This window comes from Nonomuraea roseola (assembly GCF_039535395.1).
In the GTDB taxonomy this organism is placed as follows: domain Bacteria; phylum Actinomycetota; class Actinomycetes; order Streptosporangiales; family Streptosporangiaceae; genus Nonomuraea; species Nonomuraea roseola.
In genome coordinates this window covers 2,465,383-2,685,920 of sequence record NZ_BAAAXC010000015.1, presented here as the reverse complement: position 1 = coordinate 2,685,920, position 220,538 = coordinate 2,465,383, and the positions used below count along the sequence as shown (strand labels likewise).

The following is a 220,538-nucleotide window of genomic DNA, read 5'->3' as shown; positions in this document are numbered from 1 at the left end:
CAGGAGCACGAGCTGTTCCCGCAGCACGGGTGCGGAGACCTTGTCGAGATCTCCGTGGAGGCTCACGATCGCTGCTCCAGGGGAGCGCTCCACCGCCACAGTGAGTTCCGCCAACGAGGTGCCTCCCGCTCAGGAGCCTTCTCCGAAGGTACACCCCTGCCGCATCGAGCGTTAGCCGCTAAGGTGGTGTGCGCACTGGAGGGTTCGCATAGTGGACGAGTGCAGCCGCCTTGAAAGCGGCCAGGTCAGCGATGGCCTCAAGGGTTCGAATCCCTTACCCTCCGCCATCGACCTCCAGGCCGCGCCTGCGGCCTAGAGGTCACCCAGCTCGCCGAGCGGCTTCGTCCAGTGGTCCTGATCCTGCGGCGCCCGCGTGTCCGAGTTGATGACGACGTGCATGATCTCGTTGAAGGTCTTGAACGCGCGGTCGTCGCCGACCCGCATCTGCCCGCCGTTGATGCGCTCGTACCAGTACTTCTGCTCGTCCTCGATCCGGGGGAGCAGCTGGTTGCGGCTCAGGTTGCGCGCTTCCTCGAGAGTGAGGCGCTCGAAGCGTTGCATGCGGGGATTGTCTCACCAGGGGGAGGCGAGCGGAGGGCTTCTCTCGCCTCACATCCCCGCGAAGCCGTCCCCGACCGCCGCGGCGAGCTGCAGATACGCCTCCCTCGTCGGCTCCTGCAGCCGGTCGAGGTCGATCTCGGCGCCCTCCTCCAGATGCGGGTCGTACGGCACGCGGATGACCGTACGGCAGCGCGCCGCGAAGTGCGCCTCGAGCTTGGCGATGTCCACGGCCGACTTCGACCTCGGCCGCACGCTGCACAGCACCACCGTGGCGTCTCTCACCAGGTCGCCGTAGTGATGGGCCTCCAGCCAGTCGAGCGTCGCCGAGGCGGCCCTCGCGCCGTCCACCGAGGGCGAGCTGACCAGCACGATCTGGTCGGCCAGCCCGAGCACGCCCGACATCGCCGAGTGGAGCAGCCCTGTGCCGCAGTCGGTGATGCAGATGGAGTAGAAGTTCTCCAGCACCTGGGCGACCTGCTGGTAGTCGGCGGCGCTGAACGCCTCGGAGACCGAGGGGTCGCGGTCGGAGGCGAGCACCTCCAGGCGTGAGGAAGCCTGCGAGGTGAAGGCCCTGATGTCGACGTAGCGCTTGACCTGGGCGCGCTCGTTCAGCAGGTCGCGAACCGTCGCCGAGGTCTCCAGCTCCAGCTTGTCGGAGAGCGTGCCGCGGTCGGGGTTGGCGTCGACCGCGATCACCCTGTCGCCGCGGACCTGCGCGAGCGTGGCGCCGAGACCGACCGTGGTGGTGGTCTTGCCGACGCCGCCCTTGAGGCTGAGCACGGCGACGCGGTGGTGTCCCGTCGCGACGGGTGTGCGGGCCCTGGCGACCAGGGCGCGACGGCGACGCACCTCGGCGGGCTCACCTGGCTTGATCCACCCGGCGGAGGCCTTGTAGATCAGCCGGCGCCAGCCCTTGGAGGGGGGCGTTGCGGCGACCGCGCAGCAGAGAGTCAGGGTCGAGGCTCTCGGCGGTGGGCCTGTCGCCGGCGGCGGGACGGGCCGGCACGGCGAAGGCGGGAACCGGCGGCTGCGGGCGGCGGCGTACGGGGAACGGCTCCTCCTGCACGGCCACCTCCACCGACGGCGGCTCGGCGAAGCTCGCCCGCTCGAACGAGGGCGGCTCCTCCCTGTGCCGGGGCTCCTCCCTGCGCGGCTCCTCCCTGACGCGGGGTTCACGCGGCAGGGGGTCGTCGAAGCGGAAGGCGTCGAACCTGGGCTCCGGCTCCTCGTGCCGCGGCAGGCCGGGCTCGGGAGTGTCGTCGTCGGGGACCAGCTCGCCCTGAACGGTCTCGACGTCGGCGATGCCCTCGAAGCTCTCGGCCGCCGGCTGTGGCCACGGCGGGCGCGGCCACGAAGGGTCGGTGCGCTCCTCGGGCGGCAGCGGGTCGAACATGCTGCTCTGGGGCTCGGGACGCTCCTCCGCCTGCGGGTCGAAGGCGCCCATCCGGTAGGAGTCGGTGTCGTCGGGGCGGGGAAGCGGCTTCAACGGCGCGAGGAAGGCGTCGTCGTCGTCCCTGCCGAACGTGGGAGGCCGCTCGGCCTCGACCGAGGACTCGAACCACTCGGCCGCCTCCACCTCCTCGGCGGGCAGCTCCTCCGCCGCGGCCTGGCCGTACACGGAGTCGACCGCGGCCCTGAACAGGGGCGGGGTCGGAGTGTCCTGCTCGGTGGGCACCGACAGCCAGGGGTCCTTCGGGTATGGCGAAACGACGGTCTCGTCCGTGGCCACGGCGCCGGTCTTGGCGCTGACCTTGACGGGTTCCTCGTCGGTCTCCTTGATGGCGTCGAGCCACGCGAGCTGTTCCTCGAGAGACTCTTCACGATCGTGTCGTGCCACCGTGTTCCCCCTCGGGATGGGCGTAAAGGGGCAGCAAACACATTGCACATTAACGCCCCGTGTTCCGTTGAACGCAGGCAACCCGCAACTTCCCTGCCCCGCTACCTTGGGTCACATGCGAGCGATTGTCATCACCAAGCCCGGCGGACCCGAGGTTCTGGAGTGGCAGGAGGTGTCGGATCCGCGCCCTGAGCGGGGAGAAGTCGTGATCGATGTCACTGCCTCCGCGGTCAACAGGGCGGATGTCATCCAACGGCTAGGTTTCTATGACCCACCGCCCGGCGCCTCCCCGTATCCGGGGCTCGAGTGCTCGGGGGTGGTCTCGGAGGTCGGTCCCGACGTGGTCGGGTTCGCGGTGGGTGACAGGGTCTGCGCCCTGCTGTCCGGGGGCGGGTACGCCGAGCGCGTCGCCGTCCCGTGGGAGCAGGTGCTGCCCGCGCCCGAGGGACTGTCGCTGACCGAGGCGGCGGGGCTGCCCGAGACGGTCTGCACCGTCTGGTCCAACGTCTTCATGACGGCCAGGCTGCGGCGCGGGGAGACGCTGCTGGTGCACGGCGGCGCGAGCGGCATCGGCACGACGGCGATCCAGATCGCCAAGGCGTTCGGCTCGCGCGTGGTGGTGACCGTCGGCTCTCAGGAGAAGGCCGAACGCTGCCTGGAGCTGGGGGCCGACGAGGCGATCAACTACAGGACCGAGGACTTCGCCGAGCGGGTCGAGGCGGACGTGATCCTCGACATCATGGGCGCCAAATATCTCCCAGGGAACGTCAAAGCTCTCAAGACGGGCGGACGGCTGGTCGTGATCGGTCTCCAGGGCGGCGCCAAGGGCGAGCTCGATCTCCACATGCTGACCAGGAAGCGAGCCGCGGTGCACGGCACCACGCTCCGATCCAGGCCGACAGCCGAGAAGGGCGTGGTCGTGCGCGGCGTCGTCGGCGATGTCTGGCCGCTGGTGTCGGCGGGCGCCGTCAGGCCGGTCGTGCACGCGCAGGTGCCCATGGCCGAGGCCGCCAAGGCGCACGAGATGCTCGATTCAGGAGAGCACGTCGGAAAGATCCTGCTAGTAGGTTGAGAGCTATGAACGCTGAGGAGAACGCCCCCCACATCGTGGTGGTGGGACCCGAGGGCTTCAGCGCCCAGGGCGATAGCGCTGAGAACGGTGAGCAAGAGGAGCGGTCGATCGCCAACCTGGTCGAGCAACCCGCCAAGGTGATGCGCATCGGCAGCATGATCCGCACTCTGCTGGAGGAGGTCAGAGCCGCGCCTCTTGACGAAGCCAGCCGCAAGCGGCTGAAGGAGATCCACGAGAGCTCCATCAAGGAGCTCGAGGACGGTCTGGCGCCCGAACTGGTCGATGAGCTCGAACGGTTGTCGCTGCCCTTCACCGACGACAACGGCACGCCGCCGAGCGACGCCGAGCTGCGCATCGCGCACGCTCAGCTGGTCGGCTGGCTCGAAGGTCTGTTCCACGGGATCCAGACCACGCTGTTCGCGCAGCAGATGGCCGCCAGGGCCCAACTGGAGCAGATGCGCAAGGCGCTGCCCGGCGGGATGGCCCAGGAGAGCCACCGGCCCAGCGGCACGGGTCCTTACCTGTAGAGGTTCTCCAGCACGAGGGCCACGCCGTCTTCGTCGTTCGCCGCGGTCACATGGTCGACCGCGGCGAGCACGTCGGGATGGGCGTTGGCGACCGCGTACGAGGTGCCTGCCCAGGCGAGCATGGGCAGGTCGTTCGGCATGTCCCCGAACGCGATCACCTCGTCCGGCTTGATCCCGTTCCTCGTCGACAGCGCGGCCAGGGCGGAGGCCTTCGTCACGCCCTGCGCGCTCATCTCGATCAGCGCCCTGCCGCTCGAGTGCGTCGCGGTCACCAGGTGCCCCACGAGATCCTGGACGGCATCGTGCAGGCTGTCGGGGTCCATCTCGGGATGAAGTGCCAGGAGTTTGGCGCACGGACGCGAGGTGAGCGTCGAGGCGCCCACTCTGAGGCCCGCCACCGCCTTGCTGTCCATGCCGCCCAGCCGGAAATCCGACTCGTGCGCAAATCCACCTTCGTACTCGACCGAAAATGCCAGTTCGGGCACGTTCGCTCGAAGCTGAGCGACCACCTCTCCAAGCACGTCGGGCTCGATGAGGTGCGACTCGACTATCCGTTCGGTGTGCAGGTCGTAGACAAGGGCGCCATTGGCGCAGATGGCAAGTCCGCGATGGCGTACGGCGTCGGCGACCACACTCATCCACCTGGGCGGACGGCCGGTGACGAACACCAGCATCGCCCCAGTTCGCTCCACGTCGGCGAAGGCGGCGGCGGTGCGGGAGGAGACGGTTCCGTCGGTGCGCAGAGCGGTTCCGTCGAGGTCGGTGGCCACCAGTCGCGGGGCGGCGGAGAGGCTCGGCATAACAGCTTCCAGTTTGCCCTGTGATGCCGCAGTCCAGAAATCTTCGTGGCAGAGGGAACACCAAGGCGGCGGAATGGTGTTAGATGTGATGGCGTTGTATTAGCTGATCCCGTAGTGAAAACCGGCATGTGATTGTCTGAGCCACCCCGGGTGCCTGCTGTATACGACACACCGGGATTCGCGAGGTGCGGGTCCCATAGATACACATCCTGAGGGAGAGCTTTTATGGCTCAGGGAACCGTCAAGTGGTTCAACGCTGAGAAGGGCTTCGGCTTCATCGCCCCGGACGGCGGTGCGCCGGACGTGTTCGTGCACTTCTCCGAGATCGTCGGCAACGGCTACCGCAGCCTTGAAGACGGGGCGCGGGTCGAGTTCGAGATCACGCAGGGACAGAAGGGGCCGCAGGCCTCCCAGGTCCGTGCCATCTGACCTGATAGCTACGAGATAAGAGCCGAGGATCTTCGGATCCCCGGCTCTTTTCGTCTCCAGGGGCCGTCACCGATACACCAGCCCCGACAGCCGCCACGCGAGCTTCCTGCGGAAGGGCGGCAGCACCGCCAGGCCCCTCAGCACGAGGTTGCGCAGCGGACGCAGCCTGCGGTCCACCGTCGCCAGCGCCGTGAGCCTTCCGGCGAACGCCACCACCTGCTCGGCCACCGGCCGCCTCACCGCCGCGTAGGCGTCGAGCGGGGCCGCCGAGCCGCTGCGGAGCGCCTGTCCCAGCGCCTCGCCCAGGGCCGCCGCGTCCTGGAGCCCCGCGTTCATCCCCTGCCCGCCCGCCGGGCTGTGCACGTGGGCCGCGTCGCCCGCCAGCACCACCCGGCCCGAGCGGTAGGCGTCGGCGACCCTGTGGTGCACCCTGAAGCGCGAGCCCCAGACGACCTCCTCGACCACCACGCGCTCCTTCACGGGGCCGCGCGCGTCGAGCAGGCGCTGCACGAAGGCCACGTCGGGACGCTCCGGCGCCTCCTCGACGGTGGCCACGATCCTGAACGTGCCCCCTGGCAGCGGCGCGACCACCACGAGCCCGTCGGGCGAGAAGAACAGCTCGACCTCGTCGGCGGGCACGCCGCCGCTGAGCCGTACGTCGGCCAGGGAGAACGACTCGGCGTAGGTGCCGCCGGTGAAGCCGATCCCCACCTGCTCGCGCACGGTGCTGTGCATGCCGTCCGCGCCGACCAGGTAGCCGGCCCGCACCTGGCTGCCGTCGGCGAAGGTCGCCGTCGCCCCCTCGGCGTCCTGCTCCACGGCCACCACCCTGTACGGCCTGGCGACCCGCCCGCCGAGCTCCTCGAACCTGTCCAGGAGGATCCGCTCGGTGTCGGCTTGGGAGATCATCAGCGTGTAGGGATAGGGGGTCGGCAGCCGCGAGAAGTCCACAGGGACGAGCACCCTGTCCCTGTCCCTGATCGTGAAGCGCGGCGAGTGGATGCCGAGCCCCGTCATCTTCTTCGTGACGCCGAGCGGCTCCAGCACCTCCAGCGTGCGGGCGTGCACGACGGCCGCCCTCGAGGTGTTGTCCCCCTCGGCCTGGTCGTCGGCGATCGTGACGTCGAACCCCTGCTGGACGAGGGAGACGGCGACGGCGAGCCCCGTGGGCCCCGCTCCGATGACGAGCACGTCGGTGGTGACGTTCATGATGCCCTCCACTTGGTCAACGCTTGTTGGCATCACTATCGCCCCGCCCGCCTAGTCATGTCAACACTTGTTGGCCTACAGTTGTTGACATGAGGAGATCGTCCGAGGACACCAAGGCCGCGATCCTGGCCGCCGCCCGCGAGCGCTTCGGCGCCGACGGGTACGAGAAGGCCACGATCAGGGCCATCGCCGGCGACGTGGGCGTCGACCCGGCCATGGTGATGCGCTACTTCGGCAACAAGGAGAAGCTCTTCGCCGCCGCCGCCCACTTCGACCTGCGCTTCCCCGACCTGGCCTCGACGCCGCGCGAACAGGTCGGCACGGCGATGGTCGGCCACTTCCTCGACCTGTGGGAGACCAGCGAGGCCCTTCAGGTGCTGCTGCGCACCGGCGTCACCAACGAGGCCGCCGCCGAGCGGATGCGCGAGATCTTCGCCGCCCAGCTCGGCCCGCTCGCCGCCCGCCTCTGCCCCGACCCGGCCACGGCGCCCACCCGCGCGGGCCTGGCCGCCTCGCAGATCCTCGGCCTGGCGCTCACCCGCTACGTCCTGCGCCTGCCGCCCGTCATGGCCATGACGCGCGAGGAGGTCGTCGCCTGGCTCGGTCCGACCCTCCAGCGCTATCTCACCGAATGACAGAAGGATCACGGGTACGGCACGAATGTCCCCTCTCGCGAACCCCTGCCAGGCCCCCGCCCTCCAACCGGGCATGAGGTACGCCTGGCTGTGCCACCCCGTGACCCTCGTCTCGGTGATCGTCTTACTGGTCAACGATCATCTGCTCAAGCAGGCCTGGCCCGGGTTCGTCACCGGCAAGCTGAGCGACGTCGCCGGCCTCCTCGTCGCCCCGCCCCTCCTGGCCCTCCTCCTGCGCCGCGGGGCCGACGCCGCGGCCGTCCTGCTGACGGGAGCCCTCTTCGCGGCCGTCAAGACCACGGAAACGGGCGCGGAGGCGGCCTCCCAGGCCTGGACCCTGGTGGCGGGCCATTCGCGTGTCCTGGCCGATCCCACGGACCTGCTGGCCCTGCCCGCCCTCGCCCTCGCCTGGTGGGTCCGCTGCCACGCCCACGAGGTCCCCACCAGAACGAGAACCCTCATCGCCCTCCCCCTGGCCGTCCTCGCCGTCACCGCCACCTCGGCGGTGCCGCCGGTCCCCGCCTCCAGGGACGTCTGGATCGAGGGCACGGCGATCGTCACCAAGGTGGAGGGACGCGAGATCGACCTGCTCTCCCTGGACGGCGGGGCCACCTGGACCCCTCGCCCGACTCGGCCCGATGGCAGGGACACGGCCCAGTCCGCCGCCTGCGTGCACGGACAGGGACAGCGCTGCTACCGGATCGTCAAGGGCCTGATGAAGGTCGAGGAGTCCGACGACGGTGGAAGGACCTGGCGACCCTCATGGGAGGTGCCGTCCGGCCGGGTGCACCTCCTGGAACGGGCGCTGGCGCCCGAGCCCTACGACATCTTCGGGCGCGCCGGCCACGACCCGGTCAGACCGATCGCCTCGGTCACGCTGGCCGTGCAGCGAAGGCCGGGCGGGCACGTGGTGGTGGTCGCCAACGGGCTCGACGGGGTCGCGGTGAGGAACGAGGCGGGCGCGTGGCGGCGACTCGGATTCGGCAGGAGCGACAACGTGTCCGAGGCCGACGCGACCCCGCTGCGCCGGTTCGCCTGGCAGGTGGATGACGAGAACGCTGTCGCCGTCCTCGCCGGGCTGGGCGTGTTCGCGCTGGCGCTGGGGGTCAGCAGACCACGTAGATCTGTCGCGATCACGGTCGCGATCACCGTCGTCTCCTGCGCCTGCGCGACGATGCTGCCACTTGGCGCAGGCGAAGGCAGGGGAGCCCTGGTGACAGGCGTGCTCGGGATCTTGGCTCTGATCCTCGCATTGATCACCCTGCTGGGACTGGCAGGGGTCGCGGGGTTGAAGGCGAGGGAGCTGACGGCGGCGTTCGGGGCGGGGGTCTTCACCGCGCTCGCGGTCGCGCTGCCGTTCCACGGGTGGAGCGCGGGCTGGCCCGAGGACCACGGTACGGCGCTCGGCCTCTCCGTCGTCCTCGGGCTGGCCACGGCGGCGACCGGGCTGGTCGCCGCCAGGCGGACCGCTACTTGATCGGCTCCAGGACGTCGAGCCCGACGTAGGGGCGCAGGGCCTTGGGGACCACGACGGAGCCGTCGGCCTGCTGGTGGTTCTCGAGGATGGCGACGATCCAGCGCGTCGTGGCCAGCGTGCCGTTGAGCGTGGCCAGGTGCTGGGGCTTGCCGTCCTTGTCGCGGAAGCGGGCGCCGAGCCTGCGGGCCTGGAACTCGGTGCAGTTGGACGTCGAGGTCAGCTCGCGGTAGCGCCCCTGGGTGGGGATCCACGCCTCGCAGTCGAACTTGCGGGCCGCGGACATGCCCAGGTCGCCGGCGGCCGTGTCGATGATGCGGTAGGGCACCTCGATCTTCGCCAGCATGTCCTTCTCCCACGCCAGCAGCCGCTGGTGCTCCTCCGCCGCCTCCTCGGGGCGCACGTAGGAGAACATCTCCACCTTGTCGAACTGGTGGACGCGGATGATGCCGCGGGTGTCCTTGCCGTAGGAGCCCGCCTCACGGCGGAAGCAGGACGACCAGCCCGCGTAGCGCAGCGGCAGCTGCGAGCCGTCGAGGATCTCGTCGGCGTGGTAGCCGGCCAGCGAGACCTCGGAGGTGCCGACGAGGTAGAGGTCGTCCTCGGGCAGGCGGTAGATCTCCTTGTCGTGCGCGACGTGGAAACCGGTGCCCGCCATGGTCTCCGGCTTGACCAGCACGGGCGTGATCATCGGGACGAAGCCCGACTCGATCGCCTGCTGCATGGCCATGTTGAGCAGGCCGAGCTGGAGCCTCGCCCCTGCGCCGCGCAGGAAGAAGAAGCGCGAGCCCGAGACCTTGGCGCCGCGCTCCATGTCGATGGCGCCGAGCAGCTCGCCCAGCTCCAGGTGGTCGCGCGGCTCGAAGTCGAACGCGCGGGGCTCGCCCACGGTCTCGAGCACGACGTAGTCGTCCTCGCCGCCGTGGGGCGCCTCGGGCTGGACGATGTTGGGGATCGTGCCGATGAGCTCCTCGAGCTCGACGGCCAGCTTCTCGGCCTCGGCCTCCGCCGACTTGACCTGCCCCGCGAGCTCCTTGGCCCGCTGGAGCAGCGCCTGCTTCTCCTCGCCTGAGGCCTTGGAGACCGACTTGCCCATGGACTTCTGCTCGGCGCGCAGGGACTCGAAGGAGGTCAGCGCGGCGCGGCGGCGCTCGTCGAGGTCGAGCAGCGTGTCGACGACGGTGTCGTCCTCACCGCGGGCACGCTGCGACGCCCGTAGCCGGTCGGGGTCCTCACGAAGGGTACGCAGGTCAATCACCCCCCAAGGCTACCTAGGTGCGCAGTGCTCCCACACCCGATATCCCGTACGGCACGGCGTCGAGGCGCTCGCTCACACCTGACCCGCGCGCACGCGCGCCAGCCAGTCGCTCGCCTCGGCGAACTCGGTGTCGGCCGTGCCGCGCTTGATCTGGGGCGCCACGCCGTCGGCCCGCGGGTAACTGCCGAGGAAGCGGACCTCGCCGCAGACGCGGTGCAGCCCCGAGATCGCCTCGCCGACACGGGCGTCGGCCACATGGCCCTCGAAGTCGAAGTGGAAGAAATAGCGGCCGATGCCCTCGCCCGTGGGGCGCGACTCGATGCGGCTCAGGTTGACCCCGCGCATCGAGAACTCCGTCAGCATCTCCAGCAGCGCGCCAGGATGGTCGTCGGCCAGGAAGACCACGAGCGTGGTGCGGTCGGAGCCGGTCGGCTCGGGCAGCGGCCCTGGGCGCGACACCCTGACGAACCGGGTCTCGGTGTCGGAGCGGTCGCCGATGTCGGCCACCACCTCGACCAGCCCGTAGTGCTCCCCTGCGATGCGCGCGGCGATGGCGGCGTCGTACGGCGAGCCGGGCAGCGACACCTCCTGGGCGGCGGCGGCCGTGGACGGCGCGGCGACGACCACGGCGTCGGGCAACTCGCGCGCGAGGAAGGCCCTGCACTGGGTGATCGCGGCGGGGTGGGTGTAGACGCGCTTGATGTGCCAGAGCGAGGTGTCGGGCCTGGCCAGCAGGGAGAAGCGCACGGGCAGCAGGAGCTCGGCGGAGATGAGCAGCGGCTCACCCCAGGCGAACTCGTCGAGCGTGGTGGTGATGGCGCCCTCGAGTGAGTTCTCCAGCGGGACGACGGCGCCGTCGGCCTCGCCTGAGCGGCACGCGTTGAGCGCGGCGCTGACTGTGGCGCAGGGCAGGCGCTCGGCGTTTGGCTCCATGAGCCGCAGGGCCTCTTCGGTGAAGGTGCCCTCTGGCCCCAGGTAGGCGAGGCGAGACATACCTACAGGGTAGTCAACGTCTTGCCATCTGGGGCTCGAACTCGGGACCGAGGCCGAGCCTGGCCGCGCGCACCGCCTCCTCCTCCTCTGGGGACAGCTGCTGCTGCCCCTTCCCGCCCACGACGGGACGCACGTAGGTGCGTGTCTCGGAGCGGCCGTTGATGGAGGTGAGCACGATGCCGTCGCCTAGGCCGTTGATCATCGCGACGGAGAAGGAGAGCCGCCCTGTCATCTCCGCCAGCGCGTCGTAGCGGTAGACCGCGACGTCGCGGATGGCCTTGAGGTCGCCCCTGCTCTCGCCGGCCTGCCTGGTGATCATCCGCTGGCAGTCGTCGACGGCCGCTCGCGCCTGCCTGAGTGCCACATATCCGATGACGACGCCGCTGACCCCCGCGAGCACGCCCACGATCATCCAGAGAGTAATCAGCACATCACCAAGAGTGTCACAAGATCTGGCGTCGTTTGGGCAACCAGACCCCGAGCAGCCAGACGAGGGCTATCGCGCCCAGCCCGAAGGCGTTCTGCACGATCTTGCCGATGACCGGGCTGACGACCGGGATCTCGGCCGCCTTGATCGCAACCCCCCACCAGGGGATCGGCACCACGTAGAAGAGCCACACGCCCGCGGCCACCCGCAGGCGCACCACGTCGCGTCCGTCGCCGACCAGCGCGCCGAGGACGACGACCACCCAGGCCAGGTGGTGGATCCAGGCGACGGGCGACAGCAGCACGGCCATGAGCCCGGTCAGCGCGACCGCGGTCATGGTGTCGAGCCTCTCGAAGGCGTGGCGGGCGTAGCGGAAGCCGTACCACGCGACGACGGCCACGAGCGCGAGCCAGAGCACCGACGTCAGCCACTCGGGAAGGTAGAGCCTGATCAGCATGCCGCGCATCGACTGGTTGGTGGTGGCCGCGTTCGCGCCCAGGCGCTCGGGGTCGAGCAGGGCCCTGAACCAGAAGTCGACCGCGTCGCGGGGGATGACCGCGAACGGCATCAGCGTGAACGCCGCGGTGGAGAAGGCCGCCATCCAGAACGTCTTCCACTGCCTGGTGACCAGCAGGTAGATGAGGAAGACGCCGGGCGTGAGCTTCACCGCCGTGGCCAGGCCGATCAGGAACCCGCGCGGCCACCACGGCCGCTTCGCCACGCAGTCAGCCAGGCACAGCGCCACGAGCAGGATGTCGACCTGCCCGAAACGCACCTGGTCGCGGATCGGCATCAGGTAGGCGCACGCCACCATGAGGAACGCGAACACCAGCGGGTTCCTGTTCACCTGCCTGAACGCGAAGCCGACGGTGACAGCCAGCGCGGCGAAGACGCCGGCCGTCCACACCCACTGCGCCGTCTCCCACGACATCCAGGCCAGCGGTACGGCCAGCAGCGCCGCGACCGGCGGATACGTGAAGGGCAGCAGCTGCGGCGCGGGGGTGAAGAAGTCGTAGACCGGACGCCCCTCCAGCAGCATCTGCCCGCCGGTGCGGTAGACGTCGAGGTCGACGAGGCGCTGGTCGTCCGCGTTGGTCAGCCACGTCTCGACGAGCGGCCACACGGCCAGCACGACGAGCACCGCGGCCAGCGGCCACAGCCACCACCGCCGCCTGATCGAGGGCGCTCCACCACCTGTCACGATGTGGCACGTTACCGTGGCTCTAGCCGTTCTTGGGCGTTGACTCTGGGGGTCCCCGCATGCCGTACCGCACCCTGGCGCGCCTCTGCCTGGGCCTGCTCGCCCTGCTTCCCGTCCTCGTGGGGGCGGCCTCGGGCACGGCGGGCGCCGCCGCCGAGAGCAGGGTCGCGGTCGTCGGCGTGCCCGGGCTGCAGTGGAGCGACCTCGACCAGGCGCGCACGCCGCACCTGTGGAAGCTCGTCGGCGAGGGCGCCTCCGCCTCGCTCTCGACGCGCGTGGTGCCGCCGCCGAACAGGGGAACCTCCTGCCCGATGGCCGGGTGGCTGACGGTGTCGGCCGGTCAGCGCGCGGGCGCGCCCGGCTGCGTCATGCCGGAGCCGCCCATCGGCGGGGCCGTGCCCGGCTGGGCGGAGCTGACCGCCTTCCAGGACAGCACCGGCTACGACGCGATGCTCGGCACGCTGGGACAGACCGTCGAGGACGCGGGCGGCAGGGTCGCTGCCATCGGGCCGGGCGCGGCCCTCGGCGCCGCCGACAGGTCAGGGAAGGTCGCGGCCTACGCCGACGCCCCCGAGGGCCTGGCCGACCCCGCCTCCTACGACCTGATCGTGATGGAGGCCGACCAGCTCGCCCGCGCGTGGACGGCGCTGCCCCCCGACAGCGACGGCGTGCCGCCCGACCTCACGGCGGCCGCCAGGCGGAGCGCCGCGGCCGAGGCCGACCGCAGGATCGGCGCGTTCCTCGACAGGCTGCCCCCGGGCACGACGGTCCTGGTGGCAGGGGTCTCCGACACCTCGGCGGCCGCGCACCTGCACGTCGCCCTCGCGTACGGAGGGCCGTACCGCCACGGGTTCCTGACCGCCACCTCCACCCGCCAGGACGCGCTCGTCACGATCACGGACCTCACCGCGACCACGATCAAGAACCTGGGGCTCGCCGTGCCCGCGGGCGTGGTCGGGCGCGGATGGGAGAACGGCGGCGAGGCGCCCCCGACCGTCGCGGAGAGCGTCACCCGCCTCGCCGACGAGGACCTCGCCAGCCAGGTGCTCAGAGAGGTCAGAGGGCCCTTCTTCGCCGTCTTCGTGGCGGTGCAGGTGCTCTTCTACGCCGTCGCCGCGCTCGTCCTGCGCAGGCGCCGTTCGTCCCGGAACGCCGAGGCGCCTGTCGAGGACGCCGCGAGGTCGCGGGTGCTGGTCGCCGTCCAGGTGGTGGCCGTGGTCAGCGGCGCCGTCGCGGTCTCCACCTTCCTCGCCCAGCTGGTGCCGTGGTGGAGCCTGCCCGCCGCGATGCCCGCGCTGATCGTCACGATCCTCGCCTTCGCCGGGCTCATCACCGCGCTGGCGTTCGCCGGCCCGTGGCGGGCACACGTGCTCGGCCCGCTCACCGTGGTCGCGGGCGTCACCTCGCTGGCCCTCCTCGTGGACGTCATGACCGGCTCCAGACTCCAGGTCAACGCCGTCACCGGCTACGAGCCCGTCACGGGAGGGCGCTTCTACGGCTTCAGCAACATCGCCTTCGCCGTCTACTCCACCGGCACCGTCCTCGCGCTGGCGGGCCTGGCCCAGTGGCTGCTCGGCCACCTGCGCAGGAGCGTGGTCGTGCTGGTGTGCGCGGTCTACGGGGCGTTCGCGGTCTTCGCCGACGGCTGGCCGGCGTGGGGCGCCGACTTCGGCGGCGTCCCCGCGTTCGTGATCGGCCTGGCGGTCTTCCTCATCCTGCTGTCGGGCCGCAGGGTCTCGCTGCTCAAGCTGCTGCTGGTCGGGGCGGCAGGCGCGGCGCTCATCGGGGCCATCGCCTTCGCCGACTGGCTGCGCGCCGCCGACCAGCGCACCCATCTGGGCAACTTCGTCCAGCAGATCATCGACGGACAGGCCTGGACGGTGGTGTGGAGGAAGTTCAGCTCGATGGTCGGCATCACCGTCGGAAACTGGCAGCTCACCCTGCTGTCCCTGGTGGCGCTGGCCTTCCTGTTCTTCGTCCTGGACCGGCCCTCGCGGTGGGGGGCCTCGGCGCTCGGCCGCGCCTACGGCTTCGCCCCGACCCTGCGCGCGGGCCTGTTCGGCGCTCTGACCTGTGCTTTCGTCGGCTTCCTCGTCAACGACTCGGGCATCGCGATCCCCGCCATGGCGCTCACGGTGGCCGTGCCGCTCACTCTGGCCGCGTGCGTGCGCGCGCTGCAGCTCGCCACGCCCACCACGCAAGACCCGCCGTCAGCGCCAGCAGCGACCACGGCACCACCTGCTGCCTGACGACGGTCCTGAGCCACTCGAGGTCGGCGGGCTGGCCGTCCACCCTGGCAGGCAGGTAGGCCAGCGACAGCAGGGTCAGGTGCGCGGTGAGGAAGAGGTCGACCCTCGACGCCGCCACCATGGCGACCAGCGCGAAGGCCAGCCCGTCGTACCAGGGCAGGATGTACGGCGTCGCGAACACGTACGCGACGACGAGCACCGCCGCCACCCTCGCCGCGTGGGCGGGCGGCGGCTGGAGCCTGAACAGCGCCCACGCCAGCAGGGCCATCACGACCACCGCGCCCACCTGGATCTCGCCCCTGTAGGCGCTGCCCTCTCCGACGACCGCCTGCAGCCATCCCTGGACGAGCTTCCAGAAGGAGGCGTGCGAGATCGCCTTGCCCGCCCTGCTCACCTGGTCGAAGGCGTGCGTCCCCGCCCAGAGGTAGCCGAGCGCGGCCACCGCGAGCGCCACGCCCGCGACCAGCGCGAGCCGCCGTGGCCGCCGCCTGAGCTCCCACGCGGGCCCGAGCGCCACCAGGCCCACGTTGAGCTTCACCGCGACGCCGAGCCCGAGCAGCGCTCCTGACGCCGCCAGCCGTCCTCTGGACACCGCGGCCTCCGGGAGAGAAGGGCCACGGGCGCTCACCACCAGCGCGGCCACCATGAAGGCGATGGCCAGCGTGTCGACGTGCAGCCCCGCGACGAGCTGGTAGAGCAGCAGCGGGTTGGCCGTCCACAGCAGGGCCGCCCTCAGCCGCAGCGCGGGATCGTCGCGGGTGAGACGGTCGAGCAGCAGCCCCGCGGCGATGAACGCGGTCGCGTTGACCAGCGCCATCACGAAGATGGTCAGCCTGACGGAGTCGCCGCCGACCCAGCTGGCCAGCGCCTGCACCGCCGTGGCCACGGGCCCGTAGACGCTGGGCTCCTCCCGCCACGGCGCCTCCACGGCCGCCGCGACGGGATCGCCTGGAAGGTCGGCCGCGCCGCTGACATAGGGGTCGATCCCGAGCGTGACCATGCGCCCGTAGGCGGCGTAGTTGAGGTGGTCGGCCGATCCGGAGGGTGGCAGGAACGCCAGCGCGGCGGCGGCCAGGCAGCCTCCCAGCACCAGCGCCCGCGCCGCGCCCTCGCCGAGGGCCCGGGTGCGCCGCAGGCCGCAGAGGAGGCCCAGGCCGCCCAGGACGACGGCGAGCGCTCCGAGCGCGATCACGAGGTGCGATGAGGGCCGCGCGTCGAGGGAGTACGGCGGCTGCCAGCCAGGCCCTTCGAGCCCCGGCACCATCGCCGAGGGCCCCAGCAGTCCGATGGTGATCGTCAGCAGCACGGATCCGGCGATGAGCACCGGCGCGGCGCGCGCGGCGAGCCCTGGCCCCGCCTCGGTCCTTGCCTGCGATGTCACCTGCAGATTCCAGCACATCACGGGGACAGGCCGCATCCGGGAGGACGACGGCCAGGCCGGATGGACTACGACCTGAGCTTGGCGAGGTTGTCGCGGATCACCGGCTCGCGGATGGCCAGGGCCCGTGCCACGTCACGAAGCTGCCGTGCTCTGTGCAGCTGGGCGTGCCAGTCGGTGCCCGTCGCACGGTGGGCCATCTCCACCTCGACCTCGACCACCCTGAACCCCTTGCGCACCAGGTCGATGGTCAACCCGGTCTCCACGCCGAAGCCGTGCGCGAGGGGCCTGGCGGCCTCGAAGGCCTCCCTCGTCAGGCAGCGCTGGCCGTTCAGGGGCTGGGTGGCGGAGAAGCCTGAGGCCCCGCCTGATCCCGTCGCGCGAGAGACGGACCACGACGCCGTGGCCGCCCAGCTTCACCCTGGTGGCGAAGACCGCGATGGTCATGTCCGCCTCGCCTGCACGTACCGGCTCCACGAGGGCGGCGGCCGCGCGGGCGGTCTCTCCCAGGTCGGCGTCGAGGAAGAGCAGGTGCCTGGGCACGGCGGCGTCGAGGAGCCGCACCGCCTCCGCGCCGCTCTCCATGGCGCTCGCCTTGCCACGGTTGCGGCTGTGGCGTACCACTCTGGCGCCCGCGGCGCGCGCGACCCTGCCCGTCTGGTCGGTCGAGCCGTCGTCGACGACCACGACGAGATCGACGCCTGGCAGCTGGAGCGCCGCCGTCACGGTGGCGCCGATGCGTTCGGCCTCGTCCTTGGCGGGGACGACGACCGCGGTGTCCGTCACGAGCCCTCTGAGATCAGCAGCTCCTCAGGCACTTCCTCGTGCACGGTGAAGACCGAGTCGAGGCCTGTTACCTGCAGGATCTTCCTGACGGCGGGCCGCGGCGCGGCCACCTCGAGCTGCCCTCCACGCTCCCTGACGCGCTTGAGCGCCGAGAGCAGCACGTTCATCCCGGTGGAATCGCAGAAATCCACCTGGGACATGTCTATGACCACACGGCTGGGCCCGTCCTGCAGCAGTCGAGTGAACTCCGACTGCAGGCGGGGCGCCGTATAGAGGTCGATTTCACCGGCGATCGCCACGAGGGCCTGGCCGGCATGTGATCGAGTCGAGACCTTGAGCTCCACATGGGCAGGCTAGCGGCGTCGGAGCTCTGGGTCACGTTCTCACGCCGATAGGGGGCGGTCTGGTTTTTGTCTCCCGTTTCGGCCTCATGAAAACGCAGAGTGCGCGAAGCTTGACAGTGTGAAACCGGCAAGGCCCGGAGAGGGGTGAGGTGGTAACGGCTTCCATGCCTGTCGCGTCAGTCGCTCTGACCGGCAGGGATACCCGGCTTGGAGGTCCTCCGCACCCCGCCCGGTGCCTGAATCTCAGGGAGAGGACACTATGCAACCCACTCGCTCACGACTCGTCTCCGGCCTGCGAGCCCCGGGCCGCCGCGGGAGCAGTCGATGAACGATGACCTGTACGAGGACCCCATCCGCCAGCGACTACGTGAGCACCTGGAGGCCATGCTGGTCCGCGCGGACAAGGCCGCCTCGTGGCGCGAGGAGACCGGCCGCCTTCGCGGACTGGTCAACCATGACGGATTCGTCCCCATCCGCACGCGGCTCTCGACCGAGGACCTCGACTTCCTCGCCGACGCGCGCGACGACCTGCTCACGTTCACCGAGCTCGGGTTGCGACTGCTGGACCTGCACCAGCCGCGCGACGCTGGCGGCATCACCAGTGATCACGCCCATCCGATCCTGCGATGCCGCAGTTGCATGTGGCGCTGGCCGTGCCCGACCTTCCGCGCCTTCTCCGACTCCTTCGGCCCGCCCCCTGCGCTTTCGGAGTCCGCATGATCCGTCGTCCACAGCGGATACCGCGAAGACGTGTGCCAGCAGGACCTTGATGTAGACGGTCCGGACGTAGGTAGCCGGGGACCGCGGTCAGATCGGGCCCCTCCGGGCCCATGATCACATTGTCGGGTTTGAAGTCACGGTGGACGATGCCGACCCGATGGATCGCTGCCAGCGCCGTCAAGGTGGCCACCGCGAGCCGGTCCAGGCCACTGCCGGTCCGTGGCCCGTTGTCGGCGACCAGTAGCCGCAGAGACGGCCCGGGGATGTACTCACTGACCAGGTAGGGCCGCTCACCGCTGATGCCCATGTCCAGGACCGTCGCGGTGCAGAACGCCGCGACCCGGCGGGTGACCTCCGCCTCGCGCAGGAAGCGCTCCCGGGCCTTGGGATCGACCGCCATCCGAGCGTGCAGGACCTTGACCGCCACCTGGCGGCCCGAAGGCTCCTGACCGAGATAGACCACGCCCTGGCCGCCGTCACCCAGCACCCCGATCAGCCGATGGCCGCCGATCCACTCGGGGTCACCTGCGATCAGCGGGCCAGGACCGGGCACGCGCACCTCATCCCACGTCCCCGTCGACAGCCGACCCGGCCATCCCTGAGCCGGAACAGAACCTTTACGCACTGGGGATCGTTCTCATACGGCAGCCGTACTGACACCGCCCCTGGACGTGAGTGGACATCCACAGAAGATGATCGAAGGTGAGGCGTCTCCGAGCAGGTCTCTCCGGAATCCGTGGACGCCAGTGGACGATCGCGATCTGGTGGAGTCGGTACCCCTGGTCATGCTCACCGCTGTGTCTGGGCCGATCGAAGCGCTCAAGCGGAAATTTGCCGAGCACCGGGGTGGTGCATGCAGGGCAAGAACGACCTGCTGCCTGCGGGAAAGATGGCGTCCACGTTCGCCGGCTTCAGTCGTGACGAACTGGAGGACTCGCACGTCAGGGATGCGCTCCTGACCGGCAGGGGCGCCAAGACGGCCTGAGCCGTTCGACGGGCCGGCCCCACGACGTGCACATCAGCCGCGCCGGAGGTCGTGCTGGTGGCCCGTGGTCGATGGCTTTGTGTCGAAGCCTCTTGTGATCAACCATATGGCCAAGACCAAGCTCTGCAGGGCCAGTGGTGCGTTCAGGGCCAGGTAGGGAAGCGCGACGACATCAGCCAGGCGAAACAGCACCAAGAAGCTCGCCAGTATGGCTGATCCTGCCCCGATGAATCCCCACGCGGACAACCAGCGAGGGACGAATCTCGACCGATACAGAATGCAGAAGAACAGGAGATCGCCGAGGCTCAGCGAGAGGATCAATGCGACATGATTGACCAGGTCGCGTGCCGTCCGCAGCAGCTCACCTAAGGTCTCCAGATGGGATGCGCCCAAGGCGTCGGCTTGGGTGAATTCCTGACCCAGCACAAGAAACAAAGGCAGAAATATCACGCCTATGAGATGGAACGCCGCTGCGATCAGTCTGAATCCAAGAAAGCCCAGGCTGAGCACTTCGTTCTCCATCCGCAATAACGGATGCAGGGACAGCGCGAACCCGACATAGGCGGGGATCATGATGAACTGGGAAACTGCGCCGACGATGACCTGGCTCTCATGTGCAGAAATGAGATCGAGATAGTGGGGTTCCTCGATGACGGGAACAACACTCAGCACACCGGCGATCATGCCCACGATGACCAGTGCGCCCGCGATTGCGGTTGCTCGCCTGTTTGTATTCATCACACCTTTCCCGTAGAGCGCGGGCCGGTCGCGCTCTCTCTTACACTTGTAAGGACGTTACCCTTACAAGCGTAAGGCCACAAGGGTTCTGCGACAGAACGGGTCCGCGCCCGGAGCGTCGGCACCCCGCCTCCGCTCAGCCGGCGGCGCGTGATCGAGGCAGTGGTGGCGTCGTCGACGAGCGGGCGTCACGGCGGTCAGCATGCGCGATGTCTCCGACCCGCCGGGAGATCTCGTCTTCAGGAGATGAGGATGCCGATGCCGTCACCGAGCAGCTTCAGTCCGAGCACGAAGACCAGGGCGGCCATCACGGCGACGTTGTGCCGTACCGCCCAGTCTTTCCAGCTGCCGAGCACGGTCTTGGCCCGATCTCCCATGAACAGGAAGACTGCGAGCGGGGCCAGGAGTCCGAGTGAGCCGATGATCACGAATACGGCCAGTGTCGCGATCTGTTGTCCGCTGGGAATCCCGGACGAGCTGATCGAGGCGGCTGCGGCGAGGGTGAGCGGGGCGTTCTTGAGGTTGGCCGCCGACAGGGCCAGCCCGAGCCCGAGAACTTTGACGGGTGTGAAGCGGTCGATCGCGGCCATCCACTTCGGTAGCTCTGCCTGCGAGGTGTCCTTAGGGCGGTGCCGCCACTGCCGGGCGCCGAACAGGATGAGCAGGACGCCCAGGACGAGCTTGAGACCTCCCACCCAGGTGGCCGGCTGACCTTGGGTGGAGGAACCCCCGGCTCCGCCGATCGCCAGCATCACGCCGCCCAGGGCCGAGAGCCCCACCACCCAGCCGAGGGCGAACAGCAGTCCGTTGACACGTCCCTGTGGTGTGGCCAGGACAAGGATGATCGCGACGATCGGGAGTGGGCTGACGGCGACACCTGCCGCCAGTCCGAGTACATCACCGAGAGCTTGACCCATGGCGGCCTCCGTGTGCCGGTCAGGGATGATCTGGCCGGCAGGACGCCGCGGACTTGACCGCTGACCTGTGCAGCGCGCGTCGTGCGAATGACCAGGGCATCCATGGAGCCCCTCCTGGACATCGTCTCATCAGGCGCATCTCGCCACGGCGGCGCCGTACCAGCGGCTCACGCCATGAGCCCAACGGCCCTGACGGCGGCGTGCCCCCGTCGGGGCTCAGCCCGGCAGGCGCCGACGGTTGGCCGACGGTCAGCTTGGCGATCAGGCACGAATGAGCGATTTTTGGGCGATCCACCGACAATTTGCCCGCCAAAGGGCTGTCCGCTCGACTTGGCTGCATGCCTACGCTGGGCTGTGACCTGGGGTGACACGTGGTTTTGCCGACCCCTGTCCGATGACGGCGTAGTCCCGCAGTCGAGCCAGACAAGGGGAGATGGTCGAGCTCATGCCATCGCGATTCATTCCTTACACCCCGGACGTCGAAGCCGCCGTCCCCGATTCCGACGAGATGCTGCGGACCGTGATCGCCAAGACCGAGCGGTTCATCGCCGAATCGGTCACCGCTGAGGGCACCGGCCTGGCGGTCCGTGACGCGCACGCCAAGGGGTACGGGCTCCTCAGGGGAGAGGTCGAGATCCTCGACGAGCTGCCCGCCGAGTACGCGCAGGGCATCTACGCCACGCCGGGACGGCATGACGCGCTCGTCCGCTTCTCCAACGGTTCGCCTCACGCGGGCGCCGACGCGAGCCTCGGCCGGGCGACCGGTCTGGCGCTGAAGATATTCGGCATCCAGGGCCCGACCCTGCTGGAGGACGAGCCCGACACCGGCACCTTCGACTACGCCCTGATCAACGCGCCGGTCTTCTTCTGCAACACCGTGAAGCACTACCTGTTCATCCAGGAGCTGTTCCTCGACGCGCCGAAGTACTTCGCCCAGGGCGCGCCCGGCCGGCATCGCTTCTACCGCGAGTTCGTCACCGGCAAGGGGACCCTGGACCAGGAGGAGTGGGCGTGGGAGGAGTTCCTGGCCTTCCTCACGGTGGCAGCGCGGCCCCTGGTGAACGTGCTGCTGTCGACCTACTGGACGATGGGCGCGGTCCGGCACGGCGACTACATCGCCAAGGTGCGCCTCGCCCCTGACCCCTCCTCCGCTGCCGCGGTGCTCCATCGCGCCATCGACGTGACATCGGCGGAAGAGGTCTTCCGGCCCGCCCTGGTGGCCGAGATGAGAGACCGGCCCTACGCGTTCGACATCCAGGTCCAGCTCTGCGCCGATCTGGACCGCATGCCCGTCGAGGACCTCACCGTCGAGTGGCCCGAGCGGCTGTCCCCGTTCGTCACGGTCGCCAGGCTCCGCCTGCCGCGGCAGGACATCTCCGACGAGGAAACCCTCAAGAAGATGGACGCGCTCTCCTTCACCCCGTGGCGGGTGACGGCCGAACACGCGCCCCTCGGCGACATCATGCGGGCGCGCAAGGAGGTCTACCGCCGCTCCTCCCTCCAGCGTCACCGGCTCAACCAGCAGGAGCGCCGGGAGCCGCGCAGCGCCGACGAGCTGCCGTAGAAGACGGCGGGTGTGGCGCAGGCACCGCTGGACAGCCTTCCGGACTCCAGCAGGGAATGGACGGTAACGACCGGTTCCTGTTTCCCCGGGCCACGATGCTCGCCGCGTAACTTGTGTCGCCCCGTCCCAGCTGTGGGTGCAGCACATCGGAACGGCCAGTCGCCTTTGGCTTTACTTTCGTTCCGATGTTCCTCGACCCCTGGAATCGGTACGAATCGACCCCTCCTGCTTGACCCGCACTTTTCCGGTGGCTAACGGGGCGTAGTCAGAATGGGAAAGGAGGGCGATGGCGCCTCATCCCGAGCGCCTGGCTCCCCTCGGGCGGATCCACGGCAAGAGAGGCTCACTATGACTGCGACGTCAGACGCAACCCCATCAGGTCAGCCCGAGCGTCCGGGCATGAGGGATGGGGTGTGCAGCGAGTTCACCGTCGTTACCAAGATCAAGCCGGGCCATGCGGATGCGCTGCGCGAGGATCTCGCCACGCTCGCCGGCGGCTCGGCTGACGCCGAGGCCCGTGCAGCGCTGCGCCAGATCGGCACCCTGCACGACGCACGCCACGTGATTTTCGACAACGGCACCCGGCACATGTTCGCCAGCGTCTTCGACGGCTCCTGGGACACCTACATCGACGACTTCGGCAAGACGGCCATCGGGGGCCGCTTCGACAAGGTCTTCTCGCACACCGAAGGGTTCCCTGGCATCACCGATCCGAAGGTGAAGGACTGGTTCCTCTCCCAGCAGGCGCCCGCGGGGGTCTTCGTCAGCTCCTATCCCGATCTGACCGTTCAGCAGATCTGGAAGGACCAACGGGTGAGCGAGGCATTCCAGGCGGTGCTGGACACTCCCGAGTTCCGGGCGGCGCTGGACAACCCGGCGAACGCCGCGTTGCTGGCCACGCCGGCCTTCCAGAAACTGATGGACGAAGCCGCAGGCTAGAACCCTGAAGACAACCAAGCCCCAAGGCCGGGTCGACGTCGCAGCAGGGGCGCCGCGGGCAGTCGTCGAAACGCATGGCGGGGTTCCGGCCGCCGCGGGTTGTCCAGCTGAAAACCGATGCGGAGGCACAAGCGATCATGAACGCGGGGGCGAGCTCGAGCGGAGCCGGCGTGGGCATCGAGATCGACGACATCCAAAGCGGGGCACTGCATCCACGGCCTGCGCCGTACGTGGGAAGGTTCTTCTTCCTACGTGTAGATGACCGCCACGCCGGGCGTTCCCTGCTGCGGCGGCTGCTCCCGGCGATCGAGGGTGGTTTCCACAGCGCGGACCCGAGCCAGGACGCCTGGGTGGCGGCGGCGTTCACCCACCAAGGGCTGCGAGCCCTGGGGGTCCCCCAGGAGTCGCTGGACAGCTTTCCGCCTGCGTTCCGCCAGGGCATGGCCGCACGCGCGGACCTGATCGGGGACGTGGGTGAGAGCGCCCCGGCGCACTGGGAGCCGCCGTTCGGAACGGGTGATGTGCATATCGCGTTGAGTGCTCTCTCGCCCGATGTGGCGCGGCTGGACAAGGCTTTGGAACGAGCCCGCCTCGCCTACCGGAACACGCCTGGCGTCCAGGTGATCTGGCAGCAGGAGGTCCACCAGCTCCCGACCGGGCGTACCACCTTCGGCTTCCGCGACGGCATCAGCCATCCCAACATCGAGGGCGTCGGGCTGCCCGGCTCCAACCCCCAGGAGGCCCCCATCAAGGCCGGTGAGTTCATCCTCGGCTACCCCGACGAAACCGGCAATCTACCGCCCATGCCCAGCCCCGAAGTGCTGGGGCGCAACGGCACCTACGTTGCCGTGCGCAAGATTCACACCAAGGTGGCGGCCTGGCGCCAGTACCTGCGCGCGAACACCTCCAGCGCCCAGGAAGAGGCGCTCGTGGCGGCGAAGATGGTCGGGCGCTGGCCCAGCGGGGCGCCGTTGGTGCTGGCCCCGGAGCACGACGACCCGGCGCTGGGCGCCGATCCGCACCGCAACAACAATTTCCTGTACCGGGAGAACGACGATCGCGGCTTCCGGTGCCCTGCTGGCGCGCACATCCGGCGTGCCAATCCCCGCGATGCCACCATCATCGGCGACGCACGGATGCACCGCCTCATCCGCCGCGGCACCACCTACGGCCCGCCGCTGCCAGAGGGCGTGCTGGAAGACGACGGCGCCGACCGGGGCCTGGTCGGAGTCTTCATCGGAGCCCATATCGAACGCCAGTTTGAGTTCATCAAGACCGAGTGGGTCAACGACGGCAACTTCATCGGCTTCCCCGGCGAGAAGGACCCGGTAGCCGGGCATCACGACGGAACAGGCAGCGCCACCATCCCGGACAAGCCGATCCGGCGCCGCCTGCAGAACATGCCCAGCTTCGTGGTCACCCGAGGCGGCGAGTACTGCTTCATGCCGGGCCTGCGCGCCCTGCGCTGGCTGGCCGACCTCGAGGACTGAGGGCCTGTCCAGCCCCCGAGGACACGCCCCCTCCAGTCGCCAGAGCGGGCATCCCAAGAGACCGGTGAACGCCACTGGACGGCCTTGATCTCACTCGTAGTGAAGAGGTCTGGCACAGGCGTGGGGGATCTCCGCCCTACTTCGCACGCACGGTCACCTCCACTCGCCGCGCGTGAAAGACCAGGCGCAGCACGAAGGTGTCCAGGGCGAACAGGTCGGTGCCGTCCCAGTCGAACACCGCAACCTGCCCCGGCGGTCCTACAGCCCTCACGTTCGCCGGGTCGGTCTGTCTGCGAAACGAGGGCACATGAGGGTGTGAGACGCCAGGAAACATTGAGAGCTGCCGAGTGGACGAGCGCCATACCGCCGACATCGGCGCAGGTGTCAGCCGCCGCCCTTGCTGAAGTGCTGGTAGTCCTTGGTGCCCGACCAGGAGCCGCCCCATTCCCAGCCGACGGCGGCGAAGGCCTTCACCACGCGGTCCCCAGGATTGATGACGCCCGGCCTGTCGAGAGGGCGTTCGGTGAACCTGCGGGCGTTGGTGTGGGCGGTGTCGCCCGAGGCGGTGACGTACGGGTTCTCGCGCGGGTTGAGGTCGACGGCCTCGCCGTAGGCGTGCTTGGACCAGCTGCCCGAGCCCGTCGCCTGGCGGCAGTTGAAGGCCGAGGTGTTGTCGGCGTCGATCGAGTCGAAGTCGCTGCCCTTGAAGACGTCCACGAGCTTCATGCTCTTGATCGGGTAACGCCAGCGGTACAGCCGCTGGAAGACGCTGACGATGTCGTCGGTGACGTTCTCGCGGACCACGAGCTCGCCGGTGTGCGCCTTGTCGTCGAATCCCCAGTAGGTCATCGTGATCAGGCGCAGGTCTCTGTGGTGGACGGGGCAGCCTGGCCGCCACGAGTAGGGCAGCTGGTCGCGCTTGAGCGTGCTCACCTTCGACTCGAAGGCGGGCGGGCCCGTCGGTGTCGGCGTCGGCGGCGTCGGGGCGGGCGTCGGCGTCTGGCTCGACGTCGGGGTGGCCGTGCCGCTCGGCTCGAGGTCGGACGACGCGGTCGGAGCAGGACTGGTGCCGCAGGCGACGACCAGCGACAACACGGCTACGATGGCGCGTTTCACCTGGTCAAGCCTACTCCGTCTGCATGGGGCGACGCCCGTAAGGCGACGCTCACGGGACGACCAGAACCGTACGGCGTGCGCGCCGTACGAGCCCTCGTGCCACGGAGGTGTGCCAGGGGGAGCGGGAGCGGCCGACGACGATGGCGTCGGCCATGTGGGCGGCGGCGAGCGACTCCAGCTCCCTGACCGCGTCTCCTCGCACGCTGACGAAGCGCCACGGCACGCCGTGGTGGCGCATCTCCTCGCGCAGGTCGTCGGCCAGGTCCTCGGCGGGGTCGGGGATGATCGGCGAGCCCGCGAAGAACCAGAGCGAGGCGCTGTTGAGGCAATCGACGAAGGCGACCAGCAGGCCGGCCCTGTCACGACGGGCCAGGCCCGCCGCGTACGCCAGGGCGTTACGGCTGGGCTCCGTCCCGTCGTAGCCGACGACCAGGATGCCCGCGCCGTCCTTGCCTATCTCGAACCGGCCCTCGGGGAGCCGTTCCACGGCACGCTCAGTCCACCGCGTGGCGGCCGCGGTGGGCCAGCTCGCGCAGCGCGTCGGCCGCGTAGACGACCAGCGTGACGAAGGCGCCTCCGGCGAGCAGGCCGCCGATCCACAGGTCGTTGATCGTGGCGTCGGTCCACTCGTCGCCGCGCGGCTGGTAGCCGACCGCGAAGGGCGCGGCGACCAGCCAGAGGCCGCCGACGAACAGCAGGATGAGGGCGGCTACGCCCAGCTTGGTCTTCATCGCCTGTGTCCGTTCGTCGTGGTGAGATCCTCGCGCAGCGCCTCGACCAGCGGGGCGAGCATGGTGGCCAGCTCGGCGGAGGAGGCGCCCGTGGGAGCGGGCGCGGGGGCGGGCTCGGGTTCGGGCGCGCGCCGCCGTACGGTGACCAGGCCCCTGGTGACGAGGTCCTCGTAGATGGCGGCGGCGAAGGCCGCCGCGCCTGCCAGACCGATCACGGCCACGCCGAGACCGGTGGAGAACTCCGTGATCGTGGGGTTGGACCAGTCCTCGGACTCGGGCTGGGTGCCCAGGGCGAAGGGCGCGATCATCAGCCACAGCCCGGCGAGCAACGCCAGGACCGCGGCGACGGCGCCCACGAACTTGCGAATCATGGGGTGACTCCTTCGGTGACTCTGTTGACGGCCGGCGTGGCCTGCGCCAGCAGGGCGCGCGAGGTGGGGCGCAGCACGCTGTTGGCCACGGCCCTCGCCCTGTCGCGTTCGGGCAGGTCGTCGGGGGGCGCCATCCGCGCCACGGCCGACACCAGCGCCGAGGGCTGGCCGTTCGCCCGTTCGACGCGCTGGGCGATGAGCTCGAGCAGCAGTCCTGCGAGGACCAGGTCGTCCTTGCTCGGCTGCTTGGGCGGCTCGACGTTCCCGCGCAGCGGCAGCTCCTTCAGGAACAGCACGGCGACGAAACCGAGCAGCGCGATCGGCACGCCGACCATGAAGACGGTCTCCAGCCCCCGCGTGAAGGACTCCAGCACGATGCCCCTGATCGGCTCGGGCAGCTGCTGGATGGCCGTGGGGCTGCCCAGCGTGACCGAGCCTCCGCCGCCCGCAGGGCTGATGTGGGCGGCCCTCATGAGCTCGGCCATCTCGTCCTTGAGCCGGTTGGACAGGATCGCGCCGAACGCCGCCACGCCCACCGCGCCGCCCAGCGACCTGAAGAACGACACGCCTGAGGTGGTGGAGGCCATGTCGCGCAGCTCGGAGCCGTTCTGCGCGGCCAGGATGAGCATCTGCATCGACAGTCCGAGGCCGACGCCGAGGACCGCCACGTCCAGGCCGATCAGCCACTTCTCCGAGTCGACGTGCAGGCGTGACAGCAGGAACAGGCCGACGGCCACCAGCAGCAGGCCGAGCACGGGGAAGATCTTCCACTTGCCGGTGTTGGTGACGATCTTCCCGGAGATCACGCCGGACAGGAACAGCGCGAACACCATCGGCAGCGTCATCAGGCCCGACGCGGTGGGGCTCATGCCCTTCACGATCTGCAGGTACTGCGGCAGGTAGATCATCGCGCCGAACATCGCCACGCCCACGAACAGCGAGGCCAGGCTGGTCAGCACGAACGTCTTGTTGCGGAACAGCCTCGGCGGCAGGATCGGGTTGCGCGCGCTCCGCTCGGCGAAGATCGACAGCAGCAGCGACACCACCGCGACGGCGCCGAGGAAGTAGCTCCAGAAGGAGTTCCACGCGAACTCGTGGCCGCCCAGGGTCAGCAGCAGCATCAGCGCGCTGGCGCTGGCCGTGATGGTCGTCGCGCCCCAGACGTCGATCGAGGTGTTCCGCTTGACCTTCGGCAGCTTGAGCACCCGCTGGATCACCGCGAACGCCACCACGGCGAACGGGATGCACACGTAGAAGCACCAGCGCCAGCCGAGCCAGTCGGTGTCGACGATGAACCCGCCGAGCAGCGGCCCCGCCACGGTGGAGATGCCGAAGACCGCGCCCATGTAGCCCGAGTAACGCCCCCGCTCGCGCGGGGGCACGATGTCGCCGAGGATCACCTGCGACAGCGCCGACAGGCCGCCCACCCCCAGCCCCTGTACGGCACGCGCGGCGATGAGCTGGCCCATGTCCTGGGAGAGCCCGGCCGCGAGCGAGGCGGCGACGAAGAGGCCGAGCGAGACCTGGAAGAGGAGCTTCCTGCCGTACAGGTCGGAGAGCTTGCCCCACAGCGGTGTCGACACGGTCATCGTGAGCATCGTGGCCGAGGCGACCCAGGAGTACTGCTCCTGGCCGCCGAGCTCGCCCACGATCGTCGGCAGGGCCGTACCCACCACGGAGGTCGAGATCATCGAGGTGAGCATCGCCAGCATCAGCCCCGACATGATCTCGAGGATCTCTCTGTGGGAGTACTGCCTGCTTTGTACCATGCGGTGAAGTATACGCGCGTTTACTAGCCGCTCGGCAAGTGAAGCTAGGCTTCAGCCATGGAGGTGCGGCTGCGCGATCGCGAGGCGACCAGGGAGCGCCTGCTCGCGGCGGCGCGGGCGCTGTTCGCCGAGCACGGCTACGAACGGGTGACCGTCCGCATGATCGCCGCGGCGGCCGACGCGAACATCGCGCTGGTCGGGCGCTATTTCGGCTCCAAGGCGGGGCTGTTCGGCGAGGTGCTGGCGGGCGAGCCGACGGTCCGTCAGGTGCTCGAGGGCGACCTCGAAGGCCTTGCCCGCAGGCTCGGGGAGTACACGGCGCAGCGGATGCGCGCCGAGCCCGACAGCCCGATCCTGCGCACGCTGGAACGATCGGCGGGCGATCCCGAGATCCAGGCCCTGCTGAGCGAGCGCCTCAGGACGGCCGTGGTCAACCCGCTGGTGGCGCGGCTGGAAGGTGACGACGCGATGGCGCGCGCCCGCATGGCCACGGCGGTCTTCCTCGGCGTCGGCTCCGTCCGCAGACTGCTCGGGCCCTCCGACCCCACACCGGAGGACGTGGACCGGCTGACCGGCCTCTTCGAGGCGTGCCTTCGCGGGCGCGGCTGACGGTTCCTGTCGTAGCCGGTTGCTAGCCTCCCGTTCATGTCGGAGGCCGTTCCCCGGCCGGCTACCAGATCCACATGCTGTCGGCCCCGTCACCCTGGGGCGCGTGGAAGTGCGCGGCCTCGGGGCCGTGACGACTGCCTTCGTCCAGCGGGACGGTGAGGATGGCCGCGGGGAAGCGGAGGACGAGGTGCTCGTCGAGGTGAAGGCTGACAGCCTGAACCGTGCGCCCGATGAGGGCGCAGAGGGCGTCTCTTGATCCCGGCCCTGGAAACACCCAGGTGCGGGGGCCTATCTGCACATCAGCCCTCGCCGATGAAGCGTTCGCCGGCGGCCTCGATGCGGTGGATCTCGTCACGGAAGAAGCGGGTCAGCTCGGCGCAGGCGGCGGGGTCGACGGGGCCGCCTTCGCGTTTGGGCAGGTCGGGGTAGGGGCTGCCGATGACGAAGATGTTCTCGTCGTTGTAGTTGTTGGCCGGTGCGGTGTAGTTGAAGGAGCCGGCGATGACGACGGCGTCGTCGATGGTCATGAGCTTGTGGTGCAGCTTGCCGAAGGCGGGGCTGCGTTTGGGGAAGTACAGCTCGATGTGGGCGCGGTCCAGGTCGTGGGTGGCGGCCCAGGTCTGTGCGCCCTGGCCGGGGTCCATGGCGCCGGTGACGGTACGCCTGGCCGCGGCCAGAGCGATCATGGCGTCGTCGATGCCGGAGGAACCGGAGAAGGTGAAGATCGCGAAATCCACCCGCTGGGTGGCCTTGAGCATCTGCTTCATGATCTCCAGCTCGGGCGCGTGGTCGGGCGCGAACAGCACCTTGACCGGGATGCCGTTGAGGTTGTAGGCCGCGGGGACCTTGCCGTGGGCGCCGCGGCCGAAGTGTCCGGCGCGCATCTGGTTGAACTCGGTGGTGTACTCGCGGCAGATGCGGGCGTCGTGGAAGACGACGACATGGTTGAGGTTGCGGTGGCAGTCGGTCTGGGTGAAGTTCGCCGACCCCGTCAGGATCGCCGACCTCGGCAGGGTGCGCTCGCGGTAGTCGCGGATGATGAACTTCTGGTGGAAGATCGCCGGGTTGTAGTCGGCCTTCACATCGACGTTGCAGCGCAGCAGCGCGCCCACGATCCTGCGATTCGGCTCCAGGCTCCGCGCGCCGGGCTCCTCGCCCCACTGGACGCGCCGGCGGGCGGCGGCCTCGTCCTCCCCCGCCCGCACGGTGACCGCCGGCAGCTTGGCGGACTGCAGGTAGTCCTGCTCCAGCACCATGCGGACGCTCACGCCCCGGAAGCGCGCGTCCAGGATGGCCTGGGCGATGGGTTCGGAGTCGAGCTCCTGCACCGCGATGTCCAGCGAGTGCTTCGCCCCGCCGATGAAGTCGATGATCACCTGCTCGAGGTCGTCAGCCGCACCGAGCTCGGTCGGTCCGACGAAGGCCTCGATCTTGCCGCCACCGAATGCTGCCATGGCGTCAGCGTGTCATCACGCGCCGTCGCCTACAAGGATCACGGCCGGGGCTACAGCAGAGAGAGAGCCTTGGCCACGCCGGGATCGCGCCCGGTGGCCAGGTCGAGGGCGGTCATGGGGGCGTGGTGGTCGACCGGCACGCCGATCGTGTCGATGATCTCGCGGGCGGGCCCGAGGTGCCGGACCTTGGGCAGCAGCAGAACGCTGCCGTCGTCGAGGAGGTACCCGTCTGACGGACCGGAGACCGCTCCGGCGGTGCGGGTCCCGACGAGGGTGCCCAGGCCGTGGCCCTTGACGGCCGCGCTGAAGTCCTCGCAGGCCGAGGCGCAGCCGCGGTCGGTGAGGACGACCAGGCGCAGGCCGAGCAGCGGGACGCTGTCGTCGGTCCTGTTGGGCGCGCAGTCGCCCTCGAGCGGGCAGAAGTAGCTGGTGACCTTGCCGTGCGCGAACGCGCCGAGCAGCCGCGTCACCTCGCGAGGCGATCCGCCGCCGTTGCCGCGCAGGTCGAGGACCACTCCTTTCGGCCTGTCCCGCAGCTTGGCGATGACCTGGTCGGCGGCGCCTTCGAAGAATCCGGGCAGATGGACGTAGGTGACTCCGTCGCCGAGCCTCTTCGAGGTCGCCACCTGAGGCGGCCGTGTGATGGGGCCCTCCTCGAGCTCGACGGTGCGGGTCCGTCCCGTGGTGGGGCGCTTGAGCGTGAGCCGTACCGTGTCGGAGGCGAGGGCGTCGAGGATGCCCCGATTCACGGTGTTCCCGATGGCCGCCGGCACGCCGTTGACCTTGACGACGATGTCGCCGGCTCTGACGTCGGCCTTGGCAGCGGGGCTGCCGGGCAGGACGCGAGTGATGAACAGCGGCGGCCGGGCCGCCGGATCGAGCTGCGGGCCCTGCAGGGCCGACGCGCCCACGATGCCCGTTCCTGTCGGCCCGCCCTCGGACGGCGGGGCCGGGCTGACCCAGCGGGCGTGGTTGTCGTGCAGCCCGGCGACCATGCCGGTGATCGCGGCTCGTAGCGCGGTGGGGTCGCCGGTGCCGAGGACCTTCGCGAAGGCGGCCCAGTCGGTGTCGCGGTTCCCTGTCAGGGCGGGCAGCCGGAGGTCGGCCCGGTCGGCGCCGCGCCGCATCAGGTCCTGGGTGTAGGCGGCGAGGGCGCTCTTCAGCAGCGCCTTGGGATCCATGGCAGGGCCGCTGTAGTAGTTGTCCAGCACGCAGAAGTACGCCTGCCGGAGCGTGTTCACCGATGTCGGCGGCGCCGACTCCGGCGGTGGCGCCGTGATGGCGGCGCAGTTCCCGCCTGGGAGGGTCGCCGCCTTCGGCGGGGACGTCGGGGCCGGGACGGGCGTGGGCGCGGCCGCGGACAGGGAGCAGGCCGTCAGCAGGACGGCGGCGCAGAGGGCTCTGATCATGTCCGCAGCGTGGCCGGAAGGCGATTGCACGGTCGTGAACGGATCCGTTAACGCCGCTGTTACCGCGATTCGGGTACGAACGTCGGCATGCGGGTTCTGGTGGCGGAGGACGAACGCGATCTGGCCGATCTCGTGGCGCTGGGGCTGCGCCGCCACGCCATGGCCGTCGACGTGGTCTACGACGGGGCCGCCGCGGTGGAGCGGCTGGCGGTGCACGACTACGACGTTCTCGTGCTGGATCGGGACCTGCCCGAGATGCATGGCGACCTCGTGTGCCGTGAGCTGGTGGCGCGCGGGAGCCGTACGCGGATTCTCATGATGACGGCGGCGGCGTCGGTGCCTGAGCGGGTCGCGGGCCTCGGGATGGGGGCCGACGACTACCTGCCCAAACCGTTCGACTACGCCGAGCTGGTCGCACGCGTGCAGGCGCTGGGGCGGCGCAGCCGGTCGCAGGTACCGCCGGTGCTGAGGCGGCACGGGATCGTGCTCGACACGCACCGGTTGCAGACGTCGCGGGACGGGCGGCATCTGCACCTGTCACTCAAGGAGTTCGCCGTCCTCGAGGTGCTGATGAGGGCGGACGGCGCGGTCGTGAGCTCGGAACAGCTGCTCGAAGAGGCATGGGACGAGAACGCCGACCCCTTCACGACGGTGGTACGGGTCGTGGTCAGCCGCTTACGGGCGAAGCTGGGCGACCCGCCGTGCATCCGGACGGTTCCAGGCGCGGGATACCTGCTGTGACCACGGTCCGGGTACGGCTCACGCTGATCTACTCCGGATTGTTCCTGCTGACCTCCGTCATCCTGCTGGTCACGGTCAACCTGCTGCTGCGCCAGGCGCTGGACAAGCGCATCGCGGGGCTCCCCGTGGCGCCGGTGGCGCCGCTGCCAGGGGTGCCGAACGATCGGCCGCCTCGGCTGCCCGAGCTGGTCGACGAGGTGATCAACTACCAGTGGGGGGTGACCGCGCTGACGGTCGGGATCCTGGCGCTGGTGTCGGTGGTCGTCGGCTGGCTGGTCGCCGGCCGGATCCTGCGGCCCATCCACCGGATCACCGCCACCGCGCAGCGACTGTCCCTCTCGACCCTGCACGAACGCATCGCCCTCGTCGGGCCGAAGGACGAGCTGAAGGAGCTGGCCGACACCTTCGACGCGATGCTCGACCGCCTCGAACGCTCCGTCGAGGGGCAGCGGCGGTTCATCGCGAACGCGTCCCACGAGCTGCGGACCCCGCTGGCCGTCCAACGAGCGGCGATCGAGATCGGCCTGCCCGAGGACGTCGGCGAGATCCGCGACAAGCTTCTGCTCCACAACCGCCGTACGGAGAGCCTCATCGACGCCCTGCTGGTCCTGGCCCAGGCGGAACACGGCCTGGAGAACAGGGTTCCTGTCACTCTGGACCGGGTCGTACGGCTCGTCCTGGCCGAGGGGGGCTCGGACGACGTCACCGTGACCACGCGGATCGAACCGTTCGTCGTCGAGGGGGACCCGGTCCTGCTGAACCGGCTCGTCACCAACCTTGTGGACAACGCGGTCCGCTACAACCATCCAGGCGGAACCGTCGAGGTGACGCTCTCCCACGGCGTTCTGACGGTCGTGAACACCGGCCCGGAGGTGCCGAGGGAGCGTTTCGGCGACCTCTTCGAGCCCTTCAGACGCCTCCATACGGCACGTGAGCAGGGCGCCGGGCTGGGGTTGTCGATCGTCGCGTCGATCGCGAAGGCACACAAGGCCGAGGTACGAGCGAGCCCCAACCCGGGGGGCGGACTGGAGGTCGTCGTTGATTTCGCGGGGCATCGATCCTCATACGACGATATTCAGGTGTGACGCGTCACGCTGATCTGTACCGTGGAGATCGCTTCAGGTGCGAAGGCACCGGTTCCTTCATCTCCAAAATGACAACGACCCGGCGCCACCCTCGATCTCTGAAGCTCACAACTTGACATGCACCTTCCCGGTGCGATGGCAGCAGTTACTTCTTTGGCGAACACCCTTCGGGTGGCGGGCTCGATACCCGCAACACTGCCGCTGACCTTGATCTCGGGAGGGATACAACTTCAGGGCGCGCCCGGTGCGCAGATGAGGGTTACTTCCTTTGGGAGGGTGAGGTCGCGGGTTCGAGTCCCGTCACAGGCTTCGGGCTTGTGTAGCTCAGTTGGCAGAGCGCACGAACAGTTACCTTCGTCGACTTCGATCTCGGGCGCGACTTTCGAACGAGGCCCCTCTCGACCGAACCACGAGAGGGGCCTCGTCGCGTCATGGCGAAGTTCAACAGCACGACCAGCAAGCCTGCGGTGTTCAGCCCGGTCACGACCGAGGCGACACCCTCGGGACGCACCCACGAGGGCGCTCCCGGCTACGTGCGCGACGCCAAGAGCGAACTGTTCCTTCTCGCGGTCTCCAACATGGTCGGCGAGAACACCTTCTACGAGAAGGCCGGCGGCCGCGATGACCGCTTCCGCCGTCTCGTCCACCAGGTCGCGGTCGAGGACGTGGAGTGGCTGGCGCGCTTCCTGCCGTGGCTGCGCTCGGAGGCCAACATGCGTTCCGCGCCGCTCGCCGCCGCTCTGGAGGCGGTCAAGGCGCGCCTCGGCGCGGGGGAGCAGGGCCTGAACCGTCAGCTCGTCAGCAGCGTCCTCCAGCGGGCCGACGAGCCGGGCGAGGCGCTCGCCTACTGGACCTCGCGGTACGGCCGCGCCGTACCCAAGCCGGTCAAGCGCGGCATCGCCGAGGCCGTCCAGCGGCTGTACAACGAGCGCAACCTGCTCAAGTACGACACCAGCTCGCGCGGCTGGCGGTTCGGCGACGTCATCGACTTCGTCCACCCGTCCCCCGACGCCGGTAAGCCGTGGCAGGGCGCCCTGTTCGAGCACGCCCTCGACCGCCGTCACGGCCGCGACAAGCCCGTCCCGACGCGGCTGTCGATGCTGATCGAACGCGAGCGGCTCATGGCGCTGCCGGTGGAGGCGCGTCACGCCGTCCTCGCAGCCGAGACCGAGCGTCTCGCGGCTGCCGGCATGACGTGGGAGGCGCTCGCCGGGTGGCTGCAGGGGCCGATGGGCAAGGGCGCGTGGGAGGCGATCATCCCGTCAATGGGCTACATGGCGCTGCTCAGGAACCTCCGCAACGTCGACGAGGCGGGGGTCTCCGACGAGGTCGCGAACCAGATCGCCGCCAAGCTGAGCAACCCTGAGGAGGTGGCGCGGTCGCGGCAGCTGCCGTTCCGGTTCTACTCCGCCTACCTCAACGCGCCCTCGCTGCGGTGGGGTCACGCCCTCGACAAGGCGCTGAGCCTGGCCACGGGCAACGTCCCGGCGTTCGAGGGCCGCACCCTCATCCTGGTGGACACCTCCGCGTCGATGACGGGCAGCCGGGTCTCCGGCCGGTCGTCGGTCTCGCCGGCGCAGGCCGCCGCCCTGTTCGGTGTCGTGCTGGCGTCCAAGGGCGGAGCGGACCTGTACGGGTTCGCCGACGGCGTGTTCAGGCACGACCTCGGCAAGGGCGCCTCGGTGCTGAAGGAGCTCAACCGCTTCGTGGGCCGCATCGGCGAGGTCGGGCACGGCACGCAGATCGCCGAGTCGGTCCGCCGTACCTACGACGGCCACGACCGGGTCATCATCCTGTCCGACATGCAGACCATCAACGGCTACGGCGGCAACGTCACCGACGCGGCACCGAAGCACGTCCCGATGTACGGCTTCAACCTGGTCGGATACCAGCACGCGGCCATGCCTACGGGGTCGGGCAACAGGCACGAACTCGGCGGCTTCTCCGACGCCACGTTCAAGCTGATTCCCCTGCTGGAGGCGGGCCGTAACGCCGACTGGCCATTCTGACCCCGCGCGTCGGTTCGCCGTCGGCGCCAGGGAACCCGTGGCAAGGTGGCCGCTGAGGAGAGGGCGAAGGACTCATCGAATCCGCCAGAGTCCTTCGTCCACGCGGACCTCGGGCAGGCCAGGGATCGGCGCTGTGGCCGCGTAGAGCACGGACCGGTCGTCTTCCTCTTCCATCGCGGCGCGAAGACGGCTGCCGTCCGGCAGGGTGACCGTCCACAGCCCTGGCGGTTCGGTGGTGCCGTGCAGCACGTTGGCGCCGAAGTGCGCGGCGAACCTCGCGGCGAACTCACCGCGATCCACCCGGTCGGCGAGACGTCCCTCGATGCCGACGTCGAAGTGCATCGCGAAATGGCCGTGAGCCTGCTGATAGGTGCAGAAGGCGGCGAAGACCACGTCCTGCGGGACGTCGCGCAGGTCCTCGGCGACCCGGTCGGCGTGGCCGACGAACAACTCGTGGTCGGCGATGCCGAAGCAGTCCAGCAGGAACTCCCGCAGCTCGGCCTCAGGGACGAGGCGGGAGGACAGGCCGTCGTAGCCCGTGGCCCGTGTCTCCGTCACGAGGACAACGTACTGAGGGCAGTGCCCTGCAGGACGCCGGTCGGCTCGTCATGAACCTTTTGCGCGGGGTCCGGTAAGTACGGGTGTTCGCCCACCCGGACCGAAAGGCACCCTATGCCCCAGCCCGCTGCGACCGTCGAGGTCGCCGACGCCGAGTTGATCCGGAGGTCGTGGCAGGAGCCCGAGGCGTTCGCCGCGGTGTTCGACCGCCACGCCCCGCAGCTGCACAGGTACGCGGTGCGGCGGCTCGGACGCGACGCGGCGGAGGACATCGTCTCCGATACCTTCCTCGCCGCGTTCCAGAACCGCCATCGGTACGGCCTGGAGCACACGGACGCAAGGCCATGGCTGTACGGCATCGCCTCCAACGTGATCGGCAAGCGGCGCAGGGACGAGGTCACCCGCTACCGCGCCTACGTGCGCGGCGGCGTGGACCCCGTGGAGATCACCGGTGGCCTCGTCGAGGACAACGTGACGACGCTGACGGTGAACCAGCCGCTGGTCGCCGCGCTGGCAGGGCTGAAGTCCGGCGACCGCGACGTGCTGCTGCTGATCGCGTGGGCGGGGCTGAGCTACGAGGAGGTCGCCCTGGCGCTGGACATCCCCGTGGGCACGGTTCGCTCGCGACTCAACAGGGCCAGGAAGAAGGCCCGTCAAGCACTGGAGAACACCGTATGGAAGGACAGCCTCGATGGATGAGATGGACGCGATGAGCCGCGTGTGGGCGACCACGCCCGAGGGGTCGGCACAGGACCTCGCCGGGTCCCGCGCTCTCATGGAACGCGCCTACGCGGAGGACCGGCACGCGCGGGGGCCGCGCCGGATCCTTCGCAGGGCGGTCAGGAGGCCGGGCCCCATGTTCAAGGGTGTGGCCGTCGTCGCCGCCGCGGCCGCCATGGTCGTGGCAGTCCAACTCGTCCCCGGCGCCGCGCCTCCCGCGAGCGCCCAGGAACTGCTCTCGAGAGCGGCCGGCGCCGCCGCGGACCAGGGCGAGCTGCACCTGACGCCGGGTCAGTACCTCCACGTCAGGTCAATGGCCACGCGACACATGGCGATCGAGCGCAAGGACGGGACCGGCGCCGACCACGTAACTGTCAAGACCGCTGAGGACAGGTGGGAGCCCGCGGAGCCGGGCAAGCCGTGGCTCGTCAGGGAGGAGCGGAAGGGCGCCACCCCCGACCCGGGCAGCGGTCCCGCCCCCTTCGTGCCGGGGGGCTCCGGCGTCGATGAGAGCGTCTACGAGTCCTCCTGCGACAAGACCCCCGGCGACGAGCTCTCCTACCTGCGGCTCGGCGACTGGCCCACCGACGTGACCGCGCTGCGCGCCAGGATCGAGAAGGTCGCCGCGCGACAGGCAGGACCCCGCCGCCTGCGCCTGTGGCTGACGATCAGCGACCTGATCCAGAAGTCGGCCGCCAGGCCCAGCCTTGCCGCGCCCCTGTTCGAGGTGGCGGCGGGGCTCGAGGGCATCAGTCTCATCCCCGAGGTGACCGACGCCGCGGGCAGGCCTGGTGTGGCCGTCGGCATGGCCGAGGACGATGCCATGCGCTCCGAGCTGGTCTTCGACAAGCAGACCTACCGCTACCTCGGCACCCGCTATGTCACCACGAAGGACAAGACACAATCGCCCGGCGGCCACACCTACGTCGTGCCCAAGGGCACCGTCACCGGCACCGCCCTGCTCGGGGTCGAGGCGGCCGACGCGATGCCCGAGCCGTCACCCGACGCTTCTCGCCTCAAGATTCCCTGCTAGCGAGAGGCGCCGAGGGACGGCAGCGACACGGCGGTAGCCGGGCGGCCATCGCATCGACCGCGACCGGTGGCACGGAGGTGACGGGACCCCGTCCGATCACGCGGGTCGGGCGGGGCCCCGTCGTATCCGTGACGAGGACGCGCAGGAACGACCGTTCTCACGAGCGCCCCTCGCGGACGTCACTCCACGGTGATCAGCTCGTACGTGCCCTGGCCGGCGTGCATCCGTCCGGTCCGATAGTCGCGCAGCCACGTGACCAGGGCGTACGAGCCCGGCGCGAGATCGGCCCTGATGACGGCAGCGTGCCCAGGCGACATGGGGACCAGGCCGACAGGGCCGCCGGTGAACGGAGACGGCGCCTGACCGCCCTCGCTGACCGTCGTGATGTACGTGCCCACCTCCTCACGCGTGGTGCCGGGCCGTACAGGGAGCAGGATGGCCTCGTTGTACTGACGTGACCGGTTGACGACGCGGACCGGCCGGCCGGACGGCAGCGTGGCGGGCGCCGTGAAACGGGTGGCGCCCGCGGCGGTGCTGGACAGCACGATCTCGGCGGCGGCCGAGGGCGCGCGATGCGGGAGTCCGGGCAGCACGCGCAGCCTCCGCGCCTTGTCGGCCAGGCCCGGCCTGCCCACCTCCTTGAAGTCGATGACGACGTACGCGCCGGGCGCCAGGACGGTCGTGTATTCGACGACCATGCCGGCTTGTACGGCGGCGCCGCCGTACAACACCATCTCGGCGGACAGCCGCCGGGCGGCGGCGAGCGCGCCCTCGCGGTCGGCGTGGTCGAAGGCCCGCTCCACGTCGGCGAGCACGTCGCGCAAGGCATGACCCGGCCTGATCCGGACCAGGCCCACGTAGGCGCCTTCCGGGTCGGCCGAGCGGATCCGGAAGGTCGTGGCACCGGCGGTCACTGTCGCTGGGCTGTTCAGACCACTGTCCTCGACCAGGACGTCAACGGCAGGGGTCTCGGAGGTGCCGGCCTGGGCGGGGGCCGCGACGAAGGCAAGGGCCAGGGCAAGGGCGGGAACCATCAGTTTGCGCATGGCCGACAGCCTGCTGCGCGAGCGGGCGCCGCCGCGTCAGCCCTCCGGGGGCACTCGATCGCGGTCTGCGACAACCGGCGAGGTAGGACCGGTCGCACCGGTTACGCCCGCGGGCGTAGGCGATCGCGCATCGATCGCCGGGCGTGGTTTCTCGCCGGTGCGGTGCCGATGCCGGTGATCAGAGACTGCCGGCGGAGGACTCAGCCGCCGACCGCATGCCGTCCCTTGCGCCGCTCGACCAGCCGTACGCCCACGAAGACCAGCACAGCCAGCAGCACCGTGGCGATGACCGCGTTGGTGCCCATGCCGACGTAGGTCTCCACCAGCGACCAGTTCTCGCCGAGTGTCCAGCCGGTCAGCACGAAGACGGTGTTCCAGAGCAGGCTCCCGGCCGTGGTCAGGAGCGTGAAGACGCCCAGCGGCATGCGCTCCACCCCGGCGGGGACGGAGATCAGACTGCGGAAGATCGGGATCATCCGGCCGAAGAACACCGTCTTGCGCCCGTGCTTGAGGAACCACGCCTCGGTCTTGGCGATGTCGGAGACCTTCAGCAGCGGGATCCGGGCGGCCAGCGCCAGCGTGCGCTCGCGGCCGAGCAGCGCGCCCACCCAGTACAGCGCCAGCGCCCCGATCACCGAGCCGGCGGTGGTCCACAGCAGCACGGCGACCAGGTCCATCGCTCCCCTGGAGGCGGCGAAACCGGCCAGCGGCAGGATCACCTCGCTGGGGAGAGGCGGGAAGAGGTTTTCCAGCGCGATCGCGAGCCCGGCTCCCGGCGCGCCCAGCATTTCCATCAGGTCAATCAGCCATTCCGTCATGCGTCTGAGACTAGAAATGAGCAGGTAGTGGCCACCATGAGGCCTGTGGCCGTTCAGGGGTGCGGGAAACCACACCCGCCACGCGGCCACCCGCTCCGCTGTCGCCGAACTGCTCAACCCACCCCGAAACACGTGACCGCCCCGGGATGCCCCAGCTCGGCATCTCCCCGGCATTCTTGGTCGCGGCCAACTCGAGTCTTGACAACACACTGGCATGGCCGTTGCGACTGACGGGTGATCCTGGGAGGACGGAGCTCGTGTATCGCGGGCGCAGGCCGGTCAGGACTCTGGGGGATGCATGTCGGAGCGCCCGAACATCCTGGTCATCTGGGGAGATGACATCGGGATCTCGAACCTCAGCTGTTACAGCGACGGGCTGATGGGGTACCGCACTCCCAACATCGACCGGATCGCCGAAGAAGGCGCGCGGTTCACCGACTACTACGGCGAGCAGAGCTGCACGGCGGGCAGAGCCGCGTTCATCACCGGCCAGAACCCCTACCGGACGGGCCTGACCAAGGTGGGCATGCCCGGCGCCGACATCGGCCTCCGCGCCGAGGACCCGACGATCGCCACCGCGCTCAAGGCGCACGGATACGCCACAGGCCAGTTCGGCAAGAACCACCTCGGCGACCGTGACGAGTTCCTGCCGACGGCGCACGGGTTCGACGAGTTCTTCGGCAACCTCTACCACCTCAACGCCGAGGAGGAGCCGGAGCATGCCGACTACCCGACCGAGGAGGAATTCCCCGGCTTCAGGAAACGGTTCGGGCCGCGAGGAGTGATCCGCTCATGGGCCGACAAGGACGGCACCCAGCGCATCGAGGACACCGGGCCGCTCACCAGGAAGCGGATGGAGACCTGCGACGAGGAGTTCCGCGACGCCGCGGTCGACTTCATCCGCCGCCAGCACGAGGCCGACCTGCCCTTCTTCGTGTGGTTCAACACCACCCACATGCACTTCCGCACGCACTGCAAGCCGGAGAGCAGAGGCCGCGCGGGGCAATGGCAGTCGGAATACCACGACACGATGCTCGACCACGACGACCTCGTCGGGGACCTGCTCGCCGTACTCGACGAGCTCGGCATCGCCGAGAACACGATCGTCATGTACTCCACCGACAACGGCCCGCACATGAACACCTGGCCGGACGGTGCCATGACGCCGTTCAGGAACGAGAAGAACTCCAACTGGGAGGGCGCCTACCGGGTGCCGGCCGCCGTGCGATGGCCAGGAAAGATCCCTGCGGGCACCGTGCTCAACGACGTCGTCAGCCACACCGACTGGTTCGTCACCCTGTTGGCCGCGGCAGGCGTACCGGATATCGCCGAGACGCTCAAGTCGGGAACAGAGCTCGGCGGCACCTCCTTCCGCGTGCAGTTGGACGGCTACAACCAGCTCCCCTATCTCACCGGTGAGGCAGGCGAGAGTCCGCGCAAGCACTTCTTCTACGTCTCCGACGACGGAGACCTCACCGCGCTGCGGTTCCGCAACTGGAAGCTGGTGTTCCTGGAGCAGCGTGCCCCCGGAACGCTGCGCGTGTGGGCCGAGCCGTACACCCCACTGCGGGTCCCGAAGATCTTCAATCTGCGCACCGACCCGTACGAGCGCGCCGACATCACCTCCAACACCTACTACGACTGGATGATCGACCATGCCTGGCTGGTGGTCCCGGCGCAGTCGTACGTCGCCGGCATGCTCTCGACGTTCGCCGACTTCCCGCCGCGCCAGGAGCCGGCGAGCTTCGGCATCGACCAGGTGATGGACAAGTTGCGCGCCGGGATGACGAACACGTGAGCGGCAAGGGCGCGCCGCGGACCGAGCCGTGGACGACCCGCACGCTCGGGCTGACGAGGCCGCCCCACGGGGCCGGCGGCGCGGTCCCGCTCGCCGGCGGTGTCTTCACGATGGGCTCCGACGCCCACTATCGCGAGGAGGCGCCGGCCCACACGGTGCACGTCGACGGCTTCGCCATCGACCCGATCGCCGTCACCAACCGCCGTTTCGCCGCGTTCGTGGCGGCGACCGGCTACCTCACCGTGGCCGAGCGGCCGCTGGACCCGGCGGAGTTTCCGGGGGCGCCCCCAGAGAACCTGGTCCCCGGCTCGATGGTGTTCGCGCCGACGGCCGGCCCGGTCGATCTTCGGCATCTCAGTCTGTGGTGGAAGTGGACGCCGGGCGCCTGCTGGCGTTTCCCCGAGGGGAGAGGCTCGAGTATCGACGACCGTCTCGACCATCCGGTGGTTCACGTCGCCCACGAGGACGCCGCCGCCTACGCGACCTGGATCGGCGCCACCCTGCCGACCGAGGCTCAGTGGGAGTACGCCGCCCGCGGGGGTCTCGAGGGCGCCGCCTTCACCTGGGGGGACGAGCCCCGGCCGGAGGGTCGCCTCATGGCCAACACCTGGGACGGAGACGATTTCCCCTGGCGTTCGACGGGCGAGTCCGGCTGGTCCGGGACCGCGCCGGTCGGCTCGTTCCCGCCGAACGACCATGGGTTGTTCGACATGGCGGGCAACGTCTGGGAATGGACCTCCGACTGGTGGACCGAACGCCACCCCTGCGAGGCCGCCTCACCGTGCTGTGTCCCTCGCAACCCTCGCGGCGGCGACGTCGACGCGAGCTACGACCCGGCTCAGCCCCAGTTCCGCATCGCGCGCAAGGTGATCAAGGGTGGGTCGTACCTGTGCGCCGACACCTACTGCCTGCGCTACCGGCCCGCCGCCCGCCGCCCACAGATGATCGACACCGGCATGAGTCACATCGGCTTCCGATGTGCCTGGAACCTCCCGGCCGCCGAGGCGGGGTCGTGACTTCCAGTACGGCGCTGCCGTCATGGCGGCCGGGCGCGACCCGGGACGCGCTGCTCGAGTTCCTCGACGCCGCCCGCTCCGTGCCGGAGACCGATCGGGTGGCCTACTTCGACAACGACGGCACGCTGTGGTGCGAGCGGCCGGCATACATCCAGCTCGAGTTCTTCCTGGACGCCTTGCGCCGGCGGGTGGCGAACGACCCGTCGCTCGGCGAACGGCCCGAGTTCGCCGCGGTCCTCTCCGGCGATCCCGAGCAGGCCGGGGAACTCGGACTGGCGCGCGTCGCGCTCGCCCTCGCCGGCCTGTTCGAGGGCTTCACCCCTGAAGCTTTCGCCGCCGAGGTCCGGGCCTTCATGGCGACGGCGACGCACGCCGCGCTCGGCCGACCGATGCGCGCGACCGTGTACCAGCCCATGCTCGAGCTGATCGCCGAGCTCCGCCGGCTGGACTTCACCGTCGGCATCGTGACCGGAGGCGGCACCGAGTTCGTCCGGGCCGTCAGCGAGGACCTCTACGGCGTGCCGGCCGAGCTCGTCGTCGGCACGCTCATCGCCTACGACCTCGAGCGGGACCGCTCCGGACGCCCTGGTCTCCGCCGTACCGGCAGAGTCCTCGGACAGGCCAACGAGGGGCCGGCCAAGGTCGCCAACATCCAGACGCAGCTCGGACGGCGCCCGATCCTGGCCGCAGGGAACACCAGCGGCGACCGCGAGATGCTCGAATGGGCCACCGCCGCCGACCGGCCGCATCTGGCGCTGCTCGTCGACCACGACGACTCCGAGCGCGAGTACTCCTACGCCGGCAAAGCCCAAACCTTGACGGAAACCGAACCCATCACCGAGGCCGCCTCGCGTCTCGGCTGGTGCGTCGTCAGCATCGCCAACGACTGGGAAACCGTCTTCCCACGCTGAATTCGGTGAAGGCGGTCTCGCGGCTCATTGTGGCGACCTCTGCGGCTCCGCCGCGAGATCCACGGGTTCCGGGCCGGCGGATATCCGGCTCATGGCGGGCCGGCGGCGGGACCAGTGACGGACGCGGCCGAGCGTCTCGCTCGACACGAGTTTCCGCGCCGCGTCGGGGAGGTCACGGACGCTGAGGGAGTCGAGCCGACTGGCCGGTCGGCTGACGGGTGTCCAGGCGATGGCCAGCGTTCCGCCCAGCAGGCCCAGGCTCATGCCGATCAGGAAGCCGCCCAGGTTGGAGTAGACGAACGACGCCATGGACAGCAGTACGGCCACCAGGCCGAGGAAGACCCGCTGGGCCGGCTGCAGCCACACCAGCACGCCTGCGATCATCATCACCAGCGCGATCAGGTAGGTCGCCCCCACCGTGCCGAACAGGATCGCCACCGACAGCGCGTCGAGCGTGAACGGGATGGACAGCAGCTCCGCCCCTGCCAGCACGATGAGCAGCCCGCTCCAGAACGGCCTCGAACGCCGCCACGATTTCATGATCTGTCCGTCCGTCGAACCTGTTAGGACCCGTCAGAAGCAGGGATTGTCACCGACCTGCAGGTTGAGCGCGAGGTCGGGGACGGTGAAGGTGCCGGCCGTGACGGCCCACGCGGTCAGCCTCACGTTCCGGAGAACGACCGTCCTGCTCTGCGCGCCGAACGTCCCCGCCGGACCCCTGGCTCCGGGGGCCGCGTCCAGCGTGCTGGCGTCGCGCCCCAGCTGGATGTCGTTGAAGGCGGCCGCGGCCCGCGCCGCCGCGGCGTCGATCACCAGGTCCGTCGCGACCACCGGCGCGTCACCACGGCCGCCGGTGATCCGCACGGTCACCGCTCCCAGGGGCGTCTTCAGGACGACGCTCTGGCACAGACCGAACACCTCGGCCCGACGGATGCCGGTCAACAGCACGGGGATCGCCCTGCCCTTGATGTCGTGGTCGACGCCGCCGGCCAGCGTGAAGCCCTGCGCGCGCAACTCGCCGGTGAAGAGCTTGAACGTGGAGCTCGAGACCACGAAGGTGGCGCCGATCGCGCCCTCGGTCGTGGCGCCTACCAGCAGCGAGGTCAACGCCACCACCGGCGTGAAGACCAACGCGAATCGCTTCCACCGCACGCGCCCCTGCTCGACCATGGCCACCCTCCATGACACCTCATGATGAAATGGGCCAGCATTCCGTCACGGAGAGTGACATTCCAGCCACGAGGTCGATCATCGGGAGAGCCATGACCCCTGTCAACGGACAAATCAGGCGGTGTGCTGTTTCTGACTCTCAGCTGGACAATCTTGCCGAAGACCGGAATGCCCCGCCGCGATCGCCTCAGCGGTGCGTCGCTGAAGCCGGCGAAGCGGTGACAACTACTGGCGGCGCATTCCCGATCGTGATGGCAGAGTCCGTGGCGCGGTAGGCGGGTGTGCCGGCCTTCGGTGGTCCAGGCCGCGAACGCCACCCATGCTCAGAAGGTGGTTCCGTGTGATGTCGAGACGGCCGGGCCGGCTCCGACCATTTCTTGACGGCGCCCGACGGCACCGCCGACGGAGCGAAGGAGGCTTGTGATGAGCAAGATCGTGCTGGATGTGTCGGTGTCCCTGGACGGGTTCACGACCGGTCCGAACGTCAGGGAAGAGGAGCCCATGGGGGACGGCGGCGAGCGGCTCCACGAATGGCATGCAGGGAACGGACCGGACGGCGAGATCGACCTCGGCGTCGTGCGGGAGTCCGAAGGGACGGTGGGGGCCGTCCTCATCGGACGGCGTACCTTCGACCTCGGCCTGGGCCCGTGGGGCGGCACACCGTTCCCCGGCATCCCGAGCTTCGTGGTCACCCACCGGACCAGGGAGGACCTCCTCGGCGACAACGGCGGGACGTTCGCCTTCGATGGACTGCGGGCCGCAGCCCGACGCGCCAAGGAGGCCGCGGGAGACAAGGACGTCTGGGTGCTGGGCGCGGACGTCGCCCGGCAGTTGCTCAGCGCGGGTCTGCTCGACGAGATGCGCATCCACCTGGTCCCCCTGCTGATGGGCGAGGGCACGCCGCTGTTCGCAGGGGAGCGGGCCGGGCTGATCCTGGAGGGGAAGCCCGTCGCGGGGGCTGTGACCCACCTGCGCTACCGCGTTCGCCGCGATGCGTGAGTTCGAAGAGGCGGACCTTCGGGGCCGGCCGCGAGGTCGTCACGAGATCTGTCATCGTCTCGATGACAGATCTCGTCCCGGCCGCGCAGTCGTCTTGCGCGTGCGCGCGTTGGCGCCTGGCAGAAGTCCCCTGCGTCCGCACCTGGACGCGGGGTGCGGCCTGGCGTCGGTGGCTGGTGAAGGCCCGTCTGGTGACCCGGCAGGGCCTTCGAACCCTGGACGCTACAGGCCGGTCATCACCAGGCTCATGTAGTACCAGTAGTCGGTGCCGAAGATGTGCTTGGAGATGTAGACGATCTGTCCGGTGGCGAGCGTGGCGCAGGTGGAGCCCCTCGCGGTGACCGAGCCGAGCTCGTCGCCTTGGCCGACGGCGGGCGGGGTGACCTCGCGCAGGCTGAACAGCGCTGACCCGGTGGTGCCGATGGTGGTGGTCGGGTTGGCGAAGTTGCCTGAATAGGCGCGATCACCGTTGTTCATGGCGACGTACTGGTTGCCGCTGGGGTACATGTACCCCGCGAGGTTGATCCGGATCTCGTCGCCGTTGTTCTCCTCCGCGTCGTGGGCGTCGAGGTAGTTCAGCTCCACCCGGCACGTGGTGGCCGCGGTCGTCGCGCCGGCGGGCGAGGCCGAGGACACAGCCGCCGAGACGGTCAGGCCCGCCGTCAGCGCGAGCGCGAGGATGAGCTTGTGAGATCGCATGCCGTTTCTCCCTCTGTTGACCTGCGTTTCAGGCCGAAACGCCGGCACCTCAGGGTGCGGCAGGCAGCGTGGGTAGGTCAGTGGCCAAATGCACGCTCAATCCACGCCTTTTGGCGCGCTCGCGCGCGCGGGGCGCGTCCGCGGGTCCTGGCGAAGATCAAGAGCGGACAGTTCCTCGGCTCCGTCGTCGCCGCCTTCCCGGAGGGTTACACACACCGACGACTGGCCCGCACACAAACGCTGGTACGCCGTCCTGCACACCTTCGACATCGCCGGCCACCACCTCGACTCCCGCATCGAGCGCACCGGAACCGACGACAACTACCAGGCCGCCGTCGACGCAGCGCAGGAGCGGCTGAAGCAATGGCTCAATGCCCTCCCCGGCCTCCGCTACGGCGACATCGCCATCCAGCCCTTCCGCCACGAAGTCGACGACGTGCTCTTCGGCCTCGTCATCGAGACCTTCGAAGGCACCGAACACGCCGAGCTCTACCCGGACAACCTCGGCTTCTACGAACCCTGGGACGGCTCCTACGACACCTGACCGCTTGACCCGTACAAAAGGAAAGGCGCTGGCGGAGTGCGCCCCAGACTTAGATTGTCGGCTGGAGTTGAACGAGGATCATCCAGTTGCCCTCGTCCTTCGTGTAGGTGGCTCGGACCCTGTACTGGCCAGGTTCGAGATCAACAATGAGTCGATCGTCAGGCTCCAGCTCAGCACCGGGAACCGCAGAATCGAAGAGCACGACCGCCTCCTGTACTTCCCAGTTCAGGTCTTCGTCATCGTCCCAATCCGGCTGGTCTGCGAGGGCTCGCTTGGCCGCCGCGACCAGATCGGCTTCGGAGTTCGCGGCGGCCCAACGCACGAAGAGGCGTTCGGCGGTCAGGTAGGTCGTCATGGCAGGTCGTCGCCGAGAACAAGGGCCTGCTGTGCACCGACGGTAACGAGGCCGATGTAGCCCTCAAGGAAATCACTCGATCATGTGGCTGAGCAGGCATTACGCTTGCGGGCGTCTCGCGTCACTTCTCGCTGTTTTCGACGCTCCCACGGAACAGAGACGGAACACGGCACCTCATCAGCCGGGCGGCCATGCCTGACCGGCCTGCAGATTCATCGGGCGCAGACGGCCCAGTTCCTCGAAGAACTCCTGTTCACCGAGCTCGTACGGCGCGAACTCGTCGAGGTCCAGCTGAGCGTAGGTCGAACCGCCGTACTGGTCTTCATCATGCCGACCCGCCCGGAGACCCTGCGAACGCGACGTGACCCGGACGAGCTGACGTAGCACGCCCCCGCCGCCGAGGACGGCGGCGGGGGCGGCAAAGAGCGTCAGGCGAGGTCCGCCAGCAGCTCCGCGAAGACCTGCGGCCGGCTGAAGTAGCCGACGTGCGAGGTCGCCAGCGTGTGCACGTCGAAGGGGTTGTGCGGGGTCAGCGCGTCCGCTTGGCGGATCATGTAGTCCTGGACGGCCGGGGTGATGCCGCGGTCCTCGGACAGGCGGATGTAGGTGTGCGGGACGCGTCCCCATCCGTCGGCCGTGACCAACGCCGCCGGCTCCAGCACCGTATGGTTCTCATCCGGGTCCATGGAGTCAAGCAGCAGCCGGAACTGGTGGTCGGTGGAGTCGGCCATGATGGCGGCCTTCAACTCGGCGAACAGTTCCGGGTCGGCGTGGGCGCTGCGCCAGTTCAGGCGGGCCACACCGGGGTCGGGCACGCCGGGCACGGCGATCCGGGCCGCCGCGGCGTCGAGCAGGTTGTCGTCGACCACGTCCCACGCCTCGGTGAGCATGGCCGGGTTGCTCAGGCACAGCGCGGAGAGGTAGACCACGCGGTCGAGCAGTTCCGGTACGGCGTTGGCGACGGCGCTGATGGTCAGGCCGCCGAGGCTGTTGCCGGCCAGGACGACCGGGCCCTGTTCGGCGAGCCGGCGCACGATGTCCACCACGTGCCGCACGTTGTCCTGCAACGTGACGGCGCGCATCGGGGAGGGGGCGTCGGCCAGTGCCGCGGCGTCTTGCGGCAGCCGGTAGTAGGCGGCGGGGGAGTCGGCGCGGTCGCCGTGGCCTGGCAGGTCGACGGCGTACGAAAGGTGACCGAGCAGGGCCAGTTCGTTCTGCAGGGGCCTCCAGGCCTGAGCGTTGCTGGAGCCGCCGTGAACGAACACGAAAGTGGGGCGCGAGGTTGCGCGCATGAAAGGAATCCTCGTCATCCAGAGGTGAACGGTGGACGCGGGACCCCGGTGCAAGCGACGGCCTGCACCGCGGTCAGAACGCCGACCGGGTGCGGATCGCCTGCCAGTTGTGGATGACGGAACACATGGGGCCAACTGTAGCGGATGAGGCGATGGCCCCGCCTTCGCGTTTCACTCGGTGCAGTCCTTCGGGCCGGGCCGGACCCGCATCCCAGCGCCGGCACTGACGTGGCCGCTTCGATGTCATACCAACCACCGTCGAGCGCTGACCTGCGGCGGCGCAATCCCGTGTACCTGGTAACAGCACCTCTTACCGAGGGCTGGTCAGGCGGTGGAGGCGGAAGCCGGGGTTTCGGCTGTGGATAGCCGTGCCCGGCGTGGGGCCGGATTGGTTCCCGCAGCGGTCTGGCTGCGCTGACCTGGTCAGACGCTGTCTGGGGAAAGGTGCCAAAGACGCTCCGACCGCCGCATTCCCGCTCCTTGCCCGCTCAGTGCTCGTGCCCGGGGCGACTCAAGCAGACATCCCCGACAGTTCCGTGATCAACACCATGCCGCGGTTCTCGCGACCGGGTGCGTGCCGGGACGGCCGGTTGGTTCGGCTCCACTATGAGAGAAGGCATCGCAAGAGCGGTGGGAGCCACCCTGTTAGCAAGGGTGTTAGCAAGAACCCTGGACGATTAAGAAAAGAAGAAGGCCCCTGAGCGGATAATCCCTGCTCAGGGGCCTTCTTGCATCTGTGCGGCCGGAGGTACTCGAAACCCCAACCTTCTGATCCGTAGTCAGATGCTCTATCCATTGAGCTACGGCCGCTCGCTGCGTAAGCAATCATAGCGGACCTCAAGCCGTGCCTCGAACCAGATTCTCGATTCCTCGTCCCGAGAGTCGCGAGGCCCCGGATCCCGCTCGCCTGTGTACAACCTTCTGTGTATCCACAGGCAGGTCCCAGGTGTGAACAACTCTGCCGTTCTCGATGGTGAGATGGGGGGATGAGGCGAGACATCCTGGCAGCCGTGGCCGCGTTCGCCGTGGGTGCCGTCATGCTCGTCGGTCGGGCCTACTTCGACCGCAGCGGTGTCCCCCCGTGGTTCCTCGCCGTTCCGTTGGCGCTCACGTGCGCCGGCGTGGCCGTACGGCGGAGCGCGCCGCTGGTCTGCCTCGCGCTGGGCGTGGCGGCGGTGACCATCGACGGCGCCTACAGCGGCCCCTCGCTGCCGACCACGCTGGTGTTCACCGACAACCTCTACGCGGCCGCGCTGTACGGCCCCGCCAGGGCCTCGCGCTGGCTGCTGGGTGTCACCACCACGGCGGCGGTGATCATCGGTGCGGTCATCGGGATGCTGGAGCGGAGCTGGCTGGCGTTGGCGATCTACGGGGTGCAGGTGAGCCTCGTGCTGGTCGTGCCCGTGACGACCGCCATGGTGTTGCGGCAGCAGCGCGACCAGGCCGCCGCCGAGCGGGCGCGGGCCGAGCAGGTGGCGCACCTGGCCGAGCTCGACCGCGGCGCGGCCATCGCCGCCGAGCGCACCAGGATGGCCAGGGAGCTGCATGACATGATCGCCAATCACTTCAGCGCCATCGCGATCCAGTCGACGGCCGTGCTGTCGCGCAAGGATCTCGACGCGGGGGCCGTCCAGCAGATCATGGCTTCCATCAGGGAGAACAGCGTTCAGGGGATGGCCGAGATGCGCACCATGATCGGGTTGCTGCGGCAGGAGGGCGAGGACAACGACGCCACGACCAGGCCGCGGCTGGCCGACGCCGCCGATCTGGTGGAGCGGGCGCGGCAGGCGGGGATGGAGACGGTCATGACGGTCGCGGGCACGCCCTACGACCTGCCGGTGTCGGTCGATCTGGCCGGATACCGGATCGTGCAGGAGGCGCTGACGAACGCGATGAAGCACGGCGACGACAGGGCGGAGGTCATGATCACCTATGCGCCGGAGCTGGTGAGCGTGATGGTCGACAATCCGCTGAACGAGGCGAGGACCCAACTGCCAGGGGCGGGCGCGGGGCTGATCGGGATGCGGGAGCGGGCGGCGCTCGTGGGTGGCGCGTTCGAGGCGGGGCCGTACGAGGAGAAGGGGTGGCGCGTGCGCGCCACGCTGCCCACGGAGCATGCGCTGTGATCATCAGAGTGGGGACCGAGGAGGAACTGTGACGATCAGGGTGCTGGTCGCCGACGACCACGCGGCGGTCAGGGCGGGCATCGTGCTGGTCCTCGGCGGCGCCGCCGACATCGAGGTGGTGGGGGGAGGCGGGCGACGGCGAGGAGGCCGTCGCGATGGCCCGCGAGGTGAGACCCGACGTGGTCCTGATGGACGTCAGGATGCCGAAGAAGGACGGCATCTCGGCCACCAGGGAGCTGTCAGGTGTGACCGACGTGCTGATCCTGACGACGTTCGACGTCGACGAGTACGTCTTCGGCGCGCTGCGGGCGGGCGCGGCGGGGTTCCTGCTCAAGAACACCGACGCCGATTCCCTGGTGGAGGCGGTGCGCCTGGTGGCGAGGGGCGACGGGCTGATCTCTCCGGCGGTGACCCGCCGGTTGATCTCCGCCTTCGCCGAGCAGCCCGTACGGCGTGAGCCGCCCAAAGACCTGCTCACCCCCAGAGAGCGCGAGGTGCTGGCCTGTGTGGCCAGGGGCCTGTCGAATGCGGAGATCGCCAAAGAGCTCGACATGGCCGAGGCCACGACGAAGACTCATGTCAGCAGGGTGCTCAACAAGCTCGGGCTGAGAAGCCGCGTGCAGGCCGCCATCTACTACTCCGAGGGGAGCTGACGTGGTCGTCGGCATGGCGTTCGCAGGGGTCGGCATCTACCTGGTCGTCAACGTGATCGCCGGGCTCGTCGCGCTGAGGACCGGCAGTCCCGTGGGCATCGCGATCGTGGCGGGACTGCTCGCGCTGGGCAGCCTCGGCGGCGGCCTCGCGCTCATCCTGACCAGGAAGCCGCAGAACAAGGGGCTGGGCATGGGGCTGATGATCGGCTGGGCGCTCACCTCGATCATCTCGGCCGGCTACTGCACAGGGCTCAACCCCGAGCTCTACCGCTGACGTGCACGAGCTCTTCGTCGGGCTCGGCGTGCTGGCCGCCGCCGTGGTCTTCGTGCGAGAGGCCCGGCGTCGCGGCGCGCTGAACGAGCAGTCGCTGGTGGCGGTCACCGGCGCCCTGGTCGGCGGCGCGATCGGCATGCGACTCGCCGGCTTCGCCGAGCACCTCGAAGGCTTCTGGCTGTACGGCTCGCGCAGCATCCTCGGCGGCCTGACAGGGGCCTACATCGGCGTGCTCGTCGCCAAGCGGATCATCGGCTACAAGGAGAGCACCGGCGACCTGTTCGCCCCCGCGGTGGCGCTCGGCATGGCGATCGGCCGCATCGGCTGCCATCTGACCGAGGCGCCCGGCAGGCCGACCGACCTGCCGTGGGGCGTCCACGCGCCCGCGACCACGCCCGAGTGCCCCGGCTGCCTGGCGGGGCAGGCCATGCACCCGTCGTTCGTCTACGAGATCGTCTTCCACTTCGTCGCCTTCGTCGTCCTGGTGAGGCTGCGCGACAGGGGAGATCTCTTCCCCCGCTACGTCGCCGCCTACGCGGTCTTCCGCTTCCTCGTGGAGTTCACCAGGGCGAACGAGACAGTCTGGCTTGATCTGACCAGGCCGCAGTGGTTCCTCATCCCCTGTCTGATATTGCTGAGCATCCGGTTCGGAAGGAGGGCAGCCCGTGAGGCTCCGGGGTGATCGCATCCTGCGGTACGTCAACGCCTTCTGCCCGCACTGTCACGGCGATCTGCCCGTCGAGCGGGTGCCGAGGCTGAGCGGCTACCTGGCCGAGCGCGATGGCAGGGTGTGGCTCGAACGCGGCTGCCGCACGCACGGGCTGGTCCGCACGCTCTACGACGAGGACCCCGAGATCCTGTCCTACCTGGAGGAGTGGACAGCGCCCACCAAGGCGCACATCCCCGACCTGGCGGGAAACTTCGCGCCGATCCCCGGGGCCTATCTCGACGGGCTGCCCGAGATGCAGACCCAGCACACCTGCATCCTGCTGGAGGACATCACCGAGACCTGCAACCTGCGCTGCCCGACCTGCTTCGCGGGCTCCTCGCCCGACCTCCAGGGCGTCGTGCCGGTCGAGCGGGTGCTCGCCAACGTCGACCAGCGCCTCGAACGCGAGGAGGGCAGGCTCGACGTCCTGATGCTCAGCGGCGGCGAGCCGACCCTCCACCCCGACCTCGCCAAGCTCCTGGCCGAGCTGGCCGCCAGGCCGATCACCCGCATCCTCGTCAACACCAACGGCCTGCTCCTGGCCCAGGACGACGGCCTGCTCGACCTGCTCACCGAGCATCGCGACAGAGTGGAGGTCTACCTGCAGTACGACGGGATCTCCGAGCACGCCTCCCGCCACCATCGAGGCGGCGACCTGCGGCGGTTCAAGGCGCTGGCCGTACAACGGCTGTCGGAGCGGCAGATCTTCACCACGCTGGTCATGACGGCGGCGCTCGGGGTCAACGACGGTGAGATCGGGGACGTCGTCAGGCTCGCGCTCGCCACGCCGTTCGTCGGAGGGGTGTCGATGCAGCCGGTGTTCGGTTCGGGCAGGAGCGGGGCCATCGACCCGATGGACAGGCTCACCCACACCGGCGTGCTCAAGCGGCTCGAGCCGCAGACCGGCGGGCTGGTGACCTGGCGCGATCTCACCGCGTTGCCGTGCTCGCACCCGCACTGCTGCTCGGTGGGCTATCTGATCCGCGACGACTCGGGCGACTGGCGGTCGCTGGTGGCGCTGATCGGGCACGACCGGCTGAAGGAGAACCTGGGCCTGGTGTCGAACAGGATCGCCGACAGCGAGATCCCACGCGAGTTGCGGCTCGCCGTACAGGAGTCGCTTCTGGGGTTGCTGTCGGAGCAGTCGTCGCTGTCGCACCCGCAGATCGGCGAGCTGTGGAAGAACATCTGCGAGAACTGTGACCTGGGGCTGTCGACGCTGGTCACGGTGCTGGGCAGGCGGAAGAAGCTGCGCCGGATGCTGGGGGAGCGGGTGGTACGGCTGACCGTCAAGCCGTTCATGGACATCTCGACCATGATCGAGGAGCGGCTCACCCAGTGTTGCGTGCACGTGGGCACCCGGCGCGACGAACGCGACCAGTGCGCGCCGTTCTGCGCCGTGCAGGCATGGCCCGAGCTGCGATGACCGATCCGCTGAGACTGTGCGTCTACGCCACGGTCGCCCTGCTCGCCTGGCTGCTCGGGCCGTGGGCGGTGCTCGGGTTCGCCGTGCTCGGGTTCGTGGGCTACTGGAAAGCGCGCAGAGCCGGGCTGACCCGGAGCAAGTGCGTGCTCAGGGACACCCGGCTCGTGCTCGCCTATCTGGGGCTGATCGCGATCGCCGCGCTGGCGGCGATCGTCTACTCGCTGATCGGGACGTAGAGCAGCAGCGCCTCGGCGACGCACACCGGACGGCGCTCGCCCTCCACCTCGACCGAGACCTTGATCGTGGCCAGCTGGCCCGCAGGGCTGTTCTTGACGTCGACCAGCTCGCCGCTGGCCCGCACCCGCGAGCCGACGGGCACCGGCTTGGGGAAGCGGACCTTGTTGAGGCCGAAGTTGACCGCCATCTGGATCTGGCCGACGCTCATCAGCTCGGTCAGGAACGAGGGGAGCAGCGACAGCGTCAGGAAGCCGTGGGCGATCGTCCCGCCGAAGGGGGTCTCCTTCGCCCGCTCGGGATCGACGTGGATCCACTGGTGGTCGTCGGTGGCGTCGGCGAAGAGGTTGACCTGGTCCTGAGTGACCGTGCGCCACTCGGTCGGGCCGACCGTCTCGCCGACCGCCGCCTTCAACTCCTGCACGTTCGCAAAGCTCCGCATGGGTGGAACCCTATTGCGCCGCCGCGAGGTTGACGATTCGGAACTCGTCTGGCGTGCTCCCCTTGGTGGCTCCCCAGTACGTGATCGTGCTGGGCGCCGAGGAGGTGCCGATGCCCAACCAGTCGTTGGGGTTCTCGGGGAAGGTCACCCACGAATCGGTCTCAAGATCGAGCACGCTCGTCCCTGTGCTGACATACCGGTCGAGGGCCGGCGAGCCCGACAGGGGGCGGGAGACGCCCACCTTCCGCATGCCCGTGCCGTCCACCCGCTGGACCAGACCCTCCGCCACGCACCAGGTGGGCCCGCAGCGCAGACCGACGGCCTCGGTCGCGGCCGTGATCTGGCGGGTCTCGCCCGTCTCCAGGTTGACGACCTTCGTCTGGTTCTTCCGGTACTCGCGCTCGTAGACATCGCTCGCCCACGGCCAGTCGATCAGGTGCAGGCCGTCGGCGATCTTCTCGGGCGTGCCGCCCTCGGCGAGGAGCCGCCAGACCGTGCCGTCCTGCTCTGACCAGTAGATGTGCTCACCCTTCACGGCGATCGCCTCGATGCCCTGGTGTTCGCCCTTGTGCGTGGCGACCAGCCGCGCCTCGCCCCCTGCCAGCGGCGCGATCCAGATCTCGCGCACGCCGGTCGCGTTCACCCACCAGACGACGCTCTGCGCGTCGAAGGCCACGTCCTGGGGGTAGGTCCACTTCAGGCCAGGGGTCGTCGGCACGTCGGTGACCTTGCGGAACGTTCCCGACTCGGAGTTGTAGATCTCGATCGCGCCCGCCTTCTCGAAGGCGGACTCCGCGTTCACCATCACCTCGGTGGCGCTGACGCCGGTGATCGGGCGGTACCGCCATCCTTCGGCGTTCTCCGCCGGCATCGTGAAAATCGCCTTCGGCCAGATCTTCTCGATCGGCGTCCCCTCCTGTGATCGGGACTCGGCCGCCTCGGCCGAGGCCTGCATGCTCGCCATCACCTCGCTCGGTCCGTCGACAGGAGCCACCGCCACGCCGTCTCCGCCCCCGCTGGTGAAGACGTCTCTGGCGATCGTCGTGCCCACTCCCGCCACCCCGATCACGGCCGCCACCGCCAGGGCGGCGCTCGCCGTCCTTCGTCTGGTACGGCGGCGCCTCCGCGCGGCCAGTGCCGCGGACAGGTCGGGCTGCGGCGCCAGCTCCGCCGCCTGCCGCAACGCGTGGACCAGATCTTCCTCAGTCCTCATGACGCTCTCCCCTTTTCGAGCACGCCAGGGCTGACGCGGAGTTTCTCCAGCGCGCGTGCGGCCTGGCTGCGTACGGTGCCCCGTGAGATGCCGAGAATGTCGGCGATCTCCTTGTCCGACAGGTCCTCGTAGTAGCGCAGCACGATCACGGCTCGCTGCTTCGGCGGCAGCGCCCGCAGTTCGTTCCACAGCTCGCCGAAGGAGTGGCTGTCGTGGTGGGAGCCCTCGGGCAGATCCTCCGTGAGGTCCTCTCTGCGGCGTCTGCGCCACCAGCTGACGTGCTGGCGGGCCATGGCCATGCGCGCGTACGCCTCGGGACTGTCGACCTTGTCCCACCGGTCGGCGAGCTTGAACAGGATCTCCTGCACCAGGTCGGCGGCGTCGTGTGAGGTGCCGGTAAGCACGTAGCCGTAGCGCAACAGCGCCGAACCCCTCGCTCGGACGAACTCTTCGAACTCCACGAACAGGGGACGCACGGGGGGCGTGGACTGTTGCAAAGATCTTTACTCGAATCTCTCGCGCACGTGTTCGATCGCGCGCTACAGTTCTGGGTAACGACTCGAACAGAGGTTCGGCCAGGTGGGAGGGGGTGCCATGCTCGTCCAGACACGCCGTAGGTGTTTCTTCCCAACTCTAAGACGGCCGCTATACCCCGCTATAAAGTCCGAGAGCGTGGACCCTGTGCGCAACCCCTATGCCCCCGGTGCCGGGCAGCGCCCGCCCGAGCTGGCCGGCCGCGACCGTGAGCTCCAGCAGTTCGAGGTCGTCCTGGAGCGCGTGGCCCGTGGCCGCCCCGAGCGCAGCATGGTCGTGACCGGCCTGCGAGGCGTGGGCAAGACCGTCCTGCTCAACACCTTCAAGTCCATGGCGATGCAGCGGCTGTGGGGCACCGGCAAGATCGAGGCCAGGCCCGACCAGTCGATCCGCCGTCCCGTCGCCGCCGCCCTGCACATGGCGATCCGCGAGCTGGCCCCCCGGCACCGCGGGCCCGAGCGCATCGAGGAGTTCCTCGGCGTGCTCAAGGCCTTCGCGATGCGTGACCCGGCCGCAGCCAAGGGCACCTCCCACTGGTCACCGGGCATCGACGTGCCCGCCAGCCGCGGCCGCGCCGACTCCGGCGATCTCGAGATCGACCTGACCGAGCTGTTCGTCGACGCGGCGAGCGTGGCCACCGACCTCGGGGTGGGCGTCGCGCTCTTCATCGACGAGATGCAGGACGTGCAGGCCGCCGACATCTCAGCGCTCTGCGCCGCCTGCCACGAGCTGTCGCAGACGGGCGGGCCGCTGATCGTGGTCGGCGCCGGCCTGCCGCACCTGCCGAGCGTGCTGTCGGCCAGCAAGAGCTACTCCGAGCGGCTCTTCCGCTACGCGCGCCTCGACAAGCTCGACCGCGAAGCCGCCGACATGGCGCTCCTCGTCCCCGCGAGGGAGGAGGGCGTGGAGTTCACGCCGGAGGCGCTCGACGCGCTCTACGAGGCCGCCGACGGCTACCCCTACTTCGTGCAGGCCTACGGCAAGGTCGCGTGGGACTACGCGCCGCGCACCCCCATCACTCTCGACGACGTCAAGGTGTCCGCGCCCGAGGCGGAGGAGGAGCTCGCCGTGGGCTTCTTCGGCAGCCGCTACGAGCGCGCCACCCCTGCTGAGCGCGACTACATGCACGCCATGGCCGCGATCGGCGACGAGCCTGTGGCCACCTCCGACGTGGCCGACTCCCTCGGGCGCAAGCCGTCGAGCCTGTCACCCGCTCGCGACAGCCTCATCAAGAAGGGGCTCATCTACTCCGCCGAGCGCGGTCTGATCGCGTTCACGGTGCCACACTTCGGGAGGTTCCTTCGCGCTCAGCCCATCTGACTCTCTCTAGCCGTGTCTAGAGGGGAAGCTAGGCACGGCTAGAGAGACCAATATGCCGCCGTATAACGCTATCTAGCGTCAGGCCGATACAGCCGTATATTCCGGCATGGACCCGCTGTCGTCCCTGCCGACCACCGCCATGCGCACCGCCGGATGCCGTCCTGTGAGGTAGACCGCGAAGACGGTGTCGTCCTTGTCCACGTTCTCGAAGACGAAGAAGCGCCAGCACATCTCCCGCCAGCTGTCGTACGGCTCAGCCGAGGTGAGCTGGTCGGCATGCGACCTCCAGGTCGCGCTCGCCCTGAGCCTGGCCAGGCCCACGCTCTCGCTCGCGGGGCGCTGCTCGCACGGAGCGCGATAGCGCAGCCGGTCGACGGCCTCCTCCAGCTCGGGTGAGAGCGCTGCCAGCACCACCACACCGGCCAGCGTCCACCACGACAGACCGGGCGCGGGGGCCCACACCGACATCACGGCCATGCCGGTCAGCACGACCGTGCGGCCGATCGAGCGAAGCCCGACGGGTGCCGAGCTGACCTCGCCGAAGCAGCCGCAGCCGGCGTCAGGCCGCCGCCTGCGCAGTTCCAGCAGCACGTAGGTCGAGAGCGCGAAGAAGACGACCGTTCCCCATCGGAACAGCGGATGTGTGGTGAGCAGCAGTCCGGCGGCGAGCACCAGCTCGCCGACGGAGCAGCAGATCAGCGCGGGTGTGCGGAGCGGGCCTGGCACGAGCACGGCCGGGCCGAGCCTGGCCAGGGCGCCCGGCTCCAGGTTGGAGTGCACGGTGGCGAGCTTGGCGATGGTTCCCAGGACCAGCAGCACGATTAAGATCGGCAGCTGCGATTCGAGCATGCGTGATACCCCTATCCGACCCGGGCATTGAAGCACCCCTTGGTCAGTTCCCCGCCCAGTTCTACGAACGATGAGGGCGACAGCTCCACGATGCGGCCTCTCGGCGAGGTGCCGCATTCGACGCACCTGTCGCAGAAGCGTCCGGCCATACAGCCGCACGCCACGACAGGCAGGTTCGCCGCCCGCTCGGCGCAGACATTACGGACTTTTAATAAAGAACCAATAGCCAGGTACGGCAGGCCGACGCACGACACCTCGGCGTCGGGGCAGGCCGCGTCGGAGCGCTCCACCATGGGATAGGCCGCGCCGCGTTCGTCGCAGTCGAACGCGTCGGACCAGGTGGCGGTTCCTGAGATGCGTTGCTGTGGCCCGCCGTACGCGGGGGGAGGGGTTGGTACGGCGCGCGCCGGATAGGCGGGCTGCGACGTCGCGGGCAACAGAGCGTGGCCCACGCCGTCCTCTCTGACACCGATGGCGTCGAAGAGGTAGCCCGGTTCGAGCTGGGGGTGCCGGACGCGGACGCGTCCGGTGGTCCGGTAAGGGATCACCACGCTGCGGCGCCCGCGATGCGGGCCGCAGTCGAGCTCCAGGTGGAGGTCGCGGCGTCCTTCGATCGAGAGGATGGTGCCGGTCATGCGGGTGAGGTCGGCCCAGACCCGCTCGACGACCTTGCCGTCACGCAGGGCCTTGATGATGACCCTGGAGCCGAGGGGGAGGTCGCCGGGAGCGACGTCGGCGCCGTGCCAGGCGGTCGCCCACGGCGCGATGACGAGCCGTTCTTCGGTGCCCTCCTCGGTCTCGACGATGAGCAGATGGGGGCTGACGTCGACGATCTGCCCGGTCACCGCATGCAGGGGATCGCCGCTCTCGCGGTCGGGCCCCGCATGCCCCGGTGTGCGGCCGAGCGCCGCCGCCGCGAGGATTCGGCGGCGTTCCGTGCTGTTCACACCCCTAGCGTCACATAGCTCCCGGCTCCTCCCGGCGAAGGGGAGCAAAATACGCATCCTCGGTGGAACGCATTGACAACCGATGTGTGGCAGACCTTGACTGCACTTTGCAGTTGGTGGAACGAATCCTGGATTCCGGTTCAGCCGCAATAGGGGCTCGGGCTGCGATTCTGGCCACGATGCAGATTGCCAGGACGGATGAGGAGTTCCGCGAGTACGTCAGGTCTCGCGGACCAGCGCTTCTGCGTGTGGCGCACCAGCTCACCGGACACCCATGTGACGCCGAGGACCTGCTGCAGACAGCCCTCGCCAAGACCTACATGGCCTGGGACCGGATCAAAGATCGCGCTGCCCTCGACGGGTACGTCAGGCGGACGATGGTCAACATCAACATCTCGCAGTGGCGCCAGCGGAAGCTGGAGGAGTTCCCCGCCGACGAGCTGCCGGAGATCCCGGTGAGCTTCGAAGCGCCGAGTGAGTGGGAGGAATCCCTCGAACAGGCGCTGAACGGCCTTCCTGCCCGCATGCGCGCCGCGATCGTGCTGCGCTACTACGAGGACATGTCCGAACCGGAGATCGCCAGGGCGCTCGGCATCAGCGTCGGCACCGTGAAGAGCACGGTCTCGCGCGCGATGGCCAAGCTCAGGGGCGAACTATCTGTCCCGGCTCAACCGCGCCAGCAGTAGCGCAGGGGTGCACGACGTCCCTGATGATCCGGAGGGTCGAGAGGAAGGTCTCGAGCTGCTCGGCCGAGAGCAGTCCTGTGAAGGACTCCTCGATGTCATGGAGGTGCTGGGGCAGCACCTCCTGCACCTTGTCCACACCCTTGTCGGTCAGTGCCGCATAGGAGGCCCTGCGATCGGTGGCGCAGGCTTGCCGCACCACGAGGCCGTCACGTTCCAAGCGGTCGACCACGCGCGTCACGCCGCTCGTGGACAGGCCCGTCTGCGCGGCCAGGTCGCCCATGCGCAGGCTGTGGTGCGGCGATCGAGCCAGCCTGATCAGCGTGCCGAAGTCGACTTCGGACAGCCCGGCGGCAGTGAGGGCCGGAGTCATCTTCGCCACCAGGCCGGCGTAGACCTCCGAGAGCAGGCCGATGGCCGTCAGCCGCGGGTCGTCAAAGGGGATCACATTCACATCGTAGAGGACGATAGTTGACGCGCGGAATATTCCTCATGTAGAAATCTGTTGAAGCAAACGTCCGCAGCGCAAGCATCACTGTCGAGGGAGCAACAGACATGAGCACTCGTACCTGGGAAGGCCTCTCCATCCCCGCCGCCGGCACGTACGCCATCGACGTCAACCACACGGTCATCGGCTTCGTCGCCAAGCACATGATGGTCAGCAAGGTCCGCGGCCACTTCGAGAAGTTCAACGGCTCGATCACGATCGCCGAGAACCCGCTCGAGTCGTCCGCCGAGCTGACGATCGACGCCTCCAGCATCAGCACCAACGCGGGCGACCGCGACAACCACCTGCGCAGCGGCGACTTCCTGGACACCGAGACCTACCCCGAGCTCACCTTCAAGAGCACCCGCGTGGTCGGCCACAAGGGCGACGAGTTCACCGTCGCAGGCGACCTCACCATCCGTGGGGTCACCAAGGAGGTCGAGCTCACCGTCGAGTACGGCGGCGTGGGCACCAACCCGTGGGGCCAGCAGGTGTGGGGCTTCTCCATCACCACCGAGTTCGACCGCGAGCAGTTCGGGCTGACCTGGAACGCCGCGCTGGAGACCGGTGGCGTCCTGGTGGGCAAGAAGATCAAGATTGAGATCGAGGGCGAGGCCAACCCCGCCGCCTGACACACTGTCCACAGCCCGCTTCGACCTGGGCGGGCTGTCATCCACAGGTGTGGACGAGGTTACCCACAGGCAGTGGATAACTCTTGGCGATGACGCTCGAGCGAACCACTTTGCCGCACCGCCAGAAGGCCGGTACTCTGTCCTGAGCCAGACGGCTACCAGGAGGATTCGCCTAGTCAGGTCTATGGCGCCGCACTGCTAATGCGGTTTGGTGGCAACACCATCCGGGGTTCAAATCCCCGATCCTCCGCAGGACAAAGGCCCTTTCTCGTGATCACGAGAAAGGGCCTTTGTGCTTCAAGGAAGTCCTGGTGGACCATTGCCGGACCATCGCGCTAACGATCATGCTCTCCGGGTCGCCCTGGGGATAGCCGGGATGGTCGCCTCTGCCGCCGCGTAAGCCACCTCCGGGACCACACTCGTGTAGACGTCGGCGGTGAAGCTGTGACGCGAGTGGCCGAGCGTAGCGGAGATGACCTTCATGTCGATGCCCGCCGCCAGCATGATCGTCGCCGCGCAGTGCCGGAGATCATGGAAGCGGATCGGGGGAAGATCTGCCGCAGCCACGATCGCCGCAAACCGCTCGCTGACGTACTCCTCGCGCAGCGCGCGTCCGTCCACAGCGGTGAAGATCAACCCCGTGTCCACCCAACGCTCACCCGCGGCCAGCCGCTCCCGCTTCTGCCTCGCTCGCCAGGCCGTCAGCGGCACGGCATTCTCATCGCCCAGCGCCACCGTCCGCCAGGAGCTGTCGGACTTCAGGCCGTCGTCGTCTTCATCATCCGACTCCAGCACGCCGAGGGTCTTGGTCACCTTGAGGTCGGAGTCCTCCCATCGGACTCCGCACGCCTCACCGCGGCGTAGACCGCGCGTCGTGACCAGGTGGTACAGCGGGTAGAGGCGCTCATCCACACAGGCGTCGAGGAATCGGCCGGCGAGCAGGGGTGTCCACACCATGACCGGGCCAGGGATTCGGCCGGTCTCCCGCCACCGTGCGACCCGCTCGTCGGTCCACACCAGCGGCCGGACCCTCCGCACGGCGGGCAGCTCGACGTGTTCGGCGGAGTTGTGCTTGATCCGCTTCTGCTTGAACGACGTGCCGAGGGCGGACGACAGCACGCGGTGTACCCGGTGAATTCGTGACGCCGACAGGGCGTCACCCCGGAGACGCCGGCAGGCGGGGCGTGGACGTGGAGGTGCGGGACCTGCTCGGCGGCCGCGCATGCCGCCACGGCCTGCCCGACCGCCGCTTCTGCGCCGAGTGCGAACAGGCCATGGTGATCGTGTGCGAGAACGACTGCGAGCCGCCTTCCAAGGCCGTGGGCACCTGATGGCACGGCTATCCCTACTGGCGGGTCTAGGAGTGGGACTGACTGGCCGAGCAGGTACGGCGCGCCGGCGTGCCCACGACACCTCAGCGACCGCTGAGAGACGATGAACAGGCCGCCTCCTACGGCGGCCGCGCATGAGAGGGAACGCGATGACCGAGGACGACATCAGGCGCCTGATGGCCCAGGAGCCCACGCGCCCGAGTGAGGACTCCTGGGCGCACGGTCCGGATGCCGTGCGGGATGCCGGCGACCCGTCCGCGCGTGTGGCGGCGCGGGTGCTACTGCTGTTCGGCGACCAGGCCGAGGTGCTCACGCCGCACCACGGCGCCCTCGATCCGCTGCGGGTTCCCGCAGCTTCGGTGGCCGAGCAGCTCGGCGTGGAAGTGGCGCAGCTGCCGGGGCTGCAGTTCCTGGCGGTGGTCGACAGGGACGAGCTGCGCGAAGTCGTGCCGATGCCCTGATCCGGCGGCAAGGTCCCAAAACCGTTCGGCATAACACCGCCAGTCGTCATCGCCGACATCGTTGAGTACACGGGCCTGGCAAGCGGCACCGTCGACTCCGACATCTCCCGCGGCCGATGGCGCGAACCCGACGAGGTCGAGCACGGCGTGAAGCGGTGGCGCCGCGCCACCGTGGACGAGATCATGCATGGCCGCCGCGGCTACCGGCGCGATCAGCGCCGCGACTGAGCGCCTGGCGCCGCTCGCCAGCTGCGGCCACCCCCGCCGAGACGACCAGCCCTAGTGTCCGCCGGCGGGATCGCGCGGCACGTGGCTGTAGTCCTGGCCGTCGATCGGCTGGACGGCCGAAGCGGGCCACGGTGTGGTCCCACCCAACGTACTGATTACGGATGCGGTCTTGGCAAAACGCGAGTCAATCTTCATTTGGACCGCGGTTCCATATCGACTCCAGGGGAATGAACTACTGCGCCGCATAACCCTCCAGCGGGTATCGAGTAAACGCGCGAGAGCGATGGAGACGATCGGTATGGGTGTGGGAAAAAACGCGGATGGTCGTCTCGAAGTATTCGCGCTCGCGTCCGACAACGCCATTTGGCACGCATGGGAGTTCCAACCCGATGGCGCTTGGTCGGCATGGCACTCAATGGGGGGAAGCTTTGCCACTCCCCCAGCAGTATGCCGGTTCTTCAATCGCCTTCATATCTTTGCGCGGGGCACCGACAATAAACTCTGGTACAGGAGTCAGACGTCACCGAGCAATGGTTGGGGGCCGTGGCAGCATAATGGCGGCGATCTGAGGGATTCCCCCGTCGTGGCGTTCAACGCAGACGCACTATGCCAAGTGTTCACACGCGGCTGGGATGGCGCCCTGTGGACATGCGTGAAAAGCGGGCTCGACGGGATAGGCGGATGGGTATCGCTTGGCGGGGGCATGGAAGGGACTCCCGCGGTCGGGCAGAGCGCCAACGGCCACCTTGAGGTCTATGCTCGCGGCCTCGACGGCGCACTCTGGCACAAGTGGCAACTTGCGCCCAATGTCGGAGCCGAGGCCGAGAAGTGGTCTGGCTGGTTCCCGCTCTGCGAGTTGGAAGTCCGACGAATGCCCTGCGCTCCGATACTCAACGCCGACCTCCGCCAGGATGTCCCTTTCATTGGCCCAAATGACGCTCCCCACACGATATGGCAGACCGCACCGGCGAACGGCTGGGCAGGACCTAACTTCCTGAACGGCACAAGCAGGTCCCCAATAGTGTCCTCTCGAAACACCGACGGTAGAGCCGAGATCTTCATCGTCGGCATCGATGGACGTTGCTACAACATGTGGCAGACCGCACCCAGCAACGGCTGGAGCCATTGGGGGAAGCTGCCTCTCAATCACCTCGTCGGACCTATATGCGTGACGCGCGGCACTGAAGGCCGACTTGAGGTGTTCGGGATCAACGACGTTGGCGATCTCGTGCATTCTTGGCAGAACGCGCCGAGCGCCGGGCCGTGGCACATGGCGACACGAGGAGGGCAAACTCTCGGCGGCCTTGGAACGAGGCTCAGACAACTCGGCACCCGGGAAGCGTGGCACTTCCGCGAATAGTTTCTCTTGGTAAAGTCGGTCATGGGTTTGCGGCGACGTCGAGATCAAGCCGGTCTGCGCCAGATGTTCGGTCAGCAGGTGAGTGCTCCAGATGCGCCCACCAGCCTTCGTATCCATGGGACCGCGGAGATCCGTGGTCCCATGCCCTGTGATCAGGGACTTTCGCGCGGTCGCCTCAGAAACGGTTTCACTCGGCTTGAAGGGCGAAGGAGTTATCGGTGCCGGCGAGAAAGACGGCGTAGCTGGGGCTGTACATCGCCAAGGCGTCGCGGCGGTCCTCCACGCGGACGATCCTGTGGGTGCCGTCCGGTTTCTTGAAATCAGTCATGTTGGCGAAAGCGACCCAGTGCTGTTGGGGATCGCTGGTGTCGCATGTCTTCAGTCCGGGCAGAGGCCGATGCCGTGAGCTGTGGGGAGGTATCAGCGCCAGGCAGCGGCCGTCGCTGGCGACCAGCTGCCGGGTGGCGGCCCGGTAACTCCATATCGCGGTGGCATCGGCGCACGGAACGCCGCCGACGCGAGGACGCTCGGGGTCGGGGTCGGGGTTGGCGTCTGCCCAGCCCTTCCACCCGATGCACATGCTCCGCTCGGTGCCTCGGCGGATGCGGAACTTTCCGGCGGGAAAGCCGCCGTTGGCCGGAATAGACGTCACCGGGATCGGGACATCCCGCTCGTACATGCCGAGTAGGTCCGACAGCGAGCTCACGCCCAACAGCGAGTGCTCGCCAAACAGTGGCGGCGATGGGGGCGGTTCGGACGCAGGACTCGCGGCGAAGGCAGGCGCGGCCAGCACAGCGGCCAGAACCACGCCCCCGGTCAGATGGACAGCCATGCGGGCTGGGATGTTCACAGAAGCCTCTCGTTCCGACTCAACATAAGTTGGCTACGTAGAGTAGCGAAAGACTACTCTACGTGCTTGGTCAGTGCCGGGAGAGATCGAGCAGACTTGACGATCAGAGTTATCCAAAGGCGTCCTGGCCTCGGGCGATCACTCATGCCCCAGGCACCGACAGGCCCGCCACGTGCGGGCCTTCGTCATTTCCTGGACTCCCACAGGAGGCGCGCAGGGATGGGATGACCGACCCGGCATAGCCGCAGCGCCGGCGGGCGCCGCGCAACCGTGGACGAGATCCTGCACGATGGCCGCCGCCGCAGTCGCGGGCCTGCTGTTCGGTGACCTGGATTCGCACCGCGCGCCCATGCGACCTCGGCGCGACGATGATCGTGCCAGGCTCACGCCCGATCACGAGCGCCTCAGGCCGGCCGGTGCCCGCAGGGGGGCCATCTCGGCGACGGCGATGCCGGAACCAGTGGCCGCGAGCGCGAGCGCCGCGACGGCGATGATGTGTCGGATACGCATGATCTTCACCTTGGGTGAATGGCTACAGGGCGACGTAGGCGGCGACGGCCGCGCACGCCAGGAGGTAGCCGAGGGCGCGGATCGGGCGGCCGCATGGCGAGCGAGAGGCGGCATAGATCATCAACAGCTGTGCCGTGGACAGACTGACGGGGGCGAGCGACAGGCCGGCCAGGACGGCGACGATGCGGAGCTCGGTGAAGCGGGTCGCGATCGTCAGGCTGGTCACCACCGTGGCCGCCAGTGGGGGCGGCGTTTCCAGCCAGGCGCCGAGCCAGGCGAGCCCGGACAGCGGTGGCTGAGCGCGGATCATGAGGGCCTCCGCGTGGAGGTGTCAGGTGCGGGGGTCTGAAGGCTTCAGGCCCTCGGAACAGGGGTGTTGGCGTGGGACTCCACACCCCCACACGAGGCCGTTTGTCCTGGTGACGCCGGTGTGGGGGGACACGTGGCGCGTGTGTGGGTGTGGGGGTGATCTGTGGGGGTCCACCGCCGCAGCTGTAGGGCACGCTCGAGGAGCTCGGGCAGCTGCTGGCCGCTTGCCCCGACCTCGAGCACCTGCTCGGCGCGCAAGGGCGACGGCAGCGCGGGAACATGCACCCGGTCGGGCGGCTGGGCGGGCAGGGCGGCTGTCCAGGTCGCCCCATCCGGCGGTGATGCCGTCGGCGGGCACCAGGCGCAGCGCGCCGTACCGCTCGACCTTGCCGGCGCGGCGCCGCTCCGGGAGGCGCTCGCCGTCGTCGTCGACTGGCGCGTTACCGGCGGGGTACCACAGGACGCCGTCACCATAGGGCAGCTCGATCGGCTCAGGCTCGGGCCCCAGAGAGCCGAGTCCATACGATCACTCGCGTCCTTCATCTGCATGGTGGCGACGTGCGTGTATCGCTTCTTGTGAGCCTTCAGCTGATCGAGCAGCGCGGGAGGGCACTGGAGGGTGAGCTTGCTCTTGCCCTTGCGTGGCCGGAAGACGAGACCGCCGCCCGAACGCCGTGGGCACTTGTCCGCGTGGCCGGTGCAGTCCTTGAGCACGGCCGCACGTGCGCCCATCGGGTGAGCTCAGCGAGATGACCGTCAGGGCGCGTCCACAGCGAGCTTTTCCCGCCGGGTCGGCATTGGAAGAACGCAAAGCACCAGAAAGCCGCTCAGGGCATAGGCAGGGTTCCCGCCACATGCGTGCTCAGCGACAACTTTGTTAACAGCAGGCAAATGATACAGATCGTCCCGATCTTGGGGGAAAAGGTAACGTAAGATGCCGTTCAGAACTAGGCATGTGGAAGGTACCTCTGTGGCGGATGCGTTCGAGGCGGAGATCGGGAAGCTCGCCGGCCAGATCAATCAGCAGATGGCCCACATTCGCGAAGCATACGGAGAACTTTCCGCTATGGAGCACACGGCGTGTTCAGTGGACGGGATGGTGAGCGTGACCGTGGGCCGCCACGGTCAGATGCGCGGCATCGAGCTGAACCCCAGGGTCTATCGCACCCTGTCTCCCTCGCAGCTGGCCGACGCGATCATGCATGAGGTGAACAAGGCCACCGCCGTGGTCTCCGAGCAGAGCAAGCAGCTCTTGCAGCCCCTGATGCCGGAGAGTGTGCCGTACGAGGAGGTCTTCGGAGAGCGGGCCATGCTCGACGCGTTCCTCCCCGGGCCCGTGGAGCCGAACCCATGACCGGTTACTCCGTGCGGTGGGGGGCGCTGCACCGGCAGGCCCGGGTCTACGACGAGCTCACGTACAACGCGGAGGAGGTGTGTGTCGAACTCCGCGCCGCCTTCGACCGGGACAGGAACACGCTCGGCCAGGACGTGTACGGCGCCGAGCTGGCCAAGAAACTGCCCGGAATGGAAGCAGACATCTTTGACGCGCTGATGGCGCACATCGACGAGCTCGAGCGTGTCGCCTCAGGCCTCAATGTCAGCGCTCGCAACTACGAGGGAGCGGACCAGCCGCCCGTCACGCGCGGCTGATCGTCCATGGGCTTCGACGGGTTCCTCGTCCCAGAGTTCGCCAAGCCGTACATCGGCTGGGTGGTTGGCATGGACTGGCCGGAAGGGGACGAGTCCGGCTGCTTCCGGTTGGCCGACGCCTGTGTGATCGCCGCGCACCGACTCGTCAAGGGTACGGGGGCCGACCAGCGGGCAAGCGCGGCCAAAATCGGCGCCGACTGGGACGGGGAGGCACATCTCGCCTTCGCCGCCCATGTCGACGCGGTGGTCGGCGGTCAGGTCGCCGCTGTGGTCAAGCAGCTCGTGGAGGCCGCTGTCGCGCTCAACGGCGTGGGAGTGCAGATCCAGTACACCAAGTACATGATCGAGGTCACCGTCTGGCTGCTGATCGCACAACTGGTGTATCTGCTGGGCGCAGCCATGGCCACTGGCGGGGCCAGTCTGGCGCTCATCCCCGTACGTCTGCAACTTGCCCGGATGACGGTCAGACAGATCGCCAAGCAGTGCGTGCGCAACATGGCGCTGTTCCTCGGGATCGTGGCCGGCATGGACCTGGGCATCCAGATTCTGCAGGGCCGCAGGGACGAGATCGACTGGAAGCAGGTGGGGACCTCGGCGCTGACCGGTGCTGCCATGGGCGGGCTCATGGGGCTGCTCTCCGGCGGGCTGAGCCGGCTGGCCACATCGGCCCTGCGGGCCGGCCTGACCAGGGCTGAGATGACCATGGCCGAGAAGCTGATCGCCGCGGCCAGTTCGTCGTTGTACGGGCAGGCCGCGCAGTTTGCCCTGACCGGCGGGATCACGACCGCGGGAAGCCTGTGGGTCCACGGTAACTTCAGCTGGGACCTGTTGGCCAAGGGCATCACCTCCAGTGCGCTCGGGGCGGACGGGCAGCACGGGGCCGCGGGCCTGCTCCATCGTGCCCCCGACAGTTCGCCCTCGCCCCACCCGGCCCTTCCGTCCGAACGTTCTCCGTCCGGCCCGGATGCCGGCCCCGACCGCGTGCCCGAGAAGCCCAGCGCTGAATCGATCCTGGCGGCGACGAGACATAACCAGGAGACCATCACATCGCCTGCCTGGAAGAGCGCCGACGTGCTGTTCCCGCAGGCCGAAGTTCCCTCGTCCCGTCTGGCTTCCAACGCCGAGACGCCGCAGCCGGTGGCGCACGCACCTGCGTCGTTCCGGCCTGACGGCTCGCCGGTGTGGAAGCAGGTTGACGGGTCGCGGTCGGAGGCGGTGAATGCCGGGCGCTCGGTGAACGGTGGGGCGTTCCGGCCTGATGGTTCGCCGACCTGGAAGCAGCTTGACACGTCGCCCAAGCCCGAAATCCATCCACCCCGAACCGTCGAGATCGGCGCCTTGGGCGAAACGGCGGTACACGACGTCAAGGTCCCGGAGAACGCGACGGCGGCGGCTCGGGCTCTGACCGACGGCATCACGGATGTCACCCCGCGGGAACGACGCGCGATCCGCGAGTGGCTGGCGGAGGCGCTTTCCGACGGCAACCGCGACACGTGGACCGACCACCTCCAAAGGGGCGTTGCGCTCAGCGTCAAAGACACCGTGATCTACCTCAAGCTGAGGCCGAGCGAGTTCACGCACGTGGAGCACCCGAGTCTGGCGCCCGAGAAGCCGGTCGCGTTCGGCGGGGACGGCGTGGAAGGCAAGTCCTCGCGGGCCTCCTCGCTGGATCGGACCGCGGGTCTGCTGAGTGGGCTTTACCACTCGCCGGACGAGGCCGAGGCGAGCGCCCTGCCGCGTGCGGGCATCACCAGTACGTCACGCACGACGCACACGAACGGCAACGAGGTCATCAGCGGTCACAAGGCCATTTCGCCGACGCACGATTACTTCGCCGCGGACATCTCCCTCGACGTCTACCGCAACGGTGACAAGGTCACAGAAACCGCGGCAGTCCCCGAACTGTCCGTCACTATCCCCTTCCCCCAGCAGTTCACCCGTGAAGGGCCGCTTCTGTCCGCCGACCACCCATCGCCGCTCCCCCGCCACGAGGTCCCGATCGGCGCCGAGCACAAGTTCCGTGATCACGGAATCGCCATCACCGGGATGGACGTCACGCCTCTGGTGCAGGAGGTGCAGCGTCGGGCGGTGTCGGCAGGCGTGCCCGCGGGTGAGGTGGCCAAGATCATTGACCACCTCACGTCCACCGTGCTCAACGAACAGGGGATGAAGAACCGGAGCCAGTCGCTGCTGTCGAGCGGGGCTGCCTCCGACGCTGTCCGGTACAAGAGTTCCGCGCTGCGATCAGCGGAGGACTCTGTCACGGTCACCGGCCGGATCACGCGGATCGAGCCCGTTGACGGAAGCGCGCGGCCACCGATCGAGACGATGTTCCGGGACGACCTGGGGCGGCGCGAGAGCGATGGGACGACACATCGGCAGGGCACGAGCGTCGGTGTTCATGCGGGTGGCAAGATCGGCTTGACCCTTGGAGAGAGTGTGGAGGTCGTCGCGCGGGCCGTTGGCGGGTTCGGCTTCGGAACGGATCATGTGACGTCCACCACCAGGGCGCACGGTAACCACACCGTCTTGACCAGGCGCGATGACGTCGCCATGTACGACGCCCACATGCGGCTGCAGGTCGAGACCGAAAGATTGGGCACGTTCGAGGTCGATGTGAAGGCCGGGCTGATCGTACCGGCTCGCGACGCGCCCCGGATGGAGCAGGACGTCTTCGGGCACGATCTCCGGCCACCAGGGGAATTCAACGACATCCAGCGGAAACTCGCCGATCTCCACCGGGAGATGGACGACGTACGTGCGGAGTACGTGCGGAGCGAACCGTTCGGTGAATATCCTCCCCGGGGCGAGCATCCGAACGGTGGCTACGACCCTCACGTGCTGGAGCCGGAGACGCTCGCGGCCGGGCGGGGGACCGGACTGGGCAGCGGCGTCCGCGTCCACTCGGAGACGCTCCTCAGCGCGGAGATCCGCCAGGCCGTCGACCAGGCACTACCCGACCTCCCGGTGGGGATCAGGCGGCAGATCATGCGGGACATCGAGAGCCGCTTCGGCGGCGCGGCACTGGAAGCCGACCTGACGCATGCCCTGCACGGAATCAGGTACGAGAAGACGATCGGCGGCTACACCTTCGAGATCGCGGCCGAGGGCACTCTTGGCCGGCGGCACGAGGTCGGCTCGACCGAAATGACGGTGAACGAGCGCAGGATCACGTCGCAGACCAGCACCAGCCAGCGGGAGACCTCTGTCACAGGCCGTGGGGAGGTGCGTGGTGTCGCGCGCGTCGAGGTGAACGACGGGTTCAAGGTCGACCCTGTGAACCTGTCTCTCACCAGCAGTGGCACGAAGGCGCAGAGTGGCGGCTTCTCCGCCGGCCACACGAGGTACGACCGCACGGAGACCAGCGGCGGCTTCACCATTACGCGGGATCTCTCCTTTGACGTCAGGATGAGGATCTCGCGAAACGGCACAGAGGTGACGAACACGTGGACGGAGGTGCACGGAAGCAAGGCGGAGGTCCTCGTGCCGAATGTCCACCTGCCGCAGTCGCCAGTGCTCGCGCAGGACGTCGCACATGTGGGACGCATGGAGTCGTCGACCGAGCCGCCCGGTAGCGTATGGCGGCCTCGTGAGGGGGAGCTGTCCGCCATTGTCCGTCTGGGCGCCATGCCTGACCTGCCCATGGCGGTGGCCGAGGCTTACACCAGATGGGCGGGGCTGCCGCTGCCCGCCGAGCGTCTGGACGTACCGCATGTGTTCGAGACCGCGACTGATGTGATCAAGCTGGAAACCATGATCACATCTCACCCTGACGGCCTGCACTACACAGTGTCCGATCAAGGGGGAGCGCGGCACGATGTGCATGTGAAGGCCCACGTGGCCGACATGAGGCACGTCAAGTCGGAGACCGGAGTGGAGCACGAGAGCTACTCGAACAGTAACTCGCGGATGACGGACGGCGAGCGCAGCAGACGGGCCCTGGGTGGGCACGCCCGGACCGGTCTGCGCGTCACCTTCGGCGGTGACGGTGAGCAGCCAGGTCACGCACGAGGAAGCGAGGAAAGCAGCGGAACCGAGCGAAAGATCGTGGCGCGAGCGGGTGTGCATGGCGCCGCGAAGCGGATGACCCAGGAAAGCTCCTATCTGGGCGGCAGCGACGTAGCCCGGGTTACCTACTCAGACGGGGGCACCTCGCACTGGTACCGCGCAGACCTGGTCCTGGAGGTGACACCGACCAGAACCGACGGGAGAACGGTCGAACGGGGCCCGACCACATACCACCGGGTGGAAGACATCATGGACCTCGTCCTTCCTGACGAGGTGGCACGCCGTCACGGACTGGAAGGCCCGGAGGCCGTGGAGCCTGCCAAGCAGGCGGGGGATACGACCCGCGCCTATGCCGCGCCCGAGGCGGCGATGAGCACCGCCTCCGTTCAGCATCTCGACGCGCAGGCCGTACTCCCGAAGATCATCGAGATGCTCCGCGACGACAGGCTCCTCTTCGCTGACCAGGAGCTCACGGCTCACCCGGTGGCCGAGCACCTACGTGGCCACTACAGCCAGGATGCGCTTGGCACGAGACTGGGGGAGCTGCGCGGAAACGGAGTGTCTTCCTGGTTGTTCGTCACCGATGAACACGGTCGAGTCACCGAACGCGTGGGTATCCGGGTCACGGCCGAGATCGGCGACGGAGTACACCTGGGTGAGAGTTCCGACACCGGCCTCATGCTCCGCAGCGAGCGCCTGAGCGGCGACCTGAACGTGCGCGAAGTGGGATCGGACCGCGGGGTGGAGCTGCTCGCGCGCTACCTGGAGTCTTCGGACGATGTCAGGGGAGCCGAAGCGGGGTACGCGAACTACCGCGACTCCCACACCGTGGACGCGCACGGAACGAATGAGAAAGCGATCAACCGTTACCAGACGCGCGAAGCCCCGCAGGAGTTCAGGCATCCGGTCGCGTACGAGATCACGCTCGAGCGCGCCCCTGTCCGCCCTGTCCTGGAGCCCGTGCAGGGCGTTGCCCGCAAGGTGCTGCTCAAGGTGGGCGAGGTAACCGGACACGACGGAGCCGGGAGGTTCTTCGACAGTCATGTCGGGGTCACCTCGACGTCAAGAGCGGTCGCGAACGGCGAACTCGGCGTCCTGGTGCCGGGACACCTCACCACGGAGGTGCCGCAAGGAACCCCCGTCACGGCGCGTACGCCGGTCGTCGCCGCGGACCCGCGATGGGCGGAGACGGCAGGGCCCAACAGCATGTCCACCACGCTTGGGGCGGGCGTCCCCAAGGGAGACGTCAGCCAGGTCGCCTTCCCTGCCGCCACCCTGGTGGAGGAGTGGGCGCCGATGGCCGCGATACCGCCGAAGCTCCGGGCGGAGGTGCCCTCGCTGGCCGACCGGCCCAACGGATTCGAGCTCTCTCGCCCGGCCGGCATGTCCCTTGCCGAGGCCACCAAGGAAAGGACCATGCGCGCCCATCTTGAGCAGTTGCTCGCGCATGAGTACGAGATCCCGGGGGTCGGCAAGGTCGGGATCGACGTCAACGGGGCCCGCGAGGTCGCCAGCGCGCAGGTCAAGCAACGCGTCTACGAGCAGACCACGAGCGCGAGCGGGCACGGCCAGGAGCAAGGCAGGGGCCAGTCGGTCCGAGGCGGCGCGTCCGCCGGATCGGGCGGCGACGGGAATCTGGGCTTCGGCGGCATCGGCGGCAGCACGAAGACGGGGGACGAAGCCGCTTCGCGGAACGCCAACATCCTCGAACGTAACTTCCTGGAGAAGCAGCACGAGAACACGTACCTCGCGTTGGACATCTCCGTCGTGCTCTATGGCAAGGGCAAGCCTCTGGTGGTGGACGTTCCCGGCGGCCTCTACCTGAGGCTCACGCCAGAAGGGCTCGCCGAGTTCGACGCCGCGCATCCCGGTGTGATCATGCGCTGAAACCGAGGGTCTCGAACCGGCCGTTCTTCTGGTTGATCCACTTGTCCTCGCGGTTGAAGTTGTAGCGGTCGTAGGCGTGAACGGTGATCTCCATGGTGGCTCGATCGCCGTCGACTCGGACGTCCGCGCTGCCCCAGATGGAGTGCCGGCCGCCTCCCGGCGACCCGGGTGGACCGTCTACGCTGACCGACTATGGGTGCCGAAGCGAGCATGAATTTCGACGCGGTAGGCCGGCTGGCCGGGAAGGTGGGCGAGGCCCGCAAGGCCGTCGAGCAGGGGCGCACGGCCCTTGCCGGTGGCCCCGGAGCCGTGACCTACGTTCCCGTGCCCAGCGTGCCGGGCTCCAACGCATTCGGTGACACGAGCAGGGCCACCTCCGCCGGATCCGCGCACGCCGATCTGCAGGCGTCGGCCGAGAACCTGGCGGAGATTCTCATCGGCGTGCTCCACTCCGACGAGAGCAGGCTCCGCAAAGTCATCAAGGCGTTCAAGGAACTGGACGACGAGATCGCCGACCGGCTGTTCGCCAGGGCGAGCAAGGGCTTCGACGTCTACAGCGCGCACGTGCACAGTCACGGTCTGCACGAGTACGACGACTTTGTCCGCACCGGTCAGATCGACAGGCTCCACGAGGCCATGAACCGCGGGCCGTCGCTGCTGGGCGCCGACCTCAACGTCGTGACGCATCACGGCGACAACCCGAAGAACACCTCGTCCGGCGACGCCATCCACGACTTCACGAACGAGGGCTATACGGTCTACTCGGGCGCGGTCAACGAGGACGGCAAGGTCGTCGGCACCTCACCGTCGGGCACCCGCATCGACCACGTCGCGGGCTCGCCGGCCTTCACCGTGAACGGACAGCCCGTCCTGGTTGACGGAGCCACCTCCGACCACGACGGTCAGCAGGTCGACGTAGAGATCCCCAACTGGTAGGCCGATCACCTGGGCCTGATCTGAACCTCCGTCTTGGCCGCGGATCGGCCCTCGCCGTCGTCGATTCGGCTGTTGCCCATGCCGGGCTCGTTGGGTGGGAGCGTGATGCTGCCGCCTTCGACGTCCAGCTTCACCTTTTCGCTGTCCCCGGTTCCCTCGATGACGTCACCCTCGCGGACGAGCACGGCATTGCCGAACGGCGCGTTGACGATGTCGCCGATGATGGGCCAGTCGTCGTTCGCGTGATACTTCGTGCTCGCCTCTTCGAACTTGACGTCCCAGTTGTCGCCGGTGCGGCTTTCGAGCTCCTCCTCCAGGTCAAAGATGTCGTGTTTGAAGACTTCCTGGACGGTGGCGATATCTGTGTCCTGGTCGGCCACCACTTGGGCGATCTTGGCGATGTCCTCGGAGTCAGTGCCGTCGGAGTCACCGGGTGAGTTGCCGGCGCCCTGACCGATGTTGAGGTTGAGCAGGCGCACCGTGCGCGGCTTCCACTCCTTGCCGATCAACTCGAACTGATCCTCGTAGAACTTCATGTCGCGCTTCTTCTCCGCCAGCACCTCGTCCACCCGCCTGCGGATCTCCTGCGCCGTGCTGATCGCGCCGGTGACCAAGCTCGACTCCTCGGCGTCGCGCGGGCGGAAGGTCAGGCCGACGAGGTCCGTGGTCACAGGCACCGCGTTGAGCTTCTTGCGCTCCTCGTCGAGGAGCCCTTGCTGCACGCGCATCACGGTTGCGGTGTAGGAGAGCAGGTCGGCGACGTTGGCGGCCCACTTGCCGAACCGCTCCACATCGGCGGTGAACTTCTTGCGGTAGTCGTTGAACGACTCGGCGGTGTCGCCTGTCCAGTTCTCCTTGGAGAACACCATGTGCGCGGCGTCGTTGATCAGGTTCTCCACGGAGCTCACCTTGGTGCCGAGGCCTCGCCACGTGTTAGCCAGGGTGTCCAGTCGCACTGGATCAGCCTTCAGGTCCCACAGATCCGTGGTGGTGATCAAGTCGGGCTGGGCGATGAGTGCCTCCTTGGTACGGGGGACAGGCGCACCAGCCTTACACCCCTGCATGACCTTCTGCAAGATCAGTGGAGAATCCCCGATCCTCCGCATATCCAAGGCCCTCACCCATCATCGGGGTGAGGGCCTCTGATCTTCTGCGCTGTCGTGATTGCAGACCTGGGTGCAACGACCTGGTCCCACAGCGTGGAGGCGAGCCGTTCGCCGGCCTCGTGCATGAGCGGTGTGGACGCAAGGGTGTATCGCTCGGTCGTGGTGACCCGCGTGTGGCCGAGGGACTCCTGAACCATCCAGATGTTCAACACCCGCTCGATCGGGAGCGTCGCGGCTGTGTGGTGAGCGTCATGCACGTGAACGCCGCGAAGGCCCGCCTTCGTGGGGGACAGGGGTGGCTACGACATGTGACGCCAGGGTCTCCGGCGTCGGCCGCGGATTGGTTGCAGCGGTCACCACGCGATGGGGCCGAGGCGGTCGATGAAGATCCCGGTCGGCCCGTCGGCGTCGATCGTCGCGAGTCTGACGATCGAGTCGGTGCCCTCGGTGACCGTCAGCTCGCCGGTGTGATGGTTCATGTCGGTGGCGGCGAATTTGCGATTCGCGACTTCTCCGGGAGTGGCGATGTTGAACTTGATCTCCGGGAGCGCGTTGGCGTATCGAAGGGTGATCATGTTCAGCGCCGCCTTCGACGAGCTGTAGGCGAGCTCGTGCATCTTCGCGGAGGGTTGCTGGGGATCGGTCACGGCCGCGAAGGAACCGACAGCGCTGGACACCATCACCACCCGCGGATGCTCCGCCGCCCGCAGCAGGGGCAGGAACGCGTGCGTGACGCGGATCGGACCGTACACGTTGGTGTCGTAGACGGAATGAATCTCGTCAGCCGTCGCGTCGGCGGGCGGGATACCCCTTCCTGACGCGCCGGCGTTGTTGATCAGCACATCCAGCCGGTCGGTGTGCTCCCGCACGAGCCGGACGGCGTCGGCCACCGACACGTCCGAGGTCACGTCCAGCGGGACCATGACCACGTTCGCGCCACCGGCGGTCAGCTTGTCGGCAGCCGCCCGTCCTCGGCCTTCGTCACGCGAGCCGAGGAAGACCGTCCAACCCTGTTCCCCGAGCCGCCGGGCCGCCTCGAAGCCGAGTCCCTTGTTGGCTCCGGTGATCAACACCGAGGTCTGTTCCGAGTTTGTCATGCCCTCTGAGACGAGGTGCCCCGCTCGGTTGTGACACGGGGCGAGCGGCCCTGAAGGCGCCGGGGCTGAAGTCCTCGACCCATCTCGACTGGTCGCCCGACCTGCCGGCCATCTTCTCCTGGGCACGAACATCCTGGCGCCGCTGCCCCAGCAGGACGACGGCCGGCAGTCCGGCGACGATCCACAGTGCGACGTTCATGCGGCTCCTCCTTTGTGGCGGGGTCCGCATGGGGACGAGTGCCGGTGGCGGTCTGTGACATGGCCCGCGATGTCCGGGGGTCATCGCTCATGGGTGTCCCGGTCGCACTGCGATGTCACAAAGCGGACGGCTATCTCGTCTCGTGTACGGATGCAGGGATCCAGGAGTCAGAAGGGTGACGTGGCGGTGCGGGTGTTCGTGGCCGGTGGGGCCGGAGTCATCGGGCGGGCTGGTGCCGCGGCTCGTGGCCCGGCTGGGGACGTGCCGGTGGTGATGGTGACCGTGGACCGCGGCGAGCAGGGCCACCCCTCGTGGCGTCAGGGCTTCGAGGAAGGACTGGCATGACGCGAGAGGAAGAATTCGAGGTACTGCGACCGCTGTTGTTCTCGATCTCCTACCGGATCTTGGGCAGCGTGACCGAGGCCGAGGACGCCGTCCAGGAGACGTGGCTGCGCTACGCGACGACCTCGACGCAACCGCGATCCACCAAGACCTTCCTCTCGGCGACGGTCACCAGGATCTCGATCGACGTGCTGCGCTCCGCCCGGGTTCGCAGGGAGGAGTACGTAGGGCCGTGGTTCCCCGAACCGCTGCTCACCGACCCCTACCAGGATCCGGAGCGCTCCGCGGAGCTGGCCGACTCGGTGTCGATGGCGGCACTGCTGCTGCTGGAGCGGCTCAGTCCGCTCGAACGCGCCGTCTTCGTGCTCAGGGAGGTGTTCAGGTTCGGGTTCGCGGAGGTGGCCTCGGCAGTGGGTCGCTCGGAGGCGGCGTGCCGCCAGCTCGCATCACGGGCACGCCGCCACATGCAGGATGGACAGCCACGGTTCGAGACCGACCGGAGGAAGCGCGAGGAACTCGCCGAGCGGTTCTTCGACGCGCTCAGGGAGGGCGACGTCGACGGGCTGCGCGAACTCCTCGCCGCCGACGCTCAGCTGGTCAGTGACGGCGGCGGCCAGGTCGGGGGCAAGAGCCCCGTCCACGGCGTCGAGAGGATCGCCCGGGTGCTGGCCGCCGCAGGGCCGCCGTTCCGCCAGATCGGCGCCGTGATGGAGGCACACGAGGTGAACGGCCAGCCTGGCGCGATCCTTCGCGACCGCGACGGCAGGGTCATCAGCACCTGGACGCTCGACATCCTCGACGGACGCGTCCAGACCATCCGCTCGTTGATCAACCCGAACAAGCTCGGGCACCTGGGCCCCGTCGCGGACGCCCGCGCGGTCATCCGCGAGAAGAACCAGGCCCGCCGGCTGCCGACATGAGCCGCGTCAGGGAGAACCGGCCCCGCCGTCAGATGCCCACGGAGTGAGTCCCGAGTCCAGCACACCACAGCGACGACCAGACGAGTGTCGGGTCGACCAGAAGGAGACACCATGTCAACAGCCCAGCCAGCCGGCAACCAGGCGGTGTTGAACCGTCTGCATGACGCCACGAACAGCGGCGATGTGGAGCTCATCTGGAAGACGATCGACGAGGTCGTCGCTCCGGACGTGCTCTTCCACACGCCGGTGCCGACCGGTGCGGGGGGAGCCCAGGCCCTCAAGAACATATGGGCGATGCTCCTGCGGGCGTTCCCCGACATTCACGTCACGGTCGAGGATGTCATCGCCGAGGGGGACAAAGTCGTGTGCAGGAACACGGTGACGGGGACCCATCAGGGCGAATACATGGGCCTCCCTCCGACCGGCAGGTCGATCACGTACAGCGAGATCTTCATCGTTCGCTTCGCGGACGGCCGGTTCGCCGAGATCTGGGGGGTGGTCGACGTCGCCTCGCAGATGCGACAGCTCGGCATGCTTCCCGCATAGCGGAGCAGCCCGTGGTGGCGAACGATCGGCGCGGCTGCACGCCGAAGACGCGGTGGCTCAGCGGGCGCTCCATGCGATGACGACGGCCGCGGCGACGGCGGTCCACAGCAGCACGGAGGCGGCGGTGGTCGCCCAGCGCAGGCGGGGGCGCGGGCCTCGGGCGGTGGGCAGCGTCGGCACGCGGAGCGCGCCGACGGCGACGGCTGCCGCGACAAGTGCCGCGGTGGCCGGCCACAGCGGCGGCCAGAGGATGTGCCAGGCGCCGAAGGTCCAGGCGACCGCCAGCAGCACGACAGCGCGCCACGTCATCGAGACGAGCTTCAGCCGGTCCGGTGCGGGGAGAAGGCGACGCGCCCTCCTGCGGGCGGCCACCTGCAGCGTCCGCGCCGCCGCGACAAGGCACAGGACGGCCAGCGCGAGCACGGGAAGCTCGCCGGTCAGCAGGTCCCGCCCGGTCGGCCCCTCCTTGCCCAGCAGCCGGAGCCCGATGTAGTCGACCGACGCGGAGGTGTTGCCCAGAACGACGACGCCACGGCCGGAGGTCCGGTCGAAGCCCACGTAGCTGGAGGAACCTCCGGTGTGGCCGTCGTGCCAGGTCACGCCGTTCGTGGTCCGCCAGCCGTAGCCGATCGTGTCGTCCTCGGCGATGTCCCAGCGAGGCCGGGTCGCGTCCGCGCCCGGTGCGGTGCCGTCGAGCACGGCCGCGACGAAGCGGGCCAGGTCGGCGCTCGTGGTCCAGCCGCCGGCCCCGGTCGGGGCGTACCCGTCGCTGGACCAGGGCGCGGCCTCGTGGCCCGAGGTGAGATAGCCGTGGGCGCGGCCTGACGGCAGGTCGCGCGGGTCGCTGACGAGGGCGGTGTCGCGCAGGTCCAGGGGGTCGAGGATCCGCCGTCTGAGCAGGTCGTCGTAGGTGGTGCCCGCCTTGGCGGCGAGCGCCTGTCCGAGCAGCGCGAACCCGAGGTTGGAATAGGCGATCTCGCCGCGGCCGGTCGCCACTGAGCGGGCCGCGTCGTCGACGACGTCCCGTGCGCTCCATCCTCGGTAGGGGTTGCCGCCGACCAGGCTGCCGAGGACGGTGGTGCTCGAGAAGGAAGCCGGGATGCTGGGTAGGCCCGAGCGGTGGCCGGCCAGTTCCTCCAGCGAGGCCGCCGCTATGCCGGGATCGCGGAACGTCCGGTCGGGGAAGATCTCGCCGACCGTCGTCCGCGGCGCGAGCTCCCCCTTCTTCGCCATGTCGGCGAGGATCATGCCGGTCATGGGCTTGGTGATCGAGCCGAACTCGAACGGCGTCCGGTGGTCGACGGGACGGCCGCCCGAGACCTGGGTCGTTCCCAGGCCTGCCGTACGGACGGTGCCGTGGTCGATGAGGGCGACGGCGAGCGCGTGGTGGCCCGCCGACGGCCAGGCCGCCTGCCGTACGGCTTGGGCGAGCGCGGCGTCGCCTGTGCTCTCGTCGCCGAGTCGCAGGCCGCGTGGCGCGGCCAGGCCGGCGAGGGCCAGCACCACCGCGACGGCGGCGAGGACGATGAGGGCGCGCCGCCTGCCGCGGCTTCTGCCGATCGTGGTTGTCAAGGAAGTCCACCTCCGGCCGTCGAAGCTAGTCAGGCGGACGTCGGCGTCGAAGGGTGCAGGCCCCCGTCCGTCATGACGGCGGCCGGCCGGACAAAGTGTGCGGTTAACCACAGGAAACCGCAGGGCGGGAGCTGGCATGCTTCGAGGCCGTGGCCGGGCGGTCGACCGGCGGCCCGGCTGGGTCGGGGGCAGGGATACCCTGGCCCGCGAGTCGTGTCCACAGGCTGGAGGGGGTGCTGGCAGTCATCGGCAGCGCAGCTGTTCCGCCGGCATCCCGGCGGCGGCGCCGCGCATGAACGGCAAGCGGCTCCTCGCCGGCGTGATCGCCGTGGCCGCCGCATCGGGCACGACAGTAGGCGCCGTGCTCGAGACCGGCCTTCCTGTTCCTCCGTCCCAATGGCTGTTCGTGGCGGGCGGGATGCTCCTGCCTGCCCTCGGCTGGCTTATAGCGACCCGTCGGCCCGCCAATCCGTACGGCTGGCTGGTGCTCGCGACGGCCCTGTGCTTCGGCGTCGGCGGGCTGGGAGTGGGCACGCTCCTGCACCATGTCCGAACCGGCCTGGACGGCCCCGGCGTCGCGGTCGCGGTCGCGGCGGCGGCGCTGTACGGCGTGCACTACGGGCTCGTGTGGATCTTCATCCCGTTGCTCTTCCCCGACGGCCGGCTGCCGTCACGGCGGTGGCGCCCGCTCGCCTGGGCGGGTGGGGCGTGCGTCGCCGTCCACACGTTCGGTGTCCTGTTCGCCCCCGGCCTCTTGAACGAGGACGTGCCCGTGCCGAACCCGTTCGCGTTGCCCGGAGCCGCGGGCGCCGTGGCCGCGGGAGCGGTCACGGCGGGGACGCTGGTGACGCCCGTCGTCGCCGCCGGTGCGCTCGGCGCGCTGATCGTGCGGTGGCGTGGGGCGACGCGGGCGGAGCGGCGCCAGCTGCGGTGGATGACGGCCGGAATCCTGTTGAACGGGGTCGGCTTTCTGCTCGTCCTCGGCATCGAACACCGGCTCGTCGCGCCGGACCTGAGCTGGCTCGCCCTCCTGCCCGTGCTCGGCGCGGTGCCCGCGGCCATCGGCGTGGCGGTCGTGCGGTACAACCTGCTCGACATCCGCGTGGTGATCCGCAGGTCGCTGGCCTACGGCCTGCTCTGGTCCGCCATCGCGCTGGTGTACGCCGGTGTGGCGACCGCCCTGGGCGTCGTCGCGGGCGAGCGGTTGCCGGTCTCGGCCGCGATCGTCCTGACCGTCCTCGTCACGCTCGTCTTCCAGCCCGTGAGGGCGCGGCTGGAGGCGCTCGCCGACCGGCTCGTGTACGGCGTCCGCCCCACGGCGGCGCAGGTGCTGACCCAGATCAGCGCGGCGCTGGACTCCATGACCGAGTCGAGCGGCCAGCTGCGGCATCTCGCGCACGTCGCCCGTTCCGCCCTCGGGACGCAGTGGATCGCCGTCAGGCTCGACGACGGCACGGAGGCGAACGCGGGCGCCGTCACGGGCGCGCCGGAGTGGACCGTCCCGATCAGGAACGAGGGGCGGGTGGTGGGCCGGTTGTCGTGCGGTCCCAAGATCGAAGGGAAGCTGACCGAGCGGGACCACACCCTGCTCACCGCCTTGGCGGCCCAGGCGGGTCTCGCCCTGCGCGGCACGCGCCTGGCCGCGCGCCTGGTCCACGCCCAGGAGACCGAGCGCCGCAGGATCGAGAGGAACATCCACGACGGCGTGCAGCAACAGCTCGTGGCGCTCATCGCGGGGCTCGAGCTGGCCAGGGCCGCACCGCGCGCCGAAGCTCTGGCGCACCTCCGTGAACAGGCGCGGGCCACGCTCGAGGACCTGAGGGAGCTGGCCGCGGGCATCCACCCGACGGTGCTCACCCAGGGTGGCCTGGTCGAAGCGGTGGAGGAACGATGCGACCGCCTGCCCATCGACGTCGAGTTCACCGTCGACGACGAGCTGCGCGGGCAGCGCTATCCCGACGACATCGAGGGCGCGGCCTACTTCACGATCGGCGAGGCCCTCGCCAACACGCTGAAGCACGCCGCCGCCTCGCGGGTCGAGATACGGCTGGCGCGACACGGCGACCGCCTGCTGGTCGAGGTGTCAGACGACGGCGCGGGGTTCGACCCCGAGGCTGTGACCCACCGCGGGCTCGGGCCGCTGGCCGACCGGCTCAGCGCGCTCGGCGGGAACCTCGAGGTGGTCAGCGCTCCAAGGAAGGGGACCAGGGTGAACGCCTGGATACCGGTCGATGGCTGATCCTTTGCGTGCGGTACTCGCCGACGATCACTACCTCGTCAGGGAGGGGCTCCGGCAGCTGCTGGAGACCTCCGGCGAGGTCGGCGTCGTCGCGGCGGTCAGCAACGCCGACGAGCTCCTCGACGCGGTCCGCAGGTTCGAGCCTGACGTGATCGTCACTGACATCCGCATGCCGGGCACCTCCTTCAGGGCCGGCTTCGAGGGCATCGACGCGGCCCACCACGTCCGGGCCGAGCACCCCGGCACGGGGGTGGTGATGCTGTCGCAGTACCGGGACGCGCTGTTCGCCTTCGAGCTGTTCAGGTACGGCAGCGAAGGGCTCGCCTACCTCCTCAAGGACAGGATCGGCAACCTCGACGACCTGCTCGGCGCGATCAGCGCGGTCACGTCGGGCGGGTCGGTCATCGAGCCGCAGGTGGTCGACGCGCTGGTGCGGCGTCGTGTCAGGCGCAGCCGTCCGGCCGCCGGCCAGCTGACCGCCAGGGAGCGCGAGGTACTGGGGGAGATGTCCCTCGGCAGATCGAACGCGGGCATCGCGCAGTCGCTCCACCTGTCGGTGTCGGCCGTCGAGAAGAACGTGAACACGATCTTCCACAAGCTCGGCCTGGAGAGCGCCCCCGACGTTCACCGGCGCGTCGCGGCGGTCGTCCGCTACCTCGGCGCGGACCTCTGAGCCACCGGGCAGCGACCTCGGCTCGCGTTCGCCGTCGCCTTCCCATGTGAGAACGATCACACCGCTGCGTGTCATGGATCGGCTGGCTCGCCGGTTCAAGTGGGGACTCGATACGGAGGAAACCGTGACAGCCCGCATCGTGGTGCTGGGTGCCGGTTACGCGGGGCTGGGTGCCGCCAAGCGTGTCGCCAGGAGGCTGCAGGGCGCCGACGCCCAGGTGACACTGGTCAACGCGAGCGACAGGTTCGTGGAGCGGGTCAGGCTCCACCAGCTCGCGGCCGGGCAGCCGCTGCCCGACCTGCCGCTTTCTGGCCTGCTCGACGGCACCGGCGTGGAGCTGGTGGTGGCCAGGGTGACCGGCCTCGATCTCGACGCGCGGGCCGTACGGCTCGACGCGGCGCCGTACAGCCTGAGTTATGACGTGCTGATCTACGCCCTCGGCAGCGACGCGGATACGGATGGCGTGCCGGGGATCGGGGAGCACGCGTTCACGCTGGCCTCGGCCGGCGAGGCGGCCAGGATCCGCTACGTCTGGCAGAACATCAGCCTCGGCCGTCATGACGGCGTCACCCAGGTAACCCGTGCCGACGACAGCCCGCTCGGCGCCGTACTGACCGGTCGCGCCTCCGCGACGTTCAAGGAAGCCATCACCCGCGGCACCGTCTGGAGAATGCGCCACCCGGGGCCCTACGGCCCCGGCGGCTGATTCGCACGAAGAGTGCGCCGTGCTCGTGAGAATCCGGTTGGAACGGCTCGTCCAGTCACACTCATGCGCCGGGCGGGGTCAAGTCAGTGAAGACCCCGAAACGCCCCCCCGATGAGGAGCATCCGAGATGTCCACCGCCTACGTCGTCATCACCCTTCTGGCCGCCGCCATGGCGGGCTTCTCGGCCGGCTCCGTCTTCTTCCACGCCCAGTGGGTCGTGCAGCCGCTGGCCGACTACCGCGTCCCGCGTGCGCTGTGGCCGTGGCTCGGCGCGGCCAAGGCCGCGGGCGCCGCGGGTCTGGTGGCCGGTCTGTTCGTCCCGGTCATCGGCGCCATCGCCGGGATCGGGCTGGTGCTCTACTTCGCCGGCGCCGTCGTCACCGTGGTCAGGGCGCGCTGGTACTCCCACATCCCGTTCCCGATGATGTACGCGGCGCCGGTGATCGCCTCCCTCGCGCTGGGGTTCACCGCTTGAGCAACCGCCGACACCCGGGGTGGCGGCGTCGCCGACCTCGCGGGGCGCAGCCGCCGGCAGCTTGACGAACCCGTCGGCGACGAACGGCTCAAGGGACGCCTGACGCGGCTCGCCGTACGGCGAGCGTGCGCGGGCAGGTGAGATGGGCTTGAGTCTCCAGTAAGGGGAGACGCGAGGGTGAGGGTATGGACGGCGACACGCTTTACTCGATCGGCGATCTGGCCAGGCGGACCGGGCTGACGGTCAAGGCCATTCGGTTCTACGCCGATCGCGGGATCGTGCCGCCCACCGACCGCAGCCCCGCGGGCTACCGCCGCTACGGCATCGACGCCGTCGCACGCCTCGACCTCGTACGCACGCTGCGCGACCTCGGCCTGGACCTTTCCACGATCAGGAAGGTCCTGGACAGGGAGATCTCGCTGCCCGAGGTCGCCGCGGCGCACGCCGAGGCGCTGGCCGTCCAGATCCGGACGCTGCGCCTGCGGCGGGCGGTGCTGACGGCGGTGGCCAGGCGCGGCTCCACCCCTGAGGAGATGGATCTCATGCACAAGCTCGCCAAGCTCTCCGAGGACGAACGCCGACGGCTGATCGACGACTTCCTCGACGCCGCCTTCGGCGGCCTGGACGCCGACGCAGGGTTCGCAGGGATCAGGCGCTCGATGACCCCCGAACTCCCCGACAGTCCCGAGACCGAACAGGTCGAGGCGTGGGTGGAGCTGGCGGAGCTGTCCCAGGACCCGGATTTTCGCGGCAGCGTACGGCGCATGGCCGAGCACCACGCGGCCGAGCGCGCCCAGGGCGACGCCACGACGCTGCGCCGCGACTCGGCCGCGATGGTCCGTGACGAGGTGGGCCCGGCCCTGGCGGCGGGCATCGACCCGGCCTCGCCCGAGGCCGACGCGGTCGTCGCGGCGGTCATGGCTCAGTACGCCCAGGTCTTCGACCGCCCCGACGACGCCGAGCTTCGACACAGGCTGCTGACCCGGCTGGAGGCCGCCGCCGACCCGCGCTGGGAGCGGTACCTCCGGCTGCTCGCAGTGATCAACGGCTGGCCGGCCCCGGAGAGCCTGGCCCCGGCATACGCCTGGTTCATCCCTGCCCTACGCGCCCGGGCGCCGAGATAGCCGCAAAGCCCCTGGAAGCGCTTACGAGCGCGGCACCTGACCGGCCGAGCTCGGAGCGAACATGTGGTGGAACTGTGCACATAGCGTGAAAGTGTTGGCGAAGCCGTAGCTTGGGCGATCTTCTCCCCGCACACTCTCCCTGTGTCGTCACCCACCGCGAAGAACGCCGAGCGATGGTCGAGGGTGCCTGTCCTGATGGCGCTGATCGGCTGGCTGGTGTTGGCGGCCACGTACTTCCTGTACATCCCGATCTTCCACTCGATATGGCTGTTCGTGTGGCCGCTGATCGGGGTCGGCTGGCTGTGGGCCGCCCTGTGGTCCTGGGTGGCGGTGATGTCGTATCTCTCGATCAGGCGGTACGGCCGCGCCCTGGCTGGGCTGGTGATCGCGGTGGCCTTCGGGGCGGCTCTGTGGACGACCGACTGGCCTGTGTTCCACGTCAGGAGCGTGCTGTGGCTGGAGCATGAGGCGTTCGCCGAACTGGCCGCCGACTACGAGAAGGGCAAGCCCCTCACCGTCCCCGCGTGGATGCGATATCTCGCCGTGGACGGGGACATTCAGGCGCAGAAGGATGGCCTCTACTTCCCCGTCTTCGTCGACCTGTGGCGCGCCGAGACCGGCAGGGGATTCGCCTACGTCCCGGTCGCGCGTGGCCGCGAGCCGGTGCTCCAGACCGCGGAGGGCGATCTCGGGAGTCCGACCCGCCATCTCGGCGGCGGATGGTGGTGGGTCGACTAGGTCGGCCACGCCGGCCGTCAGCCGAGGGCGGCTCGGTTGCGGAGGGTCATGCCGGTCAAGGGGGACATGCCCAGGCGCGCGTAGTACGGCCGGAGGGGCTCGTCGCACATGAGGTCGACGGAGTAGAACCGTTCGCAGCCCTCCAGGACTCTGCGCATCAGCTCGGATCCGATCCCTCTCGACTGGTAGGCGGGCAGGACCTCGAGCCACGGGACGAAGGCGGTCAGCACGCCGTCGCTGACCATGGTGACGAACCCGACGGCCTGGCCGCTCGACTCGTCCATGGCGACGATCGCCCGGTAACTTCCTCGAAGGACCGCCAGATGCTGCTCGGGCGAGGGGGCCGCGGGCCAGCCGGCGAAGAACCCGCCTTGAAGGTGCTTCTCGCTGATCGCGCGCAGGTCATCGGTGTATGTGATCACCTCACCATTGTGAGTCGACCGGGCTTGACCTGGAGTGCGCTCCACGTCCCAGACTCCTGTTCGGGGCCCGGACAGGACGGGCCGGACGGGAGGGAAAGCATGAAGTACCGCACGATCGGCACCGACCCGAAGACCCGCCGTGAGGTGAGCGTCCTCGCCCTCGGCGCGATGCTCTTCGGCTCGGTGACAGACGAGAAGACCTCGTTCGCCATCCTCGACCGCTACGTCGAAGCCGGTGGGACGTTCATCGACACCTCGGACAACTACGCCTTCTGGATCGACGGCAGTCAGGGCGGGCAGAGCGAGAAGCTGCTCGGACGATGGCGGCGCAGCCGCGGCGTCGGTGACGAGATCGTCATCGCCACCAAGCTCGGCGCGCGTCCGCTCGCACCGGGCACCAGCTACGTCGACAACGCGGAGGGACTGTCGGCGAAGGTGATCAGGGAGTCGGCCGAGCGCAGCAGGGAGCTGCTCGGTGTGGACAGGATCGACCTGCTCTACGCGCACATCGAGGACAGGGCCGTCCCGCTGGGCGAGACCGTGGAGGGCTTCGCCGAGCTGGTGGCGGAGGGGACGGTCGGGCTGCTCGGGGTGAGCAACCACGCGATCTGGCGGGTGGAGCGGGCCCGCGCCCTGGCCGCCGCGGCGGGGCTGCCTGGCTACGAGGTCCTGCAGTACCAGCACAGCCACCTGCGTCCGCGCTTCGACGTCCCCGAGTCGATCTTCGAGGACGGCAGCCTCGGGCACGCGGGCGCCGAGCTGATGACCTACCTGCGGGCCGAGCCGGGGCTGACCCTGGTCGCCTACTCGCCGCTGCTCGGTGGCGCCTACGCCCGCGAGGACAGGCCGCTGCCGCGCGACTACGACCACCCGGGGACGCCCGCCAGGCTGGCGGTGCTGCGCGAGGTCGCGAAGGAGACCGGGGCGAGCGTGAACCAGGTGGTGCTGTCGTGGCAGATCGGCGGGCGGCTGCCGATCATCCCGCTGGCGGGCGCCTCCTCGGTGGCGCAGCTCGAGGAGAACCTGGCCGCGGTGGATCTGGAGCTGACGCAGGACCAGCGGGCCAGGCTCGACGCCGTCAACTGACCGCTAGACGCCCCCGAGGAAGCGCGTGCGGGCCTCGGCGTAGCGCTCGCGAAGGCCGGGCGTCGGTTCTGCCTCGTGGACCGAGGGCGAGCCGGCCGACCACTCGGGCGGCTCGGCGCCCCCGCTCAGCAGCCAGGCGGCCTGGCGGGCCGCTCCGTCTGCGACGTACTCGCCGGGAGGGGGCACCACGACAGGGCGTCCGAAGACGGTTGGGGCGATGCGCCGTACGGCCTCGGACCTGGCGCCGCCGCCGATCAGCAGGACCCGTTCGGGCGACAGCCCGAGCGCGTCGAGGGCGTCGGCGAGGCCGCACAGCATGCCCTCGACCGCCGCCCTGGCCAGATGCGCGGGGGTGGAGGTGGACAGGCGCAGGCCGTGGATCGCGCCCGTGGCATGGGGCAGGTTGGGGGTCCTCTCACCCTCCAGGTACGGCACCAGCGTCAGCCCTTCGGCCCCCGCGGGCGCCGAGAGGGCCAGCTCGCCGAGCCGTTCCAGGCCCACGCCGATCATGGCGGCCGCGGCGTCGAGCACCCTGGCCGCGTTGAGCGTGCAGGCCAGCGGCAGGAATCGACCTGTGGCGTCGGCGAACCCCGCCACCGCGCCACTGGTGTCGCGGCTGGGTGTGTCGGCGACGGCGAAGGCCGTACCCGAGGTGCCGATGGAGACCACCACGTCGCCGGGGCGCGCGCCCACGCCGAGCGCGGCGGCCATGTTGTCGCCGGTGCCCGGAGCCAGCAGGACGCCCTCGGAGGTGGCGCCTGCCTCCTCGGTGGGACCGAGCACCCGCGGGACCACCGGCACCGCGCCGAAGGCCAGCTTGAGGAGGTCGTCGCGGTAGGCGCCGGTGATCGGCGACCAGTAGCCGGTGCCGGAGGCGTCGCCTCGGTCCGTGGTCAGCTCGTCGAGCCCTCGCGAGCCCTTCAGCCGCCACGTGAGCCAGTCGTGGGGCAGGCAGACCGCGGCGGTGCGGGCGGCGCTGGCGGGCTCGTGCGTGGCCAGCCAGCGCAGCTTGGTGACCGTGAACGAGGCCACGGGGACGCTGCCGACCGCCTCGGCCCACGCCTGCGCGCCCAGCGACGCCACCAGCTCGGTGGCCGACTGGGCGGAGCGGGTGTCGTTCCAGAGCAGCGCGTCGCGCACGACCCGTCCGCCGGCGTCGAGGCAGACCATGCCGTGCTGCTGGCCCGCGACGCTGATGGCCGCCACGTCGTCGAGCCCGCCCGCCGCGGCGATCGCCGACAGCAGCGCCTCCCACCAGTGGGCGGGATCGACCGAGGTGCCGTCGGGGTGGGCGGCACGGCCCTGCCTGACCAGGGCGCCCGTCTCGAGGGACCTGATGACGACCTTGCAGCTCTGGGTGGAGGAGTCGACCCCCGCGACGAGGGTCACCCCCGCACGCCCAGCAGGTGCTCGAGGGCGAGCTGGTTGAGGCGGGTGAAGTGGAAGCCGCGCAGGGCGGCGGCCTCGGGGTCGAAGTCGTCGGCGGCCAGGTCGGCGAGGGTCTCGCCGGGCGCCATGGTGGGCTGGGCGAGCTCGTCCACGCGCGAGGCGGCCAGCGCCTCCTGGACCTCGGGGTCGGCCCTGAAGGCCCGTGCCTTCTCGCGCAGGATCAGGTAGGTGCGCATGTTGGCGGCGGCGGAGTGCCAGACGTCGTCGGCGTCCTCGGTGCGCAACGGCTTGTAGTCGAAGTGCCTGGGGCCGTCGTAGCCGCCGTGCTCCAGCAGGTCGACCAGGAAGAACGCGCTCTTCACATCGCCGTGGCCGAAGACGAGGTCCTGGTCGTACTTGGGGCCGTGCTGGCCGTTGAGGTCGATGTGGAAGAGCTTGCCGTGCCACAGCGCCTGGGCGATGCCGTGGACGAAGTTGAGCCCCGCCATCTGCTCGTGCCCCACCTCGGGGTTGAGCCCCACCATCTCGGGGTGCTCGAGGGAGTTGATGAACGCCAGAGCGTGTCCGATGGTCGGCAGCAGGATGTCGCCGCGCGGCTCGTTGGGCTTGGGCTCGATGGCGAACCTGATGTCGTAGCCCTTGTCGAGGACGTAGGAGGCCAGGATGTCCATGGCCTCCTTGTAGCGGGCCAGCGCGGACCTGATGTCCTTGGCCGCGTCGGACTCGGCGCCCTCGCGCCCTCCCCAGCAGACGTAGGTGGTCGCGCCCAGCTCGGCGGCCAGGTCGAGGTTGCGGATGACCTTGCGGATGGCGTGGCGGCGCACGTCGCGGTCGTTGCTGGTGAAGGCGCCGTCCTTGAACACCGGGTGGGTGAACAGGTTGGTGGTCGCCATCGGCACCTTCATGCCGGTCTCGCCGAGCGCCTTCTTGAACGCGGCGATCGCGGTGTCCCTGTCGGGCTCGGTGGCCAGCAGGTCGTCGTCGTGGAAGGTGACGCCGTAGGCCCCGAGCTCGGCCAGCCTGTGCACGCTCTCCACCGGGTCGAGCGGCGCCCTGGAGGCGTCGCCGAACGGGTCGCGCGCCTGCCATCCGACCGTCCACAGGCCGAAGGTGAAACGGTCTTCAGGGGTGGGCTCGTACATGGCGTCTCCCAATTAGTTTGGATTACAGCCTAATCCTGTGACGAGACCACCCCGGGGGTCAAGCGTTCACAGCCCCGAGGGGTCGCGGCCGACGCTGATCTCCTCGGCGATCCTGCGGATCTCAGGCGACGAGATGCCGGGAGCCTGGGGGAGATACCTGGTCAGAGCCTCCATCACCACCGGCACCGGCTGCCCGGCGAACCTGCTCGCGATGATGTGGACCGTCCTGAAGAGCTGTGTGTCGTCGTGCATGCCCGTCCCTCGTCTCGATTCCCGGGGGTACGGTACGGCCTGCCGCCGACAGATTCGCGCTACGACTCCAGCGTTTTCCGCACCGCCGCGCAGATCTCGTCGAGCTGGGTCACCTGCTCAGGAGTGAGGGCGTCGAACAGGCTGCGCCGTACCTCCTCGACGTGGCCGGGCGCGGCGGCTGCGAGGGCGGCGAACCCCGCGTCGGTCAGCTCGGCGATGTTGCCGCGTCTGTCGGCCGCGCACGGGTTGCGGCACACCCACCCGCGCTCTTCCAGCCGGGCGACCGCGTGGGAGAGGCGGCTCTGCGAGGACTGGGCCCTGTGCGCCAGCTCGTGCATCCGCATCGAGCGGCCGGGCGCCTCGGAGAGCGCCACGAGGATCATGTAGTAGGTGTGCGGCATGCCCGCCTCGCGCTGGAGCTGCCGGTCGAGCGCCTCCTGGACGAGCTGTGTCACCGCTAGGTAGTTGCGCCAGGTGCGCTGCTCGTCGTCGTCCAGCCATCGCGTCATGCTCTCCAGTTTAGTTGAACTCTCATATACATTGGTGGCATGCCAGTGCAACGTCTGAACCATGCCGTTCTCTACGTGCGCGACGTCGAGCGCAGCGTCGCCTTCTATCGCGAGGCCCTCGGCTTCGAGGTGGTCATGAGCATGCCGGGGGGCCGCCTTCCTGCAGGCGGGAGGGTCGACCAACGACCACGACCTCGGGCTCTTCCAGATCGGCGAGCAGGCGGGGCCCTCGGCCGCGGGCCGTTCCACGGTGGGCCTGTACCACCTCGCGTGGGAGGTCGACACGCTGGAGGAGCTGCAGCGCATCGCGGCGCGGCTGAGCGGGCTCGGCTCGCTGGCGGGCGCCTCCGACCACTCGACGACCAAGGCCCTGTACGCCAAGGACCCCGACGGGCTGGAGTTCGAGGTCTCGTGGCTGGTGCCGGCCGCGCTGATCACCGAGGACGTGCTCAGGGGACGTGAGTCCATCAGACCGCTGAACCTGGCCGCCGAGATCGAGCGATATGGCGCCACGACTCGCGGGGGCGTGGGCGTCTCCTTCGCGTAATCTGGTGGTATCCGAACCGCTGCGTTTGGAGCGCCACCATGCGAAGCGACCCTGATCACGTACTCGACGCCATCGACGGCGTGGTGGAGGACTGGGAGACCCTGAGCGCGGACGCCATGCGCTGGGCCCCTCCGGAGGAGAAGCCCGGCACGCCGCCCGACCTTTTGCGGGAGGTGTCGGAGACCTTCGGTCCTCTGGCGGCCTCCTTCGTGCAGGCCCTGCGCCCGCTGGGTGAGGCGGTGCTGCGGCCTCTCGCCGACTTCCTCGACAACCAGCTGTTCAACGAGCCGCCGTCGGAGGGGCTCTGGGAGGTCGAGGAGGCCACCACGTCCTGTCAGTGCCTGTGCTTCAGGCATCCGGACAGGCCCGACATCTGCACGGGCGCGGCCGAGTCCGGCGCGGTCATGTGCGCCGCCTGCGCGGCCCACTCCGAGTACGGCCCGCCCACCTGAGCCCACCGGGGTCACCGCTGACCGCCCGTCCTCCACGCTCCTCCCGCACGACTTCGGCCGCCCGCCGTCACGTCGCCCGTGACAGGCCCTCAGGGGGCGATATGCCCTGACTTCTCAGGGGCGGACTCGGGGACGCCTCAGGGGCGGTGCCGGATGGCGGAGAGAGCGCGGAAGGCCATGCTCGAACCATGGCCCCGCTGAAAAGGTTCTACCCACTCATCTCCTGCTCGTTGATCATGTTCTCGGTCGTCGCCATCGTGGTCGGTCAGTTCGACCCCGACCCCTACCTCGACCCGATGAACGTGACCATCAGCGAGTACGCCGTGGCCGACCGCGGGGGCGTCACGGAGGTGGCGATGGTGGCGATGGGCCTGGGGTCGTTCGTGTTGCTGGCAGCGCTGCGGGCGGCGGGGGCGCCGATCAAGGGGCTGCCCGAGCGGCTGCTGATGGTGTGGAGCGGGGCGCTGATCGTCGCGGCGATCATCCCCACCACGCCGATCGGCATGGACATGACGCTGACCGCCGAGATCCACAGGTGGGTGTCGGTGGCCGCGTTCGTCAGCCTCCCCGCCGCGGGGGCGCTGCTGGTGCCCAGGCTGGCGGCTGACGAGCGGTGGAAGGCCGTCTCCAGGCCGGTCGAGTGGGTCGCGCTGGCCGGAGGGCTGGGACTGCTGGCGATCACCTATGTGGCGCTGCCGGGGGACAGGGTCATGATCGGGCTGGTCGAACGGGGTCTGCTGGCGGCGGAGGTGGCGCTGCTCGCGCTGCTGGCGGCGCGCCTGGTGCGGCTCCAGTGGGTCAGGGCGGCCACCGCCTCACTTGCCCCAATTTCATGACATGTCACAAATTTCTCACGAATGAGACAAGATATCTCCCGACCCCAGTGCTATTCTCTCCCGCGATCTCTCAACGGGAGCGGGTGTCATGGCATCGGGCAGATCCATACGATTCAAGATCGCCACTCTGCTCGTCGTCCCCCTGGTGTCGCTGGTGGCGCTATGGGGGTTCGCGGCCAGCACCACAGCCGGTGAGGCCTTCAACCTGTTGAAAGTCGACACCATCTGGAACGGCGTGATCAACGACGCCGACATCCTGGTGTACAACCTTCAGCAGGAACGGCTGGCCTCCGCCGAGCGGATGGCCGGCGGCGCGACGGGACTCGGCGCCCTGGCCGCGGCGCGGGCGAACACCGACAAGGTCCGCAGGTCCCTCACCCAGAACGCGAACTCGGGTGACACCCAGTCGGCGCTCACCCATGACATGAAGGCGCAGCTCAGAGTCGTCTTCGCGCAGGCCGACCGGCTGGGGGAGATCAGGCGGCTGGTGGACGAGGGCAGGCAGACGCCCTCACGCCTGGTGGCCGACTACGCGGCGATCTCCGACGCGATCTACCGCCTCTACGGAACCTTCGCCCTCAGCACCGACGTCGTCCTCTACCAGCAGGCCAACGGGCTCATCGCCGCCGATCAGGCCCGCGAGCTGCTGCACCGCCAGCACACCCTCGTCATCGCCTCAGGCGGCGACCTGGCCCCCGCCGACCGCGAGCTCATGGCCAAGCTGGAGGGCGCCCGCACGCTCCAGTTCGACAGGGCGAGGATCGAGCTCGACGGCGAGCTGCGCAGGCCGTTCGACACGCTGGCGGGCTCGCCCCAGTTCCTCGCCACGCAGGGCGCGATCACCTCGGTCCTCTCCGGCGGCAGGCTCGGCGTGGCGGAGTGGCGCGCCTCGGCCGACCCCGTCCTCAAGGACTACACCAGGGGCACCTGGGACACCGGCGACCTCCTGCTGGCCAGGATGGAGCCCGCGGGCATGGCGATCCTGACGCGCGCCGTCGTGGCGGGCGTGCTCGGGCTCATCGCGGTCGCCTTCTCGATCTTCATCTCCATCAGGGTCGGCAGGGTCGTCACCAGCGAGCTTGGCACGCTGCGCCGTACCGCTCTGGAGCTGGCGGAGATCCGGCTGCCGCGGGTGGTGGCGCGGCTGCGCGCGGGGGAGCGCGTCGACGTGGCGGCGGAGTCGCCGCCGATCGTCGTCGCCCCCGCGGCCACCAGCGAGATCAAGGACCTGGCCACCGCCTTCGACAGCGTCCAGAGCACGGCGGTCGAGGCCGCCGTCGAACAGGCCAGGCTGCGGGAGGGCGTCGCGCTGGCCCTGCGCAACCTGGCCAGGCGCAGCCAGAGTCTGCTCCAGCGCCAGCTCAAGCTCCTGGACGGCATGCAGCGCGAGGCCGAGGACCCCGACGCGCTGGAGAGCCTGTTCAAGCTCGACCACCTCACCACCCGCATGCGCCGCCACGCCGAGGGCCTGGTGCTGCTGTCCGGCGGTACGGCAGGGCGCAAGTGGCGCGGCACCATCCCCGTCGAGGACGTGCTGAACGGCGCCGCCGCCCAGGTCGAGGACTACACCAGGGTCCGGGTCTACCCGATGCCCGAGTGCGGTGTGTCGGGCGCCGCCGTCGCCGACCTGATGCACCTGTTCGCCGAGCTCATCGAGAACGCCGCGCAGTTCTCCTCGCCGGAGAACGAGGTCTCGATCAGGGGCGAGCTGGTCGGCAGGGGATACGCGGTCGAGATCGAGGACCGAGGGCTCGGCCTGCCCGCGCAGGACCGGCAGGCCCTCAACGAGCGGCTGTCGGGGCCGCAGGAGTTCGACCCCTCGCAGACCGAGCGGCTCGGCTTCGCGGTGGTCGGCATGCTGGCCGCCAGGCACGGTGTCACGGTGACGCTCAAGCAGTCGCCGTACGGGGGAACGACGGCGATCGTGCTCCTACCGAACGCGCTCACCGAGTCGCTGGCGGCGATCGGGGGACCGCCCGAGCGGGTGGTCAGCCCGATCAAGAGGGAGGGCGCGGCGGACCTGCCGCGCAGGACGCGCACCTCCCGCAGGGTGGACGTCAAGGTCGAGCGCATCGACACGCAGGAACCGGTGGTCGTCAGGGGGCCGTTCGAGGACGCCAAGCCAAGGGGCCCGTTCGAGGCGGTCACGAGCATGCCGCTGAACGCCCCTGTCGTCGAGGAGGCTCCCGCGGTGCTGCCCCGCAGGATCAGGCAGACCAACCTGCCTTCTCGCCTGGCCTCCTCGTCCCCCCGGCAGGAGCCCGCTGACCAGCGCTCGGCCGACGAGCGCTCTCCCGAGGAGACCAGGGCGCTGCTGTCGTCCCTGCAGTCGGGCTGGCAGCGCGGGCGTCAGGACAGTGAACAGGATGGGGGAGCATGAGCGACATGGAGTGGGTGGACGAGGAAGCCGGGCCCGTCGTCCGGCCGTACGCGATGACCAGGGGCCGTACCAGACCCTCCTCCACCGCACTCGACCTGCTGGCAGTGATCACCTCGACGGGCGTGCCCGTCCCCTCCCAGGCCGATCTGGGCTCGCAGCACAGGCGGCTGCTCGATCACGTGACGCAGGGCCGTACGGGGCCGCTCGTGGAGGTCGCCTCGGAGACCGGGCTGCCTGTCGGCGTGGTGCGGGTGCTGCTGGGCGACCTGCTCGACCACGGGCTGATCCTGGTGCGGCCGCCGGTGACGGCGGCCGCCTCTCCCACGGAGAGCCTGCTGCGCGAGGTGATCAGCGGGCTCCGGGCCCTGTGAGGGTCCTGAGCGAGTGCTCGACCAGCGAGATCATGACCTCCTTCGCGGAGGCCCGCCTGCGCACGTCGCAGAGGAGCACGGGGATGTCGTCGTCCAGATCGAGCGCGATCCGCACGTCCTCGACGCTGTGGGTGGCCGCACCGTCGAAGCAGTTGACCGCCACCACGAACGGTGTGCCGCGCTGCTCGAAGTAGTCGATCGAGGGGAAGCAGTCGGTGAGGCGCCTGGTGTCGGCGATCACGACGGCGCCCAGCGCGCCGTAGGACAGCTCGTCCCACATGAACCAGAAGCGTTCCTGCCCGGGCGTGCCGAACAGGTAGACCACCAGGCCCTCGCGGATGGTGATCCTGCCGAAGTCCATCGCCACCGTGGTGGTGGTCTTGCCCTCCACGCCGTCGAGGTCGTCGACGCCGACGCCGACGTCGGACAGCACCTCTTCCGTGCGCAGTGGCTTGATCTCGCTGATCGCGCCGACCAGCGTGGTCTTCCCCACGCCGAAGCCGCCGGCGATGAGGATCTTCAGCGCGACGGGATCCTCAGAGAGCCCGGAGTCCATTGATCACTTCCTTGAGAATGCGCTCGTTCGGGCGCGGCCCTGCTGAGGAGGGGGACGAGACCGAGACGAGGCCGTTGTCACGCAGGTCGCCGAGTAAGACTCTGACGACGCCGACCGGCAGGTCGAGCTCGACGGCCACGTCGGCCACCGAGATGGGGGTGCGGGCCGCGCGCAGGATCGCCTCCTGCTCGGGCCCGAGCCCCGCGACGGGCGGCTCGCCCGTCGCGGTCACCATGGCGATGAGGTCGAGATTCTCCCCCGAGGAGCGGGTCCGCCCGCGGATGAGAGCATACGGGCGGACGAAGGGTCCTGCCTCCTCGTCCATCCACTGGCTCATGACACGCGAGGGTTAGTCGAGATGTGCTGCCCGACCCGCTTGACCAGCATCGCCATCTCGTAGGCGACGTGGCCGACGTCGGCGTCCGAGTTGGCCAGGACGGCCAGGCACGTGCCCTGCCCCGCGGCCGTGACGAACAGGAACGCCGACTCCATCTCCACGATGGTCTGGCGCACGTCACCTCCGCCGAAGTGCCGCCCCGCGCCGCGGGCGAGGCTCTGGAATCCGGCGGCGACCGCCGACAGGTGCTCGGCGTCCTCGCGGCTGAGCCCGCGTGAGTAGCCGACGGCCAGGCCGTCGGTGGACAGGATCACCGCCTGCCTGACGGCGCCCACCCTGGTCGTGAGGTCGTCGAGGAGCCAGCTCAGCTCGCCGCTGTTCGTGGTGGGTGTCGTCATAGGTCCCCCTCCTGGGCTTCTTCTTCTCTGCCGCGCTGCGTGCCCCGCTGGAAGGCGGAGAACAGGTCGCGCACCTCGTCGGGCGATCTCTCAGGGCGCGGCTCCTGCTCGGGGGCCTTCAGCTGCGGGGCCAGATTGGCCTGCCGTACCCGTCTTGGCAGGCCCTTGTGGGTCGTGGTCGTGGTCGTGCCGCCGACCAACGCGAGCGGCTTCCTTTCGCGCCTGGGAGCGTCGGCGGGCGGCAGCGCGGGCTGTTCCACCAGCAGTCCACGCGGGATCAGCACGATAGCGGTGGTTCCGCCGAACGGCGAGGCCCTGACGGTCACACTCACGCCGTGCCTGGCCGCGAGCTTGGCCACGACGAACAGTCCGAGCCTGTCGCTGTCGGCGAGATCGAACTCCGGCGGGTCCACGAGCAGCGCGTTGAGCCGGTCGTACTCCTCGGGGGCCAGGCCGAGCCCTCGGTCCTCGATCTCGATGACGTAGCCGTTGCTGACCGCGTCGCCGCGCACCTGGACCGTGGTGTTGGGCGGGGAGTAGATGGTGGCGTTCTCCAGCAGCTCGGCCACCAGGTGGACCAGGTCGGCCGCCGCAGAGCCGTCGACGGCGGCCGTGGGCATCGGCTCGACGCTGATCCTGGTGTAGTCCTCCACCTCGGCGGTCGCGGCCCTGACGACGTCGAGGGCGGGCACCGGCTGCCGCCACACCCGGCCGGGCGCTGAGCCGGACAGGATGATCAGGCCCTCGGCGTGCCGCCGCATGCGGGTGGTCAGGTGGTCGAGGCGGAAGAGGTCGTCAAGCGCGTCGGGCTCGTGGGTGCGGCGCTGCATGCCGTCCAGCAGGGTGAGCTGGCGGTGCAGCAGGCCCTGCTTGCGCCTGGCCAGGTTGAGGAAGACCTGGCTGATGCCGCGCCGCAGGTTCGCCTGCCCGACGGCGGCCTCGATCGCGGTGCGCTGGACCGAGCCGAACGCCTTGGCCACGTCGAGGATCTCCGCCGCGCCGCTGACCTTGAGCGGGGGCGCTTCCTTCCTGACGTTGACCTGCTCGCCGCCGCGCAACCTGGTGACCAGGTGCGGGAGCCGTACCTCCGCCAGGTCGAGGGCGGCCGAGCGCAGCCCGGCCAGCTCCGAGGACAGGCGGCGGCCGAACCTGACGGAGATGACGATCGAGGCTATGACGGCCAGCAGGCCGACCCCGCCCGCCACAGCGATGCGGACCATGACGGTCGTGGACACCGCGTCGGAGCGCTCGGCGAGGATCTTCGCCGACGTCGCGCCGAGTCTGTCCAGCTGGGCCGTCACGTCGGCCACCGGCCTGGTCCAGTGCTCGGACCTCCGCGGCGGCTCGCCCGTGACGGCGACGCGCGCCTCCGCGAGGGTGAAGGCGGCGAAGGCCGGCCCCGCGAAGAACCTGTCGTACGGGCCCCGCAGCTCGGCGTCGAGCGTGGACAGCGCGCGGGCGTGCAGGAACTTGCGGGCGGCGACGTACTCGGAGAAGGCCGCGGTCTCGGCCTCGGTCAGCTCGCCCTCGCTGAGCGCGCCGCCGATCAGCGCGCTCTCCCTGGAGATGACCTCGCGGGCGTTGCTCATCGCCTGCATCGCGCTCGCCTGCTGGAAGATCGGCAGGTCGGGGACGGAGGTCAGCTGCTCGTACAGGCGGAACAGCGAGTCCATGAGGCCGTTGTAGGCGTTGAGGTTGGTCAGGCGGGTTTCCAGGCCGGTGTCGACTGAGGCGCGGATGGTGTCGAGCCTGTCGAGCTCCTGCGTGGTGTCGCGCAGGGTCTGGCGCACCTGCGCGTCGTCGGTCTCGGCGGCGGCGGCCGTGAAGGCTCTGAGCGCGGCGTCGGTGCGCTCGCGCTGCGCGCCCAGGCTCCTGGCCCGCTTTGCGGGCGACAGCGCGGAGTCGGCCCGCTCGGCCTGCAACGCGAGCCCGAGGTCGGTGGAGGTGACGCCGAGGGTTTGGTACAGCCTGCCGGCACGGAGCAGGGCCTGGCCGTCGCCCACGGTCAGGTTGAGGACGAAGCCCCAGAGCGCGCTCAGGGACAGGAGCGGCAGGAGCAGCAACAGAAAGATCTTGAACCGAATCGACCGGTTTCTCGAGCGCATGTCCCAACCTCGGAGTACCGAGGCGATTTCCACGCTTTGTGTAAATACGCCTCGGAAGATCGCACAGGAGACTAGCACCGATGGTGGTGGTGGCGCAGTGGAGGAAGGTGATGATTAGTGCGCCGATCCGCCCGCAAGGGTTCGGCCGCGCGACACCCGGCGTTCGCCGTGCCCTGGCTAGGGTCCGTGGGCTGTGAGCGACAGGGATCCCTACTTCGACAACGCCAAGTTCCTGGCCATCGTGCTCGTCGTGTGCGGGCACATGATCGAGGATCTGCGTGACGACCCGATCGCCCACGCGCTCTACTTCTACGTCTACGTCTTCCACATGCCGCTCTTCATCACGCTGAGCGGCTACCTGTCGAGGAACTTCACCTTCTCCAGCGGCAAGGCGCGCAAGCTGATCGCCACCCTCGCGGTGCCGTACGTGCTCTTCGAGCTGGCCTACTCGCTGCCCAGGCTGCTGCTGTACGGCAAGCTCGAGATCAGCCTGCTCGACCCTTACTACCTCACGTGGTTCCTCATGTCGCTGTTCCTGTGGCGGCTCTCCACGCCGGTCTGGCAGCAGCTGCGATGGCCCCTGGTCGTCGCGGTGGGGCTGTCGCTGCTGTCGGGCACCAGCGCGCTGCCCGACGAGCTGTCGATGAACCGCACGCTCGGCCTGCTGCCGTTCTACGTCCTGGGGCTCATGCTGAGGCCTGAGCACGTCGAGGCGCTGCGCAGGCCGTACATGAAGGTCGTGGGGGCGGTCACGCTCGCGGCGGGGCTGGTGGCCGCGCTGCTGCTGCACGACGGCATCGCCACGGAGTGGATCAGGTGGCGGCACGCGAACGCGGCGATCGGGGTGGACGACCTGACCGGCAGCATGGCCAGGCTGGGGATGCTGGCCGCGGGCGTGGTGCTGGTGGCGGCGTTCATGGCGGTGACGCCCTCGCGGCGGACGTGGTTCTCGGGGCTCGGCGCCGCGACGATGTACGCCTACCTGCTCCACGGGTTCGTGGTGAAGGCGGCCGAGCGCTTCGAGCTCGGCGTGCCCGTGTCGATCGCGCTCGGCGTCGTCGTGGCGACCCTGCTGTGCACCCCGCCGGTGCGCGCGGCCTTCCACTGGGCGGTGGAGCCCAGGCTGTCGTGGGCGTTCACGGCCCTTCGACGACCCGTACGGTAGGCGCGCGGGCGATGGAGCGCAACCACAGCACCCCGATCACCGAGATGAGCAGCAGCCCGCCCCAGTCGAGCGCGGTGTAGAGGTGCACCTGTTGCTCGCTGACCTGAGGGACCCTGCCGATGCGCAGCTGGCTGAACTGCCACGGCCGGCCGGTGAACACCAGGGTGAGTCCGATGGCGATGGCGTTCATCGAGTCCCAGAGGGCGTGCAGCAGCGCGACGCCGAGGTAGGTCATGATCACCTTGCCCGTCAGGCGCCCGTGAGCCGCGAACAGCACGCCGCCGACGATCGCCGTCCACAGTCCGTGGCCGACGGGCGCCAGGAGGCCCCGCAGGACCTCGGTCTCCACCAGCTGGCGCAGTGACAGCCCGTCCTCGGTGAACAGCGCGTTGAAGGCGTAGCCCGCGCTCTCGAACGCCGCGAACCCGAAGCCGACCGTCCCGCCGAGCACCAGACCGTCCCGCGCGGTACGGCGTAGCAGGTGCCTGGTCACGAAGAGCAGCGCGGCCAGCTTCACGCCCTCCTCGATGAGCCCGACGCCCACGAAGATCACCAGGGATGGCTTGAGCAGCCACGTCTCCAGGGCCGAGGCCCCGAGGACGCCGAGCACGCCGCCGATCACGAAGCAGTTGAACAGCAGTTCGACGGTGATCTCGGGCGAGCGGTCCCGCCCGTGGGCCCAGACCACGAACGTCACGGGCACCAGGAAGCTGCCCAGCAGCACCAGGGTCGGGATGAGGGTGGAGTTGGCCGTCACCGCGGTGACGATGACCGTGGCCACCCAGAGGCCGAGCCCGATCAAGAAGATCCTCAGCCAGGGCCTCACAGCGCCATCAGCTCCGAGACCGCCCGGTGTCCCGCGGTGATCGCCGCGTCGGCGGAGGCGGCGGGGACCGAGTCGGAGTTGGCGATCGCGATCCTGCCGAACTGCCTGCGAGCGGTATCGGCAGGGAAGGGCCCGTCGGGATAGAAGGCGTTCCACGGCCGGCAGTACTCAGGCGCGTAGCCGTGGCCCCACCGGTTGACGGTGATCGCCTCGATGTCCCGCTCGGGATCGAACCCCGCCGAGCCGAGCAGCCTGGTGAGCTGGTCGCGGATCGTGTACTCCATGTGGGCGAAGGGCGTCCTGATCAGCGCGTGCCTGCCCGCGACGGCGCCCTGGGCCGGTGCCATGCCGCCCTTCGCGGGGGTGGCGATCATGTGGACGTTCGCCGGTTCGTCCGGGCTCCTGGGGAAGTCGTAGCCCGGCATGCTGACCGGGTGGTCGAGCTTGGAGACGCACCAGTAGGCGCCGGTCCACCGCACGCGGTCGACGCCGGCCGTGTGCCACGCCTTCCAGTCGCGCAACTGGACCATGGCGTACAGCATCGGCATCTTGACCGCCTGGCGCAGCGCGGCGCGCTGCTCGGAGGGCAGTTCGGGCATGAGGTAGGGGATCATCATGTTCCAGCAGGCCATGATCACCGCGCCCGCCCTGACGGTCCTGATCGTGTGGCCGTCGAAGTAGCCGACCGTGGCGCTGGTCGCGCTCTCCGGCGCGCCGTCGTTGGCGACGGAGACCACGGGGCTGGCCAGCCTGAAGCGCACCTTGTTGGTGCTCAGGTCGAGCCTGCCGTAGTCGTAGGAGGCGGTGGTGATCGCGTCCATGTCGGTGGCGCTGGCGAAGCCGGGGATCATCCTGCCGACCATCATCCGTACGAGCGCCTGGTTGCCCTCGGGGAAGTGGTAGATGTACGGATCCTCCGCGCCCCACTCCTTGATCATGGTCGGCGAGTTGTACCTGGACGGCTTGTCGTTGTCGAGCCCGAGCCCCTTGAAGCCCGGGTAGTTCCAGCCGCGCGCGCTGCCCCACGCGTCGATGGCGCCGAAGGTGGTCGTGTCGTAGGCCCACTCGTCGTTGGACATGGTCCTGCAGAAGCGCTCCACGTCGGGGTGGACCTTGGCGACGTCAAGCAGGTAGCGCGAGTAGGTCAGCGAGGCGAGCTGCTCCTGCTTCTGCTTCCTCGACATGCCCTCGAGGTAGTCGGGTGGGTCCTCGTAGAGCGTGATCAGGTCTGTCTTCGCCTGGTCGGCGATCGGGAGCTGCTCGGCCAACTGCTCGGGCGTGAGGTCGTCGGTGAGGCGGACCAGCTTCTCGGCGGGGAAGCTCTCCCTGTCGCACATCACGCTGTCGGACATGTCGAGCCCGGAGTAGAGCTCCTGGTCGTAGTACTCCTCGAATCTGTGCACTTCGACGCCGAGCTGGTCGAGCAGGGCCTTGCCCTCCTCCGTCCAGACGGAGGGAGCCTCGATCGACTGGGAGCCGCCGCAGCCGATCAGGGGGCCCCTGCGGCTTCTGTGGGTGAACTCGTTGCGCCGGGCGTGTCCGCCGATCTCGTCGTGGTTGTCGAGGATGAGGATCCGCGCGCCGGGGTTGAGCCTCTGCCACTCGAAGGCCGCGCTGACGCCGCTGATGCCGCCGCCGACCACCACCAGGTCGTACGTCTCTCCCGTGGCCCGCGGTGTCCCCGCGTACTGCCAGAACCTGTCGTCGCGCAGCGCGTGGGGCACGCTCAGGGCGGCGGGGGTGTTGCCCTGCAGGCCGGTCAGCGTGGGAGGGAAGCGCACGGCGTAGGGGACTTCGAGGTCGTCGGTGCCGATTCTTCCCAGGTTCGCGCCGAGACCGCAGCCGGCGAGACCGCTGAGCGCGGCGGCCCCCGCGGCCATGGCGACGCCGTCGAAGAAGTCACGGCGGGAGATGGGGCGGCCCATGCCGAGTTCGCGCGAACGGCGCGGATCAATCTCCATGACCTGATCATCACGAGCGGCCGGAAATGCCGCCTTGGGGCGCGCAGCGCTTCGATAAACATTTGCCGCGCTATTCGTGAACGGGAACGTTCCGCTGACCATCGTGGATGACCAGGCCCGTTGCCCTAGAAAGGAGGGGAGTCAGGGAAAGGGAGAGAGCATGTTCAAGGCGGTTTCCGGAATATGTACGGCGGTGGCGCTTATTTCAGGATGCGCGGTGACAGAAAAGGCCGCGCCTTCCTCCGCCCCTGTGCCCGCTCCCGGTCTCGGCGCCGCCCTCCTTCCCGCGCCTGCCGGCATGCGCGTCGCCTACGGTCCCGAGTCAGGCCCGTACGGCACGCTCCGCGCCACCGGGGCGGGGCCGGCGGCGATGCGCCGCTCGTCCTCCTGCGCCACCACCCCGGCGCTCGACGCCGCGGCCCCCGAGGTGCGCTCGGCCCCCGCGGCGGTCGTGGCCTACAGCTCGGACGCGGGCTCCGTCACCCAGGCCCTGGTCGAGCTGCCCGCCGCCTTCCCCGCCGAGCTGCCGGGCAGGTGCGCCTCGTACAGGGCGGTGGTGGACGGCGAGCGGGTCACCTACACCACCAGGCAGATCGACCTGCCGCCGCTCGGTGACCGGTCGCGCGCCTACGTCACGGCGGTCTCTGGCGGCGGACAGCGCCTGGAGGTCGGATCGGTGGCGGTCGTGCGAGGAAGGGTGGTGATGAGCCTGCTCGTGGTGGCGCGAGAGGTCAAGGAGGCCGGGCTGGCCGAGCAGAGCCGCAAGGCCTACGAACGGCTCGAACGGGCGACGAGGACCCCGCGTTGACGCGCGACGCATGACGCTCACCGCGCCGGGTGCGTGCGCGGTGCGTGGCCCGTCAGCGGGCAGGGCGAACCTTCCCCCATGACGACCACCACCAAGCACGTGTTGATCTCCGGCGCCGGCCTCGCGGGGCCCGCCATGGCGTACTGGCTCATCAGGTCCGGCTATGCCGTCACCGTTGTCGAGCGGGCCCCCGCGCTGAGGGAGGGCGGCCAGGCGGTCGACTTCCGGGGCGAGGCGCACCTGACGATGCTGGAGCGTATGGGGATCCTCGAGGAGGTCCGCAGGCGCAGGACCGAGCCAGGGCCGCTGGTCCTCATCGACGCCGACGGAGCCGAGCAGGTCCGCCTGCCGGCCTCCTTCACCGGCGGCGCCGTGGAGATCACCCGTGGTGACCTCTCCCGTCTGCTCTACGACCTGACCAGGGAGAGCGCCGAGTACGTCTTCGACGACTCCATCGCCGCCATGACCGAGAGCTCCGACGGCGTGGACGTCGTCTTCGACAGCGGCGCCAGGCGCGGGTTCGACCTGGTGATCGGCGCCGACGGCCTGCACTCCAACGTGCGCAGGCTCGCCTTCGGCGAGGAGTCGCGGTTCCTGAAGTCGTCGGGCTACTACGTCGGGCTCTTCGACGCGCCCAATCATCTCGCTCTCGGCGGCAGGGCGCTGATGTACAGCGAGCCCGGCCGTGGCGCGCTCGTCTCCCCCTCGGAGCACGACAGCGGCTCCGTCACCGTGGGGTGCGTCTTCGCCTCGGGCTCCCTCGACTACCACCACCGCGACCTCGACAGGCAGAAGCGGCTGCTCGCCGAGGCGTACGAGGGGGCGGGCTGGGAGCTGCCTGAGCTCCTCGCCCACCTGGAGAGCTCGGGCACCTTCTACTTCGACTCGATCAGCCAGATCCACATGGACGGCTGCACCAGGGGCCGCGTCGCCCTCATCGGCGACGCGGGCTACGGGGCGACCATGGGAGGCATGGGCGCGGGCATGTCGCTCATCGCCGCCTACGTCCTGGCGGGAGAGCTCGCCGAGGCGGGAGGCGACCACGAGGTCGCCTTCGCCCGCTACGAGGAGCGGATCCGCGGCTACGCCAAGGCCTGCCAGCGGGTCGCCGAGGGCGCGGGCGGGTTCTTCGCGCCGAAGAACGTGCGTCGCCGCAACCGCGTCTACAAGATCCTCGCGTCGAGCTTCCTGGTCGGATTCCTCGACAAGCTGAGCACCAAGGCCGCCAACTCCATCAAGCTCAAGGACTACCGCTTCCCCGCGAGGGTTTGAGAAAGCATCTCGGGCGGCTCTGTAACTTTCAGGGGTCTCGGACCACTTCTCTGTGTCAACGAACACCGGGACATGAGGAGTTGGGGCGGTGACGGATGAGCGAGAACGATTCACCACCATGTACGACGAATGCCGTCAGCGAGTGTGGGCCTACGTGGTCGCCCGCGCTGGACGGCAGGTCGCCGACGAGGTGGTGAGCGAGACGTTCGCCATCGCCTGGCGCAAGCTCGACCAGGTGCCCGGCAACGCCCTGCCGTACCTGCTGGGGATCGCCAGGAACGTGCTGCGCGACTCCGTCAGGGAGGAGGCGCGGCGTGAGAGTCTCGCCAGGGAGCTGCGCGAATGGGTCGTGGGCGACGTCGCCGACCAGGTGGCCGAGCGCCTGGGAGTCCTCAGGGCCATGGCCAGGCTGACCCAGGACGAGCGTGAGCTGCTCATCCTGGTCGCCTGGCAGGGGCTCTCCTCGCGTGACGCGGCCAGGGTCGTCGGCTGTTCGGTGCCCGCGTTCAAGGTGCGGCTGCACCGCGCGCGCAAGCGCCTCCAGCAGGAGATGGAGCCCACCGCCCCAGCCATGTCCAGGATCGGTCTCAAGGAGGAGTGGTCATGAACCCGATCGACGAACTGCGCGCCGCCCGCCCCGCCCACCTCGGCGACGGTCCCGTGGACGAGGAGACCAGGCGCGCCGAGCTGGCCCACGCCATGGCGCAGGGCAGGCCCGCCAGGCGGCGCAGGAACCTGCGTCCGGTGTGGGGGCTGAGCCTCGCGGGCGCGGCGGCCGCCGTCACCGCCTTCGCCGTGCTCACGGCGGGGACGGGCGGCGGCACGGCACCGCGTGCGCCCTCGCAGGCGCTCACCCAGCCGAAGGTCAGCGAGACGGTCAAGCTGTCGGCGCAGGAGGTGCTGCTCGTCGCGGCCTCCCGCGCGGAGCGGGAGCCGGCCACGACGGGCAGGTTCTGGCACACTGAGTCGGTCGACAGGATGCTGTTCGTCGCGAGCGCCGGCTACGTGATGGCGCAGGAACAGCGCATCCGCACCTGGGTCACCGCCGGCGAGCAGTGGTCCGAGATGAGGACCCTCGCCGCGGAGCCGGCCACGGACGAGGACAGGGCCAGGTGGGAGGCGGCAGGCTCGCCCGAGGAGGTCGAGATCCCGGTGCCGGGCAAGAAGGGCGGGATGAGGCTCGTCACGACGGGGGCGGGCAAGCCGCACACCGGCCACCACAAGAGCAGGTACGCCTACTGGCTCGGCCGCAACGTCACCCTCGCCGACCTCGCCTCGCTGCCCGAGGACGAGGCGGGGCTCAAGGCCTGGCTGCTGGAGCACTACGAGGGCAAGGACACCGAAGGTGACCGGCCCATGGGCGAGGACGCCTGGCTGTTCAGGGTGAGCGCGGGCCTGATCACGGACATGCCGGTCAGCGCCAAGGTGCGCGGGGCCGCTTTCAGGATGCTGGCCGCGCTGCCGTCCGTGACCTCGGTCGGCACGGTCACCGACTCCCAGGGCAGGCAGGGCACGGCCGTCTCCATCGAGACCGACGTGAAGGTGAACAACGCCGACACCAGCCGTGGCGTCGTGCGGGACCGGCTGATCATCGACGAGGAGAGCGGCAGGGCGCTCGGCAGGGAGAGCGTCGTGGTCAGGCCCGGCGGGCTCTGGGCCGGCCTGGCGCCCGGCACGGTCTCGAGCTCGAGCGCCGTCGTCGAGGCGGGCTGGAGCGACACCAGGGAGCGGTGACGGGGACCCGCTTCACGCCCGGCTCGCCGAGGTCCGCGTGACCTCGGCGAGCTGGACGCGTGTCAGGGGCGGCTCGGCGATGGGGTGAGCGGCGCCCGCGCGCAGGCCGTCCAGGAAGAAGGCCAAACACCGGCGCCAGGCCTGCGGCGCGGCCTCCATCGCCTCCCTGATGACCTGGGACATCGCCCATACCAGGGTGGCCAGGTCCTGCGGCTCGAAGTCGTCGCGCAGCTGCCCGCTCTCCTTGGCCCGCTCGATGATCCGGTCGAGCTGCGTGAGGCCGCTGTGGCAGGCGTCGTTCGCCTCGCCGGTCACGGGGAAGCGCCGCGCAAGGGCGTCGTTGAGCCCGTGGTCCTGCGCCTGGAGCGCGAACAGCGCGTGGAGGAAGCCGACGAACCCGTTCCAGGGGTCGGGGTCGGCCAGGGCCTGCGCGGCCATCCTGTCGAGGGCGGCCAGCCGCTCGGGGAAGATCGCGTCGAAGAACGCCTGCCTGGTCGGGAAGTGGTTGTAGAGCGTGCCGATGCTGACGCCCGCCCTGCGGGCGATCTCCTCGAGCGGCGCGTCGATGCCGCGCTCGCCGAACACCTGGGTGGCCGCGACCAGCAGCTTGTCGCGATTGCGCGCCGCGTCGGCCCGCAACGGCCTGGTTCCTGTCACCCTGTCGTCACTCCACCTAAGTCGAGGGAAGCCTCAGCTTCATGATACCGTCCCGATAACTTGAGGGTCATCTCGACTTATCGACTCGGAGGGCAGTGCCATGTCCGTTTCCCCCCGCAGGACCGCCGTCGTCATCGGAGCAGGACCGGGGCTCGGCATGTCCGTCGCGCATCGCGTCGGCCGTGAGGGCTACACCGTGGCCCTGGTCTCCCGCAGCGACGTCCGGCACGCCGGATACGTCAAGTCGCTGGCGGAGGCCGGAATCGAGGCCGAGGCGCACGTCGCCGACGTGCGCGACCGCGACCTGATCTCCGCCACCCTCGACGCCGTCGCCGAGCGGCACGAGGGCATCGACCTCCTCTACTACGGACCTGGCGCGCTGGACCCCGACGCCCACCCGACGCCGATCACCCGCATCGACTCCGATGACGTGCGGACGGCGATGAGCTGGGTCTACCCGGCTGTCGACGTGGTCGCCAAGGTGCTGCCCGGCATGATCGAGCGGGGCGAGGGCGCGCTGCTGTTCGCAGGCGGCCTCAGCGCCGTCGTGCCGATGCCGCCCCTCGGCAACCTGGCGCTCTCGTCGGCGGCGCTGCGCAACTACGCCCTGACCCTGCACGCGGGGCTGGCCGACCAGGGTGTGTACGCGGGCACCCTCACCATCGGCGGGCTCATCGAACGCGGCGACATCCACCGGTTCGTGAAGTCGAACCCCGAGCGGTTCGGCGACGCGGGCGTCTCCTCGCTCGACCCCGACGAGATCGCCGACGCGGCCTGGCGGCTGTACGCCGACAGGGACCGCCCCGAGGTCGTTTTCAGCGCCTTCGGGTGAGGCTAGGGTGTTCCGCCGTGATCGAACCGGACTTCCTGCGCGACACGCGCGCCTCCTACGACGCCGTGGCGGCTGACTACGCCGCGCTCTTCCACGACGAGCTGGCGAGCAAGCCGCTCGACAGGGCCATGCTCGCCGCCTTCGCCGAGCTCGTGAAGGCCGCAGGAGGAGGGCCCGTCGCCGATGTCGGGTCGGGTCCCGGCCGCGTGACGGCACACCTGGACGGCCTGGGCCTGACCGCGTTCGGCGTCGACCTGTCGCCCGAGATGGTCGCGGTGGCCAGGGCCGCCCATCCGGGGCTGCGGTTCGAGGAGGGGTCGATGCTCGCCCTCGACCTGGACGACGGCTCCCTCGGCGGCGTCGTCGCCATGTACTCGATCATCCACATCCCCGACGAGCGGCTGCCCGAGGTGTTCGCCGAGTTCCACAGGGTGCTGGCGCCAGGCGGCCACCTGCTGCTCGTCTTCCAGGTCGGCGACGAGTCCGGGCGCAGGACGGAGGGGTTTGGCCGTCCGATGTCGCTCGTCTTCCACCGGCGGCAGCCCGACCGGGTGGCAGAGCTGCTCGCCATGGCCGGCCTGGAGGTGCGGGCCAGGCTGGTGCGTGAACCCGTAGAGGGGACCGTCGAGAAGACGCCCCAGGGTTACCTGCTGGTCCGCAAGCCCGGCTGAGCCGGGCGATCTCGCTCGGCGGCGGGTTCCTCCCTAGCGGGACCCGCTCAGCTGGTCGAGCCGGAGCTGCAGGCCGTCGAGGATCCGGTCGAGACCGTAGACGAAGTTCTCCTCGCGGGCCCGCACCGGATCCTGGCCGCGCTGCACAGCGAACTCCTCTCGCAGCCGGTCGTGCTCCTGCGCCGCCTGCTCGGCCGCGGGCCACAGCTGCTCGATCCACTCCTGCTCGGTGTAGCCGGTGCGGGCGAGCAGGGACAGGAAGGCCGCCTCGCTGCCGGTCATGCCGATGACGTAGGCGATGACGCTGCTGATGGCCTGGTCGGCCTCGCCGGGAGGGAAGCCAGCGGCCCTCAGGATGGCCAGCACGCGGTCCGAGACCCGCATCATGTTCGGCCCCAGATAGACGAGGCCCGCGTGGCCGAGCATGGCCGTCAGCCACGGGTGACGCAGGCCTGTCGTCCGCAGGCTGTGGGCACAGGAGCTGATGGCCGCCCGCCACTGCGCTGGGTCCTCGGCCTCGGGCACCGCCACCTCGCCGTAGATCTCGTCCACGACGAGTTCGAGCAGCTCGTCCTTGTTGGCCACGTGCCGGTAGAGCGAGGTGGCCGCGGCCCCCAGCTGGGTGCCCAGACGCCGCATGCTCAGAGCCTCGATGCCCTCGGCGTCGAGCAACTTGACGGCCTCCGACACGATCTGCGCCCTGCTCAGGGCGGGTTGCTGCTTCTGCGGGCGGGGTCGCGCCCACACCGAGGGAATCGGCTGCTTCTCGGCTGGCATGTGGGTCTCCTCTTCTGTCCACCTCCACGATAGTGCACGTCGTGCGCGGCTTGCGTACATCATTCCACTGTGCGTACAGTGTTCGCATCGAGCGCACGCTGTACGCGCTCACCGTTCGAGAGGTTGCATGATGGACGTTCGTCACCCACGCCGCTGGCTCATCCTGGTGGTGCTGTGCCTCAGCACCCTGGTGCTCGTCATCGACAACATGGCGCTCAACGTGGCGATCCCGCCGCTCACCGAGGACCTGAAGGCCAGCGCCCAGGACATCCAGTGGATCATCGACTCCTACATCCTGGTCTTCGCCGGCCTGCTGCTCACCTCGGGAAGCCTGTCCGACCGGTTCGGCCGCAGGAAGGTGATGATGATCGGGCTGGCGCTCTTCGGCGTCGCCTCCCTGGTCGCCGCCTACGCCGGAAGCCCAGGCCAGCTGATCGCCGCCCGCGTGGTCATGGGCGTGGGCGGCGCGCTGGTGATGCCGGGCACGCTGTCGATCCTCATCACCGTGTTCGACGACACCGAGCGGCGCAAGGCGATGTCGGTGTGGAGCTCGGTGGCCATGCTCGGCATGGTGGGCGGACCCGTCGTGGGCGGCCTGCTCATCGCGCAGTTCTGGTGGGGCGCGGTCTTCCTGATCAATGTGCCGATCGCGATCGGCGCGATCGTCGCGGCCGTCGTCTGGATGCCGGAGTCCAGGGGGCCGTGGCAGAAGCCCGACCCTCTCGGCGCCATCCTCTCCGCGGTCGGCCTGACCGCCCTGGTCTGGGTGATCATCGAGCTTCCTCAGCACGGACTCTCGGTGCCCGCCGCCATCGTCGCGGTGGCCGGGCTGGCCGGGTTCGTGGTCTGGGAGCTGCGCACGCCGTACCCGATGGTCCCGCTCGGTCTCTTCCGCAACCGCAACTTCAGCGGCGGCAGCCTCTCGCTCACCCTGGTCCAGGTCGGCAACGGCGGGCTGCTGCTGGTGCTGACCCAGTACCTGCAGTTCGTCCTCGGGTACACGCCCACGCAGACGGGCCTGGCCTTCATCCCGATGGCGGTGGCCGTGCTCGCGTTCAACACCCTCGGCGCCACCCTGGGACAGAAGATCGGCAACCGGCCCATGACGGCCGCAGGGCTCGTCGTGATGGCCGCGGGCTTCGGCGTGCTGGCGATCGTCTCGCCCGCCGACGGCTTCGTGGTGCCGGCCACCGCGCTCGTCCTCATCGGCGCGGGCAGCGGCCTGGCGATGCCCGCGGCGATCGGGGCGCTGATGGGCGAGGTGCCGGCCGAGCAGGCGGGTGTCGGATCCGCGCTCAACGACACCATCCAGCAGGCGGGAGCCGCGCTGGGGGTGGCCGTCCTCGGCAGCGTCCTGGCCGCCGGCTACACGGGCGGCATGCCCGACTCGGCCTCCGACCAGGCCCGTCGCTCGATCGCCGACGCGCTCGGAATCGCCGCCCGCACCTCCGACGCGGGGCTGGCCGAAGCCGCCCGCGAGGCCTTCACCGCCGGCATGTCCACCACCTTCCTCTTCGGCGCCTGCGGCGTCCTGGCCGCGGCGCTGCTCGCCGTCCTGGTGATGCGCGACCGTACGGCCTCCGCCGCGCAGGACGCCCAGGCCGACGCGCTCGTCACTCACTGAAGAAGGGCACGACCCCTCATGGGCGACACCACCCGGCTCGATGTCACGGTCTACAGGACCGCGGAGCGCCTGCTCCAGCACAACCGCTCGGCCCTCGTCCTCGGCGACAAGGTCAGGCCGCGATGGATCGGCGCCCGCTTCCGGTACGTCGTGAAGACCCCCTCGGGGACGAGGTTCGTCCTCGTGGACCCCGCCGCGGGCACCCGCGAACCCGCCTTCGACCACGACAGGCTCGCGACCTCGCTGTCCAAGGCGTCAGGACACGAGGTGGAGGCCGCGGCGCTGCCGTTCGCCGCCATCGAGCCGAAGGACGGCATGGGGCGAGTCCTTCACCTGACCGCCCGCCTCGGGCGTCCCCTCGACCGGAGAGAGACGGGTAAAAGGCGCTCGTGCCGTCAGAGCATGACGTGGGCGGCCGGGTGGCCGACGAAGGAGAACTGGGCGACGCGGTTCAGCTTGATGTCGTCGGCCTGCCAGGTGTGCATCGCCGAGTCGGCGCTGCGCCAGTAGACGAAGTTGAACCGGTCCGTCGAGTAGATCTTGACCTTGTCCTCCTTCAGACGGCGGACGAGGTGGGTGTCCTCGCCGCGCGTGATGTCGGCGAAGCCGTACGACTTGAACATCTCGGCCTTGCCGAGGAACGTGCCGCCCTGGACCAGCCACGTGTAGCGGTGCTCCAGGCCGGGCAGGCGGAGCATCGTGGTGTTGGTGCCCTCGAAGTAGGTGTAGTGGGCGCCCTTGCCGACGAGCTCGGCGTCGGAGTAGTCGAAGGCGCGGGCCAGGTCCGACAGGTAGTGCTCGCCGTACAGGTTGTCGTCGTCCATCTTGGCGATGAGCTCGCCGTCGGCGGCCGCGATGCCCAGGTTCATGCAGGCGCCGAGCGACAGCTCGGCGGCGGCGGGCAGGACCACGACGTCGGAGATGCCCGCCATGCGCGCCTTGTCGGCGACGACGACGGGGTCGATGTCGAGGCCGTGCAGGACCATGACGAGCTGGAGCGGCTTGTGGATCTGCTTGGCGACCGAGGAGATCGCGTGCTCCAGCTGCGCGGCGCGGTTGGTGGGCAGGACCACCGAGATCGAACGGGTCCGCTGCGAGACGGGACGGCCGAGCAGACCGAGGATCTGGTCCACGCGGTGGGAGAACAGGTGCTTGTCGAAGACCTCGCGCATGGCGAGGTGGCCCATGCGGGCGCGCAGCTCGGGGCTGTTGAGCAGATGGAGCACCTGGTTGTAGGACTCGAGGGGCTCGCGGGCGATGGGGACGAGCGGCCCGAAGGTCTCCTCGATGGCGCGCGACCAGCCGGAGACGACCGGCGTGGCGCAGGCCGACAGCTCGAAGACGCGGCGGGCGCACATGGTGGGCGAGTCGAGCACCGAGTTGACGTTCAGGAAGACCTTGTACATCCGGTACGCCGCGAGCATCTGGTCGTAGGGCAGCTCGCCGACGATGTGCGGCTCGTACTTGTCGGGCCAGGCGTACTTGTCGTCCACAGAGCCGTTGCGGGCGAAGATGTGCAGGCCGAGCTCCCTGATCGGGTCGATCACGGTCTCCATCTGCTCGCGCCGCTCGGGGTGCTTGTCGCGGAAGTACATGCCCGCGAAGACGACGTCGTGCAGGCGGCCCTGCTTCTGCTGAATGGGGTTGTGGACGCGCGGCTGGGCGGCGAACTGCAGCACGTCGACCCGGTCATGTCCCAGAACTTCACGATATTTCGGCACCATGTCGCCGTCGCACGTGAACACGAAGTCGAACAGCTTGGCGGTGTCGATGAAGAAGTCGAAGTTGGGCGGGTCCTCCTTGTTCCAGAAGACCGTGGGGATGCCCTCGGCGCGGCACCACTCGACGAGGTCGCGCAGCTCCTGCTTCGGCGCGTTGCTGCCCGTCATCTGGTAGCGCCAGCGCCCCTGGTTGCCGTGCCAGGCCGACTCGCAGAACAGCAGGTCGGGGCGCTTGTCGGCGAAGATCTCCGGCCAGTCGCGCAGCCCGAACTCGATCTGGTCCCACTCGTAGCGGAAGGCCATCCTGGAGAAGTCGTCCAAGATGACCGCGACCTTCAGGTCGGGCCTGTTGATCGGGCCCGTCGGCCACTTCACCGCGGGCACCTCGACCAGCGGCGGCCGCTTGCCCGCGAGCTCGGTCACCTCCGAGACCGGCTGCGGCGGCTTGGGCGCCTTCTCGTGTGAGCGCACGGCGGCGACCACACGGCCAGGCTTCTTCGACGTCAGCGCCTCGCCCAGTTTGAACGAGCGCTTCGCCTGGGTGGCCTGGAGCTTCCAGGCGGCGTACTCGGCCTTCGCCTCGGCTATCTCCAGGCGCCGCCGCAGCTCCTTGATCTCGGATTCGTACCGTTCGACGAGCTTGCGATCCTCAGGTAGCCAGTTGATCGGCCCGAGTCGCTGAAAGGTCGGCTCTTCTGAAGACATCCGCTCGCCCTAACGTGTCAAAGGAGGTCTGTCATGGTACGGCTAGAGCCGTCCGTTTCGTGAGGCAGGCGACAGATTCTCGCCCTTCAACCACGCGGCGATCACCCGCGCGATCCTGGGGCCCGAGGCGCCGTCCCACAGGACGGGCAGCTCTCCCGCCGGGGTCGAGGCCCCGTCGGCCAGCGCCTTGGAGGCGGCGGCGGGAAGCGCGGCCGGTGTCACGAGCCGGTTGGTGCCGTGGGTGACCGTGATGGGCCGCTCGGTGTTCGGCCTGACCGTGAGGCACGGCACGCCGAGCATGGTGGTCTCCTCCTGCACGCCGCCCGAGTCGGTGACGACCAGCGCGGCGCCCTTCACCAGGGAGAGGAAGTCGACGTAGCCGAGCGGGTCGACGACCTTGATGCCCGGCCCGTCCACGAGCCCGGCCGCCGCCAGGCGGGCGCGCCCACGGGGGTGGATCGGCACCACCAGCGGGATCTGACGGGAGACCTCGAGGACCGCGGAGACCAGCTCGGCGGCGGCCTCGGGCGAGTCGACGTTCGCGGGGCGGTGCAGCGTGGCCACGCCATAGCGAGCGGGTATGCCCTCGAGCCTGGAGGAGTCGAGCGAGGGCAGCGCGGCGAAGAGGCTGTCGATCATCGGGTTGCCGACGAGGTGCATCTTGGCGGCGGGCACGCCCTCGGTCGCCAGGTAGGACAGCGCCTCCGGCGAGGTGGCGAAGAGCAGGTCCGACAGCGAGTCGGTGACGATCCTGTTGACCTCCTCCGGCATGCCGCGGTCGAAGGAGCGCAGGCCGGCCTCGACGTGGGCGGTCGGGATGCCGAGCTTGGCGCAGACGAGGATGGCCGCCAGCGTGGAGTTGACGTCGCCGTAGACGACCACGAGGTCGGGCTCCTGCGCCTCGACGACCTCCTCGAGCCCCACGAGCAGGGCCGCGGTCTGCTTGGCGTGCGTCCCCGATCCGACTCCGAGGTTGGCCACCGGCTCGGGCAGTCCGAGGTCGGCGAAGAAGACGTCGGACATCAGCGCGTCGTAGTGCTGGCCGGTGTGGATGATGCCCTGCCGCACGCCCAGTTCGTCGAGGCCGCGCACCACGGGGGCGGCCTTCACGAAGTTGGGACGGGCGCCGAGGACATGGAGGACCAGGGGGTTCTCCCTCATCTACCTCGCCTTTCATAGCGGAAGGGGAAAAACGTTGCCTATGGTACGGTCACCGCGTGGTATCCGACGCCAGACCAAAGGTTTCCGCCAAGTCGGCAAGGGCCGGAGTCGGTGGACTTCTCAAGGGCTTCATCCAGCACCCCATCATCGTTTCCCGCGTCGTCGCGGCGAAGGTGAAATCCGACCCCGTCAGGGTCGCGCAGGCAGCGGCGGACGCTCTTCCGCCGAGGCTGCGTCCCGTCGTGGGCAGGGTCGCCTGGCCCGCCGCCCGCAAGGTGCGCCGCGCCGTGCGCAAGGTCAGCATGCGGGTGGTCAAGGCCCCGTGGAACGATGCGAAGGCGTACTGGAACGAGGGCAGGGTGAGCGAGGCGGCCGAGGCACTGGAGCCGCACACCAAGTACCCGTTCGTGAAGCGCAGGGCCGCCTACTACCGGGGCGAGCTGGCCGCGATCAGCCCTGAGCCGATCCCGCCGCGCCCCAAGGTGGCGATCGGCGAGCGGGTGGCCGGCCGCGTGCTGCACGTGGTGACCAACGCCCTGCCGTACACGCAGGCGGGTTACACGGTGCGCACGCACAGGATCGTGACCGCGCAGAAGGCGAAGGGGCTCGACCCGCACGTCGTGACCAGCTGGGGCTGGCCGATGCTGCAGGGTCACGTGGACGCCGCGCCCTTCGAGGAGCTCGAGGGCATCCCCTATCACCGGCTGCTGCCCGACGGACAGCAGGAGATGCCGTTCGAGACGCGCGGACGGATCATCCTGGGCGCCGAGCGCGTCACCGAGCTGGTCGCCACGTTGAAGCCGCAGGTGCTGCACGCGGCCACCGACCACCGCAACGGCTCCATCTCCCACGCCGTGCGCGAGCGTACCGGCACGCCGTTCGTCTACGAGGTGCGCGGCTTCCTGGAGGAGACCTGGGCCTCGCGCGACCCGATCCGCATCGGCAGCCAGCGCCACGTGCTCCAGCGCGAGCGCGAGGCCTTCCTCATGCGCGAGGCGGACGCGGTCGTCACGCTGGCCGAGACCATGGCCCAGGAGATCGTCGAGCGCGGGGTGCCGCGCGAGAAGATCACCCTGGCGCCCAACGCGGTGGACGACTCGCTGCTGACGGCCGACTACGACGGCGAGGCGTTCAGGCGCTCCTACGGCATCGAGCCCGGCGAGATCGTCGTGGGCTCGGTGTCCAGCATCGTGGCCTACGAGGGCTTCGCGACCCTGCTCAGGGCCGCCGCGCTGACCCGTGGGGTCAGAGTCCTCATCGTCGGCGACGGCACCGAGAGGGAGAACCTTCTCGAGCTGGTCGAGGAGCTCGGGCTGAAGTCAGCGATCCTGCCGGGCAGGGTCGGCCCGGAGGAGGCCCTGCAGGCGCAGTCGGCGATCGACATCTTCGCCTGCCCGCGTGAGGATCTCCGCGTTTGCCGACTCGTTACGCCATTGAAACCCGTCGAGGCGATGGCTCTCGGAAAGCCGGTCGTGCTCAGCGATCTGCCCGCTCTCTCCGAGCTCGTCGGCTCCGACGGCGCGGGCCTGCTCGTCCCGCCCGGCGACCCTGAGGCGCTCGCGAAGGCGCTGGCCGACCTGCGGGACGACCCGGCCAGGCGGGCTGAGATGGGTGAGGCCGGACGGGCTGAAGTGGCGGCCAAGCGCACGTGGAGTCGCGTGGCGGAGACCTACCGTGGCCTTTACCAGTCCATTGCCGACCGATGACCTACGAGATAGCTGTCGGTTCTGACGGGTTCAGTCGCATTAGGCGTGAGCTAGGTGGACTTGAGATAACCTTTGCGACCATGAAGTGTTCTAAGGCGATGTCGTGACGGATTTCGACCTGGCGGTAATCGGCCTGGGTTACGTCGGCATGCCGCTGGCCAAGGAGGCCGTGGCGGCTGGTCTGCGGGTCGTCGGCGTCGACGTCGACCCCCGCAAGGTCGACGCGCTCAACGCCGGTCAGTCCTACATCGACGACCTGACCGACGCCGACCTCGAGCACATGCTGGCCAACGGCTTCAGCGCGACGCTCGAGGAGTCGGTGCTGGCCACCTGCGACACGATCGTCATCTGCGTGCCGACCCCGCTGGACGAGGACCACCGTCCCGACCTGTCCGCGGTCGAGGGCGCCACCAAGGCCGTCGCGCGCAACCTGACGAAGGGCACGCTCGTCGTCCTGGAGTCGACCACGTACCCGGGCACCACCGACGAGGTGGCCAGGCCGCTGCTGGAGGGCTCGGGTCTCACGGCCGGGGTCGACTTCCAGCTCGCCTTCTCGCCCGAGCGCATCGACCCAGGTAACCCCAAGTACGGCCTGCGCAACACCCCCAAGGTCGTCGGCGGCTTCACCACCGCCTGCCGCGACAGGGCCACCGCTTTCTACGGCCAGTTCATCGAGCAGGTCGTGCCCGTCAGCGGCACCCGCGAGGCCGAGATGGCCAAGCTGCTCGAGAACACCTACCGGCACGTCAACATCGCCCTCGTCAACGAGATGGCGATCTTCTGCGACGAGCTCGGCGTGGACCTCTGGGAGGCCATCGAGGCCGCGGCGACCAAGCCGTTCGGCTTCCAGAAGTTCCTTCCCGGCCCTGGCGTCGGCGGGCACTGCATCCCCGTCGACCCCGGCTACCTGTCCTACACCGTTCGCAAGCTCGGCTACCCGTTCAGGTTCGTCGAGCTGGCGCAGGAGATCAACGAGCGGATGCCGTCGTACGTGGTCAACCGCGTGCAGCGCCTGCTCAACCGGCACAGGAAGGCTGTGAACGGCTCCAAGGTGGTGCTGCTCGGCGTCACCTACAAGCCCGACATCGCCGACGAGCGCGAGACCCCCGCCCTGCCCGTGGCCCGTGCGCTGCTGGAGCTGGGCGCGGAGCTCTCGTTCGTGGACCCGCACGTCAAGGAGTGGTCGGTGGACGGCACCTTGGTGCCGCGTGAGGAGGATCTCGCCGAGGCCGTGTCGAACGCGGACGTGACGCTGCTGCTGCAGCAGCACGCGGCGTTCGACCTCGACCTGGTCGAGGACAGGGCCAGGCTCGTGCTGGACACCCGAGGCGTGCTCGCCGAGGGTGAACGCGTCGAGCGGCTGTAGCGACAGGGGGCTGCGCGCAGTGCACGTGCTCGTCATGACGGTGGTGCATAACCCCGAGGACGCCCGGATCCTGCACCGGCAGATCCGCGCCCTCGTGGATGCCGGTCATGAGGTCACGTACGCGGCGTCCTTCTCCGCCCACGGCGTGGTCGCAAGGCCGTGGGTCAACGGCGTCGACCTGCCGAGGGCGGCGCAGCGCAAGAGGATGAGGGCCGTATGGGCGGCCCGCAAGGTCTTCAAGCGCATGCGCGACAAGGTCGACCTGGTGCTCATCCACGACCCCGAGTTGCTGTTCGCGATCTGGGGCGTGCGCCGCAGGCCGCCCGTGGTCTGGGACGTGCACGAGGACACCCCTGCGACGCTCTCGCTCAAGCCGTGGCTGCCGTCGCTGCTGCGTCCGCCCGTGCGCTTCCTGGCCCGCATGCTGGAGGGCACGGCCGAGCGCCACCTGCACCTGCTGCTGGCCGAGACCGCCTACGCGGGCAGGTTCAAGCACGCCCACCTCATCGTGCCGAACGAGACATGGGTGCCCGACTCGGTCACGCCGCCTGGCGACGACAGGGTGGTCTACCTCGGCTGGCTCTCTCGGGCGCGCGGCGTCCAGGAGGCGATCGAGGTCGGCAGGCTGCTGCAGCCGTACAGGGTGGCGGTGGAGCTGATCGGCTACGCCGACCCGCAGTCGCGGCCCGCGCTCAACCAGGCGGTGGCCGAGGGCGTGCTCGAGTGGCGCGACTTCATGCCGAACGACGAGGCGCTGAAGCGGCTCGACGGCGCGCTGGCGGGGCTGTCGCTGCTGCACGACGAGCCCAACTACCGGCACTCCATGCCCACGAAGATCGTGGAGTACATGGCGCACGGCATTCCGGTGATCACCACTCCCTCGCCTCGCGCGGTCGAGCTGGTCGAGCGGTACGAGAGCGGCATCGTCGTGGCCTGGGAGGACCCCAAGGCCGTGGCGCAGGCCGTCCTGTCGCTGCGCGACGAGCAGAGGGAGCGGCACGCGATGGGCGCCCGCGGCTACGCGGCGGCCCGCGCCAACCACCACTGGCCGAACTCGGCCCGGAGGTTCGTCTCGCAGTTGGAGTCCTGGGCGGGCGTCAAGAAGTAGTGGTTTATCCGCGGCAGATCACTAGGGCGGTAGGTTCCTGAACGTGCGCTGGCTCACCGTGCTCCTGGGGGCGGCGATCCTGGCCGCCATCGCGGCCGTGGTCGTGGTCCTCCCCGACAACAGGCCGACCGCGGTCGACACGCCGTCCACGCCGTCGGCTTCGCAGACAAAGAGCCTGCCCCAGCCGACGACCAAGGAGTACACCGACGACTGCGGCACCTTCGAGCTGCAGGGCGTCAAGAAGTACGCGATCACCGGCTACTGGATCACGCCGTCGAGCAACCCGTGCACGTGGCGTCACCAGCTGGAGGAGATCCACCAGGCCGGCGGCGACACCGTCATCAGGATCGGCTACGGCCTGCAGTACCGCACGGTCACCGACGGCCGGATCCTCAAGGACGGCGAGGTCGACCCTCGCTACACCGACTGCGAGAACTGCTGGAACCAGGCCGAGCAGGACCTGAAGGCGGCCAACCCCGGCAACAGGATCGGCCGCACCTACGTCTACAGGACCGACGAGCACTTCGGCCCCGGCCTCTTCCGCTGTCCTGGGATGGAACGCACCATCGAAGCCGGCAAGCGCGTCTACTACCGGCTGATCACCGCGCCCGACGGCTCCGACGACTCCACCTGTGACTTCTCCAGCAAGGCCGGCACCTACGACCTGATCCTCATCGCCGCGGCCGCCGAGGACAGCCTCAAGAAGCTGCTGGAGCTGGGCGACACGTTCGGCGTGCAGGTCTTCCCCTCGCTGCCGGTGGCCCCTCGAGACCCGAAGGCGAGTACGAGGGCCAACCCCGAGCACCTCGGCACGCTGACCACGCTGACCCGCAGGCTCATGCAGGACTACGGCGCGCGCTTCAAGGACAGGGCCTCGCTCGGTGGCTTCTACCAGCCGTTCGAGCTGCAGCTGGGTGCCACTCTGGTCAACAACCCGACCCTGCAGATCTACGCCGAGCAGCACGACATCGTGGAGCAGGAACTGCCGGGCAAGCCCATCCTGGTCAGCCCCTACATGGACGCCCGCAAGCGGGTGCCCTTCGGCCAGACGCCCAAGCAGGTGGCCGAGGGCTTCAGGGCGCTGGCGAAATCCGGGGTCGGCATCATCGCGCCCCAGGACAGCAGGGGCACAGGCAAGGTCGGCCTGTTCTGGCCCGACCAGCGCGACGACGAGGTGGACAAGCGGCTGCAGCCGCTCGTCGGCGTGACCACGTACGGCACGGCCTACCATGGCTCGACCCGCGACTACTACAGGGAGATGAGCGTCGTCCGCGACCAGCTCGTGGACGAGGGCTACGAGGTCGAGCTCTGGGCCAACGTCGAGTCCTTCGAGCCCTCGGCCACCCAGCCGTGCCAGCCGCAGGGCACCAGGGGCAAGACGGACAAACCGCGCCTGGACGCCGCGATCGCCATGACCGGGCGCTACGTCCAGAAGGTCGTCAGTTACATGTGGAGCGACTTCTTCACCTGCGGCGAGCCCGCGCTGAAGGACGAGGTCGCGGGTGACGTCGACCGGCCGATCGCGGTGGACGCGATCAGGACCAGCTCGGCCGGCCAGGACGGCATCGAGGTTCGCGGTTACCACCTCGACAGCGGCACGATCACGCTGAACTGGCCCGGCGGCTCGTCGGAACTGCCGATCACGGTCTCCGACGTCCCCAACGAGGCGATGGCCGAGGGCATCGTGACGGCGTGGGTGCCCTTCGACTGGTCGCAGGTGCCGTACGGGGTCTGGGTGAAGGTGGGGGTGCGCTCACCGGCGGGCAAGGAGGCGACGGAGCCGCTGCACGTTCGCGTCAGCGTGTAACGTGCCTGGCATGGTCCCCAGCATCCCGGTCAGCGTGGACCTCGTCGTGCTCACTGTCCGTTGCCAGGCGCTCTCTGCCCTGGTGTGGCGGCGCGACAATCCCCCGTTCCTTCGCAGGTGGTCGCTGTCGGGCGGCTTCATCCAGCTCGACGAGGACCTGCCCGACGCCGCCCGCCGCATCCTCGCCGAACGGGCGGGCCTGCCGGGCGCGCCCGTCCACCTGGAGCAGCTGCAGACCTACGGCTACCCCGACCGCGATCCCCGCCAGAGGGTCCTGTCGGTCGCCTACCTCGGCCTCGCGCCCGACCTGCCCGCCTCGGAGAAGGCGCACATGGCGTGGGTGCCGGTCGCCGAGCTGACGGTGATGGCCTTCGACCATCGGCGCATCATGATGGACGGGGTGGAGCGGGCGCGGGCCAAGCTGGAGTACACCCCGCTGGGGGCTGCCTTCTGCCCGCCCGAGTTCACGGTCGCCGACCTGCGCCGCGTCTACGAGATCGTCTGGGGCCGCGCCCTCGACCCGCGTAACTTCCACCGCAAGGTCACCAAGGCCGAGGGTTTTCTCGTCGAGACCGGCAGGACCACCACCCGCGACGGCGGCCGCCCGGCCAAGCTCTACCGCAGGGGCCCCGCCGAGCTCCTTCATCCCCCCATGCTGAGGTCGCTCAAGGAGTGATCGCTGAGGGCGTGGTCGGGCAGGCAGCGCGGGGTGCCGTGCAGTTCGTCGACGACCACCCTGCCCGCGACGCCGAAGACCTCGGCCAGCAGCGCGGGCGTCATCACCTCGCGCGGGTCGCCGTCGGCCCACACGACGCCCTCGCGCAGCGCGACGACGCGTTCGGCGAAGCGGGCGGCGTGGTCGAGTTCGTGCAGCACGCTCACCACGGTGAGGTCGCGGGCCTGCCTCAGCTCTCTCACCAGCGTGAGCACCTCCAGCTGGTGGCGCACGTCCAGGTGCGCGGCAGGCTCGTCGAGCAGCAGCACGCGGGTGTTCTGGGCGACGGCCAGCGCCAGCCTCACCCGCTGGCGCTCCCCGCCCGACAGCGTGTCGAGCACGCGGTCGGCCAGGTGCGCGACGCCGGTCAGGGCGAGCGCCTCGTCGGTCTCGCCGGTGGAGGCCTCCCAGAGCATGCCGAGCGGGCCGCGGTGCGCGTAGCCGCCCTGGCGGACCAGCTGCCGGACGGTCAGGCCAGGCACGGGCGGCAGGGTCTGGTGCAGGACCGCCATCCTGCGGGCGACCTGGCGGCGCGACAGCGACCTGAGCGGGTCGCCGTCGAGCGTGATGGAGCCCGACGAGGGGGTGAGCAGCCCGGCCACCAGCCTGAGCAGGGTGCTCTTGCCGCAGCCGTTCATGCCGACGAGCGCGACGAACTCGCCCTGTTCCACGGTCAGTGAGACGCCGTTCAGGACGGGCTGCGAGCCGTACGAGAAGTGGAGTGAGTCGATGGCGATGCTCATGCGGGCTCCTTGCGCGCGATGTAGACGAGGACGGCGGCGCCGGCCAGCGCGGTGACCACGCCCGTCGGCAGGCCGAGGCGCTGGGTGCCGGCCAGCGCCCGCCCCGCGAACTGGGCGAGCGCGTCGGCGCCCGCCAGCGTGAGGCCGCCGAGCAGGGCGGCGGTGAGGACCCCGCCGCGCAGCCGCCGTACGGCATGCGGCACCACGAGCCCGACGAACGCGATCGCCCCCGCCAGCGAGGCCGCCCCAGCGGTCAGCGCGATGGCCACGGTCAGGGTGACGGCCCGTCCTGCGACGGGTGGCAGGCCGAGCGAGGAAGCGTGGTCGTCGCCGGGTGACAGCACGGCGAGCACCGCCGAGCAGAGCCAGGCCAGTGCGATCCAGCCGGCGATCCACCACCACGCGACCGAGAGGTGCTCCCACACGCGGCCCTCGACCGAGCCGATCAGCCAGCGCAGCGCGTTGCCGAACCTGCCGGGCTGGTAGGCCAGCAGCATGGTGGTGAAGCCGGCCAGCAGCGCCGAGCCGAGCAGGCCGTACACGACGAGGTTGGCGGTGTCGCGCATCGAGGCGAAGGCGGCTCCGCCTAGCGCGCCGCCGATCACGGCGGCCACGAGCGCGCCCACGGCCGAGTCGGCGGGCACCACCCCGAGGGTCAGCGCGGTGAGCACGCCGAGCACCGCGCCGGGGTTGACGCCGGTGAACTCGGGCGCGGCCATGGGGTTGCGGAGCACGGCCTGCAGGACGTATCCGGCGACGCCGAGCGCCGCCCCCGCCAGCAGGGCGGTCAGCAGGCGCGGCACTCCGAGCTCCCACAGGATGCGCTGGTTGAGCGCCCCGGTGAGCGGGCGTCCTGGAGCCAGCACGTGGGCCGCCGCGACGACGGGCAGCAGCGCGATCCAGGCCGCGCCCCGCACGGCGCCCCACCGGTGGGTCACCTTCACGCGCGCCACCTCCACGCCACCAGCAGCACGCCCGCCACCGCCGTCCACGCGCCCAGCGGCGTCTCCACCGGCGCGAACGCCAGGCGGGCCGCCAGGTCGGCGGCCAGCGTCACGACCGCGCCGAGCGCCGCCGCCCACGGCAGCCAGCCGCGCGCGTCGGAGCGCGGACGCAGCCGCCTGGCCAGCAGCGGCGCCACGAACCCGACCCAGGCCAGCGGCCCGCAGGGGCCGGTGACGCTGCCGATCAGCAGCGCGGCCACCGCCAGCACGCCGAGCCTGGCCAGGTTCGCCCTCGCGCCGAGCGCGGCTGCGGCCTCGTCGCCGAGGCGCAGCAGTCCGAGGGCGGGCAGGCACAGCAGCACGAGGGGGACGGCCGCGGCGAACCACGGCAGGATCCGTCCCGCCTGCTCCCACATCACGCCCGTGAGGCTGCCGACGAGGTAGCGGAAGAGCATGTCGTACTGCAGGCGGTCGGCCGTCGACATCACCGCGAGCAGCAGCGCCTGGATGGCGGTCGACACCGCCGCGCCGATGAGCAGCACCGCGCCCGCACTCCTGCCGGTCCTCGCCACCGCGAGTGTGACAACCCCGCCGAGCGCCGCTCCGGCCAGCCCGACCACCGGGTACAGCGTGAACGGCACGGGCAGCGCCCACACCACGCAGACGCCCACCGCGAGAGAGGCGCCCGTCGAGACCCCGATCATCTCCGGTACGGCCAGCGGGTTGCGCAGCGACTCCTGCAGCAGCAGCCCCGCGACCCCGATGGCCGCGCCGCCCAGCAGGGCGACCAGCGTCCTCGGCACCCGTAGCTCCCACAGCACGACCTGTTCCAGCTCGCTGAGCCCCCGCAGGGGCGAGACGAGCGTGGTGCCGAGACAGAGCCCGGCGGCCACGAGCGCCACGAGCGCGAAGGGGACCGCCAACCGGGCCTGCGTCACCCCGCCGCCTTGGCCAGCGCCTCTTCGAGGATGAGGCCGAACGCCCTCGTGCCCCTGCCCGAGGCCCACAGCTCGGGCTGGACCTCGAAGACCTTGCCCGAGGCCACGGCGGGCACCTGCTTCCACACCGGGTTGTTCCTGTAGGTGTCGGTCACCGTCCTGGCGTCGGGGCCGAAGGTGAACGACTGGATGAAGATGATCTGCGGCGCCTTGGCCAGGATCTCCTCGATGCTGTAGGCCTGCGCGGTCTCGAACCCGCCGCCCTTGCTGGGCCACGGGTAGGCGAAGAAGCCGGACAGGAAGTCGCCGAGCACGTCGTCGGTGGTGTTGACGCCGATGGAGGTCCCGCCGTACATCGCCAGGGCGGGCTTGTCCTTCAGCCCCGCGGCCTCGGCGCGGGCGCGGCCCTGTTCGAGCTTGGCCCTGAAGCGCTGTTCGGCGGCGGCCTGCTCGACGCCCCTGCCGGTGAGCGTGGCCATGGCGCGCAGGTAGCCGATGGACTCCTCGTAGCTCTTGACCTCCACCAGCCACAGCGGGGCGAACTTCTCCACCGCGGCCCTGAGCTGGTCGTGGACGCCTGCCAGGCCGATCACCAGATCGGGGCGCGCCTCGGCGACCCTGGCGACGTCCTCGCCGCCGAAGCCGCCGGGGATCACGGGCACATTGGCTCCTTCCGCGCCCAGGTAGTCGGGCCGCGACAGCAGTTTGGGCGTGGTCGTGGCAGTGGGGGTGAGGCCGAGCTCCACCAGCATGTCGTCGCAGAGGCCCGTGATGCAGACGACGCGCTCGGGCTTCCGCTCGAGCTTCACCGTCCTGCCGTGCGGGTCGGTGATCGACAGGGCGGGGCTGACGGGGTCTGCCGACGCGGCGGGGGCCGCCTGCGGCGCGGGCGGCGGCTGCTGTCCACAGCCTGCCGCGACAGCCAGCGCGACGAGGAAGAGCGCACAGCGGCGCATTGCACCTCCACTGAAAATGGTTACCATTTGCGATGACTTTACCGGAGGAGTCGTTTGAGATGATTCATCGCCGTCTGTTCCATCTGGCGGGCAGCGTGAAGGGCCCGATCGCCGCATGCGTGGCGCTGGGGCTCCTGGTGTCGGGGGCCTACGTGGCGCAGGCGTTGCTCCTGGCCGCCGCCCTTGCCGCGCTGGTCGCGGGCGAACCCGTGCTCCCCTTGCTGGCGTGGGCCTTCGCGGTCATCGCGGCGCGCGGCGCGTTGCTGTGGACCAGGGAGCTGGTCACCGTACGGGCGGGGGCGCTCGTCAGGGCGAGGCTGAGGGACCGGTTGGTCGGACGGCTGGCCGAGCTGGGCCCCGCGCATCTGGCGGGCACGCGTACGGGACAGGTGCAGACGACGCTGGTCGACGGCGTCGAGGGGCTCGACCCCTACTTCAGCCGCTACCTGCCCCAGGTCGCGGTGACCTTCTGCGTGCCGGTCGCGCTGGTCGGCTGGCTGTTCACGGTCGAGCCGAGGGCCGCCGTCGTGCTGGGAGCGGCGGTGGCGGGCGTGCTGACCATCCCCAGGCTGTGGGACGCGACGCTGCTGCGCAGGGGACGCGCCCGATGGGCCGCCTTCTCCGAGCTGGCCGCCGACTACCTGGAGGCGATGCAGGGGATGGCGACGCTGCGCGCGTTCGGCGCCGTCCACAGGCTGGGGACGAGGCTCGCGGACCGCGCCCACTCCCTCTACCTGACCACCATGCGCCAGCTGCGGATCTCCCTGGTCGAGACGGGCGTCAGCGCCTTCCTCGTCCAGGCGGGCACCGTCGGGGCGATTCTCGTCGGAGGGGAGAGCCTGTTCCTGATCCTGCTCGTCTCCGTCGAGTGCTTCAGGCCGGTCAGGCAGCTGTCGGAGGCCTGGCACGCGGGCTATCTCGGCATCACGGCCGTGGACGGCATCGAGCGCCTGCTGCGGGCGCGGCCCGCCGTGCCCGACGAAGGCGACAGGGCGTTCCCCTCCTCACCCGAGATCAGGTTCGAGGGGGTCGGGTTCACCTATCCGGGCGCGCCGCGGCCGGCGGTGAGCGAGGTGTCGTTCACCGTGAAGGAGGGGCAGACACTCGCGCTGGTCGGCCCGTCGGGAGCGGGCAAGTCCACGCTCGCCGCGCTCCTCCAGCGCCACCACGATCCCTCGGAGGGACGGATCACGATCGGCGGCGTCGACCTGCGCGACCTGTCCCTCGACGCGCTCAGGTGCGGCATCGCGGTCGTCGCGCAGGACACCTACCTCTTCCACGGCACCATCGCCGACAACCTCCGCCTCGCCAGGCCGCGGGCCACGGACGAAGACCTGGTCGACGCCGCCCGCAGAGCGGGAGCGCACGACTTCGTCAGCGCCCTGCCCGACGGGTACGGCACGCGGCTCGGCGAGCGCGGCGCCACACTCTCCGGCGGCCAGCGCCAGCGCCTGGCCATCGCCCGCGCCCTGCTGACCGACGCGCCCATCCTCGTCCTCGACGAGGCCACCTCCCACGTCGACCTCCACACCGAGCAGGCCATGAACCTCGTAAGGCAGGGCCGCACCTGCCTCGTCATCGCCCACCGCCTGGCCACGGTGCGCGACGCCGACCAGACCATCACGATCGACGAAGGCGCCATCACCGAAGGCAGGGCCGCGTGACCCCCTCGATCCGCTGGCTGGCGGGGGCCGTGGGCGGCCACCGCACGGCCTTCCTGTCCACCCTCGCCGCCAACCTGACCAGCCAGCTCGCCCTCTGGGGCATCGCCCTCACCTGCGCGTGGCTGGTAGGCCACGGTTCACTGACGTCCGGCGTGCCGGCGGCGCTGGTCCTGCTCGCCACCGCGGCCGCCTGGTGGGAGAGCTACGTGGCACACGACCTGGCCTACCTCGTGCTGGCGCGGCTGCGCGGGCAGGCGTACGAGGCGATCGCCCGCATCGCCCCCGCCAGGCTGCTCGGCCGCCGCAGCGGCGACCTGTCCGCGGTCGTGCTGTCGGACATCGAGACGCTCGAATGGCTCTTCGCCCACACCCTCGCCCAGCTCATCACCTCCCTCGTGGTGCTGACGGCGGGCACCGTCGCGGCCTTCCTGATCAACCCGTGGCTGCCGCTCGTCTCGCTGCCGCTGGCCTGCCTCGTCCTGACAGTCCCGCTGTGGCTGCGGCGCTTCTCCTCTCGGCACGGCTCGGCCATGCGTGCCGCCACCGCCGACCTGCACGCCGACGTGGTGGACACCGTCCAGGGGCTGCGCGAGATCCTCGCCTTCGGCGCCGTGGACCGCCGCCGCGCGCTCCTGGCGGACAAGACCAGGCGGCTGGCCCGCGCGCAGACGGCCAACGCCGCGCGCGGCGGGCTCGAAGCGGCTTTCACCGACGTGCTGCTCTCCGCGGCGGCCGCCGCCTCCCTGGCCGTCGTCGCCCTCACCGTGAGCTCGCCCGCCGACGCCCCCCTCGCCATGGTCCTCGCGGCGGGCTCGCTCGCACCCGCCGCGCAGGTGGCGCTGCTGCTCAAGGAGTACGGCTCGCTGCGCGCCTCAGCCGACAGGGTCCACACCCTGGTCACCGCCCCCGCGAACGTCACGCCCTCACGGGAGGTCCGGGCCGAGCCTGGCGACGTGGTCTTCGAGGACGTCCGCTTCCGCTACACGCCCGAAGGCCCCGAGGTGCTGAAGGGTGTCTCCTTCACCATTCCTCAAGGCAGGACCGTGGCGCTGGTCGGCCCCTCGGGCGCGGGCAAGTCCACCTGCGTCTCCCTGCTCCTGCGCTACTGGGACCCGGACGCGGGGCGCATCACGATCGGCGGCGTCCCACTGGCCCAGGCGTCCTCGCTGGTGACGGTCGTGCCGCAGGACGTGCACCTGTTCGCGGGCACCGTGGCCGACAACGTCAGGCTCGGCGCGCCCTCGGCCGACGTCGAGGGGCCGCTGGCCACCGCGCAGCTGCCCATCGACCCCCGCACCGTCGTCGGCGAGCGGGGCGTCGCCCTCTCGGGCGGGCAGCGTGCCAGGGTCGCCATCGCCCGCGCGCTGGCCACAGGGGCGCCCGTGCTCGTCCTGGACGAGGCCGTGGCCAACCTCGACACCTCGACAGAGGAACGCCTCGCCTCCGCGCTGGAGGTCGCGGCGGCCGGCCGTACGACCTTGGTCATCGCACACAGGCCGGCCACGATCAGGCGCGCGGACCACGTCGTGGTCCTCGACGACGGCAGGGTGGTGGCCCAGGGCACGTTCGCGGAGGTGTCTCACTGGCTCGAGTGAACGTGGATCGGGCCGACGAGACCGTCCACGGCCGCTCAGGAGAGGGATGTGCGGCAGTTGTAAGGTATGGGCGCATGGGAAGGGCGGAGCAGGGCGGGCCTGAAGAGAGGGACGCGGCGCCACCCATTCCTTCGTGGCAGGCGCCCGGCGACACCGAACGCGGCCTGTACGAGGCCAAGACGCGTGGCGACTGGGCCTCGTATTTCGACGTCCTCGCCACCGCTGACCTCTATCACCCGATCTCGCGCGCCGTGGCAGACGCCCGACCCGGCTGGGTTCGTTACACGGCCACATACTGGGGCCCTGGGCCTCGCGCCAAGTGTCTTGCGTTCTTCACCGACGGGATGCTCCCCGCGCCCGTGCCCGACCCGGTCTTCTTCGAGGTCGACCTGGACCAGCTCGACAAGGACTGGCCTCAGGAGCGCTACTGGCTGGCGATCAATCCTGGTAGCCCCTGTGAGGCGTTCTTCCCCGCGACAGCCGCCCATCGGCAGGTATGGCGCCGGCACGCCGATCGGACCCCCCACCCCCGCCGGAACCAGCTGCGCACGCTGTGGGCAGGGGGCCCGCTGCACGGCCCCGTCGCCCACGGCCTCGCCTGCGGGGCGCTTCTCTGCGTGAGCAACGCCTCGCTCTGGAACGCGATGGGCTGGCACGGCACCGGCTACGTCCGCGAGCGGAAACGCCTCAGGGAGTGGTGGGACATCACCAGCAGAGAAGAGTGGCTGAGCGCGGAGGAGGCGCTGCTCGGCGGCCGGATGAGCAGCCCGTTCTGGGGGTTCGTGCTGGGCATCCGCAGCGCCCTCGCCCGTGACTTCGGCGGCATGGTCGAGGTGGACCACTGGCGCCAGGTGACCTCGCGGGTCATACGCAGCCGCGCCGTGGCGCAGGAGATCACTCCCGAGGTCGCCCACCGCAGCGACTCCGAGACGGAGGCCCAGGTCGCAGGGGCGCAACGGCTCATCGGACGGATCACACGATACGAGGCGCGCTTCCGCGCGGACGGGCTGCTCCCCGATGGCCGCTTCGTCCACACGGTGGAGGCGTGGGACTACGGTCGCGCCTCGAAGATGGCCCGCTGGGGACTGGGGGCCCGCTTCTGCGACCTGGCGGAGGCCGAACAGGCGGTCCTGCGGGCCGGACGGGTCAGCCGGATCAACTACCGCTCATGGGAGGACTTCTCTGCCGCCTACATCCTGGGACGTTGCCTCCACTTCGACGAGGAGGAGTTCGGCGACTGGTACGGCGACATGCTCGACGCGCACAGAATCCTCATGGCCGACCCGAACAGTCCCTGGCTCAACATCCCCTTCAAATGACGTTCTACGGCAGCGGGGGATCGGCGATCGCGAAGTCGGCCAGTTCGGGCGCCGAGGAGGTCGGAAGTCTGCTGTTCGTGCCGCCGACTAGCATGGGGCCATGCCTCGTTTCCGCGCGATTCTTGACACTATGCCCCCCTACAAGGCGGGTAAGGCCGTGGTGAGCGCCGACGGCCGGTCGTACAAGCTCTCCTCCAACGAGTCGCCCTACGACCCGCTGCCGTCGGTCGTCGAGGCGATCGCCGAGGGCGCGAGGCAGATCAACCGCTATCCCGACCCCGCCGCGGTCAGGCTGACCGAGTCCATCGCGGCCAGGTTCGGGGTGCCGCCCGAGCACGTGGCGCTGGGCGCGGGCTCCGTCACCGTCGCCCAGCAGCTCTTCGAGACGATCGGCGAGCCGGGCGCCGAGGTGATCTACGCGTGGCGCTCCTTCGAGGCCTACCCGCTGCTGGCCGACCTGGCGGGCGTGACCTCGGTGCGGGTGCCGCTGGTCGAGGAGAACCACGATCTGGACGCGATGGCGGCGGCCATCACCGACCGCACCCGCCTGATCTTCGTCTGCAACCCGAACAACCCCACCGGCACCTCGATCCGCAGGGCCGAGCTCGAGGCCTTCCTCGACAGGGTGCCCTCCGACGTGCTCGTGGTGCTGGACGAGGCCTACAGGGAGTACGTCCGCGACGCCGACGTCCCCGACGGGCTCGAGCTCTACCGCGACAGGCCGAACGTCTGCGTCCTGCGCACCTTCTCCAAGGCGTACGGCCTGGCGGGGCTGCGCGTGGGCTACCTGGTCGGGCACGAGCCCGTGGCCTCGGCGGTCCGCAAGACGATCATCCCGTTCGCCGTGAACCACCTGGCCCAGCTGGCCGCCGTCGCCTCGCTGGAGGCGGAGGCCGAGCTGCTCGAGCGGGTGGACACGGTCGTGAAGGAGCGCACCAGGGTCCGCGAGGCGCTCATCGCGCAGGGCTGGACGGTGCCGCCGACCGAGGCGAACTTCGTCTGGCTCAGGCTGGGGGAGCGCACGCTCGACTTCGCCGCCGCCTGCGCGGTGGAGGGGGTGGCGGTGCGGCCGTTCGCCGGTGAGGGCGCACGGATCTCGATCGGCACCCCCGAGGCCAACGACGCCTTCCTCAAGGCGGCCGCCGACTTCCGCGCCTAGCCGTCCCGTGCCTCACGGGGAGGGTCGCTGACCCTCCCCGTGAGGTACGAGAAGACCTCGCTCCAAGCGCAGCAGGCGCGACAGGGTGATGAGGTGGGAGGCGTTGGTCCCGGTGAAGTTCGTGTACTTGGTGGACGCCAGCGTCCACACCTGCCGGTCGAACTCGGCCAACTCCAGCCACGAGTGCAGGAAGTAGTCGACCCCGTTGGCCGCCCCCGTCCCGTCGACGTACAGGCTGAAGGCCGGCGCGGTCGTCGACCCGTTCCACATCCTGCTCTTGAGCGTGTTCTTGAAGGCCGTCATGTCGGTCCCGGTGAACACCTGCCCGCGCCGGTAGAACTCCACGAAGGCCGACAGGTCCACGTTCGCGTGTGACAGGTCCTCCTTCTTGGTGGTGTACGTCCCGTAGTTCCAGACGTACGCCCCGCCCGAGTCGGTCAGGTTGGCCTTGGCCCACTGCCCGACCTTCACGGCACGCGACAGGTAGGTCGCGTCGCCGTTGACCTCGTTCAGGACCAGCAGCAGGTTGGCGAAGCCCAGCGGCATGTTGAACGGCAGGTCGTTGGCCGTCCCCGTATGGCTGAAGCTGTCGATGTTGGGCGGCTGCCTCCACGTGGTGCCGTTCCAGGTGTTGCCCAGGTAGGCGCTCTGCTCCCAGCGGGGGACGACCTCGGACTCGAGGAAGGCGCGGTAGGTCCCCGCCTTGGCCGCGTACGCCGACAGGGCGGGGGTCTTCGCGACCAGCCGGACGAACTCCGCGATCGGGATGCCGATCATGGCGTCGTGCACCATGTAGGGGAAGATCCCGCTCAGCTTCACGTCGTCGAAGTACGCCGAGCCGCTGACCGTGTACGACGCGTGCTCCAGCCAGACCGTCAGCGTGGGCCCGCCCGTGGGCAGCGTGCAGGTGGTCTGCTTGAACGTCCAGGTCGTGGACGTGTAGTCGAGCGAGCAGATCGTCGTCGAGCCGTTGCGCAGCACGACGCGGCCCGTCACCGAGCCGCTCTTCTTGCCCCAGCCGCGAAGCAGGTATCGCGACCCGCCCTCGTAGGCGCTGTTGACGTTCTGCCTGAGCTTCTTCCACCTGGTCAGGTCGGAGACGACCCGCACGGACTGGGTGCCCGTGCCGCCGCCTGGCGTGTCCGTGGTCCTGTGGATGTGGCTGCCGGTGTCCTGGAACCTGGTCCAGGACGCGGGCAGCGTGGCGTCGCCGGTCGTCGCGCTCTCGAAGCTCGGGTTGGCCAGCTCGACCGGCGAGTACTGCGCGGTGCTCCAGCCGTGGAAGCCGTCGCCGTCGAGGTCGTCGGCGTTGCCGATGACCGTGTCGGCGTGCGTGACGACCTTGTCGAGCCAGGAGGTGTCCTGCGTGACGGCGTAGGCGTCGAGGTAGCTGCGCATGATGTAGCTCTCGCCCCACGCCAGGTTCGCGCTGTTCGGGTCGGTGTAGACGGCGTGCCCGATCTGCGCCTCGAGCGCCTTGTACTTCGTCAGCCACACGCTCTCGGCCGCGGCGGGAGAGGGGGCGGGGGTGGCCGCCAGCACCAGCGCGGCCGCCGTGATCAGCTTGAGTAACATCAGGCCCCCCTGCGAGCGTGCCAGTTGAGGTAGGCGACGCAGCCCAGGTAGGAGCCGAGCTGCGGCTGCACCGCGCGGGCCTCGTAGATCGAGCGCGCGTGGGTGAACACCGCCTCGTCCCACTGGGCCACCGCCATCCATCGCGGCGCCTGCAGGTACTGCCCCGCGCTGGTGGTGCTGCCCGTGCCGTTGACGCGCTGGTAGGCGGTGGGGTGGCCGTCGGCGCCCGTGGGAGCGATCAGGTTCCTGCTGTAGGTGCGGGCGAAGCGGGCCATGTCCTCGCCCTTGTAGAACAGGTGGTTGCGGAAGGCGGCCGCGGCGAACTCCACGTCGATCGCGCCGTGGCTGAGGTCCTCGACGCCGCGGCCCGGGTTGCTCGACGGGGTGTACTCGGAGACGCCGTCGGTCTTGGCGAAGCCGTTGTGGACCTTGCCGAACGTCGGCCAGTACGTCCAGACGTAGGCGTCGTCGGTGTCCACCTGCAGCTCCCTGGCGAACGTGCGCGCCATCCGCTGCGTCCTGTCCCTGTAGAAGGGGTCGCCCGTGGCCGCGGCCAGCTCGGCGTAGGTCTGGCCGAGCGCCAGGCTCTGGTTGGTGGGCTGCTCGGTGCCGTCGTTGCCGAGCGGGGTGCCCTTGTTCCACACGAAGTAGCCGTGGCCGTCCTCGGTCTGGCGCCACTCGTCGTCGTGGACCGCCGCCGCGTCCCGCGCCGCCTTCAGGTACTCCACCGCCTTCTGCCGGTACTTCGGTACGACCAGCAGCTTCGGAGACCTGAAGACGATCTTCGCGAACGACGCCATCGGGTAGGTGATCATCCCGGTGTGCACGGTGAAGACCACGGGCTGCGAGGTGAAGGGCGTCACCCCCAGGACGGGCATCGCTCCCGCCTCGGGCGAGGGCCTCAGCTCCTTCGCCGTGACCAGCGTCGGCGTCGGATAGGCGTCGAAGATCCTGCGCACCGCGTAGTCGGCCGCCGCGGGGTCGAGCGACAGGTCGGGGAAGGTGGCCACCAGGTTGGTCCTGTGGTTCTTGACCTCCAGGGTGAAGCGGCCCTCGGAGCTGCCCGCCCGTACGGTGGCCACCGCGTTGTCGGCGTAGGTCAGCGCGGTGCGCACCTCCAGCAGCGGCGTGCCGTCCGCGCTCTTCAGCGTGACGATGCCCGCCGTGTAGGGCGCCATGGCCCGCCAGGCGGGCAGCGACAGCCCCCTGTGGTCCTTGACCCCGCGGACCGAGTCGCGGTTGGCCAGCACCAGGTCGATGTTGGCGATGAGCCTGTCGAGATAGTGGGTGTCCTTGTAGGCCTCGTACATCCTGATGAAGCCGAGCAGGACGTACGACTGGCCCCACGCGAGGCCGCCGTGCTCGTTGGTGTCGGTCGGCTGGCCGCCGTTGCCGCTCTCGTGGAAGAGCTTGTCGAACAGGTCGAAGGTCTCGCGCGAGGTGTAGTCGTACCCCGCCGAGGCGTGGGCCGTGCCTGCGAAGGAGCCGAGGGCGCCCATGGCCAGGGCGCCGAGGGTGAACTGCCTACGGGACAACTGCATGGATGTGCCTCCGGGGGGCTAGGAGCGCCTGGCGAACCAGTTGAGGTAGGCGACGCAGAGCAGGGTGGAGCCCATCTGCGACTCGACGGCGTGGTCGTCGTAGACCTGCCGCGCGTGGGTGAAGAGGGCGGGCTCCCACGGGGCGACCGGCATGAACCTGGGCGCCTGGAGGTACTGCCCCGCGGGGGCGAGCCCGCCGCCGCCGTCGACGTAGAGGAAGGTCGTGGCCACGCCGTTGTCGGTGGTGGCCAGGTTCCTGGTGTAGGTCCGGGCGAGGCGGACCATGTCGTGCCCTCGGAAGGCCAGGCCCCAGCGGTGCGCGACGGCGGCGAACTCCACGTCGATGCCCGCGTGGCTGAGGTCTTCGCGCTGCTGCGCGCCGACGGGCGGCCTGCCGTACGACGGGGTCCATGCGGAGACGTCGTCGGCCTGCGTGTAGCCGGTGTACATCTTCCCGAACGTGGGCCAGTACGGCCAGACGTAGGCGTCGTCGGCGTCGGCCGTCAGGTCGCGCGCGAAGGCGGCGGCCAGGCGCCTGGTGCGGTCGCGATAGATCTGCTCGCCCGTCGCCGCGGCCAGTTCGGCGTAGGTCAGGCCCAGGCCGAGCGTCTGGTTGTGGGGCTGCTCGGTGCCGTCGTAGGGGACGGGCATGTGCTTGGGCCAGACGAAGTAGCCCCCGTCCATCCATTCGCGCTCGTGAACGGCGACCGCCTGCCTGACGGCGGCGAGATACTCGGCGGCCTTGGCCCGGTAGCGGGGGTCGGCGCGCAGGCGGGGGCTGTGGTGGACGAGCCTGACGAAGGAGGCCATCGGGTAGGTGATCATGCCGGTGTGCACGGAGAAGAGCGCGGGCGCGGCGGCCAGCTGGAAGGTGCCGGGTGCAGGGGCCGAGCCGCCCGAGAGGTCCTTGACGGTCACCATGTTCGGCGAGGGGTAGGCGGCGAGGACGCGCCGCACGGCGTAGTCGGGGCTGGTCTGGTCCATCGTCAGGTCGGTGAAGGTGGAGACCCGCTTCTTCCTGGGGTTGTTCACCACGAGGGTGAAGCGGCCCTCGGCGCTGCCCGCCGTGACGGTCGCCACGGCGTCGCTGACGTTGGTGAGGGCGCTGCGCACCTCCAGCACCGGCCGTCCCTCCGCGCCGAGCAGGGTCACGCCGCCCGCCGAGTAGCTGGTGTTGCGCCAGGACGGCAGTGACAGGCCGCGGTAGTCGCTCACCCCTCGCACCGAGTCGCGGCCGGCGAGCACCAGGTCGATGTTGGTGATGAGCCTGTCGAGGTAGTGGGTGTCCTTGTAGGCCTCGTACATCCTGACGAAGGCGGCCAGCACGTACGACTGGCCCCAGCCCAGCGCGCCCAGCTCGTTGGTGTGGGTGGGCTGGCCGGTGGCCCCGCTGTCGTGGAAGGCCCTGTCGAACAGGTCGAAGGTCTCGCGTGAGGTGTAGTCGTAGCCTGCCGCGCCGGTGAAGCCGAGCGCGCCCATGGCCAGTGCGCCCCAACCGAACTGCCGTCGAGTCAACATCGGTCAACCTTTCACTGCGCCTCGCATGCCTTCGAGGACGTGGCGTTGCATGATCATGAAAACGACGACCACCGGGATGATCGAGATGATCGTTCCTGCGGCGAGCGTGCGGACGTCGGTGCCGGTGATCCCCGCCAGGTAGGCGATCCCGAGCGCGATCGGGTACTTCGCCGAGTCCTTCAGCACCACCAGGGGCCAGATGAAGCTGTTCCAGACGGAGATGAAGCCGAAGATGCCGAGGATCGCCAGCGTCGGCCTGGCGGCAGGCAGCATGACGTGCCAGAAGATGCGCAGCTCGTGACAGCCGTCGGTGCGGGCTGCGTCCACGATCTCGCGCGGCACCCCGGCGAAGGTCTGGCGGAGCAGGAAGATCCCGAAGGCTGACAGGAGTCCGGGAAGGATCACTCCCGCGAACGTGTCGGCCATCCCGAGCTGCGAGACCACGAGGAAGCGGGGGATCAGCATGACCTCGCCAGGCAGGAACATCGTCGACAGGATCGCCAGGAAGATGAGGTTCCTGCCGCGGAAGCGCAGCCGCGCCAGCGGGTAGGCGCACAGCGCGGAGACCAGGACGTAGAGCGGCACCATCGCGCCGACGTAGATGACCGAGTTGAGCAGGTAGCGCGGGTAGGGGATCGCCGTCCAGGCCTCCTTCACCCAGTCCAGCACCGGAGGGCGGGGGATGATGTCGGGAGGGAAGGAGAAGACGGCCTGGCCGGACGGCTTCAGCCCCGCCGACAGCAGGATCAGGAACGGGCCGACGAAGACCAGCGCGATCGCGGTCAGCAGGACGTACATGCCCGCGCGTCTCATGATCTCCCCTTGGTGATGCGGTAGTTGAGCATCGCCATCGCGATCATCACGACCCACAGCACGAGTCCGACCGCGCTGGCGTAGCCCATGTCGTAGTGCTCGAACCCCGCCGACCAGATGTAGTAGCCGAGCGTCAGCGTCGCGTCCTGCGGACCGCCTCTGGTCATCACGTAGACCGAGGTGAAGGCCTGCATGGCGTCGAGCATCTCCATCGTGATCGCGACCGCGATGTAGGGGATCATGAGCGGCACCGTGATGCGCCACAGCCGCTGCCACGCCGACGCGCCGTCGACCCTGGCCGCCTCGTAGAGCGAGCTGTCGATCGTCTGCAGGCCGGCCAGATAGATCATCATGTAGAAGCCCATGCTCTTCCAGCCCTCGACCAGGATGAGCGCGGGCAGCGCCCAGAACGGGTCGAGCAGGTACTGGATGGGCTGGTCGAGCAGTCCTGCTCCGGTGAGGATCCAGTTGAGCACGCCCTGCTGGTGGAAGACGTACTCCCAGGCCACCGCCACCGCGACCATCGAGGTCACCACCGGCAGGTAGTAGAGCATCCTGAACGTCCTGATCCCCGGCAGCTTCTGGTTCACCAGGACGGCCAGCAGCAGCGGCGCCACCACCAGCAGGGGGAAGAGCCCGATCAGGAACAGCACGGAGTTGAGCGTCGCGGTCCAGAACGTGGAGTCGCCGACCATCTTGACGAAGTTGTCCAGGCCCACGAACTCGGGCGGGGACACCACGTCGTACTCCATGAAGGAGAGCTGGATCGCGGTCAGGGCAGGCCAGACGAAGAACACCCCGAACAGCGCCAGCGCGGGCAGCGCGAACAGGTAGGGGGTGTACCACCGCTGTCCTGGCATATGAGTCCTAAAGTCCGTATAACGGCGGCCGGAATTTTGTGCAGCGTAAGCGCGGGTCGGGAAAGCCGTCAACACCTTCTTTGGTGGAGCCCCAGCCCAACAGTGGTCGCATCCGATCGGTGAGGAGGGCGGGTGGGATTGACGGCCGGCTTGCGCGGTGTCATTCTGCCGAAAGTTGCCGTTGAGGGCGGCCATAATCTCAGGAGGTGCTCCGTGATGGCCAGAGGGGTCTTCATGGCGGGCGCGCTCGCGCTGTCCCTGCTCGTCACCGGCTGTGTGGCGGGAACGTCGTCCGAGGGCGCCGCGGTCGCCGACGACCAGCCCTTCGAGGGCGAGGTCGAGTTCTGGACGATCAATCTGAAGAAGAACTACAGCGACTTCATCACCGGCCTCATCGACGACTACCGCAAGCAGCACCCGAAGGTCACGGTCAACTGGGTCGACGTGCCGGGCCAGGAGAGCGCCACCAAGCTGCTGGCCGCCGTGGCCAGCGGCGACGTCCCCGACGCTGTCAACATCTCCTCCCTCGACCTGGGCAGGTTCGCTCCCTCGCTCAGCCCGCTCGAGGACTACTTCAAGCCCGCCGACCTGGCCGACTTCCAGCCCAACCTGGTCGAGCCGCTGCGCATCGACGGCAAGCTCCACGCCGTGCCCTGGTACAACGGCGGCGCCCCCGTCGCCATGTACCGCAAGTCGGTGCTCGAGAAGGCGGGAGCCGACCTCGGCAAGCCGCCGACCAGCTACGACGAGGCGCTCGCCCTGGCCGACTCGGTCCAGGACAAGACCGAGGTCTACGGCATGAACTCGATCCCCGACCACAACGCGCTGCGCTACTACGGGATCAAGCTGCTGTCCGACGACAAGAAGAGCGCGGCGTTCAACACCCCCGAGGCCGTCGCGATCCTGGAGAAGTTCAAGAAGAGCTACGACGCCAAGGGCATCGCGCCGGGCGCCGTCTCCAAGGACATCCGCAACCTGCCGCAGACGCTCGAGAACGGCCAGATCGCCTTCAAGGCCACGGCCAACGCCGCCGAGCTGCTCAACATCCAGAAGAACGCGCCCGAGGTGTACGAGGACCTGGTCGTGACCCCGCCGGTCAGGATGAGCACGGGCGGCTTCCTGCTCCTGGCCCAGCAGGCCTTCTCCATCCCCAAGGCCTCCAAGCACAAGAAGGCCGCCGCCGAGTTCATCAAGTTCTTCACCAACGGCGCCAACCAGCTGGCCTTCTGCAAGATCGTGCCGATCTACCCCTCGACCGTCTCCTCCACCAAGGACCCGTTCTTCTCCGGCAGAGACGGCGACGACCCGATGTCCGTCGCGCGAAGCGTGATCGTGAAGGGCCTGCCCGAACTGGAGTACACCCCGATCGGCACCGCCAAGGACTCCGAGCTGGGCGAGCTCCTCTCCGAGGAGGTCAGGGCCTATCTCACGGGAACCAAGAGCGCCAAGGAGGCGCTCGACACAGCAGAGAAGCGATGGAATGACGCACTTGCCTCCTAAGCTCAGGGTCGGGATCGTGGGCGCGGGGATCATGGGCCGCGGCCACGCCGAGGTCCTCTCCGCCCACCCCGACGTCGAGATCACCGCGGTCTCCAGGCGACCCCTGGAACACGCGGAGTCCGCGACCGTCCACGCCGACTACCGCGACCTGCTCGCCTCGGGCACGGTCGACGCCGTCTCGATCACCACCCCCGACCACCTGCACGCCGACGTGATGGTGGCAGCGGCGCGGGCCGGCGTGCACATCCTGGTCGAGAAGCCGTTCACCACGACCGTGGAGGACGCCGACCGCGCGGTGGCCGCGATCAGGCAGGCGGGGGTGGTCGCCATGTGCCTGTTCAACCACCGCTGGGTGCCCGCCTACGCGCAGGCCAAGGAGCAGATGGCGCTGGTCGGCGAGCCCGTCGTCGGCTACGCCCGCAAGGACGACACCATCCACGTGCCCACCGAGATGATCGGCTGGGCCGACAGGACCACCAGCGCCTGGTTCCTCTCCAGCCACGACATCGACCTGGTCACCTGGCTCTACGACGATCACGTGGTCGAGGTCTTCGCCACCGCGAGGTACGGCAAGCTGCGCGGCATGGGCATCGACACACCCGACGCGATGCAGATTCAGGCCCGTTTCAGCAGGGGAGCGGTCTCCACCTTCGAGTCGGCGTGGATCTACCCCAACACCTTCCCGACCATGGTCGACAGCTACGTCACGGTCGTCGGCGAGGACGGGGTGATCCAGCTCGACCGCCAGAAGGAGAACATCCAGCTGGCCACCTCGAAGTCCTACGCCTACCCGCGCAACATGCTCCAGCGCGTCGTCCACGGGGTGCCGGCGGGCGCCTACCGCGACGCCATCCACCACTTCGTCGACTGCGTGCGCACCGGGGCCGAGCCGTTGATCAGCGTGGAGAGCTCGCGCCACGTCACCGCCGTGCTCGCCGCCGCGCACGAGTCGGCCCGCACGGGAGCGCCGGTGAAGCTCTGATGTCCTCCTCGATATCGGTGGAGAAGGCCCCGCACGTGCATCCCACGCGGATGCGGCACATCCCCGACGACGACCTCTTCGCCGCGCTGGGCGGCGACGGCAGGGCGTGGCGCCGGCGGACGCCCTTCCCCGCGGGGCTGCCCTCGGAGGGGGCCGACGCGCTGCTCGGCGCCGAGGTGGACTTCCTCGACAAGGGTCACGGCCGCTCGCGCCTGTACGGCTTCCACTACCTGCGCTGGATGACCCCGCTGGTCGCCGCCTACGCCGAGAGCGGCGACCAGCGCTACGCCGACGAGTGGGAGCGCCTGTTCCGCCAGTGGTACGCCGGCCGCGACCTCGTCGAGGGTGACTGGCCCGGCCTCGACGTGGTCTGGTACTCCCTCGGCGTGTGCGCCAGGTCGATGTACGTCACGCAGGCGCTGGCCGTCCTCGGTGAGGCGGTCGGCGAGGAGTGCTGGAAGGAGATGATGAAGACCGTCCTGGGCGGAGCCCGCTGGGCCGCCGAGGAGCACGACGAGTTCAGGCACGGCAACTGGCAGTTCGCCACCGTCTGCGAGCTGCTCCACACCGCGAGGGTCTTCGAGGAGCTGCCGGAGGCCGAGGGCTGGGCGGAGATCGCGAAGGCCCGCATCCACGAGCACCTGGAGCGCGACGTGCGCGCCGACGGCGGGCACCACGAGCGCTCGCCCGGCTACCACGGCATGTGCCTCGACGCACTCAAGCGGGCCGCCGCCATGGAGCCCGAGCTGGCCGCCCACCCGCGCTACCTGGCCATGCACGACTGGTTCGCGGCCCTCATGACCTCGGGCGGCTGGGTGCCGCACCTGCAGGACAGCGGCATCGTGTGGCCCGAGGGCGTCGAACCGGCCAAGGGTTCGCTCAACCTGGAGGCCAGCGGCTACGCGGTCTTCCGTTCGGACACCTTCCACACCGTGATCAACTACGGCCCGTACGTCGGCCACGAGCTCGAGCCGCACAGCCACCACGCCGCGCTCGACTTCGTGATCTCAGGATGGGGTGTGCCGCTGGCATGGGAGGCGGGCGGCCCGCCGTCCTACGACGACCCCGGCTACTACGACTGGTACCAGGCGACCAGGGCGCACAACACGCTGCTCGTGCCCGGCCACGACTACACCGAGGACCGCAGGGCCGCCTGCGACCTGTTCAGGACCACCCGCGAGCTGGACGTCTTCAAGGGGCACCACCACGGCTACCCCTCCCGCCACGACAGGACGGTCGTCTTCGTCCGCGACCAGGGCTACTGGGTGATCACCGACCGGATCGAGGCGGAGGCGATCTGGCAGGTGCACGGCCTGTCCCCCTGGGTACGGCACGGCGACGGCTACATCAGCGAGCGCGGCCCCGGGCTCCTCGTGGTGCCCCTGGAGCCACCGGAGCAGGTCGTGCTCGGGAACGGTCCCGCCAGGATCCCCGACCCCGTGACCAGGACGGCGGAGTACGGCGAGATCCACTCGCTGGGCCTGCGCCGCCGCGACGGCAGGTTCACCGTCGGGCTCTTCCCCTTCACCGACGAACCTCCCACGATCCCCGACGGATGGACGGTCCATGCTGATCGACGCTGACGCGATGCTCGGCCGCTACCCGCGCAGGGACGTCGGCGAGGGCTCGGTCGCCGAGACGCTGGCCAGGATGGACCGCTTCGGCATCGAGGAGGCCGTGGTGAGCCACACCCTGTCCTGGCTGCACGACCCGCACACCGGCAACCTCAGGCTGCTCGACCTGGTCGTGGGGGAGCCGAGGCTGCGTCCCTGCTGGGTGCTGCTGCCCGACACCTGCGGCGAGACGGGCTCGCCTGCCGAGTTCACGGCCGCCGCGCTGGAGGCGGGGGTCGGCGCCGTGCGCGCCTACCCCGCCGACCACGGCTACGACCTGGCGGGCCGCGACGCCGCCTCGATGCTCCATGCCCTCGCGGAGGCGCAGCTGCCGTTGCTGCTCGACGCGGCGCAGGTCGGCTGGCCGTCCATCGAGGCGATCGCGCGGACCCATCCCGAGCTGCCCGTCGTGGTCGGAGGGCTCGGTTACCGCGTGCTCAGGCAGGCGGCGGGCGTGCTGGCCCGCACCGCCAACGTCCACCTGGGACTGGCCAACCTCTCCTCCCACTGCGGCCTCGAATGGCTCGTCGAGCGCTACGGCGCGCACCGCGTGGTCTTCGGCACCGGCGCGCCCGTCAGGGACCCGGCCGAGTCGGTGACCAGGCTGCTGTGGTCGGAGCTCGACGACCGGTCCGTGGCCGCCATCGGGGCCGGCAACCTGCGCAGCCTCCTGCGCGAGGAAGCGAGGGCGGCGTGAACGCCCTGGCGACGGCGGTGTGGAAGCGCGAGCCGCAAAGGGCCCTGCGGATCGTGGACGCGCACGCGCACGCGGGGCCGTACAGCCTGTTCTTCATCCCCGACGCGGGGAGGGACGGGCTGGTGAGGGTGATGGACAGGTGCGGGGTGTCGCACGCCGTCATCTCCAGCCACCTGGCGATCCAGCTCGACGCGGCCGAGGGCAACGCGCAGACGGCCGAGATCGTCGCGCAGGCGGCGGACAGGTTCACCGGGTACCTGACCGTCAACCCCTGGCAGGACCCCGCGGGCGAGCTCGACAAGTGGGGGCGCGATCCGCGCTTCGGCGGGATCAAGCTCCATCCCGACCTGCACGACTACCCGCTCACGGGCAGGCGGTACGCCCCGGTGTGGGAGTTCGCGCAGCGGACGGGGTGTCCGGTGCTGACGCACACCTACGACGGCTCGCCGTACAACGACCTGCCGATGGTGGACGAGGTGGCCGCGCGCCACCCCGGGGTGGTGATCCTGGCGGGGCACGCGGGGGCCACGCCGCTCGGCTTCGACGCCGCCATCGAGGTGGCGCAGCGGCGACCCGGCGTGGTGCTGGAGGTGTGCGGTTCCTTCAACACCGGCGCCGACATCGCCACAATGGTGAGAGAGGTGGGCGCCGACCGGGTGGTCTACGGCTCCGACTTTCCCTTCATCGACCTGCGGATGTCGCTGGGACGGGTAATCTTCAGTGGCCTCCCTGAGGAGGATCGGGCGGCGGTGCTCGGGGGAACGATGACCCGCCTGCTTCAGTGGCGATCCGGACTGGGGTGATCACGATCATGGATCGGTTGCGTTCAGAGGCGCGGTCCAGGGTGGCGATCGGGGTCGTGGGGCCGAGCGATCTGGTCGAGGAGATCATGATGATCGGCGCCGACCTGCCGGGCGCCGCCGACTGGCGCCTGGTCGGCGCCCCGCACGCCGGAGAGCACGAGACCTACGAGAAATTCTCCAGGATCGCCGACAGCATCGACGTCGTGCTGTTCACAGGACCGCTCCAGCACGACCTGGCCAGGCAGGCGGGCGAGCTGCCCGTCCCCGCCACCCACGTGCCGATGAGCGGCGCCAGCCTCTACGCCAGCCTGCTGCGCGGCGTGCTCACCCAGGGCATCGACCCGGCCAGGGTGAGCATCGACTCGCTGCCCGCGGCGGACGTCGACGAGGCCTACGGCGAGATCGGGGTGAGCACCGAGGGCGTGCATCTGTCGGAGTACGACCAGCCCGAGTCCGCCCGCGGGTTCGCCGCCTTCCACGAGCAGCTCTACCGCCAGGGCGCCACCACCGCGGCGCTGACCACGATCAGGAGCGTGGCGGGGAAGCTGGCCGCCGAGGGCGTCCCCGTGCTGCGCATGCTGCCCACCTCCCACACGCTGCGGCTGGCGCTCAACACCGCCGCGCTGCTCGGCACGGGCAGCAGGCTGGAGGAGTCGCAGATCGCGATCGTGGTGGTCGAGCTGGCCGCCTCGGCCAGGCCCACCTACTCGGGTCCTGGCAACTACTGGCAGCAGGAGCTCAAGCTGTCGCTGCACCAGTCGCTGCTGGCCGACGCGCGGCTCATGGGGGCCACGGTGACGGCACGCGACGAGAACAGCTACGTCGTGACCGCGACCGTTGGCGCGCTCGCGCAGGCCACGGACGGCTTCAGGGTCGCGCCGTTCATGGACAGGATCAGGGCGGACGCTGGCGTGGCGGTCGAGGTCGGCATCGGGCTCGGCACCACCGCGCGCGACGCCGACTCCAACGCGATGGTCGCGGTGGAGAAGGCGCGGGGGGTGGGCGCGGCCGCCGCCTACCTGGTGGGCGGCGACGGGGTCGTGCTGTCGCTGCCGCTGCGCCAGCGCAGGCGGGTCGAGAGCGAGCCCGTGGTCGCCACCAAGGCGGCAAAACTGCTCGAACGGCTGGTCGAGGCGCTGGGTGACGGGCCGCTCGTCGTGGACGCCGAGACGGTGGCCGAGGTGCTGGAGATCGCGCCTCGCAGCGCGCGCCGGGTGCTGCAGAGCCTGGCGGAGGAGGGGCTGGCCTGGCCGATGCCCCCGGTGAAGGGCACCCAGGCAGGACGGCCCCGCCAGCCGTACCGGCTGGTGAAGGGGTGACGGGCACCGCCGTCAGGTCCGGGGGCCGCTCTCGGCCAGCAGGCGGAGCGCCGTCGCGGCGAGCAGTTCGGCGCTTCCCTCTGCCACCTGGCTGGCCAGCACCTCGTACTCGGTCCTGCGGTAGGCGTCGGCGGCCGGCAGGTAGCCGGGATAGCCGTTGACGTAGCCGAGCACCACGGTGGGGCACGGCGCCGCTTCGGCGATCTGGTCGGCGACGGCCAGGAACGGCTCGCCTGGCAACCCCACGAGGGCGAGCCCGCCGACCCTGACGACCCCCACCTCGGCGTCGATCGCGCCCGCCCCGGCCGCGGGCGTGTGACGCGCCCGGAGTCCTTCCACCCGGCTGCGCGCCAGCCTGGCGGAGACCGGGTCACCCACGGCCTCGGCCCTCTCCAGATCCGCGGCGAGCGACTCCGCGTCGGCCGCCACGGCGGCGCGTTCGAGCGCGATCCGCCGCCTGGCGGTGTCGATCCGCGACCCCGCGGCCCACACCCGCCCTCCATCCGCGCGCCCCGCCCCTTCACCGCCCCGCCCAGGGCCGCCTGAGTCGGCCCCGCCTGAGTCGGCCCCGCCGTAGTCGGCCCCGCCTGAGTCGGCCCCGCCCGAGCCGAGCCCGCCCGAGCCGAGCCCGCCCGAGTCGGCCCCGCCCGGGTCAGCCCCGCCCGCCTCGGCCAGGGCCGCGTCGGTCAGCAGGTCGAGGCAGCGGTCGGCGACGACCGCTCCCAGCCGGTCCAGCTCCGCGGCGTCCTGCCCACGCCTGGTGTGCCTGGTGCTGATGTCGCCCGCCGCCCCCGTGGCGACCACCACCCACACGCCAGGCCCCAGCCGCTCCCTCAGCGCTCTCCGCACGGCGCCCGCCAGATCCGCGCTGACCAGCAGGTTGGCGGCGGGCAGCACGGTCGGGTGGACGGGCAGCACCACCACGACCCCCGCCATCCCTCCGTCGAGGACCGCGATGACGTCCAGCGGCACCACCGCCTCGGCCTCCGGCCTGCTGCGGTCGGCCCCGACCCCTCGCAGGTCGCCGCGGAGGGCCACGCCCTCGCTCGGCCGCTCACTGTCCACAGCCCTGTGGACGGCGGTGCGAACCGCCTCGGCGACCAGGTCGAGCCACGGCTCGGGGGGTGGGCCCGCCCCCCGGCACGCATCCCGTCTCCGGCCCCGCGTGCGTGTGGGTGGCGGCCAGCCACAGCTCGCACCCTGCCGCCCGTCTGGCCCGCTCGGCCAGGTCGTCGTTGACGCAGACAAGATCCGCGACGGCCAGCGCGAAGCGGCGCTCCCCGTCGGACCAGGTGACGGCGCTGACCTCGAGCGGATCGAGCGTCCCCGCCGACGGACCCTGCCTGTCGAGGTAGCCGCCCATCGGCATGCCCTCGGGCACGGTCAGTCCGGCGCTGCCGTATCCCACGCTCATCGCCCGGCTCATCGGGTCACCGTCCTGATCATCGAGTCGTAGACGCCGGGGTCGTCGGCGGCGGCCAGCAGGGCGGCCCCGGCCAGGCTGTCCCCCGCGGGCCGCCGGAGGCGCGCCAGAGGCAGGCGCGCGGCCAGCTCGGCCCCGAACGCGGCCCGCAGCCGGGAGTCCCGCAGCAGCCTGCCGGTCCAGGCGACAGGCACCACCTGCCCGTCCTCAGAGAAGCAGCGGGCGGCGGCGGTCACCGTGGAGGCCAGCTCGCGGCCCGCCTCCGAGACGATGGCCCGCGCCGTGGCGTCGCGCTCGGCCAGCTCGAACACGTGGACGGCGAAGCGCGCGATCCGCGCCACCGCGTCGGGCGACAGGTAGAGCAGGCCCGGCAGCTCCGCCAGATCGCCCCAGACCGCCTGGGCGCGCTCGGTGAGCGCTCCGGCCTCGGCCCTGCCGTCGAAGCCCCTGTACGCCGCGTCCAGCCCCTGGCGGCCGATCCAGAACCCGCCGCCCGCGTCGCCGTAGAGGTAGCCCCAGCCGTCCACCTGCCTGACCGTGTCGGCCACGCCCAGCGCGATGGCCCCCGTGCCCGCGGCGAGCACCACGCCCCTGCCTCCCGCGAAGGCGCCCGCGTGCGAGGTGACCACGTCGGTGGTGATCATCACGCGCTCGGCCATGGCGAGCAGGCCGTCGGCGAGCGCGTCGTGGTCGTCCAGGAGCGTGGTCAGGCCCATGCAGATCGTGCCGAGCCCGCTCCATCCGGAGCCGATCCGTTCCAGCACGGCCTTCGCCGGGGAGCCCTCGGCGTACGACAGGCCGGGCGCCTGCCTGATCTCCTCGATGTGGCCGCGCGAGCAGACCGCCAGGCGCAGGCCGGTCTGCCCGCCGTCGATCGCCAGGTCCATCTGGCCTCCCTTGGTCCCGATGAGGTGGTCCTGATGAGGTGAGGTGGTCACGGTCAGGGCCGCAGCCCGGCCCTTCGGTACTCGGTGGGGGAGCAGCCGACGTGCCGCCTGAACGCGCCGCGCAGCGCCTTCGCGCTGGGGTACCCGGTGCGCGCGGCGATCACGTCCACGGGCAGCGCCGTGGTGGTGAGCAGCCGGCGGGCGTGGCGCAGCCGCAGCCCTGTCAGGTGCCGCAGGAAGGTCGTCCGCCGCTCCTCGGCGAACAGGTGCGAGATGTAGAACGGGCTCGCGCACACCGCCTCGGCCACGGTCGACAGCCGAAGCCCCGGATCGGTGTAGTGCTCGGCCAGATACGTCTCCGCCAGTGCCAGGATGTCGGTGCGCGCGGGGGGCGGCATCAGCCGTCCCAGCGTCTCCCTCAGCCAGATGTGCAGGTAGGAGCGTTCGTGGATGTCGCCCACCGTCACGATGTCCTCGATCGGCAGCCGGGCGCAGGCCTCCACCCAGTCGGTCGACCCGTCCGGCAGCCGCGAGCGGTTGACCACGTCCACGACGAACAGAAGCTCACCGACGAGCCAGTTGCGCAGCGTCGCAGGATCGACGTCGCGCTCGCTCGCGCACCTGTCCACCCAGCCGGCCAGCAGCCCCGCCGCGCCGTTGCGGTCACCGGCCCGCACCCGCCTGGTCAGCTCCTCCTCGATCCGCACAGGAGGTGACAGCGCGCCCCGCGCCGCGGAAGCCTCCGAAGAGATCACCCTGTCGCCGCCGAGCACGAGCTTGTAGTCGTTGGCCAGGCGCGCCTCCCTCTCCGCCTCTCTCTGCGCCTCCTCGTGGCCGAGACGGGGGACGCCGAGGCTGACCGTGGCGGTCCATGCCGTCTCCCTGACGATCCTGGCCCGCACCTCCTCGGCCAGCGCCGTCGCCTCCGACATCAGCGCCTCGGGATCGGCCCCGGTCAGCATCACCAGCCACTCCTCGGGCGGCTGCGGCCTGCAGGTCACACCGGGACGGCCGAAGGCCGCGGCGTGCACCGCGCGGTCGGCTCTTCGGAGCTGGCGGCGAGCCCACACCTGCCCCTGGACCTGCGAGGAGGCGACGAAGTCATCGATGTCCACCAGCGCGGCGACGGCATAGCTCATGCCTCCACTTTAGGCGGACCGAAATTTGACCGTATTCACGAGCGTGCCGATTCCTTCGACCGTCGCCCGCATGGTGTCGCCGTCCTTGAGCGGAGCGATCCCCGCGATGGTCCCCGTGGCGATGAGGTCGCCCGGCATCAGCGTCATCCCGTCGGACAGGTCGGCGATGAGCCGCGGAATGCCGAACACCATCTGCTTGGTGTTGGCCCGCTGCCTGACCTCGCCGTCCACCTCCAGCGTCAGCTCCAGCGCCTGCGGATCGGGCACCTCGTCCACGGTGGCCAGGTACGGCCCCGCCGGGGCGAAGGTGTCGAACCCCTTGGACTGGTCCCACGGCACGTTGCGCCCGATGTTGACCAGTTGCAGGTCGCGCGCCGTCATGTCGTTGACGACGGTGTATCCGGCGACCGCCTCCCTCCACCGCTCGGCGGGCAGGTCCCTGGTGACCTTGCCGATGACGACGGCCAGCTCCACCTCGTGCTCCAGGTGGCTGGTCCGCGCGGGGGCGATGACCGGCCGGTTGTGCCCGGTCAGCGCGGACGGCGGCTTGAAGAACAGGACGGGCTCGGGCGGCACCTCCATGCCGCTCTCCTCGGCGTGCGCGACGTAGTTCAGCGCCAGGCAGCAGATCTTCGTGCAGGTGGCCACGGGCGGCTCGAAGACGACGGCCGCCTCGTCGAGCACGGGCCTGCGCGCGGCGACCTCCTCGCTCAGACGGGACAGGCCGTGGGAGTTCAGCAGGGCCACGGGGTCGTCGGTGCCGAGATCGGCCAGGCTGACCAGCCCGCCGTCGCGCAGGGCGACCAGTTCGACGGGGGCGGAGGGGGTGCGCCGGATGCGTCCAAGGAACATGCCAGCAAGCCCACCAGCGGGCGCGAGGAGCCACAAGCACCGAAATTTGCGCTGACGACCCACTTCTTGCCCTCCTGCTTGTCCCCGGGAGACAGGCGGCCCTTTGATGGTCGCCATGACCCGCTCTCTGGACGTCAGCCGCGACCTCTACGCCACCGCCCAGCGCTTCATCGCGGGCGGCGTCTCCAGCGACGCCCGCCGTACCGCAGGCGTGCCCCTCTACGTCGACAGGGCCGCGGGATCGCGCCTGTGGGACGTGGACGGCAACGTCTACCTCGACTACGTCCTGGGCCAGGGGCCCGCGCTGCTCGGCCACTGCCCGCCCGCCGTCGTCGAGGCCGTCACCGCGCAGGTCTCGCGCGGCATCGTCTACTCCGCCCAGCACGCCGCCGAGGCGCGCGTGGCCGAACGCCTGTGCTCGATGGTGCCCTCGGCCGAGCGGGTCCGCTTCAACACCGTGGGCTCGGAGGCCGCGCACGCCGCCTGGCGGCTGGCCAGGGGGCACACGGGGCGGCCGAAGATCCTCAAGTTCGAGGGCCACTACCACGGCTGGCTCGACCCCGTCCTCTACAGCGTCCATCCCTCGCTGGAGGCGGCGGGCCCGGCAGACGCGCCGCTCGCCGTCCCGGGCACCGCCGGCCAGCCGCCCGCCGCCGACCTGGTCGTGGCCCCGTGGAACGACCTGGAGGCGCTCGCCCGTCTCATGGACGACCAGGTCGCCGCCGTGGTCATGGAGCCCGTGCTGTGCAACACCGGCGCCATCGAGCCCGATCCTGGCTATCTGCGGGCCGTACGGGAGTTGTGCGACAGGAACGGCAGCCTGCTGATCTTCGACGAGATCATCACCGGCTTCCGCCTGGCCCCTGGAGGCGCGCAGGAGTACCTCGGCGTCCACCCCGACCTGTCGATCTTCGGCAAGGCCATGGCCGGCGGCATGCAGGTCTCGGCCCTCGCGGGACGCGCCGAGGTGATGGACACCATCTCCACCGGCAAGGTCGCGCACGCGGGCACGTTCAACTCCCAGCCCGTCGGCATCGCCGCGGCGGAGGCCACCCTGCGCATCCTCGACGAGCAGCGGGAGGAGGTCTACGGCACCCTGTACGCCCGTGGCAGGGCGCTCATGGAGGGCCTGAGGGAGGCCGCGGCGAAGGCGGGCGTCCCCTTGCTGGTGGACGGCCCAGGGCCGGTCTTCCAGACGTACTTCACCGAGGAGGAGTCGGTCAGGAACTACCGCGACTTCGCCCGCACCGACAGGGCCAGGATGGCGCTCCTGCACGCAGCGCTGCTCGAGCGCGGCGTCAACATGGTGCCGCGCGGCCTATGGTTCCTGTCCACGGCCCACACCGAGGCGGACGTCGCCGCCACCGTCGAGGTCTTCGCTGACGCGTTGCGGACCCTTCCGCTCGGTTGAGATCACCAGCGCCACGCCGACCAGGATGACCAGCCCGCCGATGAGGATCCGCGGGGTCACCGGCTCGCTCAGCACGAGCGCGCCCAGCGCCACGGCCACCGCGGGGTTCACGTACGCGTAGGTGGACACCAGCGAGATGGGCGCGTTGCCCAGCAGCCACACGAACGAGGTGAACCCCACCAGGGAGCCCACCAGGATCAGGTAGACCAGGCCCACCCACGAGCGCCCCGAGATCTGCGCGAGGTCCAGGTGCTCGCCTGTCGCCGTGCCGAGCAGCAGAAGGCCCACGCCGCCGACCAGCATCTCCACGGTGCTGGCGGCGAACGGGTTGGACGGCATCGACACGCGGCTTGAAAGGAACGACCCCACGGCCCACGACAGCGACCCGAACAGGACCACGATGATGCCGGTGGTCGAGTTCGCGCCGCCGCCGCCCGTCAGGGACAGCGCCGCGACGCCACCGAGCCCCACCAGCACCCCGGCGAGGGTGAGGACCTTGGGCCTGTCCCTGACCGCGAACCTGAACACCACCAGCCAGAGCGGCACGGAGGCGACGAGCAGCGCGGCGAGGCCGGTCGAGATGTGCTGCTCGGCGACCGCCAGAAGCCCGTTGCCGAAGGTCAGCAGCAGCAGGCCGGCGACGGCCGCCCCGACGAACTCCCTGCGCGTCATCCTGAACACCGCCGTGCCCCTCCTGGCCACCAGGAAGGCGCCCAGCAGCACCCCTGCGGCCACGAAGCGCATGGCGCCGCTGTACATCGGCGGAATCGTCTCGACGGCGACGGCGATGCCGAGATACGTCGACCCCCACACCACGTAGACGATCCCCAGCGCTATCCAGACGAGGAGCCGTTTGTCAGTGGCGTTTTGTCCCATAGGTGCTTACCTTAGCCGCACCCGGTTCTCGGGGGTCAGCGGTGGGTCAGCACGTTGACGACCCGCCCGTTCGGGTCGCGGACGAAGAAGCGGCGCACGCCCCATGCCTCGTCGGTGAGCGGGTGGACGATCTCGGCCCCGGTCGCCACCACGGCCGCGTACACCGCGTCCACGTCGGACACCTCGACGCTGAAGTCGGGCTGGACGGCCGCGGAGGCGTCGGGGCCGATGAGCGTCACCTGCGCCGTCGGGTTGTCCGGCGCGGCCATGGTCACCACCCAGCCGAGGTTCATGACCTCCTCGAAGCCGAGCAGGCCGTAGAACGCGCGGCTGTCGTCGATCGCCTCACTGCTGATGTCGGGCACTACCCTGCGGATGCTCATACGTCCATCCTCGCGGGAGCCCGTACCGAAGGGGGTCCGCCGCCCCTGAAAAGGGGAAGGGGGGCGACGGACCGGATCACCTGGACCCCAGCTTCTCCACGATCAACCGGTAGAGCTGTCGTGGACGGCCGGGCTGGGGCGTGCGGTTCGGCGGAAGCGGCCACGCGAGTCCCTCGTCAACCAGCGTGCGCAGCAACCGCCGAGCGGTGCGCGGGGTGACCCCGAGCATCTTCCCCGCGCCCTCGGCGTCGACGACCGTGTCGCCGCCTTCCAGCTTCGCCGCCAGCCTCGCGAGCACCTCGATGCCCTTCGGCTTGAGCGGCGTCGACCCCTGAGGCGGCATCCTGGGCGCTGGGATCAGCGCCCGCCCCTCGCGGTCGACCGCGAACCCCTGCGCCTGCTTGCCCGCCTGCGAGCGGGCCAGCGCGGCGCGCGCGTGGGATTCGGCGTCATGGGTGGTACGGCCCATGCCCACGCCCACCTCGACCGCCAGCCCCAGCTCGTCGCGGATCCTGGCGGCGAAGGGCAGCACCCTGAAGCCGTCCGTCGCCGAGGCGATCGAGCCGCGGGTGGCGGTGACCAGGTAGCTGTGGTCGTCGATGGGCCAGACCGTGGCGTTGATCCTGTTGGCCTCCTGGACCAGCAGGCGGTGCAGTGACAGGCGCAGCTCGTCGCGCCAGTAGCGGGGCGCGGCCCTGCGCACGGGTTCGCGCAGCGTCGGCACCTCCACCAGCACCACGGTCAGCTGCGACTCCTCAAGCCTGTGGTGGGCGCCGAGCAGCGCCGCGGTATGCAGCGCGGTCCGCACGGCGGCCGAGGTCGGCCTGATCCTGACGACGGGGACCCCCGCCGTCTGCAGCCGGTCGGCGACCGCGGGCAGGCACGTGAGTGCCCCCGTGGTCGCCCCCTGTCTCGCCAGCCGTTCGTGGTAGGCCGCGATCGTGCCGGTCGCGCCCGGCTCGTCGCGGCTGTGCACGTCGGTGGCGGGTATCCCCAGATCGGTGTATGCCTCCTCGACGTCGGCGCGGGCGACCACGTCGATGCTCACCCGCTGGGGGTCGAGCCTCGGGTCGATGGCCGCCTTGGCCAGCGCCGCGATCAATGCCGCCCCGCCGAGCTGGACGTACGTCGCCGGCATCGTCAGAACGCCGGAACGCCTCGCCAGATCGTAGGGGACAGGGCTGGCGAAAAGGCATGCGTCAACCCCTGGCCCAAGCCTCGTGACCTTGTCCGCCGCCTCCTGCTCGTCGCGGTAGGCGGCGGCGACGAGGCGGCAGGGCAGGGGCGCCGCGGCGTGGCCCATCAACATGACGCGTTCGACCAAATCGTGAGGTCCGACCACGCCGATCGTGAGGTCCGGTGTCATAGCGCCCGGGCGTGACACTCGGGGAGGCTCTTCGGTCCGCTCGACCAATGTTCGTCCCATCCTGCCGTCCATTGCAGTGCTCTCTTTTGGAACGATCGCTCGCGAGGGCCATAATGTCACGCCCAAATTTTCCAGAAAGTCGTCCTGGAAAGAGTTTAACCAGGTCAGCGCTACGAAACCTCGCGAATAATATCCGCGCCCAACGCCCGCATTCGTTCGGCCAGATGCGCATGGCCGCGGTCGATGAGATAGCCGGACTCGATGACGGTCTCGCCTTCGGCGGCGAGCCCCGCCAGAACGAGAGCGATTCCGGAGCGGAGGTCGTGCGCCGTCACCCTGGTGCCGACGAGCGGGGTGTGGCCGTGGACGGTGGCCGCGTTGTCCTTCACCCGCACATCGGCGCCCATCTTGTTGAGCTCGCCCGCGAGTGCGAAACGGCCGTCGAAGATGCGCTCGTGGATGTAGCTGATGCCGTCGGCGAAGCAGGCCACGGTCATCATCGGCGACTGCAGGTCGGTCGCGAACCCGGGGTAGGTGTCGGTGATGACGTTGATCGGCTTGAGCGGGCTGTTGTGGCAGCGGACGTTGAGCACCGCGCCCTGCGTGCGGAACTCGACGCCCATCTGCTCCAGCTTGTAGCGCACGACGCCCAGGTCGAGGCCGGTGCCGACGAGGCTGAGCTCGCCTCCGGTGATGGCCGCCGCCATGGCGAACACGCCCGCGTCGAGCCTGTCGGGCATCACGGTGTGCTCGACGGCGTGCAGCTCGGTGACGCCCTCGACGGTGATGAAGCCGGTGCCGCCGCCGCGGATCTTCGCGCCCATCTTGGTGAGCATGTCGATCACGTCGAGGACCTCGGGCTCCAGCGCCGCGTTCTCGATCACGGTGATGCCGCTGGCCAGGGACGCGGCCATGATGAGGTTCTCGGTGCCGGTGTGGCTCGGGGTGTCGAGGTACAGCGTCGCGCCGGTCAGGCCGGACGACTTGACGTGGATGACGGTCTCGCTCTCGTCCACGATCGCGCCGAGGCGCTTGTAGCCGAGGTAGTGGAAATCGAGGTTGCGGCTGCCGAGATTGCAGCCGCCGACTCCCTCGACCACGGCCTCGCCCAGCCGGTGGAGCAGGGCGGGCGTGAACAGCACCGAGCCGCGGAAGCGCCTGGCGATCTCGGCGGGCAGCACGGGGCTGGTCAGCCTGGAGGCGTCGATCACCAGCGTGCGTTCGGCCTCGTGCAGCTCCACATGCGCGCCGATGGCCTGCGCGAGTTCGACCGCGCGGCGGACGTCCTCGATGATGGGGACGTTGCGCAGGACCGTACGGCCCTTGGCCGCGAGCAGGGCGGCCCCGATCATGGGCAGCACGGCGTTCTTCGCGCCCTGGATGAACGCGGTTCCACGCAGTGCGTTGCCACCGCGCACGCGGTAACGGACCATTCGCTTCTGCTCTCCTTGGAAGAATGTGTTCGGGACGCGCCCACAGTAGCCGCTGTGAACGGCTGAGCCGGCCGATTCGCCCCGTGACTACCCGGTAAAGGAGTGTCCTGTGAGGCGCTCGTATGCCTCGACGTAGCGCTGCCTGGTGCGCTCGACCACCTCGTCGGGAAGGCGAGGAGGAGCCTCTCCGGATGATTTGTCCCATCCGGATTCCGGCGAAGTAAGCCAGTCGCGGACATATTGCTTGTCGAATGAGGGTTGCGCGTGCCCCGGCTCCCATTGATCGAGTGGCCAGAAACGGGAGGAGTCGGGGGTGAGGGCCTCGTCTCCGAGGGTCAGAACTCCGTTGGAATCCCAACCGAGCTCGATCTTGGTGTCGGCGAGGATGATGCCGCGCTCGTGGGCGATCTCGGCGCCTCGCGTGTAGACGGCGAGGGTGATCCTGCGCAGTTCCTCGGCCGTCTCCTGGCCCACCTCGGCGACCACCTGGTCGAAGGAGATCGGCTCGTCGTGCTCGCCGATGGGGGCCTTCGTGGAGGGGGTGAAGACGGGCTCGGGCAGGCGCGAGCCGTCCTGCAGGCCCTGCGGCAGCCGTACGCCGGAGACGGCGCCGTCGCGGCGGTAGTCGGCCAAACCCGAGCCCGCGAGGTACCCGCGCGCCACGCACTCCACCGGCACCATCGTCAGCGGCTTGCACACCATGCTGCGCGCGTCGGGCGCGGCGCCCGCCAGGTGGTGGGGGACGATGTCGCTGAGCTGGTCGAACCACCACAGCGAGAGCTGCGTGAGGATCGCGCCCTTGTCGGGGATCTCCGGTTCGAGCACGTGGTCGAAGGCCGAGATGCGGTCGGAGGCGACCATCAGCAGGAGGCCCTCGTCGGTCTCGTAGAGGTCGCGAACCTTGCCGGAGTGCACGTGCTTCATCGGGCGATGTCCGTCCTGTGGTGCGAGCCGCGCAGCTCGATCCTGTCCACGAGCTCGTAGGCGTGGGTCCTGGCGCTCTCCTGGTCGGGGCCGGAGCCGACGACCGCGAGCACGCGCCCGCCCGAGGAGACGATCCTGCCGTCGTCGAGGGAGGTGCCCGCGTGGAGCACGTAGGCGTGCTCCGTCGGCTCAAGCCCGGAGATCACGTCGCCCTTGACGGGGTCTGCGGGGTAGTTCTCCGCCGCGATCACCACCGCCACGGCGGAGCCCTCGCGGTAGGACAGCGGAGGCTGGTCGGCCAGCTCGCCCGTCGCGCACGCCAGCAGCAGCCCCGCCAGCGGCGTCTCGAGCCTGTCGAGCACCACCTGCGTCTCGGGGTCGCCGAACCTGGCGTTGAACTCGATGACCTTCGGCCCCTTCGACGTCAGCGCGAGACCGACGTACAGCACCCCGTTGTACGGCAGGCCGCGCCCGGCCAACTCGGCAACCGTCGGGTGCACGACCTCGCGCATCACCTGCTCCGACAGCTCCTTCGGCGCCCACGGGAGCGGCGTGTAGGCGCCCATGCCGCCGGTGTTGGGCCCCTCGTCGCCGTCGTAGGCGCGCTTGAAGTCCTGGGCGGGCTGCAGCGCCACGGCGGTCGACCCGTCGCACAGCGCGAACAGCGACACCTCGGGGCCGTCGAGGAACTCCTCGATCACCACCCGCTCGCACGCCTGGGCGTGGTCGAGCGCCTGGCCGAGGTCGTCGGTGACGACCACGCCCTTGCCCGCGGCCAGCCCGTCGTCCTTGACCACGTAGGGGGCGCCGAACTCCCCGAGCGCCGCCTCCGCCTCCTCGCGCGTGGAGCAGGTGCGCGACCTCGCCGTGGGAACGCCCGCGGCGTTCATGACGTCCTTGGCGAAGGCCTTGGAGCCCTCGATCATCGCCGCGCGCCCGCCAGGGCCGAAGCAGGGGATGCCCTTGGCGCGCACCGCGTCGGCCACCCCCGCCACGAGCGGCGCCTCGGGGCCGACGACGACCAGGTCGGCCCGCAGGCTCTCGGCCAGCTCGGCGACCCGCGCGGGGTCGGTGGGTGAGATGTCGTGGAGGGTCGCGATCTCCGCGATGCCGGCGTTGCCGGGCGCACAGTGGAGCTCGGAAACCTGGGGGTCGAGTTTGAGCGAGCGGCACAGGGCGTGTTCCCGCCCGCCGGATCCAATCACTAGAACGCGCACGCGCCCATTCTCCCAGTTCACTGGTTTGCGTTTTCACCCGCGTGCGGAGTGCGAGAAGCCGATGTGCGGGAAGGGGGTGGAAAGTTTGTGCAGTTCTACGTGATCGCCAGATCCACCGGCGAGTAGCCTGTGGGGGGTTCCTCGGCCTGTGATAAGTTGGGTCGGCTTTGCGGCGTCTCGTGTGATTGGAGGTGGTCCGGGATGAAACCTGGTGATCCCAGCAGTACGTGCTCGCGCACGATCATTGTGCGCACCCCCGACCACTCCAATTCGGCAGCCTGATCGTGCATCCACGCATCTCTAGATTGAGGTGATCTTTCGTCCTGCGTGGACCGTGCCAGGTCGGGCGGAAAGGGACTGCCATGCGCTCGTCCACGATCTTCCGTCGCATCAACCGTCACCCTGTTCCCGTGCACGCCGCACGCCAGCTGGCCTCACCCGTGCGTGAGAGCTGCGTGCCGCCCGTCGACTCCATCGTCGAGTACGGCGCCTACATCAACGGCAAGAAGATCTGCTCCGAAGGCATCGTCGAGTCACTCGAGCTGGTGCGCGCCCACAACGTCGCCCACGACGGCGCCAAGGCCTTCGTCTGGGTCGGGCTGCACGAGCCCGAGGCGCCCGAGGTCGAGTGGCTGGCCGAGGTGTTCGGCCTGCACCCGCTGTCGGTGGAGGACGCGGTCAAGGCCCATCAGCGGCCCAAGATCGAGCGTTACGGCGACTCCCTGTTCATGGTCCTGAAGACCGTCGCCTACCTCGACCACAACGAGCTGACCGCCACCAGTGAGATCATCGCCACCGGCGAGATCATGGTCTTCCTCGGCACCGACTTCGTGGTGACCGTACGGCACGGCAGGCACTGCCCGCTCACCGAGGTCCGCGAGAAGCTCGAGGACAAGCCCAAGCTGATGAACCGCGGGCCCACGGGCGTGCTGCACGCGATCTCCGACCACGTCGTCGACCGCTACCTGCAGGTCGCCGACCTCATGCAGCTCGAGCTCGAAGAGGTCGAGGCCACGGTCTTCGCCGACGTCAGCTCCCGCGACATCAATCGCATCTACCAGCTCAAGCGGGAGATGCTGGAGATGAAGCGCGCGGTCACGCCGCTGCAGCCGCCCATGGCCTCGCTCCCGCAGCGCCGCGTCATCCCGAGCGAGATGCGCGAGTACTTCCGCGACGTCGGCGACCACCTGGCCAGGGTGTGCGAGCAGGTCGAGTCGTCCAACGAACTGGCCAACTCGATCCTGCAGGCCGCGCTCGCCCGCTCCAACACCCTCGCCAACGAGGACATGCGGAAGATCTCCTCGTGGGTGGCGATCATCAGCGTGCCCACGATGATCGCCGGGATCTACGGGATGAACTTCGACTTCATGCCCGAGACCAAGCAGGTGTGGGGCTACCCCGTCGTGCTTGCCGTCATGATCACGGCCTGCACGTTCCTCTATCGCGGCTTTCGCCGTAATGGGTGGCTTTAGGTCTCATTTGACCGTATTGCCGGTCCACCGGGCGTGCCTTTACGACGTTCCGGGCAGCGTCCACGGTATGTATGGGGGAAGAGGGACCAAGACCATCATCGGCACGATTCTTGCCGGTTCGGCGCTGCTCGCGGCCTCGGCCTGCGCCAGCGACCCACAGTCCGGCACCTTCACCGCTCAACGGGATGACTCGAGGGCGGCGGCTGACAAGATCGCCAGCCTCGCGTCTCCGACGGGGATGCCCCCGGGCGACCCTACGGGTTACCCGACGGGTGATCCCTCGCCCGGTGACCCGAGCCCCGGCGACATGAGCCCCGGTGCCGGCGCGGCGGACCTGCAGAAGGTCGGCAAGGCGGCGACGGAGGCCGTCGAGGGCGGCACGCTCATCTCGATGGAGTCTGAGGACGACGGGCGCCTCTGGGAGGTCCATGTCGTCGGCAGCGACGGCGTCGAGCAGCAACTGGACGTGGACGCGAAGTCAGGCGACGTGGTCTCGGGCCCCACGGCGGAGGACGACGACGCGGGGGACAAGGCCAGGCTCATGGCTCTGGTCAAGGGCGCTGAGCTTACCTACGAGGACGCAGCGGAGAAGGTGGCCGGCTCGGTGCCCGAGGGAAAGATCACCGAGCTGAGCCTCGACAGGCACGAGGGCAAGGTGATCTGGGAGGCCGACGTGACGGGCAGCGACGGCTCCAAGCACGAGGTCAGGGTCGACGCCAAGGACGGCAAGGTCACCAAGATGACGAGCTGACCGCAGGACCGCTCAGACCCCGACGGGCTTGAGCGGTCCCACGGGAAGGGGGAGCGCCAGGTCGCGCTCCTCCCACAGCTCTCTCATCAGGTCGGGATAGTCGGTGACGACGCCCGCCACTCCGAGGTCGAGCATCCGCTCGGCCGTGGCGGCGTCGTTCACCGTCCACACGGCGACGGGCATGCCCGCCGCCGCTGCCTGTGCCATCAGCGCCTCGTCCACCATCACGTGTTCGGGCGAGAGCGTGGTGCCCCCCGCGGCCCGCGCCGCGGCGGGAATGTCGTCGCCCAGGTCGTCGTGCCAGTGCAACGTGTCGAGCTCGATCAGAGCGAAGCGCTGGGCGCCGGGGGCGAGCGAGGCGGCGTGAGCGATGATCCGCCAGTCGAAGCTGAGGATCGCCGCGTTGCCGAGCCTGCCGTGCCTGTCGAGCTCGGCCACCACGGCCTCGGTGAACTCCAGCGGATCGGGCGTCAGCTCCGGCCTGGTCGGATCCGACTTCAGCTCGACGTGCAGCCTGACCGAGTCGGCGTCGTAGGCGTTGACCAGGCCGAGCACCGCGCCGAGCGTCGGCATGCGGGTCTCGGGCATGGGCTTCTGCGTGAGCGCGAAGGGATCGTTGGGATGCCGCGGCAGCCGCACTCCGACGTCCAGCGTGCGCAGCTGGGCGAGGGTGAGGGCGTTGATGGGCTTGCCCACGTAGGGGAACATCGGATCCTGCGCCGCCGCGGGCCGCGTGTCGGCGCTCGTCACGGCCGAGACCGTGAGGTCGTGCGTGAGCACGAGACGCCGGTCGGCGGTGAGCGCGACGTCGAACTCCAGCGCATGGACGCCCATCTCCATGGCGTGGCTCAACCCGGGAAGGGTGTTCTCGGGCCAGAGCCCTCTCGCACCCCGATGACCGTGAATTTCGACATGCACATCGGGGACCTTACCGCTATGGCGCGGCGGTGACGCGCGTGCCACGCCGGGAGTCGTTTGTCCTGATCTTTCCGTTTAGCGGCGTGCAGTCGCGACGACGGCCGATGCCGCGCACCGGCCGTCGCAAGAGGCGCTTCTCAGACCAGGGAGTGCAGCTGGATGGTCTGGTCGCGGCCGGGGCCGACGCCGATCGCGGAGATGCGCGACTCGCTCATCTCCTCCAGCGCCCGCACGTACGCCTGGGCGTTGGTCGGCAGGTCCTCGAAGCTCCTGGCCTTGGAGATGTCGCCCTCCCAGCCGGGGAACTCCTCGTAGATCGGCTTCGCGTGGTGGAAGTCGGTCTGCGTCATCGGGATCTCGTCGTGCCGTACGCCGTCGACGTCGTAGGCGACGCACACGGGGATGCGCTCGAGGCCCGACAGCACGTCCAGCTTGGTCAGGAAGAAGTCCGTGACGCCATTGATCCTGGTGGCGTAGCGCGCGATGACCGCGTCGAACCAGCCGCAGCGGCGGTTGCGGCCGGTGGTCACGCCGTACTCGCCGCCGGTCGTGCGCAGCCAGTCGCCCATCTCGTCGGTCAGCTCCGTCGGGAACGGGCCCGAGCCGACGCGCGTCGTGTACGCCTTCAGGATGGCGATGACGCCGGTGAGGCGGTTGGGCGGGATGCCCGCGCCCGCGCACGCCCCTCCGCTGGTCGGCGAGGAGGAGGTGACGAACGGGTAGGTGCCGTGGTCGATGTCGAGCAGCGTGCCCTGACCGCCCTCGAGCAGCACGAACTTGTCGTCGTCCAGCGCCCTCTTCAGCACCAGCGAGGTGTCGGCGATGTGCGGCGTGAGCCGCTCGGCGTAGCCGAGGTACTCCTCGAGCACCTTCTGCCCGTCGATGCCGCGCCTGTTGTAGACCTTCGTCAGCACCTGGTTCTTCTCGCCGAGCACGGCCTCGATCTTCTGCGCGAGGATGCCGGGGTCGAGCAGGTCCTGGACCCTGATGCCCATGCGGTAGATCTTGTCGCCGTACGCGGGGCCGATGCCGCGCCCGGTCGTGCCGATCTTCGCCTTGCCGAGGTAGCGCTCGGTCACCTTGTCGAGCGCCTTGTGGTGGGGCATGATCAGGTGCGCGTTCGCCGAGATCAGCAGCCGTTCGGCGGAGATGCCCCGCTCGGCCAGCGCGTCGAGCTCCGACAGCAGCACACCTGGGTCGATCACCACGCCGTTGCCGATCACCGGGACCACGTCAGGCGACAGGATGCCCGTGGGCACCAGATGCAGGGCGTACTTCTGGTCGCCGATCACGATGGTGTGACCCGCGTTGTTACCGCCCTGGTAGCGAACGACGTAGTCGACGGCGCCGCCGAGCAGGTCGGTCGCCTTCCCCTTGCCCTCATCGCCCCACTGGGCACCCAAGACAACGACAGCCGGCATGGTTATCTCTCCCGAGCAAAACGAAAACCCCTGGCGCAAGCGCGACAGGGGCTCTTGCGTGGAGAGACTACCCGAGTATGCCCTTTCGTCCCAAGAGCTAGCCCTTGGCCAGCGCGTCGTACGCCTCGGTGCTGCTGTCCTTGAGGAACTGCAGGCACCGCTCGGCCTCGTCCTTCTCGCCGATCGACTGGGCGGCCCTGGACAGCGAGTAGAGGCAGCGCAGGAAGCCGCGGTTGGGTTCGTGCTCCCACGGGATCGGCCCGTGCCCCTTCCATCCGCTCCTTCTCAGCTGGTCGAGGCCACGGTGGTAGCCGGTGCGGGCGAAGGCGTAGGAGGTGACCGCGTGGCCCTTGGCGAAGTATTCCTCCGCGAGGGTGGCCCAGGCCGCCGGGTAGGCGGGGAAGCGCGCTGCCACATCGGACGCCTTAGCGCCGGACTCCAGCGCCTCTCGGGCCTCGGGCAGGTCCGGCAGGTGGGTCGGGGGCGGCCCGGCGAGAAGGTTATCCATAGGACAAGTCATACCCGTCCAGCGGCGGAAGTGGCTAGGAGATCTTCGTCGCAGTCCTTTTGAACCGCTCATGGCACCCGCATGGCGTCATGGCCACTTGTAGTGGCTCCATTCTGGAGTCATAGTGGTGCCATGAACCTGTCGCCGTACATCGACGGCCTCCGACGCGAACTCGCCCTCGCCGCTGAGGCCGGCGGCGAGGAGACCCGCGCCCTCGCCGAGCGGCTGTCCGCCACGATCGAGTCCGCAGCCAGGCTGGCCCTGCTGGAGGCGCTCTCCGCCGCGGCGGACGAGATCACCCGCGAACTCGCTCCCGGCTCTGTCGATGTGCGGCTGCGCGGGCGCGATCCCCGGTTCGTCGTGACGCTGCCCACGCCCCAGGCGGAGGTCGCCTCGGAGTCGGCGGCACCCGCCCCGGCCTCCTCGGCCGAAGCCGAGGAGGGGGCCGTGGTCAGGGTGGCGCTACGGGTGCCCGAGCAGCTCAAGCCGCGTATCGACGAGGCGGCCGGCCGAGAGGGGATCTCGGTCAACTCCTGGCTGGTGCGCGCGGTGTCGTCCGTGCTCGACGGCGCGGGCGAGGGGCGTCCGAGCCGCCGCGAGCGCACGCCGGCAGGCCAGCGCTACACCGGCTGGGTGCGCTGATGCGCCGCCATCGGGTCGCCGCGCCCGTCCTGCGCGGGCCGCACCCATCGCTCGACCTTCGCCCCGGCGGCGCGAACGCCGCCGGGCCCACCAGGAGGGGACGCCATGCCTGCCTTCGACACCCCTGAACCGATCTCCGCGGTCATCGAGATCTGGGCCGGCACGGTCAGGATCAGGGCCGGTGACCGCACCGACACCGTCGTGGAGGTACGGCCACGCGACGCCTCCGACGACGCCGACATCCGCGCGGCCGAGCAGACCAAGGTCGAGTACGCCGGGGGCAGACTGCTGGTGAAGTCGCCAAGGAGCAGGTCCCACCTGCTGCTCGGGTGGGGCGGCTCGATCGAGGTGACGCTCGATCTGCCGACGGGCTCCAAGGTCGACGCCGACGCCGCCGCGGACTTCCGTTGCCAGGGCCGGCTGGGCGCGTGCTCCCTCACCACCGCCTCAGGCGACATCATGCTCGACGAGACCGGCAAGCTGCGGCTGTCCACCGCCGACGGCGACATCTCCGTGCGCAGGGCGGTCGGCCACCTCGACGTGACCACCTCCAACGGCGAGATCGACATCCGCGAGATCGACGGCACGGCCGTGCTCAAGACCTCCAACGGCAACATCAGGCTCGGCCAGATCACCGGCGACCTGCGGTTGCGCACGGCCTACGGCGACATCACGGTCGGCAGGGCGCTGGAGAGCGCGGCGGCCAAGACCGCGTACGGCAGTGTCAGCATCGGCGAGGTGGTGCGCGGCGCGGTCGTCCTCGACTCGGGCGGAGGCGACCTCGAGGTCGGCGTCAGGCAGGGCACCGCCGCCTGGCTGGACCTCGACTCGCACTACGGCTCCATCGACGTCCCGCTGACCGCGGCCCACGACGGCCCGCGCCAGGCCGAGGAGACGGTCGAGGTGCGCGCCCGCACCCGCTACGGAGACATCCTGGTCCGCCGCTCCTGACACCGGCCACACGTCAGAGGGCGGCACGGGAGAGCCCTGCTCCCCGTGCCGCCCTCTGAGGTCCTGGAGGTCAGCCGAGCTTGGTGCCCGCCGACTTCAGGTCCTGGCAGGCCTGGACGATGCGGGCCGCCATCGCCGTCTCCGCCGACTTGCCGTACGAGCGGGGGTCGTAGACCTTCTTGTTCCCGACGTCCCCGTCGACCTTCAGCACCCCGTCGTAGTTGCGGAACATGTGGTCCGCGATCGGCCTGGTGAAGGCGTACTGCGTGTCGGTGTCGATGTTCATCTTCACCACGCCGTAGGAGATCGCCTCGTGGATCTCCTCGAGGAGGGAGCCCGAGCCGCCGTGGAAGACCAGGTCGAACGGCTTGTCCTTGCCGTACTTCGCGCCCACGGCGTCCTGGATGTCCTTGAGCACCGCGGGACGCAGCTTCACGTGACCCGGCTTGTAGACGCCGTGCACGTTGCCGAACGTGGCGGCCAGCATGTACCTGCCCTGCTCGCCGACGCCCACGGCCTCGGCGGTGGCCAGCGCGTCCTCGGGCGTCGTGTAGAGCTTCTCGTTGATCTCGCCGACGACGCCGTCCTCCTCGCCGCCGACGACGCCGATCTCCATCTCCATGATGATGTTGGCGCGGTGGCACTTCTCGAGCAGCTCTCGCGCGATCGAGAGGTTCTCGTCCAGCGGTACGGCCGAGCCGTCCCACATGTGGGAGTTGAAGATGGGGTCGCCGCCGCGCTCGAGGGAGAGTTCGATCAGCGGCCGCATGAAGCCGTCGAGCTTGTCCTTCGGACAGTGGTCGGTGTGCAGGGCCACGTTCACCGGATAGTTCCTGGCCACCACCCTCGCGTACTCGGCAAGGGCCACGGAGCCGGCCACCATGTTCTTCACCGTGGTGCCGGAGAGGAAGTCGGCGCCGCCGGTGGAGATCTGGACGATCCCGTCGCTCTCAGCCTCGGCGAATCCGCGCAGGGCGGCGTTCAACGTCTGCGAGGAGGTCACGTTGATCGCCGGGTAGGCGAAGCCGCCCGCTTTCGCCCTGTCGAGCATCTCGGCGTAGACCTCTGGAGTCGCGATAGGCATGGCTCATCTCCCTGGGGTATGTACGGCTTTCGCGGAGCCCAGTATTCCGGCTCACTACCCGCCGTGGTAGTGACAACGCGCCCTTGATGCAGGCGACGGCACGTACCGGCACCCTGCCGTCCCGGTAGGCTCTCCGCGTGGAATCGCTCTTGGACCTCGTGGACCCGCAGTGGTGGCTCACCATGCTCGGCGCCTTCGCCACGATCGGCGTGCTCGCCATCATCTTCGCGGAGACGGGTCTGCTGATCGGTTTCTTCCTGCCGGGTGACTCGCTGCTCGTGGCCGCGGGCATCTTCAGCTCCGCCGCGGCGGCCAAGGGCATCGGCATCGACCCGCTGTCCTTTCCCGTGCTGGTCATCGGCACCCCGCTGTGCGCCGTCGCCGGTGCGCAGCTGGGGCATCTGATCGGCGCGAAGGTGGGCCGCAAGCTCTTCGACAAGCCCGATTCGCGGTTGTTCAAGCGCGAGCACGTCGACAAGGCCGAGTACTACTTCGAGAAGTTCGGCCCCGCCAAGGCCGTGGTGATCGCGCGCTTCGTGCCGATCGTCCGCACGTTCATGAACCCGGTCGCGGGCGTGCTGGAGATGCCCGCGCGCACGTTCTTCCTGTGGAACGTGATCGGCGGCGTGCTCTGGGTCGAGAGCATGCTGTTCATCGGGCACTTCCTGGGCAACCAGGTCGACCCCGACAAGATCGACAAGTACATCCTGCCCGGCGTCTTCCTCATCGTGCTGATCTCGGTCATCCCGATCATCGTCGAGGTCGTCAAGAGCCGCAGGAACGGCGGCCACCAGGTTCCCGTGCCGCAGGGCAAGCACCACCGCGTCCCGTAGACCTCCAGGAGCGTTGGCTACCCTCCGACTATGGGGCGCCATCGGTCCGACCCGATGGGGGCGGCCCGCCTGGTGCTGATCGGGCTGGGGGCCGCCCTCCTGCTGGTGCTCGTCTTCGTCGGAGGTCGCGCGCTGCTCGGCACCCTCTCGACGGAGACCCCGGCCCCCACGGCGTCCGCGACCCCGAGCGCGGCGCCCACGGAGAGGACGGCGACGCTCAGGATCGCGTGTGTGGCGGAGATCTGCCCCGTGGTGCTGGTGCGGGTGCCAGGCGGGGACGTGCTCAACGACCGTGACCTGACCAGGGGCGAGGAGATCGTCTACTACGAGCCCGAGCTCGACGTCGCCGTCGGCGACACGAGCACGGTCGAGATCACGGTGAACGGCACGCCCAGGCCCAGGGGCAGGCCCGGCCAGCAGGAGGCCTTCACCGTCAGCCGGACAACCCCAGGTCCGACAGGGTGAAGGCGCTGCGGTACTCGACGCCCTCCTCGGCCATTCTCGGCGCCGCCCCTCGCTCGACGATCGTGGCGACGGCGACCACCTCGGCACCCGCCTCGCGGGCGGCGGCGACGGCGGTCAGCGGCGAGCCGCCGGTGGTGGAGGTGTCCTCGACGACGAGCACCCTGCGGCCCTTGATGTCGGGGCCCTCGATCCTGCGCTGCATGCCGTGCGCCTTCTGCGCCTTGCGCACCACGAAGGCGTCGAGGGTACGGCCCCGCGCCGCTGCCGCGTGCATCATGGCCCCTGCCACCGGGTCGGCGCCCAGCGTGAGCCCGCCGACCGCGTCGTAGTCGAGGTCGGAGGTCAGGTCGAGCATGACCCTGCCGACGATCGGCGCCGCCACTCCGTCGAGGGTGATGCGCCGCAGGTCGAGGTAGAAGTCGGCCTCGAGGCCCGAGGAGAGCACGACTCTGCCGTGCACGACGGCCTTCTTCTGGATCTCGGCCAGCAGGTTCTCGCGGTCAGTCATGTCCACAAGCTTAGAGTCGCCAGTGCGTCGCGGTAGCGGTCGGGGAGCGCGACGACCTCGACGACGCCCGCGTCGCGCAGCCGCCTGGTCCTCGGCCTGGTCGTCAGCGCTGCCGCCCGGCCGTGGCCCAGCCGTACGAGGGTGTCCCCCAGCGGGAAGACCTCCCGCAGCAGGGCCGCCACGTGCAGCAGCGCGGCGACGCGCTCCCACGTGTCGGCGACGGTCACGGTGACCACGACGAGGCAGTGCCGGCGAGCGGTGCCCTCACGGTAGATCTCGGCCAGCCTGGTGCGCAGGTAGGCCACGCTGACCAGGCCGGTGAGCGGGTCCTCGCAGCGCAGTTCGCCGATCGGCGCGAAGCCCGCCTCGGCCCAGCCCGTGGCGAACGAGCGCAGCGCCGCCAGCGGCGGGTTCGCGCTGCCGAAGAGGCGGAAGAGCGCGGCCAGGTCGGTCATGCCCTCGGCGATGCCCACGCCCGCTCGGGCGCGGGCGTCGCCGAGGGCCATGCAGGCGCGGGTCAGGCCGTGGCCCCTGTTCACGGCCTTGATCGCCTGCTCGACGGCGGGTGTCCACCAGTCGTCGGGCATCGCCCAGCCGGTGGCCAGGCTCCCTTCGCGCCACAGCGCGCACAGGTCCTGGGTGTCGTCGTCCATGTGCTGCGCGGCGCCGGCAAGGGAGCGCCACTCCTCCTCTCGGATACAAAGACTGGCTTTGGGGTTAGTCATGACGCGGAATGAGGAATGATTCGAGCGGCAACTCCAGGTAATCGTGAGGTCACTATGAGTGTCGAATTGCCGCAAAGTGATGCGCATCTCCTCGAATCAGCGCGAAGAGGCAATGCCGCTGCGTTCGGAGAGCTCTGGGAGCGTCACGTCGGTGCCGCCCGCTCGCTCGCCCGCCAGCTGGTCAGGGGTGAGGAGGTGGTGGAGGACGTGGTCGCCGAGTCCTTCACCAAGATCATTGAGCTGGTCGGGCGCGGTGGTGGCCCCGAGGCGGCCTTCAGGCCGTACCTGCTGACCGTGGTGCGCCGCACGATCTACGACAGGGGCAGGGTCGAGAGCCGCCAGGTGACCACGGGGGAGATCGAGGTGTTCGACCCCGGTGTGCCGTTCGTCGACCCCGCGCTGACCGGGCTGGAGAAGTCGCTGATCGCCAAGGCGTTCCTCTCCCTGCCCGAGCGATGGCGCCTGGTGCTGTGGCACACCGAGGTCGAGAACGCCAAGCCCGCCGACGTCGCGCCCATGCTGGGCCTGTCGCCCAACGGGGTGGCGGCGCTGGCCTACCGGGCCCGCGAGGGGTTGCGCCAGGCCTATCTGCAGATGCACCTGGCCGGAGCGCCCCTCCAGGAGTGCAGGCCGGTGCTCGGCAGGATGGGCGCGTACGTGCGGGGCGGGCTCGCCAGGCGCGAGAGCAAGAACGTCGACGATCACATCGACGCCTGCGCCGAGTGCCGCTCGGTCTTCCTCGAGCTGGCCGACGTCAACCAGGGCCTGCGCGTCATCGTCGGCCCGCTGTTCGTCGGGCCCGCCTTCGCCGCCTACGTCGCGGGCCTGGCCAAGGCGGGCGGCGCGACGGGCGGCGGCATCCTCTACGCGCTCGGCTGGATCAGGCGGGCGCCGAGGAGCCAGCAGGCCGCGGCGGCGGGAGGCGCCGCCGCCGCGATCGCCGCGGCGGTGGTGGTCATGCTGGTCTCCGACCAGAAGCCGCTGCCACCTCCCCAGGCGCTGCCCACGATCGTGGCGCAGCCGCCTCCCGCCCAGCCCGAGACGCGACCCGCGTCGCCCAGAGCGAAACCCGAGCCGCGGCCGACGCCGCCGACCGAGCGGCCACCTCCCGGCCAGGTCGGCAAGCCGGGCAAGGCCCGGCTGAGCGCCACCATCCATCCCCTTGGCGCGCTGGTGAAGGCGCAGCCCGGCATGGTGGCGGTACGGCTGCGCAACAGCGGCAGGGCGGCCAGCGAGGAGCTCGTCGCGACGGTCGACCTGCCGCAGGGCGTCTCGCTGATCCCCGCGCAGACGAAGGGCGGCTCCGTGGGCCTGACCGAGCCCGTGGGCACGGTCGACGGCTGGTCCTGCAGGCCGGAGGGCGACGGCGCCAGGTGCGTCAGAGGGCCGCTCGCCGCGGGCGGGGCGACGGCCGTCTTCCTGCGCGTGGTCGTGGCCGCGCACGCGCCGGAGGGAGCCGGTCCCGCCGTACGGATCTCCTCGGGCGGGGTCAGCGTCAGGGCCAGCGCGAGCGCGGGCGTGAAGGCGGAGGGCGCGCCCGCCCGCTTCGCCACCGACGGGAAGGTGGTCGTCAAGGCGGTCGGCAACACGCTGCTCACCTGCCCAGGCGACCGCAACGGCTGCGAGGAGGCGGGCGCGCTGAGGGACGGCGGCAGGCGCGACAACGACCTGTGGCCCATGCGGCCGCTCGATACCGACAAGGTCCTGGCCACGAAGTCCTCCAGCGGCGCCCGCCTGGAGCTGCCGAGCGGCGGGCGGGTCGTGTGGGCGGGGCTCTACTGGTCGGCGACAGCCAAGGTGACGGGGCCGATCAAGTTCAGGGCCCCGGGCGTCAGGCGCTACCGCACGATCGTGCCCGACAGGGTCATGCGAAGGGAGCTTCCCGCAGGCCCCGGCTACCAGGCCTTCGCCGACGTCACCCAGTACGTCAGCGACAGCAGGGGCAAGGGGCTGTGGTGGGCAGCCGACGCGCCGATGAAGGAGGGGATCTCCGAGCACGCGGGCTGGAGCCTGGTGGTGATCGCGACCGACCCCCGCAGGCCCTACAGCCAGGCGGTCATCCTCGACACGGCCACGGTCGTCGGCGGCGACGATCCGCGCATCGAGCTGCCGCTGGGCGGGCTGATCCCGGCCGCGAGCCCCGCCGACATCGAGCTGGTCACCTGGGAGGGCGACGCCGACCTCCGAGGCGACAGGGTCTCGGCCGGCACCCCCCTCGGAGGCGACCGCGACCCGGGCAACGTCTTCGACAGTTCGTCCAACGGGGCCACAGGATTGACATTCGGGGTCGACGTCGACTCGTTCACCGCCACACTGGGGGAGGAACCAACGCTGAGAATCTCCACGAAGACAGATGTCGTGCTGTTCGGTGTGGCTGCCGTGAGCGTCCGCGCCAGGTCGTGACCCCGAACAGGACAAACTGGTACGGTCTGCGGGAATCCGCCGGCGTATCGCCGTTTCGCCGGGATTCACCCTCGAACGATCAGATGCTTCATTACCCTGAGAGAGGGCCGCCGAGTCCGGCTCTGGCGGTGCGGAGCCGGTAGGGGTCGGGCCACGAGAAAGGGGCGGTGTCAGTGGATCGCTGCGCGCTGTTCGTCGACGCTGGCTATCTGCTGGCCGATGGCGCGATGGCTGTACATGGGACCCGCCATCGAGAAGCCGTCTCCTGGGACTACCCGGGGCTGCTGCAACTGATGACCAACCTGTCGCGCGAGCGCACGGGCCTGCCGTTGCTGCGCTGCTACTGGTACGAGGCCACCGTCGAGGGCAGGCGCACGCCCGAGCACGACGTGCTCGCCGACATCCCCGGGCTCAAGCTGCGCCTGTCGCGCATCAGGCCGGGCCGCCGCGAGGGCGTCGACGCCCAGGTGCACCGCGACCTGATGACGCTGGCGCGCAACAGCGCCATCTGCGACGCGGTCGTGGTCAGCGGCGACGAGGACCTCGCCCAGGTCGTCTGCGACGCGCAGGACCTCGGCATCCGCGTCACCGTGGTGCACATCGCCGCCGACGGCGGCTGGGCGGTGTCGCGATCGCTGCGACAGGAGTCCGACGACCTCATCGAGATCGGCGGCGGGCACCTGCGGCCCTACGTCAACCTGGTCACCGGCTCCACCGACGCCTCCAACGGCGCTCAGCCGGTCAGCAACGGCCAGGCCACCCACGCGCTGCCGCCGAGCCCGCAGCCCTCGCTCCAGCAGTCCTCTCCTCCCGTCGTCCAGCCGGGCAGCCACTCCGCCGCCCACCTGGCCAACGCGCCCACGCAGGGCCAGCCGCTCCCACCCTCACAGGGCCAGCCGCTCCCGCCCTCGCAGGGCCAGCCCCTTCCTCCCTCGCAGGGCCAGCCTCTCTCGCCCTCGCAGGGCCAGCAGCTTTCGCCCTCGCAGGGCCGCGGGCAGAGCTCTCCGCCGCCCGCGCTGCCGGCCTACCCGAGCTACCAGGCCGACCCGCCGTCCGCTCCGCAGCAACAGCAGCCCGCGCCCCAGCCCCAGCCGCAGCAGCCTCCGCAGGTCACGCACAGCCCGACAGGGCCGATGCAGACCACCGGGCAGTTCCCCTCCCCTTCCAGCGGCGGCACCTACCAGCCTGCCCCGCTCGGCGCCTACACCGGGCCGCAGCCCGCCCCCGTCGTCGCCCCCGCCACCGCGGGAGCCGCCACGACCCTGGCCGACGCGGTGAAGGCCGCGCACAAGGAGGGGCACGACTTCGGCGAGTCCGTCGCGAGGGACGCGCCCGCGCTGTGGCTGGAGGCGGTGCTGGCCCGCAAGCCCCGCATGCCGTCCGACCTGGAGGCGCGGCTGCTGCAGGGCTCGTCGCTGCCCATCGACTTCCTCCTGCACGACGAGGTACGGCACGCGCTACGCCGCGGCTTCTGGGACGCCCTCGAACGCGCCCGCCGCTGAACGCGAACCGCAGCATGGGGGACAGCATGCGAAACCCCTGGTGGTGACGGTGCTGGTTGTGGTGATCAGCCGTCTACCCTGGTTCAGGGAGGGTCTCCCACCTTTTCCCCCTTGCAGGTGGTCTCGGCGATCTTTCCGCCCGCATCGAGGCATCTCATGCAGGGGGTCCCGTCTTTCTCGATCGCTGGGCCACAGAAAACCTGCCCCTTGGGCGCTCCGGGCTTCTTCGGCTCTTCGGGCTTCTTGGGCTCCTCCTTGGGCTTGTCGCCTGTGTCATCTCGCTTCTTCGGCTCGCAGTACCTCTTCTTGTATTCGCCTTTCTTCGTCTTGCACCACAAGCACCTCTTCTTCTTGCCCTTCGCCCATTTACATGGCTTGCCTTCGACGGCGGCGCACGTGGTGAGCACGGAGGCGGCGGGCGCGCTGAAGGCGCGAACCTCGACAGGCTGGACCTGCGCGGAGGCCGAAGGCACCAGGGTCGCGGCTACCAGCACTCCGGCAGCGAATGTCTCCTTGAGCATGGAGAGACCCCTTTCGATGGTCTCTCCCCATCGTGGTCCTGCCCCAGTGATGCGGGCGTGACAGCATCGTGACAGCGAAGGCGGGCAGGCCAGAGGGGTCGGCCTACCCGCGCGCCATAGGTGTCAGCTCAGGGCGTCGAAGCCGGCGCGGAGGTGGTCGAGCCGGTCGGCCAGGTCGGTTAGCGGCGAGGTCAGCCCCGGGTCGGAGGACTTGCGGGCCAGTTCGCGCACCCTCTCGAGCTCGTCCTCCACCGCCGTCAACCTGCGCGACAGCTCCGGCAGCACCGCGGGCTGGGCCGCGCTGTTGCCGGGCGGCAGCTCGCCCGCCAGCCGTTCGCGCAGCAGCGACGCCTGCTCGGTGAGCCGCTTGTTCATGTTGTAGAGCTCGACGAACACCGACACCTTCGCCCTGAGCACCCACGGGTCGAAGGGCTTGGTGAGGTAGTCGACGGCGCCCGCCGCGTAGCCGCGGAAGGCGTAGTCGGGGGCGCTGTCGACGACGGTCAGGAAGATGATGGGGATGTTGCGGGTGCGTTCGCGCCGCTTGATGTGCGCGGCGGTCTCGAACCCGTCCATGCCCGGCATCCGGACGTCGAGCAGGATCAGCGCGAACTCGGTGCCGAGGAGCGCCTTCAGTGCCTCCTCTCCCGATCTGGCCCTGACGGGGGTCAGGTCGAGAGAGCTGAGGATGGCCTCAAGGGCGATCAGGTTCTCCTCCCGGTCGTCGACCAGGAGGATCTTGGCTCGGTCTGCCATGGTCACGCCTCTTCCGCGGTGTCGGACGCCCGCCCGCGGCTGAGCCAGCCACGCAGGCGTTCGAGCAGCTGGTCGACGTCGACCGGCTTGGGCACATAGTCGGAGGCGCCGGAGGCGATGCTCTTCTCCCTGTCTCCGCGCATCACCTTGGCGGTCAGCGCGATGATCGGTAGATCGGCGAACTGCGGCATGCGCCTGATGGCCGACGTCGTGGCCCAACCGTCCATCTCGGGCATCATGATGTCCATGAGCACGAGGGCCACGTCCTCGTTGCGTTCGAGCTGTTCGATGCCCTCACGGCCGTTCTCGGCGTAGACGACGGTGGCGCCGTGCCGCTCCAGCACGCTGGTCAGAGCGAACACGTTGCGGATGTCGTCGTCGACGATGAGGATCTTGGCGCCGTCGAGGGGGTCGTCGCCCTGCCACTGCTGCGCGTTGCTCTGCTGGACCATCTCGGGCAGCGGCAGGTCGAGCGGGAGCGGCGGCTCGGGCACGAGCACCGCGTTCTGCTCCTCGACCTGCATCGTCAGCACCTGCCTGCGGGCTGCGCCGCCGTCGCGGGCGACCAGCGGGCCCGCGTAGTTGGTCGGGAGGTAGAGGGTGAACGTGCTGCCCGCGCCGAGCTCGCTGTCGACGTGGATCTCGCCGCCGAGCAGCCTCGCGATCTCGCGGCAGATCGACAGGCCGAGCCCCGTGCCGCCGTACTTGCGGCTGGTGGTGCCGTCGGCCTGGCGGAACGCCTCGAAGATGATCTCCAGCTTGTCGGGCGCGATGCCGATGCCGGTGTCGACGACCTGGAAGGCGAGCAGGTCGGTGCTGTCGCGCAGGGTGTCGTCGTCGTAGTCGACCTCGTGAGGAGCGGGCACGACGCGCAGCCGTACCTCGCCCTTGGGGGTGAACTTGACCGCGTTGGACAGCAGGTTGCGCAGCACCTGCTGCAGGCGTTGCTCGTCGGTGCGCAGCTCCTGCGGCACCCGTGGATCGACCTCGACGATGAAGGCCAGGCCCTTGTCCTGGGCGAGCGGGGCGAAGGCCGCCTCGACGTAGTCGACCAGCTTGGGCAGCGACAGCTGGGCGGGATGGATGTCCATGCGCCCCGCCTCGACCTTCGACAGGTCGAGCATGTCGTTGATGAGCTGCAGCAACGCCGAGCCCGCGCCGTGGATGGTGCGGGCGAACTCGACCTGCTGGGAGGTCAGGTTGCCCTCGGCGTTCTCGGTCAGCAGCTTGGCCAGCACGAGGAGGCTGTTGAGCGGGGTGCGCAGCTCGTGCGACATGTTCGCGAGGAACTCGGACTTGTAGCGCGAGGAGACGGCCAGCTGCTCGGCGCGCTCCTCCAGGGTGCGGCGGGCCTGCTCGATCTGGAAGTTCTGGATCTCGATGGCGCGGTTCTGCTTGGCGAGCAGCCCGGCCTTCTCCTCCAGCTCGGAGTTGGAACGGCGCAGCTCCTCCTGCTGGCGCTGCAGCTCGTCGGAGCGCTCCTGCAGCTCGCGGGTCAGGCGCTGCGACTCCTTCAGCAGGTCTTCGGTGCGGGAGTTGGCGATGATGGTGTTCATCGTGACGCCGATGGTCTCGACCAACTGCGTGAGGAAGTCGAGGTGCACCTCGCCGAAGGCGGTGAAGGAGGCCAGCTCCAGCACGCCGAGGACCCTGCTCTCGAACAGGATCGGCAGCACCACGATCTGAGCGGGCGTGGACTGGCTGAGCCCGCTGTCGATGGTGATGAAGGCGGCAGGCACGTCGTCGAGGACGATCGACCTGCCCTCCATGGCCGCCTGGCCGACGATGCCCTCGCCGGTGGCGAAGCGCTGGCGTGGCGCGCGGTCGGGCCGTACGCCGTAGCCGCCGATGAGGACCAGGTCGTGCTCCTCCCCGCTGGTGTCGACGCCGTAGAAGGCGCCGTAGCGGGCGGAGACGAGCGGGGTGAGCTCGCTCATGATCAGCTTGGCGACCTCCATGAGGTCGCGGTGGCCCTGCATCAGGCGGGAGATGCGGGCCAGGTTGGACTTCAGCCAGTCTTGCTCCTGGTTGGCCTGCGTGGTCTCGCGCAGGTTGGCCACCATGAAGTTGACGTTGTCCTTGAGCTCGGCCAGCTCGCCCTGCGCCTCGACGGCGATGGAGCGGGTGAGGTCGCCCTGGGCGACCGCGCTGGTCACCGTGGCGATGGCGCGCACCTGGGTGGTCAGGTTGCCGGCCAGCTCGTTGACGGACTCCGTCAGGCGCTTCCAGGTGCCCTCGACGCCCTCGACCCTGGCCTGGCCGCCGAGACGGCCCTCGGAGCCGACCTCTCGGGCGACTCGGGTGACCTCGGAGGCGAAGGAGGACAGCTGGTCGACCATCTTGTTGATGGTGGTCTTCAGGGCCAGGATCTCGCCCTGGGCGTCGACGTCGATCTTGCGGGTCAGGTCGCCGTTGGCGACGGCCGTGGTGACCTCGGCGATGTTGCGCACCTGGTAGGTCAGGTTGTTGGCCATGAAGTTGACGTTGTCGGTGAGGTCCTTCCACACACCGGACACGCCCTGCACCCGCGCCTGGCCGCCCAGCTGACCCTCGGTGCCGACCTCTCGGGCGACTCGGGTGACCTCGTCGGCGAAGGACGACAGCTGGTCGACCATCGTGTTGAGGGTGTCCTTGAGCTGGAGGATCTCGCCCTGGGCGTCGACGGTGATCTTCTTGGTCAGGTTGCCCTGGGCGACGGCGGTGGAGACGGCGGCGATCTGGCGGACCTGGTTGGTGAGGTTGTTGGCCATGAAGTTGACGTTGTCGGTGAGGTCCTTCCAGACCCCCGACACGCCGCGCACCTGCGCCTGGCCGCCCAGCTGGCCTTCCGTGCCGACCTCTCGGGCGACTCGGGTCACCTCGGAGGCGAAGGAGGAGAGCTGGTCGACCATCGTGTTCATGGTCGACTTGAGCTCGAGGATCTCGCCCTGGGCGTCGACGTCGATCTTGCGGGTCAGGTCGCCGTTGGCGACGGCCGTGGTGACCTGGGCGATGTTGCGCACCTGGTAGGTCAGGTTGTTGGCCATCGAGTTGACGTTGTCGGTGAGGTCCTTCCACACACCGGACACGCCCCGCACCTCGGCGCGGCCGCCCAGCTTGCCCTCGGTGCCGACCTCGCGGGCGACTCGGGTGACCTCGTCGGCGAAGGACGACAGCTGGTCGACCATCGTGTTGAGGGTGTCCTTGAGCTGGAGGATCTCGCCCTGGGCGTCGACGGTGATCTTCTTGGTCAGGTTGCCCTGGGCGACGGCGGTGGAGACGGCGGCGATCTGGCGGACCTGGTTGGTGAGGTTGTTGGCCATGAAGTTGACGTTGTCGGTGAGGTCCTTCCAGACCCCCGACACGCCGCTGACCTGCGCCTGGCCGCCCAGCTGGCCCTCGGTGCCGACCTCTCGGGCGACCCGGGTCACCTCTTCGGCGAAGGCGGAGAGCTGGTCGACCATCGTGTTCACGGTGTTCTTCAGCTCGAACATCTCGCCGACCGCGTCGACGGTCACCTTACGGCTCAGGTCGCCCTTCGCCACGGCGGTGGTCACCTCGGCGATGTCGCGCACCTGCGCGGACACACGGGACGACATGGTGTTGACGGCCTCGGTCAGGTCGCGCCAGCTGCCTGACATGCCCCTGACGCTCGCGCTGCCCCCCAGACGGCCCTCGGTGCCGGCTTCGCGGGCCACCCTGGTCACCTCGGTGTTGAACAGCGACAGCTGCTCCACCATGCCGTTGATGGCCTTGCCGAGCCTTCTGACCTCGCCTCTGGCCGAGCGGTCGAGGTCGATCCTGCGGGTCAGGTCGCCCTTGGCGACCGCGTCGATCACGTCGGCCGCTCCCGTCACGGGACTGACCAGCGCGTCGATGAGCGCGTTGACGGACTCGACGCTCTCGGCCCACGAACCCACGCCGGGCCCCGGGGTGAGGCGCTCACCGAAGCGCCCTTCTTTCACGACTTCCTTGCGCACCCGCGTCAGCTCGTTGCTGAGGTGCTCCCTGCGGTCGGCCACCTCGTTGAGCAGCAGCCGGATCTCACTCATGATGCCCGGGGGCGCGTGCGGAACCCGGCGGCGGAAGTCGCCGTCGCGCCACGCGAAGAGTGTCTCTAGGACGGGAATCAGATCTGACTCTGTATACGTCCTTTCCTCCGCAGTCGGCGCGGTCTTGGCCGTCGTCATGGGGTCTCCTCCACTCCCGGGGTGCCGCCGTGAGTGATGCAAGTCTGTCACGATGAGTAGCTCGTAGTCCTGTCCTTGGATTTACCCCAAGTCAGTGGGAAGTGTGGTAGGCACGGAACGATGACTGCTTCTTCCCGCGCGGTCCTGGCGGCAACCTTCGCGCCAGGCGAGACCGCCGTTCCCTCTGCGAAGAGGTTCACGCGCGAGGTGATGACCGCATGGGCGGCCGCCTCGGTGCTGCCTGCCGCCGAACAGCTGGCAGGTGAGCTGGCCATGCAGGTGGCCGACGCGCCCTTCGAGATCGTCTGGAAACATTACGGCGACGCCGTGCAAGTCGAGCTCAGGCAGCGGACCTCCCCTCACGGTGATCCCAAGGGCCCCTCGGTCGACGTCGAGGAGTGGGGAATCACCTTCGCGGGCGACTCCCGAGTCCATTGGGCAAGACTCACGCTACCGGGCTCGACGGACAGAGTGGCATCCGAGTGGGCCGAGGAATCGTCGCGTGGACCCCACTGGCTGGGCTTCCTCGCCGACGCGAGCGACCTGCTGGCAGGCACTCTCGACCCTGACATGGTCCCGGCGATCATCGCCCAGATCGTCGTGCCGAGGTTGTCCACCTGGTGTGCCGTCTACACCTCCGACACGGGGGCAGGCCCTCGCCGTCTGGCCTATCTGTGGCACGCCGACGAGGCGCGCATCGACGGGTTGCGCGAGCAACTGTCCGAGCTGAGCGTGCCCGACAGCGCCGCCGCCACCCTGCAACTGGCCGACTCGCAGGTCCTCGCGGTGCCGCTGATCGCGAGAGGGCGTTCGCTCGGCGCGATGTGCCTCGGCCGCCACGACCGCTTCCCCGACGAGAGCATCCAGTTCGCCGAGGACATCGCGCGGCGCGCGGCCCTGGCGATGGACAACGCCCGCCTCTACGCCCAGCAGGCGGCGGCCAACAGGGCGCTGCAGCGCAGCCTGCTGCCTCCCAACGAGCCCGAGGTCCCCGGCCTCGACTACGGCGTCGTCTACGAGCCCGCGGGCGAGGCCAACGAGGTCGGCGGCGACTTCTACGACCTGTTCAAGGCGGGCGACGAGTCCTGGCGTTTCGCGATCGGCGACGTCTGCGGCACGGGCCCCGAGGCGGCAGCCGTCACGGGGCTGGCCCGCCACACCCTGCGCCTGCTGGCCAGGGAGGGGTACGGCGTGGCCGCGGTTCTCGGCCGCCTCAACCAGGCCATCCTCGAGGAGGGCGAGCGCGCCAGGTTCCTCACGCTCCTCCACGGCGACATCACGCCCGTGGAGAGCGGCCTCGAGGTGCGCATGGTCTCAGCGGGCCACCCCGAGGCGCTGCGGCTCAAGCCCAGCGGCGTCGTCGAGGGCGTGACCACCCCGCAGTCGCTGCTCGGCGTCTTCCCCGAGGTCGTGTTCGAGGCCGACACCATCCACCTCGACCACGGCGACGTGCTGCTCGCCGTGACCGACGGCGTGACCGAGCGCCGCAGCGGAGGCCGCCTGCTCGACGACGAGGGCGGCCTGTCCAAGCTGCTCGCCGAGTGCGCAGGGCTGTCGGCGAGGGCGGTGGCCGAGCGCATCCGGAGGGGAGCGGCCGACTTCGCGCCGGAGCCGAGCGCGGACGACCTGGCGATCCTGGTCCTCCGCGCTCGCTGACTAGTCGCGCTCGACCGTGTCCTCCAGCACGATCCTGCCGATGACCTCGTACTTGGCAGGGTTGCGCGCCTTGAGGTAGAGCGCGGTGCCCGCGCCGAGTACGGCGAGGCCCACCACGATCCACGGGATCGCGGTGAAGAACGAGCTCTTCGAGGCGTCGCCTGCCGCCGCCTCCTGGTTCTGGAACAGCAGCAGCACCACGTAGGCCATCGAGAGGCCGCCCACCAGCGGAGCGATCAGCGTGCGCCACACGTTGGCGGTCTCGGGGTGCTTCTTCTTGACGTGGAAGTAGCCGATCACCGAGAACGAGCACAGCGTCTGCACGATGAGGATGGCCAGCGTGCCCAGGACCGCGAGCAGCGTGTAGATGTGCACGTAGGGGTCCATGTCCGCGGCGGCGAAGGCCAGGATCAGCACCACCGAGATGGCGGTCTGGACGAACCCGGCGATGTGCGGCGAGCCGTGCGTGGGGTGGGTGGCGCCGAGGGTGCGGGCCGTGCCCGGGATGAGATTCTCCCTGCCGAGCGCGTAGAGGTAGCGGGCGGCGCAGTTGTGGAAGGCCATCGAGCAGGCGAACGAGCCGGTCAGGATGAGGATCTTGAACAGGCCGACCGCCCACGTCCCGATGAACTGCTCGGTGGGGTTGAAGAAGATCCCCGCGAACTGCTCGGCGGCGAGCTCCGGCGCCTTGACGCCGTTGGCGGCCACCGTCATCCACGACACGAAGGTGTAGAACAGGCCGATGCCGACCACCGAGACGAGCGTGGCGATCGGGATGATCTTCTTCGGCTCGCGCGACTCCTCGCCGTACATGGCGGTCGACTCGAAGCCGACCCACGACCAGAAGCACATGAACAGGCCGAGGCCGACCGCGCCCGCCTGCACCCCCGTGGTCTGGAAGGCGTTGAGCGGGTTGAGCGTGTAGGCCATGAGGCCGTCGGGGCCTCCGCCGTTGAAGAGCGTGACGAGCGCGACCAGGCCGAGCATGAAAATCTCGGTGATCAGGAAGACGCCCAGGACCTTGGCAGTCAGGTTGATGTCGAAGTAGGAGAGGATCATGTTCAGCGCCAGGCCGAGGAAGGCGAACCACAGCCAGTGGATGTCCACCCCCGCCAGCGACTTGAAGGTGTCGTTGGCGGAGTAGGCGAAGAAGCCGATGATCGAGGCCTCGAAGACCACGTACGCCATGGTGGCCAGCAGGCCGGAGACCATGCCGACGACCTGGCCGAGGCCGTGGGAGATGTAGCCGTAGAAGGCTCCGGCCGCGGTGATGTGCTTCGACATAGCGGTGTAGCCCACGGAGAAGATCGTCAGGACGACGGTGGCGAACAGGTAGCCCGCGGGGACGCCGAGGCCGTTGCCGAACGCGACGACGATGGGCACGTTGCCCGTCATGGCGGTGATGGGGGCCGCGGTCGCGACGGCCATGAAGATGACGCCGACGAGTCCTACGGCGTCCCTTTTCAGACGGCTGACGCCTGGCGATTCGTTGGTGATGGTCACTGTTTCGCGCCCTTCGGCTGGGAGGTGGCGCGATGGTGACAGCAGCCGAGGCTGACAGACAAGTCGGCCGAGCCGGCCAACCTATTACGCTATGTCAGTTGTTACTACGTGTTTACGGGTGAAATTCAGCTTTATCGCCATCTGGTCGATCCGTTCGGAGACGACCAGGGCGCCGCGGCCCGCGTCGTAGTAGTGGACCTCGTGCTCGTGACCCAGCTCGGCCAGGCGGTCCACGTACTTCTCCAACTGCCGCAGCGGCGAGCGCGAGTCGTTGATGCCGGCCAGGATCAGCAGCGGCCGTTCGATCTGCTCGACGTAGGTGATGGGGGAGCTGTCGCGGTAGCGGTCGGGCTGCTCGGAAGGGGAGCCGCCGAGCAGGGCGCGCTTGTAGGCGCGCAGGCCCTCGGCCTCGTCCTCGTAGGAGGTCTCGTGACAGGCGATGGGCGCCGCGGCGATGCCCGCCGCCCACAGCTTCGGCTGGACGCCGAGGCCGAGCAGCGTGAGGTAGCCGCCCCACGAGGTGCCCGCCAGCACGATCCTGTCGGGGTCGACGATGCCCTGCGCCACCACCCGCTCCCTGACGGCCGCCACGTCGGCCAGTTCGAGGTGGCCGATCTCGCCGCGCAGCGCGTCGCGCCAGGCCGTGCCGTAGCCGGTCGAGCCCCTGTAGTTGACCCGGACGACGGCGAACCCTGCGTCGACCCAGGCCGCGACCTCGGGGGAGAAGTCGTCGGCGTCGTGCAGGTTCGGGCCGCCGTGCAGCAGGAAGACGGCGGGGAAGGGAGCCGAGCCCGTCTCGGGCCTGGAGACCAGCGCGTGGATGCGCCCGCCAGGGCCGCTGACGTCGAGGTCCTCCACGGGGACACTGGTCGGGGCCGCGGGACCGATCGCGTTCATCACCACGTGGCCGGTGCTCGAACGGATCACCGGCGGCCTGGAGGCGCTCGACCAGGCGTACTCCACGTGGCCGCCAGGCCTCGGGCGCGCCTCGTCGATGACGCCGTGAGGGGTGTCGATCAGCGTGAGGCCGCCCCCCGCCAGGTCGTAGCGGTGCAGGTAGGTGCGGGCGCGGTCGTCCCTGATGATCAGCAGCGCGCGGCCGTCGTCGTACCATTCGGCGGTCAGCTCGCCCGGGTCCTTCAGCCAGATCTCGCGCTGCTCGCCCGTCTTCGGGTCCCAGACCAGGGGCTCGTGGCGCAGGCGGCGCTCGTGCAGGGTGAGCAGACGGCGGTCGCCGGGGTTGGGCGCGAAGCGCAGGCCGGCGACGCCCTTGCCGGGGCCGTCGTACAGCTCGCCGACCACCTCGCCGCACTGCTTGACGACGCGGAGCGCCGGGTGCCTGAAGTCGCCGTGCTCGCTGTGGTTGATGGCGATGAACTCGCCGTCGAGCGACATGTCGCTGACCCAGGAGGCCTCGGTGTGCTCGTACAACAGGTGGCTGGATTCACCTGGCCGTACGAGGTGGGTGGTGAAGCCGCCCGGGCGGGCGAGGCTGACGGCGGCGACGCCCGTGGTGGACAGGGCCAGGCCGCCCGGCTGGCCAGGCTCCAGGTCGGGGGCGACGGGCTCGTCGGGACCGCCGGTGAAGCGCTGGCGCAGCCAGATGCCGAGGTCGTCGCTCTCGGTGTCGGCGAACCAGTAGATCCACTGGCCCGTCGGGTCGAGGGCGGCGTGCCTGGTGCCGTGGGCCTGCGTGGTGACCTGGCGGGTGACGCCCGTGGTGCGGTCCCAGGCGTAGATCTCCCAGGTGCCGGAGGCGTTCGAACGGTAGAGAGCGCGGTTGGGGGCCTGACGTGCCCAGACGGGCAGCGTCATGCTGGGCGCCCGGAACCTGGCCTGCCAGCGCTCCTCCGCCTTCATCCGCCCCTCCCCTCCTCAGTTGCCGTCCAGTATCGCGTCTGGGTCACAGAAATACCTGAGGAATGTGAGGGAATTTCGGACTAAATGCCCCATCAGTAACATGAGCCTCGGATGTCCGTCAAGAAGATGGTCTTGATTCGGCGGCTGATTCAAAGATAGACAGTCGAAAACTCGCCACTGCTGAGGTCCATTCCGGAAATTTCTGGATTTGGTGGTGAAGGGTGTCGGGGTCCTTGTGCCACGCGCTCGGTCCCATCTCCACCACCTTCGCCACATCCGCCCTCGACAGGGGCATCTCGAACCGTACGGCCCGAGTGTCGACCTCTTCGAACCCTCTCAGACTCTCGGCGACCCTGTGCTCTTTCGCCTCGTCCACCGAGAGCAGGCCCAGCTCCTCGACCAGCGGGCTCAGGTGCTCCTTCGAGGGGGTCACCACCACGAGCCTGCCGCCAGGCCGCAGGATCCTCGCGAACTCCGGGCCGTTGCGCGGCGCGAACACGTCGATCACGACGTCGGCGACCGCGTCGCCGATCGGCAGCGGCTTCCACACGTCCGCCACGAACGCCCCCATCCTGGGGTGCGCCCTGGCCGCCCGCTTCACCGCGTGCTTGGAGATGTCGAACGCCAGCCCGGTGGCCCCAGGGAGAGCGTCGAGCACGGCGGCGCCGTAGTACCCGGTCCCCGCACCGGCGTCCACCACGACAGGACCGCGGCGACCGCCGCCCGCCTCGTGTCCTCCGGCGTCCGCAGGGAGCGGGGCGCGCTCGTGGACGGCCGCTGCGAGCGAAGCGTGCTCGTGGACGGCCTCGGCCAGCGCGCCGGCGAGCTGCGCGTAATGTCCCGCAGCGAGGAAGTCCGCCCTCGCCGCCACCATCGCGGGGCTGTCGGCGGTGCCGGGGGCCTGGGAGCCGGTGAGCAGGCTGACGTATCCCTGCCTGGCGACGTCGAACCCGTGCCCCTGGCCGCAGCGCAGCGATCCGCCGGTGAGGCGGAGGCCGTCTCGGCAGACGGGACAGGCGAGGTAGTCGACGATGTCAGCCAGCATCCCCCCATCATGACGCCCACCCCGAGATCCCTGGACTCCCGGCATGCCACGCCGATTATCAGCAGCCTGTGTCGATCGCTGGGGCGGTTGGGAGACCGTGTGGTGGACCGCGGGCCGGCACGTGCTCCAGTCGGTCGGCCCGGTGCTCGCGCTGCGTGCCGTACAGAAGAAGGCGCCCAGACTGCCACGCGCGCTCGACACCTCGGAGGAGGGCTTCGACGGCGGTGTGTCCGAGGAACTGGGGAGCGGGGACGACGTGATGGTCGCCATGCCGGGGAATGTCGCCTTCCAGACCCTCACCGAGATGGGTCTCCTGAGCGGGACAGGCGAGTCGTACCGCAGTGGTTGATCATGATGTATCCGGGGCGGGAGAAGGGGCCCAGGACGTACGTGAAGGGGCGGTGAGGCTCAGGGCGTCGTCGTCGCGGCGAGTGTGAGGAAGGCCGCGTTGGAGGACGTCTCGCGGAGCTTGGAGATGAGCAGCTCCATGCCCTGCTGCCGGTCGAGCCCCGCGAGCATGCGCCGCAGCTTCCACACGACCCGCTGCTCGGCGGGGTGCATCAGGTCCTCTTCGCGCCTGGTGCTCGAGGTCTCGAGGTCGACGGCGGGGAAGAGTCTGCGCTCGGCGAGCGCGCGGCTGAGCCGCAGCTCCATGTTGCCCGTGCCCTTGAACTCCTCGAAGAAGGAGTCGTCCATGCGCGAGCCGGTCTCGACGAGCGCGGTGGCGAGGATGGTGAGGGAGCCGCCGCCCTCGACGTTGCGCGCGGCGCCGAAGAAGCGCTTGGGCGGGTAGATGGCGCCGGTGTCGATGCCGCCTGACAGGATGCGTCCCCCGCTGGGGGCGAGGTTGTTGTAGGCGCGGCCGAGCCTGGTGAGCGAGTCGAGCAGCATGACGACGTCGTGTCCCTGCTCGACCAGGCGCTTGGCCCGCTCGAGAGCGAGCTCGGCGAGCGCGGTGTGCTCCTTGTCGGGACGGTCGAAGGTGGAGGCGACCACCTCGCCCGCGATGTTCCTACGGATGTCGGTGACCTCCTCGGGGCGCTCGCCGACCAGGACCACCATGAGGTGGACCTCGGGGTGGTTGCGGGAGACGGCCTGGGCCAGCGCCTGCAGGACCATCGTCTTGCCGGCCTTGGGCGGGGCGACGATGAGTCCGCGCTGGCCCTTGCCGATGGGCGCGATCAGGTCGACGACCCTGGTGGTCAGCGACTCGGTCTCGATGTTCAGCCGGTCGCGGGGGTGGACGGGGGTCAGGTCGGCGAAGTGCGGGCGGTCGCGCCATGAGGTGTGACCGTTGACCGACTCGATCGAGACGAGCTTCGAGCCGGCGACGGTGGCGACCACATGGTCGCCGGGGCGCAGGCCGAACTGCTTGATCCGCTCGGGCGGCAGCCGTACGTCGTCGGAGCTGTGCCGGTAGCCGGAGGAGCGGAGGAACGTGCCGTCCAGCAGGCCGCTGACCTGCCGGATGGGCGTGGTGGTACGGGGACGGGGGATGGTCTGGACAGACATGAGGGACCCTCCTCGAGGGCACGCCTGGGTGACAGGCGGTGAGTAAGAAAAAAGAGGTCGGGCCCTCAGAGAACGGGGCCCTTCAGGTGAAGTCAGCGGAGCTTCAGACGCTCAACGCTGTTTCGCAAGATATCACGGCAAACGCGGCGCGCAAGGTTTCTATTCCGCTTTCCCCACGACCTCGCCATCTCCCGGAGCACAATCTGTCAAGCGCCCTGCAGGGCTTCTGCAATCAGCGGAGGCTTCCATGGAACTGCGAACTCCAAGGGGGATGACATGAACAAGACCCACTGCCCCAGGTGCCACACCACCCTCGACGAGGGGCCGATCATGTTCCGCTGCGCCCGCTGCAGGCGCGCGGTTTTCGCGGCCGATGTGGAGACCGAGTACGTGCCGCGGCTAGCGTTGACGGATGCCGCATAAGCCAAGAAAAGTAGCCGACGTCGAGATCACCCCGCTGTGTGACGCCGTCGGCCCGATGGGCCCCTCGCTCCGACTGCCGTTCCTCGAGACCTTCCTCGGCGCGGAGGTGGACGAGGGCGAATGGATCCTGCACTTCCACTGCTTCCTGATCCGGGACGGCAAGGGCCACGTCACCCTCGTCGACACCGGTATCGGACCCACCTCCACCTGGGCCCCTGCCCCGGGCAGGCTCCACAGCGAGCTGGCCGCCGCAGGGGTGGCCCCCGCGGACGTCGGCACGGTGATCATCACTCACCTGCACAGCGACCACGCCGGTGGCACGATCCTGGACGGCGCGCCGGTGTTCGCCAACGCCCGCCACGTCGTCCAGCGCGCCGAGTTGGAGGGCAACGGCTTCCTCGACCCGGTCAAGGAGCTGCTGCACGTGGTCGACGGCGACGAGGAGGTCGCCCCCGGCGTGGTGGTCAGGCTGACGCCCGGCCACACGCCCGGGCACCAGTCGGTCGAGGTCGGCGAGTTCACCATGGTCGGCGACGTCCTGCACCATCCGGTGCAATTGGCCGATCCGTCGATCCGCTACGTCTACGACGACGACTCCGACCTGGCCGCGAAGACGCGCTTGGAGCTAGTCGGCAGGCTGCGCGCGCAGGGCGCCCTGCTGGGCACCTCCCACTTCCCCGAGCCCTTCGTCGAGCTGGGCTAGCAGCCTGCGGGCCTTGGCGCGGTAGCGCAGCACCTGCACCGCGCCGAGCAGCCACACCGGGTACTGCACGGCCATCGCCCAGTGGTAGTCGCCCGTGAGGTCCATGGCGACGCCGACCAGCGCGATCACCGACATGGAGGCCAGGAAGCCGCCGCCGTTGACGATGCCCGTGGCCGCGCCGATGCGGCCCGCGGGGTTGAACGTCCTGGCGTAGTCGAAGCCGATCATCGAGCCGGGCCCGTTCGAGGCGAGGACGACGATCAGCGCCACCAGCAGCCACAGCGGCGCGCGTCCCGGCCACAGCAGCACCGCCGTCCAGACCAGCGCCGTGGCGCCGGTGATGCCGAGCACCAGCCACGACCTGCGCAGCGGGAAGCGGCCCGCCAGGTAGCCGAGGATCGGCCCGCAGATCATGCCCACCACGGTCAGCGTGGACAGCAGCACGCCCGCGGTCGCGGGGGCCAGCCCCTGGCCCTGGACGAGGTACGGGTAGCCCCACAGCAGCATGAACGCCGCGGCCGAGCACTGGGTGGCCGCGTGGGTCCACATCCCCAGCCTGGTGCCAGGCTGCATCCACGCGGCCTTGAGCCCGGGTGCGCGGTGGACGGCGGACGGGCGTCCGTCGCGCAGGACGGCCGCGACGAGGACGGTCGCCACCAGGCCCAGGGCGGCGGCGGCGAGGAAGGTGGGGGTCCAGCCGTACGCGTGGAGCGAGCCGATGATCGGCACGGTGGACGCGATCGCGCCGAACTGGCCGATGAGCCCGGTGAGCTGCACCATCACGGGGTTGCGGCGCGGCGGGAAGGAGAGGTTGACCAGCCTGATCACGCTGATGAACGTCATCGCGTCGCCCGCGCCGACCAGCATCCTGGCCGCCAGCCCGAGCAGGAGGTCGTCGGCGAAGGCGAAGACGACCTGGCCGCACGACATGACCAGAGCTCCGATGACCAGCATGCGCTTGGAGCCGAGCCTGTCGACCAGCACGCCGACGGGGATCTGCATGACCGCGTAGACGAGAAGCTGCAGCATGGCCAGCGTGGCCAGGCCCGACGCGCCCAGATCGAGGCGGGCGGCGGCCTCCAGGCTGGCGACGCCGAGCGACTGCCGGTGGAAGACCGCGACGAAGTAGGCCAGGACGCCCGTCACCCAGAAGATCAACGCGCGTCGTGTCATGGGGACATATCCTATCTTTTTACTCGGAAGTCACCGGAGCCGGGGGTTGGTCGCCTCCGCGTTGTAGGTTGATCGACGTGAGCGTGGACATGGAGTACTGGGAGTCACTGCACCGGGTGGTCGTGGGCGCCGGCGCCTACATCACCGACCGGCAGGGCAGGGCGCTGCTGGTCAACCCCAACTACCGTCCTCACTGGGGCTTCGCGGGCGGATCCGTGGACGAGGGGGAGCACCCCGCCCAGGCCTGCGCCCGCGAGGTCGAGGAGGAGCTGGGCCTCACGCTACCCGTGGGCGAGCTCCTGGTCGTCCACTGGGCGGGCATACGCGAGGACAGGCCGTACCCGCTGATCCACTTCCTCTTCGACTGCGGCGTCATCGACGCCGACACCCCGGTCAAGCTCCAGGCCGAGGAGCTCGACGACTACGGCTTCTTCACCGAGGAGGAGGCCGCGGCGCTGCTGCCGCCGTGGGCGCACGACAGGCTGTGCGCCGCCGCCGCGGCCCGCGCGGCCGGCGCGACCCGCTACCTGCCCCCGGTCAGCGCGGGCTGATCCGACAGCAGGGCGGGCGGCAACGTCACCGCCGCCGTGATCCCCCCGTACGGCGAAGGCCGCAGCCGCACGCCGATCCCGTGCCTGGCCGCCAGCCTGGACACCACGAACAGGCCCAGCCTGTCACTCTCGGCCAGGTCGAACTCGGGTGGCTCGGCCAGGCGCGCGTTGAGCTGGTCGAGCTCGGCGGGCGGCAGCCCGAGCCCTCGGTCCTCCACCTCGATCAGCAGCCCCTCGGGCACGGTGAGCGCCCGCACGTCCACCCTGGTCTGCGGCGGTGAGAACAGGGTCGCGTTCTCCACCAGCTCGGCCAGCAGGTGCACGACGTCCGTCGCGGCCGCTCCCGCCACGGCCGTCTTCGGCGGCTGCGGCACCTCGACCCTCGCGTACTCCTCGACCTCGGAGACCGCCGCCCTCAGCACGTCGACCGCGGGCACGGCGTTGCGCCAGCCCCTGCCGGGCGCCTGGTCCGACAGGATGATCAGGCTCTCGGCGTGCCTGCGCATGCGGGTGGTGAGGTGGTCGAGCTTGAACAGGTCCTCGAGCGTCTCGGCGTCCTCGGCGCGCCGCTCCATGCCGTCCAGGTGCAGCAGCTGGCGGTGCAGCAGCGACTGGTTGCGCCTGGCCAGGCTGACGAAGACGTGCCGCACGCCGTCGCGCAGCTTGGCCTGGTCGACCGCCGCCTCGACGGCGGTGGACTGGACGGTGTTGAAAGCGTGGACGATGTCGCGCACCTCGGTGGTCTGCGCGTCGAGGACGAGCGGTTCGACCTGGTGGTCGGAGGCGCCCTTGCGCAGGCGGTCGATGAGGCCGGCCAGCCGTACGTCGGCCAGTTCGGTGGCCGCGTCGCGCAGCCCGGCCAGCTCGCGCACCAGGACGTGCCTGAAGCGCAGGGAGAGCAGGAGCGAGGCGACGACGGCGAGCAGACCCAGGCCCCCTGCCACGCCGATCTTGACCAGGATGCTCGTCGCGGTGGGGCTGACGCGATCGACGAGACCCTGCGTCACCTCGGACTGGTTGCGCTCGACGGCTTTCGCCAGGTTCTCACTGCTGGAGCGCCAGGTGATGGAGGTGGCGGGCAGCCCGTTGGCGGTGGCCTGGCCGCGAATGGCGTCCTCGATCGCGACGAAGTCGCGGTAGACGGGCGCCGCGGTCAGCTGGCGGTAGGCGGCGTCGAGGCCGGGCCCGAGGTGGGTGAGCGCCTGGGCGTGGAGGAGTCTGCGGGTGGCCGACATCTCGGTGAAGAGCGCGCGCTCGCTCGGGCCGACCCTGCCGGTCGCGAGCACGTGCACGATCATCGCCCGCTCCCTCGACAGCAGCTCCTTGGCCTCGCCGAGCATGCTGACCGACCTGGCCAGTCGGTAGAGCGCCATGTCGGGGACCAGGATCATCTGGTCGTACATGCGGAAGGAGGCGTCGACGACGTCGCTGTAGGTGGTGATCATCGCGATCGTGTCGATCGTGCGCGCGTCGACACCTCTGCGCAGCTCCGGAATGCGGTCCAGCTCGTCGTTGAGCGCCTTGAGCTGGACGGCCATCTCCGGTGACACGTTCTCCTGCAGGCTCGCGCGCCGGCGGAAGGCGGCCACGGCGGTGTCGGTCCTGCTGCGCTGGTTGATGAGCTCCCTGTACGGCGCCGCTGACGACAGGAACTCGGTCGAGGTCAGCCGTTCACGCTGGAGCTGGATGTTGACCTGCTCAGAGGGGTCGGCCAGGTTGGTGACCAGATTGTTGATCTCCAGGAGGCGCAGTCCGTCGCCGGCGGTCAGGCTCGCCGCGAACGCCCACAGACCGACCAGCGAGATGAGCGGGACGGACAGCAGAACCAGAAGCTTGAGCGCGATGGGGCGGCCGGGCCGGGTGAGGCGCCTTTTCATGGTGAGATCGTCTCGCAGATCACACCCCTTTTGGGAGGTTTCCCGTGCGGTTGCCCCGGTCAATGTCTGGATGGACGATCGCCGTCTTCGGCTTCCTGGCCTTCGCGCTCGGCCTTCTCGGTCTTCTCCGCCCCGACAGCCTGCTCGGACTGCTGGGCTTCGAGGTGGTGGAAGCACGGGGCCCCGGTGACTACACGAAGGTGTACATGGCCGCGTCGTCGATGGCGGCGGTCAACATGGGCGTGTACTACATGCTGGCCGCGGCGTCCGACTGGCGGCCGTTCTTCCTGTGGACGGTGCCGTTCAGGCTGGTCACGTGCGCGGTGTTCAGCACGCTGGTGATCACGGGCGCCGCTCCCTCGGAGTTCCTCGGGGTGGGGCTGTGGGAAGGGCTCGGCGCCCTGATCACCGGTTACGCGTTGTGGCGCGAGCGTTCGTCGGTAGGCGACCCGGCGACCAGGTGATCGTCGGTGTGCCTGGCCTGGCGCGGGACGGTGTCCGTCGTCGTCGCCGGGCTGTCGTCCTCGTGCAGCTTGCGCTCCAACTGCCGCTTCTCGTCCTCGAGCTTGGCCACGCGGTCGTTGGCCTGGGCTCTGGCCTCGCGCAGCTTGCGCCGGCGTACGGCCGACCTGCGCGAACCTGAAGCGATCATGGAAATGCCGAGGAGCAGCACGCCCGCCGTCACCGCACCGGTGAGGAACATCTCCAGGTGCGACGGTTGGAAGACATAGCCGAAAACTGTGTAGGTGGTATCGGGCTCCATGGCGATCACGTAGATCGCCGCAGCCGCGAGCAGGACCAGGATCAGGCCCAACACGATCATTTGACCTCACCTCTCTTCAGAGCCTGGTCCCATCTGCCCAGTAATGATGGAGTCATGCGACCAGACACGGGCCAGGTGCTGCACTTCTCGGAAGACCCCACGATCAAGAAGTTCGTCCCGCACGTGGCGAAAACCTCGCGGCAGACGAGGCCCTACGTCTGGGCCGTCGGCTTCGACCGCTGCCCCGACTACTGGTTTCCGCGCCACTGTCCTCGGGCGATGGCGTGGAAGGGCCAGGACACCAGGCCGTGGGACGTCGAGCGCTTCGTGGGCGCGGGCTGTGGAGAGCGCGTGCACGCCATCGAGTACGGCTGGCTCAAGGCCATGATGGAGGTGCGGTTGTACGCCTACAGGCTGCCCGCCGACCCGTTCGTCCCGATCGGGCAGCCGCCGCACGCCGTGGTCGCCGAGGAGCCCGTCGTGCCGCTCGGCCCGCCCGAGCCCGTCTCCGACCTCATCGAGCTGCACGAGGAGGCCGGGATCCAGCTGCGCGTGCTGGACAATCTCTGGCCGTTCTGGAACCAGGTGACGGCCAGCACGATGGAGTTCAGCGGGATACGGCTGAGGAACGCTCGGCGATCAACGAACTGAGCTGCCGCACGGTCATCGACCCTGGCCGCCTGCGCTCGCGAGCGGCTCTGACGGCCTCACGCTGCAGCACCTCGTTGACCGGGGTCGGCACGCCGTGCAACCTGCCGAGCAGCGTGATCTCGCCGTTGAGGTAGTCGGCCTCGATGGAGCCGCTGCCCTTGGCCAGGCTCTGCCACGACGAGCCGCCGCCGCGCTCGATGCCCTCGATGTCGCCGGTCGCGACCTGCTCGCCGCCCTGGTGGGCGAGGCCCGCCGCCGCGAGCACGGCGGCGCCCTCGGCTCTGGCCTGGCCGAACAGCTCGTTGATGCCGGGGGCGCGGCCGCACAGCGCCTCGACGGCGTTGCCGAGGTTGCTGAGCAGCTTGCCGTACTTCCACGGCATCACCTCGGCCACGGCCTGGGCGGCGAACGCGCTCTTGGACAGGTCGGCGGCGATCGTTTCCGACAAGTCATCCACACCCTGTGGATAACGCCCGACGTACAGCGCGCCGGACAGCGGCGTGCCGTACGCGGCCACCAGGCCCGGCTCCAGGTGGAGGGCGGGCAGGTAGACGCACATGCCGTAGACGTGCTCGAAGCGGCGCGACGCCATCCGCTCGTTGGCCACGCCGTTCTGCGCGCACACCACCGGCAGATGGCGCGGCCACGGGTCGAGCGCGGCGAGTGTGTCCTGCGACTTGGTCGCCACGATCAGCACGTCGCCGTCCACGGGCCCGTCGGCGACGGGCACCTTCACCGTCTCGTCGACGTCGGGTGTGACCAGGCGCAACCCCGTGGTCCTGAGCGCCTCGTAGTGCGCTCCTCGCGCGATCAGGACGACATCGTGCCCGCTCTGGTGGAGGCGACCGCCGATCGTCCCGCCGATCGCTCCTGCCCCGATAATGATGTAACGCACGTCGTAAGCATGTCATTTTTTGGGGGCGCGCTTCCGTTCGCCCGTTCGCGCAGGATCGTCTTCAGCACCCGCCAGCCGTCCCGTACCGCGTGCAGGTTGCTCACCCCGTGGATGCGGCACCGCTCGTGGCTCGGGACCTCGCGGATGTCCAACCCCGCCTGGGCCGCCCTCACGTTCATCAGCGTCTCGATCTCGAAACCGTCGCAGTCGAGCGCCATGGCCTCCAGGTGGCGTGACCAGAAGGCGTTGTAGCCGTAGCAGAGGTCGGTGTAGCGCGTGCCGTAGAGCCGGTTGGTGATGAAGGTCAGGACCCTGTTGCCGAAGGAGCGGGTCGGGCTGATGTCGTCGGAGCCGCCGCCTTCGACGTAGCGCGAGCCCTTGGCGAAGTCGGCGCCCTCGACCAGCGCCTGGACGAAGAGGGTGATCTCGCGGCCGTCGGTGGAGCCGTCCGCGTCGATCATGACGATGATGTCGCTCTTGGCAGCGGCGAACCCTTCGGTGAGCGCGTTGCCCTTGCCGCGCCTGGTCTGCGTGACGACGCGCAGGTCGGGACGGAGGCTGAGGGCGACGGCCACGGTGTCGTCGGTCGAGTTGCCGTCCACCAGGATCACCTCGTCGATCCAGGAAGGCAGGGTCGCGAAGACGTGTGGCAGATTGTCGGCTTCGTTCAGTGCGGGGACCACCACACTGACAGTGGCGGCGAACGGGCCTTTGTTCATGACTCCAAGGTTCGCTTGCGCGCCTGCAACTCGCTTGACATCCTCTTGCAAGCGATGAAGATCTACGCATTGCGGGCATATGTCGTCAGTCCTGGAGCTCCCGCATGACCTGCGATGTCAGGTTTTGGGCAGGCTGTAGGTAATGATCCTCTTGCCTGCCCTTGACATCAGTGCGAAAAAATGGTTGGAATCACTTCCCTTGCAAGCGTGGCCGCGACTCGTCGCTTACCAGGTGCGCGTCGCGGTGGCCCAGCGTTCCAGGAGGGCTGTCGCCGCGCCCGTGTCGATCGCCGTGAGGGCTCGCTCGTACGCCGCCCCGAGCCCCGCGACCCCCTCTCCACTCGCGGCGGCCAGCGCGGCGGCGGCGTTCAGGCAGACGATGTCGCGCACCGGCCCCTTCGCCCCGCCGAGGACCTCCTTCGCCACGCCCGCGTTGTGCGCCGCGTCGCCGCCCCTGAGGTCGTCGACGGTGGCCCTGGGAATGCCCAGCGCCGCGGGGTCGAAGCGGGCCGAGGTCACCTGTCCTTCGCGCACCTCCCAGATAGTGGAGGGGCCCGTCGTCGTGAGCTCGTCGAGCCCGTCGTCGCCCCTGAACACCAGCGACGTGCACCCGCGAGCGGCCAGCACGCCCGCGACCACCGGCGCCATCCTCTCGTGGAAGACCCCGACGGCCTGCGCGCTCGGCCTGGCCGGATTCACCAGCGGGCCGAGGAAGTTGAAGACGGTCGGTGTGCCGAGCTCTCTCCTCGGCCTTCCTGTATGCCTGAACGCGGGGTGGTAGATCGGCGCGAACAGGAAGGTGATCCCCACCTCGTCCGCGACCCGCGCGGCCCGTGCGGGCGGAAGGTCGATCACCACGCCGAGCGCCTCCAGCACGTCGGCGGCGCCCGAGGACGACGTCGCCGCCCTGCCTCCGTGCTTGACGACTCTCGCGCCCGCCGCCGCGGCGACGACGGCGGCCATCGTGGAGATGTTCACGGTGTGCGCCTGGTCTCCTCCGGTCCCCACGAGATCGACGGACTCACCCGGCAGGTCGAAGGGGGCCGCCCCGTCGAGCAGCGCCCCTGCGAGCCCCGACACCTCGGCGACGCTCTCGCCCTTGGCGCGCAGGGCCACCGCGAACCCGGCGATCTGCGCGTCGGTCGCCGCCCCCGACATGATCTGCCGCATCGCCCACGCGGTCTCCTCCGCGCGCAGCGAACCGCCGTCGAGCAGGGTGGTGAGAAGAGCGGGCCAGGTCGTCATGGTGCTGCCTCCAGTCGTTTCGACAAGGAGACCGAGCAGCCGACCACCTCGCCGAGGCGGTCATCGGATGTCGCGACGTGCCGCCTAGGAGGCGGGCCACCAGAAAATCGCGATCATGACGTGACATGCTACCAACATGTCGGTGCTCTCACCCCTCAGGGGCACGGTGGTCAGCGTCGAGGTCGCCCAGGGTGACCTGGTACGGCAGGGCGCCCCGATCGTGATCGTCGAGTCCATGAAGATGGAGCACGTCGTCGAGGCGCCGCAGGCCGGCATCGTCGGACAGGTGGCCGTCGGCCCCGGTGACACGGTCGCCGAGGGCGCGCTGCTCGTCCACCTCGACCCGGTCCCCGCCGCCGCCGACGTCGTCTCCGAGGCCGCCGAGATCGATCTGGAGAGCGTCAGGCCCGACCTCGCCTCGGTGATCGAGCGGCACGCGAAGGGGCTCGACCAGGCCAGGCCCGAGGCGGTCCGCAGACGTCACGCGAGCGGGCACCGTACGGCGAGGGAGAACATCGGCGACCTGTGCGACAGCTTCGTGGAGTACGGCCCGCTCGCCATCGCCGCGCAGCGGCAGCGCCGTACCCTCGAGGACCTGATCGAGCGCACCCCCGCCGACGGCCTGGTCTGCGGCCTCGGGGAGATCGACGGTGTGCGGTGCGTGGTGATGTCCTACGACTACACCGTGCTCGCGGGGACCCAGGGCTACCAGAACCATCGCAAGACCGACAGGATGCTCGACCTCGCCCACCGGCGGCGGCTGCCCGTCGTGCTGTTCGCCGAGGGCGGCGGCGGGCGTCCTGGCGACACCGACACCAGCGTCGTGTCCGGTCTCGACGTGATGAGCTTCCACGCCATGGGACGGCTCAGCGGGCGGGTCCCGCTGGTGGGCATCGCCTCAGGGCGCTGCTTCGCGGGCAACGCCGCCCTGCTCGGCTGCTGCGACGTCATCATCGCCACCCGCGACTCGACCATCGGCATGGGAGGGCCCGCCATGATCGAGGGCGGCGGGCTCGGCGTCCACGCCCCCGAGGAGATCGGCCCCATCGAGGTGCAGACCGCCAACGGCGTGGTGGACCTGCCCGTCGAGGACGAGGCGGAGGCGGTGGCCGTCGCCAGGCGGTACCTGTCGTACTTCCACGGGCCCGCAGGGGAGTGGGCCTGCGCCGACCAGCGGCTGCTGCGGCACGTCGTCCCCGAGAACAGGGTGCGGCCCTACGACGTGCGCCAGGCCGTCGAGACCCTCGCCGACACCGGCTCCGTTCTCGAGCTGCGGCGCGCCTACGGCGCGGGGATCGTCACCGCGCTCGTCAGGATCGAGGGCAGGCCGATGGGCCTGATCGCCAACAACCCCGCCCACCTGGGCGGCGCCATCGACCGTGACGCCGCCGAGAAGATGGCACGCTTCCTGCGCCTGTGCGACGCGCACGGCCTGCCCGTCGTCTCGCTCTGCGACACACCTGGTTTCATGGTCGGTCCCGAGGCCGAGCAGACCGCGACGGTCAGGCACTTCAGCCACCTCTTCGTCGTCGGCGCGAACCTCTCCGTGCCGCTGGTGACCGTCGTGCTGCGCAAGGGGTACGGCCTCGGCGCGCAGGCCATGGCGGGAGGCAGCTTCAAGGCGTCCATGGCCACGGTGGCCTGGCCGACGGGCGAGATCGGCGGCATGGGCCTGGAGGGCGCGGTACGGCTGGGCTACCGCAAGGAGCTGGAGGCGGCCGAGGATCCTGACGCGCTGTTCGAGCAGATGGTCGCGGCCGCCTACGAGCACGGCAAGGCCGTCAACGCGGCCTCGGTCTTCGAGCTCGACGACGTGATCGATCCCGCCGACACCCGCCGGTGGATCACCGCCGCGCTGCCTCTCGAGGTGCGGCGCAGGGAGCGGCCATGGGTCTGAAGAAGCCACCTCACGGCCTCATGCCTTCGGGGAACCCGGTCCAGCGCAGGTCGGGCGGGAGGTGGCTCATGTCGTTGAACATCACGATCGTGGGCGGCAGGCCGTTGCGGTACTCGATGACCGTCAGTGCGGTGTTGGCGCTGTTCAGCCCGAGCCACCGGGACGGCGGCGCGTCCAGTGCGTGCCGCACCAGCCACGCGATCTGGTAGGCGTGCGTCACCAGGACCTCGTGTGTGTCGCGCCTGGTCTCTTTCGTGGTCGTGTCGGGGGCCTTCGCGAACCGGGCGACCAGGGCCTCGGCGAGCTGCTTGCCCGAGGCCGCCTCGGCGTCGTCGTAGCCGTCGAAGAAGCCGGCCCAGGACGGGGGTGTTTCGGCCGGGCCGGGAACGTAGGGCACGTGGTCGACGAGTTCGGCGGCCTCAGCCACGGGCACGTTCGGTAGGTGCAGGGCGAGTTCGCGCGCGCTTGCTACGGCGCGTGGTAGCGGAGAGTGCCACACGGCGTCGACCGGTACGCCGGCGAGCCGTTTGCCCAGCAGGCTCGCCTGCCGGTGCCCGATGCCTGTGAGCTCTCCGAACGCGTCGGCCGCGCCGTGGCGTGCCAGGTAGAGGTGTCGCGTTGCCATGATCAGTCAGGGTCGCGGTGTCCGTGCGGGCCCGTCCCCCATCTCCTTCCGGTCCGTAGGTGTGGGTCCCCGGCCGTGGACGTAAGTGATCAGTCACGCGTCTGTCGCCGTGACGGTGCCGGTGGTGCCGTCGATGGTGATGATGGTGTCGTCGTGGAGCCTGCTCGTCGCGTTCGGAATGCCGAGCACGGCGGGGATGGCGTGCTCGCGAGCGACGATCGCGGCGTGGGAGAGCACGCCTCCGGTTTCGGTGACGACGCCGGCGGCGATGCGCAGCAGCGGCGTCCAGGCGGGGTCGGTGAAGGGGCAGACGAGGATGTCGCCCGGCTGCACGCGCGCGAAGTCGCCGGGACCGCGGACGATCCTCGCGGTGCCGGTCACGCTCCCGCGGCTGCCCGGTGTTCCGGTGAGTGTGGCGGCCGGGGTGTCCGAGGCGACGGAAGGCGATGTCGGTGGCGGGGGCGCGGCGGTGACCGGCCGTGCCTGCAGGACCCAGATGCGGCCGCCGACGATCGCCCACTCGATATCCTGCGGTCCCCCGAGTACGGCAGCGATCTCGTCGCCCAGCCTGGCCAGCTGCGCGGCGGTCGCGTCGTCGATCGTCGGCTGGTTCCGGGTACGGGTGGGCACGTCGCTGACGACGAGCCGCGTGCCGCGCCGGTCCAGGCGGGTCCGTTTGTCTGCGACGGTGCGTGCGACCGACCCGTCCCTGGCGACACGGTAGGCGTCAGGGGTGACCTTGCCCTCGACGACGCTGGGGCCGAGGCCCCAGGACGCCTCGATCCCGGTCGCGTCGTTCGGGTCAGCGGGTGTGAACATGACCCCGGATACCTCGGCGTCCAGATGGCGTTGGACGATGACGGCCATCGCAGGATCGTCGGACGGCTGGTCGTCGCGGCCGGAGGCACTTCGGTAGTGGATGGCACGTGGAGAGAACAGCGAGGCCCAGCAGGCACGTACGGCGGCGGCGACCTCGCTGACTCCGTGCACAGCGAGAAAGCTCTCGTGCTGGCCGGCCGCCGACGCCTGACAGGTGTCCTCGTTCGCCGCCGACGATCGCACCGCCACGGGCGGATCGCCGAGCTCGTCGAGCGCGCGTCCGAGCGCGTCGATCACGGTGGCGTGGACCGGGCGGGCCTCGATCGCCTGCCGCGTCGCGTCGGGATCGCCCGACTCTCCGGCGAACCGTCCGAGGTCCAGGTCGCGGACAGCGGCGAGGTAGGCGGCGAACGAGACGACGAAGCCGTCGGGAACCGGCAGGCTCGCGCGGAGCAACGCGCCGAGTGCGCCGGCCTTGCCACCGCAGGTGTCGACGACAGCCTCCGTGAGGGGTACGAACATGCACCTTCGCCCTTCAACGGATAATTGACAACAATTCGTTGATTTTGCATCATGAGTTGCATGCAACGCAAGCAGGACATCGCTCACACCGCGCATGCTGATCACGCCCAGGCCGTCCGCGAGCAGGACGCGCGCGAGCGTCTTCTGAGCCTGGGCGCAGCTGCGCTCGACGCCCGCCCGTGGCGACCCTCGCCCGCCCCGCTGTCGGCGGTCGACCTCACGCAGTTCGCCGTCTGGCGCTCCGCCGACCTGGACCCGGAGGACATCCTGAGCGCGCTCGCCCTCCTGCCCGCCGCACGCGCCGAGGTCGAAGGGCTCGAAGCCGCCCTGCTGTTCACGGCCAGGAGTGCGGGACTCACCTGGGCGCAGATGGCACACGCGATGGGGTTCAACTCCCCGCAGGCGTGTCAGCAGCGGTACATGCGCCTGGCAGCACGACAGGACGACGACTCGTGACGCGGGACTCTCCGTCCGGCCTCCTGGTTCTGCACGCCGTGCGCATCACCGGATTCGCGGACACCCCGCTGATCGCTCGTCGGTACGCACTCGATGCGGCCACGACGAAAGAGGTGCTGGGCGACGGCGAGGCGCGTGGCTGGGTCGAGTACACCGCCTTCGCCGGCACCGGAGGTTGGTCGTTGACCGGGCCCGGCCGGGTGGAGAACGAGCGCCGGCTTGGGGTCGAGCTCGCACGCGTCGGCGGCGCCGACGAGGTCCGTGACGTCTACCGCCAGTTCCTCCCGCTGAACGCCCTCCTGCTACGAGCCTGCACCGACTGGCAACTCCGGCCCACCGCCGGCGATCGGCTCGCCGTCAACGACCACTCCGATCCCGTCTGGGACGGCCGAGTCCTCCACGAGCTCGCCGGCATCGACCGCGCACTCACGCCCCTCGCGGAACGACTCGGGAGCGTCCTCACCCGGTTCCGTGGATACGACACACGATTCACCACAGCTCTGGCGCGCGCCCGAGCCGGGGAGGGCGCCTGGGTCGACCGCACCGACGTCGACTCCTGCCATCGTGTCTGGTTCGAGCTCCACGAGGACCTCATCGCCACGCTCGGCCTCGACCGGCACGCGGCACCCTGACCCCACGACCAGGGCACGGACATTCGTGGAGGATCGGCTCGATAGCGGGTCTATCGCCATTGGCTGTGAAGGTTGATGGGAGTCGGGGCCGTAGGTCTCCACGGTTTCGTCGGAGCGTGACCTTATGGTGACGCTATGAACACACGACGCGCAGCGTGTGCGGAGCTGATCGTCTTCACCGACGATGAGCTGGCTCGGTTGGACACGCTCCCCGACCCCGCACACGAGCTCGAACCAGCGGCGGTTTGCGAGCTGGAGGCCGGTCACGAAGGGCCGCACCTCGCGCTGGGGCAGACCTCGGGGTTCGACGACGAGTGGTGGATCCGGTTTCTCGGTGACGTCCGCGAGTTCGTCACACCGAAGCCGTGCCCCGCCGAGACATCCGACCCGCAGTTCCCTCGCGAGTCATGGAGATGCGGGCTGCCCCAGGACCACCCTGGCGCCCACACGTTCGAGCTCAGCGCGGGCGTGTGAAGGCTCAGCCCTTACGCCACTCGTCCGAGGTCAGGGCCCCTGCCGCCTGCGGGCCCATGAGCGACAGGCCGCCGTCCACGAACAGCGACGCCCCGGTGATGTAGGAGGAGGCCTGGTCGGCGAGGAACGCGACGGCGGCGGCCACCTCCCTGGCGTCGCCCGGTCTGTCGACGGGATAGCCGGGCCGGCTGCCGGGCTGTGGCGGCTCGTCCTCCTGTCCCGTCATCGGGGTGGCGATCTCGCCAGGCGCGATGGTGTTCACCGTGATGCCGTACGGCGCCAGCTCCAGTGCCAGCACCCTGCTGAGCATCCGCAGCCCGCCCTTGGCCGCGCAGTAGGGGCCGGCCCCGACCCTCGGATACTCCTCGTGCACGCTGGTGACGTTGACGATCCTGCCGCCGCGGCCCGCGGCCACCATGCGGCGGGCCGCCCGCTGCGCGCACAGGAAGGCACCGTCCAGATCGACGGCCATGACCGAGCGCCATCGGGCGTAGTCGGTCTCCAGCAGCGGCTCGGAGGTGCCCGTGCCCGCGTTGTTGACCAGCACGCCGAGCCCGCCGAGTTCGTCGGCCAGTTCGTCGACCACGGCCGCGGCCAGCTCGGGGTCGGTGAGGGGCGCACCTCACCAGCGCAGGACACCCTCGCGCGGACGGCCGTCCGATCTGTCGGCCCTGATGCGCTCCGCCAGCTCGTGGAGGTTACGGGACAGCCGGTCGGTATACAGGTCGAGGGCTCGCCAGTACACCGTCGGCTGCTGCTCGAGCAGTCGCATCCGGTCCTGCGGGTCCATCTGCGCGAACCGCTCGGCCACCTCGTCAGTCGGGGCCACCATGAGCGACCAGTAGAAGGGGAACTCGGGCACGACGCACCTCCGGCGTACACCAGACACCTCTGTCGATACCTGGCCGCTGCCCTCAAGCGTCGCGGACGAACCTGCTCTCGCGGGACGGGCTCGACGGTCATCGGCCAGGACAGCTCGATGGAGGAGACGGTGCGCCTGATGCTGTCCCGCGCCCGGCTGGGCGGGGTGCCCGCGACCGCCTGACGCATCCTGCCGCGAGCCGGAGGCCGCGTTCAGGAGCGCTTCGGCTCGAAGTGCAGCGCGGTGATCCCGCAGTCGAACGGGCGCGCGGTGACCAGGCGAAGCTGCTGGTAGGCGCCGGAGGGGAACACCGGCATGCCGGCGCCGATCGCGGTCGGGTTGACGAACAGGTGGAGTTCGTCGAGCAGGCCCTTGGCGATCAGTTCCGAGACGAGCGTGCCGCCGCCGTAGGTGATGATGTCCCCGCCCGGCTGGGCCTTGAGCTTGTTCACGGTCTCGGCGAGGTCGCCGCCGGCGACGACGGCGTTCTCCCAGGGCGACTCGGTCAGGCTGTTGGAGATCACGACCTTGGGCGTGTTGTTCATCCAGTCGATGGACTCCTGGGTCTCGCCCTCGGGCTGGGCCGCCCACGTCGGGATGAACCCCTCGGCGAGGTTGCGGCCCAGCACGATGCAGTCGACCGGTTCGGTGAGCGCGTCGATGTAGGCGCTGATGTCGTCGGTCCACGGGAACGTCATCCAGTCCATCTCGCCGTTCGGGCCGGCCATGTAGCCGTCGACGGTGGTCTGGACCTGGAGCTTGAACGTGCGCATGGGGTGCTTCCTTCTCGGAGTGTCGCGGCTGTCGTTGTGTGCCTTCAGCTTGCCGGGGCCCGCTTACGGCGTGTTTAAGGCTTCCCTACGGCCTGGCTCAAGCGGTCGCGGGCATGTGCAGGACGCTCCACAGGTGTCCGTCGAGGTCGCGGAAGCTGCGGGAGTACATGAAGCCCTCGTCCTGCGGCTCGCCGGAGGCCTGCCCTCCCGCGGACACCGCGGCGTCGGCCAGTTCGTCGACGCGCTCGCGGCTGTCGACCTCGAGGGCCAGCGCCACCTCCTGCGCGATGGCGGTGTCGGCGGGCTCCCTGCCGGTGATGGTCCTGAAGAAGGGCTCGGTCACGAGGAGGGCGTAGATGCGCTCGTCGATGACCATGCAGCCGGCCTCGTCGCTGGTCAGGTCGGCGTCGAAGGCGAAGTCCAGCTTGGTGAAGAAGTCGATGGACGCGTTCAGGTCGCTGACGTGCAGGTTGATGAAAATCTTGGTAGCCATCTCGGCGCTCCTGTTTCTCGTAGACACTTAGTGTCCGTCGGACACAAGGTGTACGCTAGACACATAGGGGCCAGGTTGACAACCCCGAATCTGAAGGAGGACGGATGGCGAGCGACGAAGACGGCGCGTTCGGATTGCTCTGGAGCCAGGAGGAGCGGTCGGCCAGAAAGGCGCGCCCCGCGCTCAGTCTCGAGCTGATCGCCCGCTCCGCCATCGACATCGCCGACGCCGAGGGCATACCCGCGGTGTCCATGCAGCGCGTCGCCGGCGACCTGGGCTTCACCAAGATGTCGCTCTACCGCTATGTGGCCAACAAGGCCGAGCTCATGGCCGTGATGATCGACACGGCTGTCGGCGAGCCACCCGGGCTGGACCGCGTGCCCGGTGGCTGGCGGCCCAAGATGGAGGAGTTCGTCAGGTTGCTGGCCGAGACGTGGGAGCGCCACCCATGGCTGCCGTCGGTGACGGTGGGCAACCGGGTGATGGGGCCCAACGAGATCGGCTGGATCGACGCGGCGGTCAGCGCGTTCGCGGACACGTGCCTGACAGGGGGCGAGCGGATGGCCACGGCGTTCCTGCTGTTCGCGCATATCCGCAACACCCAGTCCACGGCCTCAGCGGGCACCCAGCCGTGGACCACCGAGGGCAGCGTGGCCGTGACCATCGGCGAGCTCATGGCCACCCATGGCGCGCGCTTCCCCGACCTCACCCGCGCCATGGCCGAGACCGGCGGCCTCCTCGACGACAACGGGCGCAGGTTCGGCCTCGACCGCATCTTCGACGGCATCGCCGGGCTGATCGCGCAACGGGAGCGTCCCTGATCGAGTCCGAGGTCCGATCGCCGCCAGCGCTGCCTCCGGCGTACCGGTGACACTGGGGCCATGAGCACGACAGAGCGGCAGGCGGACGCCTGGGCGGTCATGGAGAGGTTCTACGCGGCCGAGGCCGCGTACGTCGCGGCGGGCGGCTTCGGCAAGTCCAGCTACGACGAGGTGGCCAGGTATCTCGATCCCGAGGTCGTCCTGTACCAGGCTCCAGGGTTGCCTTTCACGGGAACGGGAGCCTGGCGGGGACGTGACGGCATGGAGCAGTTCCTGGCCAGGTTCAGCGAGGTGTGGGAGTCGATGGACTTCCTCGAGCAGGAACACTGGGGCGACGCCGACACCGTCGTGGTGCGCAGCCTGGTGCGCTTCCGCTCCCGCGCCACAGGCAAGGAGGTCGACTCGCTGATCCTGCAGCTGATCAGGGTGAGGAACGGGCGCATGCTGGAGTGCCGCCCGTTCTACTGGGACCCCGCCGCCACCTGGATCTAGCGGTCAGGCCGCTCGACCGTGGACAGTCGCACCAGATAGCCGGAGAACCTCTTGTCGCCCTGATCCTTCTCCCAGCCGTCGGCGCGCTCCACCGGCGTGAGCACGCCCGACCCCTGGACGGGATACAGGCCTGGAAGGTCCTCGCCCGGCTTCGGGGCGTAGGCGCAGCGGACGGCGCTGATCGCTCTCACCACGGCCTCGGTGGCCGGGGTGCCCGCGGGGAACAGATCATGATGGTCTTCGGCCCTGTCGACCTGGACGGGGCCCAGGACCGTGGCCAGCCACTCGAGGTCGGGCGGGCCCAGCTTCCACGAGACCCGCGATCCCACGCTGAACGGGTCGCCGCAGCACTGCATCTGCCAGTCATCGACCCATACGACCAGATCCATGCGGCCAGTCTGCCCCATGGCGAACGCCCTGGCCGCTTCCCCTGACCAGGGCGCCCGTCTGTCCAGAATAAGGGCATGTGTCCGAATCGCATATGCTCGCGGACATGATGCGCTGGCTCTCTCCTGATGGGATCGAGGTCGAGCACATCGTCAGGGACGAACGCCCCTGCCTCCGCGTGTCCCACCGCGTCGACGGCAGGCGCTACCACGTCGCCGACTGCTGGAGTCCTGAGCAGGTCGCCCTGCACGTGGACCTGGCCAGCCTGGTCGAGGTCGTGGACCTGCAGCAGATCAGAGCGAAGCGCCGCCCGCGAGGCGATCAGGTCGTCACCGGCGCGAGCGGCGGACGACAGGCCTGAGCGCTCGGTGGAGGGCTCCTGGCCGGTGGCGGCGGGCGCCTACAGGTCGGTGGCGATGATCTTCTCGATGTTCCGCTCGGCGAGCGCGGTGATGGTGACGAACGGGTTCACGCTCGTGTTGCCGGGGATGAGCGAGCCGTCGATGACGTACAGGCCGGGGTAGGCGGTGAGGCGGCCGTAGTTGTCGGTCGCCTTGTTCAGCACCGCGCCGCCGAGCGGGTGGTACGTGAGATGGTCGCCCCAGATCTTGTAGACGCCGAAGAGGTCGGTCCTGTAGATCGTCCCCTCCTTTGCGTTGATCTTGTCGAAGATCGACTTGGCCATGTCGATGGACGGCTGCTTCCACGCCGTCTGCCAGTTCAGGTCGACCTGGCCCGTCGCGGCGTTCCAGGAGAACTGCGCGCGGTGGGGGTTCTTGGTGATCGACAGATAGAACGAGGCATAGGTCTCGATCCCGGTGGGCAGCGGCGCGACCTCGGCGAACGCGCCGCCTGCCGCCCAGTTGTCGATGCCTGAGCAGGGGATGGTCGACTGGAGCTTGCCTGTCGGGTCCCACAGGTGGTTGGCGCGGCCGCACATGACGTTGCCGTTGTCGCCCCAGCCCTTGCCGACCTCGTCGTTCAGGTGGGGCAGCGCGCCGGTGGCCTTCAGCTTGACCAGCAGCTTGCTGGTGCCGACGCTTCCCGCGGCGAAGAACACCCTGTCCGCGATCACGGTCTTGGTGGCCGCGGTGTCGCCGTTGGTGTTGAGCTGGTCGATGACGACCGTGTATCCGCCACCTGCCGCGGGAGCGACCGAGGTGACCTTGTGCAGCGGCGAGATGGTGACCTTGCCGGTGGCCCTGGCCTGGGCGATGTAGGTCTTCTGCAGCGACTTCTTGCCGTGGTTGTTGCCGTAGAGGATCTCGCCGGCCAGCGCCGACTTGGGGGCGGTCCCCGCAGCCTCCTGCTTCATGTAGTCCCAGTCGTAGACGTCGGGCACGAAGACGAACGGGAACCCGGAGCGCTGGGCGTGCTTCCGCCCGACCCTGGAGTACTGGTAGCAGGGGGTGGAGTCGAACCAGGCCGGGTCGATGGTGCCGACCCCGAGCCCGGCGTTGGCGCGCGGGTAGTAGACGTTGTACATCTCGTCGGCGTTCACCGACGGGAGGACGGCGGCGAAGTTCTCGCGCTTGGGAGTGACCGCCATGCCCCCGTTGACCAGCGAGCCGCCGCCGACACCGCGCCCCTGGTAGACGGTGATGCCACTGAAGTCCTCCGCGTCCAGGATCCCGGTGTAGCGGGAGATGTTCCTGTCGATCGGGAAGCCGAGGAAGTAGTTGAGCGGGGCCTTGGTCCTGGTGCGCAGCCAGTAGGACCGGTGGTCGGGCTCGAGCGTGCTGCAGAAGATCTTGCCGTCGGGGCCGGGGGTGTCCCAGGCCATGCCCATCTCGATCATGTGCACGTCGACGCCCGCCTGGGCGAGGCGCAGAGCGGCGACGGAGCCGCCGTAACCGGTGCCGATCACCAGGGCGGGGACGCGGGCCCCCGAGGCGATCGGAGCAGCCGAGCGGACGGCCGAAGCCTGGGCCGAGGGAGCGCGACCCGCGAGGGCCGCGACACCCAGCATGGAGCCTGTTCCTGCGATGAATCCACGGCGCGAGATGCCTAAGGTCTTGTCGCTCACGTGATGGGCCTCACTCTCGACGAAACGAGAACACGTTCTCCATATGGGTCACAGCGCGTCCGCCCGCCTGGCCGAGGGGGACGAACCGCTGGGCAGCCTGCACACGGTGTCGAGGCCCAGCACATGGTTGAGCCGGCCGAACGCCAGCCAGGAACCGATGCTCATGCTCAGCTCCACGATCTCGAGCTGGCTGTAGTGCGCGGTCATCCGCGTCCAGAACTCGTCGTCGAGGCCATGGTGGTCGAGGGCGTACCGCTCGGCGTACTCGGCGGCGAGCCTGGTGCGGTCGTCGAAGGCGTCGGTGGTGCGCCACTCTGTCACCGCGTCGGCGAAGCCCTCCTCGACCTTCTGCCCGTCGCGCTCGGTGCGCCAGTCGAGGCAGAAGACGCACCCGTTGATCTGTGCGATCCGCAGCCGCGCGGCCTCGAACTCGCGGAGCCCGAGGGTCGTGTGGGCGTACACCGCCATCGAGAACTTCGAGGCGGCGATCCCGATGCCGGGGACCATCTCGCCCCACACGTACTCGATCGCATCCCTGCCCTCGGGGATGTCGATGTTCACGGCTTTCTCCTCCCGAGTTTGCCGACCGCGGGGCGCAGCGGGACGTCGAGCGCGTCGTAGAGCCCAGGCTCCGCGTCCGCGAGCCAGTCGATGGCGCTGACGAGCCGGCCCACCGCGGTGGCGTTCCCTCCAGCGGAACGGTTGCCGTCCTCGTCGGTGGCCTCGACCGTGACCTCGATGCGCGGACGGCCCTCGATGATCACCCGGTGCGCCCCCTCGCCGTCGGGCGGCGTCGGCCAGTCCGGTGCGCAGGACGCGTGGATGCGGGTGACGTGCTCGATGACGATGCGGGGTTCGCCCTCGACGATGCCCTGCACCTCGAACCGCACCGCGCCCTGGGTGCCCGCCTCGAACTCGCCCATCGTCCTGGTGCTCACCGTGGAGTCGAGCGGCCGCCTGTCCAGGGTCTCCCTGATCTCGTCGAGCTCGACGCCGAGCGCCCTGGCCATCAGCCGTACCTGCCCGCCCCACACCATGGTCGGGACGGTCGGGGCGAGCATCGGCGGCTCGTAGTCCATCGGCTGGCCCATGCCGACCAGATACCTGACCGAGTCCTGCTGGTCGTAGGTGGAGTAGTCGAAGATCTCCTGGCAGCGGATCACGTCCACGGTGGTACCGAGCCCGCTGATCAGCAGCGGCAGCACGTCGTTGCCCCATCCGGGATCGACGCCTGAGACGAACAGCGAGCCACCGCCGTCCTTGATGGCCTCGAGCACGGGCTCACGCAGCTCCGGCGGGGCGTTGCGCTGGTCGTAGAGCGCGTACAGCGACGGGGTGACGACCACGGCCCCGGCTCGGATCGCCCTGATGATGTCGGCGAGCGCCTCGTCGGGACGGATGTCGCCGGACGCCGCGTACACGACGGCGCGTGGGCCGGCGGCCAGCACGGCGTCGATGTCGTCGGTCGCCGCCACCCCCAGGTGGTGGCCGAGTCCGCCCAGCTCGCCCGCGTCGCGGCCGACCTTGTCGGGGTTGTGGACGAGCACGGCCGCGAGCTTCAGCGTCGGATGGGCCTCGACGGCGCGGATGGCCGCGCGGCCGACGTTGCCGGTACCCCAGACAACCGTGGACATCATGGGCGGAGCGTAGCAAGCGCTTGGTTTGGTGTACAGGGCCCTCCGCGCAATGATCCAGGCAAGGCGAAAGCCCAGTTGGAACCGGCCTTCCCAACCGGGCAGGGGCGGCGGGAACCGTCCCTGCCATCGCTGGGCGTCAAGGGGCCGATCACCTGAAGTCGGTGGCGTGCGGCGCGGTCGCCGCGCCGATCACGTGAGGCGGGTGGCGTGCGGCGCGGTCGCCGCACGGATCACCTTCGCCGCGTCTCGCCGGCCGGCAGCCGTAGCCGCCGCCGAACCCGCTGAACGCGTTCGGCGTTCCTCTCGTGGTCGTCGATGCCTAGGCGCGCCCTTCGCTGCAGACGGTCCTGGACGGTCGCCCCGAGTGTCGCGTCGCGCCACTTCTTCCACCTCTTCGGGCGCCTGCTCTCAAGGCGCTGCACGGCCGACTCTTCTGCCGCCTCATCGACGACGCCGGTGATCGCATCGAGCGTCTGACTCACGTGCCGTCTGTTGGCCCGATGGGGGGCGCTCTTGTTCCTGCGGATGGACTTGCGAGAGCTCTTGTCGTTCTCGCCGTAGTCGTTCCGACGATCTTTCGTGTAGCTCAGCCGCTTCTTCTCCTGCGGACTTCTTCGCCTGCTGATCGTCTTCACCGCCATCGTTCGCCCCTTGATCCAAAGGTAGCGAAGCGTCATCGATCCATGGCTCTTCTACCGGATCACCCGGTACGTCAGATGGGTGACGAGGCTGGTGCCCGAGGGGTCGCCGAGGGGTTCGAGGGTGATGTCCCCGACGCTGTCGAGCAGCCGCTCGCCCCTGCCGAGGATCACGGGCGCGACGTGCAGACGCAGCTCGTCGATGAGCCCTGCCGCCAGGTACTGGTTCACCGTCTCGGCGCCGCCGGCGATGGCGACGTCGCGATCGCCTGCGGCCTCGCGCGCCTGGGCCATCGCCGCCTCGATCCCGTCGGTGACGAAGGTGAACGTCGTGCCACCCTTCATCGTCACCTGCTCACGCGGGTGGTGCGTGAGGACGAAGACCGGCGCGTGGTACGGCGGCTCGTCGCCCCACCAGCCGTTCCAGTCCAGGTCCCAGGCGCCGCGGCTGGGGCCGAACATGTTGCGGCCCATGATGAAGGCTCCTGCCGCGGTGATGTCCTCGATCACCGCGGCGTGCCGCTCGGGCTCGTCGAACATCCACTGGTGCAGGCGGTCGCCCACGCCCTCGCCCATCGGCTTCTCCAGGCTCTGGTGCGGTCCTGCCACGAAGCCGTCGAGGGACATCCCCATGTCACAGGTGACCTTGCTCATCTCGCTACCTCCTGCGTTTCCGGGCGCTCGTCCGGCGCCGCTTTCAGGAGGAGGTCGGAGGCGTCCGCCCGTTCTCTACACGCCGGCCGAAGATTTTCAAAATGTGGTCCTCCCGATCACCAGAGCGGACGCCGTCGTCGGCCGTCCCGGAAACGGGTCGTCCACGGGACACTGCCGCGACCGAGGAGCGCACGTCCGGTGGAGCGGCTGAGCGCGAAGTCACACCAGCGCGTACATCAGGCGGTACGGGCCCCAGCGCAGCGCTCTGCTGAGGGTGAGGTTCCTGGTGTCGACGCCTTCGAGCAGGACGGCCAGCGCCATGTCCACGGCGTTGACCGGACCTGACGCCTGCCCCTCGACGGGTACGCGCCCCCAGGCCCAGCCCCGTCGCCTGAGCAGGACGCGCGTGTCCGCGCGGCGGAGTTCGAAGTCCCTGCCGGACCCCACCGCGATGTAGGTGTAGCGGGCGCCTTCGTGGTCGAGACGGAGGGCGCGCCCGCCGCGGGTCAGCGCCCACCAGCGACGCCGGAGGATCACCTGGCGCCCTTCGATGTCCACTCTGGCGCCGCCCAACGACGGCATGTAGGAGTACGCACGTCCGGTTAGGCGAGCGGTCGGAAGGTGTTCGCCGCGCACCTCGGCCGCGAAGAGGTTCGTGTCGTCGTCCCGCGCCACCGGATACTCGACCTCAGCCCGACCGAACGGGCCCACCTCGCCCCGCAGGCCGAACCGGTGGTACGTGCGGCTCCCCACGCGCACCTCGAACGGTTCGAGCACGAAGGTGAAGCTCGCCATCGGGGTCCCTGCCGTTCTCCATCACCAGGCTGCTGAGGGAGATCAGGAAAGCACAGCAAGCCGGCGGTCAGTGACGCGGGTCGGGATCGGGCGCGCTGGTGAAGGAGTGAGAGCGCGACCCGACGACTGCGGGGCTCACTACCAGCTCGATGGGGCGCTCGCTTCCTGCCCATCGGGGTGTCTGCATCTCTGGGCCTGAAGGCGACACGACAGGCCAACGCTGACCAAACAGGCAGCCAACGCCCGCCTTCTACCGTTCGTCGTCTGGATCAATTCGTGGATCTCGTGTGGTGAGCCCGCGCGAGGAAGCCTTGAGCGAGAGCGAGACGCAGTGGCGACGTCCCAGTCGAACCCATCGGATCAGCCGAAGAGAACCCGATCACTGTTGTTCCGCGGCTGCCTGGTTGCGGTCATGGCCGCGATCCCCTTCACGGTCACCGCAAGCCCCGCAAATGCAACATGGGCCGACTGCTACAACAACAGCCAATTCTGCCTGTACGAGGACGCTGGCTCCCAAGGAGACGAGTACGGCAGAAAGACGTCTCTCGGAGACTACGAGCTTGGTGGCTGGAACGGGGACAACGAGATTTCCGCCATCGCCAACTACTCCGCATGGTGCGCCACCATCTACTCCAACGACGGGCAGAAGGGGAGAACCCTGACAGTGAGGCCCGGCCGAACTCTCAACCAGTTGAAGGACTGGGACTTCAACGACGACGCCGAAAGCTATCGACTGCACCGGTGCGTGTAAACGAGGTGAGGCGCCCCGCCCATCAGGGCGGGGCGTCTGGATACAGCCCGCCTCTGCCAAGTAGCCGGTGAGGGATCTATGGGAATTCCAAGCGAACGGTTTCCATCTACGCGGGCACGGAGATCATCGCCGCGGGACGGCTGTCCTTCGAGTACAGCACACGAGGTGACGGCCACCCACTCCTCGCGACACGAGCACACCAAGTGGCAAGGTCAATCGGACAGCAGGGACCCGCATCGTGCCCGGCGCGTGGCGGCCAGTCCACCGGCCAGGCCGCTCATCGCGCAGACCAGCACCAGCCCGGCGTACTGCGGCAGGGAGTAGGCGAACCACGGCTCGCCGGTCGCCGCCTTGCCGAGCGCGGTGAGCGAAGCGGCGGCGATGCCCGTTCCTAGCAGTGTCCCGGTGCACGTCACGATCAACGTCTCCCAGCACACTGCTCTCGCGAGCTGCCGCGGCTTGGTCCCCACGGTGCGTAGCAGCCGGATCTCCTCGGTTCGCTCGGTCATCGTCATGGCCGTCGCGTTGAGCACCGAGATCACGGTGTAGACCACCCCCGATCCCACCAGTAGCGGGGCCGCCCACGCCGACGGCCCAGTACGGGTCACACCCGCGGCCGCGTCGGCGGTCGCCACCGCGAACAAGAAGGTGCACGCCAGCGCCACAGTCAACATCACCGGAGACGCCGCCGCCATCGCCCGGCGCGGCTGGGTGACCAGAGAAGACCTTGCCAACATTCCGGCACCCGGATCGAGCCAGGCCACTGCGGCCCCGAGCAGCCAGCCCATCCCGCGCAGCACGACAGGACCCAACGCGGATGTGCCCACGCAGAGCGCCATCGTCGCCCCCAGCCCGGTCGGCACCGCGGCCGACGCCTTGACGTGCGGCACCAGAGACAACAGCACGACGCCCCCAGCCAGCGCCACCGCCCCGATGATCGCCCTGGACCAAGGCAGCAGCCGCCGCTGCGCCGCGCTCTCCCGCAACACCTCCAGCGGCCCCACACCGACCGCCTTGCGCGCCGCGACCCTGGCAGCCAGCAGTGTCACCGCCAACCCGACCACCAGCGCCATGATGAACGGCCCCGCCGTGACCTCCACCGGGACCCCCGCAGGTGCCAATCCGGTCATCCGCATGACCGCCGCCATCAGCGCGGCGTACGGCACCGCCAGCACGCAGCCCGCCACACTCGCCAGCACGGCCACCACCAACGCCTCCGCCATGATGAGCCGGCGCACCTGCCGCGGCGTCATACCGACCGACCGCAGCAGCGCCCACGTCCTGCGCTGCCGCAGCACATGCAGGCTCAGCATGCCCGCGACCACGAAGACCGACACGAATCCCGACACCGCGGCCGACATCACCAGCAACCCCATGACGCCGTTCAACTCATCGCGCGCGCCTGCACCGGCGACCACCATGCCGCTGCCGCCCACCAGCATCACGGCCAAGAGCACCGCCGCCAACGAGGCGGCGAAGCCCATCCGATTGGACCGGACGTTGTTCCAGGCCAGTACGAGTGTCACCGGCGGCCGCCCAGCCGCATGCCGATCTGGTCGGCCGAGGGCCGGTCGAGGACATCGACGATCCGCCCGTCGGTCAGGAACAGCACACTGTCCGCCTGGGCCGCCGCCTCCGGATCGTGCGTGACCATCACCACCGTCTGGCCGAACGCGTCGACCGCTTCCCGCAACAGCGCCAGCACCTCATGCCCGGTGCGGCGGTCCAACGCCCCCGTCGGCTCGTCGGCGAACAGCACCTCCGGCCTGCCCAGCAGGGCGCGGGCGATCGCCACCCGCTGCTGCTGGCCACCGGACAGCTGCGTCGGGCGATGCCTCTCCCGCCCGGCCAGTCCGACCCGGTGCAGCAACTCGCGCACGCGTGACGGGTCGGGCCGCCGCCTGGCCAGGCGGCTGGGCAGGATCACGTTCTGCCACGCGGTCAGCGACGGCACCAGGTTGAACGCCTGGAAAATGACGCCGATCCGGTCGCGGCGCAGCACCGCCAACTCCTTCTCGCCCAGGTGGGTGATGTCCTGCCCTGCGACGCGAACCGTGCCCGAATCCGGCCGGTCCAGCCCCGACGCGCACTGCAGCAGTGTGCTCTTCCCCGACCCCGAAGGGCCCATCACAGCGGTGAAACTGCCGCGCGGGAACCCGACGCTGACCTGACAGAGCGCGGCGACCTCGGTAGCGCCTTTCCCATATGTCCTGGTCACTCCCTCAAGAAGGACCGCGTGATCGCTCATGATCAGCAGCGTGTCGGAATCAGCGCCATCGCCCATCAGGCATCTCCCTGATCCGTCCCTGACGCTCGCCGCACGACCCTGACGCCTCATCCCCTGAGAGAGCACCATTGGCCAGATGTTCTGGTGTGCCTGGTTGTCGCCCGGCACACGCAGCTTCCGGCCGCTGCAGCAGATCCGTCGCTCCTGGTGGCGACCGAAACTGTCGAGACCATCGCCGGTCTCGTCGGGCACTCCGGCACCAGCGTCACGGAGGAGAGGAGGTCTACCGGCATCAACTCAAGCCGGTGATCACCAAGGGTGCCGAGACCATGAACGCCATCTTCGGCGACAGCCAGGAGCAGTCCGACTGAGGTGGCTCCCCATCGACCTCCAGAGAACGAAAAAGAGGCCCCGGATCTCTCCGAAGCCTCTTCTCACTGCAACTACTGGGTCGGGGTGGCGGGATTTGAACCCACGGCCTCTTCGTCCCGAACGAAGCGCGCTGCCAAGCTGCGCTACACCCCGGTGCACGTCCGTCTTGCACGTGCCTGCACGAGTCTAGCGGACTTCGGGGGTGCGTGTGACGCCTCAGCGGCGCGGGACCAACGTCAGCAGCGAGGCCTCGGGGAAGCAGGCGAACCGGGCAGGCGCATAAGGGGAGGTCCCGAGCCCTGCCGACACGTGCAGCCAGGCCGATTCGTGGCGGTGAAGTCCCTTCACGCGGGCCTTGTCGATGCCGCAGTTGGTCACCAGGGCGCCGTAGAAGGGGATGCAGAGCTGGCCGCCGTGGGTGTGGCCGGCGAGCAGGAGCTGGTATCCGTCGGCGGCGAAGCGGCTCATGTTGCGCGGCTCGGGGGAGTGCATGACGCCGAGGCGCAGGTCGGCGTCGCGGGGGGCGGGGCCGGCCACGAGGTCGTAGCGGTCGCGGTCGATGTGGGAGTCGTGGATGCCCGCCACGGCGATGTCAAGGTCGCCTACCTTGACGCGGGCCGTGGTGTTGTTCATGTCGAGCCAGCCCTCGGCGGCCATGCCCTCGCCGAGCTCGCGCCAGGGCAGGGAGGGGACGTGCTGGCGGCGCTCGCCCTTGGAGGTGCGCCAGAGGTAGCGGACCGGGTTCTTGGGCTTGGGGGCGTAGAGGTCGTTCGAGCCGTACACGAACAGGCCAGGACGTGACAGCAGCGGCTCGAGGGCGTGCAGCAGCGCGGGGACCGCGTCGACGTGGGCGATGGAGTCGCCGGTGTTGACGACGAGGTCGGGCTCGAGGGATCCGAGGGAGCGCACCCAGTTGACGAGCATGCGACGGCCGGGCGTCAGGTGCAGGTCGGACAGGTGCAGGATGCGCACCGGCCGCTGGCCCCGCTCGAGGACGGGCACGTCGAAGCGTCGCAGACGGAAGCTGTTTCGCTCGATGACCGAGGCGTAGCCGAGACCGGCCACGCCCAGACCGAGCAGGGACAGGGGGACTGCGACAGCTTTCCTCATCTCTTCATGATGCCTGAAAGGATGGAGCACATGAGCGCATTGAAGGACAAGCTGAAGGCCGACCTGTCGGCCTCGATGAAGAGCAGGGACGAGGTGCGTCTGCGGACCATCCGCATGGCGCTGGCCGCGATCAACGTGGAGGAGGTCGCGGGTAAGCAGGCCAGGGAGCTGTCCGACGACGAGATCCTCAAGGTCCTCACCAAGGAGGCCAAGAAGCGCCGCGAGGCCGCCGAGGCGTTCGGCGGCGCCGGCCGCGAGGAGCAGGCCAAGGCGGAGCTCGACGAGCAGGCCGTGCTGGAGGAGTACCTGCCGGCGCAGCTGTCGGACGAGGAGATCGGCCGCATCGTCGACGAGGCCGTCGCCGAGCTCGGCGTGTCGGGTCCGCAGGCGATGGGCCAGGTCATGAAGGTCGTCAACCCGAAGGTGGCAGGCCGCGCCGAGGGCGGCCGCGTGGCCCAGATCGTCCGCGCGCGCCTTTCCTGACCGTACGGCAAGCCACCCCGCCCCACCGCGGTCACCGCTGACCGGCCGTCCATCACGGCACTCCAGCGGCGACGGTGACCCGCCGTCACGTGGACGGGCAGGCCCTGTGACACACCGACGCCGGAGGCCCGTGCAGGCCTCCGGCGTGTGAAGGGGTCAGCGTCCCGGGGTGATCGGGCCGCCGTTGTCCTCGCCGGTGTCCCAGATGTCCAGCGGGCCCTCGTCGTCGGGGTTGCCCCACGGGCCGTCGCCCCGGTCCCTGTCCCTGTCCTTGTCCTTCTTCGGCGGCTTGGGCGCGCAGCTCTTGGTGCAGCCGCCGAAGCGGTCGCGGTCGTACGGCGTGAAGGACGGCGCCTCGACGCCCTTGAGCGCCTGGATCATCGAGTCCTTCCAGATCCGGCCCGAGATGGTGGCGCCGTAGACGTAGCTGTAGAACTGGCCGCCGATGGTGACGTTGGTCAGGTCGTGCTCGAAGGCGCCGCGCGGGTCGCCGACGCTGACGGCCGAGGCGAGGTTGGGCGTGTAGCCGGCGAACCAGGCGGCGGTGTAGCCGTCGGTGGTGCCGGTCTTGCCCGCCGCATCGCGTCCGATGCCGCCGACCTCGGTCATGGTGCCTCTGGTGAAGACCCCGGACATGACCTCGTTGACCGCGTCGGCGACCTTCTCGTCCATGACCTGCTTGCACTTGGGCTTGGAGGAGGTGATCTTGCCGTTGCGGTCGCGGATCTCGGTGATGGCCATCGGCCTGCAGTACTCGCCGCGGGCGGCGAAGACGGCGAAGGCGTTGGAGACGGTCACGGGGTCCATCTCGTTGACGCCGAGGGTGAAGGTCGGGACCTCCTGCAGCTTGCCGCCGTCGGCGCGCTTGATGCCGAGCTTCTCGGCCACCTTGACGACCTTGCAGAGGCCGACGGCCTCCTCGAGCTTCATGAAGAAGGTGTTGACCGAGCCCTCGGTGCCGGTGCGCAGCGTCTTGAAGCCGCCGCCGCCCTCGCTGGAGTTACGGACCTGGTGCGTCTCGCCGACCCGGTTGCCCTTGCAGTCGCGGAAGGGCGACAGCGCGTTGGTGGGGATGTCGTAGGAGGCGCCGGTGGAGTTGCCGTCGTCGATCTTCCAGCCGTTCTCCAGCGCCGCGGCCAGCGTGAACGCCTTGGCGGTCGAGCCCTGCTGGAAGCCGACGCCGCCGCCGTGCTTGCCGTCGGCGGCCAGGTTGATCAGGGTCTCGTTCTTCTTCTTGTTGTCGCCGAACTTGCGGCTGGCGGCCATCGCCTTGATCTCGCCCGTGCCGGGCACGATCATGGCCTGGGCCGCGACCGGCTTGTCCTTGATGCTGACGCGCTTGGCGATCGCCTGCTCGGCGGCCTTCTGCATCTTCGGGTCGAGCGTGGTCTTGACGCGCAGGCCGCCGCGCTGGAGCAGCTTCTCGCGGTCGTCCGGCGTGGCGCCGAACTCGGGGTTGGTGAGGATCTCGTGCTTCACGTAGAGGCAGAAGTACGGGAACTTGCTCTCCTCGCAGCCACCGGGGATCTGGGTGCCCTTGAAGCCCAGCTTCTCCTTCTTGGCCGCCGCCGCCTCGGCCACGGTGATCTTCCCGAGCTCGGCCATCCTGTCGAGGACGGTGTTGCGCCGGTTGATCAGCTGGTCCCTCGCGGTCTTGCCCAGGGTGGGGTCGGTGCGGACCGGGTTCTGCACGGCACCGGCCAGTGTGGCGGCCTCGGACAGGTCGAGCTTGGCGGCCGGCTTGCCGAAGAAGCGCTTGGCCGCGGCCTGGATGCCGTAGGCGCCCGCGCCGAAGTAGGAGATGTTGAGGTACTTCTCGAGGATCTGGTTCTTGGTGTACTTCGCCTCGATCGCCATGGCGTAGCGCAGCTCGTCGAGCTTTCGGGAGACGGTCGGCGCGATGGCCGCCAGCGCCTCCTTCTTCGTCTTGGCCTTGTTGAACTGCACCAGCTTGACGTACTGCTGGGTGATCGAGGAGCCACCCTGGACCACGCCGCCGCCTGTGACGTTCTTGGCGAGGGCGCGGGCGGTGCCCTCGATGTCGATGGCGCCGTGCTCGTAGAAGCGGAAGTCCTCGATCGAGATGATCGCCGTGAGCATCACGGGGGCGATCTGTTCGATCTTCACGGACTCGCGGTTCTGGTAGTAGAACTGCGCGATCTGCTTGCCCTCGGAGTCGAAGATCTCGGTGCGTTCAGGAAGCGGAGGCTCGTCGAGCTGTTCGGGTCGCAGGGAGAGCGACTCCGTCGTCGACTTGGCCGTCAGGCCCACGCCGCCGACGGCGGGCAGGGCGATGGCAGCGGTCAGCACGCCGCCTGCGGTGCCGGCGGCCAGCAGCCGTACGACGTTCACGAACGGGTTCGAGCGGTCTTTGCCCTGAGCTTGCACGGAACCAAGACTACGTCGAAAGAGAGGCGTAATCGGTAACCGGAGGCCATTTCGCCTTGACTGGGAGGGGTGACTAGTCATTCCCGGTCAAGCATCTCCCGAGAAATTGGTCCTGCCGGGGTCTGTCGGCCCGAAGGTCTGGTTGCGTAACTTCTCCACTGCGGCAACTGAATACGGAGGCTCGGCGCCCGCGCCCGTCGGCCCCAAATGACGACTGACCACCTAAGGGGAGTGGGGTCGAAACATGTGGATCACGGATTGGACCTCCCGTGCCGCCTGTCGGGGTGCGGATCCGGACGCGCTGTTCGTCCAGGGAGCCGCTCAGAACAGGGCGAAGCTGATCTGCCGAGGATGCCCGGTCCGTACCGAGTGCCTCGCCGATGCGCTCGACAACCGCATCGAGTTCGGGGTGTGGGGCGGTATGACGGAGCGGGAACGGCGAGCGCTGCTACGGCGGCGGCCCGATGTGGACTCATGGCGAGAGCTGTTGGAGTCCGCGAAGGAAGAGTACGAGCGGACTAACGAGCTGATCGCCGGCTGAACGTCGCGACGGCACGGCCGGCGGAACCTCGCCGGCCGTGCCGTCGTGCTCACGTCCTGGCCAGCAGTTCCCCGATCTCGCGCAGACCCGCGAGGTCGTGGACATCCTGTGGCATGGCCGGAACCTGGACGACAGGCACCGTGGGGTGGGCCGAGACGAAGTGCTCCTGCTCGCGGTGCTCACGGGCGGCGAGCTGCATCCGTCCGGCGTGCAGCCGCAACACGGCGGCGGTCAGCTCGTGCTCGCCCTTCGTCTCCAGCTCCTCGGCTGCGGCGGCGCTGCGCGCCGCTGAGAGCGCCGCTGCGGGCGACAGGTGCACTCTGTTGACCACGAGCCCCGCCAGCGGCATCCGCTCCTCAGCGAGCCTCTCGACGAAGTACGAGGCCTCGCGCATCGCGTCGCGCTCGGGCGCCGCGACGACCACGAAGGCCGTGCCTGGCGCCTGCAGCAGCTTGTAGGTCATCTCGGCGCGCTGCCTGAAGCCGCCGAAGACCGCGTCGAGCGCGGAGACGAAGGTCTGCAGGTCCTTGATCACCTGCGCGCCGAGCAGCTTGGTCATCGCGCCGGCGACGAGTCCGAACCCCGCGTTGAGCAGTTTGAACGCGCTGCGGCCTCCTGCCTTGGCCGGAGCCATCAGCAGCCTGATGAAGCGACCGTCGAGGAAGCGGCCGAGCCGTTCGGGGGCGTCGAGGAAGTCGAGGGCCGAGCGCGAGGGCGGCGTGTCGACGATGATCAGGTCCCACTCGTCCGAGCGGCGCAGCTGACCGAGCTTCTCCATCGCCATGTACTCCTGCGTGCCTGCGAAGCTGGAGCTGAGCGACTGGTAGAAGGGGTTGGTCAGGATCTGGCGGGCCCGTTCGGGATCGGCGTGCGCCTCGATGATCTCGTCGAAGGTCCGCTTCATGTCGAGCATCATCGCGAACAGCTGGCCCTCGCCAGAGGAGTGCACCAGGCGGGGGGTGTTGTCCAGCTCGGTCAGGCCCATCGACTGGGCCAGCCTGCGGGCAGGGTCGACGGTCAGCACGACCGCGCTGCGCCCCCGCTCGGCCGCGCGCAGCCCGAGCGCCGCGGCGGTCGTGGTCTTGCCGACGCCGCCGGAGCCGCAGCAGACCACGATGCGGGTGCCCCTGTCGTCGAGGATCGCGTCGACGTCGAGGACGGGCGGAACCCTGGTCATGCCGCTCCCTTGGCGCAGATGGTCTCGGCCAGCTCGTACAGCCCTGTGAGGTCGACCCCGTCGGCCAGCAGCGGAAGTTCGTAGCCGGGCAGCGCCGCCGTCATCAGCGCGGCCCGCTCGGTCTTCTCGAGCTCGGTACGGCGGGCGTGCTCCACGACCTCCGCCGCCAGGGCGTCGGCCACGGCCGAGGCGTCGCCCGCGCCGTCGGCCAGGCCCGCCGCCTTGAGGCCGAGCGCGATCTCGCCCGCGTCGAATCCTCCCTTGACAGCGGAGTCAAGTGTCGCCTGTGGAAGCAGTGATTCACGGACCATGTTGATGAAGATTCCGCCCGCGGGAAGACCGGCCGAACGCAATTCGGCAATGCCGTCGAGCGTTTCCTGAACCGGCATCTCCTCCAGAACCGTCACGAAGTGGACAGCCGTTTCGGGAGACTTCACCACCCCGCTCACGAGATCCGAGTGGTTCTTGATCGGGCCGACTCTCGCCAGGCCGGCCACCTCCTGCGTCACGTTGAGGAAACGGCTGACGCGGCCGGTCGGAGGGGCGTCGAGCACGACGGCGTCGTAGACGCGCCTGCCGTTCTTGCCGCGCCGCCGTACCGCCTCGGTGGTCTTGCCGGTGACCAGCACGTCGCGGAAGCCGGGCGCCACGGTGGTGGCGAAGTCGACGATGCCCATCTTGGCGAGCGTACGGCCGGCGCGGCGCATGCCGTAGAACATCTCGAGGTACTCGAGCATGGCCTCTTCCGGATCGATGGCCAGCGCGTAGACGTCGCCCCCTCCGGGGGCGACGGCGATCTTGCGCTCCTCGTAAGGCAGTGGCGGCAGGTCGAAGATCTGCGCGATGCCCTGCCTGCCCTCCACCTCGACGAGGAGGACCTTGCGACCGCCCGAGGCCAACGCGAGGGCGAGCGAGGCGGCCACCGTCGTCTTGCCCGTGCCGCCCTTGCCGGTCACGACGTGGAGCCGCACGCCGTCCCAATCGGTGTCCCTTGCCGTCACATCTGCCAGGCTACCGAACGGTTACTTGTGTGCCTCTTTGAGATTGCTCACAGCGGGCCCGCGTGCGCCGGTGCTTGAGGGGCGGGAGGAGGCGGACGTTTCTCCGGGGACGTCGTCCGGCGTGCGGAGGCGGCTTCGGCGCGGGGGTCACTACGCTGGCCCTCATGAAGAAATGGGAGTACCTCACCGCTCCGGTGCTGATCCACAACACCAAGATGATCCTCGACAACTTCGGCGCCGACGGCTGGGAGCTGGTCCAGATCGTGCAGGGGCCCGACGGCCAGGGCCTGGTCGCCTACTTCAAGAGGGAGAAGGCATGACCCCCGAGGAGAAGCTGGCCGAGCTCGGCCTGACGCTGCCCGAGGTCGTGGCCCCGCTGGCGGCCTACGTCCCCGCCGTGCGCAGCGGTGACTACGTCTACACCTCGGGCCAGGTCCCGATGGTCGACGGCAAGCTGCCCCAGACCGGCAAGGTCGGCGCGGAGGTCAGCCTCGAGGAGGCCCGCGAGCTGGCCAGGATCTGCGCGCTCAACGCGCTGGCGGCGGTCAAGTCGCAGATCGGCGACCTGTCGAAGATCAAGAGGATCGTCAAGGTCGTCGTCTTCGTCGCCAGCACGCCCGACTTCACCGCCCAGCCTCAGGTCGGCAACGGCGCCAGCGAGCTGCTCAGGGACGTGCTGGGCGACCTCGGCGTGCACGCCCGCAGCGCGGTGGGCGTCAGCGTGCTCCCGCTGGACGCCCCGGTGGAGGTCGAGCTGATCGCGGAGGTATAACCGAGTGATGTTCTAGAGGAGGTCATGTGGACAACGGCATCCCGCTGCCGGGCGAGTTCGGCCAGCGAGCACGAGACATCCTGGCGGGACGGCTCCAGCCGGTCCCCGCGAGGGACGCCGCCACGGTGGTGATCCTGCGCGACGGTGCTCGCGGACCGCAGGTCTACCTCCTCAGACGCAAGGCGAGCATGGCCTTCGCCGCCGGCGCGTACGTCTTCCCCGGCGGCTCGGTCGACCCGCGCGACACCGACCAGGCGGTCGCGTGGGCAGGACCCTCGCCCAAGGAGTGGGGCGAGGTGTTCAACGCCGACGAGAAGACCGCCAGGGGTCTGGTGTGCGCCGCCGTACGGGAGACCTTCGAGGAGTCGGGGGTGCTCCTGGCGGGGCAGGGGGAGGACACGGTCGTCGCCGACACCACGGGCGACGGCTGGGAGGCCGACAGGGTCGCGTTGATCGACAGGAGCCTGGCCTTCGCCGACTTCCTCGGCAAGCGGGGCCTGGTGCTCCGCTCCGACCTGCTCAAGCCGTGGGCGCACTGGATCACGCCCGAGATCGAGCACAAGAGGTTCGACACCCGCTTCTTCGTCGCGGTGCTCCCCGAGGGGCAGCGCACCCGTGACGTGGGCGGCGAGGCGGACAAGGTGGTGTGGCAGCGTCCCGCCGAGGCTCTGGGCGGGGAGTTCTTCCTGATGCCGCCGACCCACCGCACGCTCACCGAGCTCGCGGCCTACGCAAGCGTCGGCGAGGTCATGGCGGCGGAGCGGGAGATCGTCCGCATCATGCCCAGAGCGGTGGAGATCGACGGAGAGATGCGGTTGATGGCATGAGCGGCCTTCACATCCCGCTGGCGGGTCCTGACGGCATCCGCACCGACCACACGGAGAACCTGCTGGCGCCCAACCCTTCGGAGATGACTCTCGAAGGGACCAACACCTGGGTGATCGGCACGCACGAGGTGGTCGTGGTCGACCCTGGCCCCGACGACGAGGCGCACCTCCAGCGGGTCGTCCGGCATCTGGGTCAGCGCAGGGTCACCCAGATCCTGCTCACGCACGGCCACCACGACCACAGCGGCGGCGCCAAGCGCTTCGCCGAGCTGGTCGGAGCGCCCGTGCGGGCGCTCGACCCCGAGCACAGGCTGGGCGGCGAAGGGCTGGCGGGCGGCGACGTGATCGAGGTCGGCGGCCTGGAGCTGAGGGTGTACGCCACGCCGGGCCACTCCTTCGACTCCCTGTGCTTCTGGCTGCCCGCCGACCTGGCCATGCTCACCGGCGACACCGTCCTCGGCAGAGGCACCACGGTCATCGCGCCCGACGGGAACCTGGGCGACTACCTGCGCACGCTCGACCTGCTGCGGGCCACGGCCGAGGAGCTGGGCGCCGAGACGCTGCTGCCAGGGCACGGGCCCGCGCTCGCCGATCCCCTGCACGCGCTCGACGGCTACATCGCCCACAGACGCGAGCGCCTCGACCAGATCAGAGCGGCGAGGGCGTCGGGCGCCAGGACGCCGCGCGAGATCGTGGAGATCGTCTACGCGGACGTCGACAGGGCGCTGTGGTTCGCCGCCGAGATGTCCGTGCGCGCCCAGGTCGACTACCTGGACCGGTTGTAGAGCCGCTCCATGTCGAGGATGACCACGGCCTTGGCCTCGATGCGCAGCCAGCCGCGCTGAGCGAAGTCGGCCAGCGCCTTGTTGACCGTCTCCCTCGAGGCGCCGACCAGCTGGGCCAGCTCCTCCTGGGTCAGGTCGTGGTGGACGCGCAGGCCGTCGTCGGCCTTGGTGCCGAACCGCTCGGCCAGGTCGAGCAGCGCCTTGGCCACCCGTCCTGGCACGTCGGTGAAGACCAGGTCGGCCAGCACGTCGTTGGTGCGGCGCAGCCGCTGCGCCAGCGCGCGCAGCAGGTGGAGCGCCACCTCGGGGCGGCCCGTCAGCCATGGCCGCAGGTCGTCGTGGCCGAGCCCGGCCAGCCTGACGTCGGTCAGCGCGGAGGCGGTCGCCGTACGCGGACGTGGGTCGAACAGCGACAGCTCGCCGAACATCTCGCTCGGCCCGAGCACGCTCAACAGGTTCTCGCGGC

221 protein-coding genes, 4 tRNA genes and 5 pseudogenes (2 of these 230 only partly in view) are annotated in these 220,538 nt (G+C 69.6%); 109 read left to right on the top strand and 121 right to left on the bottom strand.

Annotation, left to right across the window (positions count from 1 at the left end):
* Window positions 1–114, bottom strand: partial view of an STAS domain-containing protein gene (locus ABFX55_RS35995; RefSeq protein ID WP_346127327.1) — the start only. Its footprint begins 192 nt before the window's first position; 114 of the gene's 306 nt are visible here — the first part of the coding sequence; the start codon lies at window positions 112–114; its stop codon lies off the left edge, out of view.
* Window positions 115–197: 83 nt separating this feature from the next.
* On the opposite strand from ABFX55_RS35995, the gene ABFX55_RS35990 reads away from it, so the two are divergent.
* Window positions 198–287, top strand: a tRNA-Ser gene (locus ABFX55_RS35990).
* Between the two features lie 25 nt (window positions 288–312).
* Here the strand turns inward: ABFX55_RS35990 and ABFX55_RS35985 are convergent.
* The 3 genes from ABFX55_RS35985 to ABFX55_RS35975 are packed head-to-tail and all read right to left on the bottom strand — an operon-like array spanning window position 313 to window position 2,398.
* Complete coding sequence (locus tag ABFX55_RS35985) at window positions 313–561, bottom strand: hypothetical protein (RefSeq protein ID WP_346127325.1); 249 nt, start codon at window positions 559–561, stop codon at window positions 313–315.
* 48 nt (window positions 562–609) lie between these two features.
* Window positions 610–1,410, bottom strand: coding sequence for a MinD/ParA family ATP-binding protein (locus tag ABFX55_RS35980; protein WP_346127324.1), 801 nt, complete (start codon window positions 1,408–1,410; stop codon window positions 610–612).
* Window positions 1,411–1,420: 10 nt separating this feature from the next.
* Window positions 1,421–2,398 carry a hypothetical protein gene (locus ABFX55_RS35975; RefSeq protein ID WP_346127323.1) on the bottom strand — a complete coding sequence of 326 codons (978 nt, stop codon included), beginning with the start codon at window positions 2,396–2,398 and terminating at the stop codon, window positions 1,421–1,423.
* Between the two features lie 115 nt (window positions 2,399–2,513).
* Here ABFX55_RS35975 and ABFX55_RS35970 point away from each other — a divergent pair, with 115 nt between their 5' ends.
* Together ABFX55_RS35970 and ABFX55_RS35965 are read left to right on the top strand one after the other, a co-directional pair.
* On the top strand, window positions 2,514–3,470 hold the full coding sequence (locus ABFX55_RS35970; protein ID WP_346127321.1) for an NAD(P)H-quinone oxidoreductase: 957 nt from the start codon (window positions 2,514–2,516) through the stop codon (window positions 3,468–3,470).
* 5 nt (window positions 3,471–3,475) lie between these two features.
* Window positions 3,476–3,997: a bacterial proteasome activator family protein gene (locus tag ABFX55_RS35965; RefSeq protein ID WP_346127320.1), complete on the top strand. Its 522-nt coding sequence runs from the start codon at window positions 3,476–3,478 to the stop codon at window positions 3,995–3,997.
* Here ABFX55_RS35965 and ABFX55_RS35960 read toward each other — a convergent pair.
* On the bottom strand, window positions 3,988–4,797 hold the full coding sequence (locus ABFX55_RS35960; protein WP_346127318.1) for an HAD family hydrolase: 810 nt from the start codon (window positions 4,795–4,797) through the stop codon (window positions 3,988–3,990). The two genes, ABFX55_RS35965 and ABFX55_RS35960, sit on opposite strands and share 10 nt — an antisense overlap.
* Window positions 4,798–5,022: 225 nt before the next feature.
* On the opposite strand from ABFX55_RS35960, the gene ABFX55_RS35955 reads away from it, so the two are divergent.
* A complete protein-coding gene (locus ABFX55_RS35955) occupies window positions 5,023–5,226 on the top strand; it encodes a cold-shock protein (protein WP_183652851.1) in 204 nt (67 codons plus the stop codon).
* A gap of 66 nt (window positions 5,227–5,292) precedes the next feature.
* On the opposite strand, the gene ABFX55_RS35950 is transcribed toward ABFX55_RS35955, so the two are convergent.
* The gene (locus ABFX55_RS35950; RefSeq protein ID WP_346127317.1) at window positions 5,293–6,435 is read right to left on the bottom strand and encodes an FAD-dependent oxidoreductase; all 1,143 of its coding nucleotides are present in this window, start codon (window positions 6,433–6,435) and stop codon (window positions 5,293–5,295) included.
* Between the two features lie 89 nt (window positions 6,436–6,524).
* Here ABFX55_RS35950 and ABFX55_RS35945 point away from each other — a divergent pair, with 89 nt between their 5' ends.
* Window positions 6,525–7,070, top strand: coding sequence for a TetR/AcrR family transcriptional regulator (locus ABFX55_RS35945; protein WP_346127315.1), 546 nt, complete (start codon window positions 6,525–6,527; stop codon window positions 7,068–7,070).
* A 115-nt stretch (window positions 7,071–7,185) separates the two neighbouring features.
* Window positions 7,186–8,547 carry a hypothetical protein gene (locus ABFX55_RS35940; protein ID WP_346127314.1) on the top strand — a complete coding sequence of 454 codons (1,362 nt, stop codon included), beginning with the start codon at window positions 7,186–7,188 and terminating at the stop codon, window positions 8,545–8,547.
* Here ABFX55_RS35940 and serS read toward each other — a convergent pair.
* The 4 genes from serS to ABFX55_RS35920 all read right to left on the bottom strand — a co-directional run bounded on the left by serS (window position 8,540) and on the right by ABFX55_RS35920 (window position 12,423).
* Window positions 8,540–9,802 carry a serine--tRNA ligase gene (serS, locus tag ABFX55_RS35935; RefSeq protein ID WP_346127312.1) on the bottom strand — a complete coding sequence of 421 codons (1,263 nt, stop codon included), beginning with the start codon at window positions 9,800–9,802 and terminating at the stop codon, window positions 8,540–8,542. The genes ABFX55_RS35940 and serS overlap by 8 nt on opposite strands.
* Before the next feature lie 72 nt (window positions 9,803–9,874).
* Complete coding sequence (gene pheA / locus ABFX55_RS35930) at window positions 9,875–10,795, bottom strand: prephenate dehydratase (protein WP_346127311.1); 921 nt, start codon at window positions 10,793–10,795, stop codon at window positions 9,875–9,877.
* Window positions 10,796–10,808: 13 nt separating this feature from the next.
* Entirely contained in the window at window positions 10,809–11,225 is a 417-nt protein-coding gene (locus tag ABFX55_RS35925) for a DUF4446 family protein (RefSeq protein WP_346127309.1), read from the bottom strand.
* 13 nt (window positions 11,226–11,238) lie between these two features.
* On the bottom strand, window positions 11,239–12,423 hold the full coding sequence (locus ABFX55_RS35920; protein ID WP_346127307.1) for a glycosyltransferase 87 family protein: 1,185 nt from the start codon (window positions 12,421–12,423) through the stop codon (window positions 11,239–11,241).
* A 59-nt stretch (window positions 12,424–12,482) separates the two neighbouring features.
* Here ABFX55_RS35920 and ABFX55_RS35915 point away from each other — a divergent pair, with 59 nt between their 5' ends.
* The gene (locus ABFX55_RS35915) at window positions 12,483–14,672 is read left to right on the top strand and encodes a hypothetical protein (RefSeq protein WP_346127306.1); all 2,190 of its coding nucleotides are present in this window, start codon (window positions 12,483–12,485) and stop codon (window positions 14,670–14,672) included.
* Here ABFX55_RS35915 and mptB read toward each other — a convergent pair.
* The 3 genes and pseudogenes from mptB to ABFX55_RS35900 all read right to left on the bottom strand — a co-directional run bounded on the left by mptB (window position 14,572) and on the right by ABFX55_RS35900 (window position 17,180).
* Window positions 14,572–16,053 carry a polyprenol phosphomannose-dependent alpha 1,6 mannosyltransferase MptB gene (gene mptB, locus ABFX55_RS35910; protein WP_346127304.1) on the bottom strand — a complete coding sequence of 494 codons (1,482 nt, stop codon included), beginning with the start codon at window positions 16,051–16,053 and terminating at the stop codon, window positions 14,572–14,574. The genes ABFX55_RS35915 and mptB overlap by 101 nt on opposite strands.
* 65 nt (window positions 16,054–16,118) lie before the next feature.
* Window positions 16,119–16,836, bottom strand: a pseudogene (locus ABFX55_RS35905) (glycosyltransferase family 2 protein).
* Window positions 16,833–17,180 (bottom strand): STAS domain-containing protein, encoded by a 348-nt coding sequence (locus ABFX55_RS35900; protein WP_183652828.1) that lies wholly within the window; start codon window positions 17,178–17,180, stop codon window positions 16,833–16,835. The pseudogene ABFX55_RS35905 and the gene ABFX55_RS35900 overlap by 4 nt, the downstream one beginning before the upstream one ends.
* Before the next feature lie 324 nt (window positions 17,181–17,504).
* On the opposite strand from ABFX55_RS35900, the gene ABFX55_RS35895 reads away from it, so the two are divergent.
* Complete coding sequence (locus ABFX55_RS35895) at window positions 17,505–17,900, top strand: hypothetical protein (protein ID WP_346127302.1); 396 nt, start codon at window positions 17,505–17,507, stop codon at window positions 17,898–17,900.
* A gap of 121 nt (window positions 17,901–18,021) precedes the next feature.
* On the opposite strand, the pseudogene ABFX55_RS35890 reads toward ABFX55_RS35895, so the two are convergent.
* Window positions 18,022–18,387 (bottom strand): annotated as a pseudogene (locus tag ABFX55_RS35890) (protein kinase domain-containing protein); the annotation flags it as partial.
* A 366-nt stretch (window positions 18,388–18,753) separates the two neighbouring features.
* Between ABFX55_RS35890 and ABFX55_RS35885 the strand changes: the two are divergent.
* Window positions 18,754–18,885 carry a hypothetical protein gene (locus ABFX55_RS35885; protein ID WP_346127301.1) on the top strand — a complete coding sequence of 44 codons (132 nt, stop codon included), beginning with the start codon at window positions 18,754–18,756 and terminating at the stop codon, window positions 18,883–18,885.
* Window positions 18,886–18,918: 33 nt separating this feature from the next.
* Here ABFX55_RS35885 and ABFX55_RS35880 read toward each other — a convergent pair whose 3' ends face one another.
* Together ABFX55_RS35880 and ABFX55_RS35875 are read right to left on the bottom strand one after the other, a co-directional pair.
* Window positions 18,919–19,623 (bottom strand): DUF4386 domain-containing protein, encoded by a 705-nt coding sequence (locus tag ABFX55_RS35880; protein WP_346127300.1) that lies wholly within the window; start codon window positions 19,621–19,623, stop codon window positions 18,919–18,921.
* Between the two features lie 239 nt (window positions 19,624–19,862).
* The gene (locus ABFX55_RS35875; RefSeq protein WP_346127298.1) at window positions 19,863–20,540 is read right to left on the bottom strand and encodes a GAP family protein; all 678 of its coding nucleotides are present in this window, start codon (window positions 20,538–20,540) and stop codon (window positions 19,863–19,865) included.
* 445 nt (window positions 20,541–20,985) lie between these two features.
* Between ABFX55_RS35875 and ABFX55_RS35870 the strand changes: the two genes are divergently transcribed.
* From ABFX55_RS35870 to ABFX55_RS35860, 3 genes are all read left to right on the top strand, one after another.
* Window positions 20,986–22,104 carry a catalase family protein gene (locus ABFX55_RS35870; RefSeq protein WP_346127296.1) on the top strand — a complete coding sequence of 373 codons (1,119 nt, stop codon included), beginning with the start codon at window positions 20,986–20,988 and terminating at the stop codon, window positions 22,102–22,104.
* A gap of 399 nt (window positions 22,105–22,503) precedes the next feature.
* A complete protein-coding gene (locus tag ABFX55_RS35865; protein ID WP_346127295.1) occupies window positions 22,504–23,043 on the top strand; it encodes a hypothetical protein in 540 nt (179 codons plus the stop codon).
* A 170-nt stretch (window positions 23,044–23,213) separates the two neighbouring features.
* Window positions 23,214–24,533, top strand: coding sequence for a Dyp-type peroxidase (locus ABFX55_RS35860; protein ID WP_346127294.1), 1,320 nt, complete (start codon window positions 23,214–23,216; stop codon window positions 24,531–24,533).
* 136 nt (window positions 24,534–24,669) lie between these two features.
* Here the strand turns inward: ABFX55_RS35860 and ABFX55_RS35855 are convergent, their stop codons facing one another.
* The 6 genes from ABFX55_RS35855 to ABFX55_RS35830 all read right to left on the bottom strand — a co-directional run bounded on the left by ABFX55_RS35855 (window position 24,670) and on the right by ABFX55_RS35830 (window position 28,520).
* Entirely contained in the window at window positions 24,670–24,804 is a 135-nt protein-coding gene (locus tag ABFX55_RS35855) for a hypothetical protein (RefSeq protein ID WP_346127292.1), read from the bottom strand.
* Window positions 24,805–24,917: 113 nt separating this feature from the next.
* Window positions 24,918–25,649 carry a M15 family metallopeptidase gene (locus ABFX55_RS35850; protein ID WP_346127291.1) on the bottom strand — a complete coding sequence of 244 codons (732 nt, stop codon included), beginning with the start codon at window positions 25,647–25,649 and terminating at the stop codon, window positions 24,918–24,920.
* A gap of 49 nt (window positions 25,650–25,698) precedes the next feature.
* Entirely contained in the window at window positions 25,699–26,136 is a 438-nt protein-coding gene (locus ABFX55_RS35845; protein WP_346127289.1) for a universal stress protein, read from the bottom strand.
* Between the two features lie 7 nt (window positions 26,137–26,143).
* Window positions 26,144–26,380 (bottom strand): hypothetical protein, encoded by a 237-nt coding sequence (locus tag ABFX55_RS35840; RefSeq protein ID WP_346127287.1) that lies wholly within the window; start codon window positions 26,378–26,380, stop codon window positions 26,144–26,146.
* Window positions 26,377–26,751, bottom strand: a complete 375-nt coding sequence (locus ABFX55_RS35835; protein WP_346127285.1) for a hypothetical protein — start codon at window positions 26,749–26,751, stop codon at window positions 26,377–26,379. The genes ABFX55_RS35840 and ABFX55_RS35835 overlap by 4 nt, the downstream gene beginning before the upstream one ends.
* Window positions 26,748–28,520 (bottom strand): MDR family MFS transporter, encoded by a 1,773-nt coding sequence (locus tag ABFX55_RS35830; protein WP_346127283.1) that lies wholly within the window; start codon window positions 28,518–28,520, stop codon window positions 26,748–26,750. Before ABFX55_RS35830 ends, ABFX55_RS35835 begins: the two co-directional genes overlap by 4 nt.
* 57 nt (window positions 28,521–28,577) lie before the next feature.
* Between ABFX55_RS35830 and ABFX55_RS35825 the strand changes: the two genes are divergently transcribed.
* Both ABFX55_RS35825 and ABFX55_RS35820 read left to right on the top strand, forming a co-directional pair.
* Window positions 28,578–29,129 carry a TetR family transcriptional regulator gene (locus tag ABFX55_RS35825; protein ID WP_346127281.1) on the top strand — a complete coding sequence of 184 codons (552 nt, stop codon included), beginning with the start codon at window positions 28,578–28,580 and terminating at the stop codon, window positions 29,127–29,129.
* A gap of 103 nt (window positions 29,130–29,232) precedes the next feature.
* On the top strand, window positions 29,233–29,385 hold the full coding sequence (locus ABFX55_RS35820) for a hypothetical protein (RefSeq protein ID WP_346127279.1): 153 nt from the start codon (window positions 29,233–29,235) through the stop codon (window positions 29,383–29,385).
* Between the two features lie 43 nt (window positions 29,386–29,428).
* Here ABFX55_RS35820 and ABFX55_RS35815 read toward each other — a convergent pair whose 3' ends face one another.
* Both ABFX55_RS35815 and ABFX55_RS35810 read right to left on the bottom strand, forming a co-directional pair.
* Window positions 29,429–30,583 carry a phospholipase D-like domain-containing protein gene (locus ABFX55_RS35815; RefSeq protein ID WP_346127277.1) on the bottom strand — a complete coding sequence of 385 codons (1,155 nt, stop codon included), beginning with the start codon at window positions 30,581–30,583 and terminating at the stop codon, window positions 29,429–29,431.
* Window positions 30,584–30,633: 50 nt separating this feature from the next.
* On the bottom strand, window positions 30,634–31,992 hold the full coding sequence (locus tag ABFX55_RS35810; RefSeq protein WP_346127275.1) for a S41 family peptidase: 1,359 nt from the start codon (window positions 31,990–31,992) through the stop codon (window positions 30,634–30,636).
* Between the two features lie 87 nt (window positions 31,993–32,079).
* On the opposite strand from ABFX55_RS35810, the gene ABFX55_RS35805 reads away from it, so the two are divergent.
* From ABFX55_RS35805 to ABFX55_RS35795, 3 genes are all read left to right on the top strand, one after another.
* The gene (locus ABFX55_RS35805) at window positions 32,080–32,733 is read left to right on the top strand and encodes a response regulator transcription factor (protein WP_346127274.1); all 654 of its coding nucleotides are present in this window, start codon (window positions 32,080–32,082) and stop codon (window positions 32,731–32,733) included.
* Window positions 32,730–33,818: a sensor histidine kinase gene (locus ABFX55_RS35800; protein WP_346127273.1), complete on the top strand. Its 1,089-nt coding sequence runs from the start codon at window positions 32,730–32,732 to the stop codon at window positions 33,816–33,818. The genes ABFX55_RS35805 and ABFX55_RS35800 overlap by 4 nt, the downstream gene beginning before the upstream one ends.
* Before the next feature lie 431 nt (window positions 33,819–34,249).
* A complete protein-coding gene (locus tag ABFX55_RS35795) occupies window positions 34,250–35,827 on the top strand; it encodes a TROVE domain-containing protein (protein ID WP_346127271.1) in 1,578 nt (525 codons plus the stop codon).
* Window positions 35,828–35,899: 72 nt separating this feature from the next.
* Here ABFX55_RS35795 and ABFX55_RS35790 read toward each other — a convergent pair whose 3' ends face one another.
* Window positions 35,900–36,385: a hypothetical protein gene (locus tag ABFX55_RS35790; RefSeq protein WP_346127270.1), complete on the bottom strand. Its 486-nt coding sequence runs from the start codon at window positions 36,383–36,385 to the stop codon at window positions 35,900–35,902.
* 114 nt (window positions 36,386–36,499) lie between these two features.
* Between ABFX55_RS35790 and ABFX55_RS35785 the strand changes: the two genes are divergently transcribed.
* Together ABFX55_RS35785 and ABFX55_RS35780 are read left to right on the top strand one after the other, a co-directional pair.
* A complete protein-coding gene (locus tag ABFX55_RS35785) occupies window positions 36,500–37,084 on the top strand; it encodes an RNA polymerase sigma factor (RefSeq protein WP_346127269.1) in 585 nt (194 codons plus the stop codon).
* The gene (locus ABFX55_RS35780; RefSeq protein WP_346127267.1) at window positions 37,077–38,138 is read left to right on the top strand and encodes a CU044_5270 family protein; all 1,062 of its coding nucleotides are present in this window, start codon (window positions 37,077–37,079) and stop codon (window positions 38,136–38,138) included. Before ABFX55_RS35785 ends, ABFX55_RS35780 begins: the two co-directional genes overlap by 8 nt.
* A 179-nt stretch (window positions 38,139–38,317) precedes the next feature.
* Here ABFX55_RS35780 and ABFX55_RS35775 read toward each other — a convergent pair whose 3' ends face one another.
* Both ABFX55_RS35775 and ABFX55_RS35770 read right to left on the bottom strand, forming a co-directional pair.
* Window positions 38,318–39,184, bottom strand: coding sequence for a hypothetical protein (locus tag ABFX55_RS35775; protein WP_346127265.1), 867 nt, complete (start codon window positions 39,182–39,184; stop codon window positions 38,318–38,320).
* A 200-nt stretch (window positions 39,185–39,384) separates the two neighbouring features.
* On the bottom strand, window positions 39,385–40,002 hold the full coding sequence (locus ABFX55_RS35770) for a DedA family protein (RefSeq protein ID WP_346127264.1): 618 nt from the start codon (window positions 40,000–40,002) through the stop codon (window positions 39,385–39,387).
* Window positions 40,003–40,300: 298 nt separating this feature from the next.
* Here ABFX55_RS35770 and ABFX55_RS35765 point away from each other — a divergent pair, with 298 nt between their 5' ends.
* The 3 genes from ABFX55_RS35765 to ABFX55_RS35755 are packed head-to-tail and all read left to right on the top strand — an operon-like array spanning window position 40,301 to window position 43,727.
* A complete protein-coding gene (locus tag ABFX55_RS35765) occupies window positions 40,301–41,800 on the top strand; it encodes an arylsulfatase (RefSeq protein ID WP_346127262.1) in 1,500 nt (499 codons plus the stop codon).
* Window positions 41,797–42,816, top strand: coding sequence for a formylglycine-generating enzyme family protein (locus tag ABFX55_RS35760; protein WP_346127261.1), 1,020 nt, complete (start codon window positions 41,797–41,799; stop codon window positions 42,814–42,816). The genes ABFX55_RS35765 and ABFX55_RS35760 overlap by 4 nt, the downstream gene beginning before the upstream one ends.
* The gene (locus ABFX55_RS35755; protein ID WP_346127259.1) at window positions 42,813–43,727 is read left to right on the top strand and encodes an HAD family hydrolase; all 915 of its coding nucleotides are present in this window, start codon (window positions 42,813–42,815) and stop codon (window positions 43,725–43,727) included. Before ABFX55_RS35760 ends, ABFX55_RS35755 begins: the two co-directional genes overlap by 4 nt.
* A 24-nt stretch (window positions 43,728–43,751) precedes the next feature.
* On the opposite strand, the gene ABFX55_RS35750 is transcribed toward ABFX55_RS35755, so the two are convergent.
* Together ABFX55_RS35750 and ABFX55_RS35745 are read right to left on the bottom strand one after the other, a co-directional pair.
* Window positions 43,752–44,267, bottom strand: a complete 516-nt coding sequence (locus ABFX55_RS35750) for a DUF6114 domain-containing protein (RefSeq protein ID WP_346127257.1) — start codon at window positions 44,265–44,267, stop codon at window positions 43,752–43,754.
* 33 nt (window positions 44,268–44,300) lie between these two features.
* On the bottom strand, window positions 44,301–44,897 hold the full coding sequence (locus tag ABFX55_RS35745) for a DUF6230 family protein (protein ID WP_346127256.1): 597 nt from the start codon (window positions 44,895–44,897) through the stop codon (window positions 44,301–44,303).
* 423 nt (window positions 44,898–45,320) lie between these two features.
* Here ABFX55_RS35745 and ABFX55_RS35740 point away from each other — a divergent pair, with 423 nt between their 5' ends.
* The gene (locus tag ABFX55_RS35740; protein ID WP_346127254.1) at window positions 45,321–45,896 is read left to right on the top strand and encodes a dihydrofolate reductase family protein; all 576 of its coding nucleotides are present in this window, start codon (window positions 45,321–45,323) and stop codon (window positions 45,894–45,896) included.
* Between the two features lie 222 nt (window positions 45,897–46,118).
* Here the strand turns inward: ABFX55_RS35740 and ABFX55_RS35735 are convergent, their stop codons facing one another.
* Window positions 46,119–46,595, bottom strand: a complete 477-nt coding sequence (locus ABFX55_RS35735; RefSeq protein ID WP_346127252.1) for a hypothetical protein — start codon at window positions 46,593–46,595, stop codon at window positions 46,119–46,121.
* A gap of 88 nt (window positions 46,596–46,683) precedes the next feature.
* On the opposite strand from ABFX55_RS35735, the gene ABFX55_RS35730 reads away from it, so the two are divergent.
* Window positions 46,684–47,139, top strand: a complete 456-nt coding sequence (locus ABFX55_RS35730; protein ID WP_346127250.1) for a hypothetical protein — start codon at window positions 46,684–46,686, stop codon at window positions 47,137–47,139.
* Window positions 47,140–47,188: 49 nt separating this feature from the next.
* On the opposite strand, the gene ABFX55_RS35725 is transcribed toward ABFX55_RS35730, so the two are convergent.
* The 4 genes from ABFX55_RS35725 to ABFX55_RS35710 all read right to left on the bottom strand — a co-directional run bounded on the left by ABFX55_RS35725 (window position 47,189) and on the right by ABFX55_RS35710 (window position 49,596).
* Window positions 47,189–47,494, bottom strand: a complete 306-nt coding sequence (locus ABFX55_RS35725) for an Imm21 family immunity protein (protein ID WP_346127248.1) — start codon at window positions 47,492–47,494, stop codon at window positions 47,189–47,191.
* Window positions 47,495–47,671: 177 nt separating this feature from the next.
* Window positions 47,672–47,881 carry a hypothetical protein gene (locus tag ABFX55_RS35720; RefSeq protein WP_346127247.1) on the bottom strand — a complete coding sequence of 70 codons (210 nt, stop codon included), beginning with the start codon at window positions 47,879–47,881 and terminating at the stop codon, window positions 47,672–47,674.
* A gap of 41 nt (window positions 47,882–47,922) precedes the next feature.
* On the bottom strand, window positions 47,923–48,786 hold the full coding sequence (locus ABFX55_RS35715) for an alpha/beta hydrolase (RefSeq protein ID WP_346127245.1): 864 nt from the start codon (window positions 48,784–48,786) through the stop codon (window positions 47,923–47,925).
* A 737-nt stretch (window positions 48,787–49,523) separates the two neighbouring features.
* Window positions 49,524–49,596: transfer RNA gene (locus ABFX55_RS35710), tRNA-Arg, on the bottom strand.
* A gap of 176 nt (window positions 49,597–49,772) precedes the next feature.
* Between ABFX55_RS35710 and ABFX55_RS35705 the strand changes: the two genes are divergently transcribed.
* From ABFX55_RS35705 to ABFX55_RS35680, 6 genes and pseudogenes are all read left to right on the top strand, one after another.
* Window positions 49,773–50,912: a sensor histidine kinase gene (locus ABFX55_RS35705; RefSeq protein ID WP_346127244.1), complete on the top strand. Its 1,140-nt coding sequence runs from the start codon at window positions 49,773–49,775 to the stop codon at window positions 50,910–50,912.
* Window positions 50,902–51,565, top strand: a pseudogene (locus ABFX55_RS35700) (response regulator). The gene ABFX55_RS35705 and the pseudogene ABFX55_RS35700 overlap by 11 nt, the downstream one beginning before the upstream one ends.
* 1 nt (window position 51,566) lies before the next feature.
* Window positions 51,567–51,839, top strand: a complete 273-nt coding sequence (locus ABFX55_RS35695) for a hypothetical protein (protein WP_346127243.1) — start codon at window positions 51,567–51,569, stop codon at window positions 51,837–51,839.
* Window position 51,840: 1 nt separating this feature from the next.
* The gene (locus ABFX55_RS35690) at window positions 51,841–52,521 is read left to right on the top strand and encodes a prolipoprotein diacylglyceryl transferase (protein WP_346127241.1); all 681 of its coding nucleotides are present in this window, start codon (window positions 51,841–51,843) and stop codon (window positions 52,519–52,521) included.
* Window positions 52,505–53,974 (top strand): radical SAM protein, encoded by a 1,470-nt coding sequence (locus tag ABFX55_RS35685; protein ID WP_346127239.1) that lies wholly within the window; start codon window positions 52,505–52,507, stop codon window positions 53,972–53,974. The genes ABFX55_RS35690 and ABFX55_RS35685 overlap by 17 nt, the downstream gene beginning before the upstream one ends.
* Entirely contained in the window at window positions 53,971–54,210 is a 240-nt protein-coding gene (locus tag ABFX55_RS35680) for a hypothetical protein (protein ID WP_346127237.1), read from the top strand. Before ABFX55_RS35685 ends, ABFX55_RS35680 begins: the two co-directional genes overlap by 4 nt.
* On the opposite strand, the gene ABFX55_RS35675 is transcribed toward ABFX55_RS35680, so the two are convergent.
* From ABFX55_RS35675 to ABFX55_RS35665, 3 genes are read right to left on the bottom strand one after another with little or no spacing between them, the layout of a single operon-like run.
* Complete coding sequence (locus tag ABFX55_RS35675) at window positions 54,189–54,650, bottom strand: MaoC family dehydratase (protein ID WP_183652752.1); 462 nt, start codon at window positions 54,648–54,650, stop codon at window positions 54,189–54,191. The two genes, ABFX55_RS35680 and ABFX55_RS35675, sit on opposite strands and share 22 nt — an antisense overlap.
* A 10-nt stretch (window positions 54,651–54,660) precedes the next feature.
* Window positions 54,661–55,863 (bottom strand): TolB family protein, encoded by a 1,203-nt coding sequence (locus tag ABFX55_RS35670; protein WP_346127236.1) that lies wholly within the window; start codon window positions 55,861–55,863, stop codon window positions 54,661–54,663.
* Window positions 55,860–56,339, bottom strand: a complete 480-nt coding sequence (locus ABFX55_RS35665) for a SigE family RNA polymerase sigma factor (protein ID WP_346127234.1) — start codon at window positions 56,337–56,339, stop codon at window positions 55,860–55,862. Before ABFX55_RS35665 ends, ABFX55_RS35670 begins: the two co-directional genes overlap by 4 nt.
* Window positions 56,340–56,535: 196 nt before the next feature.
* On the opposite strand from ABFX55_RS35665, the gene ABFX55_RS35660 reads away from it, so the two are divergent.
* Window positions 56,536–57,717 carry an AAA family ATPase gene (locus ABFX55_RS35660; protein ID WP_346127232.1) on the top strand — a complete coding sequence of 394 codons (1,182 nt, stop codon included), beginning with the start codon at window positions 56,536–56,538 and terminating at the stop codon, window positions 57,715–57,717.
* A 78-nt stretch (window positions 57,718–57,795) separates the two neighbouring features.
* On the opposite strand, the gene ABFX55_RS35655 is transcribed toward ABFX55_RS35660, so the two are convergent.
* Entirely contained in the window at window positions 57,796–58,566 is a 771-nt protein-coding gene (locus tag ABFX55_RS35655) for a MauE/DoxX family redox-associated membrane protein (RefSeq protein WP_346127231.1), read from the bottom strand.
* An 11-nt stretch (window positions 58,567–58,577) separates the two neighbouring features.
* A complete protein-coding gene (locus ABFX55_RS35650) occupies window positions 58,578–59,513 on the bottom strand; it encodes a hypothetical protein (protein ID WP_346127229.1) in 936 nt (311 codons plus the stop codon).
* Between the two features lie 179 nt (window positions 59,514–59,692).
* Here ABFX55_RS35650 and ABFX55_RS35645 point away from each other — a divergent pair, with 179 nt between their 5' ends.
* Entirely contained in the window at window positions 59,693–60,199 is a 507-nt protein-coding gene (locus tag ABFX55_RS35645) for a SigE family RNA polymerase sigma factor (RefSeq protein WP_346127227.1), read from the top strand.
* On the opposite strand, the gene ABFX55_RS35640 is transcribed toward ABFX55_RS35645, so the two are convergent.
* Window positions 60,156–60,644 carry a MarR family winged helix-turn-helix transcriptional regulator gene (locus ABFX55_RS35640; RefSeq protein ID WP_346127225.1) on the bottom strand — a complete coding sequence of 163 codons (489 nt, stop codon included), beginning with the start codon at window positions 60,642–60,644 and terminating at the stop codon, window positions 60,156–60,158. The two genes, ABFX55_RS35645 and ABFX55_RS35640, sit on opposite strands and share 44 nt — an antisense overlap.
* 107 nt (window positions 60,645–60,751) lie before the next feature.
* On the opposite strand from ABFX55_RS35640, the gene ABFX55_RS35635 reads away from it, so the two are divergent.
* Together ABFX55_RS35635 and ABFX55_RS35630 are read left to right on the top strand one after the other, a co-directional pair.
* A complete protein-coding gene (locus ABFX55_RS35635) occupies window positions 60,752–61,315 on the top strand; it encodes a YceI family protein (protein ID WP_346127223.1) in 564 nt (187 codons plus the stop codon).
* A 161-nt stretch (window positions 61,316–61,476) separates the two neighbouring features.
* Window positions 61,477–61,565, top strand: a tRNA-Ser gene (locus ABFX55_RS35630).
* A 92-nt stretch (window positions 61,566–61,657) separates the two neighbouring features.
* Here ABFX55_RS35630 and ABFX55_RS35625 read toward each other — a convergent pair.
* Window positions 61,658–62,434, bottom strand: a complete 777-nt coding sequence (locus ABFX55_RS35625) for a site-specific integrase (protein ID WP_346127221.1) — start codon at window positions 62,432–62,434, stop codon at window positions 61,658–61,660.
* 20 nt (window positions 62,435–62,454) lie between these two features.
* Between ABFX55_RS35625 and ABFX55_RS35620 the strand changes: the two genes are divergently transcribed.
* The 3 genes from ABFX55_RS35620 (at window position 62,455) to ABFX55_RS50150 (ending at window position 64,695) form a co-directional block, all read left to right on the top strand.
* Entirely contained in the window at window positions 62,455–62,646 is a 192-nt protein-coding gene (locus ABFX55_RS35620; protein ID WP_346127220.1) for a hypothetical protein, read from the top strand.
* Between the two features lie 149 nt (window positions 62,647–62,795).
* Window positions 62,796–63,107 (top strand): hypothetical protein, encoded by a 312-nt coding sequence (locus ABFX55_RS35615; protein ID WP_346127219.1) that lies wholly within the window; start codon window positions 62,796–62,798, stop codon window positions 63,105–63,107.
* A 511-nt stretch (window positions 63,108–63,618) separates the two neighbouring features.
* Window positions 63,619–64,695: a PLL family lectin gene (locus ABFX55_RS50150; protein WP_487047403.1), complete on the top strand. Its 1,077-nt coding sequence runs from the start codon at window positions 63,619–63,621 to the stop codon at window positions 64,693–64,695.
* Between the two features lie 187 nt (window positions 64,696–64,882).
* On the opposite strand, the gene ABFX55_RS35610 is transcribed toward ABFX55_RS50150, so the two are convergent.
* Together ABFX55_RS35610 and ABFX55_RS35605 are read right to left on the bottom strand one after the other, a co-directional pair.
* Window positions 64,883–65,527, bottom strand: a complete 645-nt coding sequence (locus tag ABFX55_RS35610; RefSeq protein WP_346127217.1) for a hypothetical protein — start codon at window positions 65,525–65,527, stop codon at window positions 64,883–64,885.
* 550 nt (window positions 65,528–66,077) lie between these two features.
* The gene (locus ABFX55_RS35605; protein ID WP_346127215.1) at window positions 66,078–66,365 is read right to left on the bottom strand and encodes a hypothetical protein; all 288 of its coding nucleotides are present in this window, start codon (window positions 66,363–66,365) and stop codon (window positions 66,078–66,080) included.
* Window positions 66,366–67,334: 969 nt separating this feature from the next.
* On the opposite strand from ABFX55_RS35605, the gene ABFX55_RS35600 reads away from it, so the two are divergent.
* From ABFX55_RS35600 to ABFX55_RS35585, 4 genes are all read left to right on the top strand, one after another.
* On the top strand, window positions 67,335–67,718 hold the full coding sequence (locus tag ABFX55_RS35600) for a YbaB/EbfC family nucleoid-associated protein (RefSeq protein WP_346127214.1): 384 nt from the start codon (window positions 67,335–67,337) through the stop codon (window positions 67,716–67,718).
* Window positions 67,715–68,014 (top strand): hypothetical protein, encoded by a 300-nt coding sequence (locus tag ABFX55_RS35595; RefSeq protein WP_346127213.1) that lies wholly within the window; start codon window positions 67,715–67,717, stop codon window positions 68,012–68,014. The genes ABFX55_RS35600 and ABFX55_RS35595 overlap by 4 nt, the downstream gene beginning before the upstream one ends.
* A 6-nt stretch (window positions 68,015–68,020) precedes the next feature.
* A complete protein-coding gene (locus tag ABFX55_RS35590) occupies window positions 68,021–73,909 on the top strand; it encodes a WXG100-like domain-containing protein (protein ID WP_346127211.1) in 5,889 nt (1,962 codons plus the stop codon).
* A 210-nt stretch (window positions 73,910–74,119) separates the two neighbouring features.
* Window positions 74,120–74,845, top strand: coding sequence for an endonuclease/exonuclease/phosphatase family protein (locus ABFX55_RS35585; RefSeq protein WP_346127209.1), 726 nt, complete (start codon window positions 74,120–74,122; stop codon window positions 74,843–74,845).
* Window positions 74,846–74,850: 5 nt separating this feature from the next.
* Here ABFX55_RS35585 and ABFX55_RS35580 read toward each other — a convergent pair whose 3' ends face one another.
* Window positions 74,851–75,744 carry a hypothetical protein gene (locus ABFX55_RS35580; protein ID WP_346127208.1) on the bottom strand — a complete coding sequence of 298 codons (894 nt, stop codon included), beginning with the start codon at window positions 75,742–75,744 and terminating at the stop codon, window positions 74,851–74,853.
* Window positions 75,745–76,304: 560 nt separating this feature from the next.
* Entirely contained in the window at window positions 76,305–77,048 is a 744-nt protein-coding gene (locus ABFX55_RS35575; RefSeq protein WP_346127206.1) for an SDR family oxidoreductase, read from the bottom strand.
* 540 nt (window positions 77,049–77,588) lie between these two features.
* Between ABFX55_RS35575 and ABFX55_RS35570 the strand changes: the two genes are divergently transcribed.
* Together ABFX55_RS35570 and ABFX55_RS35565 are read left to right on the top strand one after the other, a co-directional pair.
* A complete protein-coding gene (locus tag ABFX55_RS35570) occupies window positions 77,589–78,509 on the top strand; it encodes an RNA polymerase sigma-70 factor (protein ID WP_346127205.1) in 921 nt (306 codons plus the stop codon).
* 111 nt (window positions 78,510–78,620) lie between these two features.
* On the top strand, window positions 78,621–79,055 hold the full coding sequence (locus tag ABFX55_RS35565) for an ester cyclase (protein ID WP_346127203.1): 435 nt from the start codon (window positions 78,621–78,623) through the stop codon (window positions 79,053–79,055).
* Between the two features lie 57 nt (window positions 79,056–79,112).
* On the opposite strand, the gene ABFX55_RS35560 is transcribed toward ABFX55_RS35565, so the two are convergent.
* Window positions 79,113–80,627: a serine hydrolase domain-containing protein gene (locus tag ABFX55_RS35560; RefSeq protein ID WP_346127202.1), complete on the bottom strand. Its 1,515-nt coding sequence runs from the start codon at window positions 80,625–80,627 to the stop codon at window positions 79,113–79,115.
* Between the two features lie 292 nt (window positions 80,628–80,919).
* Here ABFX55_RS35560 and ABFX55_RS35555 point away from each other — a divergent pair, with 292 nt between their 5' ends.
* The 6 genes from ABFX55_RS35555 to ABFX55_RS35530 all read left to right on the top strand — a co-directional run bounded on the left by ABFX55_RS35555 (window position 80,920) and on the right by ABFX55_RS35530 (window position 86,582).
* Window positions 80,920–82,866: a sensor histidine kinase gene (locus ABFX55_RS35555; protein WP_346127200.1), complete on the top strand. Its 1,947-nt coding sequence runs from the start codon at window positions 80,920–80,922 to the stop codon at window positions 82,864–82,866.
* Window positions 82,859–83,539: a response regulator transcription factor gene (locus ABFX55_RS35550; RefSeq protein WP_346127198.1), complete on the top strand. Its 681-nt coding sequence runs from the start codon at window positions 82,859–82,861 to the stop codon at window positions 83,537–83,539. Before ABFX55_RS35555 ends, ABFX55_RS35550 begins: the two co-directional genes overlap by 8 nt.
* Window positions 83,540–83,663: 124 nt before the next feature.
* Window positions 83,664–84,245 (top strand): FAD-dependent oxidoreductase, encoded by a 582-nt coding sequence (locus tag ABFX55_RS35545; RefSeq protein WP_346127197.1) that lies wholly within the window; start codon window positions 83,664–83,666, stop codon window positions 84,243–84,245.
* 127 nt (window positions 84,246–84,372) lie between these two features.
* Complete coding sequence (locus ABFX55_RS35540) at window positions 84,373–84,720, top strand: DoxX family protein (RefSeq protein WP_346127196.1); 348 nt, start codon at window positions 84,373–84,375, stop codon at window positions 84,718–84,720.
* Window positions 84,721–84,905: 185 nt separating this feature from the next.
* Window positions 84,906–85,844 (top strand): MerR family transcriptional regulator, encoded by a 939-nt coding sequence (locus ABFX55_RS35535; RefSeq protein WP_346127194.1) that lies wholly within the window; start codon window positions 84,906–84,908, stop codon window positions 85,842–85,844.
* Window positions 85,845–85,985: 141 nt separating this feature from the next.
* Window positions 85,986–86,582 (top strand): hypothetical protein, encoded by a 597-nt coding sequence (locus tag ABFX55_RS35530; RefSeq protein WP_346127193.1) that lies wholly within the window; start codon window positions 85,986–85,988, stop codon window positions 86,580–86,582.
* Between the two features lie 17 nt (window positions 86,583–86,599).
* On the opposite strand, the gene ABFX55_RS35525 is transcribed toward ABFX55_RS35530, so the two are convergent.
* Window positions 86,600–87,004, bottom strand: a complete 405-nt coding sequence (locus tag ABFX55_RS35525; protein WP_346127191.1) for a GNAT family N-acetyltransferase — start codon at window positions 87,002–87,004, stop codon at window positions 86,600–86,602.
* A gap of 99 nt (window positions 87,005–87,103) precedes the next feature.
* Between ABFX55_RS35525 and ABFX55_RS35520 the strand changes: the two genes are divergently transcribed.
* Window positions 87,104–88,090 (top strand): aldo/keto reductase, encoded by a 987-nt coding sequence (locus tag ABFX55_RS35520; RefSeq protein ID WP_346127189.1) that lies wholly within the window; start codon window positions 87,104–87,106, stop codon window positions 88,088–88,090.
* A 3-nt stretch (window positions 88,091–88,093) separates the two neighbouring features.
* On the opposite strand, the gene xylB is transcribed toward ABFX55_RS35520, so the two are convergent.
* The 4 genes from xylB to ABFX55_RS35500 form a co-directional block, all read right to left on the bottom strand.
* Entirely contained in the window at window positions 88,094–89,479 is a 1,386-nt protein-coding gene (gene xylB / locus ABFX55_RS35515; RefSeq protein WP_346127188.1) for a xylulokinase, read from the bottom strand.
* The gene (xylA, locus tag ABFX55_RS35510) at window positions 89,476–90,621 is read right to left on the bottom strand and encodes a xylose isomerase (protein WP_183652663.1); all 1,146 of its coding nucleotides are present in this window, start codon (window positions 90,619–90,621) and stop codon (window positions 89,476–89,478) included. Before xylA ends, xylB begins: the two co-directional genes overlap by 4 nt.
* Before the next feature lie 66 nt (window positions 90,622–90,687).
* Window positions 90,688–90,873: a hypothetical protein gene (locus tag ABFX55_RS35505; protein ID WP_183652661.1), complete on the bottom strand. Its 186-nt coding sequence runs from the start codon at window positions 90,871–90,873 to the stop codon at window positions 90,688–90,690.
* 59 nt (window positions 90,874–90,932) lie between these two features.
* A complete protein-coding gene (locus ABFX55_RS35500; protein ID WP_346127186.1) occupies window positions 90,933–91,382 on the bottom strand; it encodes a MarR family winged helix-turn-helix transcriptional regulator in 450 nt (149 codons plus the stop codon).
* Between the two features lie 39 nt (window positions 91,383–91,421).
* Between ABFX55_RS35500 and ABFX55_RS35495 the strand changes: the two are divergent.
* The 6 genes and pseudogenes from ABFX55_RS35495 to ABFX55_RS35470 all read left to right on the top strand — a co-directional run.
* A pseudogene (locus ABFX55_RS35495) lies at window positions 91,422–91,490 on the top strand (VOC family protein); the annotation flags it as partial.
* 142 nt (window positions 91,491–91,632) lie between these two features.
* A complete protein-coding gene (locus ABFX55_RS35490; protein ID WP_346131505.1) occupies window positions 91,633–91,929 on the top strand; it encodes a VOC family protein in 297 nt (98 codons plus the stop codon).
* A 38-nt stretch (window positions 91,930–91,967) separates the two neighbouring features.
* On the top strand, window positions 91,968–92,381 hold the full coding sequence (locus ABFX55_RS35485) for a hypothetical protein (protein WP_346127184.1): 414 nt from the start codon (window positions 91,968–91,970) through the stop codon (window positions 92,379–92,381).
* A gap of 188 nt (window positions 92,382–92,569) precedes the next feature.
* Entirely contained in the window at window positions 92,570–93,217 is a 648-nt protein-coding gene (locus ABFX55_RS35480) for a DUF998 domain-containing protein (RefSeq protein WP_346127182.1), read from the top strand.
* 88 nt (window positions 93,218–93,305) lie between these two features.
* Window positions 93,306–95,597, top strand: a complete 2,292-nt coding sequence (locus ABFX55_RS35475; protein WP_346127180.1) for a sensor histidine kinase — start codon at window positions 93,306–93,308, stop codon at window positions 95,595–95,597.
* The gene (locus ABFX55_RS35470; protein WP_346127179.1) at window positions 95,594–95,968 is read left to right on the top strand and encodes a DUF742 domain-containing protein; all 375 of its coding nucleotides are present in this window, start codon (window positions 95,594–95,596) and stop codon (window positions 95,966–95,968) included. Before ABFX55_RS35475 ends, ABFX55_RS35470 begins: the two co-directional genes overlap by 4 nt.
* Here ABFX55_RS35470 and ABFX55_RS35465 read toward each other — a convergent pair.
* The 4 genes from ABFX55_RS35465 to ABFX55_RS35450 are packed head-to-tail and all read right to left on the bottom strand — an operon-like array spanning window position 95,946 to window position 99,322.
* Window positions 95,946–96,524: a GTP-binding protein gene (locus ABFX55_RS35465; protein WP_346127178.1), complete on the bottom strand. Its 579-nt coding sequence runs from the start codon at window positions 96,522–96,524 to the stop codon at window positions 95,946–95,948. The two genes, ABFX55_RS35470 and ABFX55_RS35465, sit on opposite strands and share 23 nt — an antisense overlap.
* On the bottom strand, window positions 96,505–96,861 hold the full coding sequence (locus ABFX55_RS35460; protein WP_346127176.1) for a DUF742 domain-containing protein: 357 nt from the start codon (window positions 96,859–96,861) through the stop codon (window positions 96,505–96,507). The genes ABFX55_RS35465 and ABFX55_RS35460 overlap by 20 nt, the downstream gene beginning before the upstream one ends.
* On the bottom strand, window positions 96,858–97,259 hold the full coding sequence (locus tag ABFX55_RS35455; RefSeq protein ID WP_183652638.1) for a roadblock/LC7 domain-containing protein: 402 nt from the start codon (window positions 97,257–97,259) through the stop codon (window positions 96,858–96,860). Before ABFX55_RS35455 ends, ABFX55_RS35460 begins: the two co-directional genes overlap by 4 nt.
* Window positions 97,256–99,322 carry a sensor histidine kinase gene (locus ABFX55_RS35450; RefSeq protein ID WP_346127174.1) on the bottom strand — a complete coding sequence of 689 codons (2,067 nt, stop codon included), beginning with the start codon at window positions 99,320–99,322 and terminating at the stop codon, window positions 97,256–97,258. Before ABFX55_RS35450 ends, ABFX55_RS35455 begins: the two co-directional genes overlap by 4 nt.
* A 235-nt stretch (window positions 99,323–99,557) precedes the next feature.
* Between ABFX55_RS35450 and ABFX55_RS35445 the strand changes: the two genes are divergently transcribed.
* Window positions 99,558–100,529, top strand: a complete 972-nt coding sequence (locus tag ABFX55_RS35445) for an acyltransferase family protein (RefSeq protein ID WP_183652632.1) — start codon at window positions 99,558–99,560, stop codon at window positions 100,527–100,529.
* Here the strand turns inward: ABFX55_RS35445 and ABFX55_RS35440 are convergent.
* On the bottom strand, window positions 100,501–101,355 hold the full coding sequence (locus ABFX55_RS35440) for a PrsW family intramembrane metalloprotease (RefSeq protein WP_346127172.1): 855 nt from the start codon (window positions 101,353–101,355) through the stop codon (window positions 100,501–100,503). The genes ABFX55_RS35445 and ABFX55_RS35440 overlap by 29 nt on opposite strands.
* Window positions 101,352–103,316, bottom strand: coding sequence for an NAD(P)-binding protein (locus ABFX55_RS35435; RefSeq protein WP_346127170.1), 1,965 nt, complete (start codon window positions 103,314–103,316; stop codon window positions 101,352–101,354). Before ABFX55_RS35435 ends, ABFX55_RS35440 begins: the two co-directional genes overlap by 4 nt.
* A 217-nt stretch (window positions 103,317–103,533) precedes the next feature.
* On the opposite strand from ABFX55_RS35435, the gene ABFX55_RS35430 reads away from it, so the two are divergent.
* From ABFX55_RS35430 to ABFX55_RS35415, 4 genes are all read left to right on the top strand, one after another.
* On the top strand, window positions 103,534–104,124 hold the full coding sequence (locus ABFX55_RS35430) for a hypothetical protein (protein ID WP_346127168.1): 591 nt from the start codon (window positions 103,534–103,536) through the stop codon (window positions 104,122–104,124).
* Window positions 104,125–104,202: 78 nt separating this feature from the next.
* On the top strand, window positions 104,203–105,396 hold the full coding sequence (locus ABFX55_RS35425) for an FAD-dependent monooxygenase (protein ID WP_346127166.1): 1,194 nt from the start codon (window positions 104,203–104,205) through the stop codon (window positions 105,394–105,396).
* Between the two features lie 88 nt (window positions 105,397–105,484).
* Window positions 105,485–106,003 carry an RNA polymerase sigma factor gene (locus ABFX55_RS35420; RefSeq protein ID WP_346127164.1) on the top strand — a complete coding sequence of 173 codons (519 nt, stop codon included), beginning with the start codon at window positions 105,485–105,487 and terminating at the stop codon, window positions 106,001–106,003.
* Window positions 106,000–107,130, top strand: a complete 1,131-nt coding sequence (locus ABFX55_RS35415) for a CU044_5270 family protein (protein ID WP_346127162.1) — start codon at window positions 106,000–106,002, stop codon at window positions 107,128–107,130. Before ABFX55_RS35420 ends, ABFX55_RS35415 begins: the two co-directional genes overlap by 4 nt.
* Window positions 107,131–107,142: 12 nt before the next feature.
* Here ABFX55_RS35415 and ABFX55_RS35410 read toward each other — a convergent pair whose 3' ends face one another.
* Window positions 107,143–107,787 (bottom strand): TetR/AcrR family transcriptional regulator, encoded by a 645-nt coding sequence (locus ABFX55_RS35410; protein WP_346127160.1) that lies wholly within the window; start codon window positions 107,785–107,787, stop codon window positions 107,143–107,145.
* A 100-nt stretch (window positions 107,788–107,887) separates the two neighbouring features.
* On the opposite strand from ABFX55_RS35410, the gene ABFX55_RS35405 reads away from it, so the two are divergent.
* Window positions 107,888–108,619, top strand: coding sequence for an SDR family NAD(P)-dependent oxidoreductase (locus ABFX55_RS35405; protein ID WP_346127158.1), 732 nt, complete (start codon window positions 107,888–107,890; stop codon window positions 108,617–108,619).
* Between the two features lie 17 nt (window positions 108,620–108,636).
* Window positions 108,637–109,290: a class I SAM-dependent DNA methyltransferase gene (locus tag ABFX55_RS35400; RefSeq protein WP_346127156.1), complete on the top strand. Its 654-nt coding sequence runs from the start codon at window positions 108,637–108,639 to the stop codon at window positions 109,288–109,290.
* Window positions 109,291–109,323: 33 nt separating this feature from the next.
* Here ABFX55_RS35400 and ABFX55_RS35395 read toward each other — a convergent pair whose 3' ends face one another.
* Window positions 109,324–110,067: a TetR/AcrR family transcriptional regulator gene (locus tag ABFX55_RS35395; RefSeq protein ID WP_346127154.1), complete on the bottom strand. Its 744-nt coding sequence runs from the start codon at window positions 110,065–110,067 to the stop codon at window positions 109,324–109,326.
* A gap of 127 nt (window positions 110,068–110,194) precedes the next feature.
* On the opposite strand from ABFX55_RS35395, the gene ABFX55_RS35390 reads away from it, so the two are divergent.
* Both ABFX55_RS35390 and ABFX55_RS35385 read left to right on the top strand, forming a co-directional pair.
* Entirely contained in the window at window positions 110,195–111,691 is a 1,497-nt protein-coding gene (locus ABFX55_RS35390) for an MFS transporter (protein WP_346127152.1), read from the top strand.
* Between the two features lie 18 nt (window positions 111,692–111,709).
* Window positions 111,710–112,201 carry a hypothetical protein gene (locus tag ABFX55_RS35385; RefSeq protein WP_346127150.1) on the top strand — a complete coding sequence of 164 codons (492 nt, stop codon included), beginning with the start codon at window positions 111,710–111,712 and terminating at the stop codon, window positions 112,199–112,201.
* Here ABFX55_RS35385 and ABFX55_RS35380 read toward each other — a convergent pair.
* On the bottom strand, window positions 112,087–114,117 hold the full coding sequence (locus ABFX55_RS35380) for a glycosyltransferase family protein (RefSeq protein ID WP_346127148.1): 2,031 nt from the start codon (window positions 114,115–114,117) through the stop codon (window positions 112,087–112,089). The two genes, ABFX55_RS35385 and ABFX55_RS35380, sit on opposite strands and share 115 nt — an antisense overlap.
* 42 nt (window positions 114,118–114,159) lie before the next feature.
* The gene (gene wecB / locus ABFX55_RS35375) at window positions 114,160–115,278 is read right to left on the bottom strand and encodes a non-hydrolyzing UDP-N-acetylglucosamine 2-epimerase (RefSeq protein ID WP_346127146.1); all 1,119 of its coding nucleotides are present in this window, start codon (window positions 115,276–115,278) and stop codon (window positions 114,160–114,162) included.
* 56 nt (window positions 115,279–115,334) lie between these two features.
* Between wecB and ABFX55_RS35370 the strand changes: the two genes are divergently transcribed.
* The 5 genes from ABFX55_RS35370 (at window position 115,335) to ABFX55_RS35350 (ending at window position 121,941) form a co-directional block, all read left to right on the top strand.
* Window positions 115,335–116,984: a glycosyltransferase family 4 protein gene (locus ABFX55_RS35370; protein WP_346127144.1), complete on the top strand. Its 1,650-nt coding sequence runs from the start codon at window positions 115,335–115,337 to the stop codon at window positions 116,982–116,984.
* A 103-nt stretch (window positions 116,985–117,087) separates the two neighbouring features.
* Window positions 117,088–118,350 (top strand): nucleotide sugar dehydrogenase, encoded by a 1,263-nt coding sequence (locus tag ABFX55_RS35365; protein WP_346127142.1) that lies wholly within the window; start codon window positions 117,088–117,090, stop codon window positions 118,348–118,350.
* Window positions 118,351–118,369: 19 nt separating this feature from the next.
* Window positions 118,370–119,458 carry a glycosyltransferase gene (locus ABFX55_RS35360; protein WP_183652582.1) on the top strand — a complete coding sequence of 363 codons (1,089 nt, stop codon included), beginning with the start codon at window positions 118,370–118,372 and terminating at the stop codon, window positions 119,456–119,458.
* Between the two features lie 43 nt (window positions 119,459–119,501).
* On the top strand, window positions 119,502–121,265 hold the full coding sequence (locus ABFX55_RS35355; RefSeq protein ID WP_346127140.1) for a DUF4434 domain-containing protein: 1,764 nt from the start codon (window positions 119,502–119,504) through the stop codon (window positions 121,263–121,265).
* Between the two features lie 10 nt (window positions 121,266–121,275).
* Entirely contained in the window at window positions 121,276–121,941 is a 666-nt protein-coding gene (locus ABFX55_RS35350) for an NUDIX hydrolase (RefSeq protein ID WP_346127139.1), read from the top strand.
* On the opposite strand, the gene ABFX55_RS35345 is transcribed toward ABFX55_RS35350, so the two are convergent.
* Genes ABFX55_RS35345 through ABFX55_RS35330 form a run of 4 tightly spaced genes read right to left on the bottom strand, consistent with a single transcriptional unit; the run spans window position 121,908 to window position 125,561 of the window.
* Window positions 121,908–122,723: an ABC transporter ATP-binding protein gene (locus tag ABFX55_RS35345; protein WP_346127137.1), complete on the bottom strand. Its 816-nt coding sequence runs from the start codon at window positions 122,721–122,723 to the stop codon at window positions 121,908–121,910. The genes ABFX55_RS35350 and ABFX55_RS35345 overlap by 34 nt on opposite strands.
* Entirely contained in the window at window positions 122,720–123,667 is a 948-nt protein-coding gene (locus tag ABFX55_RS35340) for a FecCD family ABC transporter permease (RefSeq protein ID WP_346127135.1), read from the bottom strand. The genes ABFX55_RS35345 and ABFX55_RS35340 overlap by 4 nt, the downstream gene beginning before the upstream one ends.
* A complete protein-coding gene (locus tag ABFX55_RS35335; RefSeq protein WP_346127134.1) occupies window positions 123,664–124,605 on the bottom strand; it encodes a FecCD family ABC transporter permease in 942 nt (313 codons plus the stop codon). Before ABFX55_RS35335 ends, ABFX55_RS35340 begins: the two co-directional genes overlap by 4 nt.
* The gene (locus ABFX55_RS35330; RefSeq protein ID WP_346127133.1) at window positions 124,602–125,561 is read right to left on the bottom strand and encodes an ABC transporter substrate-binding protein; all 960 of its coding nucleotides are present in this window, start codon (window positions 125,559–125,561) and stop codon (window positions 124,602–124,604) included. Before ABFX55_RS35330 ends, ABFX55_RS35335 begins: the two co-directional genes overlap by 4 nt.
* A 59-nt stretch (window positions 125,562–125,620) precedes the next feature.
* On the opposite strand from ABFX55_RS35330, the gene ABFX55_RS35325 reads away from it, so the two are divergent.
* The 4 genes from ABFX55_RS35325 (at window position 125,621) to hisC (ending at window position 131,298) form a co-directional block, all read left to right on the top strand.
* A complete protein-coding gene (locus ABFX55_RS35325) occupies window positions 125,621–127,225 on the top strand; it encodes an ABC transporter ATP-binding protein/permease (RefSeq protein ID WP_346127131.1) in 1,605 nt (534 codons plus the stop codon).
* On the top strand, window positions 127,222–128,820 hold the full coding sequence (locus ABFX55_RS35320; RefSeq protein ID WP_346127129.1) for an ABC transporter ATP-binding protein: 1,599 nt from the start codon (window positions 127,222–127,224) through the stop codon (window positions 128,818–128,820). Before ABFX55_RS35325 ends, ABFX55_RS35320 begins: the two co-directional genes overlap by 4 nt.
* Before the next feature lie 74 nt (window positions 128,821–128,894).
* The gene (locus ABFX55_RS35315; RefSeq protein ID WP_346127127.1) at window positions 128,895–130,139 is read left to right on the top strand and encodes a DUF1266 domain-containing protein; all 1,245 of its coding nucleotides are present in this window, start codon (window positions 128,895–128,897) and stop codon (window positions 130,137–130,139) included.
* Window positions 130,140–130,239: 100 nt separating this feature from the next.
* Window positions 130,240–131,298, top strand: a complete 1,059-nt coding sequence (gene hisC / locus ABFX55_RS35310) for a histidinol-phosphate transaminase (protein ID WP_346127126.1) — start codon at window positions 130,240–130,242, stop codon at window positions 131,296–131,298.
* Between the two features lie 12 nt (window positions 131,299–131,310).
* Here the strand turns inward: hisC and ABFX55_RS35305 are convergent, their stop codons facing one another.
* The 5 genes from ABFX55_RS35305 to ABFX55_RS35285 are packed head-to-tail and all read right to left on the bottom strand — an operon-like array spanning window position 131,311 to window position 137,605.
* Complete coding sequence (locus ABFX55_RS35305) at window positions 131,311–132,873, bottom strand: hypothetical protein (protein ID WP_346127124.1); 1,563 nt, start codon at window positions 132,871–132,873, stop codon at window positions 131,311–131,313.
* Window positions 132,873–134,414, bottom strand: a complete 1,542-nt coding sequence (locus ABFX55_RS35300; RefSeq protein ID WP_346127122.1) for a hypothetical protein — start codon at window positions 134,412–134,414, stop codon at window positions 132,873–132,875. Before ABFX55_RS35300 ends, ABFX55_RS35305 begins: the two co-directional genes overlap by 1 nt.
* An 18-nt stretch (window positions 134,415–134,432) precedes the next feature.
* Window positions 134,433–135,932, bottom strand: a complete 1,500-nt coding sequence (locus ABFX55_RS35295; RefSeq protein WP_346127121.1) for a hypothetical protein — start codon at window positions 135,930–135,932, stop codon at window positions 134,433–134,435.
* Window positions 135,933–135,935: 3 nt separating this feature from the next.
* Complete coding sequence (locus ABFX55_RS35290; protein ID WP_346127120.1) at window positions 135,936–136,745, bottom strand: carbohydrate ABC transporter permease; 810 nt, start codon at window positions 136,743–136,745, stop codon at window positions 135,936–135,938.
* Entirely contained in the window at window positions 136,742–137,605 is an 864-nt protein-coding gene (locus ABFX55_RS35285) for a carbohydrate ABC transporter permease (protein WP_346127118.1), read from the bottom strand. Before ABFX55_RS35285 ends, ABFX55_RS35290 begins: the two co-directional genes overlap by 4 nt.
* Before the next feature lie 216 nt (window positions 137,606–137,821).
* On the opposite strand from ABFX55_RS35285, the gene ABFX55_RS35280 reads away from it, so the two are divergent.
* Genes ABFX55_RS35280 through ABFX55_RS35255 form a run of 6 tightly spaced genes read left to right on the top strand, consistent with a single transcriptional unit; the run spans window position 137,822 to window position 144,519 of the window.
* Window positions 137,822–139,105 carry an ABC transporter substrate-binding protein gene (locus tag ABFX55_RS35280; protein ID WP_346131356.1) on the top strand — a complete coding sequence of 428 codons (1,284 nt, stop codon included), beginning with the start codon at window positions 137,822–137,824 and terminating at the stop codon, window positions 139,103–139,105.
* Entirely contained in the window at window positions 139,095–140,087 is a 993-nt protein-coding gene (locus ABFX55_RS35275) for a Gfo/Idh/MocA family protein (RefSeq protein WP_379479009.1), read from the top strand. The genes ABFX55_RS35280 and ABFX55_RS35275 overlap by 11 nt, the downstream gene beginning before the upstream one ends.
* Complete coding sequence (locus tag ABFX55_RS35270) at window positions 140,087–141,670, top strand: heparinase II/III domain-containing protein (protein WP_346127114.1); 1,584 nt, start codon at window positions 140,087–140,089, stop codon at window positions 141,668–141,670. The genes ABFX55_RS35275 and ABFX55_RS35270 overlap by 1 nt, the downstream gene beginning before the upstream one ends.
* Entirely contained in the window at window positions 141,654–142,397 is a 744-nt protein-coding gene (locus tag ABFX55_RS35265) for an amidohydrolase family protein (protein ID WP_346127113.1), read from the top strand. The genes ABFX55_RS35270 and ABFX55_RS35265 overlap by 17 nt, the downstream gene beginning before the upstream one ends.
* Window positions 142,394–143,200 carry an amidohydrolase family protein gene (locus ABFX55_RS35260; RefSeq protein ID WP_346127111.1) on the top strand — a complete coding sequence of 269 codons (807 nt, stop codon included), beginning with the start codon at window positions 142,394–142,396 and terminating at the stop codon, window positions 143,198–143,200. Before ABFX55_RS35265 ends, ABFX55_RS35260 begins: the two co-directional genes overlap by 4 nt.
* Window positions 143,201–143,208: 8 nt before the next feature.
* A complete protein-coding gene (locus ABFX55_RS35255; RefSeq protein WP_183652517.1) occupies window positions 143,209–144,519 on the top strand; it encodes a GTP cyclohydrolase IIa in 1,311 nt (436 codons plus the stop codon).
* A gap of 12 nt (window positions 144,520–144,531) precedes the next feature.
* On the opposite strand, the gene ABFX55_RS35250 is transcribed toward ABFX55_RS35255, so the two are convergent.
* Genes ABFX55_RS35250 through ABFX55_RS35230 form a run of 5 tightly spaced genes read right to left on the bottom strand, consistent with a single transcriptional unit; the run spans window position 144,532 to window position 148,820 of the window.
* Window positions 144,532–145,584, bottom strand: coding sequence for a hypothetical protein (locus ABFX55_RS35250; protein ID WP_346127109.1), 1,053 nt, complete (start codon window positions 145,582–145,584; stop codon window positions 144,532–144,534).
* A complete protein-coding gene (locus ABFX55_RS35245) occupies window positions 145,574–145,933 on the bottom strand; it encodes a hypothetical protein (protein WP_346127107.1) in 360 nt (119 codons plus the stop codon). Before ABFX55_RS35245 ends, ABFX55_RS35250 begins: the two co-directional genes overlap by 11 nt.
* Window positions 145,934–145,941: 8 nt before the next feature.
* On the bottom strand, window positions 145,942–146,829 hold the full coding sequence (locus ABFX55_RS35240; protein ID WP_346127106.1) for an N-acetylglucosamine kinase: 888 nt from the start codon (window positions 146,827–146,829) through the stop codon (window positions 145,942–145,944).
* A 53-nt stretch (window positions 146,830–146,882) separates the two neighbouring features.
* Window positions 146,883–147,968: a helix-turn-helix domain-containing protein gene (locus ABFX55_RS35235; protein WP_346127105.1), complete on the bottom strand. Its 1,086-nt coding sequence runs from the start codon at window positions 147,966–147,968 to the stop codon at window positions 146,883–146,885.
* Window positions 147,969–147,977: 9 nt separating this feature from the next.
* Complete coding sequence (locus ABFX55_RS35230) at window positions 147,978–148,820, bottom strand: fumarylacetoacetate hydrolase family protein (protein WP_346127103.1); 843 nt, start codon at window positions 148,818–148,820, stop codon at window positions 147,978–147,980.
* 115 nt (window positions 148,821–148,935) lie between these two features.
* Here ABFX55_RS35230 and ABFX55_RS35225 point away from each other — a divergent pair, with 115 nt between their 5' ends.
* The gene (locus ABFX55_RS35225) at window positions 148,936–150,231 is read left to right on the top strand and encodes an aspartate aminotransferase family protein (RefSeq protein ID WP_346127102.1); all 1,296 of its coding nucleotides are present in this window, start codon (window positions 148,936–148,938) and stop codon (window positions 150,229–150,231) included.
* On the opposite strand, the gene ABFX55_RS35220 is transcribed toward ABFX55_RS35225, so the two are convergent.
* The 6 genes from ABFX55_RS35220 to purD form a co-directional block, all read right to left on the bottom strand.
* Window positions 150,139–151,107 (bottom strand): EamA family transporter, encoded by a 969-nt coding sequence (locus ABFX55_RS35220; protein ID WP_346127100.1) that lies wholly within the window; start codon window positions 151,105–151,107, stop codon window positions 150,139–150,141. The genes ABFX55_RS35225 and ABFX55_RS35220 overlap by 93 nt on opposite strands.
* 35 nt (window positions 151,108–151,142) lie before the next feature.
* Window positions 151,143–151,490 (bottom strand): VOC family protein, encoded by a 348-nt coding sequence (locus tag ABFX55_RS35215; protein ID WP_346127098.1) that lies wholly within the window; start codon window positions 151,488–151,490, stop codon window positions 151,143–151,145.
* A 76-nt stretch (window positions 151,491–151,566) separates the two neighbouring features.
* Window positions 151,567–152,856: a transcriptional regulator gene (locus ABFX55_RS35210; RefSeq protein WP_183652498.1), complete on the bottom strand. Its 1,290-nt coding sequence runs from the start codon at window positions 152,854–152,856 to the stop codon at window positions 151,567–151,569.
* 170 nt (window positions 152,857–153,026) lie between these two features.
* Window positions 153,027–154,289 (bottom strand): UDP-N-acetylglucosamine 1-carboxyvinyltransferase, encoded by a 1,263-nt coding sequence (gene murA, locus ABFX55_RS35205; protein WP_346127097.1) that lies wholly within the window; start codon window positions 154,287–154,289, stop codon window positions 153,027–153,029.
* 87 nt (window positions 154,290–154,376) lie between these two features.
* On the bottom strand, window positions 154,377–155,213 hold the full coding sequence (locus tag ABFX55_RS35200) for a phosphoribosylaminoimidazolesuccinocarboxamide synthase (protein WP_346127096.1): 837 nt from the start codon (window positions 155,211–155,213) through the stop codon (window positions 154,377–154,379).
* Entirely contained in the window at window positions 155,210–156,430 is a 1,221-nt protein-coding gene (gene purD / locus ABFX55_RS35195; protein WP_346127094.1) for a phosphoribosylamine--glycine ligase, read from the bottom strand. Before purD ends, ABFX55_RS35200 begins: the two co-directional genes overlap by 4 nt.
* Before the next feature lie 410 nt (window positions 156,431–156,840).
* Here purD and corA point away from each other — a divergent pair, with 410 nt between their 5' ends.
* Together corA and ABFX55_RS35185 are read left to right on the top strand one after the other, a co-directional pair.
* On the top strand, window positions 156,841–157,902 hold the full coding sequence (gene corA, locus ABFX55_RS35190; protein ID WP_346127092.1) for a magnesium/cobalt transporter CorA: 1,062 nt from the start codon (window positions 156,841–156,843) through the stop codon (window positions 157,900–157,902).
* Between the two features lie 307 nt (window positions 157,903–158,209).
* Window positions 158,210–158,653, top strand: a complete 444-nt coding sequence (locus tag ABFX55_RS35185; protein ID WP_346127090.1) for a PepSY domain-containing protein — start codon at window positions 158,210–158,212, stop codon at window positions 158,651–158,653.
* 12 nt (window positions 158,654–158,665) lie between these two features.
* Here the strand turns inward: ABFX55_RS35185 and ABFX55_RS35180 are convergent, their stop codons facing one another.
* The 3 genes from ABFX55_RS35180 to ABFX55_RS35170 all read right to left on the bottom strand — a co-directional run bounded on the left by ABFX55_RS35180 (window position 158,666) and on the right by ABFX55_RS35170 (window position 161,500).
* On the bottom strand, window positions 158,666–159,571 hold the full coding sequence (locus tag ABFX55_RS35180; protein WP_346127089.1) for a glycerophosphodiester phosphodiesterase family protein: 906 nt from the start codon (window positions 159,569–159,571) through the stop codon (window positions 158,666–158,668).
* Window positions 159,572–159,708: 137 nt separating this feature from the next.
* Window positions 159,709–160,992: an adenylosuccinate synthase gene (locus ABFX55_RS35175; RefSeq protein WP_346127087.1), complete on the bottom strand. Its 1,284-nt coding sequence runs from the start codon at window positions 160,990–160,992 to the stop codon at window positions 159,709–159,711.
* A gap of 97 nt (window positions 160,993–161,089) precedes the next feature.
* A complete protein-coding gene (locus ABFX55_RS35170) occupies window positions 161,090–161,500 on the bottom strand; it encodes a DUF3151 domain-containing protein (RefSeq protein ID WP_346127085.1) in 411 nt (136 codons plus the stop codon).
* Between the two features lie 132 nt (window positions 161,501–161,632).
* Here ABFX55_RS35170 and ABFX55_RS35165 point away from each other — a divergent pair, with 132 nt between their 5' ends.
* Together ABFX55_RS35165 and ABFX55_RS35160 are read left to right on the top strand one after the other, a co-directional pair.
* Window positions 161,633–162,142 (top strand): hypothetical protein, encoded by a 510-nt coding sequence (locus ABFX55_RS35165; RefSeq protein WP_346127083.1) that lies wholly within the window; start codon window positions 161,633–161,635, stop codon window positions 162,140–162,142.
* A 105-nt stretch (window positions 162,143–162,247) separates the two neighbouring features.
* Window positions 162,248–163,093 (top strand): DUF4097 family beta strand repeat-containing protein, encoded by an 846-nt coding sequence (locus ABFX55_RS35160; protein ID WP_346127081.1) that lies wholly within the window; start codon window positions 162,248–162,250, stop codon window positions 163,091–163,093.
* 70 nt (window positions 163,094–163,163) lie between these two features.
* On the opposite strand, the gene fbaA is transcribed toward ABFX55_RS35160, so the two are convergent.
* Window positions 163,164–164,177 (bottom strand): class II fructose-bisphosphate aldolase, encoded by a 1,014-nt coding sequence (fbaA, locus tag ABFX55_RS35155; protein ID WP_346127079.1) that lies wholly within the window; start codon window positions 164,175–164,177, stop codon window positions 163,164–163,166.
* A 137-nt stretch (window positions 164,178–164,314) separates the two neighbouring features.
* Between fbaA and ABFX55_RS35150 the strand changes: the two genes are divergently transcribed.
* Window positions 164,315–165,010 carry a DedA family protein gene (locus ABFX55_RS35150; protein ID WP_346127078.1) on the top strand — a complete coding sequence of 232 codons (696 nt, stop codon included), beginning with the start codon at window positions 164,315–164,317 and terminating at the stop codon, window positions 165,008–165,010.
* Between the two features lie 30 nt (window positions 165,011–165,040).
* Window positions 165,041–165,475: a hypothetical protein gene (locus tag ABFX55_RS35145; RefSeq protein ID WP_346127076.1), complete on the top strand. Its 435-nt coding sequence runs from the start codon at window positions 165,041–165,043 to the stop codon at window positions 165,473–165,475.
* On the opposite strand, the gene ABFX55_RS35140 is transcribed toward ABFX55_RS35145, so the two are convergent.
* Window positions 165,444–165,983: a phosphoribosyltransferase family protein gene (locus tag ABFX55_RS35140; protein WP_346127074.1), complete on the bottom strand. Its 540-nt coding sequence runs from the start codon at window positions 165,981–165,983 to the stop codon at window positions 165,444–165,446. The two genes, ABFX55_RS35145 and ABFX55_RS35140, sit on opposite strands and share 32 nt — an antisense overlap.
* Entirely contained in the window at window positions 165,980–166,636 is a 657-nt protein-coding gene (locus ABFX55_RS35135; protein WP_346127072.1) for a hypothetical protein, read from the bottom strand. The genes ABFX55_RS35140 and ABFX55_RS35135 overlap by 4 nt, the downstream gene beginning before the upstream one ends.
* A gap of 87 nt (window positions 166,637–166,723) precedes the next feature.
* On the opposite strand from ABFX55_RS35135, the gene ABFX55_RS35130 reads away from it, so the two are divergent.
* Window positions 166,724–169,111 carry a sigma-70 family RNA polymerase sigma factor gene (locus tag ABFX55_RS35130; protein ID WP_428834778.1) on the top strand — a complete coding sequence of 796 codons (2,388 nt, stop codon included), beginning with the start codon at window positions 166,724–166,726 and terminating at the stop codon, window positions 169,109–169,111.
* Window positions 169,112–169,284: 173 nt separating this feature from the next.
* Complete coding sequence (locus tag ABFX55_RS35125; RefSeq protein WP_346131355.1) at window positions 169,285–170,613, top strand: NYN domain-containing protein; 1,329 nt, start codon at window positions 169,285–169,287, stop codon at window positions 170,611–170,613.
* Window positions 170,614–170,696: 83 nt separating this feature from the next.
* Here the strand turns inward: ABFX55_RS35125 and ABFX55_RS35120 are convergent, their stop codons facing one another.
* The 3 genes from ABFX55_RS35120 to ABFX55_RS35110 all read right to left on the bottom strand — a co-directional run bounded on the left by ABFX55_RS35120 (window position 170,697) and on the right by ABFX55_RS35110 (window position 176,059).
* Window positions 170,697–171,134: a hypothetical protein gene (locus ABFX55_RS35120; RefSeq protein ID WP_346127068.1), complete on the bottom strand. Its 438-nt coding sequence runs from the start codon at window positions 171,132–171,134 to the stop codon at window positions 170,697–170,699.
* Between the two features lie 123 nt (window positions 171,135–171,257).
* Window positions 171,258–171,890 carry a response regulator gene (locus ABFX55_RS35115; protein WP_346127066.1) on the bottom strand — a complete coding sequence of 211 codons (633 nt, stop codon included), beginning with the start codon at window positions 171,888–171,890 and terminating at the stop codon, window positions 171,258–171,260.
* Window positions 171,891–171,892: 2 nt separating this feature from the next.
* Window positions 171,893–176,059: a HAMP domain-containing protein gene (locus ABFX55_RS35110; RefSeq protein WP_346127064.1), complete on the bottom strand. Its 4,167-nt coding sequence runs from the start codon at window positions 176,057–176,059 to the stop codon at window positions 171,893–171,895.
* Between the two features lie 120 nt (window positions 176,060–176,179).
* On the opposite strand from ABFX55_RS35110, the gene ABFX55_RS35105 reads away from it, so the two are divergent.
* Entirely contained in the window at window positions 176,180–177,715 is a 1,536-nt protein-coding gene (locus ABFX55_RS35105; protein WP_246452075.1) for a PP2C family protein-serine/threonine phosphatase, read from the top strand.
* On the opposite strand, the gene ABFX55_RS35100 is transcribed toward ABFX55_RS35105, so the two are convergent.
* The 3 genes from ABFX55_RS35100 to ABFX55_RS35090 form a co-directional block, all read right to left on the bottom strand.
* Entirely contained in the window at window positions 177,716–179,218 is a 1,503-nt protein-coding gene (locus tag ABFX55_RS35100) for an APC family permease (protein WP_346127062.1), read from the bottom strand.
* A gap of 84 nt (window positions 179,219–179,302) precedes the next feature.
* Window positions 179,303–181,078, bottom strand: a complete 1,776-nt coding sequence (locus tag ABFX55_RS35095) for a S9 family peptidase (protein ID WP_346127060.1) — start codon at window positions 181,076–181,078, stop codon at window positions 179,303–179,305.
* A gap of 118 nt (window positions 181,079–181,196) precedes the next feature.
* Window positions 181,197–182,123: a putative RNA methyltransferase gene (locus ABFX55_RS35090; RefSeq protein ID WP_346127058.1), complete on the bottom strand. Its 927-nt coding sequence runs from the start codon at window positions 182,121–182,123 to the stop codon at window positions 181,197–181,199.
* A 97-nt stretch (window positions 182,124–182,220) separates the two neighbouring features.
* Here ABFX55_RS35090 and ABFX55_RS35085 point away from each other — a divergent pair, with 97 nt between their 5' ends.
* On the top strand, window positions 182,221–182,472 hold the full coding sequence (locus tag ABFX55_RS35085; RefSeq protein ID WP_346127056.1) for a hypothetical protein: 252 nt from the start codon (window positions 182,221–182,223) through the stop codon (window positions 182,470–182,472).
* 59 nt (window positions 182,473–182,531) lie between these two features.
* On the opposite strand, the gene rho is transcribed toward ABFX55_RS35085, so the two are convergent.
* On the bottom strand, window positions 182,532–183,635 hold the full coding sequence (gene rho, locus ABFX55_RS35080) for a transcription termination factor Rho (protein ID WP_346127054.1): 1,104 nt from the start codon (window positions 183,633–183,635) through the stop codon (window positions 182,532–182,534).
* A gap of 412 nt (window positions 183,636–184,047) precedes the next feature.
* Here rho and ABFX55_RS35075 point away from each other — a divergent pair, with 412 nt between their 5' ends.
* Entirely contained in the window at window positions 184,048–184,761 is a 714-nt protein-coding gene (locus tag ABFX55_RS35075; RefSeq protein ID WP_346127052.1) for an MBL fold metallo-hydrolase, read from the top strand.
* Here ABFX55_RS35075 and ABFX55_RS35070 read toward each other — a convergent pair.
* A complete protein-coding gene (locus ABFX55_RS35070) occupies window positions 184,684–185,934 on the bottom strand; it encodes an MFS transporter (RefSeq protein WP_346127051.1) in 1,251 nt (416 codons plus the stop codon). The genes ABFX55_RS35075 and ABFX55_RS35070 overlap by 78 nt on opposite strands.
* Before the next feature lie 77 nt (window positions 185,935–186,011).
* On the opposite strand from ABFX55_RS35070, the gene ABFX55_RS35065 reads away from it, so the two are divergent.
* Window positions 186,012–186,485 (top strand): NUDIX domain-containing protein, encoded by a 474-nt coding sequence (locus ABFX55_RS35065; RefSeq protein WP_346127050.1) that lies wholly within the window; start codon window positions 186,012–186,014, stop codon window positions 186,483–186,485.
* On the opposite strand, the gene ABFX55_RS35060 is transcribed toward ABFX55_RS35065, so the two are convergent.
* Entirely contained in the window at window positions 186,458–188,362 is a 1,905-nt protein-coding gene (locus tag ABFX55_RS35060; protein WP_346127049.1) for a sensor histidine kinase, read from the bottom strand. The two genes, ABFX55_RS35065 and ABFX55_RS35060, sit on opposite strands and share 28 nt — an antisense overlap.
* A 62-nt stretch (window positions 188,363–188,424) precedes the next feature.
* Here ABFX55_RS35060 and ABFX55_RS35055 point away from each other — a divergent pair, with 62 nt between their 5' ends.
* Window positions 188,425–188,826 carry a hypothetical protein gene (locus tag ABFX55_RS35055; protein ID WP_346127048.1) on the top strand — a complete coding sequence of 134 codons (402 nt, stop codon included), beginning with the start codon at window positions 188,425–188,427 and terminating at the stop codon, window positions 188,824–188,826.
* Here the strand turns inward: ABFX55_RS35055 and ABFX55_RS35050 are convergent.
* Complete coding sequence (locus tag ABFX55_RS35050; RefSeq protein ID WP_183652420.1) at window positions 188,775–189,185, bottom strand: hypothetical protein; 411 nt, start codon at window positions 189,183–189,185, stop codon at window positions 188,775–188,777. The genes ABFX55_RS35055 and ABFX55_RS35050 overlap by 52 nt on opposite strands.
* A gap of 54 nt (window positions 189,186–189,239) precedes the next feature.
* On the opposite strand from ABFX55_RS35050, the gene ABFX55_RS35045 reads away from it, so the two are divergent.
* On the top strand, window positions 189,240–189,776 hold the full coding sequence (locus tag ABFX55_RS35045) for a DUF6886 family protein (RefSeq protein WP_346127047.1): 537 nt from the start codon (window positions 189,240–189,242) through the stop codon (window positions 189,774–189,776).
* Here ABFX55_RS35045 and ABFX55_RS35040 read toward each other — a convergent pair.
* The 3 genes from ABFX55_RS35040 to trpD form a co-directional block, all read right to left on the bottom strand.
* Window positions 189,733–190,671 carry a ketopantoate reductase family protein gene (locus ABFX55_RS35040; RefSeq protein ID WP_346127046.1) on the bottom strand — a complete coding sequence of 313 codons (939 nt, stop codon included), beginning with the start codon at window positions 190,669–190,671 and terminating at the stop codon, window positions 189,733–189,735. The genes ABFX55_RS35045 and ABFX55_RS35040 overlap by 44 nt on opposite strands.
* Complete coding sequence (locus tag ABFX55_RS35035) at window positions 190,587–191,390, bottom strand: glycosyltransferase family 2 protein (RefSeq protein WP_346127045.1); 804 nt, start codon at window positions 191,388–191,390, stop codon at window positions 190,587–190,589. Before ABFX55_RS35035 ends, ABFX55_RS35040 begins: the two co-directional genes overlap by 85 nt.
* Before the next feature lie 225 nt (window positions 191,391–191,615).
* On the bottom strand, window positions 191,616–192,635 hold the full coding sequence (gene trpD, locus ABFX55_RS35030) for an anthranilate phosphoribosyltransferase (RefSeq protein WP_346127044.1): 1,020 nt from the start codon (window positions 192,633–192,635) through the stop codon (window positions 191,616–191,618).
* Between the two features lie 136 nt (window positions 192,636–192,771).
* On the opposite strand from trpD, the gene ABFX55_RS35025 reads away from it, so the two are divergent.
* Window positions 192,772–194,532: a carboxyl transferase domain-containing protein gene (locus ABFX55_RS35025; protein WP_346127043.1), complete on the top strand. Its 1,761-nt coding sequence runs from the start codon at window positions 192,772–192,774 to the stop codon at window positions 194,530–194,532.
* Between the two features lie 10 nt (window positions 194,533–194,542).
* Here the strand turns inward: ABFX55_RS35025 and ABFX55_RS35020 are convergent, their stop codons facing one another.
* A complete protein-coding gene (locus ABFX55_RS35020) occupies window positions 194,543–195,157 on the bottom strand; it encodes a histidine phosphatase family protein (protein ID WP_346127042.1) in 615 nt (204 codons plus the stop codon).
* A 93-nt stretch (window positions 195,158–195,250) separates the two neighbouring features.
* Window positions 195,251–196,585, bottom strand: a complete 1,335-nt coding sequence (locus tag ABFX55_RS35015; protein WP_346127041.1) for a PEP/pyruvate-binding domain-containing protein — start codon at window positions 196,583–196,585, stop codon at window positions 195,251–195,253.
* On the opposite strand from ABFX55_RS35015, the gene ABFX55_RS35010 reads away from it, so the two are divergent.
* The 3 genes from ABFX55_RS35010 to ABFX55_RS35000 all read left to right on the top strand — a co-directional run bounded on the left by ABFX55_RS35010 (window position 196,559) and on the right by ABFX55_RS35000 (window position 198,060).
* Window positions 196,559–196,954, top strand: a complete 396-nt coding sequence (locus ABFX55_RS35010) for a DNA-binding protein (RefSeq protein ID WP_346127039.1) — start codon at window positions 196,559–196,561, stop codon at window positions 196,952–196,954. The two genes, ABFX55_RS35015 and ABFX55_RS35010, sit on opposite strands and share 27 nt — an antisense overlap.
* The gene (locus tag ABFX55_RS35005) at window positions 196,951–197,586 is read left to right on the top strand and encodes a transcriptional regulator (RefSeq protein WP_346127038.1); all 636 of its coding nucleotides are present in this window, start codon (window positions 196,951–196,953) and stop codon (window positions 197,584–197,586) included. Before ABFX55_RS35010 ends, ABFX55_RS35005 begins: the two co-directional genes overlap by 4 nt.
* Before the next feature lie 135 nt (window positions 197,587–197,721).
* Window positions 197,722–198,060, top strand: a complete 339-nt coding sequence (locus ABFX55_RS35000) for a hypothetical protein (RefSeq protein WP_346127036.1) — start codon at window positions 197,722–197,724, stop codon at window positions 198,058–198,060.
* A gap of 4 nt (window positions 198,061–198,064) precedes the next feature.
* On the opposite strand, the pseudogene ABFX55_RS34995 reads toward ABFX55_RS35000, so the two are convergent.
* The 4 genes and pseudogenes from ABFX55_RS34995 to ABFX55_RS34980 form a co-directional block, all read right to left on the bottom strand.
* Window positions 198,065–198,661, bottom strand: a pseudogene (locus ABFX55_RS34995) (SDR family oxidoreductase); the annotation flags it as partial.
* A gap of 21 nt (window positions 198,662–198,682) precedes the next feature.
* On the bottom strand, window positions 198,683–198,922 hold the full coding sequence (locus tag ABFX55_RS34990) for a hypothetical protein (RefSeq protein WP_183652393.1): 240 nt from the start codon (window positions 198,920–198,922) through the stop codon (window positions 198,683–198,685).
* 212 nt (window positions 198,923–199,134) lie between these two features.
* Window positions 199,135–199,695, bottom strand: coding sequence for a dihydrofolate reductase family protein (locus tag ABFX55_RS34985; RefSeq protein WP_346127035.1), 561 nt, complete (start codon window positions 199,693–199,695; stop codon window positions 199,135–199,137).
* A 97-nt stretch (window positions 199,696–199,792) separates the two neighbouring features.
* Window positions 199,793–200,188 (bottom strand): VOC family protein, encoded by a 396-nt coding sequence (locus ABFX55_RS34980; protein WP_346127034.1) that lies wholly within the window; start codon window positions 200,186–200,188, stop codon window positions 199,793–199,795.
* Between the two features lie 104 nt (window positions 200,189–200,292).
* On the opposite strand from ABFX55_RS34980, the gene ABFX55_RS34975 reads away from it, so the two are divergent.
* Both ABFX55_RS34975 and ABFX55_RS34970 read left to right on the top strand, forming a co-directional pair.
* The gene (locus ABFX55_RS34975; RefSeq protein ID WP_346127032.1) at window positions 200,293–201,009 is read left to right on the top strand and encodes a TetR/AcrR family transcriptional regulator; all 717 of its coding nucleotides are present in this window, start codon (window positions 200,293–200,295) and stop codon (window positions 201,007–201,009) included.
* A gap of 60 nt (window positions 201,010–201,069) precedes the next feature.
* Entirely contained in the window at window positions 201,070–201,501 is a 432-nt protein-coding gene (locus ABFX55_RS34970; protein WP_346127030.1) for a nuclear transport factor 2 family protein, read from the top strand.
* Here ABFX55_RS34970 and ABFX55_RS34965 read toward each other — a convergent pair.
* On the bottom strand, window positions 201,498–201,890 hold the full coding sequence (locus tag ABFX55_RS34965) for a DUF6578 domain-containing protein (RefSeq protein ID WP_346127028.1): 393 nt from the start codon (window positions 201,888–201,890) through the stop codon (window positions 201,498–201,500). The genes ABFX55_RS34970 and ABFX55_RS34965 overlap by 4 nt on opposite strands.
* 104 nt (window positions 201,891–201,994) lie before the next feature.
* Between ABFX55_RS34965 and ABFX55_RS34960 the strand changes: the two genes are divergently transcribed.
* The gene (locus ABFX55_RS34960) at window positions 201,995–202,249 is read left to right on the top strand and encodes a transposase (RefSeq protein WP_346127026.1); all 255 of its coding nucleotides are present in this window, start codon (window positions 201,995–201,997) and stop codon (window positions 202,247–202,249) included.
* A gap of 39 nt (window positions 202,250–202,288) precedes the next feature.
* Here ABFX55_RS34960 and ABFX55_RS34955 read toward each other — a convergent pair whose 3' ends face one another.
* From ABFX55_RS34955 to ABFX55_RS34930, 6 genes are all read right to left on the bottom strand, one after another.
* Window positions 202,289–203,857 carry a GMC oxidoreductase gene (locus ABFX55_RS34955; RefSeq protein ID WP_346127024.1) on the bottom strand — a complete coding sequence of 523 codons (1,569 nt, stop codon included), beginning with the start codon at window positions 203,855–203,857 and terminating at the stop codon, window positions 202,289–202,291.
* 105 nt (window positions 203,858–203,962) lie between these two features.
* Window positions 203,963–204,475, bottom strand: coding sequence for a carboxymuconolactone decarboxylase family protein (locus ABFX55_RS34950; RefSeq protein WP_346127022.1), 513 nt, complete (start codon window positions 204,473–204,475; stop codon window positions 203,963–203,965).
* The gene (locus ABFX55_RS34945) at window positions 204,472–205,551 is read right to left on the bottom strand and encodes an NAD(P)H-dependent amine dehydrogenase family protein (RefSeq protein WP_346127021.1); all 1,080 of its coding nucleotides are present in this window, start codon (window positions 205,549–205,551) and stop codon (window positions 204,472–204,474) included. Before ABFX55_RS34945 ends, ABFX55_RS34950 begins: the two co-directional genes overlap by 4 nt.
* 230 nt (window positions 205,552–205,781) lie before the next feature.
* Complete coding sequence (locus tag ABFX55_RS34940; protein ID WP_346127019.1) at window positions 205,782–206,192, bottom strand: hypothetical protein; 411 nt, start codon at window positions 206,190–206,192, stop codon at window positions 205,782–205,784.
* A 51-nt stretch (window positions 206,193–206,243) separates the two neighbouring features.
* Window positions 206,244–206,843 carry a dihydrofolate reductase family protein gene (locus ABFX55_RS34935; RefSeq protein WP_346127017.1) on the bottom strand — a complete coding sequence of 200 codons (600 nt, stop codon included), beginning with the start codon at window positions 206,841–206,843 and terminating at the stop codon, window positions 206,244–206,246.
* A 219-nt stretch (window positions 206,844–207,062) separates the two neighbouring features.
* Window positions 207,063–207,638 (bottom strand): hypothetical protein, encoded by a 576-nt coding sequence (locus tag ABFX55_RS34930; protein ID WP_346127016.1) that lies wholly within the window; start codon window positions 207,636–207,638, stop codon window positions 207,063–207,065.
* A 412-nt stretch (window positions 207,639–208,050) separates the two neighbouring features.
* On the opposite strand from ABFX55_RS34930, the gene ABFX55_RS34925 reads away from it, so the two are divergent.
* Window positions 208,051–208,389, top strand: a complete 339-nt coding sequence (locus ABFX55_RS34925; RefSeq protein WP_346127014.1) for a peptidase inhibitor family I36 protein — start codon at window positions 208,051–208,053, stop codon at window positions 208,387–208,389.
* A gap of 212 nt (window positions 208,390–208,601) precedes the next feature.
* Here the strand turns inward: ABFX55_RS34925 and ABFX55_RS34920 are convergent, their stop codons facing one another.
* The 4 genes from ABFX55_RS34920 to ABFX55_RS34905 all read right to left on the bottom strand — a co-directional run bounded on the left by ABFX55_RS34920 (window position 208,602) and on the right by ABFX55_RS34905 (window position 212,098).
* Window positions 208,602–209,873 carry an FtsX-like permease family protein gene (locus ABFX55_RS34920; RefSeq protein ID WP_346127013.1) on the bottom strand — a complete coding sequence of 424 codons (1,272 nt, stop codon included), beginning with the start codon at window positions 209,871–209,873 and terminating at the stop codon, window positions 208,602–208,604.
* Between the two features lie 38 nt (window positions 209,874–209,911).
* Window positions 209,912–210,868, bottom strand: a complete 957-nt coding sequence (locus tag ABFX55_RS34915) for an ABC transporter ATP-binding protein (protein ID WP_346127012.1) — start codon at window positions 210,866–210,868, stop codon at window positions 209,912–209,914.
* A gap of 199 nt (window positions 210,869–211,067) precedes the next feature.
* Window positions 211,068–211,141, bottom strand: a tRNA-Pro gene (locus ABFX55_RS34910).
* A 63-nt stretch (window positions 211,142–211,204) separates the two neighbouring features.
* Window positions 211,205–212,098, bottom strand: coding sequence for a metallophosphoesterase (locus ABFX55_RS34905; protein ID WP_346127010.1), 894 nt, complete (start codon window positions 212,096–212,098; stop codon window positions 211,205–211,207).
* 30 nt (window positions 212,099–212,128) lie between these two features.
* Between ABFX55_RS34905 and ABFX55_RS34900 the strand changes: the two genes are divergently transcribed.
* Complete coding sequence (locus ABFX55_RS34900; RefSeq protein WP_346127009.1) at window positions 212,129–212,581, top strand: GatB/YqeY domain-containing protein; 453 nt, start codon at window positions 212,129–212,131, stop codon at window positions 212,579–212,581.
* A 156-nt stretch (window positions 212,582–212,737) separates the two neighbouring features.
* Here ABFX55_RS34900 and ABFX55_RS34895 read toward each other — a convergent pair whose 3' ends face one another.
* Window positions 212,738–214,969: a transglycosylase domain-containing protein gene (locus tag ABFX55_RS34895; protein ID WP_346127008.1), complete on the bottom strand. Its 2,232-nt coding sequence runs from the start codon at window positions 214,967–214,969 to the stop codon at window positions 212,738–212,740.
* Between the two features lie 244 nt (window positions 214,970–215,213).
* On the opposite strand from ABFX55_RS34895, the gene ABFX55_RS34890 reads away from it, so the two are divergent.
* Window positions 215,214–215,510: a WhiB family transcriptional regulator gene (locus ABFX55_RS34890; RefSeq protein ID WP_148036282.1), complete on the top strand. Its 297-nt coding sequence runs from the start codon at window positions 215,214–215,216 to the stop codon at window positions 215,508–215,510.
* Between the two features lie 49 nt (window positions 215,511–215,559).
* Here ABFX55_RS34890 and bagB read toward each other — a convergent pair whose 3' ends face one another.
* Both bagB and bagA read right to left on the bottom strand, forming a co-directional pair.
* On the bottom strand, window positions 215,560–216,687 hold the full coding sequence (gene bagB / locus ABFX55_RS34885) for an ATPase BagB (protein WP_346127007.1): 1,128 nt from the start codon (window positions 216,685–216,687) through the stop codon (window positions 215,560–215,562).
* Window positions 216,684–217,688, bottom strand: coding sequence for an ATPase BagA (gene bagA / locus ABFX55_RS34880; protein WP_346127006.1), 1,005 nt, complete (start codon window positions 217,686–217,688; stop codon window positions 216,684–216,686). Before bagA ends, bagB begins: the two co-directional genes overlap by 4 nt.
* A 164-nt stretch (window positions 217,689–217,852) precedes the next feature.
* Between bagA and sp36 the strand changes: the two genes are divergently transcribed.
* From sp36 to ABFX55_RS34860, 4 genes are read left to right on the top strand one after another with little or no spacing between them, the layout of a single operon-like run.
* Window positions 217,853–218,008, top strand: a complete 156-nt coding sequence (gene sp36, locus ABFX55_RS34875; protein WP_183652343.1) for a Sp36 family protein — start codon at window positions 217,853–217,855, stop codon at window positions 218,006–218,008.
* Window positions 218,005–218,460 carry a RidA family protein gene (locus ABFX55_RS34870; protein ID WP_346127004.1) on the top strand — a complete coding sequence of 152 codons (456 nt, stop codon included), beginning with the start codon at window positions 218,005–218,007 and terminating at the stop codon, window positions 218,458–218,460. Before sp36 ends, ABFX55_RS34870 begins: the two co-directional genes overlap by 4 nt.
* Before the next feature lie 26 nt (window positions 218,461–218,486).
* Window positions 218,487–219,287 carry an NUDIX hydrolase gene (locus ABFX55_RS34865; protein WP_346127002.1) on the top strand — a complete coding sequence of 267 codons (801 nt, stop codon included), beginning with the start codon at window positions 218,487–218,489 and terminating at the stop codon, window positions 219,285–219,287.
* Window positions 219,284–220,072 (top strand): MBL fold metallo-hydrolase, encoded by a 789-nt coding sequence (locus tag ABFX55_RS34860; protein WP_346127001.1) that lies wholly within the window; start codon window positions 219,284–219,286, stop codon window positions 220,070–220,072. Before ABFX55_RS34865 ends, ABFX55_RS34860 begins: the two co-directional genes overlap by 4 nt.
* On the opposite strand, the gene ABFX55_RS34855 is transcribed toward ABFX55_RS34860, so the two are convergent.
* On the bottom strand, window positions 220,054–220,538 hold the 3' portion of the coding sequence (locus tag ABFX55_RS34855; RefSeq protein ID WP_183652337.1) for a Crp/Fnr family transcriptional regulator. The gene runs 196 nt beyond the window's last position; 485 of the gene's 681 nt are visible here — the last part of the coding sequence; the start codon falls outside the window, past its right edge; it ends in the stop codon at window positions 220,054–220,056. The genes ABFX55_RS34860 and ABFX55_RS34855 overlap by 19 nt on opposite strands.

Excerpts from the sequence above, each read along its gene's own strand:
- ABFX55_RS35985 (WP_346127325.1), bottom strand. The coding sequence starts at position 561 with ATGCAACGCTTCGAGCGCCTCACTCTCGAGGAAGCGCGCAACCTGAGC.
- ABFX55_RS35970 (WP_346127321.1), top strand. The coding sequence starts at position 2,514 with ATGCGAGCGATTGTCATCACCAAGCCCGGCGGACCCGAGGTTCTGGAG.
- ABFX55_RS35965 (WP_346127320.1), top strand. The coding sequence starts at position 3,476 with ATGAACGCTGAGGAGAACGCCCCCCACATCGTGGTGGTGGGACCCGAG.
- ABFX55_RS35960 (WP_346127318.1), bottom strand. The coding sequence starts at position 4,797 with ATGCCGAGCCTCTCCGCCGCCCCGCGACTGGTGGCCACCGACCTCGAC.
- ABFX55_RS35955 (WP_183652851.1), top strand. The coding sequence starts at position 5,023 with ATGGCTCAGGGAACCGTCAAGTGGTTCAACGCTGAGAAGGGCTTCGGC.
- ABFX55_RS35950 (WP_346127317.1), bottom strand. The coding sequence starts at position 6,435 with ATGAACGTCACCACCGACGTGCTCGTCATCGGAGCGGGGCCCACGGGG.
- ABFX55_RS35945 (WP_346127315.1), top strand. The coding sequence starts at position 6,525 with ATGAGGAGATCGTCCGAGGACACCAAGGCCGCGATCCTGGCCGCCGCC.
- pheA (WP_346127311.1), bottom strand. The coding sequence starts at position 10,795 with ATGTCTCGCCTCGCCTACCTGGGGCCAGAGGGCACCTTCACCGAAGAG.
- ABFX55_RS35915 (WP_346127306.1), top strand. The coding sequence starts at position 12,483 with ATGCCGTACCGCACCCTGGCGCGCCTCTGCCTGGGCCTGCTCGCCCTG.
- ABFX55_RS35895 (WP_346127302.1), top strand. The coding sequence starts at position 17,505 with ATGAACGATGACCTGTACGAGGACCCCATCCGCCAGCGACTACGTGAG.
- ABFX55_RS35885 (WP_346127301.1), top strand. The coding sequence starts at position 18,754 with ATGCAGGGCAAGAACGACCTGCTGCCTGCGGGAAAGATGGCGTCCACG.
- ABFX55_RS35880 (WP_346127300.1), bottom strand. The coding sequence starts at position 19,623 with ATGAATACAAACAGGCGAGCAACCGCAATCGCGGGCGCACTGGTCATC.
- ABFX55_RS35875 (WP_346127298.1), bottom strand. The coding sequence starts at position 20,540 with ATGGGTCAAGCTCTCGGTGATGTACTCGGACTGGCGGCAGGTGTCGCC.
- ABFX55_RS35870 (WP_346127296.1), top strand. The coding sequence starts at position 20,986 with ATGCCATCGCGATTCATTCCTTACACCCCGGACGTCGAAGCCGCCGTC.
- ABFX55_RS35865 (WP_346127295.1), top strand. The coding sequence starts at position 22,504 with ATGAGGGATGGGGTGTGCAGCGAGTTCACCGTCGTTACCAAGATCAAG.
- ABFX55_RS35840 (WP_346127287.1), bottom strand. The coding sequence starts at position 26,380 with ATGAAGACCAAGCTGGGCGTAGCCGCCCTCATCCTGCTGTTCGTCGGC.
- ABFX55_RS35835 (WP_346127285.1), bottom strand. The coding sequence starts at position 26,751 with ATGATTCGCAAGTTCGTGGGCGCCGTCGCCGCGGTCCTGGCGTTGCTC.
- ABFX55_RS35830 (WP_346127283.1), bottom strand. The coding sequence starts at position 28,520 with ATGGTACAAAGCAGGCAGTACTCCCACAGAGAGATCCTCGAGATCATG.
- ABFX55_RS35825 (WP_346127281.1), top strand. The coding sequence starts at position 28,578 with ATGGAGGTGCGGCTGCGCGATCGCGAGGCGACCAGGGAGCGCCTGCTC.
- ABFX55_RS35815 (WP_346127277.1), bottom strand. The coding sequence starts at position 30,583 with ATGGCAGCATTCGGTGGCGGCAAGATCGAGGCCTTCGTCGGACCGACC.
- ABFX55_RS35810 (WP_346127275.1), bottom strand. The coding sequence starts at position 31,992 with ATGATCAGAGCCCTCTGCGCCGCCGTCCTGCTGACGGCCTGCTCCCTG.
- ABFX55_RS35805 (WP_346127274.1), top strand. The coding sequence starts at position 32,080 with ATGCGGGTTCTGGTGGCGGAGGACGAACGCGATCTGGCCGATCTCGTG.
- ABFX55_RS35795 (WP_346127271.1), top strand. The coding sequence starts at position 34,250 with ATGGCGAAGTTCAACAGCACGACCAGCAAGCCTGCGGTGTTCAGCCCG.
- ABFX55_RS35785 (WP_346127269.1), top strand. The coding sequence starts at position 36,500 with ATGCCCCAGCCCGCTGCGACCGTCGAGGTCGCCGACGCCGAGTTGATC.
- ABFX55_RS35780 (WP_346127267.1), top strand. The coding sequence starts at position 37,077 with ATGGATGAGATGGACGCGATGAGCCGCGTGTGGGCGACCACGCCCGAG.
- ABFX55_RS35775 (WP_346127265.1), bottom strand. The coding sequence starts at position 39,184 with ATGCGCAAACTGATGGTTCCCGCCCTTGCCCTGGCCCTTGCCTTCGTC.
- ABFX55_RS35770 (WP_346127264.1), bottom strand. The coding sequence starts at position 40,002 with ATGACGGAATGGCTGATTGACCTGATGGAAATGCTGGGCGCGCCGGGA.
- ABFX55_RS35765 (WP_346127262.1), top strand. The coding sequence starts at position 40,301 with ATGTCGGAGCGCCCGAACATCCTGGTCATCTGGGGAGATGACATCGGG.
- ABFX55_RS35750 (WP_346127257.1), bottom strand. The coding sequence starts at position 44,267 with ATGAAATCGTGGCGGCGTTCGAGGCCGTTCTGGAGCGGGCTGCTCATC.
- ABFX55_RS35745 (WP_346127256.1), bottom strand. The coding sequence starts at position 44,897 with ATGGTCGAGCAGGGGCGCGTGCGGTGGAAGCGATTCGCGTTGGTCTTC.
- ABFX55_RS35740 (WP_346127254.1), top strand. The coding sequence starts at position 45,321 with ATGAGCAAGATCGTGCTGGATGTGTCGGTGTCCCTGGACGGGTTCACG.
- ABFX55_RS35735 (WP_346127252.1), bottom strand. The coding sequence starts at position 46,595 with ATGCGATCTCACAAGCTCATCCTCGCGCTCGCGCTGACGGCGGGCCTG.
- ABFX55_RS35730 (WP_346127250.1), top strand. The coding sequence starts at position 46,684 with ATGCACGCTCAATCCACGCCTTTTGGCGCGCTCGCGCGCGCGGGGCGC.
- ABFX55_RS35725 (WP_346127248.1), bottom strand. The coding sequence starts at position 47,494 with ATGACGACCTACCTGACCGCCGAACGCCTCTTCGTGCGTTGGGCCGCC.
- ABFX55_RS35715 (WP_346127245.1), bottom strand. The coding sequence starts at position 48,786 with ATGCGCGCAACCTCGCGCCCCACTTTCGTGTTCGTTCACGGCGGCTCC.
- ABFX55_RS35705 (WP_346127244.1), top strand. The coding sequence starts at position 49,773 with ATGAGGCGAGACATCCTGGCAGCCGTGGCCGCGTTCGCCGTGGGTGCC.
- ABFX55_RS35680 (WP_346127237.1), top strand. The coding sequence starts at position 53,971 with ATGACCGATCCGCTGAGACTGTGCGTCTACGCCACGGTCGCCCTGCTC.
- ABFX55_RS35675 (WP_183652752.1), bottom strand. The coding sequence starts at position 54,650 with ATGCGGAGCTTTGCGAACGTGCAGGAGTTGAAGGCGGCGGTCGGCGAG.
- ABFX55_RS35670 (WP_346127236.1), bottom strand. The coding sequence starts at position 55,863 with ATGAGGACTGAGGAAGATCTGGTCCACGCGTTGCGGCAGGCGGCGGAG.
- ABFX55_RS35655 (WP_346127231.1), bottom strand. The coding sequence starts at position 58,566 with ATGCTCGAATCGCAGCTGCCGATCTTAATCGTGCTGCTGGTCCTGGGA.
- ABFX55_RS35645 (WP_346127227.1), top strand. The coding sequence starts at position 59,693 with ATGCAGATTGCCAGGACGGATGAGGAGTTCCGCGAGTACGTCAGGTCT.
- ABFX55_RS35635 (WP_346127223.1), top strand. The coding sequence starts at position 60,752 with ATGAGCACTCGTACCTGGGAAGGCCTCTCCATCCCCGCCGCCGGCACG.
- ABFX55_RS35615 (WP_346127219.1), top strand. The coding sequence starts at position 62,796 with ATGACCGAGGACGACATCAGGCGCCTGATGGCCCAGGAGCCCACGCGC.
- ABFX55_RS50150 (WP_487047403.1), top strand. The coding sequence starts at position 63,619 with ATGGAGACGATCGGTATGGGTGTGGGAAAAAACGCGGATGGTCGTCTC.
- ABFX55_RS35610 (WP_346127217.1), bottom strand. The coding sequence starts at position 65,527 with ATGGCTGTCCATCTGACCGGGGGCGTGGTTCTGGCCGCTGTGCTGGCC.
- ABFX55_RS35605 (WP_346127215.1), bottom strand. The coding sequence starts at position 66,365 with ATGATCCGCGCTCAGCCACCGCTGTCCGGGCTCGCCTGGCTCGGCGCC.
- ABFX55_RS35595 (WP_346127213.1), top strand. The coding sequence starts at position 67,715 with ATGACCGGTTACTCCGTGCGGTGGGGGGCGCTGCACCGGCAGGCCCGG.
- ABFX55_RS35590 (WP_346127211.1), top strand. The coding sequence starts at position 68,021 with ATGGGCTTCGACGGGTTCCTCGTCCCAGAGTTCGCCAAGCCGTACATC.
- ABFX55_RS35585 (WP_346127209.1), top strand. The coding sequence starts at position 74,120 with ATGAATTTCGACGCGGTAGGCCGGCTGGCCGGGAAGGTGGGCGAGGCC.
- ABFX55_RS35575 (WP_346127206.1), bottom strand. The coding sequence starts at position 77,048 with ATGACAAACTCGGAACAGACCTCGGTGTTGATCACCGGAGCCAACAAG.
- ABFX55_RS35570 (WP_346127205.1), top strand. The coding sequence starts at position 77,589 with ATGACGCGAGAGGAAGAATTCGAGGTACTGCGACCGCTGTTGTTCTCG.
- ABFX55_RS35565 (WP_346127203.1), top strand. The coding sequence starts at position 78,621 with ATGTCAACAGCCCAGCCAGCCGGCAACCAGGCGGTGTTGAACCGTCTG.
- ABFX55_RS35555 (WP_346127200.1), top strand. The coding sequence starts at position 80,920 with ATGAACGGCAAGCGGCTCCTCGCCGGCGTGATCGCCGTGGCCGCCGCA.
- ABFX55_RS35550 (WP_346127198.1), top strand. The coding sequence starts at position 82,859 with ATGGCTGATCCTTTGCGTGCGGTACTCGCCGACGATCACTACCTCGTC.
- ABFX55_RS35540 (WP_346127196.1), top strand. The coding sequence starts at position 84,373 with ATGTCCACCGCCTACGTCGTCATCACCCTTCTGGCCGCCGCCATGGCG.
- ABFX55_RS35535 (WP_346127194.1), top strand. The coding sequence starts at position 84,906 with ATGGACGGCGACACGCTTTACTCGATCGGCGATCTGGCCAGGCGGACC.
- ABFX55_RS35520 (WP_346127189.1), top strand. The coding sequence starts at position 87,104 with ATGAAGTACCGCACGATCGGCACCGACCCGAAGACCCGCCGTGAGGTG.
- xylA (WP_183652663.1), bottom strand. The coding sequence starts at position 90,621 with ATGTACGAGCCCACCCCTGAAGACCGTTTCACCTTCGGCCTGTGGACG.
- ABFX55_RS35505 (WP_183652661.1), bottom strand. The coding sequence starts at position 90,873 with ATGCACGACGACACACAGCTCTTCAGGACGGTCCACATCATCGCGAGC.
- ABFX55_RS35500 (WP_346127186.1), bottom strand. The coding sequence starts at position 91,382 with ATGACGCGATGGCTGGACGACGACGAGCAGCGCACCTGGCGCAACTAC.
- ABFX55_RS35485 (WP_346127184.1), top strand. The coding sequence starts at position 91,968 with ATGCGAAGCGACCCTGATCACGTACTCGACGCCATCGACGGCGTGGTG.
- ABFX55_RS35480 (WP_346127182.1), top strand. The coding sequence starts at position 92,570 with ATGGCCCCGCTGAAAAGGTTCTACCCACTCATCTCCTGCTCGTTGATC.
- ABFX55_RS35475 (WP_346127180.1), top strand. The coding sequence starts at position 93,306 with ATGGCATCGGGCAGATCCATACGATTCAAGATCGCCACTCTGCTCGTC.
- ABFX55_RS35470 (WP_346127179.1), top strand. The coding sequence starts at position 95,594 with ATGAGCGACATGGAGTGGGTGGACGAGGAAGCCGGGCCCGTCGTCCGG.
- ABFX55_RS35465 (WP_346127178.1), bottom strand. The coding sequence starts at position 96,524 with ATGGACTCCGGGCTCTCTGAGGATCCCGTCGCGCTGAAGATCCTCATC.
- ABFX55_RS35460 (WP_346127176.1), bottom strand. The coding sequence starts at position 96,861 with ATGAGCCAGTGGATGGACGAGGAGGCAGGACCCTTCGTCCGCCCGTAT.
- ABFX55_RS35455 (WP_183652638.1), bottom strand. The coding sequence starts at position 97,259 with ATGACGACACCCACCACGAACAGCGGCGAGCTGAGCTGGCTCCTCGAC.
- ABFX55_RS35435 (WP_346127170.1), bottom strand. The coding sequence starts at position 103,316 with ATGGAGATTGATCCGCGCCGTTCGCGCGAACTCGGCATGGGCCGCCCC.
- ABFX55_RS35425 (WP_346127166.1), top strand. The coding sequence starts at position 104,203 with ATGACGACCACCACCAAGCACGTGTTGATCTCCGGCGCCGGCCTCGCG.
- ABFX55_RS35415 (WP_346127162.1), top strand. The coding sequence starts at position 106,000 with ATGAACCCGATCGACGAACTGCGCGCCGCCCGCCCCGCCCACCTCGGC.
- ABFX55_RS35405 (WP_346127158.1), top strand. The coding sequence starts at position 107,888 with ATGTCCGTTTCCCCCCGCAGGACCGCCGTCGTCATCGGAGCAGGACCG.
- ABFX55_RS35395 (WP_346127154.1), bottom strand. The coding sequence starts at position 110,067 with ATGCCAGCCGAGAAGCAGCCGATTCCCTCGGTGTGGGCGCGACCCCGC.
- ABFX55_RS35390 (WP_346127152.1), top strand. The coding sequence starts at position 110,195 with ATGATGGACGTTCGTCACCCACGCCGCTGGCTCATCCTGGTGGTGCTG.
- ABFX55_RS35385 (WP_346127150.1), top strand. The coding sequence starts at position 111,710 with ATGGGCGACACCACCCGGCTCGATGTCACGGTCTACAGGACCGCGGAG.
- ABFX55_RS35380 (WP_346127148.1), bottom strand. The coding sequence starts at position 114,117 with ATGTCTTCAGAAGAGCCGACCTTTCAGCGACTCGGGCCGATCAACTGG.
- wecB (WP_346127146.1), bottom strand. The coding sequence starts at position 115,278 with ATGAGGGAGAACCCCCTGGTCCTCCATGTCCTCGGCGCCCGTCCCAAC.
- ABFX55_RS35350 (WP_346127139.1), top strand. The coding sequence starts at position 121,276 with ATGGTCCCCAGCATCCCGGTCAGCGTGGACCTCGTCGTGCTCACTGTC.
- ABFX55_RS35345 (WP_346127137.1), bottom strand. The coding sequence starts at position 122,723 with ATGAGCATCGCCATCGACTCACTCCACTTCTCGTACGGCTCGCAGCCC.
- ABFX55_RS35330 (WP_346127133.1), bottom strand. The coding sequence starts at position 125,561 with ATGCGCCGCTGTGCGCTCTTCCTCGTCGCGCTGGCTGTCGCGGCAGGC.
- ABFX55_RS35325 (WP_346127131.1), top strand. The coding sequence starts at position 125,621 with ATGATTCATCGCCGTCTGTTCCATCTGGCGGGCAGCGTGAAGGGCCCG.
- ABFX55_RS35315 (WP_346127127.1), top strand. The coding sequence starts at position 128,895 with ATGGGAAGGGCGGAGCAGGGCGGGCCTGAAGAGAGGGACGCGGCGCCA.
- hisC (WP_346127126.1), top strand. The coding sequence starts at position 130,240 with ATGCCTCGTTTCCGCGCGATTCTTGACACTATGCCCCCCTACAAGGCG.
- ABFX55_RS35305 (WP_346127124.1), bottom strand. The coding sequence starts at position 132,873 with ATGTTACTCAAGCTGATCACGGCGGCCGCGCTGGTGCTGGCGGCCACC.
- ABFX55_RS35300 (WP_346127122.1), bottom strand. The coding sequence starts at position 134,414 with ATGCAGTTGTCCCGTAGGCAGTTCACCCTCGGCGCCCTGGCCATGGGC.
- ABFX55_RS35295 (WP_346127121.1), bottom strand. The coding sequence starts at position 135,932 with ATGTTGACTCGACGGCAGTTCGGTTGGGGCGCACTGGCCATGGGCGCG.
- ABFX55_RS35290 (WP_346127120.1), bottom strand. The coding sequence starts at position 136,745 with ATGAGACGCGCGGGCATGTACGTCCTGCTGACCGCGATCGCGCTGGTC.
- ABFX55_RS35285 (WP_346127118.1), bottom strand. The coding sequence starts at position 137,605 with ATGCCAGGACAGCGGTGGTACACCCCCTACCTGTTCGCGCTGCCCGCG.
- ABFX55_RS35280 (WP_346131356.1), top strand. The coding sequence starts at position 137,822 with ATGGCCAGAGGGGTCTTCATGGCGGGCGCGCTCGCGCTGTCCCTGCTC.
- ABFX55_RS35270 (WP_346127114.1), top strand. The coding sequence starts at position 140,087 with ATGTCCTCCTCGATATCGGTGGAGAAGGCCCCGCACGTGCATCCCACG.
- ABFX55_RS35265 (WP_346127113.1), top strand. The coding sequence starts at position 141,654 with ATGCTGATCGACGCTGACGCGATGCTCGGCCGCTACCCGCGCAGGGAC.
- ABFX55_RS35255 (WP_183652517.1), top strand. The coding sequence starts at position 143,209 with ATGGATCGGTTGCGTTCAGAGGCGCGGTCCAGGGTGGCGATCGGGGTC.
- ABFX55_RS35245 (WP_346127107.1), bottom strand. The coding sequence starts at position 145,933 with ATGAGCGTGGGATACGGCAGCGCCGGACTGACCGTGCCCGAGGGCATG.
- ABFX55_RS35240 (WP_346127106.1), bottom strand. The coding sequence starts at position 146,829 with ATGGACCTGGCGATCGACGGCGGGCAGACCGGCCTGCGCCTGGCGGTC.
- ABFX55_RS35235 (WP_346127105.1), bottom strand. The coding sequence starts at position 147,968 with ATGAGCTATGCCGTCGCCGCGCTGGTGGACATCGATGACTTCGTCGCC.
- ABFX55_RS35230 (WP_346127103.1), bottom strand. The coding sequence starts at position 148,820 with ATGTTCCTTGGACGCATCCGGCGCACCCCCTCCGCCCCCGTCGAACTG.
- ABFX55_RS35225 (WP_346127102.1), top strand. The coding sequence starts at position 148,936 with ATGACCCGCTCTCTGGACGTCAGCCGCGACCTCTACGCCACCGCCCAG.
- ABFX55_RS35220 (WP_346127100.1), bottom strand. The coding sequence starts at position 151,107 with ATGGGACAAAACGCCACTGACAAACGGCTCCTCGTCTGGATAGCGCTG.
- ABFX55_RS35215 (WP_346127098.1), bottom strand. The coding sequence starts at position 151,490 with ATGAGCATCCGCAGGGTAGTGCCCGACATCAGCAGTGAGGCGATCGAC.
- ABFX55_RS35210 (WP_183652498.1), bottom strand. The coding sequence starts at position 152,856 with ATGACACCGGACCTCACGATCGGCGTGGTCGGACCTCACGATTTGGTC.
- murA (WP_346127097.1), bottom strand. The coding sequence starts at position 154,289 with ATGGTCCGTTACCGCGTGCGCGGTGGCAACGCACTGCGTGGAACCGCG.
- ABFX55_RS35200 (WP_346127096.1), bottom strand. The coding sequence starts at position 155,213 with ATGAAGCACGTGCACTCCGGCAAGGTTCGCGACCTCTACGAGACCGAC.
- ABFX55_RS35185 (WP_346127090.1), top strand. The coding sequence starts at position 158,210 with ATGAGCCCCGGTGCCGGCGCGGCGGACCTGCAGAAGGTCGGCAAGGCG.
- ABFX55_RS35175 (WP_346127087.1), bottom strand. The coding sequence starts at position 160,992 with ATGCCGGCTGTCGTTGTCTTGGGTGCCCAGTGGGGCGATGAGGGCAAG.
- ABFX55_RS35170 (WP_346127085.1), bottom strand. The coding sequence starts at position 161,500 with ATGGATAACCTTCTCGCCGGGCCGCCCCCGACCCACCTGCCGGACCTG.
- ABFX55_RS35165 (WP_346127083.1), top strand. The coding sequence starts at position 161,633 with ATGAACCTGTCGCCGTACATCGACGGCCTCCGACGCGAACTCGCCCTC.
- ABFX55_RS35160 (WP_346127081.1), top strand. The coding sequence starts at position 162,248 with ATGCCTGCCTTCGACACCCCTGAACCGATCTCCGCGGTCATCGAGATC.
- fbaA (WP_346127079.1), bottom strand. The coding sequence starts at position 164,177 with ATGCCTATCGCGACTCCAGAGGTCTACGCCGAGATGCTCGACAGGGCG.
- ABFX55_RS35145 (WP_346127076.1), top strand. The coding sequence starts at position 165,041 with ATGGGGCGCCATCGGTCCGACCCGATGGGGGCGGCCCGCCTGGTGCTG.
- ABFX55_RS35140 (WP_346127074.1), bottom strand. The coding sequence starts at position 165,983 with ATGACTGACCGCGAGAACCTGCTGGCCGAGATCCAGAAGAAGGCCGTC.
- ABFX55_RS35135 (WP_346127072.1), bottom strand. The coding sequence starts at position 166,636 with ATGGACGACGACACCCAGGACCTGTGCGCGCTGTGGCGCGAAGGGAGC.
- ABFX55_RS35130 (WP_428834778.1), top strand. The coding sequence starts at position 166,724 with ATGATTCGAGCGGCAACTCCAGGTAATCGTGAGGTCACTATGAGTGTC.
- ABFX55_RS35120 (WP_346127068.1), bottom strand. The coding sequence starts at position 171,134 with ATGCTCAAGGAGACATTCGCTGCCGGAGTGCTGGTAGCCGCGACCCTG.
- ABFX55_RS35115 (WP_346127066.1), bottom strand. The coding sequence starts at position 171,890 with ATGGCAGACCGAGCCAAGATCCTCCTGGTCGACGACCGGGAGGAGAAC.
- ABFX55_RS35110 (WP_346127064.1), bottom strand. The coding sequence starts at position 176,059 with ATGACGACGGCCAAGACCGCGCCGACTGCGGAGGAAAGGACGTATACA.
- ABFX55_RS35105 (WP_246452075.1), top strand. The coding sequence starts at position 176,180 with ATGACTGCTTCTTCCCGCGCGGTCCTGGCGGCAACCTTCGCGCCAGGC.
- ABFX55_RS35095 (WP_346127060.1), bottom strand. The coding sequence starts at position 181,078 with ATGAAGGCGGAGGAGCGCTGGCAGGCCAGGTTCCGGGCGCCCAGCATG.
- ABFX55_RS35090 (WP_346127058.1), bottom strand. The coding sequence starts at position 182,123 with ATGCTGGCTGACATCGTCGACTACCTCGCCTGTCCCGTCTGCCGAGAC.
- rho (WP_346127054.1), bottom strand. The coding sequence starts at position 183,635 with ATGTCTGTCCAGACCATCCCCCGTCCCCGTACCACCACGCCCATCCGG.
- ABFX55_RS35075 (WP_346127052.1), top strand. The coding sequence starts at position 184,048 with ATGCCGCATAAGCCAAGAAAAGTAGCCGACGTCGAGATCACCCCGCTG.
- ABFX55_RS35070 (WP_346127051.1), bottom strand. The coding sequence starts at position 185,934 with ATGACACGACGCGCGTTGATCTTCTGGGTGACGGGCGTCCTGGCCTAC.
- ABFX55_RS35060 (WP_346127049.1), bottom strand. The coding sequence starts at position 188,362 with ATGAAAAGGCGCCTCACCCGGCCCGGCCGCCCCATCGCGCTCAAGCTT.
- ABFX55_RS35055 (WP_346127048.1), top strand. The coding sequence starts at position 188,425 with ATGTCTGGATGGACGATCGCCGTCTTCGGCTTCCTGGCCTTCGCGCTC.
- ABFX55_RS35050 (WP_183652420.1), bottom strand. The coding sequence starts at position 189,185 with ATGATCGTGTTGGGCCTGATCCTGGTCCTGCTCGCGGCTGCGGCGATC.
- ABFX55_RS35045 (WP_346127047.1), top strand. The coding sequence starts at position 189,240 with ATGCGACCAGACACGGGCCAGGTGCTGCACTTCTCGGAAGACCCCACG.
- ABFX55_RS35035 (WP_346127045.1), bottom strand. The coding sequence starts at position 191,390 with ATGAACAAAGGCCCGTTCGCCGCCACTGTCAGTGTGGTGGTCCCCGCA.
- trpD (WP_346127044.1), bottom strand. The coding sequence starts at position 192,635 with ATGACGACCTGGCCCGCTCTTCTCACCACCCTGCTCGACGGCGGTTCG.
- ABFX55_RS35025 (WP_346127043.1), top strand. The coding sequence starts at position 192,772 with ATGTCGGTGCTCTCACCCCTCAGGGGCACGGTGGTCAGCGTCGAGGTC.
- ABFX55_RS35020 (WP_346127042.1), bottom strand. The coding sequence starts at position 195,157 with ATGGCAACGCGACACCTCTACCTGGCACGCCACGGCGCGGCCGACGCG.
- ABFX55_RS35010 (WP_346127039.1), top strand. The coding sequence starts at position 196,559 with ATGCAACGCAAGCAGGACATCGCTCACACCGCGCATGCTGATCACGCC.
- ABFX55_RS35000 (WP_346127036.1), top strand. The coding sequence starts at position 197,722 with ATGAACACACGACGCGCAGCGTGTGCGGAGCTGATCGTCTTCACCGAC.
- ABFX55_RS34985 (WP_346127035.1), bottom strand. The coding sequence starts at position 199,695 with ATGCGCACGTTCAAGCTCCAGGTCCAGACCACCGTCGACGGCTACATG.
- ABFX55_RS34980 (WP_346127034.1), bottom strand. The coding sequence starts at position 200,188 with ATGGCTACCAAGATTTTCATCAACCTGCACGTCAGCGACCTGAACGCG.
- ABFX55_RS34975 (WP_346127032.1), top strand. The coding sequence starts at position 200,293 with ATGGCGAGCGACGAAGACGGCGCGTTCGGATTGCTCTGGAGCCAGGAG.
- ABFX55_RS34970 (WP_346127030.1), top strand. The coding sequence starts at position 201,070 with ATGAGCACGACAGAGCGGCAGGCGGACGCCTGGGCGGTCATGGAGAGG.
- ABFX55_RS34965 (WP_346127028.1), bottom strand. The coding sequence starts at position 201,890 with ATGGATCTGGTCGTATGGGTCGATGACTGGCAGATGCAGTGCTGCGGC.
- ABFX55_RS34960 (WP_346127026.1), top strand. The coding sequence starts at position 201,995 with ATGATGCGCTGGCTCTCTCCTGATGGGATCGAGGTCGAGCACATCGTC.
- ABFX55_RS34955 (WP_346127024.1), bottom strand. The coding sequence starts at position 203,857 with ATGCTGGGTGTCGCGGCCCTCGCGGGTCGCGCTCCCTCGGCCCAGGCT.
- ABFX55_RS34945 (WP_346127021.1), bottom strand. The coding sequence starts at position 205,551 with ATGATGTCCACGGTTGTCTGGGGTACCGGCAACGTCGGCCGCGCGGCC.
- ABFX55_RS34940 (WP_346127019.1), bottom strand. The coding sequence starts at position 206,192 with ATGGCGGTGAAGACGATCAGCAGGCGAAGAAGTCCGCAGGAGAAGAAG.
- ABFX55_RS34935 (WP_346127017.1), bottom strand. The coding sequence starts at position 206,843 with ATGAGCAAGGTCACCTGTGACATGGGGATGTCCCTCGACGGCTTCGTG.
- ABFX55_RS34930 (WP_346127016.1), bottom strand. The coding sequence starts at position 207,638 with ATGGCGAGCTTCACCTTCGTGCTCGAACCGTTCGAGGTGCGCGTGGGG.
- ABFX55_RS34925 (WP_346127014.1), top strand. The coding sequence starts at position 208,051 with ATGGCCGCGATCCCCTTCACGGTCACCGCAAGCCCCGCAAATGCAACA.
- ABFX55_RS34920 (WP_346127013.1), bottom strand. The coding sequence starts at position 209,873 with ATGGGCTTCGCCGCCTCGTTGGCGGCGGTGCTCTTGGCCGTGATGCTG.
- ABFX55_RS34905 (WP_346127010.1), bottom strand. The coding sequence starts at position 212,098 with ATGAGGAAAGCTGTCGCAGTCCCCCTGTCCCTGCTCGGTCTGGGCGTG.
- ABFX55_RS34900 (WP_346127009.1), top strand. The coding sequence starts at position 212,129 with ATGAGCGCATTGAAGGACAAGCTGAAGGCCGACCTGTCGGCCTCGATG.
- ABFX55_RS34890 (WP_148036282.1), top strand. The coding sequence starts at position 215,214 with ATGTGGATCACGGATTGGACCTCCCGTGCCGCCTGTCGGGGTGCGGAT.
- bagB (WP_346127007.1), bottom strand. The coding sequence starts at position 216,687 with ATGACCAGGGTTCCGCCCGTCCTCGACGTCGACGCGATCCTCGACGAC.
- sp36 (WP_183652343.1), top strand. The coding sequence starts at position 217,853 with ATGAAGAAATGGGAGTACCTCACCGCTCCGGTGCTGATCCACAACACC.
- ABFX55_RS34870 (WP_346127004.1), top strand. The coding sequence starts at position 218,005 with ATGACCCCCGAGGAGAAGCTGGCCGAGCTCGGCCTGACGCTGCCCGAG.
- ABFX55_RS34860 (WP_346127001.1), top strand. The coding sequence starts at position 219,284 with ATGAGCGGCCTTCACATCCCGCTGGCGGGTCCTGACGGCATCCGCACC.